Source organism: Mesorhizobium sp. YIM 152430 (assembly GCF_029210365.1).
In the GTDB taxonomy this organism is placed as follows: Bacteria; Pseudomonadota; Alphaproteobacteria; order Rhizobiales; family Rhizobiaceae; genus Aliihoeflea.
This window is the reverse complement of record NZ_JARGES010000020.1, coordinates 1-225,073: the sequence shown is the minus strand read 5'-3', so window position 1 is coordinate 225,073 and position 225,073 is coordinate 1. Positions and strand designations below refer to the sequence as shown.

The window sequence follows — 225,073 nt, the reverse complement described above, 5'->3', positions numbered from 1 at the left end:
CAGACCGGCGAGGCGTCCCTGGTGCTTCATCCGGTCGTGCTGGTGCGGCACGAAAAGAAGGGTGTCGCGGAGCTTCTCGGCGAAGCAGGCAGCGCCAAGGGCGACGATGCGACCGACCGCGTGTCGATCATCCACGTTCATGTCCCGAAACTGACCCCTGAGGAATGCGAGGCGCTGAAGCGCGGACTCGAACGGGTTCTCGACCAGGTCAAGCTCTCGGTCTCGAACTGGCGGCCGATGCTCGCCCGCCTCGACCAGGCGATCACCGAATATCGCTACCAGCCGGTGCCGATCGACAAGGCGCAGGTCGGCGAAGCCATCGCCTTTCTCGAATGGCTGCGCGACGACAATTTCACCTTTTTGGGAATGCGCGAACTGCGCTATTCGGGCGGCGCGGAAAGCGGCACGCTGGAACGCTCGCCCAAGGGCGGGCTCGGCATCCTTTCCAGCGATGAGGTTCGGGTCTTGCGGCGCGGCGGCGAGCCGGTCACCACAACGCCCGAAATCCGCGCCTTCCTGCACGGGCCCGAGGCGCTGCTGGTCACCAAGGCCAATGCCAAGTCGGTCGTCCACCGGCGCATCTATCTCGACTATATCGGCGTCAAGACCTTCGACCAGAAGGGCAAGCTTCTCGGCGAGTTGCGCATCGTCGGGCTCTTCACCTCGACCGCCTACACGCGTTCGGTGATGAAGATCCCCTATCTGCGCTCCAAGGCACAGGCGGTGATCGAGAAATCCGGCTTCGATCCGTCCGACCATTCGGGCAAGGCGCTGATCAACGTGCTGGAATCCTATCCGCGCGACGAGCTTTTCCAGATTTCCGTGCCGGTTCTGCGCAAGCACGCCGAGGCGATCCTGGCGCTGGGCGAGCGGCCGCGCGTTCGCGCGCTCTACCGCGTCGACCAGTTCGACCGCTTCGTCTCGGCCATCGTCTACGTGCCGCGCGACCGCTACGATTCCGAGGTGCGCGAGCGGATCGGCCAGTATCTGGTCAAGGCGTTCGACGGGCGTCTTTCCGCCTACTATCCGGCCTTCCCCGAAGGCTCGCTCGCCCGCGTCCATTTCATCATCGGCCGCTCCGGCGGCAAGACGCCGAAGGTCGACAGCGCCGAGCTCGAGGCCGGGATTCGCGACATCGTGCGGACCTGGGACGACGCGCTGCGCGAGGAGGTGACGGAAAACCTTGCCGACCCCAAGCTCGCCGCGCTCGCCGCCGGTTTCGATCAGACCTACCGCAACAGCTTCTCCGCCGCCGTCGCGATGCGCGATGCGGGCGTCATTTCCGGGATCGACGACGACAATCCGATAGCGATCGACTTCTATCGCGAGGCGCCGGAGACGGCCGCCCATGCCAGGCTGAAAATCTACCACCAGGGCGAGCCGGTGGCGCTGTCGAAGCGGGTGCCGCTCCTGGAAAACATGGGTTTCCGGGTCATCTCGGAGCGCACTTTCGAAATCGCCCGGAACGGTTCGAAGCCGGTCTTTTTACACGACATGGAACTCGAAAGCGGCTCCGGGGCCGAGATCGACCTGACAGACGGCGGGGCGCTTCTGGCCGACGTGTTCCTGTCGGTCTGGAATGGCGAGAGCGACAATGATTCCTATGCCGGGCTCGTCCAGACGGCGGGGCTGACAGCGCGGAACATCGGCCTTCTGCGGGCCTATGGCCGCTATCTCCAGCAGGCCGGGATTCCACAGAACCAGGAGTTCGTCGCCTCGGTCCTGAACCGTTATCCCGCCATCGCAGGCCATCTGATTGCGCTTTTTTCGGCCCGTTTCGACCCGGAACGAGCTGAAAACAGCGAAGTTTCAGCTCAAAAAGCGGCGGAATCGATCGAAACGGCTTTGGAATCGGTGCCCCAGATCGACGATGACGCCGTCATCCGGCGCTATCTGAACCTCATCCAGTCGACGCTGCGGACCAATTTCTACGCGCCCGACAAGGACGGCGTGTCTCTGGCGCTGAAGCTCGATTCGCGCGCGGTGCGCGGTCTTCCCGCGCCGCGTCCCTGGCGCGAGATCTTCGTCTACGGGCCGGAGGTCGAGGGCGTCCACCTGCGCTTCGGCGCGGTGGCGCGCGGCGGGCTGCGCTGGTCGGACCGGGCGCAGGATTACCGCACCGAAGTGCTTGGCCTCGTCAAGGCACAGCAGGTGAAGAATGCCGTCATCGTGCCTGTCGGCGCCAAGGGCGGATTCTACCCGAAGCAATTGCCGGTCGGCGGATCGCGCGGCGATATCTTCGAGGCGGGGAAAAAAGCCTATGTCAACTTCATCACCTCGCTCCTTTCCGTCACCGACAATATCGAGGGCGAGGACGTGGTGCCGCCGACCAACCTGGTGCGGCAGGACGGGGACGATCCGTATTTCGTCGTCGCGGCCGACAAGGGCACGGCGACCTTTTCCGACACGGCGAACGCGATCAGCCAGGCGCACGGCTTCTGGCTCGACGACGCCTTCGCCTCTGGCGGGTCGGCCGGCTACGATCACAAGAAGATGGGCATCACCGCGCGCGGCGCGTGGGAGGCGGTGAAGCGGCATTTCCGCGAGATGAACCGCGACATTCAGACCGAACCCTTCACCGTGACCGGCGTCGGCGACATGTCGGGCGACGTGTTCGGCAACGGGATGCTGCTTTCCAAGGCGACGCGACTGATCGCGGCGTTCGACCATCGGGACATCTTCATCGATCCCGACCCGGATCCGGCGTCGTCCTTCAAGGAACGGCAGCGGCTCTTCGAGAAGGGCCAGTCGAGCTGGCAGGACTACGACCGCTCCAAGCTTTCCGAAGGCGGCATCATCGTCTCACGCAGCCAGAAGTCGATCGAGCTTTCCAAGGCGGCGGCGGACGCGATCGGCCTTTCCTCGACGACGGCGACGCCGGTCGAGATCATGCGCGCGATCCTGATGGCGAAGGTCGACCTCTTATGGTTCGGCGGCATCGGGACCTATGTGCGGGCCGAGGCCGAGAGCAATGCCGATGTCGGTGACAAGGCCAACGACACGCTGCGCATCACGGCAAAACAGGTCGGCGCGAAGGTGATTGGCGAGGGCGCCAATCTCGGCGTCACGCAGCGCGCGCGCATCGAATACGGGATGAATGGCGGGCGCTGCAATTCGGATGCGATCGACAATTCGGCCGGCGTCAATTCGTCCGACGTCGAGGTCAACATCAAGATCGCACTCGCCTCGGCGATGCGCGCCGGCGACCTGACGCGGCCGAACCGCGACAAGCTTCTCGCCGATATGACGGACGAAGTGGCGAACCTGGTGCTCGCCAACAATTACCGGCAGTCGCTGGCGATCTCGCTGACCGCGCTGCGCGGGGCGGCCGATCTCGGCTATCAGGAACGCTTCATGGAGGCGCTGGAAGGGCGCGGCCTGCTCGACCGCGACGTCGAGGTGCTGCCGTCGACCGCGGCAATGGCCGAGCGCGAAGTGCGCGGAGCGCCGCTGACGCGGGCCGAGATCGGCGTTCTGCTTGCCTATGCCAAGATCGTGCTCTTCGACGACATCGTGGCGAGCGGCGTGCCCGACGATCCGCACCTCGAAGCCGATCTTCTCGATTATTTCCCGCAGAAGATGGTCAAGAAGTTCGCCGGGCCGATCAAGACGCACCGGCTGCGCCGCGAGATCATCGCGACCCAGCTCGCCAACGAGGCGATCAATCGCGGCGGGCCGTCCTTCGTCAGCCGGCTCCAGGATCTGACGGGACGCTCGGCGGCCGAGATCGTCGCGGCCTTCGCGATCGTGCGCGACGGTTTCGATCTGCCCGACCTTTATGGCGAGATCGACGCGCTCGACGCGAAGATCGACGGCGCGACGCAACTCGAACTCTACCAGCAGGTCGGCCGCCTCGTGCATTCGGCGAGCGCATGGTTCCTCAAGAACGACTTGACGTCGGACCTGATCGGGGACGAGATCGACGGGCTGCAAGGTGCGCGAAAGGCGCTGGAGCCGAAGCTTTCGCGGATGCTGCCGCCCTTCACGCAGGAAAGGCAGGAGGAGCGGGTCGCCGCCCTGCTCAAGGCCGGGGTGTCGCAGAAGCTCGCCGAGCGCATCACCCAGCTTCACGTCGCCGAACTCATCCCCGACATCGCGCTGGTGGCGCAGACGGCGGAGGCCGAACTGGAAACCGCCGCGCGTGCCTTCTTCGCCGTCACCGACGCGTTCCGGATCGGGCGCATCGCCGATGCCGCGCGGTCGATTTCGCCGTCCGATTATTATGACGGGCTGGCGCTGGCGCGCGCGACCGACCAGATCAACGCCGCGCGCCGGGGCATTGCGGCAGCCGCGCTCGGCGCTTTCCCGAAGGAGAAGGCGCCGGTGGAAGCCTGGATCGAGGCGGGCGGTATGCGGATTTCGCGCACGCGCGACCGGCTGCAAAGCCTGACGGAAGGCGGCGACATCACCGTTTCGCGGCTGACGGTCGCGGCAGGACTGATGTCGGACCTGACGGACATTGCGCCCTAGGGGCAGGAACATTGGGGGGGCGGTATGGACGGGACTGTCGAGGCGCGGGCGTCGAAACGCGCGATCTGGGGATGGATGTTCTTCGACTGGGCGCAGCAGCCCTTTCACACGCTGATCATCACCTTCGTCTTCGCGCCCTATTTCGCCGCCGCTGTCGCGCCGGATGCGGCGCGGGGACAGGAATTGTGGGGCTATGCGACGGGAATCGGCGGACTGCTCATCGCCTTTTCCTCACCGGTTCTCGGCGCGATCGCCGATGCGAGCGGGCCGCGCAAGCCGTGGATCGCGGTCTTTTCCGTCATCGGCATCGTCGGCTGCTGGATGCTGTGGTTCGCAGCGCCCGGCATGAGCGACCTGACATGGATACTGGTGATCATCGCGGTCGCGGTTTTCGGCATGGAATATGCCGCCGTCTTCAACAATGCGATGATGCCGTCGCTCGTCCCCCGCTCCGAACTCGGGCGGCTTTCGGGTTCGGCCTGGGGACTCGGCTATGTCGGCGGGCTGATCTCGCTGATCATGGTGCTCGGCTTCATGTCGGCCTCGCCGGAGAGCGGACGCACGCTGATCGGGCTGGAGCCGGTGCTCGGCCTCGACCCCGCGATGCGCGAGGGCGACCGGGCGGCGGGGCCGCTGACTGCGATCTGGTATCTCGTCTTCATCATCCCGATGTTCCTGTTCACCCCCGACGTGATGCGCAGGCCGGCGATCAAGGGGGCTGTGCGCGACGGGCTTTCGAAGCTGAAGCAGACATTGAAGCGGTTGCCGTCGGAGCGCAGCTATTTCTCCTTCCTGATCTCGTCGATGTTCTATCGCGACGGGCTGAACGCGCTCTATGCCTTCGGCGGCATCTATGCGGCGGGCGTGCTGGGACTTTCGATCATCCAGATCGGCATATTCGGCATCCTTTCCAACATCACCGGCGCGATCGGCGCCTATGTCGGCGGGCGCATGGACCAGCGCTTCGGGCCGAAGATCGTGGTGGCCTGGTCGGCGGTGATACTGGTGCTCTGCTGCGCCCTCATCATCTCGACGACGCAGACACAGGTGCTGTTCATGTCGGTGGCGGACGGCAGCGGCCTGCCGGTGCTGGTGTTCTATTTCGCCGGCTGCCTCATCGGGGCGGCAGGCGGGTCGATCCAGGCCGCCTCGCGCACGCTTCTCGTCGATCAGGTCGACAAGGACCGGGTCACGGAAGCATTCGGCCTCTATGCGCTGTCGGGCAAGGCGACGACCTTCATCGGTCCGCTCTCGATCGCGCTCGTGACGGGCTGGGCCGCTTCGCAAGCCTTCGATCTGTCGCCGGTCGATGCGCAGCGCGTCGGCGTGACGCCCATCATCGGGCTCTTCATCATCGGGCTGGTGCTGCTGCCCTTCGTGAAGAGCCGGCACCGGGAGGCGATGGCGACCGGGTCGTGAGCGGCGTCCTTCCGGCCCTTGTCATGGCGGCGGATGTGTCCCACATTCGGCTTGTGTTCAACGAACTGGAAGGAGGTGATCCGATGTCGAGTGTTATCGTTAGCCGTAGCGTGGCCCGAGCGGATCGCCCTTTCGGGAAGCAGCCTTCCTGACGGGGTTGATGCGCGGCCGGGCCTGACCCGGATGCCGCGCTGCGGATAAAGACACGGAAGGGCCGGTCGGCGAGACCGGCCCTTTTTCATTGCCTATTTCGTCTGTGCCAGTGAACCGCGCGGAAATGCTTGAAAGCCGTGCCATCCGTCTTTCGTTCAGTCGCACCAGGGCGCGCGGGCCTTGCCGTCATAAGGGCGCACGATGCCGGCGTTCAAAAGCCGGTCGGCGATAACCTCGCCTTCGGGGGTTTCGATGTCGGCGACGACGCGACCGAAGAACTTGTCGCCATCGACATTGCGGATGTGGAAGGCGCCGGAAACGAGCAGGCCGGCAAGAACGTCGCGCGCGCGGAGCGCAGCCGCCTTTTCCGCCTCGCACGGGGACCGCAGTTCCGGCGCGTCGATGCCGCGCAGGCGGACGGACACGCGCACCGTATGGCCCGGCCAGACATGGACGTCGGCCTCGACCGTGTCGCCGTCGATGACACGCACGAGGCTCGCTCGGACGGGGCCGGTGACTTCGGCGGCATGAGCGGGCTGGGTCAGAAACGCCAGAAGCAAAATAGGAATAAATGCCATACGGCATTTATTCCTATTGCAGGCGATTTGGCAAGGGGTTCAGGCGGAAAGGCTGAGCGGGGCGTCGGCGGCGCGGGGCGCGCGGCGCAGTTCGGCGGCCATCGGCTCGGAATTCTGCTCGTAGGTCCAGACCTCGAACTTGTTGAGTTGATGGGCGCCGAAGGTGTGGACGATCGGCACGTCGGTCGCGTCGCGGCCGCGCGCGAGGACGACGCGTCCGGTGCGGGGAACGTTGTGACGGGCATCGAACGTGTACCAGCCGCCGTCGAGATAGACCTCGAACCAGGCGGAGAAGTCCATCGGGGCGGGATCGACGGGCACGTTGATGTCGCCGAGATAGCCGGTCGCGTAGCGGGCCGGGATGTTCATCGCGCGGCAGAGGGTCACGGCGAGATGGGCGAAGTCGCGGCACACGCCGACGCGCTCCTCATAAGCTTGACCGGCGGTGCGGCTGGCGCGGGCATAGCCGTAGCTGAACGAAATCCGGTTGTGGACGAAGTCGCAGATCGCCTGGACGCGCTGCCAGCCCGGTTGGACGTTGCCGAACAACTGCCAGGCGATCGGCGTCAACAGGTCGGTTTCGCAATAGCGGCTGCCGAGGAGGTAGACCAGCGTTTCGGCCGGCAACTGGTCGACGGGGACCTCGCCGGCATTCTCGGCGACCACGTCGGGCTTGCCCGAATCCTCGACGACCGCGTCGTAGCGCACGGTGAAATCGCCCTGCGGCGCGACGAGGCGGCGGCAGCGATTGCCGAACTGGTCGACATAGGTGCGCATCGGCACCATCGGATGCGAGGTGACGCCGCTTTGCCAGCGAATGTCGGCCCGGCGGTCGGGGTGGAGATCGAGCGAGAGGATCAAGGGTGTGGGTTGCGTGCAACCGATCGCGATTTCGTAGCCGAGACGAATGAGCATACCGCAACCCTTTCCCTGTGTGATGTCCAGGGTCTAACTCGCGGCGTGTCCGGCTGTTCCTCCCGCGGTGCGGCAATTCGTGCGGCAAGCGATAGATTAGAAATCGCTTGCGCGTCCTTTCACTTCCCAGTCGCCGTAGCGGGCCGGATCGCGCCCGCCGCGGCCGCCTTTTTCGACCGGCAGATCGGCCTCGGCGGCATCGTATTCGCGCCGGCGCGCTTCGGCCTCTGCCAGCGCACGGTGGGCGGCTTCGGTGAGAAGGCGGGGGGTGGGGGCGTCGGCTTGGTCGGACATGGCGTCTTCAAGGCTGCGATATTGAAACAAGGGCTTGATCTTCCCATCATATAAGCCGCATTCACGCGCTTTGCGACCGCCCGACGAACGAGGACAGGACAACGAGATGAACATCATGCGCACCGCCATGCTTCTGGCGTTCATGACCGCGCTCTTCATGGGCGTCGGCTATCTGATCGGCGGCTCGGGCGGCATGATGATCGCCTTCTTCGTCGCCGCCGCGATGAACCTCTTTTCCTACTGGAACTCCGACAAGATGGTCTTGCGGATGCACAATGCCGTCGAGGTCGACGAGCGGTCGGCGCCCGAATATTACGGCATGGTGCGCGACCTCGCCGCGCGGGCGCAACTCCCGATGCCGAAGGTCTATCTGATCCGCGAGGACCAGCCGAACGCGTTCGCCACCGGGCGCAACCCGCAGAACGCCGCCGTCGCGGCGACGACGGGGCTTCTCGACCGGCTGACCTATGACGAGGTGGCGGGCGTGATGGCGCACGAACTGGCGCATGTTCAGAACCGCGACACGCTGACCATGACGATCACCGCCACGATCGCCGGCGCGATCTCGATGCTGGCCAATTTCGCGTTCTTCTTTCGCGGCGGCAACAACAACAATCCGCTCGGCATCATCGGCGTTCTGGTGGCGATGATCGTCGCGCCGCTGGCGGCGATGATGGTGCAGATGGCGATCAGCCGGACGCGCGAATATGCCGCCGACCGGCGCGGCGCGGAGATTTGCGGCAACCCTCAATCGCTGGCCTCGGCGCTGAACAAGATCGCGACTGCGGCGGGACGCCTGCGCAACGACAATGCCGAGCGCAACCCGGCGACGGCGCATATGTTCATCATCAACCCGCTGTCGGGCGAGAAGATGGACAATCTCTTCTCCACCCATCCCGACACGCAAAACCGCATCGCTGCGCTGATGAAGATGCAGGGCGAGTTCGCGCCGCCGGCGGCCGCGACGACCTCCGCCAGCGGTCCGTGGGGCGGCAATTCGCCCTCCGGCCCGCGAGGCCCGTGGTCGTGAGTGCTGTGAAGGCCGCGCGCAGGAAGCCACAGCAGACCGAAACCCATGACGAGACGCCGGGCCTTCTCGCCCGGCGCGTCGCCGCGCGCCTTCTCGCGGCGGTGATCGACACGAAGACATCGCTCGACGGACTGACGGACGGCGAGCACGGCCACCCCCAATATCGCGCGCTCGATGCGCGCGACCGCGGGCTGGTGCGCGCGATCCTGACGACGGCGCTCAGGCACCGCATGGCGATCCAGGCGCTGATCGATTCGCGGCTCGACCGGAAATTGCCGTCCAATGCGGCGGCGCTGACCCACATCCTCCATGTCGGCGCGGCGCAACTCCTGTTCCTCGACGTTCCCGACAGCGCGGCGGTCGACCTTGCCGTGACCCATGCCAAGGCCGATCCGCGCACGCGCCGCTTCGCCAACCTCGTCAACGCCATCCTGCGCGAGATCGGGCGACGAAAGGAGCGCGCGCTGCCGGCCGTGCTGGCGAAGACGGTGGAGGCGCCGGACTGGTTCGCGAAACGGCTGGAAGCCGCCTATGGCCAGGATCAGGCGCGGGCGATCCTCGACATGCACCGCCACGAGGCGGCGATCGACCTGACGGTGAAGTCGAATCCGGAAGGTTGGGCCGAAAAGCTGGGCGGCTTCGTGTTGCCGACGGGCTCTGTGCGGCTGACCTCCATCGACGGGCCGGTTTCCGAGCTTGCCGGCTTTGCCGAGGGCGAATGGTGGGTGCAGGACGCGGCCGCCGCCTTGCCGGCGCGACTGATGGGCGACATTGCGGGTCTGCGCGTGGCCGACATTTGCGCCGCGCCGGGCGGCAAGACGGCGCAGCTCGCGCTGGCGGGAGCGAGCGTCGTCGCGATCGAGAAGGTGCCGAACCGGGCGAAGCGGCTTGCCGGCAATCTGGAGCGGCTGAAGCTCGAGGCCGAGATCGTCGTGTCGGACCTGTTCGAGCACAAGCCGGCCAAACTCTACGACGCCGTGCTGCTCGACGCGCCGTGCTCCTCGACCGGGACGATCCGCCGGCATCCGGACGTTCTGTGGACGAAGACGCCGGAGGACGTTGCGCGGCTCGCCGGCCTTCAACGGCGGATGCTCGACCATGCGGCGACGCTGGTGAAGCCAGGCGGCACGATCCTGTTCTGCAACTGCTCGCTCGACCCCGAAGAGGGCGAGGCGATGATCGCGAAGGCGCTCGCAGAGAACCGGAAGCTGGAGCGCGTGGCGTTTGCGGCGGGGGAATTTCCCTTCGTCGACAGCTTTCTCGACGCCGACGGCGCGGTGCGCACGACACCGGCCGGGCTGCCTGACGCCGACCCCAAGCGCGCCGGTCTCGACGGGTTTTATGCCGTACGGTTACGGGTCGAGAGATGAACCGTTCCAATTTGAAACGCATTTGACCTTCGCACAAGCACTTGAATCAGCTATGATTCCTCCAGGTCTGTTGGATTTGCCCTGAGCGGCCTGCAAATGACGACTTTCTGTGCTTCCGGTGCTCGTGGACTTAATGTCCACTCCGCTCCGGTTCTCGAAACCCATCATTTTCGGCGCGCCCAGACCAAATCCATCCAGACCTCGGCTCGTGCAAGTTGAGGACGGCCAGCAGGATGATTTGGCACCGGGATGGTGCCGGGGGCTGCATCGCGGAGCGGCGATGAGGAGGTCGGGGTCTTGGCAATGGCGTTGAACTACGATCCCCAATTGTGGGGTTTCGTGGCGAGCGAGGCATGGCGCCGCGCGCGCCGGCGCCTGCGTTCGGGCCCGCTCTATCGCTGGCGCTTTTCCGGCCGCACGCCGCAACGCATCCTGATCGCGCCGCCGGATCTGCGGCTCGCCGACGGCGCGCTGGCGCAGGAATTCTATCGCGGCCGGTTTCCGCTCGCCGGTGCCGTCGTTGCGACGGGCGGAACGTCGCCCTTTCGCGCCGAACGTGCGCCGGCCACATGGCTCGAGGCGCTGCACGCCTTTCGCTGGCTGCGCCACATGCGGGCCGCCGAAACCAACCTTGCCGCCGGCAATGCCCGCGCGCTCGTCTGCGACTGGGTCGCGATTCACGGAAGGCGGATCAACGGTCCGGCCTGGGAGCCGGCGACCGTCGCCAAGCGGCTGATCGCCTGGCTGCAACATTCCTCGATCGTGCTCGCGGGCGCAGACATCCAGTTCTACCGCGCGTTCCTGAAATCGCTCGCCGTGCAGATGCGTTTCCTGCGCGCCGTCGCCGGCGAGATGCCGGATGGCGAGGAGCGGCTGCGCGCGCGTATCGCGATCGCCTTTGCGACACTCTCGCTGCCCTCCTCGCCGGCGCGGCTTCATGCGGCGTCGAAGGCGCTGGCGCTGGAACTCGATCGGCAGATCCTGCCGGACGGCGTCCACATCTCGCGCAATCCCGGGGCCGTGCTGGAGTTGTTGGCCGACCTGCTGCCGTTGCGACAGACCTACTTCAACCAGGCCGAGGCACCGCCGGACGCGCTGATCAACGCCATCGAGCGGATGCTGCCGGCGCTGCGTTTCTTCCGGCATCAGGACGGGGTTCTGGCGCGCTTCAACGGCATGGGCGCGACGAGCCACGACCGCGTGGCGGCGATCCTGCACCATGACGACACCGGCGGCGCGCCGATCCTGCACGCCTCGCATGGCGGCTATGACCGGCTGGTGATGGGCGGCACGACGATCATCGCCGATACCGGCGCTCCGCCGCCGCCAGATGTCAGCCACGAGGCGCAGGCGGGGTGCCTCTCCTTCGAGATGTCATCGGGGCGTCATCATTTCATCGTCAATTGCGGCGTCGACAGTTTTGGCGCCGAGGATTTCCGGCTGTTGTCACGTTCAACGGCGGCGCATTCGACGGCGACCGTGAACGAGACCTCCTCGGCGCGCTTCAACCTGCCGAACCGGCTGCGCGCAATGGTCGGCTCGCCGCTGATCGGCCCGATCCGCAAGGTGCGGGCAAAACGGTTCGACAGTCCCGGCATCCAGGGCGTCTCGGCCAGCCATGACGGCTACGTCCAGCGCTTCGGCATCGTGCATGAGCGGGAACTGATGCTGGCGGCGGGCGGCGATGTCTTCGAGGGCACGGACCGGTTCTTCACCGACCGCAACGGCGTCGCGCGGCCGGGACCGGGCATGACGGTGCAGATCAGGTTTCATCTTCATCCCGATATCGGCGTCTTCCGCAACGAGCGCGGGCAACTCGTCCTCAAGGGGAACGAGACGGATATCTGGACCGTCGAGGTCGATGGCGTCGCGCCGGTGGTGGAGGAATCGATGTTCTTCGCCTCGATCGGCGGGCCGCGACACTCGCGGCAACTCCTGGTGGAGATCGATCCGTCGGTTCTGCCGGAGGTAGCCTGGCGGTTTACGCGGGTGGAGAAGGCTGGGTAGCCCTGTCGCGGTCTTCTCGCACGGTTGCGTTCTACCTCGACTTAGCAAAGGCCCCGGTTGATTCACGGCCGATGTGTGATAGGCGGGGCGCACCTCCCCTTTGCCCAAAGGACATCCGCCATGGCCGTCGCGTCGAAGAACATCCCCGCACCCGACCGCGTGCGCGTCGCCCGCGCGCTTCTTTCCGTTTCAGACAAAACCGGGCTGGTCGATCTGGCGCGCGAACTCGCCGCGCTCGGGGTCGAACTCGTCTCGACGGGCGGGACGTCGAAGGCGCTTGCGGAAGCGGGGCTGAAGGTGCAGGACGTTTCCGCCCTGACCGGCTTTCCCGAGATCATGGACGGGCGCGTGAAGACGCTGCATCCATCCGTGCATGGAGGGCTTCTGGCCATCCGCGACGACGCCGAGCACAGGGCCGCGATGGAAGCACATGCTATTGGGCCGATCGACCTCGCGATCATCAATCTCTACCCGTTCGAGGAGGTGCGGCGCGCGGGCGGGGACTATGCGGCGACGGTGGAGAATATCGACATTGGCGGGCCGGCGATGGTGCGCGCTGCGGCCAAGAACCACGCCTATGTGACGACCGTCACCGACCCCGCCGACTACGGCCGTCTCGTCGAGACGCTGAAGGCGAATGGCGGCGAGACGGGCTATCGCTTCCGGCAGGAACTGGCGGCAAAGGCATATGCCCGCACCGCTTCCTATGACGCGGCGATTTCGGGTTGGTTCGCCGAGGCGCTGGAGATCGAGGCGCCGGCCTCGCGCGCGTTCGGGGGCAGGCTGGAAAGCGTGATGCGCTATGGCGAGAACCCGCACCAGAAGGCGGCGTTCTACGTCAATGGCGAAGCGCGGCCGGGCGTCGCGACGGCGCGGCAGCTTCAGGGCAAGCAGCTTTCCTACAACAACATCAACGACACCGACGCGGCGTTCGAACTGGTCGGCGAATTCGCGCCGGAAGCGGGCGCGGCGGTCGCGATCATCAAGCACGCGAATCCGTGCGGGGTCAGCACCGGCGGGACGCTGAAGGACGCCTATCTGAAGGCCCTCGAATGCGACCCGGTCTCCGCCTTTGGCGGCATCGTGGCGCTGAACGGACTGCTCGATGCCGAGGCGGCGGAGGAGATCGTCAAGACGTTCACCGAAGTCATCATCGCGCCGGAAGCTTCCGACGAGGCGGCGGCGCTGGTGGCGGCGAAGAAGAATCTGCGCCTGCTGGTGACAGGCGGGTTGCCGGACCCGCGCGCGGCGGGTCTGGCGTTCAAGTCGGTCGCGGGCGGGATGCTGGTGCAGTCGCGCGACAATGGCGTCGTCGACGCTCTCGACCTGAAAGTGGTGACGAAGCGTGCGCCGTCAGGTGCCGAAATGGCCGATCTGCGCTTTGCGTTCCGGGTCGCCAAACATGTGAAGTCGAACGCGATCGTCTACGCTCGCGACGGCGCGACGGTCGGCATCGGCGCGGGGCAGATGAGCCGGGTGGATTCCTCACGCATCGCGGTGCGCAAGGCTCTGGACGCGGCCGAGATGGCCGGCTGGACGGAGCCGAAGACCATCGGCTCGGTGGTCGCATCGGACGCGTTCTTTCCCTTCGCCGACGGGCTGATCGCGGCAATCGAAGCGGGCGCGACGGCGGTGATCCAGCCGGGCGGCTCGATGCGCGACGATGAAGTGATCGCCGCGGCGGACGCGCATGGGATTGCGATGGTGTTTACCGGGATGCGCCATTTCCGGCATTGATCGGAAGCGCCGCCTTCGATCAAAGGCGGCGCACGATCCCTACTTCTTCTTGTTCTGGCGGTTGGAAACCAGATCGTCGACGACGGCGGGATCGGCGAGCGTCGAGGTGTCACCGAGCGCGCCGTAGTCGTCCTCGGCGATCTTGCGCAGGATGCGGCGCATGATCTTGCCGGAGCGCGTCTTCGGCAGGCCAGGCGCGAACTGGATCTTGTCGGGCGAGGCAATCGGGCCGATCTCCTTTCTCACATGGGCGACGAGTTCTTTTTTCAGATCCTCCGAGCCTTCCTCGCCGGCCATCAGCGTGACATAGCAATAGATGCCCTGGCCCTTCAGATCGTGCGGATAACCGACGACGGCGGCTTCCGAGACCTTGTCGTGGGAGACGAGCGCGGATTCGACCTCGGCCGTGCCCATGCGGTGGCCGGAGACGTTGAGGACGTCGTCGACGCGGCCGGTGATCCAGTAATAGCCGTCGGCATCGCGCCGGCAGCCGTCGCCGGTGAAATATTTGCCCTTGTAGGTCGAGAAATAGGTCTGGATGAAGCGCTCGTGGTCGCCATAGACCGTGCGCATCTGGCCGGGCCAAGAATCCGTGATGCACAGATTTCCGTCGGCGGCGCCCTCGATCACCTGGCCCTCATTGTCGACCAGTTGCGGCTGGATGCCGAAGAAGGGTTTCGTCGCCGAGCCCGCCTTCAGGTCGATGGCGCCGGGAAGCGGCGTGATCAGGATACCGCCGGTCTCGGTCTGCCACCATGTATCGACGATGGGCGAGCGCTTGTCGCCGACGACGTTGTAATACCACTCCCACGCTTCCGGATTGATCGGCTCGCCGACCGAGCCGAGGAGGCGCAGCGACTTGCGCGAGGCGCGCTTCACATGGTCGTCGCCCGCGCCCATCAAGGCGCGGATGGCGGTGGGGGCGGTGTAGAAAATGTTGACCTGGTGCTTGTCGACGACCTCCCAGAGGCGGCCGGCATTGGGATAGTTCGGAACGCCCTCGAACATCAGCGTCGTCGCGCCATTGGCGAGCGGGCCGTAGACGATGTAGCTGTGGCCGGTGACCCAGCCGACGTCGGCCGTACACCAGTAGATGTCACCCTCGTGATAGTCGAAGACGTATTCATGCGTCATCGAGGCGTAGACCAGATAGCCGCCGGTGGTGTGGAGCACGCCCTTCGGCTTGCCGGTCGAGCCGGAGGTGTAGAGGATGAAGAGCGGGTCTTCGGCCTTCATCTTTTCGGGCTTGCAGTCCGGTTTCGCCGCGCGGACCTCGTCGTGATACCAGAGGTCGCGGCCCTCGGCCCAGCCGATCCTGCCGCCGGTGCGGCGCACGACGAGCACGTTCTTCACCGTAACGTGGTTCTTCGCCGCGATGTCGATCGCCTTGTCGGTGTTTTCCTTGAGCGGGATCGTCTTGCCACCGCGAAGGCCCTCGTCGGCGGTGATGACGAAGGTCGATTCGCAGTCGACGATGCGGCCGGCGAGCGCGTCGGGCGAGAAGCCGCCGAAGACGACCGAATGGATCGCGCCGATCCGCGCGCAGGCAAGCATGGCGTAGGCCGCCTCGGGGATCATCGGCATGTAGATGGTGACGCGGTCGCCCTTCCTGACGCCGCGCGCCTTCAGGACGTTGGCGAGCCGGCAGACATGGGCGTAAAGCTCGTTATAGGTGATCTTCCTGTCGTCATACGGGTTGTCGCCTTCCCAGACGATGGCGACCTGATCGCCGCGCTTCTTCAGATGGCGGTCGATGCAGTTGTAGGAGACGTTGGTGCGGCCGTCCTCGTACCACTTGATCGAGACCTTGCCGTCGAAGGAGGTGTTCTTGACCTTGGTGTAGGGCGTGAACCAGTCGATCCGCTTGCCGTGCTTGTCCCAGAATTTCTCCGGGTTCTTGACGCTGTCCCTGTACCATTTCTCGTAGGTTTCCCGGTCGATCAGCGCACGCTTCTTCCATTCCGGCTTGACGCGATGGACTTTCACCTCGGACATGCAGTTCCTCCCGATCGGATTTGAGTTGCGGGCGCGGCCGCTCAAGATGCGGCATTATTAGCATTTGGGGCGCAGGCACAACATTAGACGATGGGTGCGCCGCAAGCAGGCAAGGGCAGCGCGGCAGCACTTTGGGATGAGTGCTGCCAAGCATCTGATTCAATGCGATAAATTTGTCTTGAGGTCGAACCATCGTCAGTAGACGGTTAATGATTGCAGTCGCACACTCATCCCGCTTCATAAGCGAATGCGGGGTGCGAACCATGCAACGTGCAAGTGAAATGGAACTGATGCTCCAGGGCTATGGAATGACCACGGCGCAGATCCTCTACCGGATGCCGGACCATCCCGGCCTGCTACAGACTTTCATCTGGCAACATTACGATCTGGCGCCCAAATTCCCCGAATTATTCCGCTTTCTCGACTTCTGGCGGGAAAAGCTCGACGGACCGCTTCATTCCGTGTGCTACACGCACAAGAAGCTGATCTCGCCGAACGAGTGGAGGAACGTCAGCGGGGAATTGATGATTCACTGAAGACTCCTACCGGCTCCCGAAGATTGCCGAACCGACGCGCACCGAGGTCGCGCCGAACTGGATAGCGGTCTCAAAGTCGCCGGACATGCCCATGGAAAGCTTTTCGACGCGGGCTTCGCGGGCGAGCTTTTCGAGGAGGGCGAAATGGGGGCCGGGGTTTTCGTCCGCGGGCGGGATCGCCATCAGCCCCTCGATGGCGAGGCCGTGAGTTTCGCGGCAGCGCTTGACGAAGGCGACGGTTTCACGCGGGTCGATGCCGGCCTTCTGGTCTTCGAGGCCGGTATTGACCTGGACGTAGAGGCGCGGGTGCTTGCCCTGCCGCTTCATCTCCTTTGCCAGTTCGGCGGCGATCTTCTCGCGGTCGATGGTCTCGATCACGTCGAAGAGGGCGACGGCTTCCTTCGCCTTGTTGGACTGGAGCGGGCCGATCAGATGGAGTTCGAGGTCGGGATAAGCCGCGCGCAGGGCCGGCCATTTGCCTTGCGCTTCCTGCACGCGGTTTTCGCCGAAGACGCGCTGGCCGGCATCGAGGACGGGGCGGATTGCGTCGGCGTCGAAGGTCTTTGACACGGCGACGAGCGTGACCGCATCCGCGCGGTTGGCATCGCGCGCGGCGTGTTCGATCTTCGCGCGGACTTCTTCCAGTCGTTCCACCGCATTCGTCATCCGTCCGGCCATCCCCGCGAGTGTTGACGCTTGTCCCAAACCATGGTGAAGGTCCGGCACGATTTTTCAGTCCCACTTAAGCAAAAAAGCGGTCATGGCAACCGAACGATACAATCCGCGCGCATCGGAACCGAAATGGCAGAAGGCCTGGGACGAGGCCCAGCTCTTCGCGACGAAGAACGACGATCCGCGCGAGAAATACTACGTCCTCGAGATGTTCCCCTATCCGTCGGGGCGCATCCATATGGGCCATGTGCGCAACTATGCGATGGGCGACGTGGTGGCGCGCTACAAGCGGGCGGCCGGATACAACGTGCTGCACCCGATGGGCTGGGACGCCTTCGGCCTGCCGGCCGAGAACGCCGCGCGCGACAACAAGGTCAATCCGCGCGACTGGACCTATGCCAATATCGAGACGATGAAGGGCCAGTTGAAGACGATGGGCCTGTCGCTCGACTGGGCGCGCGAATTCGCGACCTGCGACCCGAGCTACTACAGGCACCAGCAGAAGATGTTCCTCGACTTCTGGCAGGCCGGCCTTGTCGAGCGCCGCAACGCCAAGGTCAACTGGGACCCCGAGGACATGACCGTGCTCGCCAACGAGCAGGTGATCGACGGGCGCGGCTGGCGCTCCGGCGCACTGGTCGAGCAGCGCGATTTGACCCAGTGGTTCTTCAAGATCACCTCGATGGCGCAGGAACTGCTCGACGGACTCGATACGCTTCCCCGCTGGCCAGACAAGGTCAAGCTGATGCAGTCGAACTGGATCGGGCGGTCGCGCGGAATCGAGATTTCATTCCCGATGACGGAGCCCGGCTACGGCCTTGACGAGATCGTCTGCTTCTCGACACGGCCTGACACGATGCACGGCGCGAGCTTCATCGCGATCGCTCCCGATCATCCGCTTTCCCTGGAACTGGAGGCAAGGAACGAGGCTCTTGCCACGTTCAACGCCGAGTGTCGCCGGATCGGGACGTCGGAAGAGGCGCTGGAAAAGGCCGAGAAGCTCGGGTTCGATACGGGACTTTTCGTTCGCCATCCGGCCGAGGAGCGCGACCTGCCGGTCTGGGTCGGCAATTTCGTGCTGATGGGATATGGCACGGGCGCGGTCTTCGGCTGTCCCGCACACGATCAGCGCGATCTCGACTTCGCGCGCAAATACGGCTTGCCGGTGCGCAACGCCTTCCACCTGCCGGACGATACGACGGAAGTCGGCGACGAGGCCCTCATCCCCGAAAAGAACGCGCGTGTCGTCTATGTCGATCACTTCGCCGGGATCGGCGAGGCGACGAGCGAGGAAGCAATCGAACGGACGATCGCGTGGTTCGAGGCGAAGGGCTTCGGCAAGGGCGTGACGCGGTTCCGCCTGCGCGACTGGCTGATCTCGCGCCAGCGCTACTGGGGCTGCCCGATCCCGGTCGTCCATTGCGAGACCTGCGGCGCGGTTCCGGTGCCGGCCGATCAGTTGCCGGTGCGTCTGCCAGACGAGGTGTCTTTCGACAAGCCTGGCAACCCGCTCGACCATCATCCGACGTGGAAACACGTCGCCTGCCCGAATTGCGGCGAGCAAGCGCGGCGCGACACCGACACGATGGACACGTTCGTCGATTCCTCCTGGTATTTCGCTCGCTTCACCGATCCGTGGAACGAGGATCAGCCGACCGATCTCGCCCATGTCGACGGGCCGAATGGCTGGCTGCCGGTCAACCAGTATATCGGCGGCATCGAGCACGCGATCCTGCATCTGCTCTATTCGCGCTTCTTCGCCCGCGCGATGAAGGCGACGGGGCATCTAAACAGCGTCGAGGAGCCTTTCGAGGGCCTGTTCACGCAAGGCATGGTGGTCCACGAGACCTATCGCGGCCCCAAGGGCTGGGTGACGCCGGCCGAAGTGAAACTGGAGGAAGTCGAGGGAAAGCGGCGGGCCAGCCTGATCGCGACCGGCGAGGACATCGCGATCGGCTCGATCGAGAAGATGTCGAAGTCGAAGAAGAACGTGGTCGACCCCGACGACATCATCGCCAGTTATGGTGCGGATACCGCCCGCTGGTTCATGCTGTCGGATTCGCCGCCGGACCGCGACGTGATCTGGACGGAAGCGGGCGTCGAGGGCGCGCATCGCTTCGTGCAGCGCGTCTGGCGCCTGGTGGCGGAAGCCTCGGAGGTGCTGAAGGATGTTGCGGGCGCGCCCGCGCGGGAAGGCGATGCCGTTGCAATATCGAAGCTCGCGCACAAGACGGTGAAGGCGGTCGGCGCCGACATCGAGCGCCTCAGCTTCAACAAGGCGGTGGCGCGGCTCTACGAACTGGTCAATGCGCTGGCGCCGCGCGTGCAGGCGCTGGCGAGGGCGAACGATGCCGACAAGAAGGCGCTGCGCGACGCCTTGGACAAGCTGGTGGTGATGGTGGCTCCGATGATGCCGCATCTGGCCGAGGAGTGCTGGGCGGCGCTGGGCGGCGACGGCATGGTCGCAAACCAGCCCTGGCCGAAATTCGATGCGGCGCTGACCGTCGACGACGAGATCACCCTGCCGGTTCAGGTCAACGGCAAGAAGCGCGGCGATTTGACAATCGCGCGCGACGCGGACCAATCTGCCGTCGAAGCGGCGGCGCTCGCCCTCGACGCCGTGCAAAAGGCGCTCGAAGGCAAGGCGCCGCGCAAGATCATCGTCGTGCCGCAGAGGATCGTGAATGTCGTTGCTTGATCGGAACCGGCTGCGGCTGGCAGGGCTCGGCCTGGCTCTTTCGCTTGCCGCCGCCGCGGGCTGCACGGTGCAGCCGCTCTACGGAACGGGCGGGACGACCGCGAGCGGCGCGCCGATGAGTGCGGAACTCGCCACGGTCGCGGTCGCGCCGGTCGGCGACCGCGTCAGTCAGGAAGTGCGGAACCATTTGATCTTCCTGTTATCGGGCGGTGCGGGCGAGCCGTCCGCCGCGCGCTATACGGCGCAACTCGCCGTTTCGGTCTCGGATGCCGCGGCGGCCTCCGTGCAGGTCGGGCGCGACGAGGAGCCGACGGCGTCGCTGGTGACGGTTGCCGCCTCCTATACGCTGACTGACGATACCGGAAACCGGATCGGTGCCGGTTCGCGATCGGCTCAGGCGGCCTATGACGTTTCGCGCCAGCAATTCGCGGCGCTGCGCGCTTCGCGCGACGCGCAGAACAGGGCGGCGCGCGAGGCAGCCGAACTCGTGCGCCTTGCGATTGCCCAGGATATTTCCCGGCGACCTACACGCTAGCTGATAATCAGGAACTTTTTGTTACCAAAGCCATTCTTGCAAGAATGTCATGGCCACGTCATCCCCTTCGGCGATGAAGGCGCGTGACGGAGTGCACAGAATGAATCTTCGGCAGGCGCCGTACAGTCTCACCTCGATCATCAGTTACCTGATGCCTTCGGCCAAGCCGCGCGACCATGTGGTCGACCAGCTCATCGCCGAACGCGCCACGCATCTGTCGCGCAATCCCGCATGGCCGGTGCTGCGGCCGCTGATCTATCGCTATTTCGACTACGATCTCGCCGTCTCGATGGCGAACGACATGGCGCCGCTCTCGGGTATCGAGGCTTTCGACTATCTGTCGAAGCTGCTGGCGCTCGACGTCACGGTGACGGGTCTGGGCAACATTCCCAAGAGCGGCGGCTTCGTGCTCGCGCCGAGCCATCCGACGGGAATTGCCGACGGGATCGCCGTCTACGAGCTGATGAAGCCGGTGCGCAACGATCTTTCGATCTTCGCCAACCGGGACGCGCTGCGCGTTTCGGCGGGTCTGCGCGACCTCATCATTCCGGTCGAATGGCGGCAGGGCGAGAAGAGCCATTCGAAGAGCCGCGACACGCTGGAAATGACGGCCAAAGCCTTTGCAAACGACCGCGCCGTGGTGCTGTTCCCGTCCGGCCGCATCGCCTATTGGACCCAGAACAAGCTGACGGAGCGGCCCTGGCAGTCTTCCTTCGTGGCGCTGGCGCGGCGCTACAGCGTGCCGGTCGTACCGGCGCACATCACCGCGCGCAATTCGGGGCTGTTCTACTTTCTGTCGAAATATTCGACCGAGATGCGCGACATGACCGTCTTCCACGAACTTTTGAACAAGAAGAACCGGCCCTTCGAGATCACCGTCGGCAAGCCGATCGCGCCTGACCTTTTGCACGGCGACGCGGTAGAGGTCGCAGCGCTTTTGCAGAAGCACACGGTCGAGGATCTGGCGCGCGATCCGGATGCGGAATTTCAGCGGTAGATGCAAAAAACCCCGCGCGAAACGGGGTTTTTTCATATTCGGGCGGGCCGAACCTTCAGCCGATCTTCTGGCCGGTCTTGGCCCAGTCGGCGAGAAAGGCTTCGAGACCCTTGTCGGTGAGCGGGTGCTTGACCAGCGCCTTCAGCGTTGCCGGCGGCACGGTCGCGACATCGGCGCCGATCAGCGCGGCGAGCTTGACGTGGTTCACCGTGCGGATCGAGGCGGCGAGGATTTCGGTCGTGAAATCATAGTTGGTGTAGATCTGCTTGATCTCGGAGATCAGCTCCATGCCGTCGATGCCCATATCATCGATGCGGCCGATGAAGGGCGAGATGAAGGTCGCGCCGGCCTTGGCGGCGAGCAGCGCCTGGTTGGCCGAGAAGCAAAGCGTGACGTTGACGAGGCGGCCGTCGCCGGTGATCGCCTTGCAGGCCTTGAGGCCGTCGAGCGTCAGTGGCAGCTTGATGCAGATATTGTCGGCGATTTTGGACAGGACATCGGCCTCGCGCATCATCTCGGCATAGTCGGTGGCGGCGACTTCGGCCGAAACCGGGCCGTCGACGATGTCGCAGATTTCCTTGGTGACTTCCTTGATATTGCGGCCCGATTTCAGGATCAGCGACGGGTTGGTCGTCACGCCGTCGAGCAGGCCGTATTCGTTGAGTTCGCGGATGTCGGCGACATCGGCCGTATCGACGAAGAATTTCATGTGCGTCTCCTTCAGGCTTCGGCCAGGCGGCGGATGGGAAGTCCGTAAGCCGGCGGTTGGGACTTGCACTACCGCAAGATCGGGGCAAGGTCACGTCCGATGAGCCAAGATTCGCCTTCCCTCTTCCCGCCAAGCAAGGTCGTGCCCGTTCTCGTGCCGATGCCGGCCGAGCGCGCCTATTCCTATGCCGTGCCGGACGGGATGGCGGTGGTGCCGGGCTCGATCGTGCGCGTGCCGCTCGGGCCGCGGCTGGTTGCGGGGGTCGTGTGGGACGGCGACGGGGGATCGGTCGATCCAAGCAAGCTGCGGCCGATCGACCATGTGTTCGACTGCCCTCCGATCGGCGAGGAATTACGACGCTTCGTCGACTGGGTCGCGGGGTATACACTCTCACCGCCCGGCATGGTGGCGCGGATGCTGCTGCGGGCGCCGGCGGCGTTCGATCCCGAGCCGATGATCGACGGGCTGGTGCTTTCGGGCGCCGAGCCCGACCGTATGACGGATGCGCGCCGGCGCGTGCTCGAAATGGCGTCCGACGGGCTCGCCTGGACGCGCTCGGGGCTGGCGCGCGCGGCCGGGACGTCGCTGACGGTGATCGACGGGCTGAAGGCGCAGGGCGTCTTCGACGAAGCGCAGATCGCGCCGCGGCCGGTGGTCGCCGCGCCGGACCCCGACTATGCGCAGGCGAAGTTGATGCCGGAGCAGGCGGGTGCCGCGCAGAATTTGCGCGACAAGGTCGCGGGCGGCGGGTTCTCGACGACACTGATCGATGGCGTGACGGGCTCGGGCAAGACGGAGGTTTATTTCGAGGCGATTGCGGAAGCCGTGCGGGCGGGGCGTCAGGTGCTCGTGCTGGTGCCGGAGATCGCGCTGACGGCGGCGTTTCTCGAGCGCTTCCAGGACCGGTTCGGCGCCAAGCCCGCCGAATGGCATTCCGAACTTGCGCCGCGGACGCGCGAAAGGGTCTGGCGGCAGGTGGCGGAGGGACGCGTGCGCGTCGTCGCCGGCGCGCGCTCGGCGCTGTTCCTGCCGTTCCGAGACCTCGGACTGATCGTCGTCGACGAGGAGCACGACCCCGCCTACAAGCAGGAAGATCGCGTCTTTTACAACGCCCGCGACATGGCGGTGGTGCGCGGCCATATCGGGCAGTTTCCCGTCGTGCTCGCCTCGGCGACGCCTTCGGTCGAGAGCCGGGTCAATGCGGGGCAGGGGCGCTATTCGCGGGAGGTGCTGTCGGGCCGTTATGCCGAGGCGGCGCTGCCGGACATCCGCGCGATCGACATGCGAAAACATCCCCCGGCACGCGGCGGGTTCATCTCGCCGGTGCTCGTTTCGGCAGCGCGCGCGACGGTGGAGCGTGGCGAGCAGGCGCTGTTCTTCCTCAACCGGCGCGGCTATGCGCCGCTGACGCTCTGCCGCGTCTGCGGTCATCGCTTCCAGTGCCCGTCCTGTTCGAGCTGGCTGGTCGAACACCGCTTTCGCGGCCAGTTGATGTGCCATCATTGCGGGCATTCGGAACCGCGGCCCGAAGCCTGCCCGTCTTGCGGCACGCTCGATCATCTGGTGCCGTGCGGGCCGGGTGTGGAGCGGATCGCCGAGGAGATCGTCTCGCACTTTCCCGATAGCCGTGTGATCGTTCTGTCCTCGGACATGCTGGGCGGGGTGAAGCGGCTTCGGCTCGAACTCGAGGCCATCGCCAAGGGCGAGGCGGACATCGTGATCGGCACGCAACTCGTTGCCAAGGGACACAATTTTCCGAACATGACGCTGGTCGGCGTGGTCGATGCGGATCTGGGGCTTGCCAATGGCGACCCGCGCGCGGCCGAGCGGACATTCCAGCTTCTCAGCCAGGTGACGGGCCGGGCGGGGCGCTCCGGCAAGAAGAGCGTCGGTCTGTTGCAGACCTACCAGCCCGACCATCCGGTGATGCGCGCGCTCGTCTCCGGCGACGCGGAGGCGTTTTACGACCGCGAGGTCGCGGAGCGCGAGCGCGGCCGCCTGCCGCCCTTCGGCCGTCTCGCTGGCGTCATCGTCAGTGCCGCGACGCGGGCCGAGGCCGAAGGCCATGCACGCGGGCTGCGGCAGGCGGCCGTGCGCTCGAACGAGATCATGGTGCTCGGCCCGGCCGAAGCCCCGCTGGCGCTCCTCGCCGGGCGGCATCGCTTCCGGCTGCTGGTCCATGCCGAGCGCAAGGCCGACATTCAGGGGTATATCCGCGCGATGCTGGGCGCCGGGCCGAAGGAGCGCGGGTCGGTGCGGGTGAACGTGGACATCGATCCGCAGAGCTTTCTATAGACAGATCGTTGGCCGCCCGCGTATGCGGGGTCCACAATCTCGAGGGGATTTCGAAGTATGGAACTCGCATTTCCGTGGCCGTATTCGCAGGGTGAATGGCTGGCGTGGTCGGCGGCGGCGATCACGGTCCTGTTCGGGCTCGTCACGCTGTTCGCGCCGCGCTTGTCGCTGAAGGCGCTGCGGCTCCAAACAGTGCCAAACCACCCCGAAGCGGTGGCCGAATCGCGGGCGACGATGTCGGGGTTCTATCTGGGCGTCGGGCTCTGCTGCATTCTGCTCGCCCAGCCGCTGCTCTATCTGACGCTCGGCGCCTCCTGGGCGTTGACGGCCTTCGGGCGGATCGTTTCCATGCTCTCAGACCGGGGCAATACGGCCTATAACTGGGTCGTCCTGGCGATCGAGATCGTGCTTGCCGCACTGCCGCTCGCCTTCGCTCTCGGCTTCGTCGGTTGATCCTTTCGAACTGCGACAAAACGGCCAAAAACCGCCCAGCAAGGCGTGTTGCGAGTCCCGGAAGCCTGTGCTAGACGGCAATCGACTTTTGACCGGGGCGGCGGCTCGATCGCTCGTCCGGGGGAAATTTTCAACGAGGTCAGGGATTTAGCCGGTCGATTGCACCGGTGCTCGAATTCGCTGCCTTCCAGATGAAGAGAAAACGCACCTCGTGGCACAGTCTGGCTCGATGATCTCAGGTGTTTCGCAGCGCTATGCGCGCTCGCTGTTCGAACTGGCGCGGGACGACAATTCCGTCGCCGAAACCGAGAAAGAGCTCGGCCGCTTCGCCGCCATGCTCGACGAGAGCGACGATTTGCAGCGCCTCGTCACCAGCGCGGTCTTCTCAGCCGAGGACCAGTTCCGCGCCATTTCGGCGATTCTCGACAAGGCCGGCATCAAGGGCCTCGTCGGCAATTTCCTTCGCGTCGTCGCGCAGAACCGCCGGCTCTTCGCCGTGCCGGGCATCATCGCCTCTTTCCGCCAGATCGCGGCCGAAGCGCGGGGCGAAGTTTCCGCCGACGTGACGTCGGCACACGCGCTCGATGCGGCGCAGGAGAAGGAACTCAAGGCGGCGCTGAAAAGCGTTGCCGGCAAGGACGTGACGGTCAATCTCACGGTCGACCCTTCATTGCTCGGCGGTCTCGTCGTCAAGATGGGCTCGCGCCAGATCGACACGTCGCTCAAGACTAAACTCAATTCGCTCAAGCTTGCACTGAAAGAGGTCGGCTGATGGACATCCGCGCCGCGGAAATTTCCGCAATTCTCAAGGACCAGATCAAGAATTTCGGCCGTGAAGCCGAAGTCTCCGAGGTCGGTCAGGTTCTCTCCGTCGGCGACGGCATTGCGCGCGTCTACGGCCTCGACAACGTCCAGGCCGGCGAGATGGTCGAGTTTCCGGGTGGCATCCGCGGCATGGCGCTCAACCTCGAAGCCGACAATGTCGGCGTCGTCATCTTCGGCGCCGACCGCGACATCAAGGAAGGCGACACCGTCAAGCGCACCGGCGCGATCGTGGACGTCCCGGTCGGTCCGGGCCTGCTCGGCCGCGTCGTCGACGCGCTCGGCAACCCGATCGACGGCAAGGGCCCGATCGAGGGCATCGAGCGCAAGCGCGTCGACGTCAAGGCGCCCGGCATCATCCCGCGCAAGTCGGTGCATGAGCCGATGTCGACCGGCCTCAAGGCCATCGATGCGCTGATCCCGGTCGGCCGCGGCCAGCGCGAACTGATCATTGGCGATCGCCAGACCGGCAAGACCGCCATCATCCTCGACACGATCCTGAACCAGAAGTCGCTCAACCAGGGCGACGACGAAAGCCAGAAGCTCTACTGCGTCTACGTCGCCATCGGCCAGAAGCGCTCGACCGTCGCGCAGCTCGTCAAGGTTCTCGAAGAGCGCGGCGCGCTCGAATATTCGATAATCGTGGCCGCCACGGCCTCCGATCCTGCGCCGATGCAGTATCTGGCGCCGTTCGCCGGCTGCACCATGGCCGAATATTTCCGCGACAGCGGCAAGCACGCCCTGATCGCCTATGACGATCTGTCCAAGCAGGCCGTCGCCTACCGCCAGATGTCGCTCTTGCTGCGCCGTCCGCCCGGCCGCGAAGCCTATCCGGGCGACGTCTTCTACCTGCATTCGCGCCTGCTCGAGCGCGCGGCGAAGATGAATGACGAACTCGGCTCGGGCTCGCTGACCGCGCTGCCGGTCATCGAGACGCAGGCCAATGACGTCTCGGCCTATATTCCGACCAACGTGATCTCGATCACCGACGGCCAGATCTTCCTCGAGACCAACCTCTTCTTCCAGGGCATCCGCCCGGCCGTGAACGTCGGCCTGTCCGTGTCGCGCGTCGGCTCGGCCGCGCAGATCAAGGCGATGAAGCAGGTTGCCGGCTCGATCAAGGGCGAACTCGCCCAGTATCGCGAGATGGCCGCGTTCGCGCAGTTCGGCTCGGATCTCGATGCCTCGACGCAGCGCCTCTTGAACCGCGGCGCGCGCCTGACCGAACTCCTGAAGCAGCCGCAATTCTCGCCGCTGAAGACGGAAGAGCAGGTCGCGGTGATCTTTGCCGGCGTGCAGGGCTATCTCGACAAGATCGCGCTCGGCGATGTCGGCAAGTTCGAGCAGGGCCTGTTGTCGCACATGCGCTCGGAAGGCAAGGACGTGCTCGACCAGATCCGCAAGGAGAAGGCGCTGTCCGACGACCTGCGCGGCAAGCTCAAGGCGGAAATCGACAAGTTCGCCAAGTCGTTCGCCTGAGGCTTTTGACGAGAAAGCAGAGATTGCCGCATGGCTTCACTGAAAGACCTTCGTAACCGCATCGCCTCGGTCAAGGCGACGCAGAAGATCACCAAGGCGATGCAGATGGTCGCCGCGGCGAAGCTGCGTCGCGCGCAGGAAGCCGCCGAGGCCGCGCGCCCCTATTCGGAGCGCATGGCGACGGTTCTGGCCAACATCTCGGCCGCGGTCGACGGCGCCGATGCGCCGGCGCTGATGGCGGGCACCGGCAAGGACGACGTGCATCTGCTCGTCGTCGCGACCGCCGAGCGCGGGCTTTGCGGCGGTTTCAATTCGCAGATCGCGCGTCTCGCCAAGGAGCATGTCCGCAAGCTCCTTTCCGAAGGCAAGACGGTCAAGATCATCACCGTCGGCAAGAAGGGCTACGACATCCTTCGCCGCGACCATGCCAATCTGATCATCGAGCGCATCGAACTGCGCGACGTGAAGCAGGTGGGCTTTGCCAATGCCGACCAGATCGCGCGCAAGGTCATCCAGCTCTTCAGTCAGGGCGAGTTCGACGTTGCGACGCTGTTTTATTCGCAGTTCAAGTCGGTGATCAGCCAGATCCCGACCGCGCAGCAGATCATCCCCGCCTCGGCGCCGGTGACGTCGGAAGCTTCGGACGACCAGGCCGGAGGCAACGCGGTCTACGAATACGAGCCGGATGCGAGCGAAATCCTCGGCGACTTGATCCCGCGCAACATTTCCGTGCAGGTGTTCCGGGCGCTGCTCGAGAACGCCGCCGGCGAAATGGGCGCCAAGATGACCGCGATGGACAACGCCACGCGCAATGCCGGCGACATGATCAACAAGCTTTCGATCACCTACAACCGTCAGCGCCAGGCGCAGATCACCAAGGAACTGATCGAAATCATTTCCGGCGCGGAAGCGCTGTAATCGACCGGGCGCCTTTCGGGCGCCGTGAAGAAAGAGGCTCAGAACGATGGCTAAAGCAGCTACCAACACCAAGGCGGCCACGCCTGCCGCATCCGGCTCGACCGGCACGGTCCGTCAGGTCATCGGCGCCGTCGTCGACGTTGCCTTCGACGATCACCTGCCGGCGATCCTGAACGCGCTTGAGACCGACAATAACGGCCAGCGCCTCGTTCTCGAAGTCGCCCAGCATCTCGGCGAGAACACCGTCCGCACCATTGCGATGGACTCGACCGAAGGTCTCGTCCGCGGCCAGGCGGTCAAGGACACCGGCGCGCCGATCTCGGTGCCGGTCGGCCCCGAAATGCTTGGCCGCATCATCAACGTGATCGGCGAGGCGATCGACGAGGAAGGCGCGCTCGGCGCCGCCGAAACCCGACCGATCCACGCCCCCGCTCCGGCCTATATCGAACAGTCGACCGAGTCGGAAATTCTCGTCACCGGCATCAAGGTCATCGACCTTCTGGCGCCCTACGCCAAGGGCGGCAAGATCGGCCTGTTCGGCGGTGCCGGCGTCGGCAAGACCGTTCTGATCCAGGAACTGATCAACAACGTCGCCAAGGCGCATGGCGGCTACTCGGTGTTCGCCGGCGTCGGCGAGCGCACCCGCGAGGGCAACGACCTCTATCACGAGTTCATCGAATCGGGCGTCAACAAGAAGGGCGGCGGCGAAGGCTCCAAGGCCGCACTCGTCTACGGCCAGATGAACGAGCCGCCCGGCGCGCGCGCCCGCGTCGGCTTGACCGGACTGACGGTCGCCGAATATTTCCGCGACCAAGGTCAGGACGTTCTGTTCTTCGTCGACAACATCTTCCGCTTCACGCAGGCGGGCTCGGAAGTGTCGGCGCTGCTTGGCCGCATTCCCTCGGCCGTGGGATACCAGCCGACGCTGGCGACCGACATGGGCGCGTTGCAGGAGCGCATCACCACGACGACCAAGGGCTCGATCACCTCGGTTCAGGCCATCTACGTTCCCGCCGACGATCTGACCGATCCGGCGCCGGCGACCTCGTTCGCGCACCTTGACGCGACGACGACGCTGAACCGCTCGATCGCCGAAAAGGGCATCTACCCGGCCGTCGATCCGCTCGATTCGACCTCGCGTATGCTCGACCCGCAGATCGTCGGCGAAGAGCATTACGCGGTGGCCCGTTCGGTCCAGCAGACGCTCCAGCGCTACAAGTCTCTCCAGGACATCATCGCGATCCTGGGCATGGACGAGCTTTCCGAAGAGGACAAGCTGACCGTCGCCCGCGCCCGCAAGATCGAGCGCTTCCTGTCGCAGCCCTTCTTCGTCGCCGAAGTCTTCACCGGCGCGCCGGGCAAGCTGGTCGACCTCGCCGACACCATCAAGAGCTTCAAGGGCCTCGTCGCCGGCGAATACGACTACCTGCCGGAAGCCGCCTTCTACATGGTCGGCTCGATCGAGGAAGCCGTCGAGAAGGGCAAGAAACTCGCCGCCGAAGCTGCCTGATCGCAGTGAATGGTGAATGGTGAATGGTGAACGGAGAGAAGTGAAATGTGAGTGCGGGAAGTGCGTGATGGTCGCGACCATTCACCATTCACCATTCACCATTCACTCGGACTGACATGGCACAAACTTTCAAGTTCGAACTCGTCTCGCCGGAGCGGCTGCTCGTCTCCGAAGAGGTCGAGGCTGTCGTCATTCCCGGCACCGAGGGGGAACTGACGGTCATGGCCAACCATGCGCCGTTGATGACGACGATCAAGCCGGGCGTCGTGCGCGTCCAGTTCGGCGGCGGCCGCGAGGACCGCTATGTCGTGTTCGGCGGCTTCGCCGACGTGGTGCCGGAAGGCTGCACCCTGCTGGCGGAATCGGCGATCGCCGTGGCCGATGTCGACAAGGATGACATCGCGCGGCGTATCCAGGACGCGCGCGAGGACCTCGACGACGCCAAGGACGACGATCAGCGCTCGAAAGCCGAACAGCTCATCGCACAGCTCGCGACCCTTCAGGACGCCGTCTAGAGTGTTGATGACCCCGATCCGGCTTTCCTTAACCGGACATTGACCACGGCGGGCGAAAGCCCGCCGTTTTCGTATCTGTCGCCGGCAATTCAGCGTTCCTTAAAACATCGCTGGCTTGGTCTGTTCGATGCCTGCTCGCAAAGAAGCGGCATGAGAGCTTCACTCCGGCTGGGGCGCCGGACGGGAGAGACGACATGACACTGGTTACCGCCGACCTCGACCAAGGGTCCGGTGCGGCTCGACCGCAGCGGCTGAACGTCGCCTACGCGATGCTCGCCGTGCTTGCCGTCATCAATCTCATGAACTTCATGGACCGCGTCCTGTTTTCGGTCATGCTCGAGGCGATAAAGGTCGATCTGGCATTGTCCGACACGCAGATGGGGATCGTCAGCGGCATAGCCTTCGCCGTGCTCTATGGCGGCTTCGGTCTCGTCATGGGACGGCTGGCGGACACGCGCAACCGCGTCCGGCTGATCTCGGGCGCACTTGCCTTCTGGAGCATGGCGTCGGCGCTTTGCGGCGCTGCGGCGAGCTTTGGTCACATGTTTGCCGCGCGCGCGATGGTGGGCCTCGGAGTTTCGGGCTGCGCGCCCTGCGGCCAGTCCATCATCGCCGATTACTTCCCGCCGGAACGCCGGGCATTGGCACTGTCGATCTTCGCCGGCGTCGGCACGCTTGGAACGTTCATCGGCCTTGTCGTCGGCGGACATCTCGCCGAAGCCTATGGCTGGCGGACGACGTTCGTTATTTTCGCGATACCCGGCCTGATCGTTGCGCCGCTGGTCTTTTTCCTCGGCCGCGAGCCGAAGCGCGGTGCGTTCGACAAGCTGGTTTCGGCGCAGCTTCCCTGGTCGCAGGCGATCCGGCATCTCCTCGAAATACGCACGGCGCGCAACCTCCTGGCCGGAACACCCCTCGTTCTGGTGACGGTCGGTGTCGCCAACTGGATACCGGCATTTCTCCAGCGCGCGCACGGTGCCAGCGCGGCCGAAGTGGGAACCTATGGCGGTGCGAGCCTTGGCGTCGGCCTGGTGATCGGGACGCTGGCCGGAGGCGTGATCGTCAACACGCTGCGTAAGCGCAACAGGCTTTGGGAGTTCTGGTGGCCCGCGCTCGCCACAGTGCTGTCGGTCCCCCTGCTGGCTGCCTTCTACCTCGCCGGAAGCGCATCCGCGGCCTATACGATCCTGTTCTTCGCCTTCCTCATCGCCGGCACCAGCTTCGGACCGTCGCTCGCCTGCATCATGGCGGTTGCGGACGCTTCCCTCCGCGGCACGATGGTGGCGCTCGCGGTGCTGGCGTCCTCCCTCGTCGCCTATGGCGTTGCGCCGGCGCTGGTCGGGATCGTCAGCGATGCGTTCATCGCACAAGGACTCGACGAGGCCAATGGCCAATCGCTGCGCTATGCGCTGATGACGGCGCTGGTTTTTCCGCTTGTCGGCGCGTTTTTCTTCCACCGTGCCGCGTCGAGCGTGGCGGCTGACGCCGTCGACTGAAACGTCTCAGCCCAGACTTGAGGCCGGCGGCGTCGTATGGGGCGAATCCGGCGGAACGTTTGTGGCGACAGGTTCGGTGAATTCCAGTTCGCGGACCCATTCGCGCCAGATCGCGACAAGCAGCGCCATCAGCACGGGGCCGATGAAAAGCCCGACGAAACCCATCGTCTTGACGCCGCCGACAAGACCGAAAAAGGTCGGCAGGAAGGGCAGCTTGATCGGGCCGCCGACGAGCTTGGGGCGCAACGTCTTGTCGACGATGAACAGTTCCACCGAGCCCCAGATCCACAGTGCGACGCCGGCAAATGGCGAGCCGCTGGCGATCAGATAGATCGAGACCAGACTGAACGAAAGCGGCGCGCCGCCGGGAATGAGGGCCATGACGCCGGTGATCACGCCGAGCGTGACGGGCGAGGGCGCTCCGGCGATCCAGTAGGCGATGCCGAGCACGATGCCTTCGCCGATGGCGATCAGCGTCATGCCGGTGACCGTCGAGGAGATGGTGGCCGGAACGACGCGGGAGATGCGGCTCCAGCGAGTCGGCAGGATGCGTTCGCCGATCCGGTCGACCTGCCCGACGAAGCGCTCGCCGTCCTTGTAGATGAAGAACAGCGCGATCAGCATGAAAAGAAGATTGAGGAACAGCTCGAACAGCCCGCCCCCGGCAGCCAGGGCGGCGCGATAGATATTGCCGATATTGGCGCCCGAAACGAGCTGAACCAGTTCGCCGATCGCGCCGGGATGGCCGATATAACGCACCCATTGCTCGTCGATCCAGGAGCCGACCGCCGGCAAGGCGGCCATCCAGTCCGGTGTCGGACTGCCGGTTCGGTTCGCCTCGACCGCCCAGAAGAACCATTCCCGCATCTCGTTGGCCGCATAGCTGATGGCCATGATGATGGGCACGACGAGAAAGGCGACAATCAGGATGATGGCGAGCGTTGCCGCCAGAATGTTGGAATTGCCGAGGCGGTGTCGCAGGCGGCTGTAGAGCGGCCAACTCGCAAATCCGATGACGAGCGCCGCAAGGACCGGGACGAGAAATCCATGGAAGAAATAGATGCCGGCCGCAACGACGAGCACCAGCAGCCAGCGCGCCGCCGACAAGGGCGGCACGAGCGCGACCCGACCCGAACTCGTCGGCCCGAGCCAGCGTGGTTCGTTCGATGGGCGTTGCGGGGGATGCTCGTTCACTGGAATTCCGTCGACCTGCCTGCAATCGCGCAGTCGCTGATATTGCTGCCGTCAGCAAGGCATTGTTTTGGCGAGGCGGTCAAGGCTGGCTTTCGGCGCGGTCGCATGGCGACAGGCGGACGACCTCTCCCGCGGCAGGCACCAGATCGGAAAGCCGACGGCAGCGCCCCTCTCCGTCGCAAAGCGTCCAGTCGGTTCCTCGTCCGGCGTCTGACAGGAGAAGTTCGGGCAGGGCGGGCAGGCTCGGCCGGTAGCGCCAGGCGCCGTCCTTCAGAACCGCTCCCTCGGGAATCTCCATCCCGGCGCCCGTTCCCCGGACAATGGCCTCTTCCAGAACAAGACCCTGCGGACGGATTGTCCAGCGCTCGGACCATTCGATCCTTTCGACCGAGTGATCCCAGGACAGCGTGAAGCTTTGCAGCGCCAGAGCGACGATCGTTCCCGCAGCCTCGACGCACAGATTCATGCCGCCGACGCAGCGTTGCGTGCGGCGCGCGCGCGCCACCAGTGGAAGCCGACAAGGGCGAAGCCCAGCGCAAAGCCGATCTCGTCGGTGAGGGGCAGGGCGAGGACCATGGTGAAGGCAGCGACCATCGCCCAGATCCGTTCGAACCAGTTCAGCGGAACAAGCAGGAAGCCGATCGCGGCCGCGCCCCATAGCGTGATCGAGAAGAGGGCCTTGAAGAGGATGTAGACGACCGCGGGCCAGAAGCCGATGGCGGCGTCAAGCGGCCCGCCGGACTGCATCATCAATGCGGGCGTATAAACCGCCATGAACGGAATGACGAAGCCGGCCAGCGCGATTTTGACCGCCTGCATACCGATCCTCATGCCCGATTCCTTGGCGATCGGCGCAGCCGCGAAGGCGGCGAGCGCCACCGGCGGCGTCAGGTCGGCGAGAATGCCGAAATAGAACACGAACATATGGCTGACCAGCAGCGGCACGCCGAGTTCGAGGAGGGCCGGGCCGGCGATCGAGGAGGTGATGATGTAGTTGGGGATCGTGGGGATGCCCATGCCGAGAACGAGGCAGGTCAGCATGGTCAGCACCAGCGAGGCGAAGAGGCTCTGCTCGCCGATGCGCACGATGAAGGAAGCGAAGGTGGACGCCGAGCCGGTGAGGCTGAGAACGCCGATGATGACGCCGACCATGGCGCAGGCAATCGCCACGGGGAGCGCGTTCTTGGCGCCGTCGGCAAGCGCGTTGCGCGAGACGATGAGCGTTTCGCGGCCGCCCTTGACGAAGAAGTTGACCAGGACGAGCGCCGCGATCGTCCAGATGATGACGTTGACGCCGTAACGGAAGAAGGAGGCGCAGACGAGGCCGAGCAGCACCCAGTAGAGATAGCGGATCGCCTGGTTCGGAAGGCCGCGGGCGATGGCGCCGCCGAGGATCAGGACCGCGGTGAGCGCAAGGCCCATCGTGCCGGCGAAGAGCGGCGTGAAGCCGGTGAACAGCAGATAGACGAGGACGCCGAGCGGAATGAGCAGATACCAGCCGGCCTTGAGCGCGCCGAGCGCGCTCGGTGTCTGGTCCTTGCGCATTCCCACTAGACCGCGTTTGCCGGCTTCCAGATGCACCATCCAGAAAGCGGAAAAGAAGTAGAGGGCGGCGGGAATGATCGCCGCGATGACAACCTGCGCATAGGGGATGTTCAGCGTCTCGGCCATGATGAAGGCGACCGCGCCCATGACCGGCGGCATGATCTGCCCACCCATGGACGAAACCGCCTCGACGCCGCCGGCAAAGGCGGGCTTGTAGCCGAAGCGCTTCATCAGCGGGATGGTGAACTGGCCGGTGGTTACGACATTCGCCACGCCCGAACCCGAGATCGTGCCCATGAAGGCCGAAGAGACGACGGCGACCTTGGCCGGACCGCCCTTGGTGTGGCCGACCATGCCGAGCGAAACGTCGGTGAAGAGCTTGATCATGCCGGCGCGTTCGAGGAACGATCCGAACAGGATGAACAGGAAGATGTAGCTCGACGATACATAGACGGGCGTGCCGTAGATGCCCTCGGTGCCGAAGCTGAGCTGGCCGATCACCTGATCCCAGTCATAGCCGCGATGCGCAAGGACGCCCGGCGCATATTCGCCGAAGAGACCGTAGAGCAAGAAGATGCCGGCGATGATCGGCAGCGCCGCGCCCATGAGGCGCCGGGTGGCCTCGAAGACGAGGACGATCAGCAAGCCGCCGACGATCAAATCCTGCGTCAGGAGGAAGCCGCCCTCGCGCAGGATCAAGTCATTGTAGAAAACCCAGTAGTAGCCACCGATGCAGAAGCCGACGATGCCCATGGCCCACAGGATCGTCTTCTTGACGATGCTGCCGCCGGTGAGATTGGCGATCAGCGTGAAGCCGAGAAGCAGGACGAAGCCGACATGCATCGAGCGTACGACCTGGCTTGGAATGGCATGGAACGCGGCAACCCAGAGCTGGAACACGGAAAAGGCGATGGCGATGCCGAAGACGACCGTGCCGGCAAGCCCGATGCCGAAGCCCGACGGAAGACCGTGCTCGGGATCGGCGGGAGCGGCGGGCGTGGTCTCGGCGGCCGCTGTCATCGGTGCATCGCCGAGCCTTTTTTCGGCTTCGCCGCCGGCCAGTTCGGTGTTCTTCGTCATTTGGGCGACCTCTCCCCATGCAGGCGGTGCGCCTGCTCCATCGAAAAATCCGCCGGCGGGCCGGTGCCCGCCAACGGATGCATCAAGTCCGGTTCCTAGCGCGAGCGCGCGATCCTTACTGGATCAGGCCCTGCTCGCGGTAATAACGCTCGGCGCCGGGGTGCAGCGGCACCGGGTTCTCGTCGACCGCATTTTCCAGCGCGATGGCCGAGGCGGCCGAGTGCGAGGAGACCATTCGGTCGAGGTTCTCGTAGAGAAGCTTCGTCATCTGGTAGGCGGTCTCTTCGGAGACGTCCTCGTGGGTGACGAGGTAGTTGATGACGGTCGCGGTCTGCACGTCCTCGTCCTGGCCGTTATAGGTGCCGGCCGGGATGACGCCGGGCGCATAGGGCGCGCCGATCGACTCGACCAGATCGGCCGGGATTTCGACGATGGTCGTCGGATTGGTGGTCGCCAGATCCTGGATCGAGGCAACGCCGAGGCCGGCGGATTGCAGCGTGGCGTTTAACTGGCGGTTCTTCATCAGCTCGACCGATTCGGCGAAGGGCAGGTACTGCACCTGGCCGAGATCCTGATAGGTCATGTCGGCGGCTGCGAGAATGGCGCGGGTGTTGAGCTCGGTGCCCGAGGCCGGCGCGCCGACCGACAGCGTCTTGCCGCGCAGATCCTCGAGCGTCGTGATGCCGCTGTCGGCGGTCGCGACGAGCTGGATGTAGTTCGGATAGATGGCGGCGATGCGGCGCAGCTTGGTCAGCGGCTCGCGGAAGCCGGCTTCCTCGTCGCCTTCCCAGCCCATGACGAGCGAATCGCCCAGCGAAAAGCCGATCTCGCCACGGCCCTGCTGCAACAGGTTGAGATTTTCGACCGACGCCTTGGTGGCCTGGACCTGCGTGCGCGAGCCTTCGATGCCGTCGCCGTAGATTTCCGACAGCGCGACGCCGAGCGGATAATAGACGCCCGAGGTGCCGCCGGTGAGAACGTTGATGAATTCCTGCGCCTTGGCGCCGGTCACGGCAACGCCGATGACGAGCGAAGCACCGACGAGGCGCGCGAGGGTCTTGGACGGACGATTGAGCATGGGCATTCCTCCCTGAAATGTTCTGTTCTTGCCGAGATGTTATCTCAAGTGACGAGACCTGTTCGATAACCCCCCGGTGCGACAAGTCAAGCCGGAAGGCGGCCCTTCTCGCCCTTCGGCTGCCGCGATCGGACATTTTGCAACCTGAAGGGGCATGTCGCTCCCTTGCCAAAACCTGCGCCGGCTGGAAGGAAGGAAGCAGATGACAGATGCCGCCCCCTCCACCCGCCGCGCCCGCGCGACGCTGCTTGCACCCTTTTCAGGCGAGGAACCGTCCGCGCCGGTCTGGTTCGCCAATGCGCTTGCCGCCATGCCGGAACGCAGCGCCGTGACGGTGGACGGAGCGGCGATCGAGACGCTGGCTTGGGGTGCGCGGGGCGAGCGCGGATTGCTCTTCCTGCATGGCAACGGGGCCCATGCCGACTGGTGGGATTTCATCGCGCCATTCTTTGCCGACCGCTTCCGCGTCGCGGCGATGTCATGGTCCGGCATGGGACGTTCGGACTGGCGCGAGGACTATTCGATCGACCAGCATGTCGACGAGGCGGTCGCGGCGGGCGAGGCTGCGGGCGTGTTCGACGCTGCGCAAAAGCCCGTCATCGTCGCGCATTCCTTCGGCTCGCTGCCGGCGCTTCGCCTGGTCGACCGGATGGCCGACAGGCTTGCCGGGATGGTGATCGTCGACCCGCCGCTCTTTTCCGAGGCGACGCGGGCGGCGCGCAAGTCGACCGATCCCGAAGCCTATCGCATCCACCGGGTCTATCCGAGCCTTGCCGAAGCGCTCGCGCGCTTTCGCTTCGCGCCCGAGCAGCCCTGCGAAAATCTCTTCATCGCCGACCACATCGCCCGGCATGGACTCAAACAGGTCGAGGGCGGGTGGACGTGGCGGTTCGACCCACGCCATTGGCGACGCGGAAACCGCAAGCATGATTTCGATGCGATGTTCGCCCATTCGAAAGTGCCGGTGGCATTGGTGCTCGGAGCCAGTTCGGTGCTCTACAATTCGGACGATCTGGAGCATCTGGATGGGTTGTGCGCGGCGGCATCGGCGCCGAAGACCGTGATCGTGAACGCCGCGCACCATGTCATGGTCGACCAGCCGCTTGCCTTCATCGATGTGGTGCGACGGCAACTCCAGGCGTTCGTCGCTGCGCCATAGTGCCGCCCGCCCTTTCGCGCGCGATCCCAATCGCGTATCTGCCGCGCTCCAGCGTGCGCAAGGTTTCCCCGGAATGATACGTCTCGAGAATATCAGCAAGCAGAACGGCAAGCAGATCGTCTTCATCGAGGCGTCGGCCGCGCTCCAGAAGGGCGAGAAGATCGGTCTCGTCGGACCGAACGGCGCCGGCAAGACGACGCTCTTTCGCATGATCACCGGTGAGGAACAGCCCGACGAGGGACAGGTTGCGTTCGATCGCGGCGTGACCATCGGCTATTTCAGCCAGGATGTCGGCGACATGGCCGGCAAGAGCGCGGTGGCCGAAGTGATCGACGGCGTCGGGCCGGTGAGCGCGCTCGCCGCCGAGATGGCGCAACTCGAGGCCGCCATGGGCGACCCCGACCGGGCCGACGAGATGGATGAGATCATCACGCGCTATGGCGAGGTGCAGGGAAGGTTCGACGAACTCGACGGCTACGCGCTCGACGGGCGGGCGCGCGAGGTTCTTGCCGGGCTGGGCTTCAGCCAGGAGATGATGGACGGCGACGTCGGCAAGCTTTCGGGCGGCTGGAAGATGCGCGTCGCACTCGCCAAGATTCTATTGATGCGGCCCGACGTGATGCTGCTCGACGAGCCGAGCAACCATCTCGACCTCGAAAGCCTGATCTGGCTGGAAGCCTTTTTGCAGGGCTTCGACGGCGCGCTGTTGATGACATCGCACGACCGCGAATTCATGAACCGGATCGTCACCAAGATCGTCGAGATCGACGCCGGTTCGCTGACCTCCTATTCGGGCGACTACGCCTTCTATCAGGAGCAGCGCGCGCTGACCGATGCGCAGCAGCAGGCGCAGTTCGAGCGCCAGCAGGCGATGCTGGCCAAGGAGATCGCCTTCATCGAGCGCTTCAAGGCGCGCGCTTCCCACGCCGCGCAGGTGCAGAGCCGGGTGAAGAAGCTCGACAAGATCGACAAGGTCGAGCCGCCGAAACGCCGCCAGACGGTGCGTTTCGAGTTCCAGCCGGCGCCGCGCTCGGGCGAGGACGTGGCGACCTTGAAGAACGTCTCCAAGAGCTATGGCAGCCGGACCATCTATGACGGGCTCGACTTCCAGGTGCGCCGGCGCGAGCGCTGGTGCGTGATGGGCATCAACGGGGCCGGCAAGTCGACGCTCCTGAAGCTCGTCACCGGCACGGCCGATCCGGACAATGGCTCGGTCGCGCGCGGGCCAAGCGTCAAGATGGGCTATTTCGCCCAACACGCGATGGAACTGCTCGAAGGCGAGCGCACGGTGTTGCAATCACTGGAGGATGCCTTCCCGCAGGCGGGACAGGCGCCGCTGCGCGCGCTTGCCGGCTGCTTCGGCTTTTCCGGCGACGAGATCGAGAAGAAATGCCGCGTGCTTTCGGGCGGCGAGAAGGCGCGGCTGGTGATGGCGAAGATGCTGTTCGATCCGCCGAACTTCCTCGTCCTCGACGAGCCGACCAACCATCTCGACATCGCGACCAAGGAAATGCTGATCGCCGCGCTCCAGCAGTATGAGGGCACGATGCTGTTCGTCAGCCACGACCGGCGTTTCCTCGCGGCGCTGTCGAACCGGGTTCTGGAACTGACGGAGGACGGCATCCGCACCTATGGCGGCGGCTACGCCGAATACGTCGCCAGCACCGGTCAGGAAGCGCCCGGCTTGCGCAGCTAGAGCGGCAAAGATTCACGGATCGTTCCTTTGGGGTCGACGCTCCTCCGCTATGTCGACCAAACGCTGCGCAAGCCTGAACAATAAGAAGCTGCACGATGATGCGTAAACCTGTAAGACTAGGAACTCAAGATCGTTTTCGTTCCAAACCCACTGTTGCGCAGGATCGGCATCATACAGCGCCTTCAACGCCGGGATTGCTTTAGTCCTGAATGCTTTGTTCGTCAGATCGACATTCCACTCATGGGCCGCGAGATTCCTCACCGCGCGAATTTTGTCGCACATCATCAACTCGCGTTGCGTGATCAGCCCAAGAGCAAAGCATACCTTCGAACGCCCCGAAAAAGTCCCGAGGGAACTCTGTGCATCATCCCAGATCAACTCGCGGGACTTCGCGTGGTCAACCAAGAATGACTCCAGAATTCTTCCCAGCACCGCCTCGATCATTGCGGACCAAACCAAGATGATTCCCCTTGGAGTGCCTCTAGCTACCTCAGCGTTGGCTTGCCTTATGAAGTCGTAGATCTCCGGCCAGCCGTGCAGGAGGTTGGACACACCACCCTCGTTGACAATTTCTGCAGGTGCAGGCTTCGGTGCATACGGGGCGACTTGGCCGAAATCCCCCGCCGCGCATCGGGCAAATATCTCGCGTCCGTGTGATTCTACATCGTTGGGGTTGGCCGTGAATGGCACCTCGACCTTGAGCTGCTCGAATTTTACGAAACAATCGATCACCGTGTGGGCAGCGTCCGCCCATTGTGGTGATCGAACCGATGTGTAGGTGTACAATACGACTTACTCCTCAACAGCGGACCGCATCTGAAAACTATAGCGCTTTTGCCGCGACGCGCAGCGCGTCGAGGAGTTCGGCTTGCAAGGTCGTCGGCATCCAGCCTTGTCGGGTGGTGATGCCGATAGGACGTGCGGTGGCCGGCAGCGCAAGCTTCAGCGGCATCAGGTGGCCGGCCCTTTCCTCATAGGCGATCTGGCGGCGCGACATCAGCGTCAGCCGGTCGGAATTGACGAGGAGGCCGCGCAGCGCGACCAGCGAACCGGTCTCGACGAGGCCGCTGCCGCATCGGTCGAGGCCGTGCCGGGCCGCCAATTCGTCGAAGATCGCGCGGGTGGGCGTGCCCTTGCGCGGCAGTATCCACGGATAGGCGCGGAGGTCGTCGAACGAGAGTTCGGGGCGCGCGCAGAGCGGATGGCCGGCACGCACCACGACCGACAACGGATCGTCGAAAAGCGCTTCCTGCGCGATGCCCTTTGCCTCGGATGCGGAGCGCAGGGCGCCGACCAGCAGGTCGATCTCGCCGATGCCGAGCGCATGGACGAGCGTGTCGTAGGAGCCGTCGACGATCTCGACGGAGGCGGCGGGGCGCCGGCCGGTCCATGCGACGATGGCCTCCGGCACGATCTGCGTGCGGGCGAAGGGCAGGGTGCCGATGACGACGCGGCCGGTGAAGCGGCCGTCGAGCTCGCGGGCATCTTCCAATGCGTTTTCGAGTTCGCGCAGGACGAGGCTGGCGGCGCGCGCCAGCATGGTGCCGGTCGCCGTCAGGCGGATCGAGTTCTGCCGACCCTCGAAGAGCGGGACCGTGCCGATGCGCTCCAGTTCGCGCGCGGCGCGCTGGACCGAAGGCTCGGCCTGTTCGAGACGGCGGGCGGCGGCGGTGAAGCTGCTGGTCGATGCGAAGGCGGCGACGGCACGCAGATGGGCGATGGTGGCGTGGGTTTCCAGAAGATCGACGGCCAGCGCGCGGCCGATCGAGGCGTGGCGCGCCAGGCGCTCATTGGCTTCGCGCAGGAGCGAGAGGGCGCGTGCCGCGCGCTCGGCAAGCAAACGTCCGCGCTCGGTGACGAAGACGCCGGAACCGCGCCGCTCGAAAAGCGCGCCGCCGAACTGGCCTTCGAGCTTGGCGATGGCCTGCGAGGCGGCGGGCTGCGACACGCGCACGGCTTCGGCCGCGCGGGTCAGCGACTTGGTCTCGGCGGCGAACTGGAAAAGCCGGACATGGCGCAGATTGGGGTAGGACGACATGGGGTGGATTTAGGCATCCAACATGCCGTTTGGGAAGTGGCTCAGTCGTAGACCAGCCCGTCGAAAAGCTTGCGGGCGGTTCGAAGCACGCCTGCTTCGGCAAGGTTGCCGGCCTCGTCGAGGCTCGCCGTGACGGTGAACTCGCCGGTCGGGTGTTCGATCGAGATCAACATGTCGCGGGCACGTTGCAGTTTGGCGATCCGCGCTGCCGGGCCGCTTTTAAGAAGGCAGGCGGTGGCGACGCTGACCGCGCCGAGGACGCCGATCGCCTGATGGCAGACATGCGGGATGAAGGTGCGGGTGGAGATGGCACCCCCCGCCTGCGCGGCGCTGACGAGCGTCATCTTGGGCACGGATTTTTCTGCGACGTCGCCGAGATTCATCAGCGGCCCGGCCTTGAGCCGGATGGATTCAATGCGGGCCTTCAGGCCGCCATTCGCGTTGAGTTCGGCCGGGATTTCCGTGCCGGAGAGGCCGAAGTCGGCCGCCGCCATGACGACGCAGGGCATTCCGTTGTCGATCAGGGTCGCCTCCACGCCGTCGATCCTGTCGACATCGCTGCCGGTGGGCAGCAGCGCGCCGCAGGAGGAGCCGGCCGTGTCCTTGAAGACGATGGGGATCGGCGCGGCGGTGCCGGGCACGCCGTCAATGCGGGCATCGCCGGCATAGGTCACATGGCCTTCCGGCGTCTTGACGGTCGCGACGGCGACCTGGCCGGTGTTCTCCATGAAGATGCGCACGCGCGTCTCGGCGTCATCGGCCGAAACGAGGCCGCGTTCGATGGCGAAGGGGCCGATGCCGGCAAGGATGTTGCCGCAATTCTGCGCGTCGGTGACGATGGGTTTGTCGACGAAGATTTGGAGGAAAAGATAATCGACGTCGACATACGGCCGCTGCGATTGCGAGACGATCGCGACCTTGGAGGTGAGCGGGTCCGCGCCGCCGAGACCGTCGATCTGGCGCGGATCGGGCGAGCCCATGACGCGCAGGAGGAAGGCGTCTCGCGCGGCCGGATCGGCCGGCAACTCATTCTTGAGGAAATAGCCGCCCTTCGACGTGCCGCCGCGCATCCACATGGCGCGGATGCCGCTCGACATCACAGCGCATCCACGGTGCGCGGGAAGATCGACTGGAAACCTTCGGCATATTTCGCCTCGCGCCCGCCTGCCTGACCGCCGGAGTTGCGCCGGAACTGGTTGGCGCGGTTCTCGGCGACGTTGGTGTAATAGTCCCAGAGATGCTGCTGGCCCTCCATGCACTCGATGGCGGCCTTCTTCTTTTTCCAGACCGGCGTGATGTCGAGGATCGTGTCGGGCTTCCAGGCGCATTGCTCGGTCTGGTGTGGCTCGAACAGATAGAGTTGCGGCGCGCCCAGCACCTTCTCGCCGGGATTGTGCCCCCATGCCTGCGCTATCATGCGGCATTCGAGCGCGATGCGCGTCGCATAGGGATGGTCGGTGTTGTAGGGGTCCTCCATCGAGTGCGACAGCATGAAGTCCGGCTGGACCTTGCGGATGACATCGACCAAACGGAATTTCGCGTCGCGGTCGAGTTCGAGCGGATAGTCGCCGCAGTCGAAGAACTGAATGTCGGCTGCGCCGAGCGCGGCGGCGGCGGCTTCGGCCTCCTTGCGCCGGGCGGCCTTGACGCCCTCGAGCGTCGCGCCGGCATTCTTCCAGAGTTTGGCGCTTTCGCCGCGCTCGCCATAGGAGAGGCAGACGATGGTGACGTCGATGCCCTTTTCGGCGTGGAGCGCGATCGCGCCGCCGCAGCGCCAGACGAAATCGGCCGAGTGGGCGCTGATGACGAGGGCGGTGCTCATTGTTTGGTGCCTCCTTGGGGAACGGGTGGCGTGCCGTGGGTGTGGAAGGATTCGATCGTCTTCAGCCCCCATGCCTGGCCCTTCCTGCGCTCGGCTTCCGTCCAGACGACCGTCTGCCAGTCGGGATCGAGGACGAGCCGGGCGCCGGCATTGGCGATCTCGATGCGGTTGCCGGCCGGCTCGTAGACATACAGGAAATAGGTGCCCTGGATGGCGTGGCGGTGCGGGCCGGTCTCGATGAAGACGCCGTTTTCGAGGAAAATGTCGGCGGCGCGCAGGATGTCGTCGCGGTGGTCTGCGGCGTAGGTCAGATGGTGGAAGCGACCGCGCGTGCCGGAATGGTCTTCCGTGCAGGCCATGTCGTAGCCCTTGTTGTTGACCGTGAACCAGCAACCGCCGATCCGGCCATTGTCGAGTTCGATCATCTCGGTCACGCGGCTACCAAGCGCCTCGACCATGAAGTCACGAATTTTCGACACGTCGGTCGCCAGAAGGTTGAAATGGTCGATCCGGCGCGGCGCCGCGCCGCGGCCATGGAAGCGCTGGGCGACGTTCTTGAGCGCCGGCCGTTCGGCCTCGGGCGGCTGGTATTTGTGCGTGTCCCAGTAGAGTTCGAAGACGTGCCCGTCCGGGCTGTGGAAACGGTAGGAACGGCCGTGGCCGAGGTCGCCGTCGGTCCAACCGATTCCGAGGCCCATCTTCTCGATGATGGCAACGCGCCGTTCGAGCGCGCCCTGCGACGAGGTGCGGTAGGCGCAGTGCGCCATGCCGGTCGTGTTCGATGCGGTCAGCTTCAGCGAATGGAACTCGTAATCGTCCCAGGCGCGCAGATAGACCGAAGAGCCCTCGCGGCCGGCTTCCGTCAGCCCGTAGACATTGACGAAGAAGTCGAGGCTTTCCTCGAATTTGTCGGTCAGGAGTTCGACATGGCCGAGATGGGCGACGTCGAAACAGGGCTCGTTCATGTTCATGCCTTTCGGGATGCCGATTCGTCGACATCGAGATTCATGCCGACATAGCGCTCGAGCGTCGCGCGATCGTTCAGGAGCGCCTGCGACTTCGCGCGATGGGCGATGGCGCCGCGCTCGATGACGAGCGCGTCTTCGGTCAGCGCGAGCGCGACGTCGGCGTGCTGCTCGACGAGGACGAGCGCCATGCCCTCGTTCTGTGCCATTTCGCGGATGGCGGCGGTCAGTTCCTCGACGATGATCGGCGCAAGACCCTCGAGCGGTTCGTCGAGCAGGAGGACGGCGGGATTGGTCATCAGCGTGCGGCCGATGGTGAGCATCTGCTGCTCGCCGCCGGACAACTGGTTGCCCATGTTGCCGCGGCGCTCCTTCAGGCGCGGGAAGAGTTCCCAGATTGCATCGAGCATCCACCGGCCGGAGCGGGCGGCGACGGTCAGGTTCTCCTCGACGGAGAGCGAGGGGAAGATGTCGCGCTCCTGCGGGACCCATCCGAGGCCGAGTTGCGCGCGCCGGTGTGCCGGCGCTTTGGAGATGTCCTGGCCGCGACAATGAATGCTTCCGCCCGTGAGCGGCAGAAATCCCATCGCCGTCAGGATCAATGTCGTCTTGCCGACGCCGTTGCGGCCGAGCAGGGCCAGGCTGCCGCTCTCCGGCACGGCGAAGGTCACATGGTCGAGGACGATGCCGGAGCCGTAGCCGGCGCTGACCTCCCGGAATTCGAGGATCGCATCAGCCATGGGCGCCGTGCCCCAGATAGACGTCACGCACGCGCGCGTCGGTGCGGATGTTCGCCGTCGTGTCCTCGACCAGCACGCCGCCGCTCACCAGGACGATGATGCGGGTGGCGAAGCGGAAGACGATGTTCATGTCGTGCTCGATGAAGAGCACCGAAATGTCCTCCGGCAGACCGGCGAGGACTGAAAAGAGCATCGCGCTCTCATCCTTCGGCACGCCGGCGGCGGGCTCGTCGAGGAGCAGAGCCTTGGGCCGCGTGGCGAGCGCCAGCGCGATTTCCAGAAGGCGCTGCTGGCCATATGCGAGGATGCGCGTCGGCCGGGTCGCGACGTCCGCGAGGCGCAGACCGGAAAGAATGGCGAACGCTTCGTCGATCGCCTCGGTCTGGGTCGACAGGCGTCGCCAGAACTGGCCGGCGACGGCTTCGCGTTCGCTGACCGCCAGCGTCACCGCTTCGATCGGCGTCAGTTCGGGAAAGAGCGTGTTGATCTGGAAGGTCCGGGCGAGGCCCTTGCGCACGCGGACAGCGGCGGGCGTGGCGGTGATGTCCTCGCCATCGAGCGCGATGGTCCCCGAATCCGGCTTGAGGCGGCCGGTGATCAGGTTGATCAGCGTCGTCTTGCCGGCGCCGTTGGGGCCGATCAGCGCGTAGCGGCAGCCGCGCGGCAGCGTCAGCGACACGTCGCGGGCGACCTGTAGCGCGCCGAAATTCTTGCTCAGCGCGTCGGTTTTCAGCATCATCGGCTGCGTGTCCGCCATCAGCCGCGCCTTCCTGCCAGCTTCGCAAGGAAGCCGAGAATGCCCTTCGGCATGAAGAGCACCACGACCATCAGCAGAAGCCCGATCCAGAAATACCAGTATTGCGGATTGACACCGGCGAGCTGGTCGCGGGCGACGAGGAAGATGATCGCGCCGAGGATCGCGCCGTAGAGCCTGCCGGTGCCGCCGAGGATGAGCATCACCACCACGTCGGCCGACCTCTGGAAGCTCAGCACGTCGAGGCCGACCGTGCTGGTCGTCTGCGTCAGCAAGCCGCCGGCAATGCCGGCGAGGGCGGCGGAGATCGTGTAGATCTTGCGCAGGTGCCAGGCATGGTCCGAGCCGATCGCCGGCATACGGCCGACATTCTCGCGAATGCCGCGAAGAGCGAGGCCGAAGGACGAGTTGACGATGGTGCGGCTGACGAGGAAGCCGAGGAACAGCACGGCCAGAGAGTAGGTATAGGCCGTATAGCCCCACAGATCGAAGCGGAACGTGCCGAAGATTTCCCACATCCTGACGCCGCGCAGCCCGTCGGTGCCGCCGGTCAGCCAGGTCATCGCATTGGCGAGTTCATAGGCGAGGAAGCCGAGGCCGAGCGTAACCATGATCAAAGCCAGATGCTGGACGCGCACGATCAGATAGCTCGCCACGAAGCCGACGAAGCCGGCCACGGCACCGGCAAGGATGAGGCCGGAAATCGGCTCCCCCCAGCCGAGTCTGGCGCTGAGAAGACCGACCGTATAGGCGCCGAGACCGAAGAACAGCGCATGGCCGAGCGTGACGATGCCCGCATAGCCGAGGATCAGGTCGACGGAGATCGCGAAAAGGGCTGCGATGGCGATCTGGCTCGCCAGGGTCAGGTAGGTCGGGAACAGGAAGAAGGGCAGGAGCGTCGCCAGCCAGAAGACGATCTCGAACCATGACCAGCGGCTCTGGCGGGCGAGCCAGGCGTGGGGCGTGGTTGTGGGTGCAACGTCGTGCATAGCTCACCGCCTCCCGAACAGGCCGAGCGGCCGCCACAAGAGCACGGCGACGAGGATCAGATAGATCAGGAACGAGCCGATCTCGGGGACGAAATATTTGCCGGCGACGTCGCCGATCCCGAGCAGCGCGGCACCGACGAAGGAGCCGGTGATGGAGCCGAGGCCGCCGACGGAGACGACGATCAGGACGTAGACGAGGTAGTGGAAGGCGAAAGACGGATCGAGGCCCACGATTTCGATCGCCAGCGCCCCGCCGAGGCCGGCAAGGCCGCTGCCGAGCGCGAAGGTGATGCCGAACACGCGCTCGACATTGAGGCCGAGGCCCTGCGCGACGCGCTGGTTGTCGACGGCGGCCCGGATCTGCGCGCCGAGGCGCGTGCGTTCGATGCCGAAGACGAGCAGCGCGGTGATGGCGAGCGCGATGGCGATGAGGAAAATGCGGTAGGTGCCGAAGCGGATGCCGCCGATCTCGACCGTGCCGCGCAACCAGGCGGGCAGCCGGATCGGCTGTTGCACCGTGCCGAAGAACCAGGTCGCGACCGCCGTCGCCACGAAGACGATGCCGATGGTGAACAGAACCTGGTTGAGTTCGCCGGCCCGGTAGAGCCGGCGAAACAGCGTACGCTCGATGACGATGCTGAGGACGGCCGCCGATATAAAGGCAGCCGGCAAAGCGACCACGAAGGGAAGGCCGAGCTGGCGCATGACGATGACGGTCACGTAGCCGCCCAACATGCCGAAGGCACCGTGCGCCAGGTTGATGAAGTTCATCATGCCCAGCGTCACCGACAGGCCCACCGACAGGACGAACAGAAGCATCCCGAAGGCGAACCCGTCGAAGAGGACGATGACGAGGTTGCTCATCTACGCGCCGGCCCGATCGATCGTCGCGTCACTGGGTTCCGTGCAGCGGATCCTTCACGTCAGGAATTTCGTGAATGATGACGTTCTGCAGTTCGCCGTCGACCTCCTGCACCTCGCGGATGTAGACGGTCTGCACGACGTCGCGCGTCTCCGGGTCGATCGACATCGGCCCGCGCGGGCTGTCCCACGCCATGCCCTTGGCCGCCTCGACCAACGCATCGCCGGACGTATCGCCCTCGGTTGCCTTCAGCGCCTCGTAGATCAGATGCATTCCGTCATAGCCGCCGATCGAGAACAGGTCGGGCGAGCGGCCGCCATTGGCTTCGCGATAGGCTTCGCGGAACTCGTTGTTGAGCGGATCGTCGCGCTCGAGCGAATAGTGGTAGGTGGTGATGATGCCAGCGGCCGTGTCGCCCATGCTTTCGAGCGCCTCGGGGTGGGTGAGTTCGCCCTGCGCGAAGATCTTCGTCTCCGGCGGGGCGAGACCACGGTCGGCCAGCGCCTTGCCGATGGCTGCCGGCTGGGCGCCGCCCGGCACGAAGATGTAGACGGCTTCCGGGTTGGCGTCGCGAACGCGCTGGACGAAGGCCGAGAAATCGGGATTGGCGACCGGGGTGCGGTCGGCGCCGACGATCGTCCCGCCCGCTTCCGTGAAGCCCGCCGCAAATGCCTTTTCGGCATCATGGCCGGGACCGTAATCGGCGACGAGCGTATAGGCTTCCTGGACGCCGGATTCGAACGCCCACTGGCCGAACGCGGTATTCAGTTGCGGGATGGTGACGCCGGTGCGGACGATGTAGTCCGACTGCTCGACGACGATCGATGTCGCCGCATTCATGACGACCATCAGCTTCTGCGCCTCGGTCGCGACCGGCGCGGCGCCGAGGGCTTCCGGCGTCAGCGCGAAGCCGGCGATGATGTCGACGCCGTCACGCACGACGAGTTCCTGCGCGAGGCGCTGGGCGACGTCCGGGGCCGGGCCGCCCGTGTCCTTCTTGACCAGTTCGATCGTCTTTCCGGCGACTTCGCTGCCATGCTTGGCGATGTAGAGGTCGATGCCGGCCTGCAACTGGTTGGCGGCGTCCGCGAACGGACCGGAATAGGGCAGGATGACGCCGATCTTGACGGTTTCCTGCGCACTTGCCTGCACGGACCACGACAGGCCCGCGGCCAGTAGCGTGGCGAACATCATCTTCGTCTTCATTCTTTTTTCCTCCCTTGGGCCGGCCGCCAGGCGCGGCAACCGGACCCCAGTTTCGGCGTATCGGGGAAGGTCTGCAACCGCCAATCGAAAGGGAGGCCGGCGGCATAAGCTTTGGCTACAGTCCGTTTCGCGCGCGCTCAGCCTGAGCGCGTGCGCCAGCTATCCACGTAGTTCTCGCGCGCCTCGCGGGCATAGGGGACGGGCGAGACGCGGACTCGGATTTCGGCCTGCTTGTGGCGTTCGGTCGAGGTCTTGCCGGTGCCGCCGTCGGGCTCGCCCCAGACGAGCGTCAGCACGTCGCCGACATTCACATCGGGATCGACGATGCCGAGCGAAAGCATGGCGCGCTCATTGAAGGAATAGCCGTTGAACATGGACAGGCCGACGAGCCTGCCGTCTCTCTCGACCCTGTCGAAGGAGGAGGAGGCGTAGTTGGGCTGCGGCAGGTCGATCCATTTGTAGTTTTCCTCGCCGTTGCGGAAGCTCGAATGGATGATCTTCATCACATCCTCGTCGTTCCACTCGAAGGTGACCTTCTTGCGCTGCGTCTTCGGGTCCATCTTCTCGATCGCCGCGCGGCCGACGAAGTCGTGGTCGAACTTCACGTAGAAGCCGTAACCGAGTTCGTAGGGCGTGGTATAGTAGTCCTCAATGTCAGCGGAAACGTAGGAGCCGCCGATCGAGCCGGTCGCCTCGTAGCCGTTGGCGGGCAGCCATTCGCGGTAGGCGCGCATCTCCTCGCCGGAATAGATCGCGGGAAGGGGCGAGGGGATCCAGCCGGATTCGAGGGTGTTGGTCGAATAGGCGCGGCTGCCGACCTGGTAGAGGTCGTGGCCCTTGCCGGCCTCGACGATGGCGGCCTGGATCTCGTCCTTCTCCTCATAGGGTCCCCAGATCTCGAGGCCCGGCGCGCCGGCCATGCCGTGGCGCAGCGCGCGCACCTTGCGGCCGGCGATCGTGATGCGGTCCATGTTGAAGAACTTGATCTCGGGGATCGGTCCGCCATTCAGCTTTTCGAGAATGGCGGTCGCGTTTGGCCCCTGGATCTGGAAGCGGTAGTGGCGGCGGTCGACCTTCTTGCCGTCGGGGCGGGAGGGCGAACGGTCGTCGCGGGTGACCTTGACGTCGTGCCTGCCGAGGGAGGCGTTGTATTCGACCCAGTTGACGGTCGGAGCGCGGCCGACGAGCAGATACCGGTTCTCGTCGAGGTGGAAGAGGATGACGTCGCCGATGACGTGGCCGGACGGGCCGACCGGCACGTAATGCTTGGCCTTGTCGACGGAAAAGCCCTTGAAGGAGTTGATCGACAGGCTTTCGAGGAACGGGCCGGAATCCGCGCCCTCCACCATCAACTCGGCCATGTGGTGCGACTGGTCGAAGAGGACGGCGCTGTCGCGCCAGGCGCGCTGTTCGTCGCGCCAGTTCGTAAATTCGGCGGCGACGACCGGATAGACATACATGCCGATCTTCGAATTGCGCAGAAGGCCGACCGTGTCGCCGCTCTGCCGCAACACGTCCTCCAGATTGCGTGCGCCCATCGGTTTTCCTCCCTGACCAACTCGTCGGAGAGATATCCCTTGCAAGGGACCGGCTGTCACATTCGAAACGGGCCTTCCGGCATAACGCGGCCGGACGAGGGCGCCCTGATCGTCGCCGCTGCATAAGTCAAGACAGTTGGCGGCGGATCAGGTCGGCGAAGGCACGTCCGGCCACTTCGATCGGGCCGCCATTGTCGATGACGATCGTGCCGGGGAATGTTTCGACGGCAAGCCTGCGGCTGAGACGCAATGCGATCTCTGCCTCCGGTTCGCGTCCGCGCGCGGCGATGCGGTTTGCCAGGATCTCCGGCGCGGCGCTGATCTCGACGACGAGCGGGCGGCGGTAGCGGGCAGGCAAATCGCAGAGGACGGTGCGCGACAGATTGGCGACGACGACCTGACCGCCAGCGACGATCGCGTCGACCTCGACCGGGATGCCGTAGCGCTTGCCATGCGCCTGCCAGTCGAGGGCGAAGCATCCATTGTCGCGCATCGTCTGGAATTTCGCTTCGTCGACCGGTAGGTGATCCTCGCCGGTCTTGTCGTGCGGGCGGGTGATGACGCGGCGGACGAAATGGACGCGCGGATCGGCCGCCAACGTCTCGCGGGCAAAGCGCATGACGGAATCCTTGCCGGCGCCGCTGGGTCCGACGACGGCGATGAAGGCGCCGCTTTCGATCGGAAATCCAGCCGTCATGCGACGCGCCTGCCCTCACGCCAGACGGAGCGGACGATGGGCAGGCCGGCCATGTTGTCGACGCGGATCAGGTCGGCGCGGCGGCCGGCCTCGATCTGGCCCCGGTCCTCCATGCCGACGGTGCGGGCAGGCGTGGCGGAAACCAACGCTACGGCCTCAGGCAGTGAAATCTTCTCAATGTCTTCGGCAAGCCGGAATGCCGCCTGCAAGAGGCTGGACGGGATATAGTCGGACGAGAGGACGTCGAGGATGCCGGCCTCAGCGAGATCGCGCGCGGCGATGTTGCCCGAATGCGAGCCGCCGCGAACGACGTTGGGCGCGCCCATCAGGACGCTCATGCCGGCGTCGTGCGACGCACGGGCGGCCTCGAGGGAAGTCGGGAACTCGGCCAGCCGCACGCCGTCCTCGACCGCCTCGTCGACATGGGCGAGCGTCGCGTCGTCATGGCTGGCGAGCGTGACGCCGGCCGTGCGGCAATGCTCGCCGATGGCGCGGCGATGTGGCGCGGAATAGCGCGCGGACTGCTCCTGCCTTTGCGCCACGAAACGCTCGAACTGGTCGTCGGTAAGGCCCCGCTTGGTCTTGTAGTAGAGCGTATACTGCCCCATCGTCTGGAACTGGCGCTGGCCGGGCGCGTGGTCCATCAGCGAGGCGAGGCGCACGCGCGGATCGGCGCGGAAGCCGTCGAACGCGGCAAGGACGTCGGGTGAGGACACCTCGCAGCGCAGATGCAGGAAATGGTCGGCGCGCAGGCGACTCTCGACCTGCGCCGTCTCGATCGCGTCCGCCAGAAGCCGCATCTCGCCGGGCGTAAAGCCGCCATCCTCGTCGGACCCCATGCGCAGGCAATCGAAGACGGTTGTGATGCCGGAGGTCGCGATCTGCGCGTCGTGCGCCTGGACGGCCGCGACGGCATTCCAGCGCACGCCGGGGCGCGGCGCGAAATGGCCTTCGAGGTGATCGGTGTGGAGTTCGACAAGGCCGGGCAGGAGATAGTCGCCGCCGAAATCCTCGCCGACCCCGCTGGCGCCGGCATCGATGTCGGAGATGCGTCCGTCGACGATGCGCACCGAGCCTTCGACGATGCGGTCGGCAAGGACGATGCGGGCATTGGAAAAGATGGTTTCGGTCGGCATGTCAGGCGGTCTTTCGTGCAAGTTCATGGCCGAGCGGGCGAAACGCCCGGACGGTGAAGGGCGCGCCGGGCTCGGGCTCGACGAAGAGCGCAAGCGAGGCGAAGGCGACGGGAGCATCCAGGAGCGCGCCGAAATGGCCTTCGAGACGCCGGCGAAGCTGCGCGGCTTCCTCGCCGGCGACACGTCCGGTCAGCGTCATGTGGAAGCGGAAATCTTCCATCACATAGGGGTAGCCCCATTCATGCAGATGGCGGACCTGGCGGGTGGTCAGGCGCTCGGGGTTGCGGCGCGCGATCTCGGCTTCGCTCGCCGGCGCGCGGAAGATGTCGAAATCGACGGTCAGGTCGCGGGCAAGGGCGTCGAGATCGGCGCTCCGCGTTTCCGGCACGAGGGCGAAGAAGCCGTCGATCTGGCCAATGACGAGGCGCGGGCCGATGAAGGGTTCGCGAATGGCAGTCCAGCGGTCGAAAGCATCGACGACTTCGGCTTCGCTGCGGTCTTCAGCCAGGTAGAAGGGGGCCTTCAGCGTCGCATGGAAACCGTAGCGGCGCGCGGAGGCGGTGTGGAAGGCGAGGTCGGCGTCGAGCGGCGCTGGCACCGCGTCGGAAAATGCGCTGCGGCCGATCCACCGTTCGGCAGCGCGCGTCAGCGGATCGGCCTCGCCGGGTGTGAAATAGATCGCGTAGCGCATCCTCGAACTCCTGAAAGTGGATCGCCCTAGCCGATTCGCATGACAGTTCCGCGAAGCAATCGTGGCAACTCAATGCGCGGTTTCGCCAATGAAGCGCTCGCGGATCTTTCGCGACAGCCAGTCGATGACGAAGATGCAGACGAGCACGTTGAGAACCACGAAGGCAACCTGGTCGAACAGGTTGGCGCGGAAGCGCTCGATGATGATCATGCCGATGCCGCCCGCGCCGACGATGCCGAGTACGGTCGCGCTGCGGGTCGAGGATTCGAAGAAATAGAGCGACTGCGAGATGAAGACCGGCAGCACCTGCGGCAGGTAACCGTAGCGCACCACCTTCAGCGGCGAGGCGCCGGTGGCGCGTATGCCTTCGACCTGTTTGCGGTCGATGTTCTCGATCGCTTCGGAATAAAGCTTCGACAAGGTGCCCATGTCGGAGACGAAGATGGCGAGGACGCCGGCGAGTGGGCCGAGACCGACGGCGCGCACGAAGACGAGGCCCCAGACGAGTTGGTCGACGCCGCGCAGGATATCCAGGAAGCGGCGCACGATCTGGCGGAAGACAGTGACCGGCATTGTGTTTCGGGCGGCCAGAAAGCCGATGCCGAGCGCGGCGATCGAGCCGAGAAGCGTGCCGAGAAACGCCATGGCAAGCGTCTGCGCGATGCCGATATAGATGTTGGCGAATTGCCAGGTTGCCATGTCCTTCCAGACGAAAAGCGCTGCGATCAGGCGGATCGCGCGGTCGGATGCGTAGGCAAGTTTCCAGATCTCGAAATACCAGAGCGAGCCTGCGACATAGGCAAGCACCGCGGCGGCGATGGCCCAACCGATCGCGCGCCGCGCAGGCGAGCCGAACGCGCCGGGATGCGCCGCGCGCGCGTCGGCGACCATGTGCGTGTCGAGGGCGGACAGCGTGGCGGCGCTCATGCGAGGTTCTCCTTGCCGATGAAGTGGGTGCGAAGGCGCTCAGACAGGAGGTCGATCAGCGTCACGGTCAGGACGACGAGCAGCAGGACTGCGACGACGCGGTCGTCCGAATAAAGGCTGATGACGCGATTGAGCTCGGAGCCGATGCCGCCGGCGCCGACGAAGCCGACGATGGAGGAGGCGCGGACATTGATCTCGAAACGCAGCAATGTGTAGGAGATGAAGTTCGGCAAAACCTGCGGCAGGACGCCGAAGCGCATCTCCTCGAACCAGTTGCCGCCGACGCCGCGAATGCCCTCGACGGGGCGCATCGAGGCGTTCTCGTTGACTTCGGCGAACAGCTTGCCGAGCGCGCCGGCCGTGTGAACCGCGATGGCGATGACGCCTGCGAGCGGGCCGACGCCGACCGCGAAAACGAGGATCAGCGCGATGAGAATTTCGGGGATGCCGCGACAGATTTCGAGCAAACGTCGTGCCGCCCAGAAGAATGTGCGCGTGGGTGCAAGATTGCGCGCTGCGGGGAAGCTCAGGACGAGAGCCGCCGCCGCGCCGATGATCGTCGCCGTCAGCGCCATCAGGATCGTCTCACCAATCAGGCGGGCGTAAAGCCAGAAGTCCGAGTACCAGTAGGTGATCGATCCGGGAACCGCACGACCGTTGTCGCCGCGCGGCAGAAAGAGCTTGTCGAGCTCGAGATTCGGCATGACGGTGCCGAAATAATCGAAGATGCGCGGCAGGCCGGAGGCGAGGCGTTCCGGGTAGAAGCGCGAAATGTAGATCGACGCCGCAAGCACTGCGACGAAACCGGCGATGAAGACGAGATTCATCGTGCGACGCTGGCGGACGAGGTCGGCGCGGTGGCGCTCGAAGGTGGAGACGGCGTCTTCGCCGATACGGGACATTGCAGCGTCGGTCATCGGATCACCCCGCCATCGCGCGGGCGTCGGCCTGCGTGTTCTTCAGGTCGGCTTCCGACAGGCGCGGCTTGGCCGGCTCGCCGCCCAATGCCGTCGACGTCATGCCTTCCTGGAACGCTTCCTCGGCCTCCGCACCATAAATCTCGCGCGCCATGCGCTGGGTGAGCTGGCCCGGATTGCCGTCGAAGACAACTTTGCCTTCCGCCAAGCCGATGATGCGGTCGCAATAGTTGCGGGCTGTGTCGAGGGTATGGAGGTTGCAGATGACGGTGATGCCGTCCTCGCGATTGATGGTGCGCAGCGCGTCCATCACCACCTTGGCGTTGAGCGGGTCGAGCGAAGCGATGGGCTCGTCTGCGAGGACGATCTTCGGCTCCTGCACAAGGGCGCGGGCGATAGCCACGCGCTGCATCTGGCCGCCGGACAGGGTGTCGGCCTGCTGGAGCGCGGTGTGGGCCATGCCGAGGCGGTCGAGCGCGCGGATGGCGAAGGCGCGCTCGGCGGCGGTGAAATGCTGGAGCAGGCTGGCGACCAGACCGTGATAGTAAAGCCGTCCGGTCAGGACATTGGTGATCACGTCAAGACGGCCGACGAGATTGAACTGCTGGAACACCATCGCGCAGGTCGCGCGCCATTGCAGAAGCTCCCGGCCCCTGAGTGCCGTCACGTCCTGCCCGGCGAAATCGATCCGACCCTTGCTCGGCTCGGCAAGACGGTTGATCATGCGCAAAAGCGTGGACTTGCCAGCGCCCGAGCGACCGATGATGCCGACCATTTGGCCGTCGGGGATGGATAGGGAAATGCCGTCCACGGCCTTGCTGTCCTTGAAAGACTTGGTGAGATTGTCGATTTTCAGCATGGGTCTCTCCTGCCGGTCGGCTGGGCCGTGTTTGAAGCGAAGCAGGCCCGCATCTTGCGATGCGGACCTGCTACTATCCTTTGGGAGGATTAACGGGAGCCTTCGAGCTCGCGTTGACGCATGGCGACAACGCCCTCAAAGAAGGAATGATCGACGCGCTTGAAGCCCTGGCCTTCGCCCTGCGAGACGTCGATGTAGCACTGGCGGTCGGTCTCGTGGAGCGCTTCCATCCAGTCGATGGCGATCTGCTTGGGCTCGTCGGCGAGCGCCTTGCGCACTACCCACGGGCCGTTCGGGATCAGGTTCGACTGCCAGATGATGCTGAGATCGGACATGTCGAGAAGGTTCTTGTCCACCATCGAGCGCAATGCGCCGCGCGAGAAGCCGTCCGCCGCTTCACCGACACCCGACGTCCATGTTACGCCGGCGTCGTACTGGCCGTTAAGGACGGCGACGACGGCCTGTTCGTGACCGCCGCCGAAGCCGGTCGAGGAGAAGTACTCTTCAATGTCGATTTCGGCTGCTTCCAGCTCGGCCTTGGGCACGAGATAGCCCGACGTCGAGTTTGGATCGGCAAAGGCGAGCGACTTGCCTTCCATCTGCTCGATATTCTCGATACCGGAGTCGGATTTGGCGTACATCATCGCATAATAGCCGTCCGACCCGTCGGCCTCGAGGGCGACGAAGATGGGTTCGACGGCTTCGGGGTCCTGCAGGTAGATGCCTGCATAGGCCGAGGCGCCGAGCTGGGCCGCATCGAGCTGCCCCGATACGAGACCCTGCATGACGCCGGCATAGTCGGAGGCGGGATACAGCTCGACTGGCACGCCGAGCAGTTCGCCCAGTTGCTCGACCATGCAATCGTTCTTGCGCAGGCGGTCGGCTTCGTTTTCGCCGCCGAGAAGGCCAACGCGGAAGGCCGGCAGATCGGCTTTCCAGTCCTGCGCAAGGACGGGGGTGGACAATGCGGCGGCGGCGATTGCCGCGGCACAGGTGGTGCGGGTCAAAAGAGCGAACATGCCAAAGCTCCCAAGCTGAGGTTTCCGGTGAATTCGGGACCGGCCCGGGGCGTCCCCCGGCCTGTCGAGGGAGGTTTAGTCAGCCAACACTACAAGGCGATTACGCTTTTCTGACGGTTCGATGACGATTCACGGTGATACGGGATCGGCCTGCATGGAGTTTGGCCGAATGCACGAAAAGGTGCCAGGTGAGCGCCTTTCATCGCCGCTCCACCGAACGCTCAGGCTTCGTGCTTTTCGAGAAATGCAGCTATGGGCAGCTTGCGGAAATCGTCGAGCGCGGCGCGCAGACGCGTATGGTCCCAGTCCCACCAAGCAAGGGCCAGAAGCCGTTCGGCGGTCGCCTCGTCGAAGCGCGAACGGATCGGGCGCGCGGGCACGCCGGCAACGATGGCGAAGGACGAAACGTCCTTTGTCACGACCGCGCCCGCGCCAACAACGGCGCCGGTGCCGATCGTGACGCCGGGCAGGATGATCGAGCCATGGCCGAGCCAGGTATCGTGACCGATCGTGACCTTCGCTGCACGGCGCCAGTCGAAGAAGGTTTCGTCGTCCTCGACATCGGTCCAGTAATTTCCCGCCCGATAGGTGAAATGGTGGAGCGAGGCGCGCGCTACAGGATGGTTCGGGGCGTTGATGCGGCAGGCGGCGGCGATGTTGGAGAACTTACCGATCTCGGTGCACCAGACCTGCCCGTCCTCGACAATGTAGGAATAGTCGCCAAGCGTGGAATCAACGATGCGCGTGCGCTCACGCACTTCGGTGTAGCGGCCGAGCGTCGAGTTGCGAATCTCGGCGGTTGCGTGAACGAAGCCGGTTTCGGGAAGCCGCGCCATCACGCGGCCTGCCGCGGCGCGAATGCCGTCACGTCGATCAGCCGGTCGGCGATGGAGTCGCGCACGTCGGTATCGTGGAAGATACCGAGCATCGCAGCGCCCCGGCGCTTCTTCTCGCCGATCATATCGATGACCACCGCGCGGTTCGCGGCGTCGAGCGAGGCGGTCGGCTCGTCAAGAAGAAGCACGGGATGGTCGGTGATGAAGCCGCGCGCGATGTTGACGCGCTGCTGCTCGCCGCCGGAAAAGGTCGCGGGCGGCAGGTGCCAGAGGCGTTCGGGCAGATTGAGCCGGGCGAGCAGACCTGCCGCCTTCTCGCGCGCTTCGCCGATCGAAGCGCCGCGCGCGGTCAGCGGCTCGGCGACGACATCGAGCGCCGCGACGCGCGGCACGACGCGCAGGAACTGGCTGACATAGCCGAGCGTGTCGCGCCGGACGGCGAGGATTTGGCGCGGAGTGGCGTCGGCGAGGTCGACAATGTCGCCCTGGTGAGCGATGCGGATGGAGCCGGCGTCGACAGCGTAATTGCCGTAGAGCATCTTCAGGATCGAACTCTTGCCGACACCCGACGGCCCGGCGAGGACGGCGCATTCGCCGGCCTTGAGCGTGAAGGAGGCATTCTCGACGACGGGTAGCAGGATGCCGCCGCGCAGGTGCATGGTGAAGGACTTGGCGAGGCCGGAGGCAGCTAGGGGGTGGGATTTCATGCGATCACACCTGCAAAATCGAGGAGACGAGAAGCTGGGTGTAGGGCGCGCGCGGGTCGTCGAGAACGCGGTCGGTAAGTCCGTGCTCGATCACGCGGCCATCCTTCATCACCATCATCCGATGCGACAGGAGGCGCGCGACGGCGAGGTCGTGGGTGACGACGATCGCGGCAAGACCCATATCGGCAACGAGGCCGCGCAACAGATCCAGGAGGCGCGCCTGAACCGAAACGTCGAGGCCGCCGGTCGGCTCGTCCATGAAGATCAGCCGCGGACGGGTGACGAGATTGCGCGCGATCTGCAATCGCTGACGCATTCCGCCGGAAAAGGCGCGGGGCTGGTCGTCGATGCGATCCCCGGCGATCTCGACACGGCCCAGCCAGTCGATGGCCGATGCGCGGATGTTGCCGTAGTGCCGGTCGCCGATGGCCATCAGGCGTTCGCCGACATTGGCACCGGCCGAAACCGACATGCGCAGCCCCTCGGCCGGATTCTGGTGGACGAAACCCCAGTCGGTGCGCATGAGGAAACGGCGCTCGGCCTCGCTCATGCGATTGATGTCGCGCCACCCGCCGTCGCGCATCCGGTAGGAGACGCTGCCGGCGGTCGGTTCGAGCCGGGTCGACACGACGTTGAGCAGCGTGGTCTTGCCGGAGCCGGATTCGCCGACGACCGCGAGAACCTCGCCGGGCCAGAGCTCGAAGGAGACGTCTTCGCAGCCGATGCGCGAGCCATAGGATTTGGAAAGGTTGGAGACATGGAGGAGAGGTTCATCCATGGATCGATACTCCCGCCATTTCGCCGCGATGGCCGTCAGCCTGCCGGCCCCCGCAATGGTCGGTGTCCGAGCAGACGAACATGTGGCCGCCGCTATCATCGAGGATGACTTCGTCGAGATAGACGCCATGTGCGCCGCAGAGCGCGCAGGGCTTTTCGAAGGTCTGGACCGCGAAGGGGTGATCGTCGAAGTCGAGGCTTTCGACCCGTGTGAAAGGGGGCAGGGCGTAGATGCGTTTTTCCCGGCCGGCGCCGAAAAGCTGGAGAGCGGGCGACATGTGCATCTTCGGATTGTCGAATTTCGGCGTCGGCGACGGGTCCATCACATAGCGGCCCTCGACCTTGACCGGATAGGCATAGGTGGTGGCGATGCGGCCATGGGTGGCGATGTCCTCGTAGAGCTTGACGTGCATCAGTCCGTATTCTTCGAGCGCGTGCATCTTGCGGGTTTCGGTCTCGCGTGGCTCGAGAAAGCGCAGCGGCTCGGGAATCGGCACTTGGTAGACCAATATCTGCCCCGCCTTCAGCGGCTTTTCGGGTATGCGGTGGCGCGTCTGGATGATCTTTGCGTCATCCGTCTTCGTCGTGACGGCAACGTTTGCGACTTTCTGGAAGAAGGCTCGGATGGAGACGGCATTGGTGGTGTCGTCGGCGCCTTGGTCGATGACCTTCAGCACATCGTCCGGCCCGATGATGGAAGCCGTAACCTGGACGCCGCCGGTGCCCCAGCCATAGGGCATCGGCATCTCCCTCGATGCGAACGGCACCTGATAGCCGGGAATGGCGATCGCCTTGAGGATCGCGCGGCGGATCATCCGCTTGGTCTGCTCGTCGAGATAGGCGAAGTTGTAGCTCGCAATCGAACCCGTCAGCGCGTTCATTCGGCCGCCTCTCTCGTTTCGGTGACATCCTGCCGTTCGGCGCGCATTCGCCGCACGAGGTCGAGTTCAGCCTGGAAGTCGACGTAATGCGGCAGTTTCAGATGCTCGACGAAGCCGGTCGCCTGGACGTTGTCGGAATGCGAGATGACGAATTCCTCGTCTTGCGCAGCCGCGACGATGTCCTCGCCGAATTCTGCCGCGCGCAACGCCCGGTCGCAAAGCGCCATCGCCATCGCCTTGCGCTCCGACTGGCCGAAGACGAGCCCGTAGCCGCGCGTGAACTGCGGCGGCGCCTTGGCCGAGCCCTTGAACTGGTTGACCATCTGGCATTCGGTCAGCCGGACTCGGCCGAGCGGCGCGGGGAAGGGCAATTCGGGAACTTCGAGCTCGATTTCGACCTCGCCGATGCGGATTTCGCCGACGAAGGGATGCGAGCGGGCATAGCCGCGCTGCGTCGAATAGGCGAGCGCGAGCAGGAAGCCTTCGTCGCCGCGCGACAGCGCCTGAAGCCGGCCGTCGCGCGGCAGCGGAAACTCCATCGGCGTGCGGGTGATGTCGGTGATCTCACCATCGCCGGTTCCATCCGCTTCGATCAGGCCGTCATGGCCGAGGAGATCGGTGACGCGCGGCGAGGCTTCGGCGACGGCTTCACGCCGCTCTGGCGCGGGCGGCTTCGCGCCTTCGGCGAGTTCGGGTTCGAGCAGGCGGTGCGTGTAGTCGAAGGTCGGGCCAAGCACCTGCCCGCCAGGCAAATCCTTGAAAGTCGCCGAGATACGACGCTCGATCCGCATGGCTCCGGTGTCGACGGGAAGCGTATAGCCGAAGCGCGGCAGGGTCGTGCGGTAGGCGCGCACGAGGAAGATCGCCTCGATCATGTCGCCGCGCGCCTGCATCAGCGCAAGGCCGGCGAGTTCGCGATCGTAAAGAGCGCCTTCGGCCATGACGCGGTCGACGCCGAGCGCAAGCTGTTCGACGATCTGCGACAGGTGGAGCGCGGGAACCGTTGGATCGCCGCGGCGCCGGTCGGCGAGCAGGCGGTGCGCGTTGCGGATGGCGGCCTCACCGCCCTTGACGGCAACATACATGACTCACGCCTCCATCGGTTCGAGAATGCGCGTCGTGCGTGGCAGGCAGGCAATCGCATCGGCCGCTGCGAAAACGAGATCGACGCCCCGCGGGAAACGCGCGCCGTTGTCGCGCCACTGCGACGCGAAATCGTCCGGCAAGGCGGTCGGCGCGAGGCTCGAACTGGTTTCAATTCCAGGCCCCGCGAGGCGAAGCGGCACCCCGTTTTCGAGTGCGTCGACGATCATGACGAGGGTCGTCGAGCGATCCGGATAGTCCTGGCTGCCCTGCGCGAAGGCATCGAGGCGCGGCATCGAGGCCGGGTCGGCGACGAAGGCGAAGTGGGCTTGTGCCGGGTCGTCGACAATGGTCGCGCCGGTCTGGAAGCGAAGCCAGGCGACGACCGGTTCGTCGGCCAGCGACGTGTCCAGCCAGAGCGCCGTGTCCTGGTCGCACAGCGTCAGCGCGAGCGCAGCGGCGGTCGGCGACAGGGCGACGGGCGGTAATGCAACGGCCTTTGCCGGCCTGCGGGTTCCTGGCTCTGCCATCGCGTCCATCACGGCACGAAAAGTCGCCTGTGCATCGAAGACCGGATCGGAAAAGCCGCCTTCGAGGGCCGATATTGAGGCCGTCATCAATCCTCTCCACGGACCAGGGTGAAAAAATCGACTTTGGTCGCAGCCGTTTCCTCGGCCTTCTGCCGCTCATCGTCAGCTTCGTTGCGGGCGAGCGGCTCGAAGACCTTGCCGACAATCCGCTCATGCAGCACCGGGCTCTGGAAAGCGGCGTCGATCAGCGCGGACAGTCGCGCTTTTTTCGCGTCGCGGCCAAGCGCATAGGCATGGCCGATCTCGCCCGTCTCAAGCCTGATCGAGGTGCGCGTGACCGTCGCCTCGCCAAGATTGAAGGCGGCGCCGCCGCCGCCGATCCGTCCGCGCAGGGTCACGAGGCCGGTCTGCGCCTTGCGCAGTTCGCGGTGCGGGGGCAGCGGGCCGAAAGCGACAAGCGCCTCTTCGATGGCCGTTCGCGGCGCACGGGCGACGATGGCCATCAAGCGGCGGCGCTCGTTCTGGTCGATGACTTTCTCCTGCAAGGCGGCTCTCCACTTGTCTGGTTTTCTAGACAACCATATGATGGAGTGCATTACGGGCGCTTCGTGACAGCCCGATGACGAAGGGCGGTTTCGATGGAGGGGACGATCCGACGGGCAGGAGGCATCGCCATGTGGCGCCAGGTCGCGGACCGGCTGCGCGACATGATCGATGGTGGTGTCTTCAGCGATTCCCAACGCCTGCCGTCGGAGAGCGAACTTGCGCTCCGTTTCGGGATCAATCGCCATACCGTGCGGGCGGCGATCGCTGATCTCGTGCGCGAAGGGCTCTTGCGCAGCGAACAGGGGCGAGGGACGTTCGTCGCCGCTCAGGACCGCCTGTCCTATCCGATCGGGCGTCGGACACGCTTTTCCGAGGGGCTCGACGGACAGGCGAGCGATCTGAAGACGCTCGTTCTCGACGAAACGCGCGAGCCTGCGAGTGCGCGCCTCGCTGCTCTGCTCGGACTCGACGAGGGCGCCGAACTCGTGCGGCTCGACACGATCGGCTTTGCCGACCAGATGCCGGTTTCGGTCGCGACGCACTGGTTCGAGGCGGTCGGATTTCCTGAAATCGGCGCACTCCTGCGCGCGACAGGCTCGATTTCGAAATCGTTCGAGGCGGTCGGCATGGCCGACTATGTGCGGGCATCGACGCGGATCACGGCACGGCGGGCGTCGTCGCGCGATGCGGGAACGCTGCGGCTTGCCGAAGGCGCACCGGTGCTGATGGTGGAGGCGGTGAATGCCCATGACGGGCGTCCGATCCAGGTCTCGCGCAGCCGCTTTGCCGCCGATCGTATCGCGCTGACGGTCGGCGACCGGTGATGCTTATGGGGATCGGCCGATTATTACGTTGAGCAAGCGCATCTTGCGGCGCATCTCTAACCGGGAACGAACGGAACGGGAAGCATGGGCGTCGTCGTACGGAATATCGAACGGGCTGAAGGGGGCGTCATCGACCGGCTGGCTGCCTGTGGAGTCGCCACCGTGCATGAGGCGCAGGGCCGAACAGGGCTTCTCGCCAGCCATATGCGCCCGATCTATCGCGGTGCGCGGATCGCGGGAAGCGCAGTGACGATCTCGGCGCCGCCCGGCGACAACTGGATGATCCATGTGGCGATCGAGCAGTTGTCGCCGGGCGACATCCTGCTGCTCGCACCGACGAGCCCGTGCGAGGATGGCTATTTCGGGGATCTGCTCGCAACTTCCGCGATTGCGCGGGGCTGCCGGGGCCTCGTCATCGATGCGGGTGTGCGCGACGTTTCGGATTTGACCGACATGCGGTTCCCGGTCTGGTCGAAGGCGATCTTCGCGCAAGGGACGGTCAAGGAAACGCTCGGCTCGGTCAACGTTCCGGTGGTCTGCGCGGGCGCGCTGGTTCATCCGGGCGACGTCATCGTCGCCGATGACGACGGCGTGTGCGTCGTGCGGCGCGAACTGGCGGCGGAGGTCGCCGACAAGGCGGAAGCGCGCGTGGCGGCGGAGGACGACAAGCGTGCGCGCATGGCCGCCGGCGAACTCGGCCTCGACATCTACGACATGCGCGAAAAACTCGCCGCCAAGGGTCTGAAATACATCTGACAGTTTACCGGCCGAGCGATGCCGCCGCTCGTCAGTCTTTCGCGCGGGGCTTGACGTGCTTCTGTCTGCCGTCGTTGAACGGGCGGACAGAAGCCAAAGGACAACCAGATGCAGATGATCGGCGAACATGAACTTGCGGAACGGCTGGGTTGGGCCGAACTGATCGGCGCGATCGAGACCGAACTCAAGGCCGGCCGGGTGACATCGCCGGAACGCTCGAACATTTCGATCCCCATGCCAGGCGGCGGCATGTCGAACCTGCTCGTCATGCCGGCCTGGGTCGAGGGCGAATCGCTCGGCGTCAAACTCGTCACCTTCTTCCCCGAAAACGGGGCGAAGGGAATGTCGACGATCAATGCCAGCTATGCGCTGTTCTCCGGTGCGGACGGGCGGTTGCAAGCCGTCATCGAGGGCGACGAACTGACGGCGCGCCGCACGGCGGCCTCATCCGCGCTCGCCGCAAGCTTCCTCGCCCGACCGGACGCAAAGCGCCTTCTCGTCGTCGGAACCGGTCAGCTTTCCGCCAAGGTCGCCGCCGCCCATGCGAGCGTGCGCGTCTATGAACGGATCGAGATCTACGGACGCAGCGCCGAAAGAGCCGAGGCGGTGGTCGCCACGCTTGCCGCGCAAGGGATCGTCGCCCATGTCGCGGACGATCTCGGCGCGGCAATCGGCGCGGCGGACGTGGTCTCGTCGGTGACGAGCTCGACCGCGCCGCTGATCCTCGGCGCGAATGTGCAGCCGGGCACCCATGTCGATCTGATCGGGGCGTTCAAGGACGACATGCGCGAAAGCGACGATGCGCTGGTGGCAAAGGCGAGCCTGTTCGTCGATTTCCGCCCTGGCGCGATGAAGGCTGGCGATCTGGCGCAGCCGCTGGCGTCCGGGCTGATCGCCGAAACCGACATCAAGGCGGATCTTGCCGAACTTGCGCGGGGCACGCATCGCGGACGCGCGTCGGACGGCGAAATCACCTTCTTCAAGTCGGCCGGCTTCTCATTGCTGGATCTCGCCGCCGCACGTCTGGCGGTCGGCCGGGCCTGACCGCACGGGGCGGCGTGTCCGTTCTGAAATTCGCGGGCGGGCTGCATGAAAAGGCCGCCCCGGAAGGCGGCCGGTTTTCAGGAACCCAGCGGTATCAGTTCCGCAGGCTTGATCCGTGGCCTGTCGTTTCGGGCCGTCCGGCGGAAAGCGGCGTGGCGCCGGCGGCGATTTCGCAAAGCTCCACATGCCTTGCCAGCGCCACGGTGGAAAGCATGGCGCTGACGGTGGTAATGTCGCGCTTGTGGTGCGCAGGCATCTGTTGCAGCGACTTCAGCCGTTCGAGGAGTTGCAGTCGGGTCATATCAATTCCCTTCTTTCCTTCAAGGCGCGGCGTATCGACATCCCAGGGACCCGGTCAGGCCGCCTTTTTCTTCTTCTTTCCGGCGTCGAACGGAATCTCGACGTCGACGGCGAGCGTGGAGACCTGGGCGCCGCGCTCCATGGTGACGTTCACCTTGTCGCTGTCGATCTGCATGTGCTTGGCGATGACGGCGAGAATCTCGTCGCGAAGCACGGTGACCAACTCCGAATCGCCCGCCGATGCGCGCTCATGGGCGAGCAGGACCTGCAGGCGCTCGCGTGCGGCCGGCGCGGAACTGGGCTTGGAAAAGAAACGAAAAATGCTCATGCCGCCTTCCTTCCGAAGAACTTGCCGAAGAAGCCGCGCTTTTCACCCGGAACGGTGACCGGAATGGTCTCGCCGTTGAGCCGGCGTGCGGCATCGAAATAGGCGAGCGCCGGCGCGCTGCGATCGTCCGAAAGCGTGACCGGCGCGCCGACATTGGAAGCCCTGAGGACGTCCATGCTTTCAGGGATGATGCCCAGCAGCGGGATCGACAGGATTTCGAGCACGTCGTCGACCTTGAGCATGTCGCCTCGCTCGGCCCGCGCGGGGTCGTAGCGCGTCAGGAGCAGGTGCTTGTCCATCTGCTCGCCACGCTCGGCCTTGACCGTCTTGGAATCGAGCAGGCCGATGATGCGGTCCGAATCGCGCACCGAGGACACTTCCGGGTTGGTCACGACGATGGCGATGTCGGCATGACGCATCGCGAGCGTGGCCCCGCGCTCGATGCCGGCCGGGCTGTCGCAGATCACCCAGTCGAAATTCTTGCGCAGGGCGGCGATGACCTTCTCGACGCCCTCGGGCGTGAGATTGTCCTTGTCGCGCGTCTGCGAGGCAGGCAGCAGATAGAGCGTCTGGAGCCGCTTGTCGCGGATCAGCGCCTGCGTCAGCTTCGCATCGCCCTGGATTACGTTGACCAAATCGTAGACGACGCGCCGCTCGGCGCCCATCACCAGATCCAGATTGCGCAGGCCGACGTCGAAATCGACCACCACGACCTTGGCGCCGCCCTGCGCCAGAGCCGCGCCGAGAGCTGCGGTCGACGTGGTCTTGCCGACGCCTCCCTTGCCCGATGTCACCACGATAACCTTGCCCATTGACCTCTCCTGTTCCATCGCCTCAGCCCAGTGTTCCGGCCACGATCTTGTCTCCTTCGAGCCAGATCTGCACGGCGCGTCCGCGCAGGTCCGGCTCCATGTCTTCCGCCGTCTTGTAGAAGCCGTCGATTGCGATCAGTTCGGCTTCCAGCTTGCGGCAGAAGATGCGCGCGGCCGCGTTGCCCATCGTTCCGGCCATCGCCCTGCCGCGCAGCGTTCCGTAGACGTGGATCGATCCGCCGGCGACGATCTCCGCGCCCGATGCGACCGACCCGACGACCGTCACGTCGCCCTCCGGAAAGATGACGGACTGGCCGGATCGCACCGGCTGGGTGACCATCAGCGACGGGGCTCCCCTGACCTCGTGCGCAGGCTGATCGGTTGCCGGTTCGTCGGCTTCGTCCTCGGCCGGCGCCGCTTCGGCCTGCGTGGCCGGCGCCTCGATGTCGGAGGCCGGGCGGCCGTCCGTCAGCGCGGGCGGCAGACCCGAATCAAGCCAGGACGGGCGGGCGCCCTCGATGCCCATGATCCGCACGTTGCGCGTCGCCAGCATGTCGACCATCTCGCGCAGTTGCGCGCGGTCGATCGGAAGGCCGCTGACGTCGAGGACGATGGGGCGGCGCAGGAAGAAACCCGCCGAACGCGCGGCCAGATCGTCGAGCCTTGCCACCCAGTCCTCGAAGGGAAGCTCCGGGGTCAGTACCAGCGCAAGAAAGGAGCGACCCTTGAGGCGGATCGGCCGGGCTTGGGTTAACACGTTGGTCATCTTGGTTAATTTTCGGTTGTTTCGGTGTAGGCAAGAATGGTTAACAACTGGTTAATTTGATGGCCGGGCGGCAGTCGGACGGCCTGTGTTGCAGCCATTCTTCGCCTCGAAGCTGGTGCGAGGCGTGCGTGTCCCGTGGCCATGCGCGAATGCCGCACGCCGGGCGGTCCGAAAAGGACCGCCGGAGCAAACAGGAATCACGTCTTTTCGTTCCGGGAATGCCTGCCGGCCGCTGCTTTCCCCGGAGGATGGAAGCAGGCCGCCGAATGCCCTTCGTTCGCGACCGCTGCATCGAGACCCGGCCGTTCCGATCGGCAAAGTTCATCGGCTGCCGGGCAGCGTGCGGCAAAGGCGCAGCCCTTCGGCGGGTCGTAGGGGTCGGGAAGATCGCCTTCCGTGCCCGGCGCGTGGAGCGGCCGGCCGGGGGCGGGTGCGGTATCCAGAAGAAGCCTGGTGTAGTGATGGTGCGGATCGGCGAAGATCGAGCGCGAGGGGCCTATTTCAGCAATGCGCCCGAAATACATCACCGCGACGCGGTCGCTGACGCTTTCGACCACCGACAGGTCATGGCTGATGAAGACGTAGGTCAGGCCGAAGCGACCCTTCAGATCTTCCAGCAGATTGAGCACCTGGGCCTGCACGGATACGTCGAGCGCGGAAACGGGCTCGTCCAGGACGATCAGGTCCGGGCCGGCCGCCAGAGCGCGGGCGATGGCGATGCGTTGCGCCTGCCCGCCGGAAAACTCATGCGGGTAGCGTTCGAGGAATTCGGTCCGCAAGTTCACCGCGTCGAGCAATTCGTTCAGCCTCGCCTCGCGCTCCCTGCGCCCCAAACCGCGCAGCCGTTTCAGCGGCGCTTCGAGGATGGCGCGGACGGTCTTGCGCGGATTGAGCGAGGAGACCGGATCCTGAAACACATACTGGATGCGCCGTGCGACGCGGTTGAAATCCTTACGCGTGATCGCGGCGATGTCCTCGCCCTTGAAGCGGACGGTCCCGCCCGTTGGTGCGTCCAACCCGATCAGAATGCGCGCCAGCGTCGATTTCCCGCAGCCGGACTCGCCGACGATGCCCAGCGTCTCGCCGGGATAGATATCGAGCGACACGTTCTGCACCGCATGAACGCCGGGCTTCATACGGCCGAACAGCGTGCGGCCACCGCCGAAGATGCGTTCAACCGCATCGATCCGAATGAGGGGCGCGGTCATGATGCGTGCCCCGCAAGGGGGAAGAGGCAGCGGGCGCCGCGCTCGTCGCCGAGGTCGAACAGCGGAACGTCGTCCTTGCGGCAGTCCGGCCGAGCGTAGGGGCAGCGGGGCGCGAAAGCGCATCCGTCCGGCAGGTCGTCCGCCGGAGGCGGCAAGCCTTCGATGGCATCAAGCCTGCGGTCCGGCTTGCCCAGCACGGGCACGCAATCGATGAGCTTGCGCGTATAGGGATGCGCCGGATCGTTCAGAATCTGCGCGGTGGTGCCAGTCTCGACGATCCGGCCCGCATACATCACGGCCACACGATCGCAGATTGCCGAAACCACGCCGAAATCGTGGGTGATGAACAGGATCGATGCGCCCTTGTCGCGGCGCAGCCGGTTTATCAGGGTCAAAATCTGCGCCTGCACGGTCACGTCGAGCGCCGTCGTCGGCTCGTCGGCGATCAGCAATCCGGCGTCGTTCGCAAGCGCCATGGCGATGACCACGCGCTGGCGCATCCCGCCCGACAATTCGTGCGGATAGGCGTCGAGCCGGCTTTGCGCATTCGGGATCCGCACCAGCGCCAGCAATTCCCTTGCCCGTTCCCGCGCCTTGCGGTGGTTCAACGGCTGGTGCGCGCGGATCGCCTCGACAATCTGGTCGCCGACCGTGAAGAGCGGGTGAAGCGTGGAAAGCGGATCCTGGAAGACGTGGCTGACAGCGCCGCCGCGCAACTGGCGGATGCGTTCGTCGGTGGCCGCAAGCAAGTCCTCGCCGTTTAACTGGATCGCACCGCCGGCGATGCGGCCCGGCGGCGTAGGCACGAGACCCATGATCGCCATGGCCGTCACGGACTTTCCCGAACCCGATTCCCCGACGATGCCGAGAGTCTCGCCCGGTGCAAGCGACAGGTCGACTCCATCCACGGCATGAAGGGTCCGCGACCCAACATCAAACTGCGCTTTCAGACCGGATACGTCGAGCACGTTTCCCGACTTTGCGATAGGCGCGTCCGTGGCACTGCGGTCGATCGCCGTGCGTCCGATCGGCCGCGTCAGAGCCCCCGATTTCAGGCGCGGATCGAGCACGTCCCGCACGCCGTCGCCGAACAGGTTGATGCTCATTACCAAAAGGAAGATGGCGATGCCGGGAATCAAGGCAACATGCGGGGCGTTGAACAGCACCCGGCGCCCATCGCCCAGCATGGAGCCGAGATCGGCCTGCGGCGGCTGCGCGCCAAGCCCGAGAAAGGAGAGCCCCGCCGTCTCGAGGATCATCCAGCCGACCGTGGTCGACATGGTGACGACGATGACGGGGGCGACGTTCGGCAGGATCTCGGTGGAAAGGATGCGGGCATGGCTCTTTCCCGACAGCCGCGCGGCATCCACGAAATCGCGCCGCGCGAGACCGAGCGTGACGCCGCGTATGTTGCGGGCGAAGAAGGGGATGTTGACCACGGCGATCGCGTAGAGCGCGTTGATCAGCCCTGGCCCGAGAACGGCGACGATGGCCAGCGCCAGCAGGATGTAGGGAAACGCCATCAGCATGTCGATGCCGCGCATCAGCACATTGTCCGTGCGTCCGCCCGCATAGCCGGCTACGAGACCGACGGCCGAACCGACGAAGGCGGCGATCAGCGTTGCCGAAAGACCCACCGCGAGAGTGACCCGCAGCCCCCAGACGAGCCGGGAGAAGATGTCGCGTCCGAGCGCGTCCGTGCCGAGCAGATGACCTTCGGACAGCGGTCGCATCAGCCGGTCGGCGGGCGAGGTCGCGTTCGGGTCGTGCAAAGGCAGCAGCGGCGTGAGCAGAGCCAGCGTCACCATCGCGACGAGGACGACAAGGCCGCCGGTCGCCAGCCTGTTGTTCAACATTAAGCGAACCGCATCGGGGCGGTCGGAGGCGCGACGGGTAGAGATCACGCCGCTCATCGCCTCAGCCTCGGATCGAGCAGTGACTGCGCCACGTCGGCCGCGAGATTGAAGAGCACGTAGCTTGCGGCGACCACCAGCACGCCGCCCTGGACGAGCAGGATGTCTCGCGTCGAGATCGCGTTGACCAGCATGGCGCCGATGCCCGGCCACTGGAACACGGTCTCGATATAGACCGCCCCTCCGAGCACGAAGCCGGCCTGAATGCCGATCACCGGAATGACGCTGACGAGTGCGGCCTTGAAGGCATGGACACAGATCACGCGGCGCTCGCTGACGCCCTTGGCGCGCGCGGTGCGGATGAAATCCTGGCGCAGCACTTCGAGCATCGCGGTGCGCGTCAGGCGCGCGATCACGCCTGTCGCCACGGCTGCCAGCGTGAATGCGGGCAGGACCAGATGGTAGAGAAGGTCGGGCAGGTCGCCGCCGCCATAGATCGCGTACATGCCGCTTGGCGGAAACCAGCGCAGGTTCACGGCGAAGCCGAGGATCAGCATCAGGCCGAGAAAGAAGGACGGTGTCGAGATGCCGATCAGCACGAACAAGGTGATGATGCGGTCGGCCCAGCCGAACTGGTTCACGGCCGAGACAATGCCCGCTATGAGGCCCAGCACGGCGCACAGCAGGAGCGCCGCGCCAGCGAGGACGAGCGTTGCCGAAAAGCGCTCCATGACCTCATCGAGGACCGGGCGGTTGAGGGCGAAGGATCGGCCCAGATCGCCCTGAAGCAGATTGCCGAGCCAGATCAGGTATTGCTGGGGCAAGGGCTTGTCGAGGCCGAGCTGCGCGTTCAGCCGGGCAACGTTTTCCGGCGTCGCGTAGTTGCCGAGGATCGCCGTCGCCGGGTCGCCCGGTATCAGCGTCATCATCAGAAAGACGATGATCGACAACCCCAAAAGCACGGGTATGACCGCCAGAAGCCGTTTCGCTACATAAGTCGCCATGGTCGCAGACATCCGGTTCGGCCCGCTTTCGCCATGCCGGCAAAGCGGGCCGAAGCCATCAGTTCTTCACCACGTTCTTGAGCATCAGGAAGAAGGACGGCTGAAGTGTGAACCCTTCGATGTTGGCGGTGGTGACGGCGCCTTGCACCCAGTTGGCCACGAACAGCCACGGTGCCTCGTCATGGACGATCGCCTGCACGTCTCGATAGAGAGCCGCGCGCTCTTCCGGATCGGTCGCCCTGCGGGCCCGATCGAGCATCTCGTCGACATCCGGGTTGGAATAATAGCCCGAATTGAAGCCGCCTTCCTGCGGCCATGCGGCCGTGCGCAGCGTCAGGAAGGGCAGCGTGTCCGGATCGTTGGTCATCCAGGCCATCTGCGCCATCTGCGCCTTTCCTTCGAGACCGGGATTCACCTGCCCGAGGAAGGTGTTCCATTCATAGGTCTCGATGCGGACATTCATGCCGACGGCAGCAAGGTCCGCCTGGATCGCGGTCCCCATCGCCACCGGATCGAGCATACCCGAGCCGCCCTCGGTGACGTAGAAGACGATTTCCTCGCCCTCATATCCACCTTCCTCGAGCAGTTCGCGGGCGCGGTCGGGGTCGTAGGGGTAGGGATCGACCTCCTCATTATAGGCCCATGCGAAAGCCGGCGGCACGGGGCCTGCGGATATCTCGGCCGTTCCCTGAAGAACGTCGTTGACCAGCGCTTCCTTGTTCACGGCGAAGTTCACGGCCTGCCGGACCGCCTGGCTCTCGAACGGCCCTTCCTTCATGTTGAGGATGAGATACCAGACATGAGGACCGGCCTGCTCATGCGCGTTGAAATCCGGCGCGTCGCGGAACTGGGCCATGGAATCCGGCGGTGCCTCGACCATGATGTCGAGACCGCCCGCAAGCATTTCGGCCATGCGCGTATTGGCATCGGTGATCGGACGGAAGACAACCGCTTCGAGCGTGGGAGGGCCATCCCAATAATCGGGGCTCGCCGCGATGACGACGCGCTGGTTCGCCTGCCATTCGGCGAAGCGGAACGGCCCGGTGCCGGAGGGGTTGCGCCCGTAATCCTCGCCGAACTGCTCGACGGCTGCGGGCGAAACGATCAGCCCGGTGGGATAAGCGAGATTGGACAGGAAGGGCGCGAACGGCTCGCTGAGCGTGAATTCGACCGTCATGTCGTCGACTGCCGTCACGTCTTCGACGGCTGAGAAGTTGAACGAGAGCGGGAACGGCCCCGTACCATGGAACGGATGCGCCTCGTCCAGCATTCGCTCGAAGTTGAATTTCACCGCTTCGGCATTGAACGGCGTGCCGTCATGGAAGGAGACGCCCTGGCGAAGCTGGAACGTGTAGGACAGCCCGTCCTGCGAAATCTCCCAGCTCTCCGCCAGTGCCGGCTCGACCTCCAGCGTTCCGTTCCCGAAGCGCACCAGCCCTTCATAGATGTTCATGAGAATGCGGAAATCATTGGTTGCGGTCGCGACATGCGGATCTAGCGACTGGGGTTCGGCGATCTGGCCGACGACCAGCACGTTGGGCGGGGTTTGAGCATGAGCAGCCGGCGTGACTGTCATGGCGCATCCAACCGCGACGGCGGCTATCAGGCGTTTCATCGCTTCTCCCTTCGACGATTATGCGGATATTGTTGCAATGCTCCCTGTTCGGGAACGCAACGGGCGGCGCCGGGTTCCCGAACTATAGACTTGTGGCTGTCTGACAGCTTCGCCGGAACCGGCCATCGCGCGCGACTGGAACTTGGGGCGACGCCACTGCCGATTACACCCGCGGCATACCCTTCGGTGGCAGCTCGCGACGCTGCGCCGCGATGCGGAATGGCGCGTTGGGCGCGCCATAGCCGCGATAACCCCCGCGCCGTTCCACGATCTCGAAGAAGAAGCCTTCGCCGTGGATCTGGCTGTAGAACTGGAAATATTCGCCCGCCTCGTCGCGGTCGTAGAGGATGCCCAACTGCGCCATCCGGTCGACCATTTCGGGTTCCAGCCCGAGACGGGCTTCCAGATCGTCATAATAATTGCGAGGAATGTCGAGCGGCTTGAAGCCGAGTTCGTACATCGCCTCGGCCGTTGCAAAGATGTCGTCGCTGGCGAGCGCCAGATGCTGTACGGACGAGCCGAAGCTTTCGGCCACGAAATGACCTGCCAGCGTCTTGCGGTTTTCGGCCCCGTTCAGCGTCAGCCGCAACGAACCTTCCTCGTTCTCGATGACCTGACTGCGCACCAGCCCGCCTGGATCCACCACATCGACCATCGGCAGCTTCCGCAACCTGAAGATCGAGGTATAGAAGAGCGCCCAGGACAGCATCTCTTCGTAATCCATCGTCTGAGCCACATGGTCCACCAATCGAAGCCCCGCCTCGGGGGCGTCGGGATCGACGAGTTCAAATTCCACGTCCCAGACCCTCGACAGTTCGCTCTTGCCGTCGATGAAGTAGATCACGCCACCGCCAATGCCACGAATCGCCGGGATGAGCAGTTCGCCCTCGCCACGCGCCTCCGAAAAAGGCTCGGCGCCGAGCGCGCGCGCACGACGGACGGTTGCTGCCGCGTCCTCCACCCTCAGGCCGATGGCGTAGGCCGAGGTGCCGTGAACGAGCCATGAGGAATGGGCGAAGCCTTCCTTCTCGGTGTTGATGACTATGTTGATGTCGCCCTGACGCAGGAGCGTGACGTCCCGGTTGCGATGACGGCCGCGCACCTGGAAGCCCATCGTCCGCAGCAGGGCAAGCAGAGAACGCGCCTCGTTCTCGTCCGCGGCGAACTCGATGAACTCGACCCCCTCGACCGCGATGCGATCGGGCAGTGCGGGGAGGTCGCCGATTTGAGAGGAAAGCGCAGGTTCGCTGCGCCGGACCTCGTCCATGAGCCAGACCAGCGAGCGCTTGCCGTCGACCGCGACCGATTTGGGCGAACCGCCTCTGAACTGGTCGTTGAAAACCTCCAGCGAGATCGGACCGTCATATCCGGTCGCCACCACCGATCGCATGAAGTCGACCACGGCCAGGTCGCCCTGTCCCGGCATGTTGCGCAGGTGGCGACTCCACTGCAACAGATCCATCTCGATCTTCGGCGCGTCGGCAAGCTGCACGATGAAGATGCGGTCACCGGGAATCGAGCGGATCGACTGGACGTCGATGCTGCGTGCCAGCGTGTGGAAGGAATCGAGGATGAGCCCGATCGAGGAATGATCGGCGCGGCGCACGATCTCCCAGGCATCGCGATGGTCATTGACGTGCCGCCCCCAGGCAAGCGCCTCGAAGCCGACGCGCAAGCCACGCTTTTGCGCCCGCTCGCCGAGCTCGCGAAGGTCGCCGGCCGCGCGGTCGATGCCGCCAAGGGCCGCCGGCGAGACGTTGGAGCAGATCAGCACGAGATCGGTGCCGAGTTCCTCCATCAGGTCGAACTTGCGCTCCGCCCGGTCGAAGGCGCGGCCGCGCTGCGGCTCGGGCAGTCCTTCGAAGTCGCGGAAGGGCTGGAACAGCGTGATCTCGAGCCCATGATCGCGGATCATGCGGCCCGCCTCGCGCGGGCTTCCGTCGAAGGTCAGGAAGTCCTGCTCGAAGATCTCCACCCCGTCGAAACCGGCCGCCGAGATCGCGGCGAGCTTTTCGGCGAGGTCGCCGCTGAGACAGACCGTTGCGATCGATGTCTTCATGGTGATGCCGAGGCCAATTCTTCGCTTGCAAGCGCTGCCCGCAGGGCCGCGGCATCGACCCGCCGGCCGGTGAAGATCGAAAAGGCGTCGATCCCCTGGTGGAAGAAGAGTTCGTACCCGCTGATGATCTCGACGCCGCGGTCCGAGGCATCGCGAAGGAACTGCGTGTCGACCGGTGTGTAGACCGCATCGAACGCCCACGACGCGCCATCGATCATCGCGGCCGGGATCGCGGTTCCGGGATAGCCCACCATGCCGAGAGGCGTCGAATTGACGAGGCCGTCGACTTTCAGCACGGCGTCCTCGATCGAGGGCGCCACCACGACGCGAATGCCTGTCCGTGCCTCTACGAGCGCATCGACGAGGCCCTGCGCCTTCGCGGCATCCCGATCGAAGATGCGCAATTCGCTGGCACCGAGCCGTGCGAGCGCGAAGGCGACCGCCTTGCCCACCCCGCCGGCACCGGCCATCGCGACCCTGCCTGGAGCTCCGCTGCCGAACCTTGCACGGAAGGCCGAGACGAAGCCCGAACAATCGGTGTTGTGGCCTTCCGGCGCGGCTTGGCCGAACACCACCGTGTTGCACGCCTTGATCACCGCCGTGGCGGGATCGGGCACATGCAGGCGCGACACCACTTCTTCCTTGTAGGGGTATGTGATGTTGATGCCGGCAAAGCCTTCGCTGGCGCAGCGCTCGAACACGGCGGAAAAGTCGAGCCCCATATCACGCGGGATGAGCCGCTCATACGTGACTTCCAAGCCGCACAACCTGCCGGCCTCGATATGGAGGCGCGGCGAGCGCGAGCGTGCGATGTTGTCGCCTATGAGGCCGAGGCGCGTGACCGTCACGACCTACTCCTTCGTCAGTCGGCAAATCCGACGCGCAAAGAGTAACCGCCGACAACAGCAGCTTCAACACATATTTTGATATTTATCATACGGTATGCACTTCATCCGGCATCAGCCAATGGTTCCAGTTGCCAATGCGTGTGCGACGCCGCCCTCGACATGACGCTGCAAGACATCACATGCCGTCCGGGCGTCACGCTCCAGCGCGGCGTCATGCAGGATCTGGTGTTCGCGTGCCGCTATGTCGCCGCGAAAGGACAGGGCGATCATCTGATAGCGCAGATATTTGTCGAAGACTGCGGCGTGCGTGTCCATCAGAACCTGCGACCCGCAGGCCGAGATGAGCGCCTGGTGGAACTCCCAGTCATAACGCTTCCACAGTTCGGTGTCGTCGCGATCGCCATCGCGCATCCGCTGCTCGAGTCGAGCGAGTTTATGGTGGGCGGAGACGACCCGTCCCTCCCACTCCATGTCGCCGGCGGCAAAGGATTCGCGCAGCGCATGGGTTTCCAGCAGGAGGCGCAGGGATGCGATCTCCTTCAGGTTCTCCACCGAGACGGGCGTGACCTCGAAGCCGCGCTGGCCTTCTGCCACGACCAGCCCTTCGGAGGACAAACGGTTGAGTATCTCGCGCAGCGTGCTGATGCTGGCGCCGTAGGAATCCCGCAGCCGCTCGAGCTTCAGCTTTTGGCCGGGCGCCAGACGGCCAAAAATGATGTCGGACCGGATGCGGCGATAGGCGTTCTCGCCGATGGTCAGGAGGGCACCGGTATCTTCGTCTGCCTGCACGTTCTTCATCCGTCAGTGATAGGTCGCGCCCGCATCCGGCGCAACGAGGAAGGGTCAGGCGTCGAGGAGACCATGCTCCAGCGTGTGCGCCACGCAGGCTCCGATGTGACTTTTCAGGACGTTTACCGCGGAATCGGCATCGCGATCGAGGGCGTGTTGCCGCAATTGCCTGTGTTCTTCCATGGCGCTTTCACCGCGAAAGATGACCGCGATGATCTGGTAGCGCAAATACCGGTCGAAGATTTGGGCGTGGGCGGCCAGAAGCGCCGCCGACCCGCAGGCCGATATCAGCGCGTGGTGGAATTCCCAGTCGTAACGCTTCCAGATCGCAGGGTCCTCTCGCTCTCCGGCGAGCATCAGCCGCTCCATCCGTGCGAGCTTGTGATGGGCCGCCACCACCTCGCCTTCCCAGTCGACGTCGCCACGTCGGAACGATTCGCGCAGGGCATGTCCCTCAAGCAGGTCGCGCATCGCCGCGACCTCCCGGAAATTCTGCTGCGAGACCGGCGCCACCTCGAAGCCGCGCTGGCCTTCGGCGACGACCAGCCCTTCCGAGGACAGCCTGAACAGGATTTCGCGCAGCGTGCTGACGCTGGCCAGATAAGGCTCCTTCAGCCGCTCGAGACGCAGCCTCGATCCGGGTGCCAATCGGCCGAAGATGATGTCGTGGCGGATACGCCGATAGGCATTCTCGCCGGCTGTGTCGGAATTGGAGACGGGCAGCGCCATCGGGGTTGATCCTCGTTCAGCCCTCTCATGCCAAGAAGCCGAGCGCCGGGCAATATGCGGCAAACGTCTTCAAACCAAATGACGAAATCGATAATACCCGATGTTTTTGAGAACGCCTATTGATCTGTCGTGCAGCTAATGGCATGACTTGGCATCGTGGCGGATTGCCCGACCCATCGGGCGCTGCCGGCGAGACTGTTTCCAGGGAGGTTGACATGACAGGATTGACCAGACGTACGCTCATGGCCGCAGGTGCCGCCATGATGGCCGCGTGCATTTCCACCGGCGCCATGGCGCAGGATGCGCAGACGCTTCGCTTCTCGGCGGTGTTCTCCGAACAGGACATCCGCGCCCGCATGATGGAGCGGCTGGCAGAGGCGGTAGCCGACGACTTCTCGCTCGAGATGCACTATGGCGGCACGCTTTTCAGCCAGGGCACCGAGCTCGTCGCGTTGCAGCGCGGCAATCTCGAAATGGGCAACATCGCCCCGCAGGATATCGCCAACCAGATTCCCGCCTGGTCGATCCTGACCTCGGCTTATCTTTTCCGTGACGCCGATCATCTCATGACCTTCTTTGCCAGCGACGCGGGCGCCGAAATGCGGGCGATGGCCGAGGACCAGCTCGGCATCCACATCCTCGGACCCACCTTTTTCGGCACGCGCCATGTCGGTCTCGTTCCCGATCGCAAGATCGAGACGCCGGAAGACATGGCCGGCATCCGCCTGCGTATGCCGCCCGGCGAAGCCTGGCAGTTCTTGGGCGAGTCACTCGGCGCCAGTCCGACCGCGATGGCCTATGCCGAAGTTTATACCGGGATGCAGACGGGCGCGATCGACGGCCAGGACAACCCGCTGCCAAATGTCGAGAACATGCGCTTTTATGAAGTCATGTCGCAGATCGCCCTCACCTCGCACCTCGTTGCCTTCGACCTGCTGACCGTCTCCAAGACCACATGGGACGCCATGAGCGAGGAACAGCAGGCCTCCTTCCAGGCCGCAGCCGACGAGGCCATGGCCTGGAGCGCCGCGGAGCATCAGCGTCGGGAAGAGGAACTCGCCGAGTTCGTTCGCGAACAGGGCGTCGAGGTTTACGTGCCCAATATCGACGCCTTCCGCACCTACGCCCAGGAGCGCTATCTTTCCGCGCCCATCTCGGCGGACTGGCCGGAAGGCATGGTGGAGCGCATCAACGCGCTCTGACAAGTGTGGCCTCCCGCCGCCCATCAGGGCGGCGGGCCCGCCTGAGGATTTGCGATGCGCCAGCACATCAGCAAGGCGTCTACCTGGCTTTCGCGAGGTGCCGAATTCGTCGCGGCAATGATGCTTGCCGTGATGTTCGGGTCCTTCCTTCTGACGATCCTTTACCGCTACGTCTTGAACTGGCCGGCGGGATGGGCTTCGGAGCTCTCCACGATCATGTGGATGTGGCTCGTCCTCTGGGGCGCGGCTTTCGTGACCCGCGAGCGCGAGGAAATCCGCTTCGACATCCTCTACGGCGCGGTGCCGGCGGCGATCCGGCGGTTGATGTTCGTCATCTTCGCGCTGGTCCTGATCGGCCTGTTCCTTCTGTCGCTTCCCGCCATCTGGGACTACGTCACATTCATGCGGGTCCAGCGGACGGCCTATCTGCGCATCCGCTTCGACTGGCTGTTCTCGATCTATGTCGTCTTCGCCGTCGCGATCGTGATCCGCTATGCATGGCTCACGGTCCAGGTCCTGCGCGGCCATGATCCGCTCGTGCCCGAGATCGACGAAGACGCCGACGCATCCAGGAGACCTTGATGGATCCCTTTACCGCGGCCGTCATCCTCATCGGCTTTCTCGCGATCCTGGGCCTTCCGATCGGCCTGTCGATGATTTCGGGATCGATCCTTTACCTGTTCATGCGCGGACAGGACATGGGCCTCGTCGCGGAGCGTCTCCTGAATTCCATGTTCACCGGCTACGTGATCCTGGCCGTGCCGCTCTTCATCCTGGCGGCCGAGATCATGAACATGGGCTCGATGACCGACCGCCTCCTGCGCTTTTGCAATGCGCTTGTCGGGCGGTTCCGCGGCGGCCTGGCACATGTCAACATCGTCCAGTCGATCATCTTTTCCGGCATGTCCGGCTCGGCGCTGGCCGACGCAGCCGGTTCGGGCCGCATCATTGCCAACATGATGACCAGGGACGGGCGCTACACGCGCAGCTTTGCGGCAGCACTGACCGCAAGCGCCGCAGTGATCGGCCCGATCATCCCGCCCTCGATCCCGATGGTGCTCTACGCGCTCGTGTCCGGTGCCTCGATCGGCTACCTGTTCCTGGCGGGCATCGTGCCCGGTCTCATCATGGGCGTGCTGCTCATGGTGCTCGTCGTCTACATGTCGCGCGCGCGGGGCTTCCCCGTCGAAGAACCGGTGCCGCTGCGCGAACTGCCCGCGCTGACGCTCGGGTCCTTTCCCGCGCTGATGATGCCCGTGGTGCTTCTGGGCGGCATCTATTCGGGCGTCGTCACCCCCACGGAAGCTGCCGCCGTCGCCGCCGCCTATGCCTTCGTGATCTCGATCGTGCTATATCGCAGCATCAGCGTCGGCACCTTCTATTCCGGGCTCGTCCGCAGCGCGCGCTCCTCCGTCGCCATCGGCATGTTGATCGCAGGCGCGCTGGTGTTCAACTATGTCGTGACCGCCGAGAACATTCCGCAGGCCCTGCGCATATATCTGGCCGAATACAATCTGACGCCGGTGCAGTTCCTGCTGCTGGTCAACGTGATCCTGCTGCTGTTGGGCGCGCTGCTCGAAGGCACGGCCATCCTCCTGATCATCGTGCCGGTCTTCATCCCGACCGCGGCCGCCCTCGGCATCGACCCGGTCCATTTCGGGGTCGTGGCGGTGGTCAACATCATGATCGGCCTCGTCACCCCACCCTACGGGATGCTCATCTTCGTGATGCAGAGCATCACGCGGGCGCCACTTCGCGCCATCATGAAGGATCTCGTTCCCATGATCGCAACGCTGCTTTTTGCCCTCGGGATCATCACGCTCTTTCCCGACCTGGTCCTCTGGCTGCCGCGCCAGTTCGGTTACCAGGGCTGACATCTGGAACCGACATGACCAAGCCAATCTACGTGCTCAACGGCCCCAATCTCAATCGTCTCGGCAAGCGCGAGCCACACATCTACGGTCATACGACGCTCGGCCAGGTGGAGGAGATGTGCCGCAGGGCGGCCGGCAAGCGCGAAATCGTCTTTTGCCAGTCCAATGCCGAGCACGAAATCATCGGCTGGATCCACGAGGCGATCGACGAAGGCGCGGGCATCGTCATCAATCCCGCCGCCTTCACCTTCACCTCGATCGCCATCCTCGATGCGCTCAAGCAATTCGACGGACCGATCATCGAACTGCACATTTCCAACATCCACAAACGCGAGGCGATCTATCACAACTCGCTCGTCTCGAAGGCGGCGACGGCGGTGATCGCGGGTCTGGGAGCAAAAGGCTACGAAACCGCGATGACGGCCATGCGGCAGCTACTCGATCAGGACCAGGTCTAGGCCGGTTTCCGATCGGGGCATCATCGGCTAGAGATCGTCCGTCGCCTCGCCAACGGCCTGCGCGTCAAGCGAGCCCCATTCGGTGCGCGCGACCAAGGCGGCTTCGACCCGGTTCCGCACCCCGAGCTTCTTCATGATATTGGTCATGTGATACTTGACCGTCTGTTCGCCGACACCGAGTTGGACTGCACATTCGCGATTGTTCAGGCCCATGGCGACGAACTGGAGGGTGCGCGTCTCCTGCGCCGACAGGGCATCGACCTGACGTTTCTGCTTGCCGCCGGCCAGGATTGTGACCAGGCGAACGGCAAGGTTCGGGGAAACGAAGGTTTCGCCCGCTGCGACCGTCTTGACGGCGTTGACCAATTCCGGACCCGACACGCCTTTGAGCAGGTAGCCGACGGCACCCGCGTCGAGCGCGCGCAGGACGTCGTCCTCGTTCTCGGATACGGTCAGCATGATGATGCGCGTGTCGAGCTTCATCGCGGCGATCTCGCCGACGGCGGCAATGCCATCATCCGGCATCGAGATGTCGATCAGGGCGATATCGGGCTTGCTCGCGGCGCAAAGCGAGACCGCCTCCCGGCCTGACGCGCCCTCGGCAACGACCCGGATCGCCGGGTCGCGCTCCAGGCAACTGATCACGCCGGCGCGGAACAGCGAGTGATCGTCGACGACGACGACGGAGACCGGTTTCATTCCTCACCGCCCCCGTTGATCGGCAGCACGATCGAGACGCGCGCGCCGCCATCTGGCATTCGACCGACGTCCAGCGTTCCTCCAAGGCTCTCGACGCGGTCGCGCATGGCGCCGAGGCCAAGCCCACCCTCTTGCCGCGGTGGCGTGCGGCCAAGGCCGCCGCCATCGCTGACGGACAGCGCGACCTCGAATTCGCCGACATGGCAGACGACTGTCTGGTCATGGCCGTCGGCGTGCCAGAAGGCGTTGGCCAGGCCCTCCTGCACGAAGCGGAAGACGCAGACATTGACGGCGGCCGGCAGGATGCCGTTATCGCCTGAAAATTCGTACTGGACGGAGGTGCCGGTCCGCAGTTCGTGCAGGCTGACAGCGCGCCGCACGACGGCCTCGACCTGCATTTCCTGGATTTCGGGGAGCATCAGGCCCCTCGAGATGGCGCGGATGTCGCTCAACGCTTCGTCGAGCAGTGACTTCATCCGGCTCGCTTCGGCGCGCTGGTCATTCAGGTCGAACTCGGTGATGCGGCCGACCTTCATGGCCGCGAGAGCGATCAGTTGCGCGGGACCGTCATGGAGATCCGCCCCCACCTGCCTGAGCATTCGCTCGTTGTTGCGGGCGAACTGGCGCGAGGCCCTCTGGACGCGCCGGTTGAGCTGTTCGATCTCCTGATGCGCGGTGCGAAGCTCGCAGAGCTGGCGCTGGAGGCGCTCGTGCTGGAGGGCGATGGTACGCGTGCCCTGGGCAACGATGCCGTAGAGCGAGCTCATCAGCAGGAGAGTGGACAAGGCGAGAACGATCCAGACCTGGCGCTGGATGAAGGCGATCTTGGCGTCGAGGTCGTCGGTGATCTCGTGGATCTCGGCAACTGCGACGATCTCGCCGGAAACGGCATCACGAAGCGGTATGTAGATTTCGAGGAACTGCTTCTCGAAGCCGCGCAGCCTGTGCTCGCCGGCGGACAGGTCGGTCAGGCGAGCGGAAAAGTCGCCGGCGAAGGCCGACGTAAGTGCGGCGGACGAGGCGAAGCTCAACCCCATGATGTTGTCCGAGCGGGAATAGATGATCCTGCCGTCCTGATCCCAGATGTCGAGGTGGGGGAAACGGGCGCTCAGATGCTGCGAGCCGAGAAGGGCGTCGAGCGAACCGCGTTCGTCGAAGCTCAGCATCCGCGCCACGCTCAATGCGTCGACATAGGGGTCGAGCAGCCGGCTGACGAGAAGGCCGGTCGAGGCGGCCCTGCTCTCGATCGACTTTTGCGTTGCCGTGTGCGTTATGTAGAGCCCGCCGAGCACCATGGCGGTCAGCATCAGCGCGCCCCCGGCAATCGCGAACCGGGCGCGCAGGCTCATCTGCAAACGCCATGCAGGGAAGCTGAGCCGGGGCAAGTCGAAATCCGCTAGAGCCACTTTCCTGTCCTTCGAATGACGATCAATCGCAGATTACAGGCGAAATCGTTAGGCAACCATGGCCAAAAGGCATGTTTCCGCCTCGACTAAAGTCAAGGCTGGTCGCAGTCGACTACCTCGACTTCGCTTCCCCATAGGGTGAATTCATTCGTCAGACCTAACGTCATTATGCGCGATGTGGGCTGCACTCACTATGAGGCCACATGGGATGGACCATCCGCGAGCGATCGTTCGACGAGCGCGCCGCGGCAACCTCCCTGGGGGATCAGGAGACCAACAGGTCAAGGGAGACAGTCATGGTTACGCTCGTTCGTCACGACCTCGAATTCATCTTGAAGCAGATTGTCATCGCGGAACAGCACGCGTCGGGCACACCGCTGACAGACCTTATCGAGCATCCCCTTCTGCCCTACGGTCTGCGTACCGTGGACGGCAGCTACAACAACCTGGTTGCCGGACGCGAGCAGTGGGGCGCATCGCAGCAACCCTTCCTGCCACTGACCAATGCCGACCATCGGACCGGGAGCGGGAGCATGGGCTCGGCCTATGCGCACGCGACCAACAACAACAACAATGATTACGGCCAGTCCGGTTCGGTCGTCGACTATGAACCGAGGCTCATCTCCAATTTGATCGTCGATCAGACCCTCGACAATCCGGCTGCGATTGCTGCCGCATTGAGAGATTCCGGGCTCGAAGGTCAGGACCTGCTTGACGTGGTTTCCGCAATCGTGGCCGCCCACAAGGCAGTCAAGGCTGCGGAGGGGAATTCCGAAACGTTGCCTGACACGATCGCGCTGCTTCAAAGCCAGATCGCCGTCATCCAGGCGAACATCGACGCATTGACGCCGGAAACGGAGTTCCTGCGTCCATTTTATGTAGCCGCTCTGGCCGAGCGCCAAACGCAACTGGAAACCGCCATGGCCGGCGGCAGCGAACTCGTGCAGGCCCGGCAAGCGCTTGCCGACTTGCTCGACGATCACGACATCCAGATGGACGGCCTGACCGTACTCATTCCCAACAAGGCACCCGACGAGGGTCTGTCCGCATCGTATAATTCCATTTTCACCATCTTCGGCCAGTTCTTCGACCACGGCCTCGACCTGGTGGCAAAGGGCGGAAACGGCACGGTCTACATGCCGCTCTCGCCGGACGATCCGCTTTACAATCCTGCAACGCCGCATACCAATTTCATGGTTCTGACGCGCGTGACGACCGGCGACGCTGCGGGCAATGCGGTCACGCCCTGGATCGACCAGAACCAGACCTACACGTCCAACGCCTCGCATCAGGTCTTCCTGCGCGAATACAAACTCGTCGATGGCAAGCCTGTCGCCACCGGCCATCTGCTGGAATCGCCGAGCGGGGGACTGGCAACCTGGGGGGACGTCAAGAAGCAGGCAAAGGAGATGCTCGGCATCGACCTTCAGGACGCCGACGTTCTGAACGTGCCGGTCGTCGCCGTGGATGCGTATGGCAATTTTATCCCGGGCGAAAATGGATTTGCCCAGTTGATGGTCGGTCTCACTGGAGGCGGGCAGGCCATCTACAAGGAGGGCCATCCGGACGCGCCGCTCAATCCGCATGAAGAAGGCGCAGCCAGAACCGGTATCGCGTTTCTCGACGACATCGCGCATGACGCGGCGCTGTTCAATTCGCGTGGCCAGAAGATGTATGCCGACCACGACGACGTCGTCGGCATGGGGGTCACGCTTATCGAGAACCCCAATTATGTGGCGGGGTACCAGCCGCCCGCCAACGGACCTGACCCCGAGGCCCATCTGCTGCGCCAGCTCGAATTCGTTGCCATTCATCCTGACTTCGATCCGGCCCTTGACGAAAGCGCCGCAAATCCGCGCTACATCAATCCGAACCGCTTCTACGACAATGAAAAGCTGGACAAGCATTTCATCACCGGTGACGGGCGCGGCAACGAGAACATTGCGCTGTCTGCGATCCATTTCGTCTTCCACGCCGAACATAATCGTCTGATCGAGCACACGAAGACCGTCATTCTGGATACGGGCGATCTAGCCTTCCTCAATAGCTGGCTTCGCGTTCCGGTTGCCGAACTGCCGACGACGGATGAGGCGATCGGGCAACTGCAATGGCATGGCGAGCGGTTGTTCCAGGTCGGCCGGTTCACCACCGAAATGCAGTATCAGCATCTCGTCTTCGAAGAATTCGCCCGCTCGATCCAGCCCGACATCGACATTTTCGACATCCAGGCCGGGAAGACAATCGTCGACATCAATCCGGCGATCTTCGCCGAGTTCGCCCATGTCGTCTATCGCTTCGGTCACTCGATGCTGAACGAGACCGTCGAACGCGTGAACTCGAACGGTGAACGGGACGACATCGACCTGTTCGGGGCATTCCTGAATCCTATGCAATTCAGCGACAACGGGATGACGCAGGCGCAGGCCGCCGGCGCGATCATGCGCGGCATGAGCGGACAGGTCGGCAACGAGATCGACGAGTTCGTGACAAACGTTCTGCGGAACGAACTGGTTGGACTGCCGCTCGATCTGGCGGCCATCAATATCGCGCGTGGCCGTGAAACCGGTATGCCGACGCTCAACCAGGCGCGCGCGCAGTTCATGGAGATGACCGACGGCGACACGCGCCTGAAGCCATACGAAAGCTGGTCGGACTTCGCCCTCCATCTGGCCAATCCCGCATCGATCGTCAATTTCATCGCTGCATATGGCCGTCATTCGATAATTACGGCTGCGACCACGATCGAGGGCAAGCGCGACGCAGCCATGACGCTCGTCTTCGGCTCGCCTGACGAGACGGCGGCAGAAAAGGCCGCGCGGCTTGCCTGGTTGAATGCGCCGGCTGCCCAGACCGGCGTCGACGATATCGATCTTTGGATCGGCGGTCTTGCCGAGCGCAAGATGCTGTTTGGTGGTATGCTCGGCTCTACGTTCTCGTTCGTTTTCGAGTTGCAGCTCGAAAACCTTCAGGACGGCGACCGGTTCTACTACCTGTCGCGCACGCAAGGCCTGAATCTTGGCACCGAGCTCGAGCAGAACTCCCTGGCCAAGATGATCATGCGCAACACAGATCTCGGCGCGACCGGCTTTGCCCTGCCGGACAACGTGTTCTTCGCATCCGACCATGTCTTCTATGTCGATTTCGACAAGCAGATGATGCTGACAGGGCTTGCCGATCCCGAGCACTCCAATCCCTTCCTCCAGGCTGTCTCAAGGCTGGTCGAGCGCAAGACCGCAGAGGAAAACGGCGGGGTCGCCTTCTTCCGCTACAATGGCTTCGACCACATCACGATCGCCGGCACGGAAGGCGACGATCACATCATCTCGGGCGGGGGCGACGACACGATCTGGGGCTTCGGCGGCAATGACCGTATCGAGGTCGGCAACGGCGTCGACCATGTCGACGGCGGCGACGGCGACGACATCATCACCAGCACGGGAACCGATATCGGCGCGGTCGCGATGCTCAAGGGCGGGGCGGGCAATGACGTCATCCACGCAGGCAGCGGAACCAACCTCGTCTTTGGCGGCTCGGGCAAGGACTTCCTGGTCGCCGGCAAGGACGGCGGGGAGATGCGCGGCGGCACCGGCGACGATTTCATGCTGGGTGGCGACGGATTTGACGTTCTGTTCGGCAATGAAGGTGACGACTGGATCGAGGCTGGCGGCCGCTTCGACGGCGTCGTCGGCGACAATGGCGACATATTCTTCAATTCCACCATCGTCGGACACGACGTGCTTAACGGCGGCAGCGGCGACACGGACTATGATGCCGATTCCGGCGACGACATCATGTTTGCCGGCGAGGGCATCCAGAAGTTCATCGGCGTATGGGGTCACGACTGGGTGATCTTCAAGGGGCAGCCGACCTCCGGCGACGCCGACATGAACTTTCCCATCTTCGACACCTTGCCTGCCGAGGTGCTGCGTGATCGCTATGACCAGGTCGAGGCGGTGTCGGGCTGGATTCACGACGATGTCATCCGCGGCGACGATCGCACCTTCGAAGACGGCGTCGACGTCATTTTCGACCCGACCCCGGAGGGAAATTTCCGTCACAACGAGCTGGACGAGGCCGCGATCGCACGCATTTCCGGACTGAGTCAGATCGTCAAGGCCGAAATGCTGGTCGACGGGGAATATTGGGCCGACGGTTCGGGCGTTACCAAGAAGATATTCGCCCACGGCAACATCCTGCTCGGCGGTGGCGGCAGCGACACGTTCGAAGGGCGCGGCGGCGACGACATCATCGACGGCGATGCCTGGCTGAACGTTCGCATCCGTATCGTGGGCTATGGCGAGCAAAACACCGAGGAAAACGAGATCGCCACGGTCGACAGCCTGAAGGATGCGGTGACCATCAACGGCGTCACCAAACCGCTGACCACATGGATGGTCGAAGGCGCGATCAATCCAAGCCAGTTGCACATCGTGCGCGAGATTCTCTGGGACGACAGCGGCATCGACACCGCCGTTTACTGGGACGTTCGGGCCAATTACGAAATCACCTACAATGCTGATGGCAGCATCATCGTCGAGCACATCACGCAGACGGCGGGCGCGGTCGATCCGATTACCGGACGCAACCGTCAGTCCGACGGGCGCGACACCCTTTACAATATTGAGCGGATCAGATTCGCCGACATGACGATCTCCGCCAACCGCGCGCCGAATCCGATCGAGGTGGCGGGACGGGCGATCGTGGGCAGCGATCTCGTGCTCGACCTTGACAGCGTCTCGGACCCGGACGGCATCACGGAAGGGACGACGTCCATCTCTTGGCAGGTCTTCGGAATCAATGGATGGACCCAGATTCCCGGAGGCACCGGGCCGTCATTGTTCCTTCTGGGGACCTACGCAAACATGCCGCTGCGCCTCGTCGTCACCTTCATAGACGGCTCTGGCAACCCGGAAGAGATCGTTCGGGATTTCGGTCCGATCGGCCTGGTCCTCAACGGCACGGGTGGGGCGGATACGATCATCGGCACAGACGGTTCGGACGACATCTTCGGCCTAGGCGGCGCCGACTTGATCCATGGCGGTGCCGGCGATGACAGCATCCGTGGAGGGGGCGGCAACGATACGATTTTCGGAGATGACGGCGACGACGAGATTCATGGGGACGGCGGCGCGGATACGATCCATGGCGGCGCCGGCAATGACACGATTTACGGCGGCGGGGGTGCCGACACGATCTTCGGCGATGAAGGCGATGATATAATTCAAGGCGATGGCGGTGCAGACACGATCGATGGCGGCGCCGGCGACGATACGATCATCTGGAACGCCAACGCACCGGGCGAGAATGATGATGGCCGCGACCGCATCGACGGTGGCGAAGGCATCGACACGTTCGTCGTCAACGGCAATGCGACGCAGGAACACTACACCATCTGGACGCGGCAGGAGTGGATCGAATTCAGCAATCAGAATTTGAATGCGTCGACCACCAACGTCAACTTCGATCCCGATGCCGAGATCATCGTTACGCGGAACGGGACGAATTTCGGCTCCGTCATCGCTCAGTTGCGAGGGATCGAAGAGATCGTGATCCATGGCGGCGGCGGCGGGGACACGTTCGAGATCGTGGGCGACTTCACCAACACGACCCTTCTCGAAAACACCATCCGGATCGAGGGTTCTTCTGGCGATGACGTGATTGACATATCTGCCCTCCGATCTGCGCATCGTGTTGTTTTCCGTTCGAATGGTGGGAATGACACGATTTTGGGTTCTTTGCGTCCTCAGGATGTTATCGAGTTGCCTGCGGGGTCTGAGCTTTCGGCTTTTTCTGCGTCGACGGTTGGCGGGATTACGGTTTTGAGCGACGGGACGCATTCGGTTTCGTTTGCGGCGGGTCCTGGCGGTCGTCCGAAGGTGAAGGTGAAGGACCGCGAGGAGGAGTATGCGTGGGCGGACGACGATGACGACGACGACGATTGGGACGACGACGATCATCACGACGACGACGATGATGATGATGATGACGACTCGTGCGGTGCGGGCGATGGGGGGGCGGTTGTTCCGGGCCCTGCGGCGGGAACGGGTCCGCTTTACCAGGTCGGCACTGCGTCTGCGGATGTTCTGATCGGGACGTCGGGCAATGACACGCTGATCGGGCATGGCGGTGACGACACGATCCTTGGGGGCGCCGGTGACGACGTGATCCTTGGCGGCGCGGGCAATGACTATTTGTTCGGGGACGATGGCCGCGACGTGATCCATGGCGGCGACGGCAATGACGACATCTTCGGCGGCGCGGGCAACGACACGCTGTTCGGCGATGGCGGCAACGACCGGATCTATGGCGGTGCGGGCAATGACTGGATCAATGCCGGCGCGGGCAACGACATCGTGTTTGCGGGGGCGGGCGACGACCGGGTGGTGGCGGAGGCCGGCGATGGCGACGACGTCTATTACGGCGGCGACGGGGACGGCGACTGGGGCAACGACACGCTCGACATGTCGTCGATCACGGCCGACATCATTGCCGATCTGGGGACTGGCTTCATGGGCCGCGGCCATGTGTTCTCGGTGCAGACCGGCAGCGACACGATCTGGGGGTTCGAGAACATCATCACCGGCTCGGGCAGCGACACGATCACGGCGAGCCGTGCGGTCAATGTGATGGATGGCGGGGGGTCCGGTCCCGACGGGCATGACACGTTCCGCTTCCTGTCGGCGGCCGATGCCGACGGCGACACGATCCTGGGCTTTGCGCCCGGCGACCGGATCGACCTTTCGATGGCCGATGCCAATGCGTGCCTTGCGGGCCGGCAATCCTTCTCGCTGGTGACGGGGGAGGCGTTTACGGGGCGGGGCCAATTGATGGTCAGCCACGAGGCGCGTGAGGATGGCGACTACACGATCGTGCATCTCAACACGAGCGGGGGCGCGCAGGCCGACTACAAGTTCGCGATCAAGGGCTCGCACAATCTGAGCGCCGACGACTTCCATCTCTAGGGTTTGGGGCCAAGGCCGTCCTGCCGGCGGGGAACTGCCGGCAGGACATCTGCCGGTCCCGCCGGATGGGGGGATCGGATGCGTAAAGTGGTCATCATGGGTTCGGGGTCACTGCCATGGGCAAGAATGCAAAGAGCGCGACGGCGCGTCGCAAGGTGGAACAGCTGACGAAAGGGATGCGCGGCATCGTGGCCTATCTGTTCACGGTGTCCGGCGTCATCAACATCCTGGCGCTGACGGGCGCCTTCTACATGCTGCAGATCTACGACCGGGCGCTGACGAGCGGGTCGATGCCGACTTTGGTGGCGATCTCGATCCTGGCGATCGGGCTTTACGTGTTCCAGGGCCTGTTCGACGTGATCCGCTCGCAGATCCTGGTGCGTGTGGGGGCGCGGCTGGACGCGCGGATCGCGCCTTTGGCGCACGAGGTGGCGATCGACATGCCGCGCTTCGGCTTTTCGACGGCGGAGGCCCTGGAGCGTGGCCGGGACGTCGACACGGTGCGCGGCTTTCTGGGCAGCCAGGGTCCGATGGCGCTGTTCGACCTGCCCTTCGTGCCGGTGTTCCTGATCTTCGTCTACATGCTGCATCCGTTGCTTGGCGCGCTGACGCTTGGCGGCGCCTTCGTGCTGACCGTCCTGACGGTGGTCACGGAGCTGTTGACGCGGCGGCTGTCGGGCTCGACGCAGCAGGCGCTGGTGGCGCGCAACACGATCGCGGATTCGAACGCGCGCAATGCCGACATCGTCAAGGCGATGGGGTTCCAGAGGCGCGCGGTGACGCGGTTCGCGCGGGCCAATGAGGACCATCTCGACCTGCAGACGCGCACCAACGACATCTCCGGCACGTTCGGGGCACTGTCGCGGGTGCTGCGGATGATCCTGCAATCGGCGGTGCTGGGGCTGGGCGCGTATCTGACGATCCTGGGCGAACTGTCGCCAGGGGCGATCATCGCCGCTTCGGTGGCCTCGGCGCGGGCGCTGGCGCCGATCGACCTTGCGATCGGCAACTGGAAGAGCGTCGTTGCGGCGCGGGCGGCGTTCTCCCGGCTGAAGGAGACGGTGATCGCGCTTGCCGACGCCCGCCCGCCGATGGCGCTGCCGGCCCCGGCGGCCTCGCTGCGGGTGGAGGGGATCACGGTGGCCGCGCCGGGTTCGGGCCGGGTGCTTTTGAGCGATGTCGCCTTCGAGATGAAGGCCGGGCAGGCGCTCGGCGTCATCGGCCCGTCGGGCGGGGGCAAGACGACGCTGGTGCGCGCGCTGACCGGCATCTGGCCGACGCTGCGCGGGGCGGTGCGGCTCGACGAGGCGGAACTTTCGCAATGGGATGGCGAAGCGCTCGGACGCCATGTCGGCTATCTGCCCCAGGACGTCGCGCTGCTCGACGGGGACATCCAGGAGAACATCGCGCGTCTCGACCCGCAGGCCGAGCCGCGGGCGATCGTGGCGGCGGCGCGGGCGGCGGGCGTGCACGAGATGATCGTGCGTCTTCCGGAAGGCTACCACACGGCGCTGGGGCCGCAGGGCATGGCGCTGTCGGGCGGCCAGCGCCAGCGCATCGGGCTGGCCCGGGCGCTCTACGGCGATCCGTTCCTGGTCGTGCTCGACGAGCCGAACTCGAACCTCGACGCGGAGGGCGAGGCGGCGCTGACGGCGGCGATCGAGGCCGTCAAGGCGCGCGGCGGCATCGCGGTCGTGGTCGCTCACCGGCCGAGCGCGCTTGCCGCCATCGACATGATCGCTGTGATCCAGGCCGGCCGGCTCGCCGCGTTCGGGCCGAAGGACGAGATCATCGGCCAGCCGCAGCCGCAGCCGCAACCGCAACGCAAGGAGGCGCGCGCCCGCGTATCCGCGCGTGTATCGGCATGATCATCACCGCAAAGGCGACGCAGTCCGAGACCCGGCCCGCCGACCCGGCCGAGGCCTATATCCTGAAGAACGCGCATGAGAAGTCGAAGACGCCTTATGCATTCTTCCTCTTCCTGATGGGGATCGGCCTTTATCTGAAGTCGATCTTCCCCGGCTGGACGCGGCCGGCCGAGGACGATCAGGGGAACTTCGAGGCGGCGGACAAGGGCGACCCCCAGGTCGCCGGGATCACCCAGACCGAAGCCCAGCCGGCGCCAGATGAGCTTGCCACCGGCACGCCGGGCGCCGATCAAGGGCCCGGCGTCTTCTCGGGCGGGACCCTGGTCACCTTGCAGCCGCCGGCCAGGTTCGACCTGATCGCGTCACCGGATGTGGACTTCTTCTTCCCCGGCGCCGAGCCCGATGCCTTCACTTTGGTCGAGCCCTACCGCCAGATCCTGCGCGCCACCAACGACAATCTTCCCGACTTCGTGGGCGGCGGCGGGTCAAGGCCGTCAGGACCGGGCGGGGAGACGCCGCCTGCAGGCGGTCCGGGCGGCAGCGGCAATCCGGGCAATCCGGGCAACCCGGACAATCCCGGCAATCCCGATACGCCCGGGCCGGGTCCCGGCCCCGGCAATCCCGACGATCCGGCCTGTGCCGGGCCGGGCACCGGCGGACCGTGCGATGACGACGAGGAGGAGGACGAGAACGAGGACGACCAGGAGGCCGCCAATCGCGCGCCGCGCGTTGCCGGTCCCGTCTATCTCTACGACATCACCGCCTGTGCCATTTTGGGGATCGGGCTGCTGGACCTTTTGCGCGGGGCGAGCGACCCGGACGGCGATGTCCTGACGATCACCGGGCTTTCGGCCTCCTCCGGCACCTTGACGCCGACCGATGCCGGCTGGTCCTTCCAGGCGGCCCCGTTCGGCTACGGCCCGGTGACGCTTTCCTACACCATAACGGACGGCGCGCTGTCGGTGCTCCAGAGCGCCCACTTCACGGTCCTCGAGCGGGGCCGGTTCGCGGGCACGGACGGCGACGATGTGATCGCCGGTTCCAATTGCGCAGACGACATCGAGGGCGGCGACGGCGACGATGTGATCGACGGGCGCGCCGGCAACGACGTCATCCATGGCGGGGCGGGCAACGACCACATCCTTGCCGGGGACGGCGACGACACGGTCTTTGCCGGACCGGGCGACGACGTCGTGTTTGCCGGCCGCGGCAACGACATCGTGTGGGGCGGTGCGGGCAATGACCGCCTGTTCGGCGAGGCGGGCGATGACATCCTTTATGGTGAGGACGGCGACGACTTCCTGTCGGGCGGGACCGGCAACGACATGCTGTTCGGCGGCGCCGGCAACGACGTCCTTTATGGTGACGAAGGCGACGACCATCTCGACGGCGGGGCCGGCGACGACCGGCTGTTTGGCGGCAGCGGCAATGATCGCCTGTTCGGCGGTGCGGGCAATGACCGGCTCGAGGGCGGCGAGGGCGACGACTTCCTGTCCGACGGGGCAGGGTCCGACATCGTTCTGGGCGGGGCCGGCGACGACACGGTGCTGGCGGCGATGGACGGCGATGACGATCTTTATGACGGCGGTTGCGGCTACGACACGCTCGACTACTCGCTGGCCCAGTTGAAGCTGGCCATCGACCTGGAACTGGGCACCGCGCAGGGCGTGGAAATCGGCTGCGACACGATCGCCGGCTTCGAGAAGGTGATCGCGGGGGCGGGCGACGACATCATCGTCGGCAGCGCAGGAAACGACCACATCGTCGCCGGCGCCGGCGACGACCATGTCGAGGCGGGTGATGGCGACGACATCATCGAGGATGGACAGGGCGCCGACACCATCCTTGCGGGCGCCGGCAACGACACGGTGATCGCCGCGATGGACGGGGCCGATGACCATTATGACGGCGGTGAGGGCTGCGATACGCTCGACTACTCCGCCGCCACCGGCAATCTCCTGATCGACCTGGATCAGGGCCGGGCCAGCGGCATCGAGATCGGCTGCGACACGATCACCGGCTTCGAGACCGTGATCGGCGGGGCGGGCGACGACCACTTCATCGTCGGCACCGACGAGGTCGCGCTTTATGGCGGGGCGGGCGAGAACGTGTTCGAGTTTCTCGGCCCCGGCGAAAACACCACGCAGCCGCTGGTCTTCGAGATCCACGACTTCAAGGCGGGCGACCGCATCCGCATGAACAAATACGACCTCTTCGAAAAGGTCTTCGACGATCTCGAGGATCAGTTCGAGAAGGTCTACGGCAAAAAAGTGGACGAGAATGACTTCGCGGTGCGCACCCGTATCGAGGAACTCGACGGATATGCCCGCACCATCATCGAGGCGGACTTCAATCGGGACGACACCTACGAGACCACCATCATCATCGACGGACGCCACGTTCTCGTCATGGTCGAGACGGCGTGACCGGCAACAGGACAAGGAAGAGCCAGATGGCAACCACGACGACGAGCTCCACGCCGGACCGCAACCCGGCCGGAACGGCCAGCTACAAGATGGGCGGGCGGATGCTCACCGGCGCCGCGCTCGCCCTCCTCCTGATCGGCGGGGCCGGCGGCTGGGCCGCCACCGCGCAATTGTCGGGCGCCGTCATTGCCCAGGGCGTCGTCGCCGTCGATCAGAATCTGAAGACCATCCAGCACCGCGACGGCGGCATCGTCTCGGATATCGCCGTGCGCGAAGGCGACCATGTGCGCGAAGGCGACATCCTGATCCGCCTCGAGGACGCCCAGACCCGGGCGGAACTTGCGATCCTGCGCACCCAGATCGATGAACTGGCAGTGCGCCGCGCCCGTCTGATCGCCGAACGCGACGGCCAGGGAGCCCTCATCCTCGGGCCCGACATAGACCAAGGCGAGGCAAAGGTCGCCATGCTGGTCAAGGGCGAGATGCGGCTGTTCGCGGGCAACCGCGCCCACCGCGAAAGCCAGAAGCAGCAACTCGAACTGTCCATCGCCCAGACCGGCGAGGAGATCACCGGCCTGAAGTCCCAGCAACTGGCCAAGGACGACGAACTCGTCCTCGTCGAGGACGAATACGTCAAGATCAAGGGGCTTGCCGACAAGGGCCTCGTCGAAGGCTCGCGCGCCTCGGCCGGCGCCCGCGACCGCGCCCGCCTCAAGGGCGAAAGCGGCGAGATCGACGCCGCCATCGCCCGCGCCAGGTCGCGCATGAGCGAGATCCGCCTGCAGATCATCGCCATCGACGAGAACGCCCGCACCGAGGCGCAGCGCGAACTCTCGCTGGTCGAAACCCGCCTTGCCGAACTCAAGGAACGCCAGACCGCCGCCAATGACCGTCTCGCGCGCACCGACATCAAGGCGCCGATCGCCGGAACCATCAACGAACTCAACGTCAACACCATCGGCGGCGTCATCAGCCCGGCCGAAATCCTCGCCACCATCGTGCCGCTCGACGCAAGGCTCAAGATCGAAGCCAAAATCGCTCCCGCCGCCATCGACCAGGTCGCCGCAGGCCAGGCCGCGCGCCTGCGCTTCTCCGCCTTCAACCAGAGAACAACCCCCGAACTCACCGCCAAGGTCGCCCACGTCTCCCCCGCAACAACCCGAGACCCCGCAACCGGCGACATCTACTACCTCGCCGACATCGAACTCGATCCCGGCCAACTCGACAAACTCGACGGAAAACACCTCATCCCCGGAATGCCCGTCGAAACATTCGTCCAAACCCAACAAAGAACAGCACTCTCCTACCTCGCAAAACCAATCACGGACCAGTTCCAAAGAGCTCTCAAGGAACGATGAAAAACAAAACCACAAAAACCGCCCGGAAAAAAACCGGGCGGTTTTGGTTGGTTGACGGATCATTAGGCGCGGGGTCACTCCACCGCGAAGCAGTAGAACAGGCCATCGCCGCCGGTGCCGCGAAGTGCTTCCTGGCCACAGCCGCGCGAGGGATGCGAGGAATTCCACGACTTCGCCGCGTCGGAATCGTCGAGGCCCATGCGGTCGTGATGACCGACCATCGCGCTACCGTCGCCGCTCGCCGTCCAATTCTCGCAGGTCGCGTCATGCGCGGTGCCGTCGGGCAGCGACCCCGTCAGGATGTCGTGGCGGTTCGGCTCGTCGCCGCGGCCATTGACCGTCTCGCCCCTTTCGTCGAGCGCGGTCTCCTTGGTGATCGCGTTGCCGTCGCCATGGAGCGCGTCGACGCTGTCGGCGATTGTCTCGCCCCTGGCGTTGACCCAGGGGCCGGCCCCGATGCGGTCGCGGGCATTGGCGTCGGACGTGCTCAGATAAGCTGCCCAGGTCTTGCCGGTCACGCCGGCCGCTTCGGCAAGCGAGGTGCAATGGGCGTCGGCGCCTTCGAGGCCGCCAAGATTGGCGCCGTCGCCGGGTCCACTGCTGGTCACAAAGAAGCTGAGGTCGCCATCCTGTGCGAAAGCGGGAACTGCCGCGAAGGCGCCTGCGCAGACGAGGGCTATGGCCAAGGTTTTCATCGGTTCCTCCCTATGCCCCCCAAGGAAACGAGAATAGGGTGGAGAGGGTCGGTCGGCAATCTCCGCGCGCTCGCCGATTGCAGCTATTGCGCGAGAAGGCGCGCGGCGCTCTTCGCCAGTTCGCGGTCGTCGCCATAGTCGACGATGCGCGCAAGGAGGCCATAGCGATCGATCAGGAACGTCGATGCGGTATGGTTGACGCTGTAATATGCGCCGCCGGTCGTGCTTTCGAAGCGCGTCGCGCCGAAAGCCTTCACCACCGCATCGACATTCTCGATACTGCCGGTGAGGCCGACAATGCGCGGGTCGAAGTTGGAGAGATAGGGCGCCAGCGTCTCGACCGTGTCGCGCTCGGGATCGACGGTGACGAAGATGACGTTGACGCGATCGGCTTCCTCGCCGAGCTCGCGCAGGTAGGTCGTCATTTCGAGAAGCGTCGCCGGGCAGACCTCGGGGCAGTGCGTGTAGCCGAAGAAGAGGATCGTCGGTTTGCCGCGAAGCGCGGCGGTCGCAAAGGGCGAGCCGTCCTGGGTCGTGAGCCGGCCGAGGGTTGCCAGGTCGACGCCGCGCGGCCGGCCATGGTCGTCGACGGCGCCGGCGCGCGCGAGCGGACCGCTTGCAAGCAGCGCGGCTGCGACGCCCGAAACGAACAGGCTGCGGATCGTCATTGGCGTTCTTCCGCCTCGTAACGCGCCAGATGATAGCGAATCTCGTCGACATAGCCCTCGACGGGCAGGGAATCGTGGAAATAGCCGCGCGTTCTGCCCTCCGGATCGATCACGTAGATATAGGTTGTGTGGTTGATGCGCGGTCCGGTCTCCTTCGAGGAGAAGTTGGTCATCGCATATTCGCGGCGCACCTTGAACTTGCGGACGGCCTGGAAGGTCTGCTTGCGATCGCCGGTCAGGCCGATCATTCGCGGATGGAAATTGGAGACGAACTGGGCAAGGCCCAGATAATCCGGTTCCTCCATCGAGAAATCGACGAAGAGCGGCTGAATGGCCTTGCCGTCAGGACCGAGTTGGTCGATCGCCTCGCCCATCGTCATCAGCGCGCCCGGACATGCCTCGCGGCAACCGGCGAAGCCGAAGAAGATCAGCATCCACTTGCCGCGAAAGTTCTTGTCGGTGACGAGGTTGCCATTGTGGTCGACGAGATCCCAGCTTCCGCCGAGACTTGCGGGGTCCGGCGGCTTGTAGTCGGGATCGACACGGATCTGCGCCGCTTCCTCGTGCATCAGCTTGCCGTGGGTCGTGCGGTCATGCGCGAGCGACGGACTGGCGTCCGCGCATATCACGGCGGCGGCAAACGCGACGAAAGCCGTTCGAATCCGTCTCATGCCGACCATCCCGGGAACTCGATCGTGGTGCGCACGATGCCATCGTAGAGCGGGTCGCCAGCGTTGTGGCGCTTGCGTGTGATCCAGTGCTGGAATTCGAAGGTGACCGGGTTGACGCCCTTGTACTTCTTCTTGTTGTTCGCCGGCAGGGAGGTGTCGATCATGATGTCGTAGCGCTGCGCACTCGACAGATAGATCGTTTCGCCGGGGGGGACGGTAACGGGCCGGTTCCAGGGGCGGTTCAACGGGTGCCCGTCGACCGCGATGATCTGGACGCGCAAGCTCTCGAACGTGACCGCAAGAAGCGAATAGCTGGCGTTGAGGAGGCGGATCAGAATCTGCTCGCCAGCATTGGCCACGACCTTCTGCTTCGTGACGTTGACACCCGGACGCGATGGCGTGCCGCTCAGGAGAAAGTATTTCGGCTCGAAGATGTTGAGCCCGGAATCGTCGCCGCAAAGACCGACGTCGTGGTCGTCGTCAGTAATGCGGTGCCACCGCGGATCCATGTCGTCCAGCGCCCAGATCGCCTCGACATCATAGTGCGGTCCGTCCTCGTAGGCGCGGACAAGACCCTGGGCATCCGGCTTCGGATCGACGATGAGCATCCCATAAAGACCCATCTCGAAATGAGTTACGGTGTTCTTGTGGCAATGATAGAAATAGGTTCCGGCCTTCTTCGGCTGCCACTGGTAGATATAACTGCCCGTGATCTCCATCGAGACATGTCCGACGCCGTCATTCATGGTCGTCGGCTCTATGCCGTGATGGTGGATCGTATGCGATCCCTTGCTCGACTCCAGCTTGACATGGACGAGGTCGTCTTCCTGAACGCGGATCGTTGCGGATGGCAATTGTTCACGCTTGCCGCTCGTTCGAAGGGTGTCCTCGAAGATCCAGCAGCGCAGGTCTCGTCCGTCGGGCATACGGATGTCCATGTTGCGCACCTTGCGCACGAAATAGACGTTCGCCGTCATCCAGTCGGGCGTGTTGGCGTTTTCCTTGAAGACGGTGCAGCCGAAATTGCCAAAGGTGAGGTTGGCGCCGATGCCGGTGCGATCGAAGCGAACTTGGCCGCCGGCATACTCACCAGGACCAGGCGTGCCCGTCGATTTCGGTCCCGGCGGGGGTAGCGTCGTCTGCGCGGATGCTGCCGAGGTCGCGACCAACGCGCCGCCGAGTGCCGTCAATGCGGCCGCTGTCGTAAGCTCATCAGCCATTTTTCTTGCCTTCCGTCAAAGCCGCGCCGTCTGCAGTTTCCGTCCGCCGAGCCCGCCCATGATCTCCCAGTGGGTGACCATGCCCTGCGGATAGTTGCCACCGCCGGCGGTCGTCGCCATCTCGACATGATCGTGAACGACGTAGCGGAGCGGGAACGGCTCCTTGGCCTGGCGGGCGACCATCCGGTCGAACTGGATGCCCTGAGGATCGGTCGCGAGCAGTGGCTTGTAGGGGATGTCGGGTGGGATTTCGAAGGGCAGCAATATGTCGCGTCGTTCCATAGGCCACATCGACCAGGTGTCGACCTCGAAGATGTTGTCCGCGACCTGGACCTGACCGAAAGTGGGCGATGCTGGATCGAGGTCAGCCTGTGATAGCCGGAATACGTGGTTGCCGTGGATGTGCGGGGAGTGATGGGCGATGCCGACATTGACCATGCGGATCAAGGTCGGCTCCCCGATATAGTTGTCAGGACAGATATCCTCACCTTTATTGAGGTCGAAGCCGCTGCGGTTGTTGAGCTGGAAATAGCGCGGCACGAAATTGTTGACGACGTCGCCGGTGAGTTGCGGTGCCGACAACAGTTGCTGGCCGCGCACGACCAGCGCCTGGAAGCGCGGATCGATCTCCTGCATCACCCAGACCTTCTCCTGATGGGAATAGTCTTCGTCGTCGGTGCATGGCACCCACTTGCCTTCCGGGCCGCCGAGGAACCGCTCCGTCGTTCCCAAAGCGTTGAAGAGCTTGGTGATATTGTTGCGCTGCGGTGCCGTCAGAAGCTCGAGACTGTAAGGCGTGTGGCTTGGATACGGGTTGGTCGCATTTTTCTTGGTGACGCCATTGAGCGGCGCGACGACCAGGACGCCGTGAAGGCCGAGCAGTCGATAGAGCGGCGTGTTCCCGAACGCGTCATGATAGAGGTAGGTGCCGCCGACGGGCGCCGTGAACTGGACCCAGCACGAGCAGTTCGGTGCAACCTCGGTCTTGCTCTCAGGAATGCCGGTGATCTCGAAGGCGTGCATCTCCTTGCGCAGATTGGTGATCTTGATGCGCACGGTCATGCCTTCGGTGACCCGCAGGACGGGACCGGGAACGGTCCACGCGCCATTGGCACTTGCAAGACGGAAGGCCAGCAGGTTCACGCGCTCGCCATCGACAAGGCGCGCGTCGGTGTCGCCGATTTCGAGCTCGAAAGTCTTTTGCGGCGGGGCCGCGTCGGCCGGAACGTCGCAAACCTGACAGGTGTATTGAGCGAAGACTTCACTGGGCACCGTTGCGGTTCCCGCAGCGAGCAGGCTCGCGCCCCCGAGCTTCAACCAGTCACGCCGCGTCAATGCATGGTCTGTCATGATGTCCCTTGCAATGTGATTCGCACGCATCGGGGAGAACGGGTGAGTTCCCGGCTTGACTGACGGGTGCGAAGTAAACCAGTGCCCCATTTTGATCTTTGCTCAAGGATGAGGACAGTCGCCAAGGTCTGACGAACTGTCAGGACTACCGTCTCATCTAGAGGCGACTAATGGCGACGAGGTGTGGGCCATTGGTCTAATCAATTTAGGCGATCAGCTTCCGTTCGGGAGAGGCAAGCGTATGATGTCGAAACTGGAAAGGAATGACATGCAAAAGATGTCGACGATAGGAGGGACGATGTGCCGGCTGACCGTAATCGTGGCGGTCCTGGCTATGGCTGCCGGCTGCAGTTCGGCGGACACGAACAACCGTCTGCGCTCGTCCTATATCGGGACGCCGGTCGAATCGTTCTTCATCGAATGGGGAGGTCCGGTCTCGTCCTATGCCATGGGCAAGGAGGGCCGCGCCTATCTGTGGTTCTCGGGTCGCGACAGCGGCTACAAGCCAGGCGACCGCGGTACGGTCGACCTCATCGGCAACACCGCCTGGTGGCGGGGCTACCGCATCCAGGGCTACAACCCGCTTCTCGAATGCCGGGTCGAGATCCTGACCGCGCCCAACGGATTCATCGTCGACATCCGCACCCACCGCGGCGACCGCGACTGGTGGGACGTGCAGCGGTGCCGCGAAGTCTTCGGCAGGGTTCCACGAAGATGAACCAGATCGCCCGTCACCCTGCGGCCTGGCGACGCGCGGCCCCCGGCCGCCAGCTCTATCGCTACAAGGCCATGGCGGCGGGCGGGCGGATCGTCGCGGGCTCGCTCGAAGCCGATACGCGGGACAGGGCGCTGGGAGAACTCGAACGGCTCGCGCTCATGCCGATCGAACTTGGCGTCGAGACCGAGGAAAGCGCACCCCTCAGGCGCGACAGCGGCTTGCGACGTGCCGTTGCCGCGCCGGCGATCACCGTGGCGACAGAGGACCTTGCCATTCTTCTCTCCTCGGGCATGACGCTCGACAAGGCTCTGACGACGATCGCATCGGCGGGCGAGAAAGGCGCGCTTGCCGCCACGATGCGGGCACTGTCAGCGTCGGTGCGCTCGGGCGAGCGCTTCGCGGACGCGCTCGCGCATCATCCCAGGCTCTTCCCGCCTTCCTATGTAAGCATGGTCGCCATCGCGGAGGCCAACGGGCGGCTTTCTGAAACCCTTTCGATCGTCGCACGCGAGCGCAAGCGCTCAGAAGAGCTGCGGCGGCGGATTTCCGCCTCGCTCGCCTATCCGCTTTTCGTCCTCGTTGCGGCGATGGGCGTTCTCGTCTTTGTCCTGACGGCCGTCGTTCCCGAGTTCGAGCGCGCCTTGATGGGGTTCGATGCCGATCCAGCGGAAGGTCGGACGCTGATCTTCGCCGCATCGGAGTTTCTTCGCGTCCAGGGAACATGGCTTGCGGCCGCGGTGCTCGCATTTGCGCTGATCGCGATTCTGGCGCGGCGTAGCGATACCGCGCGGGGATTGGCGGCGGCAACTGCACGGCGATTGCCCGTGCTTCGCGAGATCGCGCGCGTGCGCCAGACGGTCCTGATCGCCTCCAGCGTGTCGAGCCTTCTCAAATCGGGCGTCGGCGTCGTCTCGGCCCTACAACTTACCGGGGATCTTCTTCCCCACCGCGCGGCCCGCAATGCGATGCACGAGGCGGTCGTGGCGGTGCGCCAGGGCGCGACGCTGGCCGAGGCGATGAAGCAGCAGGACCTGCTGCCGCTTTATGCGCAGCAGATGCTGAGCGTGGGCGAAGAGGCCGGCGCGCTCGCCGGATCGCTCGAGCGGATCGCACAAATCTACGAGACGAAACTGGGCACGGCAGTCGACAGGTTTGCCGGGATCGTCGGCCCCGCAACGCTTCTCCTGGTCAGCGTGATCATCGGGTGGATCATCCTGTCCGTCATCGGGACGCTTTTGAGGGTCAACGATCTTCTCATTCTCGGCGGGGTGGCAAATGGGCAGGGCATGGCCGCATAAGCGCAACCGAAACCGGCGCGACCGCAATGGCGGCTTCACGCTCGTCGAACTCCTGGTCGTCCTCGTGATCCTGGGGCTGGTCACGAGCCTCGTCGGACCGCGCGTCCTCGGCTATTTGACGGACGCGCGCTCGCGAACCGTCGAACTCCAGATCAACGGATTTTCCGCGGCGCTCGATCTCTTCTATCTCGATGTCGGCCGCTATCCGAGCCGCTCGGAAGGGCTCGACGCGCTGGTCGAACAGAAGATGCGGATACCTGGCTGGAACGGGCCCTACCTGCAACAAGCGAAGATTCCAACCGATCCCTGGGGGGTGCCCTACCGGTACGAGGAGCCGGGGCCGGACGGCCGCTACAGGATCATCTCGGTCGGCGCCAACGCTCCCCCGAACGGAGGCGGCAATGAAGCTGCACTGGCGACCAACTGACCGGCGCGACCGAGACGGCGGCTACGCCCTCATCGATGCGGTGTCGGGTATGCTCGTCCTTGCCATGATCGCCGCGGTGGCGCTGCCGGCACCGTCGCGGGCACCGGGGGTTGCCGACCTGACGTCGATTTCGCGCGAGGTCGCTGCCATCCTGCGCTTCGACCGCGCGCGTGCGATGCAGGACGGCCGGACGCAGGTCACCGTGGTCGATCCCGTGTCGCGGATGGTGTCGTCCGGCTCGGGCGCGCGTCACGTCGCACTGCCGCAAGGCGTCGAGTTGCAGCTTGCCGCAAATGCGGCCGGGATCGGCTTTGACCGGGACGGGAGATCCGTCGGCGGACAGATTCAGCTTTCGTCCGCAGCCGCCGCCTACATTGTCGATGTGGCGCCGATCACGGGCGCCGTCTCGATCCGGCGGATGGAGTAGGCCAATGCTCCGCCACGCTTTCGGCTCCAGACGTTCGGGCGATGCGGGATTCGTGCTCGTCGAAGCGCTGATTGCGGTAGCGGTGCTGGCGGCGATCGGCGGGCTCGTGGCAAGGCATCTGGTCGACGCGCGGCAGATGGAACTGCGTGCGCAGAACGTGATGAAGGCGCGGCTCGTCGCGGAGGCGGTCCTGGCCAACGGGTTCGATCCGGCGGGCGGGGCGTCGCAGAGCGGATCGATCGCCGGGCAGCGCTGGGTGCTCGATGTCGCGCTGAACCAGTCGGCGCCGGCGCGCGCGGGCGGCGCACCGCTCGCCCTCTACGATGTCCGGGTGACGGTGGACGTGCCGGGCGACAAACCGCTGGCCATCGCCACGCGCCGGGTGGTGCGGCCATGAACGGGCGTCGCCATCGCGACCGGCAAGCCGGCTTCGTTCTGGTCGAGGCAGTGGTGGCGCTGGCGATTGCCAGTCTCGCGCTTCTCCTGATGGTGACGATCGGGGGCATGGCCGCCCAAGGGGTCGGCAAGGGACAGGCGCGCACCGAGATGCTGGACGCGCTCGAGGCGGGGACGCGCGAGGTTCGCCGTCACATCGACGCCTTCGCCCCGGTCGCCGATTTCGCCCGACCCGGCGGCGTCCTCTTCGAAGGACGTTCCGACCGGTTGGAATTCGCCGCGCCGACGGTCGCCGCGCTGACCGACATACGCCATGCCATCGTTCAACTTGCTATCGTCGAGGATGAAAACGGCAGCGCGCTCGTCCGCCACACGCGAGCCTTGCCCGATCCGACCGGTGCCGGCGGCGTCGACCGGGACCGACCCGTCATCCTCCTGCAAGGGCCCTGGCGAATGCGCTTCTTCTATATGGCTTCGCCGGCACAGGACTGGCTCGACGGTTGGAGCGCAGCGGCCGGCCTGCCGAACGTCGTCCGGCTGGAAATCGTCGACAAGGCGAGCGGGGCGCGGGTGACCCCGCCCGTCGTCGTGCCGCTTCGTGCCCGCGCCGTCCTCAACTGCGCCGAGACGGATGGTGCCTGCAAGGCGGTGGCAGCCGGAACGGAGCGATCGTCATGACGCGCGCACGGCATTTAGGAGATGACGGCTACGTGATGGTCGCGGCGCTGGTCTTCGTCGCGCTGTTTGCAAGTCTTGCCGCCTCGACGCTGTCATCCACGGCGGGAGCCGGTGCGCAGGCACGCGCCGGTCTTCATCAATCGCGCTCCGCCGCCCTGATCGATGCGGGACTGGCAAGTGCCGGCTACGCGCTCTTCGCCGGCGATGCGACGGCGCGTCCGCCGTCATCGATCGATTTGACGCTCGGCGGCGGCATGGTACGCGTCACCATCGAGGACGAGGCCGGTCGGGTGGACCTCAACGTTGCGGACGAGGAGTTGCTGGCGGCACTCTATCGCGCCTTCGGCGGCGGCCGACTGCAAGCCGAAAGCTTTGCGCAAGCGGTCGTATCGTGGCGCGACACGATCCGCGAAAAATGGCCGGCGACTGCGGTGCGACCGTTCCGTCATGTGGGCGACCTTCTACAGGTGCCCGGAACCGCTCCAGCCGATGTTGATACGCTTCTTCACCACGCGACGGTGTTCAACCCGCAAGGCAGTATCGATCCGCTCTCGGCGCCCTTGCGGCTCATCGCGGCACTGCCGGGAACCACCCAGGCCGATCTCGAAAGTCTTGCGGCCGCGCGGCTGGTGCCGGGCGCGACGACGGAGGCGGTTTTTGCTCGTCTCGTCGATCCGTCCCGACATCTCGCGCGCAATCCGTCGGGAATCTATCGCGTGTCGATCGCCGCGCGGGTGGAAAGCGGCCATCCGCGCGAGGCTTCGGCGGTGGTGGCCGCTAGCGAAGCCGATGCGGCCGGGTTTGGCATTCTTGCTTGGTACGGGGAGGGGGCCAGGAGATGATCGCAACCTCATGGTCGAGCATGGTCGACTGGGGAGCCGAAAGGCTTCTCGATCTCGGCTTCGCCAAAATTCGCCGCCCGAAAACGGCGGTGGTCATCGCAGCGGGCAGGTATGCGATTTTCGACGTTCGGCGCGCGCATCCACGCCAGCTTGCCGAGGGACCCGTTGACGATCTGGCAACGGAGCGCGCGCTGCGCTCTGGCGCGCGGCGTCCGATTGAACTCCGGCTTGATGGTCAACAGGCGATCGAGCGGGTGATCCAGCTTCCGAAATCCGGCCGGGCTTATGCGGGCTCGATCGTTCGCCATCAGATCGACCGGGTGACGCCGTGGACGGCGGAGAGTTCGGCCTATGATCACCATCCGATCGCTGGTGCGGGCGACCAGGTTCGTCTCGTTGCTGTCGGCCGCGCGTATCTCGCCTCGGTCGTCGAGATGATCGAAATGGCAGGCGCCAGGGTCGCACTTGTGGGCATTTCCTCAGATCCTATTGGCGCACCGAGCCCAATCGATCTTCTGCAAAGACGTCGGGCGGAACGGCAGAAAAAGGCGCGCCGCATCGCCGCGGCCGGTTTCGCTTCGCTGCTGACGGCAGCGATGGTTTCGGTGGTCGGCACGAGTTGGCAGCATTGGCAGGCGTTGCAGACTTCCGAACGGGTGGCCGCCAATCTCGAAATGGCGCGCTCCGACCTCCAGGCAGCGCGGACGCGCTCGCTCAACGAAGCGACCCCGCATCTCATAGCGACCAAGGTTTCCACCAAGCCGATGGTGGTGCTGCTTGAGGAATTGAGCGCCGAACTGCCCGATGAGACCTATCTCGTTGCCGTCTCGGTGGAAGGCAACAAGGTGCGCATGGTCGGCTATTCGCGCAATGCGCCGGACCTTATCCAGGCTCTGGAAGCGACGGCCTTCCTGAAAGGCGTCGCATTCGCATCTAACGTCGCGCATGACGCCACCGCCCGTCGGGACCGGTTCGAAATCGCCGCCGAGATTGAACAAGGGGATACGCCATGAGCGAAACCGCGCAACGGCAGGGCCGCCTGGCTGCGGCTCTTCTTCTCACCTTCCTCGTTCTCTGCGGCATGATCTCGGCATTCAATGTGCAACGGACGCTCGAACTCAAAATTGTGACGCGCATGGATCGTGACACGCTGCGGCAGATCGCCCAGCGACTCGGTGTCGAGAACGCGGCGTCAGCCGTGACGCAGACGCGCGACTGGGATCACATGCTCATTCGCGAAACGACCCCGGCACTGGCCGAGGCGTCGTTGCAGAAGCACGCCTTCGCAATCGTGGAGCGCGCCGGTGGCCAGACGAGCGAAAGCGGCCGCGGCCAACCGCTTGATCCGGCGGGGAGCGACGGGCTGGTCAATCTCGTCATCGCCTTCGACGGTCCAGTCGAGACAGTGCAACGCGTCCTTTTCGACCTTGAGCGCTCTGCCCCGGCCGTGCTCATCAACCGGCTCGATATCGAGCCTTCCATCGCCGCCATGCAGACACCACAGATGCAAAAGTTGCAGGTGACGATGCAACTGACCGCCCAATGGAGGGAGCCATGACGCCAGCGCCAATTGCGATTTTGGGCCTGGCCGCAGCCCTCTTCGTGCCGTCGGCGTCGGCACAGGTCGGGAACGGCGACTTTCTCCCGCTCTCGATAGAGGAAATGACCGCCACTCGCGAGCGGCCGCTCTTTGCCCCCCACCGGCGCCCGCCCGTGCCGGAGCCCGTACCTGTCGTCGAGCCGGAGCCGGTCGAGATGATCGTAGCGTCGGCCGATCCCGTCGAGGTCGAACCGCCATCCGCACGTCTCATCGGTGTCATGATCCTGAGCGCGGACCGCAAGACCGCGATCCTTCGCGACGACAGGACGGGCGCGGTGCATCGCCTTAATTCCGGCGATAAGCTGGACGGATGGACTGTTACCATCGAGGACGCGACAAGCATCACGCTCGCCGGATTCGGCGAAACCTACCGCCGCAAGCTCTTCGCCGCGATCGGCCGCGACGAGGATGTGGAGGAGGAGCCGTCAGGCCTGTGGCGGTGAGTGCGCCGCGTCTGGAATGGCGCCGGTCATGGGCCGCGCAACCTTCAGAACCTCGTCGAGTGTCGTCGTCCCCCGGCAGGCCTTTGCCAGCCCGTCCTCAAACATGGTTCGCATTCCGGCCTGCCTTGCCGCCCGGCTGAGCGCCTCGCTGTCGAGGCTGGAGCGAAGCTGGTCGCGCGTTTGCGGGTCGAAGGTCCAGACTTCGTAGATCCCGGTTCGGCCGCGATAGCCGGTCTGGCCGCACCATTCGCAGCCCTTGGCGCGATGGAGCCTGGCGCCGGGCGGGACGGCGTCCTCGCCGATGCCGGCGAGCGCGGCTATTTCCTCCGGATTTTCGGTCAAGGGCTCGCGGCATCTTTCGCACAGCTTGCGCACGAGACGCTGGCCGATCACACCGCGAAGGCTGGAGAGAATCAGAAAATCCTCGACGCCAAGATCGGCGAGACGGATCACGGCGTCGACGGCGGAATTGGTGTGGAGGGTCGTCAAGACGAGATGGCCGGTGAGTGCGGCCTGGACACCGACCGAGGCCGTCTCGCGATCGCGCATTTCACCGACCATGAGCACGTCCGGATCGTGGCGCAGGAGTGCCCGCAGCGCATTGGCGAAGGTGAAGCCGATCTGCGGCTTCGTCTGGCTCTGGTGGATGCCGGCGATCTGGTATTCGATCGGGTCCTCGATCGTCATGATCTTGCGCTCGACGTTGTTGAGATGCGCGAGCGCGGCGGCGAGCGTCGTCGTCTTGCCGCTGCCCGTCGGACCCGCGACGACGATCAAACCGTAGGGCTCTTCCAGTTGGGCCCGCAGCAGCTTCAAGTCTCGCGGCTCCATGCCCAACTGTGCGAATTCGAGAATGCGCGCTTCCTTGGCGAGCAGGCGCATGACCGCCGCCTCGCCGTGGACCGTCGGGATGGTGGCGATGCGCAGATCGATTTCGGAACCGCCCACCACCAGTCGCGTGCGGCCGTCCTGCGGCAGCCGGGTCTCCGAAATGTCCAGGCCCGCGAGGATCTTGATACGCGAGACCAGGCCGCGGGCCATCGCAGGGCTGAAACTGTCAAACGCGCGCAACCGGCCATCAACGCGGAAGCGAACGGTCAGAGCACCGCTCCCGGGCTCAAGGTGGATGTCGGTCGCCGACAGCGCCAGCGCGGCTTCCAGCATCCGCTCGACCTGGTGAACGATCGGCTCGCCGGATGCGACGTCCTGTAGATATTGCAGATCGTCGCCCGATTTCTGCTGCGGCGAATTTTCGATGGGAGCAGCGGGCAGGGCAGCGCCTTCCAACTGCTCGAAACGTACCGACAGATCGTCAAACGAGGCAATCAGGACGGGCGCGTCCGCGCCGATCGCCTTGCGCACGGCCTCCACGACCTCGGTGCGGGTCGGGTCAGCGATCGCGAGCGCGACGCCTTCCTCATCGGCGACGGGCCAGCACCAGTTGGCTCTGAGGAAACGCGTCGACAGGCCCGGAATGGGCGTCTTCTGGCGATGCAGGCGGTGAGGCTCGATGAGCGGCAGGCCGCATACGCCTGACAGTGATTGGGCGATCGAGGTTCCGCTCGCCGCGCCCGTCACCCACAAATCCTGCACCGAGGTCCAACTGCCGCCCGAGCGCGCCAGACCGCCGAGTCGCTCATCCTTGACATTGAGAAGATTGGAGACGAGCCGGGAGAAGACATCGTCCGCAGCAGTGTTGCCAAAATCAACCACGTGACACCCAACTTCGGCTTTGGCCGTTGCTACCCGCCTTTATCATTGCGCCTTATTGTGGGAAGGCGGATACTCAACATACCAAGTTTTGCCAATAATGGACATTCTAGCGCGAGTAACGCGATTCGGCTTGGTTGGAGGGGTGTTTGGGTCAGGTGCTTGGAATGCATGGGATCAGCAAATGAAGCGCCCCGCTGCATTCCTAGCATTTCTGGCCCTTGCCTGGACAATGGCAGGCTGCGCCACCGACGCCAGCACCGATCCGCGAACGCGAAGCGCCATTTTCGGATCGATCTTCAACGAGGATGACCTGCGGGCCCGCCAGCCGCGCCAGACGGGCGGCGGTGCCGTCGCGCAATCCGGTGCGGTCGGTGCGGTGGTTCAGTATGGCGGGGGCGGGGGCGGCGCCACCGGTCTTGGCCGCCTGCCACCCGCACTCTCCAGCCCGTCAAGCGGCGAATACAATCTGAATTTCGAAAATGCGGGCATCGAGGAGATCGTCCGCGCCGTCCTGGGCGAAGCGCTGGCGGTCAACTACACGATCTCGCCTGAGGTTTCAGGCACGGCAACCATTTCCACCGCTCGGCCGGTGTCGCGCGAGGAACTGCTGCAGACGCTCGAGCGCGTGCTGGCGTTCAACGGCGCGTCGCTCGAAGGCAGCGGCGATTCCTATGCGGTCGTTCCTCAAGGGGCTGCCAATGCGGGCAGGCCAAGCCTGTCGCGCGAGGCAGGGTTCGGGATGACGGTCCTGCCTCTGCGCTATGTAGGGGCCGATACAGTCGTCAGCCTGATCGACGGATTCGGTACCCGGCCCGGAGCTGTCCGCGTCGAGCGTGCGCGTAATCTTCTGGTCATCATCGGCAGCGGTCCCGATCGCCGCTCGGCGGCGGAAACGGCGCTCTCCTTCGACGTCGACTGGATGCGGGACCAGTCGGTGGGTGTCTTCCCGCTGCGGCGCGCGCGGGCCGAGTCCGTGCTGCCGGAGCTTGAGCAGATATTCAGTTCAGGCGAGGAAGGCGTCGGAGCGCAAAGCGTGCAGTTTTCGCGCGTCGCGCGCCTGAACGGCATCCTCGTGGTCGCGCGCAGTTCTGACCTGTTGTCGCGAGCGCGTCTTTGGATCGACAAGCTCGACAATCGGGATGCCGGAATGGACGCGCTGGTCCATGTCTACCGCGTCAAGTACCAGAACGCCGAGCGGCTGGCGGTACTCCTGAACGACATTTTCGCGAATGGCGGCTCCGCATCGGAGGAGGTGACGGCGACGGATACGCCGACGGTGCTCAGCACCGGCAGCGAGAGCGCGTTCGACCGCAATTTGGCGGATCGGATCAATGGAGGAGGAGAGGCCCCGGCCACGCTTGTCGGTCTTCAATCGCCGGTCGTCTTTGGCGCACCGTCGTCGGCACCGCTGCGTATCCGCGCCGACAGTTCGAACAACTCCGTCGTCATCTATGCCAACCAGGACAAGAGGCGCGAAATCCTATCCGCGCTGCACCAGATCGACGTTCCGCAATTGCAGGTGGCGATCAACGTCACGATGGCGGAAATCCGACTTAACGACGATCTGCGCTACGGAGTTCAATACTTCTTGAAGAGCAACCGGCTGGGTCTCGGCAGCGATGCGGGCTCAATCGGCCTCTTCGGCGCCGCCGCCAATGCGATCGGCCGTCAGGTGCCGGGCTTCAACTTCATCCTCGGCAGCGAAGCCAATCCCGACATCATCATCGATGCGTTCGACCAGATTACCGATGTGCAGGTCCTCTCCTCGCCGTCTTTGGTGGTGATGGACAACGAACTGGCTCAATTCCAGGTCGGCGACCAGATCCCGGTCGTCACGCGCACAGTGACGAGCGTACAGGACGCCAATGCGCCGGTCAGTAACGAAGTGGTCTACCGCGATACGGGCGTGATCCTGAAGGTGCGCCCGCGCGTTTCCGAAAACGGCGTCGTGTCGATGGTGATCGAGCAGGAAATTTCGGCCGTCACCGGCGGCGCGGCGAGCCTGACGCCGACGATCTCCAATCGCCTTGTCTCCAGTTCCATTTCGGTGGTCGACGGCCAGACGGTGCTTCTGGGCGGCCTCATCAGCGAACAGGCCGACGGGTCGAAGAGCGGCATTCCTGGCCTGCACCGCATGAAGGGCATTGGCGGTCTCTTCGGCCGGACCGGTCAGGCGAACAGCCGGACGGAGGTCATCATCCTCATCCGCCCGACCGTGATCCGGGAAAGCCAGGATGCCGAGCATGTTGCGAGCGAATTGAGGGCCAAGATGTGGGGGATAGGATCGACGCAGGCCCGTTGATGCTGCGGCAGGCGGCGGCGGCCGTCGCGGGGCTCCTGGTTGCCATTTTCGTTGCAATGCTGTCGGGCTTGTCGCCGATCGCAGCGGTGCAGTTCGCGCTTCTTGCAAGCCTGATGGCCGTCGTCGCGCTCACCGACGTCTTGACCTTTCGAGTTCCTGACGTGCTGGTCGTTGCGACAACCGTCTTCGGGCTCGGCTTTGCTTTCGCCGCCGGCGATACGTCCGCGCTCAGCGCGGCGATCCTGCGCATCGCCCTTGTCGGCGTCGCGCTTCTGGCGCTGCGCGAGGCTTATTTCCGGTGGCGCGGGCTCGATGGGCTGGGGCTTGGCGACATCAAGCTGATCGCGGCGGCGGGGGCGTGGATCGACTTGGCCGGAATCGTCAATGCCGTCCTGATCGCGGCGCTTGGCGCGCTTGCCGCAGCCGGGTTCGTCGCCGCCGTTCGCGGATGGGATGGTACACGCCGGTTGCCGTTCGCGGCCTTTCTCGCGCCGTCAATCGTCATGGCGTGGCTCGTCGCTTTTTCGTGACGGGTCCGCCGTTCACCTGAGACAGTGATGCGCAGATGGAGCGGCGGCGCCACGGATCACGTCGAGGGCAAGCGATAGGTTTCGTGGCAAGCTCCGCAGGTCTGCCCAACCGCTCCGACCTGAGGCTGCAAGGTCTCGCGGCTGTCGGGCGCGGCAGCAGCAGCAGCGGCTGCGGCTTCCTTGAACTTGTCGGCCGCGGCCGTGAAGCCCGCCATGTCCTCCCAGATTTTCGGCGCGGCCTTCGTATCGCCGGTGTCCGATCCCTCCGGGAACAGGGCTTCGACGTCGAATTTTTCGGCGTTCGCGTTCAACTGCTCAAGCGCGGCCATGACGGCAGCGGCATCGAACTCGCGCTCGCCCTTGGCCGTCGCGCCCAGCACGCCCATGGCCTCGCCATTCGACTTCATCAGCGCCTTGCGGTCCGCAATGGGTTCGGCATTGGCAAGTGTGGAAACGAAAGTACCGGCCAGGCAAAGAAAAATTGCGTACTTCATATCCAGTCCTCCTCTACTTGCCAGCCTTATCGGTGGCGCAGAAGAGTATGAATTGGAATTTCAAAACCGAAAGTGGAATCTTGAACGTGCGATTAAATCATTCGATCTACATCGCGGACTGAAAAAGGCGACCTGCTCAAGCCAGTTTCTCATCCTCCGCGGCCTGCCGCCATTCAACTTCGCGATCGAGTGATTTCTTCGTTGCAGCAAGGTCCTCCAGGCTCGCTCTCAACCGGTTCTTGAGTCGTGTAAAACGTCTGCGGATCGCGATCGTCCATGCGCAGAGTATCGCCAGTGCAAGCGGGCCCAGAAGCAGCGGAACCAAGCGATATGAGCCGGCCGAGGCGTCGGTCGATAAAATGGAAAAGACTGCCAGCGTCGCCGTTGGAATAAACAGGAGGGCGCTGCGGGCAAGAACCGCGGAAATCAGCGCCAGGGAAAACAGGATCATCGCGCCGGCGAACTCGTTCTCGATGGCTTGTATGGATGCCTGGAAGAAGCCGACGAACATCGGAACAAAGTTCTCTGTCACGGTGTTTAAGAATTGTTCCACCAGAGCTTCCCTTCTCGGTACTGCCTGCGACGCATATTTTTGCACCATCCCATCGCACACGCGAGTCTTTCTTGGCGGCTTTTGAACGCGTTGACGGGAAGAAAGCCGTCTGTGCCGCGCCGGACGGGTTTTCATCCGTGCCGAGCAAACACCCAGCTCGCGAGCGGGTGCCCGATGATCGCCACTGATCGCCAGCCTGCAAATCGTGAGGTTGCCGTTTGAACGTGCCACTGGCATGGCCCGCAAAGAAGGCGTTGGCGTTACCGCAGCAATCAGTAAATCATTGATTTTATTAAATAATGGCGGAGAGGGAGGGATTCGAACCCCCGATGGGCTTGCACCCATGCCGCATTTCGAGTGCGGTGCATTCAACCACTCTGCCACCTCTCCGCGGGGCATGGTTCGCTCTTTCGAGCGCGGCGCACACATAGCCATTGTGATGGATCGGCACAAGTGGTTTTGTCGACGAAATGGCCGTCTCGCGCCCGCCACTGCGAAAGCGCCGCGGATGGCCGCTTTGCGTTGACTTCGCAGCGCCCGTGACGTATGAGCAGCCTCAAAATCCGGTGTGGCGTCTCGCCGCGCCGGTTCTTTGCTGGAAAAATCGCCCGCAAGGACAGTTTCAACCGACTGAACAAGAAGCCGGCCGGGTGCTCGCGCATTCAGAGCCGGAATCGAACAGAAAGGGCAAAAAATGTTCGCAGTCATCAAGACCGGTGGCAAGCAGTATCGCGTCGCCGCCGACCAGGTTCTGGAGATCGGCCGTCTCGAAGGCGAGATCGGCGACATCGTCGAGATCGGCCACGTGCTTGCGCATGGCAATGGCGACGACGTGACGATCGGCGCGCCGCTCGTTTCGGGCGCTTCGGTTTCCGCCGAGATTCTCGATCAGAACCGCGCCGAGAAGGTCATCGCCTTCAAGAAGCGTCGCCGCCAGAATTCGCGCCGCAAGCGCGGCCATCGTCAGCTCCTGACGACGGTCCGGATCGCGGAAATTCTGCTCGACGGCGCCAAGCCCTCGAAGAAGGCTGCCGAAAAGAAGGCTGCGAAGGCTGAAGCCGGCGACGAGACGCCGAAAGCCGCCAAGAAGGCAGCGCCGAAGAAGGCCGCCGCCAAGACCGAAGCTGCCGAAGCCGGCGAATAAGAACAAGGCATAAAGGAGAACTCCCATGGCACATAAGAAAGCTGGCGGTTCCTCGCGCAACGGTCGCGATTCCGAATCCAAGCGCCTTGGCGTGAAGAAGTTCGGTGGCGAAGCCGTCATTCCGGGCAACATCATCATTCGCCAGCGCGGCACCAAGTGGCATCCGGGCACCAATGTCGGCCTCGGCAAGGACCACACGATTTTTGCGATGCAAGAAGGCGTCGTGTCGTTTGCGCGCAAAGCCAACGGCCGAACCTACGTATCCGTGGATACGCTCAAGGACGCAGCGGAGTAGCCGGTTCCGCACCAAGAACACCGGCGCCCCATCTCGGGTCCGGTGTCTGGTCCAGCCAGAACAAAACATCAGGGGAGATGGGTCGCCATCTCCCCTTTTGCCGTTTTGATCTGGAGGAAGACCCATGGTTCTGGAAAAGGACGATCTCGAAGAGGAATGTTGGCGGATCGACTGCCCCGTCCTCGTCACCGAAAGGCTGGTCCTGCGCCCGCCGCATGAAGACGACCTGGAGGAACTGGCGGAACTCGCCAACAACCGCCGCGTCGCCGAGATGCTCGGACGGATGCCGCACCCTTACGGTCCAGCCGAGGCGCGCCAATTCCTCGACTCGACGCGTACGGACCGCGAAGCGGGCTGCGTCTACGCCATCGCGCTTGGCGCCAATGGCGCATTCATCGGCTGCGCCGGGCTGAACGCGACGCCGCGCGGGCTCGAACTCGGCTACTGGATCGGCGAGCCCTATTGGGGCCGCGGCTATGCGACGGAAGCCGCGCACGCGCTCGTGGACCTCGCCTTTCGCGCGACATCGATCGACGTGCTGCATGTCTCGTGCCGTGTGATCAATGCTGGCTCGCGCGGCGTGATCCACAAATGCGGCTTCCAGTATTCCGGCCAGGGGATGCTGGATTCGCAGGTTGCGGGCCGTGTACCGGTCGAGCGCTACAGGCTCGACCGCAAGACCTGGGTCAGCCTGCGAAGCTGGGGCATGGCGTGAACGATGTGAGGTGCCGCAAGGGAAGGTTTTCTACAGAAGTCCATCTCTTGCGGCCCCTCGTACCTGCGCTCTATCGATCGTCAGCATGAGCATCGCAAGCAGTAAAGTTGACTAAAAAGCGAGGTCATATGCCCTATTGACCTCGTTCGACAGCGCAAGGCGTTCGATCCAGAGTTGCTCACGATTTAGGGCATCTACAGCCAGCCAAGCAACTGAGCCTTGGGCCGTGATACCAGATGGCATGATGTGGCTGCTTTTTTTGTCCGATTGCTCATACCAATGATGAACTGAATTTTCCGTGCTTATCTGCGCCATTTCCAATGGCCCGGCAAGCTTCCGTTCATTGGCGATTTCATACTTTTCCCAGGGAATGCGGAGCAACTTCAGTCGGGCGTGAACCTCCTTTGTTGTTTCGTCGGTTCTCAAATTCCTTACAATGAGCAGCCGAAAGATTTCGTAGGTCCCGCCGACCCACAGTTCAGATAGCCGACAGAGATGGTCGAAGTCATCGATATGAGTGTTGTCATTACTTGGCTCTGCGGGAATGCAAGCGGCGAAATCATCTTTCATTGATCGGACGAGCAGGTCTAGATCGCCGAGACGCTGGATGGATACCGCGAGCAACGAATCCGGCAAGAGCATTCCATCCGGAACGAACGCTTGATATTCTCTTCAAGCAACAGTTTGTGCTGATGGCGTGCCAAGCGGAAGGCCGAAGCTACCAATTTCGTGATCGACATTATTTTAGTTCCACCCAGACCGGCCGGTGATCGGAGCCTATGGCGCTCGCGTCGACATTGCAGGACTTCAGGCGCTCAGCAAGATCTGCGGTGACGAAGGTGTAGTCGATCCGCTTGTGACGGGAAACATCGTCCGGATGGTCGATGTCGACGCAGGTGTCGGCTTCGGTGCCCAGATAAGCGGCGGCGTCGACGAATTTGTCGGCGACGAGCGGCAGGCCAAATTCGTGGTCGAGCCTGCCGGTGATCTGTTCATGCTCCGGCGAACCTGCAAGCAAGTTGAAATCACCAAGAAGGACGGCGCTTTCGGGCCGGGGTGGCTCGGGAAATCCCATTTCGCCGACGCCGGTCAGCCCGCCGCCTTCGCGGGGATAGGCGAGGACGCGTTCCATCAGGTGCCGGATCTGCGTCAGCCGCTCGTCGGGCGAGCGATGGTCGAGATGGGTGGAATAGAAGCGGATCGGGCCCAGCGGCGTTTCAACCAGAGCCTCGAGCACGCTGCGCTGGAAGTTCATCTTCGCGACCGAGCGGCGACGCGGCAGGAGAAGGTTGCGCGAGGCGAGAATTGGTGTCCTGGACAGGATCATGTTGCCGAACTGGAAGCGAAGATCGACGGCTTTACCGTCCTTCACATGCGAGCCCATGTCGATCTCGAAGGAGGGGCCGTAGACGGAGAAATAGTCGGGGAGCAGGGCGCGGATTTCGGCCGGCATGTCACGGCCCTGATTGTTCGGGTTGTTGCGGGAGACTTCCTGTAAGCCGATCAGGTCGGCGCCGCGCACTGCGTCGACGATGCGCGCGATGTCGTATCGCTTGTCGAGACCGATTCCATACTGGATGTTGTAGGACACGCATTGCATCGTTTCGCCCCCGCGCCCCTCGCACTTCAGCGCGTGATGGGCTAGATGAGCGCCCAAAGACCAAATCCCCTCAACGATTGTCAATGCGATGAAATTTCTCGACCAGGCCAAGGTGTATATTCGATCCGGTGACGGCGGTGCCGGTTCCGTCTCGTTCCGGCGCGAGAAGTTCATCGAGTTCGGCGGTCCCGATGGCGGCGATGGCGGACGCGGCGGCGATGTCTGGGCAGAGGCGGTCGACGGGCTCAACACGCTGATCGACTATCGCTACCAGCAGCATTTCAAGGCCAAGACCGGCGTTCACGGCATGGGCCGCAACCGCACCGGCGCCGGCGGCGCGGACGTGGTCCTGAAAGTTCCTGTCGGCACGCAGATCTACGAGGAAGACAACGAAACGCTGATCTGCGACCTGACGCATATCGGCGAGCGCTTCCTGCTCGCCAAGGGCGGCAATGGCGGGTTTGGAAACCAGCATTTCAAGACGTCGACGAACCAGGCGCCGCGCCGGGCCAATCCCGGTCTGCCGGGCGAGGAGCGCACGATCTGGCTGCGGTTGAAGCTGATCGCCGATGCTGGGCTCGTCGGGCTGCCGAATGCCGGCAAGTCCACCTTTCTCGCCACGGTGACGGCGGCCAAGCCGAAGATCGCCGATTATCCCTTCACGACGCTGCATCCGGGCCTCGGCGTCGCGCGGGTCGATGCGCGCGAATTCGTCATCGCCGACATTCCCGGCCTGATCGAGGGGGCGCATGAGGGGGTCGGCATCGGCGACCGCTTCCTCGGCCATGTCGAGCGCACACGGGTGCTGCTGCATCTCGTTTCCGCGCGCGAGGAGGATGTGGCGTCGGCCTACGAGACCGTGCGCGGCGAACTCGAAGCCTATGGCAACGGCCTCGAAGAGAAGACCGAGATCCTGGCGTTGAGCCAGGCCGATACGGTGGATGCCGAGACGCTGGCCGAGAAGGCCGCCGCGCTCGAAGAGATTGCCGGCCATGCGCCGATGATTCTGTCGGCCGCGACGGGGCAGGGGGTGCAGAACGTGCTGCGTGCGCTGATCGCCAATGTCGAGACCGCCCGCGCCGTCGAGACGCCCCCGGCGGATGATCCGCGATGGCAGACGGAGTAAGCGCGATGAAGGCGCTCTCGTCCCATCGACGGATCACGGTCAAGATCGGATCGGCGCTGCTGGTCGATCGCGCAAGCGGGCTGAAGCGGGAATGGCTCGCCTCGCTGGCAGAGGATATCGGCAGGCTGACGGCAGAGGGCTGCGAGATTCTCGTCGTGTCCTCCGGGGCCATCGCGCTCGGCCGCAACATTCTCGGCCTCGGGCGCCGCGCGCTGCGGCTCGAGGAAAGCCAGGCGGCGGCGGCTGCCGGGCAGATCGCGCTTGCGGGCGCATGGGCCGAGGAACTTGGCCGCGCCGGGCTCAAATCCGGCCAGGTGCTCGTCACCCTCGGCGACACCGAAGAGCGGCGGCGCTATCTCAACGCCCGCGCGACGATATCGACCCTTCTGAAGCTCAATGCGGTCCCCGTCATCAACGAGAACGACACGGTGGCGACCAGCGAAATCCGCTACGGCGACAATGACCGGCTCGCCGCGCGCGTCGCCACGATGATGCGCGCGGATCTGCTCGTCCTGCTTTCCGACATCGACGGGCTCTACACCGCGCCGCCGCAGCTTGACCCGGACGCGAGATTCATCCCGCATGTCGAGGCGATCACGCCGCAGATCGAGGCGATGGCGGGTGCGGCGGCGTCCGAACTGTCGCGCGGCGGGATGCGCACCAAGATCGATGCCGGAAAGATCGCGACGGCGGCCGGTACGGCGATGATCATCACGTCGGGCGCGCGGCAAAATCCGCTTGCCGCCATTGATGCCGGCGAGCGGGCGACCTATTTCGGCGCGAGCGCCCATCCGGTGCGCGGCTACAAGACGTGGATCGCTGGCCAACTCGAGCCGGCGGGCCGCATCTCGGTCGATGCCGGCGCGGTGCGGGCGCTTCAGGCGGGCAAATCGCTTCTGCCGGCGGGCGTCACGCTCGTCTCCGGCCAGTTCTCGCGCGGCGACACGGTCGCGATCCTGGGCCCGGACGGAGCGGAAGTCGCACGCGGGCTTGTTGCCTATGACGCAACGGATGCCGTAAAGATCGCGGGACTGAAAACGGCCGAGATCGAGACGGTTCTCGGTTACGAGGCGCGCGCGGCGATGGTCCACCGGGACGATCTCGTCATGTCGCGCGCGGTGGTCGCAGGGTAAGGGAGAGCGTCATGCTCCAGGCGCATGAAGGATCGCGAAACGACGTCGCAGCGCTGATGGCCGGGATCGGCCGCCGCGCGCGGGCGGCGGCGCGACCGTTGGCGCTGGCCTCGGCCGAGCGCAAGCACGCGGCGCTGGTCGGGATGGCTGAGGCCGTTTCGCGGCAGGAGCAGGCGATCTTGTCCGCCAATGCGCTCGACATGGCCAACGGCGAAGAGGCCGGTCTGCCGCCTGCGATGCTCGATCGCCTCAAGCTCGATTCCGGCCGCATCCGCGCGGTCGCCGACGGTATCCGGGCGATCGCCGAACTGAAGGACCCGATCGGCGAAATCATTGCCGAATGGGATCGGCCGAACGGGCTCCACATCGAACGGGTGCGTACGCCGCTCGGCGTGATCGGCGTCATCTATGAAAGCCGGCCGAACGTGACGGCGGATGCCGGCGCGCTTTGCCTCAAGGCGGGTAATGCCGTGATCCTGCGCGGCGGGTCGGATTCGCTCAATTCCTCGCAGGCGATCCATGCCTGCCTCGTCGAGGGGCTGAAATCGGCCGGCTTGCCCGACGATGCGATCCAACTCGTGCCGACGACGGACCGCACCGCGGTCGGCGAGATGCTGACGGGGCTTTCGGGCAATCTCGATGTGATCGTTCCGCGCGGCGGCAAGAGCCTCGTCGGACGCGTGCAGACGGAAGCAAGGGTTCCGGTCTTCGCGCATCTGGAAGGCATCTGCCATCTCTATGTCGATCGCAGCGCCGATCTCGAGATGGCGGTCAAGATTGCCGTCAACGCCAAGATGCGCCGCACCGGCATTTGCGGGTCGGCCGAGACGCTTCTCGTCGATAGGGCGGTAAGCGAGACGCATCTTGTCCCGATCCTCGACGTGCTGGATGCAGCAGGATGCGAAATCCGTGCAGAGGACGAGGTGCGGGCGGTTTTTTCCAAGGCGGTTCCGGCAAAGGAAGAGGACTGGTCGACCGAATATCTCGAAGCGATCATCTCCGTGAAACTGGTCGACGGCGTTTCCGGCGCGATCGACCATATCGAGCGCTATTCGTCACACCATACCGAGGCGATCGTCGCAGATGATAAGGCGGCCGCGGAGCGGTTCTTCAACGAGATCGATTCGGCCATTCTCCTGCACAACGCCTCGACTCAGTTCGCCGATGGCGGCGAGTTCGGCATGGGTGCGGAGATCGGCATCGCGACCGGGCGGATGCACGCGCGCGGGCCGGTGGGGGTGGAGCAGTTGACGTCGTTCAAGTATCGCGTGCGTGGCGCCGGACAGGTGCGGCCATAGCGGGTTCGGCCAGGTCTGCGCGAGGGGGTGCCTCGCGATGAGCCCAACAGGAATCGCACCCCACCACTTGCGAATGCCGCATGTCGAAAAGGGCATGGCGGTGGGGCTTTTCGGCGGATCATTCAATCCGCCGCATGGCGGCCATGGGCTCGTCGCGGAGATCGCGCTGCGTGCGCTTCGGCTCGACCAACTCTGGTGGATCGTCACGCCCGGCAACCCGCTCAAGGCCGGGCGTTCCCAGCTCTCGCTCGCCGAGCGCATCGCGCGTTCCGAAGCGCTGGCTGAAGACCCGCGCATCAAAATCACCGCTTTCGAGGCCGGATCGGCGATCCGATACACGGCCGACATGATCGACCATGTGACGACGCGCAATCCCGGCGTCGATTTCGCCTGGATCATGGGAGCCGACAATCTGCGTGACTTTCACCTCTGGCAGCGCTGGCGCGAGATAGCCTCTACTGTGCCCATCGCGGTGATCGACCGGCCCGGCGCGACGCTCTCCTTCCTGTCGTCGAAGATGGCGCAATCCTTCGGCCGCGCGCGAATCGACGAGACGGATGCCGCCAAGCTCGCCCGCACGCGGCCGCCGGCCTGGACCTTCATCCACGGCCCGCGATCCTCGCTTTCCTCCACGGCGATACGGGCCCGGGACGGATCGTGATCGGATGGCGTGGTCCCGTGTCTTGAAACCTTAACGGGACTCTGCCTATCTATAATGCGGGCAAGATCATCGGATTCGAATGAACGGACCCGACATTAGATCGCTCACTGTTGTTCTTGATCGAAAGGAAAAACGCTGAGAACAGCACTTCAAGGGAAGGCCGAACGCGTGCCTTCGTCGTCCGGGATGAGCCGCATGGTCGAGCCGTCCCAGATTTTGAACTCGGTCCTTGCCAGTCTGGAAGACTCCAAGGCCGAAAACATCGTTCCCATCGACATTCAGGGCAAGTCCAGCCTCGGCGACTACATGGTCGTCGCGTCGGGTCGCTCGCATCGCCATGTCGCAGCGGTCGCCGATCAACTGATCAAAGCGGTCAAGGAGGCAGGGCTGGGTGCGCCGCGGGTCGAGGGTCTGGCCAGTGCCGACTGGGTGCTCGTGGATACGGGCGACATCATCGTGCATATCTTCCGTCCCGAGGTGCGCGAGTTCTACAACATCGAAAAGATGTGGCAGGCTCCCGATCTCGACGATGAGACGGTGCACTAGACCGTGGACGTCGACGTCCACCGGCTCGAAATGCCCGCCGCTGGCGGGGGAGATGAGTTCGGCCTGAAAGCGGAGCGCCCTGTTTGCGCCTTTCCATCCACGCGGTCGGCCGCATGAAGGCCGGGCCTGAGCGAGATCTCGTCGCGCGCTATCTCGACCGCCTCGCCAAGGCGGGGCCAGCGGTCGGCATGGAATTTTCCGGTGTCGCCGAAATCGCCGAAAGCCAGGCGCGCAGCGCCGGGCAGCGGATGCGCGAGGAGGCCGAAAGGCTGGAAGCCGTGCTGGGCGATAGTGCTCTCGTGCTGCTCGACGAGCGCGGCAAGAACATGACCTCCACTGCCTTCGCGACCTATTTGTCGCGCCATATCGACGGCGGGCGCAAGTCCATGGTCGTCGCGATCGGCGGGGCCGACGGGCACGATCCGGCCCTGCGCGACAGGGCGGACCTCGTCCTGTCCTTCGGGGCATTGACCTGGCCGCACCAGATCGTCCGGGTGCTTCTGGCCGAACAACTCTATCGCGCCTCGACGATCCTTTCGAACCATCCCTACCACCGGGCCTGACATGGTTGATCGTTCCTTAACGATCGCGCGCCAGGATCGGCGGGGACGATTCGGATTGGACGCAAACCGGTGCAGTATTTCTCCAGGACAGGCAGAACCGGGCGGTTCGCATTGGCTCTGCTGATGCTGAGTGCGATTGCGCTGCCCGCTCATGCCAGCCCGGAAGAGGGCGACATCGCGGCGATGGAATTGCGGCACGCGCAATCGACTGAAGAATATCAGGAAATCCAGTCTCAAATCGCACTGACCGGCGAGCGGCAGGCCGAACTGGAAGCCGAGATCGACGCCGTGCGCAAGGATCATGCGGCACTTTCGTCTGCGCTGGTGCAGGCGGCGAAGACCGAACGAAAGCTTCAGCAGGACATCGAGGATATCGCCGCGAGGCTCGAAGGAATGCGTTTTCAGGAAGACCGCTTGCGGACCTCGCTCGGTGAGCGACGCGAGCTGCTCGGCGAGGTTCTTGCCGCGCTGCAACGAATGGGCCTCCACCCGCCGCCTGCCATCCTCGTCAAGCCGGAAGACGCGCTCGCATCGGTGCGCAGCGCCATCCTGCTTGGCTCGGTCGTGCCGGAAATGCGGGCCGAAACAGCCGAACTTCTTGGCGACCTGAAGGAATTGTCGTCGCTGAAAGCCTTGATCGAGGACGAGCGAGCGCGTCTCTTCCGCACGGTCGCCGACCAGGCCGGCGAGAAACACCGGCTTTCGGGCCTGATCGCGGAAAAGCAGAAGCTCGAAGAGCGCTCGACGGCGAATCTTGCCGAAGAACAGGCGCGCTCCGAAGAGATGGCCGAGCGTGCCGGGACGCTCCAGGATCTGATTGCATCACTCGAAAGTGACATTTCCGGCGCACGCGAAGCGGCGGAGGAGGCGCAGCGTGCAGCCGAGACGGCGCGGCGGCGATTGCCGCCGGCGCGCGCGCCGAACCTCGCTGCCAGCCTTCCCTTCGAGGCGCTCAAGAACCAGGTGGAATTGCCCGTTGCCGGCAGTATCGGACCCCGTTTCGGCGAGCCCGACGATGCCGGACGCCCCCTCATGGGCGACATGGTTAAAACACATTCGGGCGCAATCGTCACGGCTCCGGCGGCCGGGGCCGTTCTCTATGCGGGACCGTTCAGATCCTATGGACAACTCTTGATCCTGAATGTCGGCGAGGGCTATCATGTCGTTCTGGCGGGACTGGGACGGGTGAGCGTGTCGCTCGGACAGACGCTGATGGCGGGCGAACCGGTCGGCGCCATGGGAGAGGCGAGGGTGGCAAGCGCCGCCGCCTTCGGAAGCAGGAACAATAGCCCGGAACTTTATGTCGAGTTCCGAAGGCAAGGCAAACCCGTCGATCCCTCACCATGGTGGGCGGAGCGCAGTTCTGGAAGGACAGGAAATGATACGTAGAATGTCTCTTCTGCTTGCCGGTGCGTTGATGGGCGCGTCCGCGATGAGCCTCGTTCACGGCGGTGCCGGAACGTCGGCGAATGCGGCCGGCTCCGAGACCTACCGGCAACTGGCGATCTTCGGAGACATCTTCGAACGCGTGCGTGCCCAGTATGTGACCGAGCCCGAGGATGCCAAGTTGATCGAAAACGCGATCAACGGCATGTTGACCTCGCTCGATCCGCATTCCTCCTATCTGACGCCGGACGCCGCGCAGGACATGCGCGTGCAGACACGCGGCGAGTTCGGCGGCCTCGGCATCGAAGTGACGATGGAAGACAACCTCGTGAAGGTGATTTCGCCGATTGAGGATACGCCGGCCGCGCGCGCCGGGGTTCTCGCGGGCGACCTGATCTCCGCCATCGACGGCGAGGAGGTTCGCGGACTGACGCTGGCCGACGCGGTCGACAAGATGCGCGGCAAGGTCGACACGTCGATCGAATTGACGATTCTGCGCGAAGGCGCGCCGGAACCGATCAAGATCGAGATCGTGCGCGACATCATCAAGGTTCGCGCGGTGCGCCACCGCGTCGAGGAGGACATCGGCTACATCAAGATCAACTCCTTCACAGAGAAGACACAGGACGATCTCAATGCAGCGATCGAGGCCATCAAGGCCGAGATTCCGGACGAGAAGCTCAAGGGCTACGTGCTCGACATGCGGCTCAATCCGGGCGGTCTGCTCGACCAGTCGGTGAGCGTCGCCGACACGTTCCTCGACCGTGGCGAAATCGTCTCGACGCGCGGCCGGGAAGCATCGAACGTGACGCGGTTCGATTCGCGGCCGGGCGATGCGATCGACGGCAAGCCGCTGATCGTGCTCGTCAATGGCGGCTCGGCCAGCGCCTCTGAGATCGTTGCCGGTGCATTGCAGGATCATCGCCGCGCCACCGTCGTCGGCTCGCAATCCTTCGGCAAGGGGTCGGTCCAGACGATCATTCCGCTCGGCGAAAGCGGTGCGTTGCGCCTGACGACGGCGCTCTACTACACCCCCGCCGGCACCTCGATCCAGGGCAAGGGCATCACACCTGACATCCTGGTCGACCAGCCGCTGCCGGAAGAACTCAGGAGTGCGGCTTCCGGGGCCGCTCGCGGTGAATCCGCTCTTCCGGGCCATATTCGCGGTGCCGAGGAGAGCGACGAGGGTTCGGGCTCGTCGGCCTATGTGCCGCCGGAGCCGGAAGACGACATTCAGCTCAACTACGCCTATGACCTGATCCGCGGCGAGAAGACCGATCCGGCCTTCCCGCCCAATCCGGACCGGGCGGTGCTTCAGCAGTAAGGGAGCGACCATTCGATCGGGCCGGCGAAGGCGACTTCGCCGGCCTTTTTGCATATTCGCGGCGAATGCACGATCTTCGCGAAAACGATTCGATGCTGAGGGCGTGCGGTGCTGGACTTTGGCGACAGGGAAATCGACCGGCCGATCGGCCAGGGAACGCGCGAGCGCTTGCCGCATGGCCGTGCCGGCCGGCGAACTGTTTTCGGTTCCGCCCTCTGCGCCGTTGCGATTCTCGGCCTTTCGGTCCTCGCGGCGCTTCACGATGACGGGCTGCGCACGCCGCCGCCTTTCGTCGTCGCCACCACGCAGCCCGAGCCCGCTGCCTTGCCCGTCGAGGCGGAAGAGCGTTCCGGCCCGTCCATAACGCGTGTTCAGCCGCGCGCCGATTCCGACAGTCCCAGCGTCGTCGTGATCCGCGATCCGTCCGGCCTGTCGCACAATTCCGCGACGGCCCATCTGCCGGATCCGGAACTCGTCGAACGATCCGACTACGGTCCCTTGCCCCGACGGTCCGCCGAAGGCCGTCGGCCGTTCGATGCCTATGCGCGGCCGTGGTCGGGTGCGCGCGGCGCACGCATCGCCGTCGTCGTGGGGGGGCTCGGTCTGTCGCAGACGGGAACGCAGCGCGCGATCGAGGTGCTGCCGGCCGAAGTGACGCTCGCCTTCGCACCGGCCGGAAACAGCCTCGACCGGTGGATGCAGACGGCGCGGCGCAAGGGCCATGAACTCCTGATGCAAATTCCGCTCGAACCGTTCGATTATCCCAATGTCGATCCGGGGCGAGGGACCTTGACCATCGATGCCGATCCGATGTCGTTTCGCGAAGACCTTTACTGGACGCTGGGCCGGATGACCAATTATGCCGGCGTCATGAACCATATGGGCGGGCGCTTCGTCACCGATGACGATGCGATGAAGGCCCTGATGACCGAATTGTCCGATCGGGGGCTGGGCTATCTGGACGACGGCGCGTCCGCGCGCAGCATCGCGGAGGCACAGGCGGCGTCGGCGGGCGTTCCTTTCGCCGCCTCGTCCGTCGCAATCGACACGGTGCGCGAGCGCGGGGAAATCCTGAAGAAGCTCGACGAGGCCGAACGCGTCGCCCGTGCGACCGGCTCGGCCATCGCGGTCGGCGCCGGTTTCGACGTCACGGTCGACGCGGTGGCGGCATGGATTTCCGAGGCGCGGCTGCGCGGGATCGAGATCGTCGGATATTCGGCCCTCGCCAACGATCCGGAACGCAGATAGGCAGGAAGGATGAAGAGCAAGCTTCCCTACCGGCCATGCGTCGGAATCATGGTTCTGAACCGCGACGGCCTCGTCTGGGTCGGTCGGCGCATTGCCGAACCCGATGGCGAAATGGCCGGTGCAGCGCAGCTCTGGCAAATGCCGCAAGGGGGAATCGACGCGGGCGAAGATCCGCTCGAAGCGGCGCGCCGCGAATTGTTCGAGGAAACCGGCATGAAGTCCGTGTCGCTGATCGAAACGGCGCCGGACTGGATCAATTACGACCTCCCGCCGCATCTCGTCGGCGTCGCTCTCAAGGGGAAATATTGCGGCCAGACCCAGCGCTGGTTCGCCTTCCGTTTCGAAGGCAGCGACGACGAGATCGCCATCGATCCGCCTCGGGGCGGCCATATGGCGGAGTTCGACGCCTGGGACTGGAAACCGATGGCGGACCTACCGGACCTTATCGTGCCGTTCAAGCGCGGCGTTTACGAGGCGGTCGTCGACGCGTTTCGCCATCTGGCGGGCGAGCGTTCGCCGGCATGACCTTTTCACTCATCGCGCGCTGTACGCGCACCGGACAATTCGGCATCGGCGCCGTCACCGCCATGCCGGCGGTCGGCAAACTGCTGACCTATGCATGGCCGGGCAGGGGTGCCGTCGCCACCCAGGCGCTGGTCAATCCCTATCTGGGCATCGACGGCATCGGTCTTCTGCGCGATGGCAAGAATTCCGACGAGGTTCTCGACCTCCTCAAGGAAGGCGATCCCGAGGTCGACAACCGGCAATTCGCCATTCTCGACAGGACAGGTCATGGCGCGGTATGGACCGGGGCGAAGTGCATCGACTGGGCTGGACACGCCGTCTTTCCGAACCTGACGATCCAGGGCAACCGGCTGGAGGGCCCGCAGGTGATCGCCGCCATCCGGGACGCTTTCGAGGCCCATGCGGATCTGCCGCTCGCCGGTCGACTGGTCGAGGCGATCGCCGCCGGCGATGCTTGGGGTGGGGATCGCAAGGAAGAACTGTCGTCCACCATTTATGTGGTCGATACGGAAGAATATCCGCTCTGGGACGTTCGGGTGGATCACCATCAACATCCCATCGCGGAACTGCGCCGGGTCTACGGCATCTTTTCGCGCGATCTTTATCCTCATATCAAACGCATGTCGACGCGGGCCAATCCCATGGGGGAGATCGACGACCGGGCCGTCTGATCTTGAAATTTGAAGAATTGTTCAGCATTCGTGCCTAAGACTTGTATTCCGGCAAGTGTCGCGTCTATAGCGTGTTAACAAATCTTGATGATCACGCGGCGCGTGGTCGTGGCAAGAGTTCGCCGTGTCAGACAGCAGGACGAAACCGATGACGAGACGTTATTTCGGAACCGACGGGATTCGCGGTCGCGCCAACAAATTTCCGATGACGGCCGAGACCGCAATGCGCGTCGGCATGGCGACGGGCCTATCCTTCCAGCGCGGCAGCCATCGACATCGCGTTGTCATCGGAAAGGACACGCGGCTGTCCGGCTACATGATCGAGAACGCCATGGTGGCCGGCTTCTGCGCGGCCGGAATGGACGTCTTCCTGCTCGGCCCGATCCCCACGCCCGCCGTCGCCATGCTGGCGCGCTCGCTGCGCGCCGATATCGGCGTGATGATCTCGGCGTCGCACAATCCGTTCTACGACAATGGCATCAAGCTGTTCGGTCCCGATGGCTACAAGCTCTCCGATGCCATCGAGCAGGGGATCGAGGACATGATCGACGGCGATCTCGATCAGGCGCTGGCAACCTCCGACGGACTCGGGCGCGCCAAGCGCATCGACGGCGTGCATGATCGCTATATCGAATTCGCCAAACGCACCTTGCCACGCGCCATGTCGCTCAACGGCCTGCGCGTCGTCGTCGACTGCGCCAACGGCGCGGCCTACAAGGTGGCGCCGAACGCCTTGTGGGAACTGGGCGCGGATGTCGTCACCATCAATGACGAGCCGAACGGCTTCAACATCAACGAAGATTGCGGCTCGACGCATCCGTTGGCCCTGTCGAAGAAGGTGCATGAGGTGCGCGCCGATATCGGCATTGCGCTCGATGGTGACGCCGACCGCGTCGTCATCGTCGACGAGAACGGCACCGTGATCGACGGCGACCAGATCATGGCGCTGATCGCGGAGACCTGGCATCAGGCGGGGCGCCTCAATGGCGGCGGTCTGGTCGCTACCATCATGTCCAATCTCGGGCTCGAGCGCTTCATCAAGGACAAGGGCCTCGAGCTCTTCCGGACCAAGGTCGGCGATCGCTACGTGGTCGAGCATATGCGCGCACACGGCTTCAATGTCGGCGGCGAACAATCGGGCCATGTCGTGCTCACGGATTTCTCCACGACGGGGGATGGTCTGGTTTGCGCTCTTCAGGTGCTCGCCTGCGTCAAGAGGGCAGGCAAGCCGGTGAGCGAGGTGTGCAGGAAGTTCGAGCCGGTGCCGCAACTGCTCAAGAATGTCCGGTTTTCTGGCGGTTCGCCGCTCGAGACGGAGACCGTCAAGGAAGCCATCCGCGACGCGCAGTCGACGCTCGGCGCTTCGGGCCGCGTCGTCATCCGCCCGTCCGGCACGGAGCCGCTGATCCGGGTCATGGCCGAGGCTGACGACCGCTCGATGGTCGAAAAAGTCGTCGACGATCTTGTCGGCGTGATCGGAAACGCGCGCAGCGCCGCCTGAAAGACGGTCTGAGCCGACAAGAAAGCCTTCCGACATCCCGGCAGGCTTTCGTCGTTTGGGGCGTTCACAAAGCAAAAATAACCCGCGATCAAGGTAAAGAATTAGGGTTAAGGGCCATTTAACCTTTCTGCGCGATTCTTCGTCCGTGCCATTTCCGGGGGTGATCAGACGAGCCCGGCGTCTGTGAGGATGAAGATCATGAAACTCAGCATTGTCGCGGCCCTTGCGGCCGGTGCCGTTCTCGCCCTGCCGGTCGTGCCGTCGACCGCCGCAGACATCTACGTTCCGCCGGTCTATGAAGCGCCCGTTCCCGTGCCGCAGTTCGGCGGCTGGTATCTGCGTGGCCATGTCGGCATGAGCAACCAGCATTATGACGGGCTCGACTACGAATATTTCGAGGTGCCGGGCTTCACCCAGACATGGCTCGACGAGGGCGGGTTCGCCTCCGCACCGCTCGTCGGGGCAGGCATCGGCTATGCCTTCAATGACTGGCTGCGCGCCGACGTGACGGCCGAATATCGCGGCAAGGCAAGTTTCTACGCGCTCGATACGTTCACCAATGACGCCACCGGCGCTCTGGCGGGAACGAATTCCTACACCGCCACCAAGTCCGAACTTCTGCTCCTGGCCAACGCCTATGCGGATCTCGGCAATTTCGGCGGCGTCTCGCCCTATATCGGCGCCGGTATCGGCGCTTCGCGCAATACGATCGCGCATTTCAACGACACCAACGTGTTCTCGAATGCGGGCGGCTACGCGCCGAAGAAGTCGCAGTGGGAAATGGCCTGGGCGCTTCATGCGGGTCTCGGCTATGCGGTCACCGACCAACTCACCATGGACCTCGGCTACAGCTATGTTCATCTCGGCGACGGAAAGACCGGCGTCGCACAGAATTACGACCCCGCCTTCTCGCGGCCCAATGACGGCTTCACCTTCAATGATCTCGCCTCGCACGATCTGAAGCTGGGCTTCCGCTACAAGTTCCACTGACCCGCCTTCTGGCGACACAAGAGGCCCGGCAGCGTCCGGGCCTCTTTTCGTTCGAGGCACACGCTGCGGTTTATGCTTAACCGTGAATTAACCGGCATGGTTAATGATCGTTCGCATCAGGGATTCGGCACTGTTAGCCGCCGTCATTGGGAGTTCACGCTGATGCCAACGATTCTCCGCCTTGCCGCCTCCGCGGCGTTGCTTGCGGCGCTCGCCGGTCCGTCACTCGCCGCCGACTACGATCCACCGATCTTCATCGAGCAGGCGCCCGAATATGTTCCGGTCGAAATCGGCTCGGGCTGGTATCTGCGCGGCGACGTCACCTACATGGTCGACGATCCGCTCTACGAATTCACCTTCCTCGGCGAGGAGACGCGCAACAATCGCTTCGGCGGGTCGGTCGGCATTGGCTATCACTTCAACGACATCCTGCGGGGTGATGTGAGCATCGGCCTGCTTGCCAGCGACCGCTTCAGCGCGACGAGCGGCATGGAACGGCGCGATGCCAAATACGACGCGTGGTATGGAATGGCCAACGCCTATCTCGACCTCGGCACGGTTGCCGGGTTCACGCCCTATATCGGCGCCGGCGCCGGTCTTCTTCACACCCGCCAAAACTACAGCCGCACAATCGCAGGGACGAGTTTCCCGCCGAGCTACGACGAAAACCAGACGAACTTCGCCTATGCGCTCAACGCCGGCATCAACTATCAGGTCGCCGACAATGTCTCGCTCGACTTCGGCTACCAGTATGTCGATTCGCCTAGGGCAGAGTATCGGAACTCGGATACGTTCGCTGTCGAGCGCGGCATCGACTTCCACCAGGTCAAGGTCGGCCTTCGCTACGATCTCTGGTAGGCTGACACCTCAGCGGTCTGGAACGCCGGCCGGGGGCCGGCGTTTTCGTTTCTACTGCGGCTGATCGCCGTTCTCTTCTGCGATCGGGGCGAGCGCGGCCCAGGCCCTCAGCGCTTCCTGGAAGACACGGTCGCCGGGAATGCCCTTTTCCATCGTCATCAGCGCGCGGCGTCCCGAACCATAGGTGATCGGGATGTCGATCCAGCTCTGGCGACGCAAGAGCGTTGTGTTCGCCTCGACCTCGGCGGACGAGTCCGACAGGGCGACGAGGAAGAAGCCGTCCGCGATCTTGGCCGGAATGCCGATCAACGGGTTGCCGGCCGCCTGCTCGGTGTCCTTCATCGCCACGCGCAGCACGTTGTCGATCGAGCCGCCCGAGAAATCGTCGGATGTCAGGAAGATCATCTCGATGATGTGGCTGGCCGGCAGCGACTGGTCGCCATTGCGGCGGATCGTCATGCGTAGTTGAAGGTCCCGCGCGGGGATCGTGACCTCGGCGCGGATGGCGGCCTCCGGCGGCAGGTCGCCGCCCGGCGATTCCTGCACCAGAGACCACAGGATCGTGCCCGATTCGGCCGACCCTTCCGCATTGGCCGTGCGCTCCTCGTAGAAGATCGCGCGCTGACCGACCGCGAGTTGTGGCTGATCCTGGTCCTGATCTTCGCCGGCGGCAGGGCCGGACGTCGCACCCTGCGCCTGCCCGGACGGCGTGACCGCGGCGACCGACGTTCCCTCGCCGATCGTCGGTTCCTCGCCGGCGACGCCCTCGTCGACCTCGGTCCCGTCGGGGAGCAGACGCTGCGTGAACTTCTCGGCCTCGGCGGCAGGTGTCTCCGCCGCTGCATCGGCTTCGGCCTCGTCAGCCGGCGCGGATGCGACGTCCGTCTCCTCCGGCTCGGCAGGCGTCGGCTCGGTCGCGACTGTTTGCGGCGCGGAGCCGAACATCGAGGCGAAGTCGTCGCGATTGAGCCAGATGCCGTAGCCGGCGCCCGCAACCACGATCAACACCAGAAGCGCGGCGATCAGGCCGGTACTGGCTCCTCGCTTCTTGCGAACGGGAACGCGCGGCGCATAGAGCGGCTGCCCGCCTGCGACATCCGCCTCATAGTCGTCCGCACGCAGCGCCGCCCGGTCCGTATGCGCGTCGTCGCCGAAGACGTCACGCTGCGCATCTTCCTGCCACTGTGCATCGTCGGCATAGGAATCCGAGTAGGGCCGCTCGGCATCATAATCGTCCTCATAGCCTGCGATGTCCGCTTGCCCGGCATCAGCCGCAGCAGCCGGTTCGTCGTAGATCTCGTCGGCCGGACGCGACGCCACCGGATGGTAAGGCTCATCCGCGTAATCGGTCGCTTCGCCGCGAGACGGAGGCGCTTCTTCCTGTTCCTCGCCGAAAAAATTCGAGAAATCCTGCTCGAAATCCGGATCGGCCGCAGGCGGCGGCGCGGCATACTCGTTGCGAACCTGGACGATCGCCGCCTCGAGTGACTGTCGCTGGCGATCGGCAACTGCGGGCGGTGGCGGCGGGTTGAGCGCGGCGAGCTTGGCCTCGATCGTCGCCCGCGCCTTGTCATAGACCTTCTCGCGCATCTGCGGAGAATTGTCCTTGAGGCCGTCGATCGTCTTCTTCAGAACCGCTACGAAATCTGCCATGCGAAACTATGCCTTATCTGGCTTCCGTTACCCGGAAGTCAGGGTCCCTATGCGAACCCGAAACTAGTCTTGAAAGGGATCGGTCACAAGTATGGTGTCGTCGCGCTCGGGGCTGGTCGAGAGCAGCGCGACGGGCGCGCCGATCAACTCTTCGATATAGCGCACATACTTGACCGCCTGGGCCGGCAGGTCGTTCCACGAACGCGCATTGGCGGTCGTGCCCTTCCAGCCTTCGAGCGTCTCGTAGATCGGCTCGACGCGCGCCTGCGCGCCCTGGCTGGCCGGCAGATAGTCGATCACCTCGCCGTCGAGGCGATAGCCGGTACAGACCTTGATCTCCTCCAGCCCGTCGAGAACGTCGAGCTTGGTCAGGGCGATGCCGTCGATGCCGTTGACCGCGACCGCCTGGCGCACGAGCACGGAATCGAACCAGCCGCAACGGCGCTTGCGGCCGGTCACGGTGCCGAATTCGCGGCCGCGCGTGCCGAGGAATTCGCCGACCTCGTTGTCCTGCTCGCTCGGGAACGGGCCCTCGCCGACGCGCGTCGTATAGGCTTTGGTGATACCCAGCACATAGCCGATCGCGCCGGGTCCCACGCCCGCGCCCGTCGCGGCCTGGCCGGCCACCGTGTTGGACGAGGTCACGAACGGATAGGTGCCGTGGTCGATGTCGAGAAGCGTGCCCTGCGCACCCTCGAAAAGGATGCGCTCGCCGGCACGGCGGGCATCGTCGAGGACTTTCCAGACACGGTCCATATAGGGAAGGATCTGGTCGGCGATCGACGTCAGTTCCTCCATGATCGTCTCATGGCCTACCTCGCCATGGCCCAGTCCGCGGCGCAGCGCATTGTGGTGCGTGAGCAGCCGGTCGACCTTGGCAGGCAAGGTTTCAAGGTCGGCGAGATCCATGACGCGCACCGCGCGGCGGCCGACCTTGTCTTCATAGGCGGGACCGATGCCGCGACGCGTGGTGCCGATCTTCGTGCCCGAATTCGATGCCGCATCCTCGCGGAAACCGTCGAGTTCGCGGTGGAGCGAGAGGATGAGAGCCGTGTTCTCGGCGATCTTCAGCCGGTCCGGCCCGATCTCGACACCCTGCTCCTTGAGACGCGTCATCTCGGCGACGAAGGCGTGCGGGTCGAAGACGACGCCATTGCCGATGATCGACATCTTGCCGGGGCGCACGACGCCCGAGGGCAGCAGCGACAGCTTGTAGACCTTGCCGTCGACGACCAGCGTGTGGCCGGCATTGTGGCCGCCTTGAAAGCGAACGACGACATCGGCTCGCTCGGAAAGCCAGTCGACGATCTTGCCCTTGCCCTCGTCGCCCCACTGCGAACCGACGACCACCACATTGGCCATGAAAACCTATCCTCATCCGTTCGGAGCACATGCCCCTGCAAAAACGAGAGCCTCTATAGCGGGCAATCATGGCATAGGCGACCCCTTCACGCGCGAAAGCTTGCGCTCTGGGTCAATCATTATTTGTTCGCGGCCGGGTTTACCCTGCGGTTGCCGGTGAATAGACAGAAGGCCCTCGCCGACGAAGGCCGCCATGGTTCGCACCGCCTATGTTCTTCTTTTTCTCACGGCCCTGATGTGGGCGGGCAACGCTATCGCCGGCAAGCTCGCCATCGGTCACATTTCGCCGATGATGCTGACCTTTGCGCGCTGGGCCATCGGCCTTGTCGTGATCGGCCTGATCGGCTGGAAGCAGTTGAAGCGCGACTGGAAGGCGGCGCGCGGCAAGCTCGCCCTGCTGTTCATTCTCGGCGCGGCGGGGTTTGCCTGGTTCAACGCGGCGCTCTACAGCGCGCTTCTCTTTACCTCGGCGATCAACGTCTCGATCGAGCAGGCGGCGATGCCCATGGTCATCATGGCGGCGAACTTCCTGCTTTTCGCCATGCGCGTGACATGGGCGCAGATCGCCGGCTTCGTGCTCTCCATCGTCGGCGTGGCGATCGTCGCCAGCCATGGCGAACTGGCGCGTCTCGTCGGGCTTGAAATCAATCGGGGCGACGCGCTCATGGTCCTCGCCGTCCTGCTCTACAGCGGATACACCGTGGCCCTGCGCTTCAAGCCGGCGATCCACTGGCAAAGCGTGATGATCGTCATGGTGTTCGGCGCGGTGGCCGCCTCCCTGCCATTCGTCGTTTGGGAGGCCGCGACCGACCGGCTGATACTGCCCGATGCGCGCGGATGGGCGATCGTCGCCTACACCGCGCTCTTTCCTTCGCTCCTGTCGCAGATCTTCTTCATGCGCGGCGTCGAATTGATCGGCGCGAACCGGGCGGGATTGTTCATCAATCTCGTGCCGATCCTCGGCACGCTCCTGTCGATCGTCATCCTCGGGGAAGCGTTCGAGCCCTTCCACGCCGTCGCCATGGTGCTGGTCATGGGCGGCATCGCGATGGCCGAAATCAGCGGCCGGCGTGCGGCTGCTCGGGCCAAGGGAAACAATGGCCCGCTCGCGCGTTGAAGGGCACCCCTTCAAACCTGTGAGACAAAATGGACGTCATCCGCATCATCGCCGCAATCATCCTGCCGCCGCTGGGCGTATTCCTGCAGGTCGGCTTCGGCCTCCACTTCTGGCTCAACATCGTGCTGACGCTGCTCGGCTACATTCCGGGCATCATCCACGCCATCTGGGTCGTGCTACGCAAATGATCGCGACCGCCGCGCCGCGAATCGAACGGCCCGCGCCCGATTTCGCCAAGGAGTTGGACGAGGTCCGCCGTCTGGCGAAGCTTCTCGACACGCGCTGGAAGATTCCCGGCATTGGCGTGCGTTTCGGCATCGATCCGGTTCTCGGTCTCATCCCCGGCGCCGGTGATCTCGTGGCCGGTGCGATCTCGACCTATGTCATCGTCAAGGCGCACCGTCTGGGCGCGCCGAAGTCGATGCTCGTCAGGATGGCCGGCAATGTCGCGGTCGATACGGTCGTCGGCTCGGTGCCGATCCTCGGCTCCGTCTTCGACCTCTTCTACAAGGCGTCGACGCGCAATTTGCGCCTACTCCAGACCCATCTGGAAGACCGCGACAAAATATGAGAAAGGCGCGGAGCGATCCGCGCCTTTCGAGACGGACCTGTTCAGCCCGCAATGTCGAACTGAAGCGGCTTGGCCGATTCGATGGCCGGATGAGAGCGAACTTCTTCCAGCACCTTTTCCGGGAAAGGCGCATCGAGATAGAGGAGCGCGATGGCATCGCCCCCCGGCCGGTTTCGACCGAGCTGGAAATTGGCGATGTTGACGCCGTTGGTGCCGCAGACGGTGCCGAGAAGGCCGATGATGCCGGGTGCATCGGCATTTGTGGTGTAAAGCATGTGCTCGCCCACTTCCGCGTCCAGATTGATGCCCTTGATCTGGATGAAGCGCGGCTTGCCGTCCGAAAAGCAGGTGCCGGCGATCGAGCGCGTCTTGGTCCTGGTCGTCACGTTGAGACGGATATAGCCGTCGAAGACGCCCGACTTGTCGCGACGCACCTCGGAGAGGACGATGCCGCGTTCCTTCGCCATGATCGGCGCTGAGACCATGTTGACGTCGGCAACCTGCGGCCGGATCAGCCCGGCCAGCGCTGCCGAGACCAGAGCGCGCGTGTTCATCGCCGCCGTATTGCCGTCGAACAGGATTTCGACTTCCTGGATCGGCTCTTCGGTCACCTGGCCGACGAAGGCCCCCAGCACCTCGGCAAGCTTGATGAAGGGCTTGAGCCGCGGCGCTTCCTCGGCCGTGATCGAGGGCATGTTGATGGCGTTCGAAACCGCGCCCTTGACGAGATAGTCCGCCATCTGCTCGGCGACCTGGAGCGCGACATTCTCCTGCGCTTCGGAGGTCGCGGCGCCCAGATGCGGTGTCACGACGACGTTCTCCATGCCGAAAAGCGGACTTTCGGTCGCAGGCTCGACCTCGAAGACGTCGATGCCGGCGCCGGCGACCTTGCCGGATTTCAACGCCTCGATCAGGTCGGCCTCGACGATCAGGCCGCCGCGTGCGCAGTTGATGATCCTGACGCCGTCTTTCATCTTCGCCAGCGCTTGCCTGTCGATGATGCCCCGCGTCTTGTCGGTCATCGGCGTGTGCAGCGTGATGAAGTCGGAGCGGGCGAAGATTTCGTCGAGTTCGACCTTCTCCACGCCCAGTTCCTGCGCCCGGCCTTCCGAGAGGAACGGATCGAAGGCGATGACATGCATCTTCAGGCCGACGCCGCGCATGGCGACGATGGAGCCGATATTGCCGCAGCCGATGACGCCCAGCGTCTTGCCGGTGATCTCGACGCCCATGAAGCGGTTCTTCTCCCACTTGCCGGCATGGGTCGAGGCATTCGCCTCCGGCAGCTGCCGGGCAACCGCGAACATCAGCGCGATTGCGTGTTCGGCTGTCGTGATCGAATTGCCGAAGGGCGTGTTCATCACGATGATGCCGCGCCGCGAGGCGGCAGGGATGTCGACATTGTCGACGCCGATGCCCGCGCGTCCGACGACCTTGAGATTGGTCGCGGCGGCGATCAGCTTCTCGGTGACCTTTGTCGCAGAGCGGATGGCGAGGCCGTCATACTGGCCGATGACTTCGTGCAGCTTTTCCTTGTCCTTGCCCAGATCGGGCAGATAGTCGACCTCGACGCCGCGATCCTTGAAGATCTGGACGGCGGTGGGCGAAAGCTTGTCGGATACGAGTACGCGGGGCGCCATGGCTGGCCTCCTTGAAATGATGCGAGATGGGGAAAGCGGAAGCCGCTTGGCAGCTTCCTGAAAATTTCAGGCAGCCGCCTTCAGCGCGGCCTTCTGCGAGGCGAAGGCCCAGTCGAGCCATGGCGTCAGCTTTTGAAGATCGGCGGTCTCGACGGTCGCACCCGCCCAGATCCGCAGGCCGGCAGGCGCGTCGCGATAGGCGCCGATGTCGAAGGCGACGCCTTCCTTTTCGAGCGCCGAGACCATCGCCTTGGCGAAAGCCTGCTGCGCATCATCGGAAAGCGCGGTGAACTCGGAATCGACGATCGACAGGCAGACCGACGTGTTCGAGCGGGTCTCCGGCACGACCGCCAGATGTCCGGCCCATTGCGAGCCGGCAACAAAGTCGTCGAGCACCTTGAAATTTGCATCGGCGCGCGCGACGAGCCCGTCGAGCCCGCCGACCGACTGCGCCCATTGCAGCGCGTCGATATAGTCTTCGACGCACAGCATGGACGGCGTGTTGATCGTCTCGCCCTTGAAGATGCCCTCGATCAGCTTGCCGCCCGAGGTCAGGCGGAAGATCTTCGGCAGCGGCCAGGCCGGCTTGTAGCTTTCGAGCCGGGCGACGGCACGCGGCGACAGGATCAGCATCCCGTGCGCGGCCTCGCCGCCGAGCACCTTCTGCCAGGAGAAGGTGACGACATCGAGCTTGGAAAAGTCGAGACGCTGTGCAAAGGCGGCGGACGTCGCATCGCAGATCGTCAGACCGGCGCGGTCGGACGGGATGAAATCGCCGTTCGGCACGCGCACGCCGGAAGTGGTGCCGTTCCAGGTGAAGACAACGTCGCGGTCGAAGTCGATCTGCGAAAGGTCTGGCAGCGCGCCATAAGGCGCCTCGATCTTGCGCGCATCGTCGAGCTTGAGCTGCTTCAATACGTCCGTGATCCAGCCCGAGCCGAACGATTCCCAGGCGACCATGTCGACGCCGCGCTCGCCGAGCAGCGACCAGAGCGCCATCTCGACGGCTCCGGTGTCGGAAGCCGGCACGATGCCGATGCGATAGTCGGCGGGCACCTGGAGGACTTCGCGAGTCAGGTCGATGGCCTGTTGCAGCTTCGTCTTGCCGATCTTGGCGCGATGCGAGCGGCCAAGCGGGGCATCGGCGAGCACATCGAGCGACCAGCCGGGACGCTTCGAGCAGGGACCTGAGGAGAAATTGGGATTTGCCGGACGCACTTCCGGCTTGGACGCCGCACGGATTGCGGGCGTGGAATTGGTCGTCGTCATGGTTCTATCCTTCCAGATAGCTGGCCCCTCGTTGGGGAGGGGTGGCCCACTGACGGCGATATTCCTTCCCCCGCACGGCGTCAAGAGGATTGTTTGCGTCGCTTCTGGAGCAGGCGCAACGCAAAGGGGCCGCCCGTAGCCGGCCCCTTTTGGCGGGTGTTCTGCCGTTTATCCGTCCGCCTTATCGGTCAGCGCGCGTCGGCGTCGATGGTGCGCAAGGACTGGGCCTGACGCCGCGCTGCCGCCTTGACCGCGTCCTGAACCTTTTCGAACGCACGCACCTCGATCTGGCGAACGCGCTCGCGGCTGATGTCGAACTCGCCGGAAAGCTCTTCCAGCGTCATCGGGTCTTCCGCGAGCCTGCGCGCCTCGAAGATGCGCCGTTCACGTTCGTTGAGGACGCCCATCGCATCGCTGAGCAGCGAGCGGCGGCTTTCGAGTTCATCCTGCTGGACGAGCATCTCTTCCTGGCTTTCGTGGTCGTCCACCAGCCAGTCCTGCCATTCACCGGATTCGCCTTCCGTCGCGCGGATGGGTGCGTTCAGCGAGGCGTCACCCGAAAGCCGACGATTCATCGACACGACTTCTTCCTCGGAAACGTTGAGGCGCGTCGCGATCTCGGTGATGTGTTCGGGCTTCAGGTCGCCTTCGTCAAGCGCCTGGATCTTGCCCTTCACCTTGCGCAGATTGAAGAACAGCCGCTTCTGGTTGGCCGTGGTGCCCATCTTCACGAGGCTCCACGAGCGCAGGATATATTCCTGAATCGACGCCTTGATCCACCACATCGCATAGGTGGCGAGGCGGAAACCGCGCTCCGGCTCGAACTTCTTGACGGCCTGCATCAGGCCGACATTTCCTTCGGAAATCACCTCGCCGATCGGCAGCCCGTAGCCGCGATAGCCCATCGCGATCTTCGCGACGAGACGAAGATGGCTCGTCACCATCTTGTGGGCGGCCGCCGTGTCGTCATGCTCGAGATACCGCTTGGCGAGCATGTACTCTTCCTGCGGCTGCAACATTGGAAAGCGTCGGATTTCCTCAAGATAGCGGGAAAGACCTCCCTCTCCGGTCGCAATGCTTGGTAGTGTCTGGGCCATAAAGCACCCCTTCTCTCAAATCGGCCTGCCCCCGCTTGCGGCGGGCAGGTGGCGCAGCGCCGCGGGCCTGTTGCGCCATGTCGGTAATATAGGGATCGCATGGACGAATTGCACGGCACATTTCGCCCTGAAACATAGCGTCGCCTCCAAGTGAACAAGTTCATTCAGGATTTCGTCATTCGAATGGCAAACGGCGCAAGGCTTCGACAAGTTCCGCAAAGTCGGGCGGGTAGGGCGCCTCGAAACGCAGGATTTCGCCGCTGCGTGGGTGGCGGAACTGCAAGAGGCGCGCGTGGAGGGCCTGGCGCGGGAATTCTCCGACGACAAACTTGAGGTCGTCGGGGAGTTTATTCGCCTTGGTCTTGAAAGCCCGGCCATAGGTCTGGTCGCCGATCAGCGGATGGCCGACATGAGCCATATGGACGCGGATCTGGTGGGTGCGCCCTGTCTCCAGCCGGCATTCGACCAGCGAGGCGAAGGCGGTCGCGTCGGCCTTGGGGCCGAATTTCTCGACGATCTGGTAGTGCGTTACCGCATGGCGGGCATCGGGGCGGCCTTCGGGAACGACGGCGCGCTTGGTGCGATCGGTGCCGGAGCGGCCGAGCGGGGCGTCGACGATGCCTGCTCGTCGCGGAAGTACGCCCCAGAGAACGGCGTGATAGGCGCGTTCCAGATCGCCGGTTCGCCCATGATCGGCAAAGGCGTCGGACAGCGCGCGATGGGCCAAATCGTTCTTCGCAACCACGAGGACGCCACTCGTCTCCTTGTCGAGACGGTGGACGATGCCTGGTCGGCGCACGCCGCCGATGCCCGAAAGCGAGAGGTCGCAATGATGAATCAGCGCGTTGACGAGCGTTCCGGTCCAGTTGCCGGCACCGGGATGGACGACAAGGCCCGCCGGCTTGTCGATGACGATCAGGTCTTCGTCCTCGAACAGGATCGCAAGATCGATCGTCTCCGCCTCCGGTTCTGCCGGTTCGGGCTCCGGCATTCCCAGCGTGACGACAGTGCCGGCGACGAGCCTGGCCTTGGGTTCCCGCACGACCTTGCCGTCGATCCGGACATCACCGCCCCGGATGATCGCCTGGACGCGGTTGCGCGACAAGTCCGGCGCGGTCTTTGCCGCCAGCCACTGATCGAGGCGCGTGCCTGCGGCATCCTCGCCGACAGGGAAGGCTTTCAAACCGACGGTGGCTTCGGTATCAGGGACGCTCATTTCGCAGTAACCAACGGATTTTTCCATGACCGAGCGCGCACCCCAGCAAATCGACCCGGACGAACCGCTCGACCCGGCCGTCGAAAAGGTGCGCGCCAAGCTGATGCGCTTCGTGGTCATCAATCTGGGAATTCTGTTCCTGGCCCTTATGGCGGTGGTCGGCGCGCTTGTCTACCGGGCCGTCTCGACGGAAGCCTCAACCGAAGAGGCGCTGGCCGGTCTGCCGCTGCCGCCCGAAGGCAGCACGATCACCGGCCAGATCGCATTGCCGGCAGGGGCAAGCGTCCTGTCGCAATCGCTGGCCGGGGGCAGACTGACGCTTCTCATCGAAACGGCCGGCGCACGAGAGATCGTCGTCTACGACATCGGTTCGGCCCGCATCATCGCGCGCTTCGCGCTCGTCGACGACTAATGGTGCAGCGCCTCGCCACTGTCACGCTCGTGGTCGACGAATACGACGAGGCGATCGCACATTACGTCCGGGTCATCGGTTTCACGCTCTTCGAGGACACCGCGCTCGGCGCAGGCAAGCGCTGGGTGCGGGTCGGCCCGACGGGCGGCGGGTGCCACTTCCTGCTCGCGCAGGCGGATGGAGAGGTCCAGCGTGCGGCTATTGGCGGCCAGACAGGCGGCCGCGTCGGATTCTTCATCGAAACCGACGATTTCGACGTCGACCATGCGGCGATGAAGGCGCGCGGCGTCGACTTTCGTGAGGAACCGCGCAATGAATCGTATGGCAAGGTCGCAGTCTTTGCGGACTGCTATGGCAATCTCTTCGATCTGATCCAGCCTGCCCGACCGTAGGTCGGAAAAAGTCGCGTCGCCCCTGGTTGCCTTCGCGCGGATTCGCTTCTATATGGGCGACTTGGACGCTCCCATCGTCTAGCGGTCAGGACGTCGCCCTCTCACGGCGAAAACAGGGGTTCGATTCCCCTTGGGAGTACCACTTCCTCTTCGAATCAAAAGTTTTCCGCTTGGCGCGCATAAGCACGGGTGCGAACGCCATACATGTTCAACATTTTAGCGTCGCGTTAAGTGACTTTCGGGCAATGTCCGTTCCCGCATCGGGATGTGGGGGCATACTCGTGGGAATTGACGGAGTTTTGGCGAATGCGGCGGCGCGGGGCGCAATACACGCATCGGCCAGCGATGGCGACGAGGGCGCGCACGCCGATCGGCTGATGGCCGGGCTCAACGTGATGAGCGATGCGTTCTGCTACTATGACCGCGACGACCGCCTCATCCACTACAACGACGCCATGGTCGCGCTCTACGCGCCGATCGCCGACTTCATCCGGCCCGGCGTGCGCTTTTGCGAACTACTCGACGCCGCCATCGAGCGCCGGGTCTGGGAGACGGGGGATGCCGATCCGGCCGCGCTGAAGGCCCATGTGCTCGACCAGCGCAGTGGGCCGAGCTTCGAGATGCAGCTTGCCTTTCGCGACGGACGGCACGTCATCCATCGCGAAATCCGTACCGAGGATGGGGGGACGATCGGCATCTGCACCGACATCACATCCGTGATGGCCCGGGACGCCGATCTCGAACACGCCAGGGCCGAAGCGCAGGCGGCGCAGCGGCGCCTGCAATGCGCCATCGATGCCCTGCCCGACGGTTTCGTTCTGTGGGACGACCAGGATCGGCTGGTCGCCTTCAACACGGCGTTGCAGGACAAGTTCTCGATGGTCAAGCTGGAGGTCGGAAAGACCTTCAGGGAGCTTTTCCAGGAACTTGCGGAGCGGGGCGGCGTCGCCGAAGCCCGCGGCAATGCGCGGAAATGGGTCGCTGCCCAGGTGGCGCGCTGGGAAGCGCTGGTCGACCATGAGGTCGAGTTCCGCTTGCCGACTGGGCGCTGGATGCGCCGGCATGACCAGGTCACCGCCAATGGCGACCGCGTCGGCATCGTCGCGGACATCACCGACCACAAGCAGCGCGAGCGCGAACTGGCGGTGGCGCGCGATCGTGCTGAAAGCCTGTCCGCCGATCTGCGCCGCACGCTCGACACGATGGATCTCGGGGTCGTTGTCCTCGACGCCGATCTCAACACGGAGATCATCAACGAAGCCTATTATCGTCTGTGGCACGCCAAGCCGGAGGAGATTCCCGTCGGCTCGCACGCGCGCCACATGATGGAGGTCAGCCGGCGCAACGGCATCTACGATGTCGACGACGCGGCCTGGACGGCCTATGTCGAGGAACGTCTCGCGCAAATCGCCTCGGGCGACGTGAAGTCGCGCCAATTCACCCGTGCGGACGGCTGCACGATGATCTACTCGGTGACGCCGCTTTCGGGCGGACGCCGGCTCGTCTCCTATTTCGACATCACCGCGATGAAGCGCCGCGAAGCCGAACTGGAGGATGCCCAGCAAAAAGCGGAGCTTGCCGACCGCGCCAAGTCCGAGTTCCTCGCCAATATGAGCCACGAGATCAGGACGCCGATGAACGGCGTCCTCGGCATGGCCGAGCTTCTCTGGAAGACCGATCTCGACGCCAAGCAGAAGACCTTCGCCGACATCATCGTCAAATCCGGCAATGCCTTGTTGACGATCATCAACGACATTCTCGACTTCTCCAAGATCGACGCCGGCCAGCTTGCGCTCGATCCCGCGCCCTTCGACCTCGCCGAGGCGATCGAGGACGTGGCGACGCTCGTCTCGACGCGCGCCAAGGAGAAGGATCTCGAGATGATCGTGCGCTTCCAGCCGGGGCTGAAGCGCCGTTTCGTCGGCGATGGCGGGCGCATTCGCCAGATCGTCACCAATCTGATGGGCAATGCGGTCAAGTTCACCGACGCCGGCCATGTCTTGGTCGATGTCAGCGGCGTGGGGTCCGAGACGGGGACCCGCCTGACCATCTCGGTAACCGATACCGGCATGGGCATTCCCGCCGACAAGCTGGCGCTGGTTTTCGAGAAGTTCAGCCAGGTGGATGCGTCGTCCACGCGGCGGCACGAGGGGACCGGGCTCGGCCTCGCCATCTCGTCGCGGCTCGTCGCGCTGATGGACGGCGCGATCGACGTCGAGAGCACGGAAGGGCAGGGCTCGCGCTTCTGGTTCACCATCGACCTTGCCCATGCCGACGAAAACATGCAGCAGCGCTCCCCCGCGCTCGACGTGCGCGGAGCGCGGGTGCTGATCATCGATGACAACCCGATCAACCGGTCGATCCTCCTGGAACAGATGCAGGGCTGGGAGTTCGACGCCTGTGCGGCGACGAACGCGACCGAGGGAATCGCGGTCCTGACCGAGGCGGCACGGCGGGGCCTCGATGTCGATTGCGTCATTCTCGACTACCAGATGCCCGAAATGACGGGCGTCGATGCCGCCAGGATCATCCGCCGGACCGAAGCGATCGCGCGCACGCCGATCCTGCTCCTCAGTTCGGTCGACCAGGCGGTCACCGGCGCGCCGGGACGCGAACTCGCGATCGAGGCGCAACTGATCAAGCCGGCCCGCTCCGCCGTGCTTTTGAAGACGCTCGTCGACACCATCCAGCGCCGCCGCTCCGCCGCGCCGAACGTCGTGGTGCCCCTTGTCGGGCCGGTTGTCGAGGCGAGGCCGGCGGTTGCCGCTCGGTTGCGCGCGCCTCAAGCCACGGCGAAAGAGCGCATCCTCGATGTCCTCGTCGCCGAGGACAATGAGGTCAACCAACTCGTCTTTCGACAGATACTGGAGGAAATCGGCCTCGATTTCGCCATCGTCGCCAATGGCCGGCTGGCGCTGGAACGCTATCGGGAAACGGGCGCGCGGCTGATCCTCATGGATGTCTCAATGCCGGTGATGGACGGCCTCGAGGCGACGCGCGCGATCCGGGCGATGGCCACTGAAGACGCGCCGGTGCCTATCATCGGCGTCACGGCGCACGCCCTCAAGGGCGACCGGGAACGCTGCCTGGCGGCGGGCATGGACGATTACCTGCCCAAGCCGGTCAGCCCGAAGGCACTTGCGGACAAGATCGCTTCATGGCTTGATCGGGATGTAGCGCGGCGAAACCGGTCATAACTGAGCGTATATGGCGTGATCGCACCATACCGCTACCAAGTTGCGTGATTGAAAGATTGCGTGATCGCGTTTGATTTTCCGAGTTTCCGGACGGGAAGTGCTGCCGCCGACGTTGGATTGGTCTGTCTGTGCCCCAACTAAGGATCGTTCTCTGCATATGCAGGCGTCGGTAGCGTTTCGGCTCGAAGGCATCGCCTTTCCGTCCGGCTTTTTTCGGGTTTCGGCGGATCGTTCTTCCGGCTGACCGACGCCTACGATCTCAACATCCATATGCTGTTTGCGCTCGAGCCGGGCAGCCTTCGAGTGGCTTCGTCAAGCCGACATCAATCTGTCATCCAACTGTTACATAGGGCCGTTATTGCCACTCGCGTCGCCGAAGAAAAGGGCGGCAGCAGAAGAGAATTCTGAACAGGAGTGGGCTCCATGAACAAAGTCATTCTCGCGGCTTCGGCCGCAGCACTGGCCATCGCCGCTTCGGCCGGCGCGGCATCCGCGCAGTCGCGCGACCAGATCCGCATCGTCGGTTCGTCGACGGTCTTCCCCTACACGCAGGCCGTTGCCGAAGAGTTCGCCAATATGGGCAACACCGCCCCGGTGCTGGAAGGAACCGGAACGGGCGGCGGGATGCGCATTTTCTGCGGCGGTGTCGGCGTCGACTTCCCGGACATTACAGGTGCTTCGCGCCCGATGACGCAGGGCGAGTATGAGACTTGCGTCTCGAACGGTGTCGACAACGTCACCGAAGTCCTGATCGGCTATGACGGCCTGTCTATTGTCAATAACGTTAACGGTCCGGATATGGCGCTCACCGAAGCGCAGATATTCCAGGCTTTGGCGGCGCAGGTCGAGGTCGATGGCGAGATCGTCGCCAATCCCTACACGCGCTGGAACGAAATCGATCCGTCGCTTCCCGATTTCGAGATCACGGTTTTCGGTCCGCCCCCGACATCGGGGACGCGCGACGCTTTCGTCGAACTCGTGATGCATGACGGCTGCGAGACGTTCCCGGCCATCGCCGCCCTTGAAGGCGATGCCAAGCGGGAAGTCTGCGACCGTATGCGCACCGATGGCCCGTTCATCGAAGCTGGTGAAAACGACAATCTGATTGTCCAGCGCCTCCAGGCTGACGAGACCGCGCTCGGCATCTTCGGCTACTCGTTCCTCTACGAGAACCAGGACACGCTGAAGGCCGTCTCGATCAACGGCATCGAGCCGACCGAAGCGACCATCGGCGACGGTTCCTACCCCGTCGCGCGTCCGCTGTTCTTCTACATCAAGAACGCGCATCGCGGCGTGATCCAGGGCTTGCAGGAGTTCGCCGAAGAGTATGTTTCCGAAGAGTCCTTCGGGCCGAACGGCTATCTCGCCGAGCGCGGCCTGATCTCGCTTTCGGACGCCGATCGTGAGGAAACCCGTCAGATCGTCACCGAAGGCCAGCACTTCGAGCGCTATCAGTAGGCATCGGCCGGACTATAGGATTCCGGCCGCGCCAGGTTCGCGTGGCCGGGATCGTCCATTTAACCGGATGAACTGGCAGGGTGCCGTGACCGGATATCTGTTTCTCTCCATCATCCTCTTCTCGCTCGCCGCTTTCTATGTCGGCCGGTCGGCGGGTGCGCGGTTCGTGGCCGCAGAAGGGGCGTCGGTCCATTCGCGGCCGATCTATCACGGTGCGTTCGCAGCAATCTGGGTCGGCCTGCCGACGCTCTTGCTGGTCGTTCTCTGGCTGCTCTTCCAGGACGCCGTCGTGCGCGCGCTCGTGGTGGCCTCCTTGCCGTCTTCGCTAACCGAAGGCGCATCGCCTGCCCAGATTTCGCTGTTCGTCAGCGAAATCCGCAATGTCGCCGCTGGCCGCATCTTCTCCGAGCCACGGCCGGAAATTGCAGCGGCGGCGGAGCGATATGCGAGTTGGACGGTGATCGCCAACTGGGCCATGGTCGTCGTTGCCCTTTGCGCAATGGCTTTGGCCCTTTATCTCGCGCGCTCGCGCAGCGCCCCGCGCTATCGCGCGCGCCAGAGCTTCGAGCGGGCGCTCGATGTCATCATGATCGGCTCTGCGGGACTGGCCATCCTGGTGACGCTCGGCATCATCGTCTCGCTCACCTATGAGGCGATCCAGTTCTTCATGCTCGTTCCGCCTGCCGAGTTCTTCTTCGGTCTCAACTGGGAACCGCAAATCCCGATCCGAGCGGACCAGATTGCAGGAACCGGCGCCTTCGGTGCTGTGCCCGTGTTCACCGGCACGCTCTTGATCGCCACCATCGCACTCATCTTCGCGATCCCGATCGGGCTGATGTCCGCGATCTATCTGGTCGAGTTCGCCAATCCGCGCATTCGCGGCGTCATCAAGCCGATTCTCGAAATCCTGGCCGGCGTGCCGACCGTCGTCTACGGCTTCTTCGCCGTTCTGACCGTGGCTCCCGCCATCCGGCAAGCCGGATCGCTCTTCGGCATCGCGATCTCGCCTAACAGCGCGCTGGCTGCCGGCGCGGTCATGGGCATCATGATCATTCCCTTCATCTCGTCGCTTTCCGACGATGCGCTGAAAGCCGTGCCGCAATCCATGCGCGACGGTTCGCTGGCGATGGGCGCGACGCGATCGGAAACGGTGACCAAGGTGCTGATACCTGCGGCGCTTCCCGGCATCATGGGCGGCATCCTGCTTGCCGCCAGCCGAGCCATCGGCGAGACGATGATCGTCGTCATGGCGGCGGGCCTGACTGCCAATCTCACGGCAAATCCGCTCGATGGCGTCACCACCGTCACCGTGCAGATCGTCACGCTTCTGATCGGGGATACGGCATTCGACAATCCCAAGACCCTGTCCGCCTTCGCGCTCGGCCTGGTGTTGTTCATCGTGACCCTTTGCCTGAACGTCCTGGCACTCAGGATCGTGCAGCGCTACCGCGAAAGATACGAGTAGACCGATGACGGACATCTCGAACAATCAGACCCCGCCTGCGGCCGTCGATTGGGCGTCCGGCAAGGCGAAAGCCCTGCGCAAGAAGCGCTACGCAGCCGATCGCCGGCTTCGCTATTACGGCATCGCCGCCATTTCCACCGCCGTGCTCTTGCTGGGCATCCTGATCGGATCGCTGGTCTCGACCGGTTACCTCGCCTTCGTGCAGACGCATGTGACGATGGAGGTGGCCATCGACCCGGAACAGGTATCGGCGGACGATCCGGCGAGCGGCAATTATCGTGCCATCGTCTCGGATGGCGTGCAGCGTCTCTTTCCCGATGTCGAGGACGGCGGCGCGCTGCGCGCAGCGGCGGGTATCATAACGAATGGCGCCCAGGTCATCCTGCGCAACCGCGTCATCGCCGATCGGTCGCTGGTCGGCCAGACGATCCGGTTGCAGGTTCCCGTCTCCGACCCCTACGACCAGCTTTACAAGGACGTCATCGACCGCGACCTGCCGGAAAACCGGCGTCGGCTGAACGACAGCCAGATCGCGCTGTTCGAGACGCTGGAAGATCGCGGATTGATCGAAGCCAAGGCGAACTGGGGCCTGATCTTCAGTTCCGACAGCCGCTTTCCAGAACTCGCAGGTCTTGCAGGTGCCATTGTCGGGTCGTTCTACGCACTTTTGGTCTGTTTTGCGATCTCGTTCCCCATCGGCATCGCAGCGGCGATCTATCTGGAAGAATTCGCCCCGAAGAACCGCTGGACGGACCTGATCGAGGTCAACATCAACAATCTGGCGGCGGTTCCGTCCATCGTGTTCGGCCTTCTCGGTCTTGCCGTCTTCATCCAGCTTTTCGGCCTGCCACGCTCCGCTCCCCTGGTTGGCGGGCTGGTGCTCGCCCTGATGACGCTGCCGACGATCATCATCGTCACGCGCAATTCGCTGAAGGCGGTGCCGCCGTCGATCCGCGAAGCCGCGCTCGGCATCGGCGCGTCGCGCCACGAGGTCATTCTGCACCATCTCCTGCCGCTGGCGATCCCCGGTATCCTGACCGGAACGATCATCGGGCTGGCGCAGGCGCTCGGCGAAACTGCGCCGCTGCTTCTCATCGGCATGAATGCCTTTCTCACCTCGCCGCCAGGCGGCATCATGGAGCCGGCGACCGCGCTTCCGACCCAGATTTTCATCTGGGCCGACAGTCCCGAACGCGGCTTCGTATCGCGAACCTCCGCCGCAATCCTCGTCCTGCTCGGTTTTCTGATAACAATGAACGCGATTGCCATTTACCTGCGGTCCCGTCTTGAGAGACGTTGGTAGGAGCTACGAAGGATGAACCAGATGACCGAAATCGCTCTCGAACACGCGATCACGAATGTTGCACCCCAGGTCAACGCCAAGATGCGCGGCCGCGACGTCAATGTCTTCTACGGCGCCAAGCAGGCCCTGTTCGACGTCAATCTCGACATCGGCGAGCGCCAGGTGACGTCGCTGATCGGCCCTTCGGGCTGCGGCAAGTCGACATTCCTGCGCTGCCTCAACCGGATGAACGATACGATCGACATCGCCCGCATGGTGGGCGACATCACGCTCGACGGACAGGACATCTACGACCCCAAGATCGACGTGGTGGAACTGCGCGCCCGCGTCGGCATGGTGTTCCAGAAACCGAACCCGTTCCCGAAGTCGATCTTCGAGAATGTCGCATACGGCCCGAAAATCCATGGACTGGCGTCGAACAAGACCGACCTCGAGGAGATCGTCGTCACCAGCTTGAAGAAGGCGAGCCTTTTCGATGAGGTGAAGGACCGCCTTCACGAGCCGGGCACCGGCCTTTCGGGCGGACAGCAGCAGCGCCTTTGCATCGCGCGCGCCATCGCCGTGTCGCCCGAAGTGATTCTGATGGACGAGCCGTGTTCCGCGCTCGACCCGATCGCGACGGCCAAGATCGAGGAACTGATCGACGAGTTGCGCGCGAATTTCACGATCGTCATCGTGACGCACTCCATGCAGCAGGCTGCCCGCGTCTCGCAGCGCACGGCATTCTTCCATCTCGGCATTCTCGTCGAGGAAGGGGCGACCGAGCAGATCTTCACGGCACCGTCCGACAAGCGCACGCAGGACTATGTCACCGGCCGCTTCGGCTGATCGGAACACGAAGAAGGCAGGGACAATGGCTGGACAACATATCGTAGCCTCCTTCGACGAGGAACTCGGCCAGATCGACCGTTTGATCCGAGACATGGGCGACCTGGCGCAGGCGATGGTCACGGCGGCGACGCAGTCGCTGCTCGACAACGACGTCCCGCTTGCCCAGCGGGTGATCTCCGACGACGTCGTGATGGATGCCCGCCAGCGCGAACTCGACGAGCGGGCCATCGCCCTCATCGCCAAGCGCCAGCCGATGGCGCAGGATCTGCGCGCAGTCGTCGGCGCGATCCGCATGGCGAGCGACCTGGAGCGGATCGGCGACCTCGCCAAGAACATCTCCAAGCGGGTCAGCGCGGTCGGGCAGGGCGCCATGCAGCGCAAGCTCTCGCATTCGATCGATGGGATGGCGCAACTGGTGCGCGCGCAGCTTGCGGGCGTGATCGACAATTATGTGGGCCGAAATCCGCAGGCGCTGGTGACCCTTCGCGCCGACGACGAGAACATCGACGTGCAGTACACCGCCGTCTTCCGCGAACTCCTGACCTATATGATGGAAGACCCGCGCAACATCACCGCATGTACGCATCTGCTCTTCTGCGCAAAGAATCTGGAGCGGATCGGCGATCACGCGACCAATATCGCCGAGAACGCCTATTACGTCATGGTCGGCCAGCAATTGCCGCTCCACCGGCCGAAGCTCGATGAGACGTCGATCTCGGGCGCGTCGGCGTGAGGATCGGCCGATGATCGCCCCGAAGATCATGGTGGTCGAGGACGAGGAACCGCTGGGCGTCCTGATCAAGTACAATCTGGAAGCCGAAGGCTACAAGGTCGAGGTGATCACGCGGGGCGACGAAGCGGAGATACGTCTTCAGGAGACCGTGCCGGACCTGCTGGTGCTCGACTGGATGGTGCCGGCCATATCCGGCATCGAATTGTGCCGGCGGCTGCGGATGCGGGCGGAAACCGAACGCCTGCCGATCATCATGCTGACGGCGCGCGGCGAGGAAAGCGACCGGGTGCGCGGGCTCTCGACCGGCGCCGACGACTATCTCGTCAAGCCGTTCTCGACGCCCGAATTCGTCGCCCGCGTGCGCGCGCTCCTGCGGAGGGCAAAGCCGGAAATCCTGTCGAGCGTGCTCAAGGTCGGCGACATCGTGCTCGACCGCGAGGCGCATCGCGTCTATCGCGGCCAGGCGGAAGTTCATCTCGGCCCGACCGAGTTCCGCCTGCTCGAATTCCTGATGCAGCATCCAGGCCGCGTCTTTTCGCGCGGACAGTTGCTCGACAATGTATGGGGCGAGACGATCTATATCGACGAGCGGACAGTGGACGTCCATGTCGGGCGCCTGCGCAAGGCCGTCAATCCGGATAATGCGCCGGACGTCATCCGCACCATTCGCGGCGCGGGCTATTCGATCAACGAAAGCTGATTTCAGGCGCCGGCCTGCATCGTCGCGATATAGCCCGGCGCGAAGAGTTCATTGTCGACGGCTTCGAGCGCGCGCCTGGCGCAGCCTTCGAGGATCAGCGGCATCTCGTCGGCTTCGAGGTCGAAGGAGATGACGGCATCGTGCTGCCCGCCTGCCGTTTGCGCGATGGCCTCCCGGATCGACGGTTCCATGACGTCGAAGGCGAGCGTTCCCGGCCCGACGATTGCCACCGGCGCGGGGTCGATCAGCGCGAAAAGCGAGCCGAGCCCATAGCCGATCGCCTCGCCCGCACGGATGAAGGCGGCGCGTGCGGGGCCGTCCCCGGCGCGGGCGTCCCCGGCAAGCCTGAGCATCGTTTCAGGATCGACATCGGCGTCGGGCTCTGCCTGATCGCTTCGGCCGGCGGCTTCGCGCTGGATCGCATAATTGCCGGCATAGGCCTCGATGCAGCCATGGCGTCCACAGCGGCAAAGCGCGCCGCCCGGACGGTGGATCATGTGGCCGAACTCGCCGCCCGAGGAATAGGCGCCGGTGAAAAGCTCGCCGCGCAGGACAAGCCCCATTCCGATGCCGTTCGACAGGAGGAGTGTGACGAAATTGTCGCGATAGCGTTCCGGGTCGCGGGCACGCAGCGCGACGGCGATCATGTTGCAGTCGTTCTGGACGGTGACGGGAAAGCCGAAGCGCCGTTCGAGGATGTCGGCGAAGGGGATGTCGCTTTCCGGCGTGATCGGCGTCCACAACATGGCGCGCGCATTCGAATCGGTGATGCCCTGCACGGCCATCGTCAAGCGCATCACGTCCTTCGGCGTTCGTCCTGCATCGACGAGCAGCGCCTCGATCATGGTCGTCACCGCGCCGATAAGATCGTCGCGCGTGGCGTTCAAGGTCGACAGCCGCTGACGCCGTTGGGTGACGATCCGGCCAGCATAATCGAAGACGGTCGCCGAGAGCGTGTTCAGCAGAAGCACCACCGTCAGGACCGTCGCGGCCCTGGGTTCGAGCCCGAGCGAGATCTGGGGCCGTCCGCGGCGCACGACTTCGTTCTCGCCGCTCTTGACGGGGCGCAGAACCCCCTCGGCGATGAGATCGGAGGAAATCGCCGAGATCGTTGAATGGCTGAGGCCGGTGCGGCTGACGAGTTCCGTGCGCGAGGGCTGGCCGTCTCGCCTTACCGCCGCGATGACCATTGCGCGATTGCGCCTGCGCAGATCGTCGTGCCGCACGCCCAATGTCATGGATCGTCCTCCCAAAGGCGTCTTCAAGCACCTCCGAAAGGAGATTGACACACGGAACTTGCTGAGTCATTATTTTTTTCGAGGCTCGAAAAAAAGAGCTTTCCGCTGCCGAGAGGCAATTTGAGGAGGCGCCGCACGCGGCGCAGGGAGGAACATCATGAAGAATTTCGCAACCGCCTTGCTGGCGGGTGTCGCGCTTTCGCTCACGCTTTCTGCCGCGGCAAAGGCCGAGGGCAAGGTCATCGGCGTCTCCTGGTCGAACTTCCAGGAAGAGCGCTGGAAGACCGACGAGGCCGCGATGAAGGCCGCCATCGAGGCCGCCGGCAACAGCTACATTTCCGCCGACGCGCAGTCCTCGGCCGCCAAGCAGCTCACCGACGTGGAATCGCTGATCAGCCAGGGCGCGAACGCGCTCATCATCCTGGCGCAGGATTCCTCGGCCATCGGGCCGGCCGTCGAGAACGCGGTCGCCGAAGGCATTCCGGTCGTCGGCTATGACCGCCTGATCGAAAACCCCGACGCCTTCTACCTGACCTTCGACAACAAGGAAGTCGGCCGTCTTCAGGCGCAGGCCGTCCTCGAAGCGCAGCCGGAAGGCAATTACGTCTTCATCAAGGGCTCATCGGCCGATCCGAACGCCGATTTCCTGTTCTCCGGCCAGATGGAAGTGTTGCAGGAGGCGATCGATGCCGGCACGATCATGAATGTTGGCGAGGCCTATACGGATGGCTGGCTGCCCGCCAATGCGCAGCGCAACATGGAACAGATCCTGACCCAGAACAACAACGAGGTCGACGCGGTCGTCGCCTCCAATGACGGCACGGCGGGCGGCGCGATCGCGGCGCTCGACGCGCAAGGTCTGGCCGGTTCGGTTCCGGTTTCCGGGCAGGACGCCGACCATGCCGCGCTGAACCGCATCGCGCTCGGCACGCAGACCGTCTCTGTCTGGAAGGATTCGCGCGAACTCGGCAAGGCCGCGGCGGAAATAGCCAACGAACTCGCCGAAGGCACCGCGATGAACGAGATCGAAGGTGTGACGGCCTGGTCCGACGGCCCGAACGGCACGGAAATGAACGCCGTGTTCCTCGAGCCGCTGGCGATCACCAGGGACAATCTCGATGTCGTGATCGACGCCGGATGGGTCACCAAGGACGTCGTCTGCCAGGGCGTCGCAGCCGGCTCGACACCCGCCTGCGACTGATCCTCGACGGATCGAAACGTCATGCGCCGCGGTTTGACGAAAGCCGCGGCGCATTCATAAGATGAGAAGCGACGCGTCGGGTCCTCGACCTCGGGCGTCCGCGATGGAGGAGACGATGTCGGACACGACGTCCCCGGCGCCGGTGGATACCGCGCGCGCATCCGAGCAAAGCGCGCTCGCCCGCTTCATGAAGGCCACCGAACTCGACACGCGTATGCTCGGAATGCTGGGCGCGCTCGCGGTCATCTGGATCGCGTTCCACATCATGTCGGGCGGACTGTTCCTCACCCCGCGCAATCTGTGGAACCTGTCGGTGCAGTCCGCGTCCGTCGCGGTCATGGCGACGGGCATGGTGCTCGTCATCGTCACCCGCAACATCGACCTGTCGGTCGGCTCCGTGCTCGGCGTCACCGGCATGATCATCGCCGTCACCCAGGTCCGAATCCTGCCGGAATATCTCGGCCTCGGACATCCGGCCATCTGGGCGATCGCGATCCTCGTCGGGCTGGCCGTGGGTATCGCCATCGGCGCCCTGCAAGGCTTCATCATTGCCTATATGCAGGTGCCGGCCTTCATCGTCACGCTCGGCGGACTGCTCGTCTGGCGCGGCGCGGCGTGGTGGGTGACGAGCGGGCAGACCGTCGCGCCGATGGATGCCCGTTTCCGGCTTCTCGGCGGTGGCTCGGAGGGCGCGATCGGCGCGCAATGGAGTTGGGTCGTCGGCATCGTCGCCTGTATGGCGGTCGTTTTCTTCATCTGGAACGCGCGCAAGCAGCGCCGCCGCTTTCACTTCCCGCTCCGCCCTGTCTGGGCCGAAGGCTTTCTCGCCGGCGTCGCCTGCATCTTCATTCTGGGCGCGGTCTATGTCGCCAACGCCTATCCGTGGCCGGCCGGCACAGTGCGCCGCTATGCCGAGGCAAACAACATCACCGTGCCCGAAGGCGGGCTCTTCATCCCGCACGGCATCGCGATCCCGGTCCTGATCGCGGTCGCGGTCGGCATCGTCATGACCTTCGTTGCAAACCGGACGCGTTTCGGCCGCTATGTCTTCGCCATCGGCGGTAATCCCGAGGCGGCGTCGCTCGCCGGCATCAACACGCGCTGGATCACGATGAAGATCTTCATGCTGATGGGGGCGCTTGCCGCCATCGGCGCGGTGATCTCGACGGCGCGCCTCAATGCGGCGACCAACGCTCAAGGGACACTGGACGAACTGCTCGTCATCGCGGCCGCCGTCATCGGCGGCACGTCGCTTGCCGGCGGCGTCGGCACCATCGTCGGCGCGATGATCGGCGCGGTGCTGATGCAGTCGCTCGCAACGGGCATGATCCTGCTCGGCGTCGACTCGCCCTTGCAGAACATCGTCGTCGGCGCGGTCCTCGTCGTTGCCGTCTGGCTCGATACGATCTACCGCCGCCGAATGGGTTAGGAGTTCGAAGATGGAAAGTCGCACCCCACTCGTCGAGATGAAGAACATCTCCATTTCGTTCGGCGGCATCCATGCCGTCGACAATGCCAGCGTCGATGTCTTTCCCGGCGAGGTCGTCGCGCTCCTCGGTCACAACGGCGCCGGCAAGTCGACGCTGATCAAGATCCTCTCTGGTGCCTACAAGCGCGATGCCGGCGAGATTTTCGTCAATGGCCAGGAGGCGCAGATCGCAAATCCGCGCGACGCCAAGAAATACGGCATCGAGACGATCTACCAGACGCTTGCGCTCGCCGACAATGTCGACGCTGCGGCGAACCTCTTCCTCGGCCGCGAACTGCGCACGCCCTGGGGCACGCTCGACGACGTCGCGATGGAATCGGAGACGCGCAAGGTCATGGGCCGTCTCAATCCGCGCTTCCAGCGCTTCAAGGAGCCGGTGAGCAAGCTTTCGGGCGGCCAGCGCCAGTCCGTCGCCATCGCGCGGGCGATCCACTTCAACGCGCGCATCCTTATCATGGACGAGCCGACCGCGGCTCTGGGGCCGCAGGAGACGCAGCAGGTCTCCGAACTCGTGCTTCAGCTCAAGCAGGACGGGATCGGCATCTTCCTGATCAGCCACGACATCCACGATGTCTTCGATCTCGCGGACCGCGTCGTCGTGATGAAGAACGGGCAGGTCGTCGGAACGGCGCGCACCAGCGATGTCGACCAGGACGAAGTGCTCGGCATGATCATTCTGGGCAAGTGCCCGCTGGGAGCCATTCCGGGGCCGGGCGCCCTGAAAATCGCGGCCTGATCGATCATCATACGAAAAGAGGCGCCTCGCGGCGCCTCTTGTCGTTCCGGCCGGAAGGCCGAAATCAGCAGCGTGCTTCGTAGCGCTCGCCCGTGCGGCGGTCGCGATAGATGCACCAGCCCTGACGGTCCTGCGAGCGGCCGACCAGATAGCCGGCTGCGCCGCCGATGGCCGCACCGGCCAGGGCGCCGGAGGCGCGGCCAGTCGCAATGGCACCGACGCCGGCACCGACGGCAGCGCCGCCAACGGCGGTCTGTTCAGCGGTGGTGCAACCGGCGGCGATCATCATGGTTGCGGCGAGAGCCAAAAGTGTCTTCTTCATTTACAGCCTCCATAAGGATGGGCATGCCCTTCGGCGGGTAAATGAAGTGCATGCGGTTGATTAATCAAGTCGTTTATTCCTGACGGTTCGTAACGGGATCGCCGAAGGCCATGGCGACGGCCATGTCCGGTTCCACCCAAGGCTCCAGAGACGCGACCAGTTTTCCGTCCTCGATATCCCAGACCAGTTCGGCATCAGCCTCGACCAGCAGGGGATCGACGGAAACGCATTCGGCAAACATCTTCGGATGGTCTTCCCCGGCGGCGGATCTCACCGAGGGAAGGTCCGACCGGCATTCTTCGGCCGTTTCATAGGCAAAGACGGGGGCCGGAATTTCCTCGCATTGCGCAAGATCGCCCGAGCACCCGATCATCAGAAGAATGGCAGCGATGTGTTCCATGACCACGTCCCTTTCACGAGCCAGAAACGGCAAAGCCGAGCAAATGGTTCCCGCCGCTTCATCAAACAATAAGGAATCACGCCGATCTTGGGTCCAGCGGAGGCCAGCCATGTCGAGCGCGCTGCAAATCGAATCCTTTCTCGAGATGATGAGTGCCGAACGCGGATCGAGCGACAATACGCTCGCCGCCTACAGGCGGGACCTCGAGGATGCGCAAGCTGCGCTGGCGACGCGTGGCGGGCTCGTCGGAGCAGCTCCGGCGGATATCGCCTTCTATCTGGAAGACCTGTCGCTGCGGGGCTTTGCAGCCAGCACGCAGGCGCGGCATCTGTCGGCGCTGCGCCAGTTCTACCGCTTCCTCTATGCCGAAGGGCTGCGCGGCGACGATCCGACAGCAACGGTCGATGCGCCGCGCAAGTCCCGCAGCCTGCCCAGGACGATGGGTGAAAGTCTCGTCGACCGGCTTCTCGCGCGCGCCGAAATGGAAGCCAGCGAGCCTGGCCTGTCGGACGCGGAGCGCGCAACGCGCGTCAGGATGCAGGCGATCGTCGAACTCTTTTATGCGACGGGCCTGCGCGTTTCCGAACTCGTGCAGCTTCCGGTCGCGGTTGCCGCACGCAATGACCGATTCTTCGCCGTCACCGGCAAGGGCGGCAAGGATCGTCTGGTGCCGCTGTCGCCGGTCGCGCGCGGGGCGGTCGGGGCATGGGCCGCCTTGCGCAGCGCCGACCCGCAATGGGACGGCAACCGGTTCCTGTTTCCCGCCAGGTCGAAAGAGGGGCACCTGGCGCGGCAGGTGGTGGCACGCGAGTTGAAGGCGCTCGGCACGCGGGCGGGCATTCGCGCCGCGGACCTCTCACCGCATGTCCTGCGCCACGCCTTCGCCAGCCACCTCCTGCAAAATGGCGCCGATCTGCGCGCGGTCCAGCAACTCCTCGGCCATGCCGACATTTCGACGACGCAGATTTACACGCATGTCCTCGAAAAGACGCTGACCGATCTTGTCGCGAATCACCATCCGCTTGCCGATTAGCCTTGTGACCGCTATGTGAAGCCCGCATCCCGCGAGCGCGGGCCGTCACGCCACCCTTTCCCGGCAAACCAGAGAGTCCATGTATAATTATCTCGACTTCGAAAAGCCTGTCGCAGATCTGGAAGGCAAGATTCTCGAACTGAGGAAGCTCGCGGACAGCGGCGAGGCCGTGGATGTCGGCGAGGAGATCGCCCGGCTCGAAAAGCGCTCGCGCGAGGCGTTGCGCGACCTCTACCGGCAATTGACGCCCTGGCAGAAAGCGCAGGTCGCCCGCCACCCCGACCGTCCGCACTGCGTCGACTACGTCGCCGGGCTGTTCACCGATTTCACGCCGCTCGCCGGCGACCGCGCCTTCGGCGAGGACAATGCGATCATCGGCGGCTTTGCGCGCTTTCGCGGCCAGCCGGTCGCGGTTCTCGGCCAGGAAAAGGGTTCGGACACCAAGACGCGGCTCAAGCACAATTTCGGCATGGCGCGGCCCGAAGGCTACCGCAAGGCCGTGCGCATCATGGAACTTGCCGACCGCTTCCAGGTGCCGATGATCACGCTGGTCGACACGGCCGGCGCCTATCCGGGTATCGGCGCGGAAGAACGCGGGCAGGCCGAGGCCATCGCGCGCTCGACCTCGCAGTGCCTGGCGATGAAGGTTCCGACCGTTTCCGTCATCATCGGCGAGGGGGGCTCGGGCGGCGCGATCGCGATCGCGACGGCCAACAAGGTCTATATGCTCGAACACTCGATCTATTCGGTGATCTCGCCGGAAGGGGCGGCATCGATCCTCTGGCACGATTCGACGCGCGCCAAGGATGCGGCCACGAACATGAAGATCACCGCGCAGGACCTGCTCGACCTGAAGATCATCGACGGCATCATCGCCGAGCCGCTCGGCGGTGCCCATCGCGGCCGCGAAAACGTGATCGAAGCTGCCGGGGAACAGATTTCGCGTGGCTTTTCGGAGCTTCAGGGCGCAAACATGGATTACCGCGAGCATCGCCGCGAGAAGTTCCTCGCCATCGGCCGCAGTCTCGCCTGAGGCGACGCTGCGGCAGGACAAGACAATTTTTCGATTGTGGTAACGGTTTTTCAAGGTTAACCAGTCTAGCGTCGGGTTTTGCGGGGCTCGGTGCGCTATGCATCCGGCTTCGCGGGGGATCACAGAGAGCCGTCGACGACCATGAATCTTCGCCTAGCCCATGTCGCCCTTCTTGCCGCCGCCACCATGCTGGCGGGCTGCAACGCTTCGCTGGAGGACATCGCGCCGAAGGCCGAACGTCAACTGCCCGCCAAGGTGGTGCAGACGATGAAGGCGAAGGGCATGAGCGTCACCTCGCCGATCATGGTGCGCCTGTTCAAGGAAGAAGCCGTCCTCGAAGTCTGGAAGCAGAAGGACAATGGCCGCTTCGATCTCGTTAAGAGCTACGAGATCTGCAAATGGTCTGGCAAGCTCGGGCCGAAGTTCACCGAAGGCGACCGGCAGGCGCCGGAAGGGTTCTATGCGGTCGGTCCACACCAGATGAACCCGCAGTCGAGCTACCACCTCTCGTTCAATATCGGCTTTCCGAACGCCTATGACCGCGCGCATGGCCGCACGGGCCAGCATCTGATGGTCCATGGCGGCTGCTCCTCGTCCGGGTGCTACTCGATGACCGACGAGCAGGTCGAGGAGATCTATGCCTTTGCGCGCGATGCCTTCAAGGGCGGTCAGCAGGCGTTTCAGTTCCAGGCGTTTCCCTTCCGGATGACGCCGGCCAATATGGCGCGCTACAAGAGCGATCCGAACTACGAGTTCTGGACCATGTTGAAGGAAGGCTACGACCACTTCGAGATCACCAAGCTGCCGCCGAAGGTGGATGTGTGCGAGCGCCGCTACGTCTTCAACCAGTACACGGCGGACGGCCGCCCGTTCGATCCGACCGGCGCCTGCCCGGCGGCGACGCAGCCCGAGGCGCTCCAGACAGCCTACAAGACCTACAAGTCGACCTTCGACGCCGCCTTCACCTCCGCGCTGGATTCCAGTGCCTTTTCGAAGCCGTCACCATCGATCACCGGCGTCAAGGAAGCGGCACTCGTGGCCGACTGGTCGCGCAAGCGCGCACGCGGCGAGCGTGTCAGTCAGGAGCCGCCGAATTTCGAACAGTCCGGCGTGATGGTCTCGACCCGCCCGCCGAGCGAGCGCCCCGCCGCCGCGGCCGTCGCCTATCAGCCGGCGCCGCAGCCCGTTCCCGCGCCCATGCCGGCACCAATTGCCGCCGCGCCTAGCATCGAGCCGGCTCCGGTTGCCGTCGCGCCCGCGCCGCAGCCGGCCGAGCCGCCTTCGCGCCTGGGTCGCCTGATGTCGCTTTTCGGCAACTAGACGCTTGACCGAAATCTACGACCTGAGAGGGCTCAACTGCCCCCTTCCCGTGCTAAAGGCGCGCAAGCGCCTGCAATCGATGCGGTCAGGCGAGCGCCTGACGGTCGAGACGACCGATCCGCTCGCCGCCCTCGACATCCCCGCATTCTGCCGGGAAGACGGCCACAGGCTGGTGACCAGCACGGCCGTCGACGGCGGCCACCTTTTCGTGATCGAAAAGGGCTAGCGGCCGGCACCGGGCTGGTCCTTGCCGATGTCTTCGAGCCGGTAGGTCGTGGTCTGGTAGACCTGGTTGATCCAGTTGCCGAACAGAAGATGGGCGTGCGATCGCCAGCGGTTGAGCGGCGGGCGCGTGGGGTCGTCGTCGGGATAATAGGCGTGAGGCAGGCCGGTCTTCACGCCGGCGGCGACGTCGCGGTCGTATTCCTCCTTCAGCGAGGTGGAATCATATTCGATGTGGTTGAACATATAGAGCCGGTTGCCGGATTTCTCCGCGAGCATACAAGGCCCGGTCGCGTCCGATTCCATCAGCAGTTCGAGGCCCGATTCCGGCCGGATGTCGGTGGAACGCACCTCCGTCCAGCGCGAGACCGGAACGGCGAAGTCGTCCGATACGCCCGTCAGATAGGGCGATGCGGGCGCGTTGTTGCGATGGCGGAACACGCCGAATGCCTTCTCGTCGAGCGGATATTTCGGCAGCTTGTGAAAATGCCAGGCCGCAGCCATCGCGCCCCAGCAGATGAAGAAGGAGGAATGAACGTTGGTCGTCGTCCAGTCGAGGATGCGCGTCATCTCGGCCCAGTAGCCCACTTCCTCGAAGGGTAGGAGTTCGATCGGCGCGCCGGTGACGATGAACCCGTCGAACTTGCGCTCGCGCACCTCATCCCACGTCTGGTAGAAGGAGATCAGATGATCCTCGGGCGTGTTCTTCGCCTTGTGGTTGGCGATGCGCACGAGCGTCAATTCGATCTGGAGCGGCGTCGCGCCGATCAGGCGGGCGAACTGCGTCTCGGTACGGACCTTGTTCGGCATCAGGTTGAGAAGGCCGATCTGCAACGGGCGGATATCCTGTCTCAGCGCGGTCCGCTCGTCCATGATGGACACGCCCTCGCGCACGAGAACGTCGCGCGCGGGAAGCTGGTCGGGAATCTTGATCGGCATGGTGCACTCCAGAACGAAAAGGACCGGCGGCGGATTCGCGGCCGGTCCGAACGGACTGTTGCAGCGGCCCCTTAGCGACTTTTTTAACGTGGCTGCAAGCCGACCGGCCAAATCACCACGAGTTCACGCGCGCATTTAGGCACACACGCCCTTTGCGTCAATCGCAAAGCTTGGTAGATGGAGCCGCCTTCCCCAAAGTGGACAAGTCGACATGAACGAAAAGCTTCGCCCGCAGCCCCGCCCCGGCGTGATGAAAATTGCAGCCTACGTGCCGGGCAAGCACGGGGACTCGTCGAAGGGCAAGGTCCACAAGCTGTCATCCAACGAAACGCCGCTCGGCGCCTCGCCGGAGGCGATCGACGCCGCCGCGCAGGTGCTCGCCCATGCCGAGCTCTACCCGGACGGTTCGGCCAACGAGTTGCGCCGGGCCATTGCCGAGGTCCATGGCCTCAACGCCGAGAACATCCTGTGCTCGAATGGCTCGGACGAACTGCTCGGCCTCCTCGCGCAGACCTATCTGACCGCCGGCGACGAGGGCATCTTCACCGAGCACGGCTTCCTCGTCTACCGCATCCAGATCCTCGCGGCAGGCGGCGTGCCGATCGTCGTCAAGGAGACGAACGAGCGCGCCGATGTCGACGCGATCCTCGCCGCCGTCACCGAGCGCACGAAGCTTGTCTTCCTCGCCAATCCGAACAATCCGACCGGCACCTACCTGCCTTTCGAGGAAGTACGGCGGCTTCATGCCGGCCTGCCGTCCCATGTCGTGCTGGTCATCGACGCGGCCTATGCCGAATATGTGCGCCGCAACGACTACGAGTCCGGCATCGAGCTCGTCTCGTCGGCGCAGAACGTCGTGATGACGCGCACCTTTTCCAAGATCCACGGCCTTGCCGGACTTCGCATCGGCTGGATGTACGCCCCGGCCGGCATCATCGACGCCGTCAACCGCGTGCGCGGCCCGTTCAACGTCAACGCGGTGGCGATCGCCGCCGGAGCGGCCGCGATCCGCGACCGAAACCATGTCGAGGAGGCGGTGGCCTTCAACGAGGCGTGGCTGCCCTGGGTCGCGGACGAACTGACGAGGATCGGCCTTCGCGTGACGCCGAGCGTCGGCAATTTCGTGCTCATCCATTTCACCGAGTCGCGTTCTGCGGAAGCGGCCGATGCGTTTCTCACCGAGCGCGGCCTCATCCTGCGCCGCGTGACGGGCTACGGCTTCCCCAATGCGCTGCGCATGACGATTGGCTCGGAAGAAGCCAATCGCGGTGTCGTCGAGGCGCTCACCGACTTCATGAAGGCGTGACGTGAAACCTCATTTCGACCGCATCGCCTTCATCGGCATCGGCCTGATCGGCTCGTCGCTTGCCCGCGTGGTGCGGCGTGAAGGGCTCGCCGGCCATCTCGTCGTCTCGACCCGCAGCGCGAATACGCTCGCCCGCGCCGAGGAACTCGGACTCGGCGACAGCTATGTCGCCGATGCGGCCGAGGCCGTGCGCGACGCCGATCTCGTCGTCGTCTCGGTGCCGGTCGGCGCGTCGGAAGCGGTCGCGGTCGCCATCCGGGGTCATCTCAAGCCCGGCGCGATCGTCACCGATGTCGGCTCCACCAAGGCATCCGTCATCGCGCAGATGGCGCCGCACATGCCGGCCGGCGTCCATTTCATTCCCGGCCATCCGCTGGCCGGCACGGAAAAATCCGGTCCCGACGCCGGCTTTGCCGAGCTTTTCACCAATCGCTGGTGCATCCTGACGCCGCTCGACGGCACGGATGCGAAGGCGCTGGCGAAGCTGTCCGATTTCTGGCGCGCTTGCGGCTCCAACATCGACACGATGGACCCGCAGCACCACGACATGGTTCTCGCCATCGTCTCTCACCTGCCGCACATCATCGCCTACAACATCGTCGGCACGGCGGACGATCTGGAAGCGGTGACGAAGAGCGAGGTCATCAAATATTCGGCCTCCGGCTTCCGCGACTTCACGCGCCTTGCCGCCTCCGACCCGACCATGTGGCGCGACGTGTGCCTGCACAACAAGGACGCGATCCTCGAAATGCTCGCGCGCTTTTCCGAGGATCTTGCCTCGTTGCAGCGCGCCGTGCGCTGGGGCGACGGCGACAAGCTGTTCGACCTTTTCACCCGCACGCGTGCAGTGCGCCGCTCGATCATCGATGCCGGCCAGGAAGTCGACGCGCCGGACTTCGGACGGCAGGCGGCGAAGAAGAGCTAGGGTTCATCCCTCTTTAAAGCGGCGGCAGCGTTCCAAGATTCAGGAAGCCGATCGAGACCCTGCCTTTCGATATGCGCATCGGCAGGCTTGGATTGTCTCCCAGCATCGATGCGCCGGCGACCGCAAGCCGGATCTGGTCGCGTGCGGCCGGAAACAGTTCCGCCATGATCTGCGCGAAGACTTGAGGATTTTCCACCGATAGCGACAGTTCCGCATCGATCAGCCCGGTCCCGTCGATCGAGAACGGCCCCTCGACCCGCGCGGCCGTCTCATCTCCGGCAGTGCGGATCACCATCGAATTGATTACCGTCGCCAACCCACGCAAACCCTGGCCCGAAAAAGCCGGTGCCGGATCGACGGGGAAATGCAGGTCCGCTTCGCCGCTGATCAGCGGCAGCGTGCCTTCGCCCAGCAGGTCGGGGTCGAGCGAAAGCCGTTCGAAGCGCCAGACAACGTCCGATCCCGCTCCTGATGGGCGCATGTGAAATTCGGCACGATCGGCGGATGCGGCCGGACGTTGTCCGGCAGGAGCGGAATCAGGGCCGATGGCGATGTCGGTCACTTCTACCGAAACGATCTGCGGGCGCGGCGCGGCAAGACGCGAACTCGCGCGCATTTCCCGCCAGTTCACTTCCAGCGCATTGATGCCGGGGAATTCAATGATTGCGGGACCGTCGAGTTCGCCGACGACGCGCTGCGGCTGGTAGACCTGCGCCGCCGAGCGGAATGCTCCTGCGCGCACTGCAACGCCCGATGGCGCGTCGACATACATGATCGAACGGCAGAAGAGGCCGATGCGGAACGGGTAGCCCCGCGCCTCGGCATTCTCGCAACTGGCCCGCCGCCCGCTGGCATTGAGCGCCGCGACGCGGCCATTGGCTTCCGTTACCAGCCGCTCGGCCGCATGGTTCCAGCCATAGGTGTAGCCGACAACCGCAACGACGATGGCGAGTGCGAGCAGGATGAAGCGGCGGGAATATCCCGTTCCGCCGGATTGTCTTGACGCCATGCCCCGTGCCTCGCTACCCCGGTTCAGCCGGATCGACCGGCACTCGAACTAAACTGACGGCGATATGGGCGATTTTTGGGTCTTTGGCTATGGCTCGCTGATGTGGCGGCCCGGCTTTGCGCATAGGGAGACGCATCGGGCGCGGCTGCACGGCTATCGCCGGGCGCTGTGCGTGCGCTCCTTCGTCCATCGCGGCACGCCGGCGCGGCCGGGCCTCGTTCTCGGCCTCGATCGTGGTGGATCGTGCATCGGCATGGCGTTCCGCGTGCCCGACGCGCTGCGCGACGAGGTGATCGACTACCTGCGCGCGCGCGAACTCGTCACCAATGTCTATCTGGAACGTCGCCTTCCGGTGCGGCTCGAAGGCGGGCCGGTCGTCGAGGCTGTGACCTATGTCGTCGACCGCGCCCACCGGCAATATGCCGGCCGGATCGACGCCGATGAGGCCGCGCGCGCGGTCAACGGTGCCGTCGGGCAGTCGGGGCCGAACGAGGAATACGTCCTCAATACCGTCGCGCATCTCGAAGCGCTCGGCATTCGCGACCACTGGCTCGAAAGCGTCGCCTCGAAAATCAGGTAGCCTTGCGCGGCGCAGGCTCGACGCCGAGCGCCTTCAGGCGGTCGAGCGCGGTCGGTGGCAGCGGCGGTCCCGACGGGTCTCGCGCGACCTCGATCAGAAGCTGATCGCAAGCCGCTTCAGTCTCGCGCACCAGCCGTTCGAGGAATACCTGCTTGTCCAGCCCCGGTTCGATCGGCGGCAGGAATTTCGCATGTATCGTGCCGGGGTGGCGCAGGAACTTGCGTCGCGGCCAGTAGAGCCCCGCTACATGCGCGACCGGCACGACCGGCACGTCGAGCGCCGCGTAGAGTTCGGCGATGCCGTATTTGTAGGCCGGTTCGGCGCCGGGTGCGCGGCGCGTGCCTTCGGGGTAGATGATCAACTGCCGGCCGTTCGCCATGCGCTCGCGCGCAACCCGCACCGCCTGCTTCAGCGCCTTGGAGCGGCTGCCGCGATGGATCGGGATCATCTTCATCTTGCCGACATACCAGCCGAAGAGCGGTATCCACATGAGTTCCCGCTTCAGGATGTAGACCGGGTCCGGCATGTAGGGAAAGAACGCAATCGTGTCCCAGAAGGACTGGTGCTTGGGCGCGAGGATGTAGCCCCCCTCGGGCAGGTTTTCGAGCCCCTCGATCTTCCTGTCCGTGCCGGCGATGACCTTCATCAGCCACATGCTCGAATGCGACCAGTTGCGCGGCACGAACCAGGCGAGATGGCGCGGCAGAATGAAATAGATCGGCGTGAAGACGATCATCTGGACGATCAGGCTCGCATAGAAGGCCAGGTTGAAGGCCAGCGAACGTATTTGCAGCATCAAGTGGGCTCGCATCGGAAAGGATCGTCGCTGGTTACACGATGAAGCGCGAAAGGGAAACGCTCTATCGCTCGACCGGACCGTTGCCCGTGCCGGCCTCGACGATGACCGCCGGCACGTCGCCCGAGCGTGGCGGCATCACGGTCGTGCGGGCGAGGGCGGCGAGATATTTCGTATATTCGGTGAAGAGCACCCTGAGCGCGCTGCGGCTCGCCAGCCACTGGCCGCCGTCGAGCCTGTTGGTGACGACGGGATATGGGGTCAGTCGCGCGTTCTGGAGCGCGTGGCTCATTTCAAGGAGGCTGCGCGGCATGTGGTAGTTGTTGGTCACCACGATGGCGCTGCGAAAGGCGTTTCTTTCCAGCCATTTTGCGCTCTCGGCGGCATTGCCGATCGTGTCGAGCGCATCGCGGTCGATGTCGACGCAGCAGTCGAAGAGGTTCTCGTTCGCGCCCGTGGCCCGCTGGATGTCGAGCGGACGGGCGACCGGATTGACGCCGGAGATCAAAAGCCGCTGCCCGCGTCCCTCCTGAAGGAGTTGAACGGCCGCGTCGAGGCGCGCGAAACCTCCGGTCAGGACGATGATCGCATCCGCGCTACCTGGGTCGCTCGGGGTTTCCAGCCGACCGACATGGGTGGCGAAGATGAGGAATCCGCCGGAAAAGACGAAGCCGAGACACAGGAAGACGATGATCGACACGCGCAAAAACGCCGGCAGGCTCTGCCTTCCGGTCTCGCGCCGAAATTGTCGCGCGCTCGTTCCTCGCATTTCCTTCAGCACCAGATATTGTCGCCCATCGTTACGCGGCGAAGGGACCCAAGGGTAGTGCCTTTAAACGCATGAGCACACAAAAGATTTCCATTCGCCAGCCGTCAGTCGTGCTGGCGACCGTCGAGTTCGGAAAGATAGGCCGCGACGGTGACATGGGTGGTGGCCCCGGTCAGGATCGTCACGGTGGCGGCCACGAGCGCCACGCCGGCATAGCCGGTGAAGCCAATGGCGAAATTGCCGAAGAGCGCCGCGGCCTGATCACCTTCCGGCGTCGCCAGATTGGCGGAGGACCAGATCGAAAAGCCGACGAAGACGATGATCGCGGCGACACCGCCGATCGTAGCGCCCTTCAACCCGGTCAGGAGGAAATGGCGGCGAAATTCGCGTGCGATGAATCGGGCTTCGGCGCCGACGAAATGCAGCACTTCGATGATGTGGCCGTTGCCGTCCATCGCCCCGCGCGTGGCGAAGACGACCGTCAGCACGGTCGCCGCCAGCATCAGGCCGAGGATCGCAAGACCGATCGCGACCGTCGTGCGTGCCATCGCGACGAGCCGATCGGCCCAGGTGCGGTGGTCGTCGAGCGCGGCGCCCGGCACCTGTTCGGCCAGAAGCGTGCGCATCGTGGCGAAATCGGGCGGCGAATTCGGGTCGATGGTCACGATCACGAGACGCGGCACCGGCAGTTCGTCGAGATCGAGCCCGGTCCCGAGCCACGGCTCGAGCAGGCGGGCCGTCGCGTCCTCGTCCACGATCGAGGCGCTTCGCACGCCGGCAAAACCGGCTGCGAGGCCCTGCGCCGCGACGAGCGAGGCATCCATGTCCAAATCGTCGCCCGGCTTGATCTGGATGGTCGCCTCGCGGGAAATCTCGGTCTGCCAGGCGCTGGAGGAATCGCGCACCAATGTCACCGCGCCGAGCGTCAGGCAGGACAGAAACGTCATGATGGCGATGACGACGATCAGCGCGGTGCCGGCGACGTTCTGGGCCGGAACGATCGGCGTTGGCGCACGCCGGGCGGCGGCCCGGGCGGGGAGGGCGGTGGCGCGCTCGGCGATCTCAGTCATAGATGTCGAGCCTGCCGCCGGTCAGCACCATGCGCCGTGCGTCGACCTGATCCATCAGGGTCAGGTCGTGGGTGGCGATGATGACGGCGGTGCCGAGCCGGTTCAGTTCCATGAAAAGCCGCAGCAGCCGGCGGGCGAGCGGCGGATCGACATTGCCGGTCGGTTCGTCCGCCAAAAGCACGTCGGGCTGCTCGATGAGCGCGCGCGCGATCGCCGCGCGCTGCTTTTCACCGCCGGAGAGAACCGGCGGAAGGACGTGCATCCGTTCGCCGAGTCCGACCCATTTCAAGAGTTCGATCACGTCCTGCCGGTAGCTCGCTTCGTCGCGACCGCGCACGCGCAGCGGCAGCGCGACATTCTCGTAGGTGGTCAGATGGTCGAGCAGGCGAAAATCCTGGAACACGACGCCGATCCGCCGGCGCATCAGCGGCAGTTCGCGCGGCGAGATCCGCGCGCGATCCTTGCCGAACACCGAGATCAGCCCGCGCGTCGGCTTCAGCGACATGAAGAGCAGGCGCAGAAGCGTCGTCTTGCCGGCACCGGACGGCCCGGTCAGGAACTGGAACGAGCGCGGCGGCACCTGGAACGAGACGTCGCGCAGCACTTCCGTGCCCATTCCATAGCGCAAGCCGACATTTTCGAACTGAATCACCGCACCGACCTTCACCGGAATCACGAACCACGCACAGCCAGGCGCCAGACGACCTTGGTCCGCTATGGTTAACGAGGCGTTAAGGATCGTCGCGGCGAAGTGCGGCCAAGCGAAGCCTTAACCATTTGTCCTTATGCCGGTCGGATCAGTGTCGCAGGAGATGGACGCGCAGATGCAGGGCGGTCCCGATCAGCCAAGGCTCGTCGCGGGTGAAGTCCTGCCCGCCGAATCGCCCTCGCGCGCAAAGAACGCACGCCATGCGACCGGCGATCCGGTGCTGCCGATAAATCGCTTTTCCGGGTTCGGTGCGCATGAGGGCAGCCGCACCAAGGCCGGACCGCTGCTGTTCTGGTCGACCGTTCTGCTCGCGGCTTTCCTCGCATTCTGGATTTCGGGCGGTCATCGCATGGTTCTGGGACCACTGGCCGAGACGATCCGCAATGCGCCGGCGCAGGCGCTGCGGATCGAGGGCGTGACGAGCCGGATCGAAAGGCTGGACGGCCGCTCCTACCTTCTGGTCGAGGGTGCGGTCCGCAATGGTGGCGGCGAGCCGGTCACGCTTCCGCCCATCGTCATTTCCGTCGCGGAGGCCGACGGTCCGACGCTGCGCTATCATCTGGGGACGAATCAGTCCGTCCTGGCGCCGGGGCAGGCGCACGGCTTTTCCAGCCGCCTCGATGCGCCTAGAAACGGCGTCGCGTCCGTGTCGATCACTTTTCAGGAAGGAAGCCGCTAATGCCCGTCGTCCGCGGCAAGGATATCGAAATTCTCTACTCCGCATCCGCGATCGCGCGGCGCAATCTGGAACTCGCCAAGGAAATCGCCGAGCGTCACTATGACGATCTGCTCGTGATCTCCATTCTCAAGGGCTCGTTCATCTTCGCAGCCGATCTCATCCGCGCGATGCACGACACCGGCCTGTCGCCGGAAGTCGAGTTCATCTTCATTTCCAGCTACGGCGCGGGCACGACCAGCGGGGAGGTGCGTGTCCTGCGCGACATCGACAACGAGGTCGCGGGACGCGACGTGCTCCTGATCGACGACATTCTGGAATCGGGCAAGACGCTGAAATTCACGCGCGAACTGATGCTGTCGCGCGGGGCCAAGAGCGTTTCCATCGCCGTCCTTCTCGACAAGACGATGCGCCGCCAGACCGATCTCGACGCCGATTTCACAGGTTTCGAATGCCCGGACTATTTCGTCGTCGGCTACGGCATGGACGTCGCGCACGCATTTCGCGAACTGCCCTTCGTGGGCGTGGTCAAGGGAGATGCCGAATGAAGCGCATTCTCGTCGTCGAGGACGATGCCTCCGTGCGCACCTTCACGGCGCGCGCGCTTTCCGTCGACGGCCATCAGGTCGAGATGGCGGAAGACGGTCTGGAGGGACTGGAAATCATCACGCGCGACGCGGGCGGGTTCGACCTCGTCCTGTCCGACATCAGGATGCCGGCAATGGATGGAATCGAGATGGCGAAGGAGGCCAAGGCGTCGTTTCCCTCGCTGCGCATCCTGCTGATGACCGGCTTTGCCGACCAGCGCGAGCGCGCGGGCGATCTGGACCAGGTCGTAATCGATGTCGTCGACAAGCCGTTCACGCTCGCCGACATCCGATCGGCCGTGTCGCGCGCACTGACACATTAGGCGTCGGCGTCTCGCCGTCCGTGACGATTGCGATTTAACCGTCCCTACCGCATCTCCAGCAACCGCTCCAAGTAGTCACGCTCCAGTTCCGGGCTGAGCGCGTTGCCCAGCCGCTCGCGGATCGCTTCGAGAATGCGGCGTGCGCGCTGCACGTCGATCTCGTCGGGCACGCGCACCGTGTCGCCGAAGTCGGGGCCGGTCGTCGCGCGCGGACGGCCGAGCGGATCGCGGTCGGCGCCCTGCCGGCTGCGCCCGCCGGGCTGCTGGCCGCCGCCTTCGCCTTCCATCGCCTGCTGCATCTGCTGCATCATGTCCTGCGCGCCACGGCGCAGGGCTTCGAGCGCCTGGCCCTGTTCGCCGACGGCCCGTTCGCCCTGGCCTTCGCCCAGCGATTCGCCCGCACGGTCCATCGCCTCGCCGGATTCGCCAAAGCCTTCGCCGGGCTGGAGTCCCATGCCTTCGAGCGCGTCCATCATCGCTTCGAGATCCTGGCGGAGTTGACCCTGGCCTTGCTGCAACTGGCGCATGGCATCGGCGAAGTCCTCCGGCGACATCTGGCCGCCTTCGCCCTGCTGGCCTTGTTGACCTGGCTGTTGCTGGCCCTGCTGCATCTGGAAAGTCTCGTTCATCAGTTCCTGCTGGCGGCGCATGATCTCGCCAAGCTGGTCCATCTGCTGGCGCATCTCGCTTTGCTCGCCGCCTTGCTGCTGCTGGCGGCCGGCTTGCAGGTTGTTCATCATGTCCTGAAGCTGCGAAAGCAATTGCTGCGCCTCGTCGCGCGCGCCCGACTTCGCCAGTTGCTCGATCTGGTCCATCATGCGTTCGAGATCGCTCTGGCGCATTTCCTGCCCGTCCTGCGGCATCGGCATGGCCTGCTCGGGGTTCTGCATGGCGCGCTCGGCGAATTCGCGCAGGAATTCCTGCATCGCCTCGCGCAACTCGGCCATCAATCGCTCGATTTCCTCGTCGGATGCGCCTTCCTCCAGCGCCTCGCGCAACGCTTCCTGCGCCATGCGCAAGCGGCGCTCTGCGTCGGTCAGCGAGCCGTCCTCGATGGTGACGGCGATTTCCCACAGATAGTCGGCGACGCCGCGCAACTGATCGTCGGATCGCGCTTCATCGAGGCGCGACCGCGCAGACATGATTCCCAGATAGTGCGTCAGTTCGGGGATCGTGTCCTCGGGCCGCAGCGTGATGGCGTCCATCAGGTCGAGGACGCGGCGCTTGGCGTTCGCGTCGAGGGCGAGAAGCTGCCGCTGTTCCACCAGAGCCATCGCCAGCGGATTGGTGAAGGGGCGCTCGGGCAAGGTGAAGCGTTCGACCTCGCTGCGGCCGGTCTGGGCCGCGCCGTCCTCGGCTTCCAGTGTCAGATCGACCAGCGTGCCGGCCCATGGATGCTCGGTCAGATCGCGTGAGGTGCGGGCGACGATTTCGCTGCCGCGCCGGCGTGGCAAGGTCAGCCGCATTTCCGGCGCTTCGTAGAGCGGGCGCGCGTCGGGCGCCGGATCGGCCGGCTCGAACAGGGTCTGCGCCGCGACGACGCCGTAATCGTCCTCGACCTCGTAGGTCAGTTGCAGCGCGCCGTTGACGGCCCGCGTCGGTTCTTCCGCGAAGCGGATCTGCGGCGCGGCGTCGGGCGTCACGGTAAACGACCAGTTGGCGATTTCGTCACCTTCCTCGCTCGGGCGCAGGGACAGGAGCCCGTCGGCGGCGAGGGTGCCCGAGAACTGCGTGACGGTCTGCGCGGCGCCGGCACGGTTCGCGGCGGTCACGGGCGTTGCGCCGGCGCCTGCCTCCAGAGCCGTTTCCTCGGCCGTGTGGGCGTCGAGATAGCTCAGCCTTTCGGTGCCGGTGCCGCCGGTGACCCGCACCGCGACGATCGAGCCCTCGGGCACGGTGAAGAGGCTCTGTCCCTGGTTGGCGTCGGCGGTCATGTAGAGCGGCGCCTTGCCGGTATAGGCCGGCGGCGTCACCCAGGCATCGATACGCGGCGGGATTGTCTGCTGTCCTGCCGCGGCGCGAAACCCGTCGGTCAACGCGCCGCCGCCCGGCCCGAGCGAATAGGCGAAGGCGACGACGAGCAGAAGCGGCGCGATGGCCCTGAGCGCCCATGGATCGCGATCGGGAATGCCCGTGCGCGGCAGTTCGCCCCTCAATCCCTTCAGATCACCAGCGAGGCGCTTGCGATGCTCCTGCCAGAGCGCGGCGGCGAACGGATCGTCCCTGCCGGCGAGCTTGTCGTCCTGGCTGCGCAGCGGGGCGTGGCGGAGCGCGTTGGACGTCTCGATCCTCCGGTCGATCTCGCCGGCGCCGGGGCTGCGGAACAACCGCAATGGCCAGAGCGCGGCAAGGCCGGCGAGCGTGAACAAGCCGACGAGGCCCAGACGCGGCCAGTCCGGCAGCGCGCGAAAGACGCCGAGCCATGACAGGCTGACAAAGAGCGAGACGACGATCGCGAGGGGCAGGAGGAGCGGCCAGAGACGCTCGACGAGTATCGTCGCGCGGGTCGCGGCGCGCGTGCGCCGCAGGCCGACGATCGGCCCGCGTTTGAGAAAGTCGCTCAGTCTTTTGAGGTCAAATGCCATCAGCCGTCCGCTTCATCCGCTTTTCGGGCGGTATCGGTTTCAAGGATAACAGCAAACGCGGCGAAGGCGAGGCCGACCACTAAATCGTGAAACCGGCTCCCGTCCGTTCAGAGCCAGTCGGGAACCGAGTCGAGGCCGATCAGCTCGTCATAGGTCGGACGCGGGCGCACGACATGGAAGCGGTCGCCGGAAACGAGCATTTCGGGCACCAGAAGCCGCGTGTTGTAGGTGCCCGCCTGCACGGCGCCATAGGCGCCGGCGGTCGAGACGCAGATCAAATCACCGGCCTTCATCTTCGGCAGATCGCGGTCGTGCCCCAGATAGTCGCCTGTCTCGCAGACGGGGCCGACGATGTCGACCTTCATGCGCGGTGCGTCGCTGGGTTGCTCGACGACCGGCCGGATGTCGTGGAAGGCGTCGTAGAGCGTCGGACGGATCAGATCGTTCATCGCCGCATCGACGATCAGGAAGTTCTTGGCGTCGCCTTCCTTCAGAAATACGATTTGGCTGACCAGAATTCCGGCATTGCCGGCGATCAGGCGGCCGGGCTCGAAGATCACCTTGAGGCCGAGCGGCTTCAGCCGGCGGCGTACCATCTGCGCATAGGCATCGGGCAGCGGCGGCGGGGCGTTGTCGATCCGGTAGGGAATGCCGAGCCCGCCGCCGACGTCGATATGCTCGATCCGGTGACCGTCCGCCTGCAACTGGCCGGCGAGTTCGACCATCAGCGCGATGGCATCGTCGAAAGGCTGCAATTCGGTGATCTGGCTGCCGATATGGGTGTCGACGCCGACAATCCTCAACCCCGGCAACCCGGCAGCACGCCTGTAGGTGTCGCGGGCGCGTGCGAGAGCGATGCCGAATTTGTTTTCGGCCTTGCCGGTCGAAATCTTGCTGTGCGTCTTCGCGTCGACGTCGGGATTGATGCGCAGCGAGATCTGCGCGATCTTGCCGGCGGCCTGCGCGCGTTCGGACAGAAGCTCGAGTTCCGGCTCCGATTCGACGTTGAAGCAGTGGATGCCGGCCTGAAGCGCGAAATCCATCTCGCCCGCAGTCTTGCCGACGCCGGAGAAAACGATCTTGTCGGCAGGTATGCCGGCGGCGAGTGCGCGGCGCAACTCGCCTTCGGAAACGACGTCTGCGCCGGCGCCCAGCTTCGCCAGCGTCTTCAATACCGCCTGGTTGGAGTTGGCCTTCATCGCGTAGCAGACGAGCGCGTCCATGTCGGCGAAAGCATCGGCGAAGACGGTGTAGTGACGCTCGAGCGTCGCGGTCGAATAGCAGTAGAAGGGCGTGCCGACTTCCGCCGCGATGTCGAGTAGCGAGACGTCTTCGGCGTGAAGGACGCCGTTCCTGTATTCGAAATGGTTCAATTGCGTCGCTTCTTAGAGCAGGCGGTCGAGGATGAAGGGCCGGTCGGCGACCGGCGGCGTCGGCTCGGGCGGTGCAGGCTCGCCCCTATCGATAGCCTCCTGTCGTGCCTCGACGGCGGCCTCATAGGGCGTCTCGAGCGGGCCGCGACGTCCGCAGGCCGAGACGCCGATGACGATGGCCGCCAGAAGCGCGAGGGAAGCGAAGAATCTGCCAGATGCCATGAAGCTCGTCCGGATCGATGCGATTTGAGTTTCGTCTTTAGCGGCTTTTGCGCCGCGTTGCATCCTGTTTCAGCCGCTTCGTCCAGTAGCGGATCTGGCGGCGCACTTCCTGCGGGGCCGTCCCGCCGAAGGAGGTGCGGCTCTTCACCGAAGCCTGTACGGAGAGCACCTGGAAGATGCCGTCGGTGATGCGCCCGTCGATCGATTTGAGTTCGTCGATGGTCAGCTTGTCGAGCGTCGTCTTGCGGCTTTCGGCCAGCGCCACGGCGCGGCCGGTGACGTGATGCGCCTCGCGGAAGGGCAGGCCCGCCTCGCGCACCAGCCAGTCGGCAAGGTCGGTCGCAGTCGAATAGCCGGCGCCCGCCGCCTTCTTCATCGCCGCCGTCTGGATCTCCATGTCGGCGATCATGCCGGTCATCGCCGCGATCATCAGGTCGAGAGTCTCGGCGGCGTCGAAAACGGCTTCCTTGTCTTCCTGCATGTCCTTGGAATAGGCGAGCGGCAGGCCCTTCATCACCGTCAGGAGCGCGATCATGTGGCCGTTGATGCGGCCGGTCTTGGCGCGGATCAGCTCGGCGGCGTCCGGGTTCTTCTTCTGCGGCATGATCGACGAGCCGGTCGAGAACTGATCCGACAGGCGCACGAAGCCGAATTGCGGCGTCGACCAGATGACGATCTCCTCGGCCAGCCGCGACAGATGCGTGGCGCAGATTGAGGCCGTCGAGAGGAATTCCAGCGCGAAGTCGCGATCGGATACGGTGTCGATGGAATTGCGGGTCGGCTCGCGGAAACCGAGCGCCTTTGCCGTCATCTGCCGGTCGATGGGGAAGCCGGTGCCGGCCAGCGCCGCCGCGCCGAGCGGGCTTTCGTCCATGCGTTCGACGGCGTCGCGCACGCGCGAAAGGTCGCGGCCGAACATCTCGACATAGGCCATGCAGTGGTGGCCGAAGGTCACCGGCTGCGCCGTCTGGAGGTGCGTGAAGCCCGGCATCACGGTCGCGGCGTGTTCTTCGGCGCGTTTCAAGAACGTCTCGATCAGACGAACGAGCGCCGCGTCGGTGCGCTGCAACTCCTCCTTGACCCAAAGACGGAAGTCCGTCGCCACCTGGTCGTTGCGCGAGCGCGCGGTATGGAGCCGTCCGGCGGCAGGGCCGATCAGGTCGGCGAGCCGCGCCTCGACATTCATGTGGATGTCCTCGAGACGGGCGGAAAATTCGAACGTGCCGGCCTCGATCTCGCCGAGGATCTGCTTCAGCCCTTGCGCGATTCTGTCGCGGTCTTCGGTCGAAATGATGCCGGTTTCGGCCAGCATGTCGGCCTGGGCGAGCGAACCGCGGATGTCCTGTGCATAGAGTTTCCTGTCGAAGCCGATCGAGGCGTTGATCGCTTCCATGATGGCGGCGGGACCCGAGGCAAATCGTCCGCCCCACATCTGGTTGCTGGCCTTCTTCTCGCTCATAGTGATATCCGCATCCCCGGAGATAGACATATGGCTGATGGCAAATCGAACCTTCCGGCGGGCCGACTGATCGGGATCGCGGCCGTCGCCGGCGTTCTTGCCGGTGCGCTCGGCGTATACGTGATGGGTGGCCCCTCTGGCAACAATGCGCCGATGGTGGCGGGTGCGGTGCCCGATCCCCAGGCCGTCGCCGCCTGCGAGGCGAAGACGGATAAGGTCGCAGCCCTCGATCCGCTGATCACCGGCGAAGTCGCCGCGATGCTGCCGGCCGATCCGCCGCGCCTCGTCTCCGACCTCGCCTTCAACGATCCCGACGGTCAGCCGATGCGGCTTTCCGATCTCGGCAAGGTGACGCTGGTCAATCTGTGGGCGACATGGTGCGCGCCCTGCCGCGAGGAAATGCCGGCGCTGAACCAGCTTCAGGCCGAGATGGGCGGCGAGGATTTCGAGGTGGTGGCCGTCAATATCGACACCGGCGACGACACGAAGCCGAAAGCGTTCCTCGAAGAAACGGGCGTCGACCGGCTTGCCTATTACCGCGACAGCACGCTCGGCCTCTTCAACGACCTGAAGCGCCGCAATCTTGCCGTCGGCCTGCCGGTGACGCTGCTCGTCGACGCCGATGGCTGCCTGCTCGGCCATATGAACGGTCCGGCCGAATGGGCGAGCGATGATGCGAAAAGGCTGATCGAAGCGGCGCTTTGATCGCAGCGCAAAAAGGGCGCCGCGCGGCGCCCTTTTTCATTTTCAGTGCTTCGGTCGAGCGGTGCGCTCGGGGATCAGCCCGCGCGGGCTGAACCGCAGGACGAGCAGCAGGATCAGTCCCATCATCAGCGGCCGCATATAGGGCGCGGCGTCGACGAGTTGCAAGCGCAGCGGATTGGTCGGGTCCATGCCCGAGGTCAGGACCGACATCACCCAGCCGCCGACCGGTTCGGCCTCGACCCAGACGAACCAGATCAGGAAGCCGCCGAGCACCGCGCCCCAATTGTTGCCGGAGCCGCCGACGATCACCATCACCCAGATCAGGAAGGTGAAGCGCAGCGGCTGGTACTGGCCGGGCGTGAACTGGCCGTCGAGCGTCGTCAGCATGGCGCCGGCAATGCCGACCACCGCCGAGCCGAGGATGAAGACCTGGAGGTGGCGCCGGGTCACGTCCTTGCCCATCGCTTCCGCCGCGTCGCGATTGTCGCGGATCGCGCGCATCATGCGCCCCCAGGGCGAGTTCAGCGCACGCTCGGCCAGGAACATGATGATGATCAGGACGATGGCGAACAGGATCGCGTAGGACAGTCGCACATAGATCGCCGAGGCGAAGACCGGGTGGAGGTTCAGCGTCGTCGCCAGGTCGAGGAACCACGGCGCCTGCTGCAACTGCACCTCGTAGGCGACGGGGCGCGGCAGGCCCGAGACGTTCTTGACGCCGCGGGTCAGCCATTCCTCGTTGCGCAGGACGGCGATGATGATCTCCGAAATGCCGAGCGTGGCGATCGCCAGATAGTCGGCGCGCAGGCCGAGCGCGATCTTGCCGACCATCCAGGCCGCGCCCGCGGCGAAGACGCCGCCGACGAGCCAGGAGAAGAGGATCGGCAGGCCGAGACCGCCCAGATAACCTGTCCGTGCCGCGTCATAGCTTTCGATCGCGGCGACGGCCGGATCGAAGAAGTGGCGGATGACGAAGTAGCCCGCCACCGCGATCAGGATCGCGACGAAATTGCCCTTCCTGCCATGAATGTTCCTGCGGGCAAGCACGATCAGGCCGATCGTGCCGATGAGCGCGATGATGGTGAGGCCGATGCCCGTTCCGCCGGCGGACCATGCGCCGGGCACCGGCGGCATGGAGACGACTATGCCGGCGAGCCCCCCAAGCGCGGCAAAGCCCATGATGCCGACATTGAAGAGGCCGGCATAACCCCACTGGATGTTGACGCCCAGCGCCATGATCGCCGAGATCAGGCACAAATTGAGGATAGTCAGGCTGAGCGTCCAGCTCTGGCCGAAGCCCACGAGCAGCAGCAGGCCGGCCATGATCGAATAAAGGACGATGATGCGGTTTCGATTGCTCACAGCACTCTCCCCCGGAAAATGCCCGTCGGTCTAATCAACAGGACGATGACGAGGATCACGAAGGAAATCGCGAACTTGTATTCGGTCGACAGGAGCTGGACGAGCCCTTCCGGCGCAAAGCCCAGATATTCCAGAACGCGCTTGTAGGCATAGGTCAAAGTCACTTCCGAAAAGGCGACGACGAACCCGCCTGCGATCGCACCGATCGGTTGCCCGATGCCGCCGACGATGGCGGCCGCGAACATCGGCAGCAGGAGCTGGAAATAGGTGAAGGGGCGGAAGCTCTTGTCGAGACCGTAGAGAACGCCGGCGATCGTCGCCAGTGCCGCCGCGATCACCCAGGTGACGCGAACCACCTTGTCGGGGTCGATGCCCGAAAGCAGTGCCAGGTCCTCATTGTCCGAATAGGCGCGCATGGCCTTGCCCGTGCGCGAATAGGTGAGGAACCAGAACAGCGCGACGACGACGACGACGGCGACGACCACGGTGATCGCGACCGGCAGACGGATCGCCAGCCCTTCGGCGAGCCCCGTCCACTCGCGGAACTCGCGGACGGTGATCAGAAAGCGTTCGCCATCGGCGAAACGCTGCTCGTTCGGCCCGATGACGAGCCGGACGATGCCGTTCAGGATGAACATGACGCCGACTGACGCCATGACCAGGACGATCGATGCGGACCGCTGCTGGCGGTAGAAGCGGAAAACGGTCCGGTCGATGATCAGCGCCATGATGACGGCGCCGACGATGCCGATGGGCAGCGCGAGAAGCGCCGTCGGCAACGGCCCGAGCGTGACGCCCATGCCGATCAGCCACCAGGTCACCAGAATGGTGATCATGGTGCCGAACGCCATCAGGTCGCCATGGGCGAAGTTGGAAAAGCGCAGGATGCCGAAGACCAGCGTGATGCCGAGCGCGCCGAGCGCGAGCTGCGCGCCATAGGCAAGACCCGGCAGGAACACGAAGTTGGCGAACATGACGAGGGCATTGAGAAAGTCCATCGTCAACCTCCCAGGAACGAGGCGCGAACCTCGGGATTGGCGAGAAGGGCTTCGCCGGTATCGGTGAAGCGGTTGCGGCCCTGGACGAGCACATAGCCGCGGTCGGCGATGGCGAGCGCCTGACGAGCATTCTGCTCGACCATCATCACGGCGATGCCGGTGGCGGCGACGTCGAGAATGCGGTCGAAGAGCTCGTCCATGACGATCGGCGAGACGCCGGCGGTCGGTTCGTCGAGCATCAGCACGGAGGGCTGCGTCATCAGGGCGCGGCCGACGGCCACCTGCTGGCGCTGACCGCCCGACAATTCGCCGGCCGGCTGCTTGCGCTTCTCCTTGAGGATCGGGAACAGGTCGAAGACCTGCGCCATGGTGTCGGCGAAGTCGTCCTTGCGGATATAGGCGCCCATTTCGAGGTTTTCCTGGACGCTCATCGTCACGAAGACGTTCGAGGTCTGCGGCACGAAACCCATGCCGGCGACGACGCGGTCCTGCGGCGAAAGCTTGGTGATGTCCTTGTCGCCGAGGCGCACCTGGCCCTCGCGCAGGCCCAGCATTCCGAACATCGCCTTCATCGCCGTCGACTTGCCGGCACCGTTGGGGCCGACGATGACGGCGATCTCGCCCTTTTCGACGGCTATGGAGCAGGAGTGGAGAATGTCCGCGCCGCCATAGCCGCCGGTCATGTTCTCGCCGATGAGGAAGCTCATGCCACGCCTCCCTGCTTGGCCTTGGGTGGGCGTTGCTTGAGCCCGGTGCCGAGATAGGCTTCGATCACCTGCTCGTTGGCCTTGACCTCGTCAACCTTGCCTTCGATCAGCACGCGGCCCTCGGCCATCACGATCACCGGGTCGCAGAGGCGGCCGATGAAGTCCATGTCGTGCTCGATCATGCAGAAGGTGTAGCCGCGTTCCTTGTTGAGCCGCACGATGGCGTCGCCCAGCGTGTTCAGGAGCGTGCGGTTGACGCCGGCGCCGACCTCGTCGAGGAAGACGATCTTGGCGTCCACCATCATTGTGCGGCCGAGTTCCAGCAGCTTTTTCTGGCCGCCGGACAGGTTTCCGGCGAGTTCGTCCGCGACATGGCTGATTTCGAGAAACTCGATCACCTCGTCGGCGCGTCTGCGCACCTCGGCCTCGCGCTCGCGCACCTTGGAAGGACGCAGCCACACGTCGACCAGCGTCTCGCCGGGCTGGGCGGGCGGGACCATCATCAGGTTCTCGCGCACGGTCAGCGTCGAGAATTCGTGCGCGATCTGGAAGGTCCGCAGAAGCCCCATGTGGAAGAGCTCGTGCGGTGGCAGTCCGGTGATGTCCTGACCGTCGAGCCAGACCTTGCCGGAGGTGGGTTTGTAATGGCCTGCGATCACGTTGAAGAGCGTCGTCTTGCCGGCGCCATTCGGGCCGATCAGGCCCGTGATGGAGCCCTTGGCGATTTCGATGCTTGCGCCATCGACCGCCTTGATGCCTCCAAAGTGCATATGCAGATCGTCTACCTTGATCATGCAATTCCCCTCGGCCGAGGTTTTTCTTGATTGTGCCGTCGTGAGAGGGGCTCGCATCCGCTGGGTCAGCCTTGCAGCACACACAGGCTGCGGCTTTCACCACGGTTCCTGACGCCTCTCCTCGTCGGATTTGCAGGACTACGGCCTGACGCCCCGCAATTCGTGGGAGCGCCAATAGCGAGTGCAAGAGCAAAAGTCGAGTGCGCGACCCAAACACACTCGCGAGTGCGACCATTTTGAACGAAAATGGCCCGGCGAGGTCGTCGCCGGGCCATAATCTTACACGACCGCCTTCAGATCAGCGGAAGCCGACCGTCTTGAACTCGCCGCCTTCGACGACGTATTCGCGGTAGGTGCCGGCCGCTTCGCCGGGACCGATCAACTCGACATTGGTGACACCGATATAGTCGACATCACCGCCGTCCTTGAGGATCTGCAAGCCCTTGGCGAGTTCGCCCGGCAGGATCGGCTCGCCTGGGCCGTTGGCGACTTCGAGCAGCGCATCACGAATGGCGGTGCGGTCGGCCGAGCCGGCCTTCTGGATGGCGAGTGCGATCAGCGCGCCGGCGTCGTAGCTTTCGCCGGTGTAGGAGCTGGTCGGGTCGATGCCGGCTTCGCCCGCGATGGTCGCGAACATTTCCGAGCCTTCGCCCTCGGCACCCGGCAGAACGCCGATCGTGCCTTCGAGGTCGTCGCCGATCGCATCGATCAGGCTCTGGCCGTACATGCCGTCGCCGAGCGCGAAGCGATCGAACGCGCCGGTGTCGACTGCCGAGCGGATGATGCCGACGCCGCCCTGGTCGACATAGCCGAGCACGACGAGAACGTCGCCGCCGGCCGCGGCGAGCGCACCGACTTCAGCCGAATAGTCGCCCTTGCCGTCATCATGGGGGGCTGCGATCGTGACCGTTCCACCAGCTTCCTCGAATGCCGCGACGAAGGCATCGGAGAAGCCCTTGCCGTAGTCATTATTGGTGTAGGAAACAGCGACCGAAGTGATGTCCTGCGAGGTCAGGACTTCGGTCAGGACCACGCCCTGGCGGGCGTCGGAAGGCGCGGTGCGGAAGAAGTAGCCATTGTCGTCGATGTCGGTCAGGGCCGGCGAGGTCGCCGACGGCGAAACCATCACCACGCCGTTCGGCACGGCAACGCTGTTGGCGATGCCGATCGTCACGCCCGAGCAGTCGGCGCCCATGATGGCGGAAACGTTGTCGGTCGTCACGAGGCGCTCGGCGGCGGCGGATGCGGCGGCGTTGTCGATGCAGGTCGAGTCGGCGCGAACCGGCGTCAGCGTGGCGCCATCAAGCAGAAGACCGCTCTCGTTGACTTCCGAGAAGGCGAGTTCGGCGCTGGCGGCCATGCTCGGCGTGATGCTTTCCAGCGGTCCGGTGAAGCCGAGAATGATGCCGACATTGATCTCTTCCTGTGCGGAAGCGGCGCCAGCGGCGAGAAGCGCGGCGCCAGCCACCGAAGCGGCGAAGATCTTGCGGAAATTGGACATATGATATGCCTCCCTTTGGAGAGTGTTCCTGAGTTTTAGGTTTCGCCCGGATCTGAATGAGCCCGGATTGGCGGCGATATTCCAATCTGCGTTTCGGTTTGTAAAGCCTTGAGAAACCGGATTTTCGCAGCCGGTTAACATCGGTTGCGCCAGCCTGCGCGAAAGTTCGGCCCAGGTCTAACCGAATGTTCATTCGTCACCCCCAATATCCGGCGAGAGCTGACGTTGGAGGAGGTCCGGCTTGACGCGAAGCGCAATTGCCATTGCAGGACAGACGAGGATATCGCGCCGCGGTGCCTTGATGCTTGCCCGCTGGACCATCCTTGGCACGCTCGGCTGCCTTGCGATCTCGCTCGCCTGGAACTGGCTCGCCTTCCGGCACATGGACGCGCTCGCGCTGCGCCAGGGGCTGATCAGCGCGACCGTGCTGCCGATCATCCTGGCCGGCCCGCTGTTCTTCTATCTGACCCTGAAACTTCGCGAGCTTGCGAGCGCCAACCATCAGCTCGCCGAGCTTGCCTCAACGGATCACCTAACGAAGTGCCTCAACCGGCGCGCGCTGGTGGGCAATGTCGAGCAGCTCCTCGACGAGAACGAGGCGGACGCCCAGGGAGCGCTGTTGGTCATCGACGCCGACCATTTCAAGCAGGTCAACGACCTCTACGGGCATCACCAGGGCGACCTTGCCCTCATTCGCATCGCGTCTGTAATCAGAAGCTGCGTGCGTCAGGGTGATCTCGTCGGGCGGATGGGCGGCGAAGAATTCGCGGTCCTGCTCGGCGGCGTCGCGCCGGAGCAGGCGGTTCGGATCGCCGAACGAATCCGCCATGCGGTCGCGGCCGCTCCGCTCGACATCGACGGAGCGCAGCATCGCCTGACGATCAGCGTCGGCTGCACCGCATTTTCGGGCAGGGCCAAGTTCCGCGATCTCTTCTCGCTCGCGGACCAGCGCCTCTACGAAGCCAAGCGCCTCGGGCGAAACCGGGTCGAGGCAGGCGCGGACGCAGACATGAAAAAGGCCGGCTGAGAGCGAGCCGGCCTTCCTTCATTGATGATGTCCAGTCAGATCAGAAGCGGTAGGAAATCTTCGCCGTGACCGTGTGGAAGTCGAAGCGGCTGTCCGTGCCGGTCAGCGTGGTGCCGCCCGGATTGCTGCCCGCTGCGCCGCCGGCACCGCCGAAGGGGCCGCCTTGCAGGTCGGCGCGGAAGTCGTTGCGGCCGAGATCGGTGTAGAGATATTCGAGGCCGATCGACCAGTTCTGGGTCACGCGGGCTTCGACACCGCCGCCGACCGTGTAGCCGAAGTCGTTCCTCTGGCCGCCGGACGTGGTGAAGGTCGCCCCGGAGCCGGGCTGACGGTAGCTGAAGTCGACGTCGCCATAGGCCAGACCGCCGGTGACGTAGCCGAGCAGGTTGTCGCTGAACGCATAGCCGAGACGACCGCGCAAGGTGGCGAGATAGTCGAGATCGCGCGAGATGACGTATTCGGCCGGAGTGCGCGAGAAGGCGCGCTGCTCGTCACCGAGATCGGTGTAGTTGATGTCGAGGATCGCGCCATAGACGATGTTGCCGGCCTGCCAGTCATAACCGATATGGACGCCGCCGACGAAGCCGTTGTCGAAGTCGCCATTGGCGTTGAAGCTCGAACCGGGAGCGGCGCCGGGAGGCGTGAAGGCGGTGACGAGCGGACCGAAGGTGAACGGATCGAGCTGGATCTGTCCGGTCGAGCCGAAGCCGTAGCCCGCCTGGATGCCGGCATAGAAACCGGCCCAGCTCATGCTGGACACCATGCCCATGGGCATGGGGGCCGGTTCGCTGTAGATGACGTCAGCCGCCATGGCGGAGCTGGCGGCGAAAGTTGCGGCCAGGCCGATGAGAATGCGCTTCATGGGATAACCCTCCAGTTTTAGAACGACGCAGCAACGGGAGGAGTAGCGCAAAGTTGCACAACCGCAGGTAAACTGTGACGTGATCGCGTCCTAAATCTGGCGAAGTTGCAAAATTGCCATAATTTAGGCTTGCCTAACCTTTAGGTTGCAAATGCTTGGAGCGATGCGCGATCGGAGCCACGCGGCTCAGCGCGTGGGAACGGGATGCTCGCCGCGATAGTCGTAAAAGCCGCGTCCCGACTTGCGCCCCAGCCAGCCGGCTTCGACATATTTAACCAGAAGCGGACAGGGGCGATATTTCGAGTCCGCCAGCCCTTCGTAGAGAACCTGCATGATCGACAGGCAGGTATCGAGCCCGATGAAATCTGCAAGTTGCAGCGGCCCCATCGGGTGGTTCGCGCCAAGCTTCATCGCCGTGTCGATCGCCTCGACCGAACCGACGCCCTCATAGAGCGTGTAGATCGCCTCGTTGATCATCGGCAGCAGGATGCGGTTGACGATGAAGGCGGGGAAATCCTCGGCGACCGTAATCGTCTTGTCGAGGCTTGCGACGAAGCTGCGCGCGGTCTCGAAGGTCGAATCCTCGGTCGCGATGCCGCGCACGAGCTCGACCAGCTTCATCACCGGAACCGGGTTCATGAAATGAATGCCGATGAATCGTTCCGGCCGGTCGGTCTGCGCGGCGAGGCGCGTGATCGAGATCGAGGAGGTGTTGGTGGCGAGAATCGCCTCGGGGTTCAAGAGAGGACAAAGCTGCGCATAAATCTTGCGCTTGATCGTCTCGTCTTCGCTCGCCGCTTCGATCACGAGATCGCAATCGGCCAGATCCTCGAGCGCCGCGGCCGGAACGATCGCCGACAGTGCCTTGCGGCGGCTGTCCTCGTCCAGCTTGCCGGAATGGACCTGGCGGGCGAGGTTGCCGCTGATCGTTGCGATGCCGGATTCGATCCGCTCGGACGAGATGTCGTAGACCTTGACCTTGTAACCCGAGATCGCCGCGACATGCGCGATGCCGCCGCCCATCTGGCCGGCGCCGACCACGCCGATCGTCCTGATTGTAGCCGTCATTGCTCGTGATCCCGTCGAGCCGCCGTCAAATCGCGGCGGCCTCATTTTTCATATTGCGGTGCAAAGTAAAAGGGCGGAACTGGTTCGTCCAGCCCCGCCCGCTTTCATTTGCATGAATTCCCGACGCAGATGTCAAAGCGCCTTTTCGAGCTCCGGCAGCACGGTGAAGAGATCGCCGACGAGGCCGTAATCGGCGACCTGGAAGATCGGCGCTTCCTCGTCCTTGTTGATCGCGACGATGACCTTGGAGTCCTTCATGCCGGCCAGGTGCTGGATGGCACCGGAAATTCCGGCCGCGATGTAGAGTTCGGGGGCGACGACCTTGCCGGTCTGGCCGACCTGCCAGTCGTTCGGCGCGTAGCCGGCGTCGACGGCGGCGCGGCTTGCGCCGACGGCCGCGCCGAGCTTGTCGGCGATCGGCAGCATGACCTCGTCGAACTTCTCCTTCGAACCCAGCGCGCGCCCGCCCGAGATGATGATCTTCGCCGAGGTCAGTTCGGGACGATCGGAGGCGGCGATGCGGTTCTCGACGAAGGTCGACAGGCCCGGATTGTCGGCGGCCGAAACGCTTTCCACCGAAGCCGATCCTTCTTCGCCGGCGGCCTGGAACGAGGCGGTGCGGACCGTGATCACGCGCTTGGCGTCGGTCGATTGCACGGTCTGGATCGCGTTGCCGGCATAGATCGGGCGCTTGAACGTGTCAGCGGAGACAACCTCGACGATGTCGGAAAGCTGCATCACGTCGAGGAGGGCGGCGACGCGCGGCATCACGTTCTTGGCCATGGTGGTGGCCGGCGCGATGATCGTGTCGTAGCCGTCGGCGAGCTTGACGACGAGGGCCGCGAGCGGTTCGGCGAGTCGCTCGGCCAGTTCGTCGGCCTCGGCCAGGAGCACCTTGCGCACGCCTGCCAGCTTGCCGGCGGCGTCGGCCGCCGCCTGCGCGCCCTTGCCCGCCACCAGAACGTCGACGTCGCCGCCGATCTTGGCGGCTGCCGAAAGCGCCTTGGCGGTCTGGTCCGAAAGGGTTGCGTTGTCGTGTTCGGCAATCAGAAGAATGGCCATTTCGTTTTTTCTCCTATTCTTCGTCGATCAAAGCACGCCGGCGGACTTGAGGCTGGACACGAGTTCCGCCACGTCCTTGACCTTCACGCCCGCCTTGCGGCCGGCCGGCTCTTCAGTCTTCAGGACCTTCAGGCGCGGTTTGACCTCGACGCCGTAATCGGCGGCCGACTTCTCGTCGAGCGGCTTCTTCTTGGCCTTCATGATGTTCGGCAGCGAGGCGTAGCGCGGCTGGTTCAGGCGCAGATCCGTCGTCACGATGGCCGGCATCTTCGCTTCGATGGTTTGCAGGCCGCCATCGACTTCGCGCGTCACCTTGGCCTTGTCGCCCTCGATCTCGATCTTCGAGGCGAAGGTCGCCTGGCTCCAGCCCAGAAGGGCGGCGAGCATCTGGCCGGTCTGGTTGGCGTCGTCGTCGATCGCCTGCTTGCCGAGAATGACGAGGCCGGGATTCTCCTCAGCCACGACGCCCTTCAGGATCTTGGCGACCGTCAGCGGCTCGGTGATCTCGTCGACCTTGACGAGGATCGCGCGGTCGGCGCCCATCGCAAGGGCCGTGCGCAGCGTTTCCTGGGCCTGCTGGGGTCCAATGGAGACGACGACGATCTCGTCCGCCTTGCCGGCTTCCTTCAGGCGGATCGCCTCTTCGACGGCGATTTCGTCGAACGGGTTCATCGACATCTTCACATTGGCGAGGTCGACGCCCGAGCCGTCCGCCTTGACTCGGATCTTGACGTTGTAATCCACCACCCGCTTGACGGGGACCAGAACTTTCATTCGCTTGAGACCTTTCCCTTGGATTCAGCGTCTTCGTCTAACAAGGTTGCGGGTTGCAGCACTTGTCAGAAATCGACATTCGGGAGCCGAACGGCAGCATCGAAACAGACCGCCCGGCACAATCGCGGCGGACCGTAGTTTGTGGCGGAATGACCGTCAATAGAGCGCCGGGCGCTCAAAACGGTTGAATTCTACCGATGCCACGGACCGCGCGAACGCGTCGCATCCGCGGGCGCCGACGCCACCACGGCGGCCTGGGGCGTCACGATCCGGCGGTCGAGAAGCGGCACCTCGGAACGCTTCAGAACCACCAGCAACACCGCACCGGCGAGGATGCCGCCGATATGGGCGGCCCAGGAAATCTGGTCCTCTCCGGCAAGGGCGAACATCACGAACTGGAAGCCGATCCACAGCGCCAGCACGATCCATGCCGGGATGCGCAAGGGCAGGCGGCCGAAAACGAGCACCCAGATCTTCACGCGCGGATGGAGCAGCAGATAGGCCGAGACGATGCCCGCGACCGCGCCGGACGCGCCGATCAGCGGGATTTCGGAGGTCGGCGCCATCATGCCGTGCAACCAGGCGCCCGCAACGGCGCAGGCGATGTAGAAGACGAAGAACTTCAGATGCCCCATCGCGTCCTCGACATTGTCGCCGAAGACCCACAAAAACAGCATGTTGCCGCCAAGATGCAAAAGGTCGCCATGGAGGAATGCATAGGTGACGTAGGACGCCTCTCCGGGAAGAATGCGGAGTTCGGGCGGAAGTTCGACATGATCGAAGGCGACCGAGGGAATGTATCCGTAGGAATAGGCGGCAGCCTGCGTCGCCTCCCAGCCGCCGGCCACGCTCCAGAAATAGGCGATGACGTTCACCGCGATCAGCCCGACCGTCACATATTGCGCCTTGATGAAGCGCAAGCGATTGGCGTCGTGGAGCGGAATGAACATCAGCGATTCTGGCCGGGGACCCACAGCACGTCAGCGCGGCCGTCGTCGTTGACGGCGCGGGCGGCGACGAAGAGGAAATCGGAGACGCGGTTGATGTAACGGATCGCATCCGCGCCGACGATCTCGCCCTCGACGCGCGACAGCTCCACCATCATCCGCTCGGCGCGGCGTGTCACGGTGCGCGCGAGGTGCAGCGCGGCCGCGGCGGGCGAGCCGCCCGGCAGGACGAAGGTGCGCAAGGGCTGGAGGCGCTTGTTGAGGACGTCGATGTCGGCCTCGACGCGTGCGACCTGCGAGGCGACGATCCGCAGCGGCTCATAGGGCAGGGGTTCGCCGGTGTCCGGCGCAGCGAGGTCGGCGCCGAGGTCGAACATGTCGTTCTGGATGCGCACCAGCATGGCGTCGATGTCGGGATGCCCGCCCTGCGTGTGGATTCGGGCCATGCCGATGCAGGCATTGGCCTCGTCGACCGTGCCGTAGGAGGCGACGCGCAGATCGAATTTCGGCCGGCGCTCGCCCGAGCCCAGCGCCGTCGTGCCGTCGTCGCCGGTGCGCGTGTAGATGCGATTCAAGATGACCAACTCAGCCTCCGGCCTGACGGGAGAAATACAGCGCCAGCATGACGAAGACGAGCGCGAGGAACTGAAGCACGACGCGCGCCTGCATCAGCTTGTTGGACGTGTTGCCGGAGCCGCCGCGCATCATGTTGATCAGGCCGCGCACGAGAACGAAGGCGACCGCGACCATGAACAGGACGGCAATGACGTTGAAGACGGTGGACATCGATTTTCCCGACTGGAAAGAAAGGCGCCGCGAAACGTTGAGGAATGCGCGGCACGCATTTGAAGACGTGATTGCCGGACATTATGGAGCGCGGCCATGCAATCTTCCAGTGGCGGCGGCCGATTGTCTCACTGGCGTCGAGTTTCGGGCAAGCAGGGCGCGCTAGACCCCGTGAGAATGAAACCGCAAGATGGCGCAAGCCGTATCTTGGACTTATCTGCAACAGCATTCGAGGCTTGGGATTGGTCGATGTCTTTGCTGGTCCGACGATGATCCGACAGGTTGTCGCGACGAAGCGGGTGCTTTCCGATGCGCTCGGGCATTTCAACAATGACGACGGCTGGGCGATGGCGAGTCATCTGGCCCTGTCGGCGCTGCTCGCGCTGTTTCCGTTCCTGATCTTCGCCACTTCGCTCGCCAGCTTCCTCGGCGCCAAGGCCTTCGCCGACACGGCCGTTCACCTCGTCTTCGACACATGGCCCGAGGAGATCGCCTCGCCGATCGCCTATGAGGTGACGAGCGTCCTGACCGTGCAGCGCGGCGATTTCCTCACCATCGGCGTGGTGATCGCGGCATTCTTCGCCTCGAACGGGATCGAGGCGGTGCGCGTGTCGCTCAACCGGGCCTACCGGGTGAGCGAGACGCGCTCGATCTTCACGCTGCGGCTGCAAAGCCTCGCCTTCGTGTTCATCGCGACGGTCGGCTTCGTCATCGTCTCGGCGCTGCTGGTCGTCGCGCCGCTGATCGGCGACCTCGCGCAGGAGCATGTGCCCTGGCTCGAACCCTATATGGGTACGATCACGATCTGGCGTTTCATCGTCGCCTCGCTGGTCATCGTGACCGGGCTCGTGGCGGTGCATTTCTGGCTGCCGGCCGGCAAGCGGCGCTTCGTCGACATCGTGCCCGGCATCCTCTTCACGCTGATCGGCTGGGTGATCGGGTCGACGGCATTCGCCAGCTATCTGTCGCAGTTCTCGTCCTACGCCTCGACCTATGCCGGGCTGGCCTCGATCATGATCGCGCTCGTCTTCCTCTACATAGTCTCGGTGATCTTCATCATGGGCGGAGAGCTCAATGCCGCGATGAAACGCTATTTCGAGGCCCGCGCCCGCGTTCCGGGCTGAGCCTTTCGCGTCGCCACCGCGACGCCGATGGTCGTCAGCACCATGCCGCCGATCTGCAATGCGTTCAGCGTCTCGTCGAAGAGCAGCCAGGCGATGAGCGCGGTCACCGAGGGCACGAGGAAGAACAGCGACGAGACCTTGGCCACCTCGCCTTCGCGGATGAGATACATCAGCAGGAAAATCGCGCCGAGCGAGAGCACCAGAACCAGCCAGGCCATGGCGAAGACCAGTTCGCCGGTGAGCCGGTAGGTCTGCGTCTCGAAGGCGAAAGTGGCGACCAGCATCACCGCGACACCGCCGACATATTGCCAGATCGTGCCCACCACGAGGTCGCCGCTGGCCACGAATCGCTTCTGCCAGACCGTTCCGGCGCTGATCGCGAGCATGGCGAGGAAACAGGACAGAAGCGTCGCCGCCGTCACGCCGCCGAGCGCGCCGATCTTGGGCGCCAGCACGATCGCGACGCCGGCGAGGCCGAGCGCCATGCCCGCCCAATGTCTTGCCGACAACTTCTCACTCAGAAAAACTGCCGCCATCATGGCGGTTGCCAGTGGTTGCAGGCCGACGATCAGCGCGGAGAGCCCCGCCGGCATATCGTTGCGGATCGCCCAGAAGACGCCGCCGAGATAGACGCCGTGCATCAGCGCGCCCGCGATCATCGCATGAACCGCCTGCCGGCCATCCATGGCACGCCAGCGTATCGCCAGGAGAAGCAGCGCCAGAAGCGCGATGGTCAGCGCAAAGCGCACGGCGAGAAAGGCGAAGGGCTCGGCCCAGGGCATCGCATAGCGCGCGCCGATGAAGCCGGTCGACCACAGCAGCACGAAAATGACGGGAACCAGACGGATCACAAGCGGCATGGAAACTCGCGCGAAAAATGTGAAGCCGCTCTAATTGCGTTGGCCCGCGCAATCAAATCGAAAGAATTGAAGCGCAGTTTCATGTTCGATGCGGGTGAATGCAGACGGGGCGCATCCTTGACCCTTGGAGGGGAAGGATAAGCTATGCTTTGGAACCTGAGTTTCGTCTGGCTGTGCATGGCGGTGGCTTCGGTTGCCATCCTGTCGTTCCTGCTCGGCCTTTGCATGGACGCCATCATGGGACCGGACGGTTTCGGGCCGATCGGCAATACGGTCGTGCTCATCGCCGGCTTCTTCCTCACGATCGCGCTCTACAATCATGTCGGGCACAAATTCGCGGATCTGCGGATCGCGACGACCTACGGGCTGGCGGGCGCGTTCGTGACGGTGGCGCTTCTGGCGGGATTGAAGGCGATCGGCAGCCGTCTTCGCCTTTAAAGGCCGACCATGCGGCGGATGTCGTGCGGCGTCAGCCCGGACATGCGCAGCGCTTCGAGCCCGGTATCGCCGCGGCTCTTGGAGAGTTTGCGCCCATCCTCGCCCAAGATCAGGTCGTGATGGAGATAGGTCGGCGGCGAAAGGCCGAGCAGTTCATGCAGGAGCCGTTGCCCGGACGTCGCGTGAAAGAGGTCGCGCCCGCGCACGACATGGGTGACGCCCTGGAGCGCGTCGTCGACGACGACGGATAGCTGGTAGCTCGTCGGCAGGTCCTTGCGGGCGACGACGAAATCGCCCCAGATGCGCGGATCGGCGACAATCAAGCCGGCCTCGCCTTGCGGCCCGGCCCCGTCCTCGCGCCAGTCGAGGCGGCCCGAGACCCTTTCCATCGCCGCGTCGATGTCGAGCCGCCAGGCGAAGGGCGCACCCGCCTCGATGCGCGCGCGGCGCTCGCGGGCCGGCAGATCGCGCTCGATCGTCGGATAGAGCGGGGCGCCGTCGGGATCGCGCGGCCAGGCACCGCCGCGCGCCTCTTTTTCAGCGATCAAGGCGCGCACGTCGCCGCGCGAGAGAAATGCGGGGTAGACGAGTTCCGCCTCGATCAACCGGTCGAGCGCGGTGCGATAATCGTCGAAATGGTCGGACTGGCGGCGGACCGGTTCCTCCCAGTCGAGGCCCAGCCATGCGAGATCTCCGCGGATCGCGCGCTCGAAATGCGTCCGGCTGCGCTCGCGGTCGATGTCCTCGATGCGCAGCAGAAACCGGCCGTCCGCCTGCCTTGCCAGATCGTGGTTCAGAAGCGCCGAGTAGGCGTGGCCGAGATGAAGCGGCCCGTTGGGACTGGGCGCGAAGCGGAAGACGGGAAGCGACATTCGGGCCGATGATCGTTGCGCAAGGTGAGCGCCGATTGCTACGCTTGTTCGCCGCAAAGGACAAACATCATGCGCCGCATCGACACGCTGGACGACATTGCCGAAGGATTGAACGCGCTCGCCACCGCCGATCCGCGCCTGGCCGAGGTGATCGAGACGGCGGAAGAGGTGACGCTGCGCCGCAGCGAACCGGGCTTTGCCAGTCTCGTCTCGATCATCGTCTCGCAGCAGGTCTCGCGCGCCAGTGCGCAGGCGATGATGCGCAGGCTGACGGCGCTTGCCGATCCGCTGACGGCCCACATCATCGCCGAAGGCGGACCGGACATGCTGCGCGAGGCCGGCATCTCGCGGCCGAAACAGCGGGCGATACTGGCGCTGGCCGAAGCGATGGACGCCGGCGCCATAGATCTCGAGGCGCTGTGCCTGCTCGAAGCCGATGAGGCGATCAGGCAACTGACAGTTCTGCCCGGAATCGGTCCGTGGACGGCGCAGATCTACCTTCTCTTCTCGGCCGGTCATCCCGACATCTTCCCGGTCAAGGACGTCGCCCTGCAAAATGCCGTCGCGCGCGCCTTCGCCATGGAGGAGCGGCCGAACGAGCGCGAGCTTCACGCCATCGCCGAAATCTGGAGCCCCTGGCGGGGGGTCGCTGCGCGTCTGTTCTGGGCCTATCATCACGCCACGACGGGACGCAGCGCCGCGCCGATGCTGACGCCTGCCGAGGCCGATCCGCAAACGCCTTTGGGATAAGCGACGCAGCGTCAACAAGTCGCTTCACATCCCTGTCACGTCGGGCTTACATTGTCCGCAGTCGATCACTGCCGCTACAAGGAGGTGAGTTCGTGACGGTTGCCGTCTCGCCGGATGGCTTGCCTGCTTTGGTGCTGAACGCGGATTACCGCCCGCTCAGCTACTACCCCTTGTCGCTCTGGTCCTGGCAGGATGCGATCAAGGCCGTCTTTCTCGACCGTGTGAACATCGTCGCAGAATACGAGCACGCCGTTTCCTCGCCCTCCTTCCAGATGAAGCTGCCGAGCGTCGTGTGCCTGAAGAGCTATGTGAAGCCTTCGCGTCATCCGGCCTTCACCCGCTTCAACGTCTTCCTGCGCGACCGTTTCCAGTGCCAGTATTGCGGCACCCATGAAGACCTGACCTTCGATCATGTCACGCCGCGGCGCTGCGGCGGGGCGACGACCTGGGAAAACGTCGTCGCTGCCTGCTCGCCCTGCAATCTGAAAAAGGGCGGAATGCTGCCGCGCGAAGCCAAGATGTGGCCGCGCCAGAAGCCCTACCAGCCCACCGTCCACGATTTGCACAATAATGGGCGGCTCTTTCCGCCCAATTATCTGCACGAAAGCTGGATCGACTATCTCTATTGGGATGTCGAACTGGAGCCTTGAAAATCCGCCAGCGCTGGCTGCAAATGGCGTCGTGCTGCGCTTCCGGTGCTCACGTACCGAAGTACGCTCCGCTCCGGTTCTCGCACGCCACCATTTTCGCTGCGCCCTGACGAATTTTGGAGCCAGCGCCGGGATCAAGCCTTCTTGAACGCAGCCAGATAGCCGATCCCGGCAAGGATGAAGCTCGCCACGGCATTCCAGCCGGCAAAGGACAGGCCGAGGAAACGTCCGGCAGCCTCGTCGCAGGACGGGGGAATGATCGAATCGAGCGAATCGAGCAGGCTGCCGCCGGACTGGACCGGCGCGACGAGGCCGCAATCGGACGGCCCGAGCCACCAGCCCCATTCGACGCCGGCATGGAAAACGCCGAGATAAAGGCTCCAGGTCATCAGCAGCGCACCGGCGAGAAGGACGCCGCGCACCAGAAGCGGCGGTGCCTTCGCGATGGCCGCGGCGAGCCCCGCGATCATGATCGGTGCGCCGATATAATAGGGCGTGCGCTGTTCGAGGCACAGCTTGCAGGGAATGTATCCGGCCAGATGCTGGAAGCCGAGCGCCGTTCCGACCGTCACCGTCATGCCGATGGCCAGCAGCGCGAGCGCGACCTGCTGCACGGGTCCGATCGGACGGGTGAGTGTCATTCAGCTTTCCCCTAGAACATGTAGCGCACGGCGACGAAGCCGCCGATGAGCAAAACCATGAATGCGGTGAACAGAAGGCCAAGGTGCTTTTCGATGAACAGCCGGATCGGCTCGCCGATGCGATAAAGCAGCCATGCGACGAAAAAGAAGCGCAGCCCGCGTCCGATGACCGAAACCGCGATGAAGGTCACGAGGTCGAGCCCGGTCGCGCCCGAGAAGATCGTCAGCACCTTGTAGGGAAACGGCGTGACCGCAGCGAACAGAACGCCCCAGCCGCCCCATTCATTGTACCAGGCCGCGACCTGCTCGAACGAATCCTCCTTGCCGTAGAAGGCGAGGATGGGCTGTCCGACCGCTTCGAACAGCCAGGCGCCGATGACATAGCCGAGAAGCGCGCCCAGCACCGAGGCGACGGTGCAGATCACGGCGTAGCGGAACCAGCGCCGCCGCTCGGCCAGAACCATCGGGATCAGGATCGTATCCGGCGGAATTGGGAAGAACGAGCTCTCGATGAACGACACGCCGCCCAGCGCCTTTTCGGCGTGGCGCGTGCGCGCGAGCGACATGGTCCAGTCATAGAGTCTGCGAAGCATCGGAACTCCCGTTTCGGCCGGGCAGAGCTAGAGCGAAACGGCCGAAGGTGCAATGCAATTTGCCGTCGCGGCCAGCCGATATTCCGGTTGACGGCTTCGGTTCGGACCGTATAGTCCGCTGCCATCCCGGAGCGTTTCGCGCTCAGGGCCCCTGTGGCGGAATTGGTAGACGCGCTCGACTCAAAATCGAGTTCCGCAAGGAGTGCTGGTTCGATCCCGGCCAGGGGCACCAATTCGCCACTCTCATCCACCCAAGTCGGAGAAATGTCCTCGTGCAAAGACGCAGACTTGGCAAGCATGGCCCAAAAGTCGGCGCGGTCGGGCTCGGCTGCATGAGTTTTGGCGGAATCTACGGCGCAACCGACATGGCCGAGAGCCACCGCACGCTTTCCCGTGCGCTCGACCTTGGCGTCGACCATCTCGACACGGCGAACATCTATGGCGAAGGCCTCGCGGAGGAAGTGATCGGAGCATTCCTCAAGGAACATCCGAACCGTTTCACCATCGCCACCAAGGCGGGGATCAAGAACCGGCCGGTGCGCGGCTTCGACAATTCGCCCGAGCATCTGCGCGCCTCGCTCGAAGCGTCGCTGAAGCGCCTCGGGGTCGATCACGTCGCGCTCTTCTACGTCCATCGCCGCGAACAGTCGCGGCCGATCGAGGACGTGATGGAGACGCTGGTGCGGCTGAAGGAGGAGGGCAAGATCGGCGCGATCGGCCTGTCGGAAATCTCTCCGTCAACGCTTGAGCGCGCCAGTGCCGTCCACCATGTCGCGGCCGTCCAGAACGAATATTCGCTGTGGACGCGGATGCCCGAACTCGGCCTCTTGCAGGCGACGAAGCGCCTGGGGACCGCGCTCGTCGCGTTCTCGCCGGTTGGCCGCGGCATCTTCTCGTCGACGCCGGTCGATCCGGCGCGGTTTGGCGAGGGCGACTTCCGGCGCAAGAATCCGCGTTTCATCGAACCGAATTTCAGCTTCAACAGTGCCTATGTCGCGAAGTTCGCTGCGTTCGCGAAGCAGCGCGGCCTGTCACCGGCAACGCTTGCCATCGCTTGGCTGCTGGCACGCGGCGACCACGTCGTCCCGATTCCCGGAACGCGCAGCGCGGCCCATCTCGAAGAGGACGCCGCGGCCATGGATGTCGTGCTGTCACCGGCCGATCTCGACGCCATCGAGGCGATCCTGCCGGTCGGCTTCGCGCATGGCGACCGCTATTCGGAAGCGCAGTCCATCGGGCCGGAACGCTATTGCTGACGACGAATCAGCGCACGAAGGCGGTGATCGAGGCGGCGACCAGCACGATGGCGGCGGTCAGAAGGACCAGATAAGCCCGCTTGCGGTCGAACATCACCGCGAAGGAGCAGAACCAGATCGAGACCGCGCCGCCCAGGGCGTAGAGGAACGTCGCCTTGTCGGTCCACATGAGGCCGGCCAGCATGAGCCCGCCAATGATCAGGCTGCCGAAGACGATCATCAGGTTAACGGCGAATCTATCGGAATCCATCTGGCACTCTCTCGTCGCACCGCATTCGTTACAGACCGCAGCCTGCCTTCCCTACATCGGCTGGCAGGGCGCAAAAAGCAAGCATCGGTCCATCATCGGGGCGGCTTGCGGCGCATACCGGAGCGGGCGAGCCGGATGAAATCGCGCAGCCGGGCCTCGCGTTCGAGGCCGAGCGCTGCGGCATTGACGAGCTTGTCCGCCTTGGCTTCGAGACCGACGATGAGCGTGGCGAGCGTCGAGCGCTCGCGCCACATGCGGCTCAGGACCGGGTGGTCGGGGACGGCGCAGGAATCGCTCATCGCGACATTGAGATCGTCGAGATGACGCTTCGTCACCTCGGCCATCAGCAGAACGCCGGGCGAGAAGGCGGCAAAATCCTCGTCGAACGCGGTCTTCCACGTATAGGCGACGCCCGATTCGACAAACACGACGAGCGAGGCGATCGGCCGCCCGGAAAGCGTCAGCGTGTGGATGCGGCACATGGCGCGTTCGCTGAGGCCCGCCACCGCCTCGCGGACGAAGGCCGCGCGAAAGCGGTCGACGACCATCGCCGTTCCGGCCCGTCCCTTCCACCCGCTTGCCTCCAGCGACAGGAAGGTCTCGACGGCGAGGCGGTTTTCCTCGGGCGTCTCGGCGATGTCGTAGACGAGGTCGCCTTTCTCGGCGAGCCGGCGTTCCAGCCGGCGGTATTCGCGATGGCGGCGCTTGCCGAGGGTGGCGGTCAGATAGGCTCCGCCGTCCTCGTCCGATTGCAGAACGGGCCGGTCACGCTCCATGATGCGGATCAGGGGCAGGTTGAGTTCGGCCGCAGCGCTCTGGAGCGTTGCGGCGAAAATGCCGTCGGTGCGGATGTCGGGAAACTGGATCAGCCTGGGCAGTCCGTTTTCGGGCGCCGCGATCAGGCGCAGGAAATCGGCGACGATGCCCTGCGGGTCGTCGCGGTCGACGAGCGGCGTGCCGAGCGGGCCGAACGGGCTCGACCATGTGCGGATCGCGGGCGGGCCGAGGCGCAGCAGCGGGCGTTCGACGGAGAATGGGACCAGCAGCCGCAGCCGACTCCTGGCGTCGCGCTCGTCGCGCATGACGGCAAGCCGCACCTCGCGGTCCTCGAGCCGGGGCATGGCGGGCGCGAGGAAGCGCGGATTGAAGAAGACGTTCGGCTCGATCGCGCGCTGTGCCAGGTGATCGAGTTCGGTGACCAGGTCGTAGCCCGTCGAGGCGGGATAGATGTCGAGCCGGCGGCGGCGCTCGAGCCTCTGCGCGTCGCGATCGCCCGCCGTGTCGCCGGCGAAATGATCGAGCATCGCGGCCGGATGCCGCCCTTCAGCCGTCGCGCCCATCAGGCAGCCCTCGTCTTCGGCGCCGCGGCGCCCATCCACATGTCGATGCCGAGCTTGGCGCGCACGGTGAAGGCCAGCAGCGCCGCCTCGCAGGCCATCGCGACCGCGGTGGCGATCGCCGCGCCCCAGAGACCGTAGAGCGGGATCAGGAGGCAGTTGAGCGCCACGTTGACCGCGAGCACCAGCGCATAGAGCCGCGCGCAGGCGTTCTGGTAGCCGCCCATGGTGAGGACGCTTTCGGCCGGGCCGACCGTCGCGCGCGCCACCACGCCTGCGACCAGCACGAAGAGCAGCGGGTAGCCGGCGGTGAATTCGGCGCCGAACAGCATCAGGAGCGGTTCGCCCGCCGCGAGCAGAAGCGCGGCCATGGCGAGCGTCGGCCAGAACGTCCAGCGCACCGTGTCATGCGCGAAGGTGGCGAGTTCGTCCGCCCGGTCGCCATGCATCAGACCGGCGAAACGCTGCGCGACGCCGGCCCGAACCGCGAAATAGACGAAATGGACCAGCGCCAGAGTCTTCACGGTGGCGAAATAGACCGCGACCTCCGGCGGCGACAGAAAGAAGCCGACCATCAGGACGTCGGCATTGGTCAGGATGTAGATGAATCCCTCGATCAGGAAGACCGGCAGCGAGATCACCATCCAACCGCGCACGCCGAAGGCGCGCCGCACGGGCTCGGCCTCGCGCTCGGCTCGGTTCGAGACGGTCACGAGCTGGAACAATGTCGTCGCATAGGTGGCGACGATGGCGGCATACATGCCGGTCTCGGCACTGGCCGGCGCGCCGACCGCAACCGCGACGACCATCAGGACCAGCAACAGAAGCGGGCGCACGATATAGGTCGGCAGCATGGCGTGAAACGGCCAGGCATGGCCGCGCGCCACCCCTTGCATCAGGTCCGAAAGCCCCATCATCGGCAGGCAGACCATGCCGAGCAGGAAGGGCACGACATGATGCGGCTCGATCCTGTCCGACAGGACGTGGATCATCGCGGCGCCGGCGAGCGCCATCAGCGTCGAGGCCGTGAAGACGATAAGCCGGCTTCCCATCAGCACCCCGCGCAGCTCGGCCACGCGCCCCTGGCCCCGATATTCGGGAATGAAGCGGATCATCGAGGTGTGGAAGCCGAGGCAGGAGAGATTGCCGAGAATCAGCATCGCGGTCCAGACGAGGACGAAGACGCCATATTCGAAGCCGCCCATCCAGCGCGCGAGGAAGACCTGGCTGGCGAAGGCGATGACCGCGGAGGTGACGCGAACGGCAAAGGCGGTGAACGACATGCGCGCCGCGTGGCTGCGCTCTCCCGAACCGAAGGCAAGGGCGTCGAACGCTTCGAGATGCGGCCGCGCGCGCGCCGCCAGCCGTTCGGGCAAAATGCGTTCAGCCGTCGTTGCAGCGGAGACTCGCACGCTCTAAACTTTCTCTTCTCGCGTCCAGCCATATGGCATAGGGCCAAACACTTTAAGAATCGGTTCGGCGCCCGCAGGACCGGATGACGGCCCGCCTCATGCCCAAGCCCGCGCCTTCCGATTTCGTCATCGCCATCCTGATCGGCATCACGCAGACGATCGGCTATGGCAGCCTTTACTATTCCTTTGGCGTCCTCGCCCCGTTCATGGCGGAGGATACCGGCCTGTCACTGACCTTCGTCTACGGCCTGTTCTCGATCGCGCTCTTGGCGTCCGGCTTCATCGCGCCGCGCGCGGGGCGACTTCTCGACGGCACTGATCCCGCGCGCGTCATGACGTTCGGCTCCTGTCTCGGTGCGATGCTGCTCGCCGCCTGGGCGCTGGCGCCGGGAAAAATCGCGTTCGGCGTCTTCCTGATCCTGTCGCAGATGAGTTCGGTGCTCGTCCTCTATGAGGCGGCTTTCGTTCTTGCCGCCCGACTGTCGCCCATGAATGCGCGGCGCACCATCACCGGCATCACGCTGATCGCCGGCTTCGCCTCGACGATCTTCTGGCCGCTGACGAGCTGGCTCACGATCGTGTTCGATTGGCGCACGATCCTGCTTCTTTTCGCCGGTCTCAATCTTCTGGTTTGCGCCCCCTTGCATCTGTTCTTGACGCGCCGGGTGGCGCGCAGCATGGCGGGCAAAACGGAAGTCGGGCAGCAACTGGCGCAAGGCACGATCGCCTCCGACCGCGACCGCAGGATCGCGTTCCGCCTCTTGCTGATCGCCTTTGCCGCCAATGCGTTCGTCATGTCGGCGGTGCATCTCCACCTGATCGGCCTTCTGGGCGCGCTCGGGCTAGGGGCATCGGCGGCGCTGATCGGCGCGCTGATCGGGCCTGCGCAGGTCGCCGGGCGCATCGCCGAATTCACCGCCGGCCCGCGCATCAGCGTTATGAGCGTGGCGCTGTTCGCGACCGGCGCCTTGCCGGCGGGGCTCGGTTTTCTCGTCGGAGGATCGGGCTATCTGCCCGCCGCCATCGTCTTCGCGCTCGTCTTCGGCGCGGGGCAGGGGCTTTCCTATATCGTGCGCGGCGTCTTGCCGCTGACGCTCTTCGGTGCCAACGGCTATGGCGCGCGGACGGGCAGGATCAATTCGGTGCGATTGTTCGTGTCGGCCGGCGCGCCGTTTCTTGCCGCCGCCATCTTCGAGCGCTTCGGCGCGCAGGCGGTGCTCGGCGTCATCGCCGCTGCCGGGATCATCGGCTTCGTCGCCATCGTGGCGATCGTCCCGATCCTGCGGCGGGCCGGACAACCCGGCGCGCCGACCTGATCGTCAGGCGAAAGTGCCGTGGCAGTGCTTGTATTTCTTGCCCGAGCCGCAGGGGCACAATTCGTTCCTGCCGACCTTGCCCCAGGTGCCCGGATCGTTGGGGTCGCGATCCTGCGGGGCGACGATGCGATGGTCCTCGGTCGAGCCGCCGCCCTGCGCGAAGTCGTCCTCGCCCGTTACCGGGTCGAGATGGTGGCCTTCGACGGCGGGGGTCTGCGGCGGCGGCGCGTCGGCGGCCTGACGCACGAGTTCGACGCGCATCAACTGGCTGGTGACGACCTGGCGCAGATTGGCGAGCATCGACTGGAAAAGCTCGAAGGCTTCGGTCTTGTATTCGTTCAGCGGGTCGCGCTGGGCGTAGCCGCGGAAGCCGACGACCGAGCGCAGATGGTCGAGATTGACCAGATGCTCGCGCCACAGGCTGTCGAGCGTCTGAAGCATGACCGACTTCTCGACATAGGTCATGATGTCGGGGCCGAAACGCTGGGCGCGTTCTGCGGCGGCCGCATTGGCCGCCTCCAAAAGGCGCTCGCGGATCTGCTCCTCGTCGATGCCTTCCTCGGCCGCCCATTCGTCGACGGGAAGGTCGAGATTGAGACCCTCGCGCACGGCTTCCTTGAGGCCCGCGACATCCCATTGCTCGGCATAGGCGTTTTCGGGGATGTGCCGCGCGACGAGGTCCTCGACCACGTCCTCGCGCATTTCGGCGACGGTGTCGGAGACGTTGCCTCCTTCCATCAACTGAATGCGCTGGTCGAACACGACCTTGCGCTGGTCGTTCATGACGTCGTCATACTTCAGAAGGTTCTTGCGGATGTCGAAGTTGCGTGCCTCGACCTTCTTCTGCGCCTTTTCCAGCGCCTTGTTGATCCAGGGATGGATGATCGCCTCATCCTCCTTCAGACCCAGCTTGGTCAGCATCGAATCCATACGGTCCGAGCCGAAGATGCGCATCAGGTCGTCCTGTAGCGACAGGAAGAATTTCGAACGCCCCGGATCGCCCTGGCGGCCGGAACGGCCGCGAAGCTGGTTGTCGATGCGGCGCGATTCGTGGCGTTCGGTCGCGAGCACGTAGAGGCCGCCGGCTGCCAGCGCCTTTTCCTTCAGGCGCTGCACGTCCTCGCGGATCGCCTTTTCCTTCGCCTCGCGTTCGGGGCCGGCCGGCATGTCGCCGAGTTCTGCCGCCACGCGCATGTCGGCATTGCCGCCAAGCTGGATGTCGGTGCCGCGGCCGGCCATGTTGGTCGCAATGGTGATGGCGCCCGGCTTGCCGGCCTGCGCGACGATCGATGCTTCCTGCTCGTGGTGACGGGCGTTCAGAACCTGGAATTCGGTGAAGCCGTCTTTCTTCAAACGCTCGGCGAGTTGTTCGGACTTTTCGATCGAGGTCGTGCCGACGAGGACCGGCTGGCCCTTGGCGCTCGCTTCCTTGATCTCGCGGACGATGGCGCGGAACTTCTCCTCGACGGTGCGGTAAACCTCGTCATCCTCGTCGAGGCGCTGGACCGGCAGATTGGTCGGGATGTCTGAAACGCCGAGACCGTAGATGTTGCCGAATTCCTCGGCTTCCGTCTGCGCCGTGCCGGTCATGCCGGCGAGCTTCGAATACATCCGGAAATAGTTCTGGAAGGTGATCGAGGCCAGCGTCTGGTTCTCGGGGTGGATCTTGACGTGTTCCTTGGCTTCCAGCGCCTGGTGCAGGCCCTCGGAGAAGCGCCGGCCCGGCATCATGCGGCCGGTGAACTCGTCGATGATCACGACTTCGCCATTGCGGACGATATAGTCCTTGTCGCGCTGGAACAGGCGATGAGCCTTCAGCGCATTGTTGACGTGGTGGACGATCGCGACGTTCTCGATGTCGTAGAGCGAGGCGCCCTTGAGCATTCCGGCGTCGCGCAAGAGATTTTCGAGCTTTTCGGTGCCATCTTCTGTGAAGTTGGCCGTCCGTTGCTTTTCGTCGATCTCGTAGTCTTCCGCAACCAGCAGCGGAATGAATTTGTCGATCTGGTTGTAGAGGTCGGAGCGGTCTTCCAGCGGGCCGGAGATGATCAGCGGCGTGCGTGCCTCGTCGATCAGGATCGAATCCACCTCGTCGACGATCGCGTAATAATGTCCGCGCTGCACCATCTGGGCGCGCTCGTATTTCATGTTGTCGCGCAGATAGTCGAAGCCGAGCTCGTTGTTGGTCGCGTAGGTGACGTCGCAGGCATAGGCGGCCTTGCGCTGCTCGTCGGACAGGCCATGGACGATGATGCCGGTCGACAGGCCGAGGAAACCGTATACCTTGCTCATCCATTCGGCGTCGCGGCGGGCGAGGTAGTCGTTGACGGTGACGACATGCACGCCCTTGCCGGCGAGTGCGTTGAGATAGACCGGCAGCGTCGCGACCAGCGTCTTGCCCTCGCCGGTGCGCATTTCCGAAATGCCGCCTTCATGCAGGACCATGCCGCCGATCAACTGCACGTCGAACGGGCGCAGGCCGAGCGCACGCTTCGACGCTTCGCGCACGGTCGCGAAGGCGGGTATCAGGAGATCGTCGAGCGAGGTGCCTTCGGCGATCTGCTTTCTGAACTCCTCGGTGCGGGCGCGAAGCTGCTCGTCCGAGAGCCCCGAAAGCTCGCCCTCGAGGGCATTGATCGCCTCGACCCTCGGTCGCAGCCCCTTGATGCGCCGATCGTTCGAGGAACCAAAAATCTTGCGCGCGACGCCAGCGAGACTGACCATCAAAGGTCCTTTCGAAAAGAAAGTTTTCCGGTCTGGACCGGACCGCCCGTCGAGGGGGTAACGGGCATGTGAAAAGACAGAAAAGCGCCCGGAAAACGGTTCTGGACGCCAAGACGAAGGACAGATAAGAGGGGGCACAAGCGATGTCAACGCCGCCGCCCGCGGGCGCAAATGCGGAATTCCGCCACATTCGCAAGGGCTGGAAACAGCATCGAACCCTCACTGGAGTGTCTTCATGAACGTTTTGTTTCGCCGCTTGTCCGCTGCCGTCGCGCTCGTCGCGCTGACTTCCGGCGCAGCCTTCGCGCAGGAAACCGCTCCGGCGGCTCCCGAGCCGGCAGTAGCAGTTGATCCTGCTGCGGTCGTCGCGACCGTGGACGGCCAGGACGTGACCGAAGGGGACCTTGCTCTGGCGCTTCAGGGCCTTGAGCAGCAATTCGCCAATCTCTCGCCCGAGCAGCGCCGCGCCGCCGCGCTTTCCGCGCTGATCGAGATCCGCCTCCTCGCCGCGAGGGCTGAAGAGGAAGGGCTTGACGACGGCGAGGACTTCCAGCGCCAGATGAACTTCCTGCGCGAACGGGCGCTGCACAGCGCCTTCATCGAGCAGCAGGTCGCCGCCAGCGTCACCGACGAAGAGGTCCGCGCCCGCTACGACCAGGAAATCGCCAACACGCCGCCTTCGAACGAGGTGCGGGCCCGCCACATCATCGTCGACAGCGAGGAAAAGGCGCAGGAACTGATCACCGAACTCGATGGCGGGGCCGATTTCGAGGAACTGGCCAGGGAAAACTCGACCGACGGCGCGGCCGCGCAGGGCGGCGACCTCGGCTATTTCGGCCAGGGCCAGATGGTGCCTGAGTTCGAGGAGGCCGCTTTCGCGATGGAAGTCGGCGATCACTCGGCCGAGCCGGTCCAGACGCAGTTCGGCTGGCACGTCCTCAAGGTCGAGGACAAGCGCCAGCAGCAGCCGCCGGCCTTCGAGCAGGTCGGCCCGCAGATCCGCTCGATCCTTCTGCGCGAGCGCTATTTCCAGACAGTCGAGGACGTCCGCGAGGCGGCCGAGATCGAGATCGCCGATGCACAGTTGAAGGCGACGCTGGACGAGATGGAAGCAGCGGCACAGCCCGGCGCGCAGTCGGAATCGGATGCGGAAGCCGGCGCCGAGGGCGCGGTCGATGCCGCCCCGTCCGACGAGACGACCGACCCGGCCGAATAAGCAGAAAAACGAAGACCAGCGCCATGTCCGACGCCGTTTCTCCGCTCGCCCCGAAAACCTATCCGAAGATGCCGCCCATCGACGGCGTGCGGATCGCGACGGCGGAGGCCGGCATCAAATACAAGGGCCGCACCGACCTTCTGGTGATGGTCTTCGACGAGGGGACGAGCGTTGCCGGCGTCTTCACCAAGTCGAAATGCCCGTCGGCTCCGGTCGATTTCTGCCGGGCGAATCTGCCCGGCGGATCGGCGCGCATCCTGGTGGTCAATTCGGGAAATGCGAACGCTTTCACCGGAAAAAAAGGCCGTGAAACCACCGAAATGACGGCCGTTTTGGCCTCAAAAGCGGCCGGTTCCAGCTCAAAAGAGGTGTTTTTGGCCTCGACTGGCGTCATAGGCGAGCCCCTTGACGCCAAAAAATTCGCCCATCTGCTCGACGACATGGTCGCCCGCGCCGAACCCGGCAAGTGGGCCGAGGCCGCCAAGGCGATCATGACGACCGACACCTATCCCAAATATCTGACCGCGACATGCCAGATCGATGGCGTCGACGTGACGATCAACGGCATCGCAAAGGGCGCCGGCATGATCGCGCCGGACATGGCGACGATGCTCTCCTTCGTCGCGACCGACGCGCCGATCGGCGCGAAGGCATTGCAAAGCCTGTTGTCGAAGGGCGTCGGCATGACGTTTAATTCGGTGACGGTCGACAGCGACACCTCGACCTCCGATACGCTGATGCTCTTCGCCACGGGCGCAGCCGAAAAACGCGGTGCGCCGCGGATCGAGGACGCGGAAGACCCGCGTCTTTCCAATTTCCGCCGCTCCCTCAACAAGATGCTGAAGGCGCTTGCGTTGCAGGTCGTGCGCGACGGCGAGGGCGCGCGCAAGCAGATCGGCGTCACCGTTACCGGTGCCAAGCACGCACGTTCTGCCAAGCGTATCGCGCTTTCGATCGCCAATTCGCCGCTGGTCAAGACGGCGGTCGCCGGCGAGGACGCCAATTGGGGTCGCGTCGTCATGGCCGTCGGCAAGGCCGGCGAGCCGGCCGACCGCGACCTCCTGTCGATCTGGTTCGGCGACATCCGCGTCGCCCATGGCGGCGAGCGTGACCCGGATTACTCCGAGGAAGCGACGTCCTCCTACATGGAGGGCGACGAGATCGACATCCGCGTCGACCTCGGCCTCGGGCGCGGGCAGGCGACGGTCTGGACCTGCGACCTCACCAAGGAATATGTCGCCATCAATGGCGACTATCGCAGCTAGGATGGCCGAGATCGATCTGCCCACCGTCAGGCGTTTCGAGGCGGCGGGCTTTCGCGCCTGGCCGGCTCGGACTTCCTTCTATGACGGAACGTGGTCGGTCCGGCTGACGCCCGACATGACCGCGCGCCGGCTGAACTCGATCAATCCGCTCGATCTTTCGGATGGGCGCGACATCGAGCGCCGGGTGGGATTGCTCAAGGCGCGTTTCGCCGAGGCCGGGCGTCCGGTGACCTTCCGCATCTCGCCTTTGGCAAGCCCGCAACTCGTCGGTCATCTCGACCGCGCCGGCTGGTCCGTCATCACGCCCTCGCTCGTCATGAAGGCCGATCTGGCCGGGCTGAAAACGGCCGAAGGCGACGGCGTCGAGGAGGTTTCGGCTGAGCGTTTCATCGATGCCGCGATCGCACTCGACAATCTCGATCCGGCAAATGCCGAGGGCTTCGGCCGGCTGATCGACCGCATCCAGCCGCAAGTCGCGCTATTCCACATCGCCATCGACGGGGTTCCTGCCGCGAATGCGATCTGCGTTCGCGACGGCCAGGTCGCAGGGCTGTTCGAGGTCGCAACGGCGCGGGAATTTCGCGGGAGGGGCCTTGGCCGAAAAATCGTCGCGGCGGCGCTGGACCGGGCAAGGGCGCAGGGCGCATCGACGGGCTGGCTCCAGGTGGAAGCGGGCAACAAGACGGCGCTCGATCTCTACGGATCGCTCGGCTTTGCCACGATCTATCCCTACCACTATCGCGGCCAGCCGGAGACGACGACATGAGCGATGCGGTCGATGCCGGACCGAAACGCCTGCTGCTCGTCGCCGCCTGCGCGCTGGTCGATGCGGACGGGCGCGTTCTGCTTGCGCAGCGCCCCGCCCACAAACAGTTGGGCGGGCTGTGGGAATTTCCCGGCGGCAAAGTGGAAGCCGGCGAGACGCCGGAGGAAACCGTGGTGCGCGAGCTCCAAGAAGAACTCGGCATCGAAACCAAGACGGCGTGCCTCGCGCCGCTGACCTTCGCCAGCCATTCCTACGAGACCTTCAACCTCCTGATGCCGCTCTTCGTGTGCCGCCGCTTCTGGGGCATTCCGCAGCCGCTGGAAGCGCAGCAACTGAAATGGGTGCGCCCGACCAGGATGCGGGACTATCCGATGCCGCCGGCCGACGAGCCGTTGATCCCGTTTCTCATCGATCTTTTGTGACGCGCGACGAACGCGGATTCTTAAACTTCGAGTTTTCCCGTTAATCGATGATTCAGCCAATTCTGCAAAAGTCCTGTGGATTTCATCCGGCAACAGGACTTCGCATGGCACGCGACGGGCACGACCTATCAGGCCGATTTTTGATCAGCCAGACCAGCGCGGGAATCCTGCGCGTCACGCTGCTGTTCGGCTCGGCCGCGGTCGCGCTGACGCTGATCCTGGTTCCCATCGCCGACAAGCAAGCCCGCGATCGCATGTTTGCATCCGTGCAGTCGCCTGGAATCGACATGATGTCGACCGGCAGCATCGCGTCTCGCAGCGGCAGCGGCGAGAGCTACACGATCCGGCGCAGCGTCTTGCAGTCCGATCCCAAAGCCGTGTGCATCATCCGCGATTCTGGCGTGCGTTCCGGGTCATGCTGATGCGGGCAATCGTGCCTTAACGTTCCATACTTCCTTAACGACGCCTCTTGGCAGCTTCCTAACTTCTCGGTGCTAGGAAAGAGCATGTTGAATGACGAGGCGGGCCATGTGGAGACGATTCCTGACAGACGAAAGCGGAGCGACGGCCATTGAATACGGCCTGATCGCCACGCTGATCGGCGTTGCGATCATCGGCGGCGCTTCGGCGACCGGCACGGCCATCTCCGATCTGTGGGGCGGGAACGAAAGCAAGATCAACGAGGTTCTGACCCGCTGATCGCTCAATCCGTTCTGAGCGCCTTTGCAAGCGAGACCGTTGCACTGCCACGCCGCGCGGGCTTCTGCTGCGAGCCATGCGGTGCCCAGCCCGACAGCCAGACAGTCGCGAATGTCGCACGGATGCGCCCGTCCGCATCGGCGAAGCGCTCGGCATAAAGCTCGGCCGCGCGGACCAGAACGATGCGCCGGACGGGACGCGCGCCGACGAGGCTGTTCGTAGCGCCCATGGCTCGCAGGTCCCGCATCAGATCGAACATCGTGTCGTAGCGAACGGTCGTTTCCTCGATATCGGCGACGGGAAGCGCGAAGCCCGCACGCTGCAAAAGCGCCCCGGCATCGCGGATGTCGACGAAGGGATGGACGCGGCTCGCCGCGCCGCCGGTGATCTCGGCTTCCGCGGCCAACAGGACCTCGCGCAGTTCCTTCAAGGTTCCCGCACCAGGCAGGCAGCCGAGAAACAGGCCGTCCGGCCGCAACAACCGTCTGATCTGGGCCAGCGTTCCAGGCACGTCGTCGACTTCACCCAACGCATAAAGCGAGACGGCGAGGTCCGCGCTCTCCGGCGGCAGCGCGAGACGATCGACCGGCAAAACCGTGCCCGACCCATTGCCGAAGAGGGCGGCGTCCGCCTCGATCCGTTCGATGCTGCCGGCCTTCCCCGTCGCGGCAACGGCCCGCGCGGCCTCGTCGACGATGCCGTGCAGCACGACCGCGCAGCCGAAATCGCGGCTCACCGTCGAAAGGCGCTCGGCAAGCTCGAGCGAGGCGGCGCGCATCAGAAAATCGCCATGGCGACCTGTCTGGGCGAGGGCGCGCTTCTTGTGGCCGAGCGCGCGATTCTGATCGAAGATTGCGTCCATGATATCCCGATGCGAGATTGCGCGGCGATGGGGTGGATATGGGAAGCCGGGCTTGAAAAGTCTCGTGGTGGAACGGCTTGGAAAGATCAAGTCCGCCGGCACCATTGCCGGCCAGATCGCGGGACGGATGATCTTTCCGCCGACCTGTCTCGGCTGCCGCAGAATCGTTGCGGCCGGGGGGACGATGTGCGTCTCATGCTGGGGCGACATTCATTTTCTCGACGAACCCTGGTGCGCCGTCTCGGGCGTCCCTTTCGCCTTCGACATGGGAGCGGGCGCGATTTCGCCGGCCGTCATGGCATCGCCGCCGGCCTATGATCGCGCGCGTGCGGCCGTTGCCTATGAAGGCGCGGCGCGAAGGCTGGCGCAGAGCCTCAAATATCAGGACCGCACCGACCTTGCGCCCTGGCTGGCAGGCTGGATGGTGCGCGCGGGCCGGGACATTCTCGACCGCGCCGATCTCATCGTGCCAGTGCCGCTGCACCGCCAGCGCTTCTTCACGCGGCGGTTCAACCAGTCGGCGGAGCTCGCGCGCGCCATCGCCAGCAAAACGGGCCGGCCGCTCGCTGCCGATGCCGTGATCCGCGTCAAGAAAACCCGCCAGCAAGTGGGGCTGAAGGCGAAGGAGCGTCAGGACAACGTCCGCGCCGCCTTTCGCGTGCCCGAGGGATCGAAGGCGCTGATCTCCGGGAAACACGTCTGCATCGTCGACGACGTCTACACGACCGGCGCGACCGTCTCGGCGCTTGCCGGATGCCTGCGGCGGGCGGGAGCGGCCGAAATCTCGGTGCTGACCTTCGCGCGTGTGCTTCCGGGCGATTTCAGGCGAAGCGGGGACTTCCGGCACGCGCGGCCAGAGCCTATATAACCGGCAAAGGCAACAGGGCGGACCGATACATGGCCGACGTCGAAATCTACACGCGCATGATGTGCGGCTATTGCGCAGCAGCCAAGCGGCTCCTCGACAGGAAGGGCGTCGCCTATGTCGAGCATGATGCCAGCTTTGCTGCCGACCTGCGCCAGGAAATGATCGCTAAGGCCAATGGCCGGTCGACCTTTCCGCAGATTTTCATTCATGGCCGGCATGTCGGCGGATCGGACGAATTGCACGCGCTCGATGCCGAAGGCCGGCTCGACACGATTCTGAAGGGTGGCCGGGCATGAGCGGAACGGTGAAGGTCGCCGCGCTACAGATGCGCTCCTCGACGTCGCTGACACGCAACATCGCCGATTTCGAGGCGCTGGTGCGCGAGGCGGCGGGCAAGGGCGCGACCTATGTGCAATCGCCCGAGATGACCGGCGCGCTGGTGCGCGACCGCGACAGCCTTCGCGCGATGATCACCTCCGACGACAAGGATGCGCTGGTCGCCCGCGCGGGTGAACTTGCGGCCGAACTGGGCATCGTCGTCCATGTCGGCTCGACCGCGATCGCGCGGCCGGACGGCAAGGTCGCCAACCGCGCCTTCGTCTTCGGGCCGGACGGCGCGCGTCTTGCGACCTACGACAAGATCCACATGTTCGACGTCGATCTCGACAAGGGCGAGAGCTGGCGCGAGTCGGCGACCTACGAACCGGGCAGGGTTTCGACCGTCGTCGACCTCCCCTTCGGGCGCGTGGGGCTTGCGGTCTGCTACGATCTGCGCTTCCCGCAGCTTTTTCGCGCGCAGGCACTGGCGGGTGCCTCGGTGCTGACCGTGCCGGCCGCCTTCACGCGGCAGACCGGCGAGGCGCACTGGCACGTGCTGATCCGCGCCCGCGCGATCGAGAACGGCGCCTTCGTCATCGCCGCCGCGCAGGGCGGCCGTCACGAGGACGGGCGCGAGACCTATGGCCATTCGCTGATCGTCGATCCGTGGGGCAAGGTTCTGGCCGAGGCGGACGGCGCGGAGCCGGGCGTGGTGCTTGCGGAGATCGATCTCGCTGCTTCGGCGGCCGCGCGGGGCAAGGTGCCGAATCTGAAGAACGCGCGCGATTTCACCATCGCCGACGGCGCAGGGCTGGCGAACGCGTCATGATCCGGTTCAACCTCGTTTGCGACGCCGGTCACGAGTTCGATGGCTGGTTCCGCTCCAATGACGACTATGAGGGCCAACAGAAGCGCGGGCTCGTTTCGTGCCCGACCTGCCATTCGGCCAAGGTCGGCAAGGCGCTGATGGCGCCGGCCGTCTCGACCGGGCGCAAGCAGGAAAAGATCGCGCTCGCGGTCGGCGCCGAACAGCGGCAGATGCTGACCAAGCTCAAGGAAATGGCCGACCAGGTGCGCCAGAATGCGGACTATGTCGGCGAAAAATTTGCCGAGGAGGCGCGCAAGATCCATTTCGGCGAGGTGGAACGGCGCGGCATCTATGGCGAAGCCTCGGTCGAGGAGGTCAGGAGCCTTGCCGAGGACGGCGTCGACTTCATGCCGCTACCGACGTTTCCAGACGAGCACAATTGATCGGCTCGGCCGGGCCGATTGCGTCTATTCCGGTTTCGAGGCCAGGATCATGTAGTTGACGTCGAGATCGCGCGAACGGTTCCACTGGTCGGTCAGCGGGTTGTAGGTGACGCCGGTGCGCTCGACGACCGACATGCCGGTGTCGGCCAATCCCTTGTCCAGTTCCTCGGGACGGACGAGCTTGTCATATTGGTGGGTGCCCTTCGGCAGCCAGCCGAGAACATATTCCGCGCCGATGATCGCCAGGCCCCAGGCCTTGAGCGTGCGGTTGATGGTGGCGACGAACATCAGCCCGCCGGGCTTCACCATATGGGCGCATTTCGACAGGAAGAGATCGACGTCGGCGACATGCTCGACGACTTCCATGTTCAATACGACGTCGAATTTCTCGCCGGCATCGGCCAGCGCCTCGGCGGTCGTGGCGCGGTAGTCGATCTTCACCTTGGCCTCGGCGGCGTGGATCTTCGCCACTTCGATATTGGTGGCCGAGGCGTCTGCGCCGACCACCTCCGCGCCGAGGCGCGCCATCGGCTCGCAGAGAAGGCCGCCGCCGCAGCCGATGTCGAGCAGGCGCAGGCCGTCGAAGGGTTTTGCGGCGCGCGGATCGCGGCCGAAGTGGGTGGCCACCTGGTCGCGGATATAGGCGAGGCGCACCGGGTTGAACTTGTGCAGCGGCTTGAACTTGCCGTTCGGGTTCCACCATTCCTGGGCGAGGCGCGAGAAGCGTTCGACCTCGCCGGCGTCGATGGTGGTGCGCTGGGCGTCTGACATGCGTGTCTCCTTCAGGAAGGGTCAAGTCGGGCGGGTGCGGGGAAAAGTCAAGCGCACGCAATGTCAGGAGCCTGATGTCGGATTGCATCTGGCGATTGCGTCCTTGGTGCTGCGACCTATATCCGCTGCGCCTCACGCATTTCGAAAGTCCGCCATGCCCCCCGCACTCTCCATCCGAAATCTCACAAAGACCTATGCCTCCGGCTTCACCGCGCTGAAGGGCGTCGACCTCGAAGTGCAGCCGGGCGAAATCTTCGCGCTGCTCGGGCCCAACGGGGCCGGCAAGACGACGCTGATCGGCATCGTGTGCGGGGTCGTCAATGCGAGCGGCGGGGAGGTGAGGGTCGACGGGCACGAGATCGTCGCGGACTATCGCAAGACGCGCTCGATCATCGGGCTGGTGCCGCAGGACGTCTCGCTCGATGCGTTCGAGAGCGTGTGGGCGACGGTGTCGTTCAGCCGAGGGCTGTTCGGCAAGGGAAAGGATGCGGCGCATGTCGAGAAGGTGCTGCGCGCGCTGTCGCTGTGGGACAAGAAGGACGAGAAGGTCATCAACCTTTCGGGCGGCATGAAGCGACGCGTGATGATCGCCAAGGCGCTCGCACACGAGCCGAAACTGCTCTTCCTCGACGAGCCGACCGCCGGCGTCGACGTGGAACTGCGGCGCGATATGTGGGAGATGGTGCGCGGGCTGCGCGCGACCGGCGTCACGATCATTCTGACGACGCACTATATCGAGGAAGCCGAGGAGATGGCCGATCGGATCGGGGTGATTTCCAAGGGCGAGATCATCCTTGTCGAGGACAAGACGGCGCTGATGCAGCGCTTCGGCAGGAAAAAGCTCGAACTGGAACTTGCCGAGCCGCTGGCGGCGCTGCCGGCGGGGCTGGCCGCGCGGGGACTGGAGATCGCGGATAGCGGGCGCCGGCTCGTCTATTCCTACGATACGCAAGGCGAGCGCACCGGCATCACGGCGCTGCTGGCCGAGCTTTCGAGCGCAGGCATCCGCTTTCGCGACCTCGAGACGCGGCAAAGCTCGCTCGAGGACATCTTCGTCGACCTGGTGAGGGAACGGGCATGAACTTCCACGCCGTCAAGGCCATCTACACGTTCGAGATGGCGCGCACGTTCCGCACCATCATGCAAAGCGTCATCTCGCCGGTCGTCTCGACCTCGCTCTATTTCGTCGTCTTCGGCGCGGCGATCGGCTCGCGCATCGAGACGATCGACGGGGTGTCCTACGGCGCGTTCATCGTGCCGGGGCTGATCATGATGTCGCTCCTGACGCTTTCGATCTCGAACGCGTCGTTCGGCATCTATTTCCCGAAGTTCACCGGCACGATCTATGAGGTGCTTTCGGCGCCGATCTCGCATTTCGAGATCGTGCTCGCCTATGTCGGCGCGGCGGCGACGAAGTCGATGATGATCGGCCTCGTCATCCTCGCGACGGCGGCGTTCTTCGTCGACCTGGAAATCCGGTATCCCTTGGTGATGGTGCTGTTCCTGGTCCTGACCTCGGTCAGTTTCTCGCTTTTCGGCTTCATCATCGGCATCTGGGCGGACGGGTTCGAGAAATTGCAGATCATTCCGCTCCTGATCGTCATGCCGCTCGCGTTCCTGGGCGGCACCTTCTACTCGCTCGACATGCTGCCGCCCGTCTGGCAGACGATCTCGCTCGCCAATCCGGTCGTCTATCTCGTCTCGGGCTTCCGCTGGAGCTTCATCGGCACGTCGGATGTCAGCGTCTGGGTGAGTCTGACGATGACGCTCGTCTTCCTCGCGGTCTGCCTCGCCGTCGTGAACTGGATGTTCCGCACCGGCTACCGGCTCAAGAAGTAAGCCGGCCTTCCGCCGCGGGCATGCTCGCTTGCACATGGCAGATGATTTGAGTATGCAACCCGCGCCGCCGCCCGACGCTCAAGACGGGCGGCATGAACCGATCTTTGCCCCGAGGAATTCCCTTTCATGGCGCGTATCGTGATGAAGTTCGGCGGAACCTCCGTCGCCGACATCAACCGCATTCGCAATGTCGCGCGCCACGTCAAACGCGAGGTGGATGCTGGTCACGAGGTGGCCGTGGTCGTCTCGGCCATGTCGGGCAAGACCAACGAACTCGTCGCCTGGTGCCGCGAAGCCTCGCCCATGCACGATGCGCGCGAATACGACGCCGTCGTCGCTTCGGGCGAGCAGGTGACGGCCGGGCTTCTGGCGATCACGCTTCAGGGGATGGGCGTCCATGCCCGTTCCTGGCAGGGCTGGCAGATTCCGATCAGGACCGACAACGCGCATGGCGCCGCGCGCATCCAGGAGATCGACGGATCGTTCCTGCAAAAGCGCTTCGGCGAGGGGCAGGTGGCGGTGATCGCGGGTTTTCAGGGGCTTGCGCCCGACAACCGCATCGCGACGCTCGGGCGCGGCGGCTCGGATACGAGCGCGGTCGCCATCGCGGCCGCAGTCAAGGCGGATCGCTGCGACATTTATACCGATGTCGATGGCGTCTACACGACCGATCCGCGCATCGAGCCGAAGGCCCGGCGCCTTGCCAAGATTTCCTTCGAGGAAATGCTGGAGATGGCCTCGCTCGGCGCCAAGGTCTTGCAGGTGCGCTCGGTCGAGCTTGCCATGGTACACAAGGTGCGCACCTTCGTGCGCTCCTCCTTCGAAGACCCGGACGCCCCCGGCATGGGCGATTTCGACAACCCGCCCGGCACGCTCATTTGCGACGAGGATGAAATCGTGGAACAGCAAGTCGTAACAGGCATCGCCTACGCCAAGGACGAAGCGCAGATTTCGTTGCGCCGCGTCGCAGACCGTCCGGGCGTCGCCGCCGGCATCTTCGGTCCGCTCGCCGAAGCCAACATCAATGTCGACATGATCGTCCAGAACATTTCCGAGGATGGATCGCGCACCGACATGACCTTCACCGTGCCTTCGGCGGACGTCGCCAAGGCCGTGGGGGTTCTGGAGAAGAACAAGGACCAGGTCGGCTTCGACGCCCTTCAGCATGACGAGGGGATGGCCAAGGTTTCGGTGATCGGCATCGGCATGAGAAGTCATGCCGGCGTCGCGGCGATCGCCTTCAAGGCGCTGGCGGACCGCGGCATCAACATCCGCGCGATCACCACGTCCGAGATCAAGATTTCGATCCTGATCGACGCGGCCTACACCGAATTGGCCGTGCGGACTTTGCATTCCGTCTACGGGCTGGATAAGCAGTAAGAGGGGAACGGCCGACACGGAGTCGGTTGCCGGCCCTCGTCCGATCGAGGGCCGGGTAGCGCCGTTGGAGAGAACGGTCGATGCGTGACATGGCGGCGGGACCGCGCGTATTGCTGAGACGGCTGCGCGAACTCATGGCGGAAGCGCTTGAGCCGCAGGAGCGGCTCGACCGGATCGTGCGCGAAATCGCCTCCAACATGGTCGCGGAGGTCTGCTCGCTTTACGTGCTGCGCGCCGATTCCATCCTCGAACTCTACGCCACCGAGGGCCTCAACCCCGGTTCGGTCCATCTGGCGCAGCTCAAGCTCGGCCAGGGCCTCGTCGGAACGATCGCGGCGAGCGCGCGGGCGCTCAACCTGTCCGACGCGCAGAGGCACCCCGCCTTCGCCTATCTCCCGGAAACGGGTGAAGAAATCTACAATTCCTTCCTCGGCGTGCCGGTTCTGAGAGCGGGGCGCACGCTCGGCGTCCTCGTCGTGCAGAACCGCACCATGCGGCAATATCGCGACGACGAGGTGGAGGCGCTCGAAACCATCGCCATGGTGATCGCCGAGATGATCGCCACAGGCGATCTCGCGCGGCTGACGCGGCCCGGCCTCGAACTCGATCTTTCACGTCCCGTCAGCTTTTCCGGCCTGCCGCTCAATGACGGGGTCGGGCTCGGCCATGTCGTCCTCCACGAACCGCGCATCGTCGTCACCAATCTCTTCAACGAGGACACCGATGCCGAACTGGAACGGCTCGGCGAAGCGCTCGGGTCGCTCAGGCTTTCCATCGACGACATGCTGTCGCGCCGCGAGGTGGCCTTCGAGGGCGAGCATCGCGAGGTGCTCGAGGCCTATCGCATGTTCGCCAACGACCGCGGCTGGGTCCGGCGGCTGGAAGAAGCGGTGCGCAACGGCCTCACCGCGGAAGCGGCGGTGGAAAAGGTTCAATCGGACATGCGCGCGCGGATGCTGCACATGACCGACCCCTATCTGCGCGAGCGGATGAGCGATTTCGACGATCTCGCCAACCGCCTGCTGCGCCAGTTGATGGGGCGCGGCCCCGAAGCGCTGGCATCATTGATGAACCGCGACGCCATCATCGTCGCCCGCCAGATGGGCGCGGCCGAGCTTCTGGATTATCCGCGCGACAAATTGCGGGGCCTCGTGCTGGAGGAAGGCGCGGTGACGAGCCATGTGGTGATCGTCGCGCGCGCCATGGCCATTCCCGTCACCGGCCAGATGAAGGGCGTCGTCTCGATGTCCGAGAATGGCGATGCGATCATCGTCGACGGCGAGGAGGGGCGGGTTCATCTGCGCCCGCAATCCGATGTCGAGGCGGCCTATGCCGAAAAGGTGCGCTTCCGCGCCCGGCGGCAGGAACTTTATCGCGAATTGCGCGACAAGCCGTCGGAGACGAAGGACGGCGTCCATATCGACCTGATGATGAATGCGGGACTGGCGGTCGATCTGCCGCAGCTTACCGAGGCGGGGGCGGCCGGCATCGGGCTCTTCCGCACCGAACTCCAGTTCATGGTCGCGGCGACCTTCCCGCGGGCAGAGGCGCAGGAGCGGCTTTACCGCGACGTTCTGGAGGCGGCGGGCTGGAAACCGGTGACCTTCCGCACGATCGATATCGGCGGCGACAAGGTGCTGCCTTACTTCAAGGGTGCGGGGCAGGAAGAAAACCCGGCGCTGGGCTGGCGCGCGATCCGGCTGACGCTCGACCGGCCGGGCTTGCTTCGTACCCAGATCCGGGCGCTGCTCAAGGCGGCCGGGGGACGCGAATTGCGCGTCATGCTGCCGATGGTGACCGAGCTTTCCGAAATCGACGCGGCACGCGACATCTTCGACCGCGAGGTGCGCCATCTCGCCCGTTTCGGACATCACCTTCCGACGAGCTTCAAGCTCGGCGCGATGCTGGAAGTGCCGTCGCTGCTCTGGCAACTCGACGAGTTGATGGAAAAGGTCGATTTCGTCTCGGTCGGCTCGAACGATCTCTTCCAGTTCGTCACGGCCTCGGACCGCGGCAACACGCTTCTGGCCGACCGGTTCACGCCGCTTTCGGTGCCGTTCCTGCGTCTGTTGCGGCAGGTGACGCGGGCGGGGACAAGGCACGAAACGCCGGTGACGCTTTGCGGCGAGATGGCCGGACGGCCGCTGCCGGCGATGGCGCTGCTGGGCGTCGGGTTTCGCTCGATTTCGATGTCGCCGGCGGCGATCGGCCCGGTCAAGGCGATGCTGCGCGACCTGCCGCTGGACCTGTTGACGGCGTTGATCGACGAGACCCTCGACAGGACGGGCGAACATGTCGATATACGCGCTCTGCTCGTCGGCTTTGCCCAAGAGCACGACATCTCACTTTAGGAAAATCCAGGAATGATCGAACTGCCGCGCGACCGGATGGACCAGGTCATCAAGCGCTTCGAGATGCTCGAAGCCCAGATGGCGGCCGGCCCGGAAGCCGATGCCTATGTGAAACTCGCTTCCGAATATTCCGAATTGCAGGACATCGTGGGCAAGGTGCGCGAATTGCTGGCGGCGGAGGCCGAACTTGCCGACCTCGAGGCGATGCTGGCCGACCGCTCGCTGGACAAGGAGATGCGCCAGCTCGCCGAGGCCGACCGGCCGGCGGTCGAGGAGCGCGTCGAGGCGTTGCAGCAGGAAATCCAGATCCTGATGCTGCCGAAGGACTCGGCCGACGAGAAGAACGCCATCCTCGAAATCCGCGCCGGCACCGGCGGCGACGAGGCGGCGCTCTTCGCCGGCGACCTGTTCCGCATGTATGAGCGCTACGCGGCGGCGCAGGGCTGGAAGATCGAGCTGATCTCGGCCAGCGACGGGGAAGTCGGTGGCTACAAGGAAATCATCGCGACGGTCTCCGGGCGCGGCGTCTTCGCCCGGCTGAAGTTCGAGTCCGGCGTTCACCGCGTCCAGCGCGTGCCGGAAACGGAGGGCGGCGGGCGCATCCACACGTCGGCGGCGACCGTCGCCGTGCTGCCGGAGGCCGAGGAGGTCGACATCGACATCCGCGCCGAGGACATTCGCATCGACACGATGCGCGCGTCGGGCGCCGGCGGCCAGCATGTCAACACGACCGATTCGGCCGTGCGCATCACCCATCTGCCGACCGGTATCATGGTGGTCTCGGCGGAGAAGTCGCAGCATCAGAACCGCGCCAAGGCGATGCAGATCCTGCGCGCAAGGCTGTTCGATATCGAGCGCACGCGGCTTGCCGACGAACGCTCGGAATCGCGGCGCACGCAGGTGGGTTCGGGCGACCGGTCCGAGCGCATCCGCACCTATAATTTTCCGCAAGGGCGGCTCACCGACCACCGTATCAACCTCACCCTCTACAAGCTCGACCGCGTGATGCAGGGCGAACTCGACGAGGTGATCGACGCGCTGATCTCAGACCACCAGTCGAAGCTGCTCGCCGATATGGGCGTCCATGGCTGAACCGGTGGAACTCGGCGAGACGATGCGGCGGGCGCGAAAACGCCTGGAAGAAGCCGGCATCGACAGCGCCGAGATCGATGCGCGGCTGATCGTCGAGCATGTGACCGGGACCACCCGGCTCGACCTGATCGCCCGGCCGGACCAACTGGTCGCCGCGACGCATGCCGAAGCGATCGAGGCCGCACTGGCGCGGCGTGCGGCGCGCGAGCCGGTTCACCGCATTCTCGGAGCGCGCGAGTTCTACGGTTTGCCGATGGGCATTTCGACGGGGACGCTGGAGCCGCGGCCGGACACGGAAATCCTCGTCGATGCCGTGCTTGCGGTGGCGGGTGACGGGCCGCTGCGCATCCTCGATCTGGGCACCGGAACGGGTGCGATCCTGATCGCGCTTCTGGCCGAACGCCCGCAGGCGAACGGCATCGGGATCGATATTTCCGACGATGCTCTTGAAACGGCGACCGCCAATGCCGACCTGAACGGGGTCGCGCATCGATTCAAGGCATTGAAGTCGGACTGGTTTGCGGATGTTGCCGGCGAATTCGACGTGATCGTCTCAAATCCGCCCTATATCGCAACGAGAGATATTGGCGCTCTCGACATAGATGTGCGCGGGTTCGACCCGCAGCGCGCACTCGACGGCGGGGCGGATGGTCTGGACTGCTACCGCATCATCGCGACGGGCGCGGGAGCGCATCTCGCCGGCAAAGGATGGATCGGCGTCGAGATCGGACACGACCAGAAGAATGCGGTCACCGCGATTTTCGAAGATGCCGGTTTCGACTGTCACGAGGCCCGCAAAGATCTTGGCGGCAATGATCGCGTTTTGATCTTCCGGGAGCGCGGCTGACCGGGGAAGCACGCAAAAAGGACTTGGCAAGACAAATCAATCCCGCTAGGTTTCGGCTACCGGATGTGACGAAGCAGGCAGTGCTGTCATCGATTCGGTTCCCGTGACACAAACTGCCTTCTGCGTATGAGACGCCTTTGCTTCGCGCGGGGAATGTCCGGGCGTGACGCGAAACCGAAAAGCGGGAAAATGGGCGACGGCGCGTCGAGTGGCTGATCGCCGGAGCGATATTGCGGAACGGGCAAGGCTCGTGCGCCGCATGGATATCCCTGAAAGATGAAGAGAAACTGATGAGGCCACAGCAGAACAGGCGTATGCGCGGACGCGGCAACAACAATAACAATAACAACAACGGAAACAACAATAACCGCAAGGGTCCCAATCCGCTTACCCGAAGCTATGAAAGCAACGGTCCGGACGTCAAAATTCGCGGGACCGCGCAGCAGATCGCCGAAAAATACACGACGCTCGCGCGGGATGCGCAGAGTTCCGGTGATCGCGTCATGGCTGAGAACTATCTCCAGCACGCCGAGCACTACAACCGCATCATCGCGACCGCGCTGGCGCAGCAGGCCGCAACCCAGCAGCAGCAGCGCGACCAGCGCGAGGATGACGACGAGGACAGCGACGGCAACGATGCCGGCTTTGACGGCAGCGGCAATCAGGGCCAGCGCGGCGACCAGACCCAGCAGCCCCGCGACGAGCGCCAGAATCGTGACAATCGCGATCGTGACAATCGCGGCAACCGCGAGCCGCGCGAAAACCGCGACGGGACGATGGGCGACGGCAGCGGTCCGCAGCCGGTGATCGACGGGGTTCCGGCCGAAGTCGCGCTGCACCAGGACGATGCAACGCCAACTGAAGGCCGCAGGCAGCGTGCCCCGCGCCGCGAGCGCGCCCCGCGCGCCGAGCAGGCCGGTGGCGAAGGCGATGTGACCGCCGTTTCCAGCCCGGCACAGCTTGCCGCAAGCGTTCAGAGCGCGGAAGCGGCCGGCGACGACGAGGGCGCACGCAAGCCGCGCCGTCCTCGCCGCCCGCGCCTCAAGGCAGACGAAAACGAGAGCGCGGCGACGGCTGACGACAAGTCGGACGATGTGGGCGAAGCGGCGGCCTGACCGCCGACGACTTTGGCCATTCGGGAAGGGCGGTGTTCATCCACCGCCCTTTTTTGTTGCCCGGCGAAGTTGCGTTCACTTGAGCGCGCGGGGGGCTCTTCCCATATTGCCGGAAACGGAGCCTGCCATCCGCATTCGGGGGCTCGTCACCACAATCTGATCCGGCGCTGCGTGCCAGGCCGGGGACGGAACGGAGACAGGAAGACATGAATATCGAGAAATATTCCGAACGGGTTCGCGGCTTCATCCAGTCCGCGCAGACAATGGCGCTGTCGCGCAATCATCAGCAGTTCACGCCCGAACATCTGCTCAAGGTGCTGGTCGACGACGAAGAGGGCATGGCCGCCTCGATGATCGAACGGGCCGGCGGACGCGCGCGCGACGTGCGCCTCGGCGTCGATGCGGCGCTGGAGGCGTTGCCGAAGGTCGAGGGCGGCAACGGTCAGCTCTACCTGGCGCAGCCGCTCGCCAAGGTGTTCACCACCGCCGAGGACGTGGCGAAGAAGGCCGGCGACACGTTCGTGACCGTCGAGCGTCTCCTGACGGCGATGGCAATGGAAAAATCGGCGAAGACGGCCGACATCCTGGCAAAGGCGGGTGTGACGCCGGTTGCGCTCAATCGTGTCATCGAAGACATCCGCAAGGGCCGCACGGCAGATTCGGCTTCAGCCGAACAGGGCTATGACGCGTTGAAGAAATATGCGCGCGACCTGACCGCCGATGCGCGTGCGGGCAAACTCGACCCGGTGATCGGCCGCGACGACGAAATCCGCCGCACCATCCAGGTGCTGTCGCGGCGCACCAAGAACAATCCGGTGCTGATCGGCGAGCCCGGCGTCGGCAAGACGGCGATCGCCGAAGGGCTGGCGCTGCGAATCGTCAATGGCGACGTGCCGGAATCGCTCAAGGACAAGCAGTTGATGGCGCTCGACATGGGCTCGCTCATCGCCGGCGCGAAATATCGCGGCGAGTTCGAGGAGCGGCTGAAGGCCGTGCTGTCGGAGGTCCAGTCGGCGGCAGGCGGCATCATTCTGTTCATCGACGAGATGCATACGCTGGTCGGGGCGGGCAAGGCGGACGGCGCCATGGACGCCTCGAACCTCCTGAAGCCGGCGCTGGCCCGCGGCGAATTGCACTGCGTCGGCGCGACGACGCTCGACGAATATCGCAAGCATGTGGAAAAGGATGCCGCGCTCGCCCGCCGGTTCCAGCCCGTCTTCGTCGAGGAGCCGACGGTCGAGGACACGATCTCGATCCTGCGCGGCGTGAAGGAGAAATACGAACAACATCACAAGGTGCGGATTTCCGACTCGGCGCTGGTTTCGGCCGCGACCTTGTCCAACCGCTACATCACCGACCGTTTCCTGCCCGACAAGGCGATCGACCTCGTCGACGAGGCGGCGTCGCGGCTGAGAATGCAGGTCGATTCCAAGCCGGAGGCGCTGGACGAGATCGACCGGCGCATCATGCAGCTCAAGATCGAGCGCGAAGCCCTGAAGGTCGAGCGTGACGACGCATCGAAGGACCGGCTCGTGCGGCTCGAAAAGGAACTGGCCGATCTCGAAGAGGAATCGACGCGGGTGACGAGCCTGTGGGCCGCGGAAAAGGAAAAGCTCGGGCTGGCGGCGGACCTCAAGCGCCAACTCGACGAAGCACGCAACGAACTTGCCATCGCCCAACGCAAGGGTGAGTTCCAGCGCGCCGGCGAGCTTGCCTATGGGCGCATTCCCGAACTCGAGAAACGGCTTGCCGAAGCGGAAGCCCAGGATGGGGCGGTTTCCATGGTCGAAGAGACCGTGAAGCCCGATCATGTCGCACATATCGTTTCGCGCTGGACCGGCATTCAGGTCGAGCGACTTCTGGAAGCGCAGCGCGAAAAGCTGCTCCGAATGGAAGACGAACTCGCCAGGTGCGTCGTCGGCCAGGGAGAAGCGGTGCAGGCGGTATCGAAGGCCGTGCGGCGCGCGCGTGCGGGGTTGCAGGACCCCAACCGGCCGACCGGCTCCTTCATGTTCCTCGGTCCGACCGGCGTCGGCAAGACCGAACTGACCAAGGCGCTCGCCCATTTCCTGTTCGACGACGAAAGCGCGATGGTGCGCATCGACATGTCGGAATATATGGAGAAGCACTCGGTCTCGCGCCTGATCGGCGCGCCTCCCGGCTATGTCGGCTATGACGAGGGCGGGTCGCTGACGGAAGCGGTGCGCCGCAGGCCGTATCAGGTCGTCCTCTTCGACGAGATCGAGAAGGCGCACCCCGATGTCTTCAACGTCTTGCTTCAGGTATTGGATGACGGCCGTTTGACGGACGGACAGGGCCGCACGGTCGATTTCCGCAACACGCTGATCATCATGACGTCGAATCTGGGCTCCGAACATCTCGTGGCGCTGGGCGAAAACGACGATGTCGATCTGGTGCGCGACAATGTGATGGGCGCGGTGCGGGCGTCCTTCCGACCCGAGTTCCTCAATCGCATCGACGAGATCATCCTGTTCCATCGTCTGCGGCGCAGCGATATGGGGCAGATCGTTTCGATCCAACTCGAACGCCTCGAAAGGCTGCTGGCGGATCGCAAGATCACGCTCGCGCTCGACCAGGATGCCGTCGACTGGCTTGCGGCCAAGGGCTACGATCCTGCCTATGGCGCGCGTCCGCTCAAGCGGGTGATCCAGAAGGAGCTTCAGGATCCGCTGGCCGAACGCATTCTCAATGGCGATATCTGCGATGGCGCCCTGGTCAAGGTGACGGCCGGATCAGACAGGCTGAACTTCCGCGCGGCCGGCGGTGGGATGGCCGTCGTCGAAGCGGCCTGATCGCATTCACGGACCGGCCGGCCCGTTCGAAAATACAGAACGGGCCGGCCATTTTCATGTCCCGTTCATCGTCCATGAACCATAGTCGGCTCGTCGCCGCGAGGCGATGATCACGTTTGATCATCGCGTGCAACCGTAACGCATCTGGCTGGTTTGATAGAAATGATCGCTCGACCGTTTTCACTCGCCCTTCTCGGTATGCTCCTTTCGGCGGGCACTGCCAGTGCAGCCATCTCGCTTACCGAACCGCCGGAACCGCGCGCGGACACGGGCGGCGACGTCCAGATCGCCCAGCGCGAGGTCGATGTCTATTACGACCAGTTCGGCCGCGAAGTGCTGGTCGATCCGTATACGGGCGAAGTCATTGCCATCGTGGGCGGAGGCGGCGGCGCCGTTCGTCAGGAAAGCTATATCGAGCCCGATCCGTGGGGCGGCGACTATATCGTGCCCGAACGATACGATCCCTATGAGGACGATCGACGTCTGAGACGCGAACAAAGACTGCGCGAACTCGGCCGCTATCCGGGCGGGCGTTCCGACGGATTTCCCGAATTCCGCGAGCCGCCACCGATTCCAGAGCCGCCGCGACCGCAGATGGCAGCCCCGCAACCCGCGCCGAGCGCGCCGCAACTGGCCGCTCCGCAGGGACAGCCCCCGTCCGCCCTGCCGGGAAACGTGGAACGTCAGCCGCTGGGCGATCAGACGACGGCCAGCGTCTCGGGCGAGGAGCCGACCGGCCTGACCCAGCCCGGCACCGTCATCGAAATCGATCCCGGCACGCAGCCGCCGTCAATCTCCACGCCGCGCGCTTCATTGGCCGGGGCCAGCGAAGACGTGGCAAAAATACAGATTCTCTTGTCGCGCGTCGGTGCATCGCCGGGCGTCGTCGATGGCCGGATGGGCGACAATGTCAACAAGGCCATCGCGGCATATCGCGACCTGCGCGGAGAGGCGTTGCGCACATACGATCCCGAGACGATCGAGGCGCTGTTGCAGGAAACCGGCGGCGACGCGTTCCAGGAATACGAGATCACGGCGATTGATGCGGCAGGTCCCTTCATCGCGTCGGTGCCGGAGGATTACGGCGAGAAAGCACAGCTTGAGAGCCTCGGCTACACCTCCGTGGCCGAGAAGCTCGCTGAGCGGTTCCATATGGACGAGAACTATCTGCGCGCGCTCAATCCGGGCATCAATTTCGAGCGTCCGGGAATGCGTATCCGCGTCGCCAACGTTCCGCGTCCGAAACGTGAGAAGGTTGCGCGCATCGTCGCAGACAAGAGCGCCAAGCAGGTGCGCGCCTTCGACGCGAGCGGCAATCTCGTGGTCGCCTATCCGGCGACCATCGGTTCTCAGGGAACCCCGTCGCCGACCGGTACGCATACGGTGGAGCGTATCGCGCTCGATCCGGAATATACCTACAATCCCAAGATCAATTTCCAGCAGGGCAACAATGACCGCGTCCTGCGCATTCCTCCGGGGCCGAACGGTCCGGTCGGATCGGTCTGGATCGCGCTGTCGAAGCCGACCTACGGCATTCACGGTACGCCCGAGCCATCGAAGATCGGCAAGACCTATTCGAATGGCTGCATCCGTCTGACGAACTGGGACGCGCAGGAACTGGCCAAACTCGTGTCGAAAGGCGTCACGGTCGAATTCCGGGACTGACGCTTCGCATCGGAAAGCAACGGAAAGGGCTGCTTCGGCGGTCCTTTCTTCGTTTTCCGCTCAGTTGGTCGCCGCCATGCGCAGCGGCGGGACCGGGTCGCCGTTCAAGAGCGCGTCGATCCGCTCGCGCTCATAGGCGAAGGCTTCCAGTTCCGCGCCTTCGAGCGAGCGATTCTGCGGCAGGCGCACCCGCATCGGGTCGACCTTGGTGCCATTGACGATCAGCTCATAGTGAAGGTGATTGCCGGTCGACAGCCCCGTCGAGCCGACATAGCCGATGACCTGGCCCTGGCGGACCCGCGCTCCGGGCACGACGCCGTCGGCGATCGCGTGCTGGTGACTGTAGGACGAGACATAGCCATTGGCATGGCGGATGATCGTCTGCCGGCCATAGCCGCCCGCCCAGCCCGCCTTTTCCACAGTTCCATTGCCCGACGCGATGATCGGCGTGCCGCGCGGCGCGGCCCAGTCGACACCCGTATGCGCGCGCACATAGCCCAGGATCGGATGCCGACGGCTGCCGAAACCAGATGTGAAGCGGCCATTGGGGACCGGATTGCGCAACAGGAACTGGCGCGCCGAGCGACCGTCTTCGTCGAAATAGTCAAGCGTGCCGTCTTCCATCTGGAAGCGATAGAAGCTGCGCGTCGTCGCGCCGAAGGAGGCGCTGACATAGAGCAGTTCCGAATCGCCGGTCGCGTTGTCGTCTTCGTCGGGATTGGAGAAGAAAAGCTCGATCCTGTCGGAGGGTCCGAGCCGCGACTGATAGTCGACCTCGGCGGCGAGAAGCCGGATCAGTTGCCGCGTCATGTCGCGGTTGAGCCCGTAGGAATAGGCGGCGCGGTAGATGCCGTCATAGACGCTGGGCAGATTGCCCGTCGCGCCGACGACCGGAATCGAGCCCTGCATGGCGATCGAGATCGCCGGGTTCGGTTCGGGCTCGTCGCCGGGCACGAACTGGCCGCGGTCGTCGATGGCGACCGTCGCGCGGTGGGCGGCTTCCTGATAAAGGCTCGCGCGCATGATGCGGGCGCGGTCGCCGCTGATCTCCAGCCCGATGCGCAGCACGGAGCCTGCGGCGAGCGTTTCGGTGCCGACCAGCTTGGCAACGGCCTCGGCCATCGCGATCGAGGGCGGATCGTCATAGCCGGCGTCGGCCAGAAGCTCGGCAATCGGCTCCTCGCGGCGCGCCACGACCATGTCCTCGGCGAATTCGGGCGTCGAGCCGGCGGCCGGCTCGCGCGGGGCGATCGAGACGTTCTCGGGCACGACGCGGATGCCGTAATTGCCGAGCGCGGTGCCGGCCAGACCGTCGCCGAAACGCTGCGGGTCGACATAATGAAGCGCGGCGACCTGAATGTCGCCATCCGTCAGGATCGCGCCGGTGTTGCGCACGACGGCCTCCACCTCTTCGGCGGACAATTCGCTGCGCATGTCATAGGCGACGTCGGCGAGCGGAAAGGGCGTCGTCCGAAGGCTGACTTCGCTTTCGACCTTGGCACCGTAAATCTGACCCATCGCCACCGTGGGCGCGGCGGGCGTCTCCTCGGCGAAGACCTCCAGCGGATCGAAAGCCGGATAGTCGCGGTCGGTCGAGTGTCCCGCGGCCAGCGCCATGTCGACATGAACGAATGGAACCGTGCGCACGATGTCGACTTCGTCCTCGCGCTGGAGCGTGGAGATCTCCATGCGGCGGCGGTCGGACGTGCTCGCCAGGACGCGCGAGGCGACGAGGCGGCCGGTCTTGGTCGCCTCGCCCGAGGCGGTGACGGCGGGGTCGCCTCCGAACGGAGTCGCGGCCTGCGAGGCGCGCAGCACGATGTTGCCGGCATCGAGGGCGGCGAAGAGCGCGACGCCCATCAGGATGCTCGACGTGATGCCGGTCAGGAACGTGCCCGACAGCCAGCGCGCGGAAATCTCGCGGCGGTCCGGCGGCCCGTTGCGGCCGGCGCCGTTGAGCGGCGGCTCGTCTCCCAGTTCCCGTGCGGCCAGATCGAAATCGTTCATGCAATTTCTTCTTGAAGCGCGCCCGCGATGGATCGAAGCGCGCCGATTTGCAGTCCGTGACGGACAATTGCCCGCCGCCACCGGTGAAGTCAACGAAGCGGCGGACACTGGCCCGACCCATCCACGCCTTCTCCGCCCATGCTGGGTCAATCTGGCCCTAATTGGGCACGCGCGGACATGCGCGCGAACGGTTTGGCATTTTCGGAGGGCCATTCCGTTGGGTGACACAAAACTTTCGCAAAAACTTTGAATTGGTCGTTGACAGTTTTGCGGGGGTGGGACTATAACCCGCTCAACAAC

At 64.5% G+C, this 225,073-nt stretch carries 213 protein-coding genes, 3 tRNA genes and 1 riboswitch (1 of these 217 cut by a window edge); of the genes, 114 read left to right on the top strand and 102 right to left on the bottom strand.

Annotation, left to right across the window (positions count from 1 at the left end):
* Together PZ895_RS06330 and PZ895_RS06325 are read left to right on the top strand one after the other, a co-directional pair.
* Positions 1-4,470: the 3' portion of an NAD-glutamate dehydrogenase gene (locus tag PZ895_RS06330; RefSeq protein ID WP_275838176.1), read on the top strand. It extends 303 nt beyond the left edge of the window; only the last 4,470 of its 4,773 coding nucleotides appear in the window; the start codon falls outside the window, past its left edge; the stop codon is at positions 4,468-4,470.
* Positions 4,471-4,494: 24 nt separating this feature from the next.
* Positions 4,495-5,889, top strand: a complete 1,395-nt coding sequence (locus PZ895_RS06325; RefSeq protein WP_275838175.1) for an MFS transporter — start codon at positions 4,495-4,497, stop codon at positions 5,887-5,889.
* 308 nt (positions 5,890-6,197) lie between these two features.
* Here PZ895_RS06325 and PZ895_RS06320 read toward each other — a convergent pair whose 3' ends face one another.
* From PZ895_RS06320 to PZ895_RS06310, 3 genes are all read right to left on the bottom strand, one after another.
* Positions 6,198-6,620 carry a thermonuclease family protein gene (locus tag PZ895_RS06320; protein ID WP_275838174.1) on the bottom strand — a complete coding sequence of 141 codons (423 nt, stop codon included), beginning with the start codon at positions 6,618-6,620 and terminating at the stop codon, positions 6,198-6,200.
* A 39-nt stretch (positions 6,621-6,659) separates the two neighbouring features.
* Positions 6,660-7,535, bottom strand: coding sequence for a transglutaminase family protein (locus PZ895_RS06315; protein WP_275838173.1), 876 nt, complete (start codon positions 7,533-7,535; stop codon positions 6,660-6,662).
* A gap of 96 nt (positions 7,536-7,631) precedes the next feature.
* Positions 7,632-7,829, bottom strand: a complete 198-nt coding sequence (locus PZ895_RS06310; protein WP_275838304.1) for a DUF1674 domain-containing protein — start codon at positions 7,827-7,829, stop codon at positions 7,632-7,634.
* A 106-nt stretch (positions 7,830-7,935) separates the two neighbouring features.
* On the opposite strand from PZ895_RS06310, the gene htpX reads away from it, so the two are divergent.
* The 4 genes from htpX to purH all read left to right on the top strand — a co-directional run bounded on the left by htpX (position 7,936) and on the right by purH (position 13,973).
* On the top strand, positions 7,936-8,859 hold the full coding sequence (htpX, locus tag PZ895_RS06305) for a zinc metalloprotease HtpX (RefSeq protein ID WP_275838172.1): 924 nt from the start codon (positions 7,936-7,938) through the stop codon (positions 8,857-8,859).
* A gap of 5 nt (positions 8,860-8,864) precedes the next feature.
* The gene (locus PZ895_RS06300; RefSeq protein ID WP_275838303.1) at positions 8,865-10,229 is read left to right on the top strand and encodes an RsmB/NOP family class I SAM-dependent RNA methyltransferase; all 1,365 of its coding nucleotides are present in this window, start codon (positions 8,865-8,867) and stop codon (positions 10,227-10,229) included.
* 303 nt (positions 10,230-10,532) lie between these two features.
* A complete protein-coding gene (locus tag PZ895_RS06295; protein ID WP_275838302.1) occupies positions 10,533-12,236 on the top strand; it encodes a heparinase II/III family protein in 1,704 nt (567 codons plus the stop codon).
* Between the two features lie 120 nt (positions 12,237-12,356).
* On the top strand, positions 12,357-13,973 hold the full coding sequence (gene purH, locus PZ895_RS06290; protein WP_275838171.1) for a bifunctional phosphoribosylaminoimidazolecarboxamide formyltransferase/IMP cyclohydrolase: 1,617 nt from the start codon (positions 12,357-12,359) through the stop codon (positions 13,971-13,973).
* Positions 13,974-14,012: 39 nt separating this feature from the next.
* Here purH and acs read toward each other — a convergent pair whose 3' ends face one another.
* Positions 14,013-15,968, bottom strand: a complete 1,956-nt coding sequence (gene acs, locus PZ895_RS06285; protein WP_275838170.1) for an acetate--CoA ligase — start codon at positions 15,966-15,968, stop codon at positions 14,013-14,015.
* Positions 15,969-16,231: 263 nt separating this feature from the next.
* Here acs and PZ895_RS06280 point away from each other — a divergent pair, with 263 nt between their 5' ends.
* A complete protein-coding gene (locus PZ895_RS06280) occupies positions 16,232-16,504 on the top strand; it encodes an usg protein (protein WP_275838169.1) in 273 nt (90 codons plus the stop codon).
* A gap of 6 nt (positions 16,505-16,510) precedes the next feature.
* Here the strand turns inward: PZ895_RS06280 and PZ895_RS06275 are convergent, their stop codons facing one another.
* Complete coding sequence (locus tag PZ895_RS06275; protein ID WP_275838168.1) at positions 16,511-17,170, bottom strand: YggS family pyridoxal phosphate-dependent enzyme; 660 nt, start codon at positions 17,168-17,170, stop codon at positions 16,511-16,513.
* Between the two features lie 94 nt (positions 17,171-17,264).
* Here PZ895_RS06275 and leuS point away from each other — a divergent pair, with 94 nt between their 5' ends.
* From leuS to PZ895_RS06260, 3 genes are all read left to right on the top strand, one after another.
* The gene (leuS, locus tag PZ895_RS06270; protein WP_275838167.1) at positions 17,265-19,874 is read left to right on the top strand and encodes a leucine--tRNA ligase; all 2,610 of its coding nucleotides are present in this window, start codon (positions 17,265-17,267) and stop codon (positions 19,872-19,874) included.
* The gene (gene lptE, locus PZ895_RS06265; RefSeq protein WP_275838166.1) at positions 19,861-20,409 is read left to right on the top strand and encodes an LPS assembly lipoprotein LptE; all 549 of its coding nucleotides are present in this window, start codon (positions 19,861-19,863) and stop codon (positions 20,407-20,409) included. The genes leuS and lptE overlap by 14 nt, the downstream gene beginning before the upstream one ends.
* A 100-nt stretch (positions 20,410-20,509) precedes the next feature.
* Positions 20,510-21,406: a 1-acyl-sn-glycerol-3-phosphate acyltransferase gene (locus tag PZ895_RS06260; RefSeq protein WP_275838165.1), complete on the top strand. Its 897-nt coding sequence runs from the start codon at positions 20,510-20,512 to the stop codon at positions 21,404-21,406.
* Positions 21,407-21,461: 55 nt separating this feature from the next.
* On the opposite strand, the gene fsa is transcribed toward PZ895_RS06260, so the two are convergent.
* Positions 21,462-22,115 (bottom strand): fructose-6-phosphate aldolase, encoded by a 654-nt coding sequence (fsa, locus tag PZ895_RS06255; protein ID WP_275838164.1) that lies wholly within the window; start codon positions 22,113-22,115, stop codon positions 21,462-21,464.
* A 99-nt stretch (positions 22,116-22,214) separates the two neighbouring features.
* Between fsa and PZ895_RS06250 the strand changes: the two genes are divergently transcribed.
* The 8 genes from PZ895_RS06250 to PZ895_RS06215 all read left to right on the top strand — a co-directional run bounded on the left by PZ895_RS06250 (position 22,215) and on the right by PZ895_RS06215 (position 31,603).
* Positions 22,215-24,410 (top strand): primosomal protein N', encoded by a 2,196-nt coding sequence (locus tag PZ895_RS06250; protein WP_275838163.1) that lies wholly within the window; start codon positions 22,215-22,217, stop codon positions 24,408-24,410.
* A gap of 57 nt (positions 24,411-24,467) precedes the next feature.
* Entirely contained in the window at positions 24,468-24,863 is a 396-nt protein-coding gene (locus PZ895_RS06245; protein ID WP_275838162.1) for a DUF4345 family protein, read from the top strand.
* 211 nt (positions 24,864-25,074) lie between these two features.
* Positions 25,075-25,635, top strand: coding sequence for a F0F1 ATP synthase subunit delta (locus PZ895_RS06240; protein WP_275838161.1), 561 nt, complete (start codon positions 25,075-25,077; stop codon positions 25,633-25,635).
* Positions 25,635-27,164: a F0F1 ATP synthase subunit alpha gene (atpA, locus tag PZ895_RS06235; RefSeq protein WP_275838160.1), complete on the top strand. Its 1,530-nt coding sequence runs from the start codon at positions 25,635-25,637 to the stop codon at positions 27,162-27,164. The genes PZ895_RS06240 and atpA overlap by 1 nt, the downstream gene beginning before the upstream one ends.
* Before the next feature lie 30 nt (positions 27,165-27,194).
* Complete coding sequence (locus PZ895_RS06230) at positions 27,195-28,082, top strand: F0F1 ATP synthase subunit gamma (protein WP_275838159.1); 888 nt, start codon at positions 27,195-27,197, stop codon at positions 28,080-28,082.
* Positions 28,083-28,128: 46 nt separating this feature from the next.
* Positions 28,129-29,592, top strand: coding sequence for a F0F1 ATP synthase subunit beta (gene atpD / locus PZ895_RS06225; RefSeq protein ID WP_275838158.1), 1,464 nt, complete (start codon positions 28,129-28,131; stop codon positions 29,590-29,592).
* Between the two features lie 116 nt (positions 29,593-29,708).
* Positions 29,709-30,107, top strand: coding sequence for a F0F1 ATP synthase subunit epsilon (locus PZ895_RS06220; protein ID WP_275838157.1), 399 nt, complete (start codon positions 29,709-29,711; stop codon positions 30,105-30,107).
* Positions 30,108-30,301: 194 nt separating this feature from the next.
* A complete protein-coding gene (locus PZ895_RS06215) occupies positions 30,302-31,603 on the top strand; it encodes an MFS transporter (protein WP_275838156.1) in 1,302 nt (433 codons plus the stop codon).
* Positions 31,604-31,609: 6 nt separating this feature from the next.
* Here the strand turns inward: PZ895_RS06215 and PZ895_RS06210 are convergent, their stop codons facing one another.
* From PZ895_RS06210 to PZ895_RS06195, 4 genes are all read right to left on the bottom strand, one after another.
* Complete coding sequence (locus tag PZ895_RS06210; protein WP_275838155.1) at positions 31,610-32,797, bottom strand: AI-2E family transporter; 1,188 nt, start codon at positions 32,795-32,797, stop codon at positions 31,610-31,612.
* A 79-nt stretch (positions 32,798-32,876) separates the two neighbouring features.
* The gene (locus tag PZ895_RS06205; RefSeq protein ID WP_275838154.1) at positions 32,877-33,302 is read right to left on the bottom strand and encodes a DUF1850 domain-containing protein; all 426 of its coding nucleotides are present in this window, start codon (positions 33,300-33,302) and stop codon (positions 32,877-32,879) included.
* Positions 33,260-35,362: a TRAP transporter permease gene (locus PZ895_RS06200; RefSeq protein WP_275838301.1), complete on the bottom strand. Its 2,103-nt coding sequence runs from the start codon at positions 35,360-35,362 to the stop codon at positions 33,260-33,262. Before PZ895_RS06200 ends, PZ895_RS06205 begins: the two co-directional genes overlap by 43 nt.
* A gap of 175 nt (positions 35,363-35,537) precedes the next feature.
* Entirely contained in the window at positions 35,538-36,500 is a 963-nt protein-coding gene (locus PZ895_RS06195; protein WP_275838153.1) for a TAXI family TRAP transporter solute-binding subunit, read from the bottom strand.
* Positions 36,501-36,702: 202 nt separating this feature from the next.
* On the opposite strand from PZ895_RS06195, the gene PZ895_RS06190 reads away from it, so the two are divergent.
* Positions 36,703-37,659 carry an alpha/beta hydrolase gene (locus tag PZ895_RS06190; RefSeq protein WP_275838152.1) on the top strand — a complete coding sequence of 319 codons (957 nt, stop codon included), beginning with the start codon at positions 36,703-36,705 and terminating at the stop codon, positions 37,657-37,659.
* 73 nt (positions 37,660-37,732) lie between these two features.
* Positions 37,733-39,355: an ABC-F family ATP-binding cassette domain-containing protein gene (locus tag PZ895_RS06185; protein WP_275838151.1), complete on the top strand. Its 1,623-nt coding sequence runs from the start codon at positions 37,733-37,735 to the stop codon at positions 39,353-39,355.
* Positions 39,356-39,367: 12 nt separating this feature from the next.
* On the opposite strand, the gene PZ895_RS06180 is transcribed toward PZ895_RS06185, so the two are convergent.
* The 25 genes from PZ895_RS06180 to phnG form a co-directional block, all read right to left on the bottom strand.
* Positions 39,368-40,141, bottom strand: coding sequence for a hypothetical protein (locus tag PZ895_RS06180; protein ID WP_275838150.1), 774 nt, complete (start codon positions 40,139-40,141; stop codon positions 39,368-39,370).
* A gap of 37 nt (positions 40,142-40,178) precedes the next feature.
* A complete protein-coding gene (locus PZ895_RS06175; RefSeq protein ID WP_275838149.1) occupies positions 40,179-41,393 on the bottom strand; it encodes a LysR family transcriptional regulator in 1,215 nt (404 codons plus the stop codon).
* A gap of 41 nt (positions 41,394-41,434) precedes the next feature.
* Positions 41,435-42,493, bottom strand: coding sequence for a 4-oxalomesaconate tautomerase (locus tag PZ895_RS06170; protein WP_275838148.1), 1,059 nt, complete (start codon positions 42,491-42,493; stop codon positions 41,435-41,437).
* A complete protein-coding gene (locus PZ895_RS06165) occupies positions 42,490-43,215 on the bottom strand; it encodes a PIG-L deacetylase family protein (RefSeq protein WP_275838147.1) in 726 nt (241 codons plus the stop codon). The genes PZ895_RS06170 and PZ895_RS06165 overlap by 4 nt, the downstream gene beginning before the upstream one ends.
* On the bottom strand, positions 43,212-44,180 hold the full coding sequence (locus PZ895_RS06160; protein ID WP_275838146.1) for a VOC family protein: 969 nt from the start codon (positions 44,178-44,180) through the stop codon (positions 43,212-43,214). The genes PZ895_RS06165 and PZ895_RS06160 overlap by 4 nt, the downstream gene beginning before the upstream one ends.
* Before the next feature lie 2 nt (positions 44,181-44,182).
* Positions 44,183-44,920, bottom strand: coding sequence for an ABC transporter ATP-binding protein (locus PZ895_RS06155; protein WP_275838145.1), 738 nt, complete (start codon positions 44,918-44,920; stop codon positions 44,183-44,185).
* Positions 44,913-45,677, bottom strand: a complete 765-nt coding sequence (locus tag PZ895_RS06150) for an ABC transporter ATP-binding protein (RefSeq protein WP_275838144.1) — start codon at positions 45,675-45,677, stop codon at positions 44,913-44,915. Before PZ895_RS06150 ends, PZ895_RS06155 begins: the two co-directional genes overlap by 8 nt.
* Positions 45,677-46,663 carry a branched-chain amino acid ABC transporter permease gene (locus tag PZ895_RS06145; RefSeq protein ID WP_275838143.1) on the bottom strand — a complete coding sequence of 329 codons (987 nt, stop codon included), beginning with the start codon at positions 46,661-46,663 and terminating at the stop codon, positions 45,677-45,679. The genes PZ895_RS06150 and PZ895_RS06145 overlap by 1 nt, the downstream gene beginning before the upstream one ends.
* A 3-nt stretch (positions 46,664-46,666) precedes the next feature.
* A complete protein-coding gene (locus tag PZ895_RS06140; RefSeq protein ID WP_275838142.1) occupies positions 46,667-47,527 on the bottom strand; it encodes a branched-chain amino acid ABC transporter permease in 861 nt (286 codons plus the stop codon).
* 28 nt (positions 47,528-47,555) lie between these two features.
* Positions 47,556-48,731 (bottom strand): ABC transporter substrate-binding protein, encoded by a 1,176-nt coding sequence (locus PZ895_RS06135; RefSeq protein WP_275838141.1) that lies wholly within the window; start codon positions 48,729-48,731, stop codon positions 47,556-47,558.
* A gap of 137 nt (positions 48,732-48,868) precedes the next feature.
* Positions 48,869-50,269 (bottom strand): aminomethyl transferase family protein, encoded by a 1,401-nt coding sequence (locus PZ895_RS06130; protein WP_275838140.1) that lies wholly within the window; start codon positions 50,267-50,269, stop codon positions 48,869-48,871.
* 127 nt (positions 50,270-50,396) lie between these two features.
* Positions 50,397-50,966 carry a phosphonate metabolism protein/1,5-bisphosphokinase (PRPP-forming) PhnN gene (gene phnN / locus PZ895_RS06125; protein ID WP_275838139.1) on the bottom strand — a complete coding sequence of 190 codons (570 nt, stop codon included), beginning with the start codon at positions 50,964-50,966 and terminating at the stop codon, positions 50,397-50,399.
* A complete protein-coding gene (locus PZ895_RS06120) occupies positions 50,963-52,102 on the bottom strand; it encodes an alpha-D-ribose 1-methylphosphonate 5-triphosphate diphosphatase (RefSeq protein WP_275838138.1) in 1,140 nt (379 codons plus the stop codon). The genes phnN and PZ895_RS06120 overlap by 4 nt, the downstream gene beginning before the upstream one ends.
* A gap of 1 nt (position 52,103) precedes the next feature.
* On the bottom strand, positions 52,104-52,793 hold the full coding sequence (locus tag PZ895_RS06115; RefSeq protein WP_275838137.1) for a DUF1045 domain-containing protein: 690 nt from the start codon (positions 52,791-52,793) through the stop codon (positions 52,104-52,106).
* Between the two features lie 69 nt (positions 52,794-52,862).
* A complete protein-coding gene (phnE, locus tag PZ895_RS06110) occupies positions 52,863-53,720 on the bottom strand; it encodes a phosphonate ABC transporter, permease protein PhnE (RefSeq protein ID WP_275838136.1) in 858 nt (285 codons plus the stop codon).
* Positions 53,717-54,637, bottom strand: coding sequence for a phosphonate ABC transporter, permease protein PhnE (gene phnE / locus PZ895_RS06105; RefSeq protein WP_275838135.1), 921 nt, complete (start codon positions 54,635-54,637; stop codon positions 53,717-53,719). The genes phnE (PZ895_RS06110) and phnE (PZ895_RS06105) overlap by 4 nt, the downstream gene beginning before the upstream one ends.
* A 4-nt stretch (positions 54,638-54,641) precedes the next feature.
* Positions 54,642-55,496, bottom strand: a complete 855-nt coding sequence (phnC, locus tag PZ895_RS06100) for a phosphonate ABC transporter ATP-binding protein (protein ID WP_275838134.1) — start codon at positions 55,494-55,496, stop codon at positions 54,642-54,644.
* An 89-nt stretch (positions 55,497-55,585) separates the two neighbouring features.
* Positions 55,586-56,515, bottom strand: coding sequence for a phosphonate ABC transporter substrate-binding protein (phnD, locus tag PZ895_RS06095; protein ID WP_275838133.1), 930 nt, complete (start codon positions 56,513-56,515; stop codon positions 55,586-55,588).
* 221 nt (positions 56,516-56,736) lie between these two features.
* Entirely contained in the window at positions 56,737-57,351 is a 615-nt protein-coding gene (locus PZ895_RS06090; RefSeq protein WP_275838132.1) for a DapH/DapD/GlmU-related protein, read from the bottom strand.
* Positions 57,351-58,058 carry a phosphonate C-P lyase system protein PhnL gene (gene phnL / locus PZ895_RS06085; RefSeq protein ID WP_275838131.1) on the bottom strand — a complete coding sequence of 236 codons (708 nt, stop codon included), beginning with the start codon at positions 58,056-58,058 and terminating at the stop codon, positions 57,351-57,353. The genes PZ895_RS06090 and phnL overlap by 1 nt, the downstream gene beginning before the upstream one ends.
* Positions 58,059-58,062: 4 nt before the next feature.
* On the bottom strand, positions 58,063-58,836 hold the full coding sequence (gene phnK, locus PZ895_RS06080; RefSeq protein WP_275838130.1) for a phosphonate C-P lyase system protein PhnK: 774 nt from the start codon (positions 58,834-58,836) through the stop codon (positions 58,063-58,065).
* On the bottom strand, positions 58,829-59,716 hold the full coding sequence (locus tag PZ895_RS06075; protein ID WP_275838129.1) for an alpha-D-ribose 1-methylphosphonate 5-phosphate C-P-lyase PhnJ: 888 nt from the start codon (positions 59,714-59,716) through the stop codon (positions 58,829-58,831). The genes phnK and PZ895_RS06075 overlap by 8 nt, the downstream gene beginning before the upstream one ends.
* Positions 59,713-60,801 carry a carbon-phosphorus lyase complex subunit PhnI gene (locus PZ895_RS06070; protein ID WP_275838128.1) on the bottom strand — a complete coding sequence of 363 codons (1,089 nt, stop codon included), beginning with the start codon at positions 60,799-60,801 and terminating at the stop codon, positions 59,713-59,715. The genes PZ895_RS06075 and PZ895_RS06070 overlap by 4 nt, the downstream gene beginning before the upstream one ends.
* A 3-nt stretch (positions 60,802-60,804) precedes the next feature.
* The gene (gene phnH, locus PZ895_RS06065; RefSeq protein WP_275838127.1) at positions 60,805-61,416 is read right to left on the bottom strand and encodes a phosphonate C-P lyase system protein PhnH; all 612 of its coding nucleotides are present in this window, start codon (positions 61,414-61,416) and stop codon (positions 60,805-60,807) included.
* On the bottom strand, positions 61,416-61,874 hold the full coding sequence (gene phnG / locus PZ895_RS06060) for a phosphonate C-P lyase system protein PhnG (RefSeq protein ID WP_275838126.1): 459 nt from the start codon (positions 61,872-61,874) through the stop codon (positions 61,416-61,418). Before phnG ends, phnH begins: the two co-directional genes overlap by 1 nt.
* Before the next feature lie 93 nt (positions 61,875-61,967).
* On the opposite strand from phnG, the gene phnF reads away from it, so the two are divergent.
* From phnF to PZ895_RS06045, 3 genes are all read left to right on the top strand, one after another.
* Entirely contained in the window at positions 61,968-62,699 is a 732-nt protein-coding gene (gene phnF, locus PZ895_RS06055) for a phosphonate metabolism transcriptional regulator PhnF (protein ID WP_275838125.1), read from the top strand.
* Positions 62,700-62,783: 84 nt separating this feature from the next.
* Positions 62,784-63,455 (top strand): 4-carboxy-4-hydroxy-2-oxoadipate aldolase/oxaloacetate decarboxylase, encoded by a 672-nt coding sequence (locus PZ895_RS06050; RefSeq protein WP_275838124.1) that lies wholly within the window; start codon positions 62,784-62,786, stop codon positions 63,453-63,455.
* A gap of 108 nt (positions 63,456-63,563) precedes the next feature.
* Positions 63,564-64,499 carry an ornithine cyclodeaminase family protein gene (locus tag PZ895_RS06045; protein WP_275838123.1) on the top strand — a complete coding sequence of 312 codons (936 nt, stop codon included), beginning with the start codon at positions 63,564-63,566 and terminating at the stop codon, positions 64,497-64,499.
* 94 nt (positions 64,500-64,593) lie between these two features.
* Here the strand turns inward: PZ895_RS06045 and PZ895_RS06040 are convergent, their stop codons facing one another.
* The 12 genes from PZ895_RS06040 to PZ895_RS05985 all read right to left on the bottom strand — a co-directional run bounded on the left by PZ895_RS06040 (position 64,594) and on the right by PZ895_RS05985 (position 76,810).
* Positions 64,594-64,800, bottom strand: coding sequence for a hypothetical protein (locus PZ895_RS06040; protein ID WP_275838122.1), 207 nt, complete (start codon positions 64,798-64,800; stop codon positions 64,594-64,596).
* A gap of 54 nt (positions 64,801-64,854) precedes the next feature.
* Entirely contained in the window at positions 64,855-65,127 is a 273-nt protein-coding gene (gene minE, locus PZ895_RS06035) for a cell division topological specificity factor MinE (protein WP_275838121.1), read from the bottom strand.
* The gene (gene minD, locus PZ895_RS06030; protein WP_275838120.1) at positions 65,124-65,939 is read right to left on the bottom strand and encodes a septum site-determining protein MinD; all 816 of its coding nucleotides are present in this window, start codon (positions 65,937-65,939) and stop codon (positions 65,124-65,126) included. Before minD ends, minE begins: the two co-directional genes overlap by 4 nt.
* 22 nt (positions 65,940-65,961) lie before the next feature.
* The gene (gene minC / locus PZ895_RS06025; protein ID WP_275838119.1) at positions 65,962-66,705 is read right to left on the bottom strand and encodes a septum site-determining protein MinC; all 744 of its coding nucleotides are present in this window, start codon (positions 66,703-66,705) and stop codon (positions 65,962-65,964) included.
* A 197-nt stretch (positions 66,706-66,902) separates the two neighbouring features.
* Positions 66,903-67,913 carry an oligopeptide/dipeptide ABC transporter ATP-binding protein gene (locus tag PZ895_RS06020; RefSeq protein ID WP_275838118.1) on the bottom strand — a complete coding sequence of 337 codons (1,011 nt, stop codon included), beginning with the start codon at positions 67,911-67,913 and terminating at the stop codon, positions 66,903-66,905.
* Entirely contained in the window at positions 67,910-69,826 is a 1,917-nt protein-coding gene (locus PZ895_RS06015; RefSeq protein WP_275838117.1) for a dipeptide/oligopeptide/nickel ABC transporter permease/ATP-binding protein, read from the bottom strand. The genes PZ895_RS06020 and PZ895_RS06015 overlap by 4 nt, the downstream gene beginning before the upstream one ends.
* Positions 69,823-70,770: an ABC transporter permease gene (locus PZ895_RS06010; protein WP_275838116.1), complete on the bottom strand. Its 948-nt coding sequence runs from the start codon at positions 70,768-70,770 to the stop codon at positions 69,823-69,825. Before PZ895_RS06010 ends, PZ895_RS06015 begins: the two co-directional genes overlap by 4 nt.
* 58 nt (positions 70,771-70,828) lie before the next feature.
* Complete coding sequence (locus PZ895_RS06005; RefSeq protein ID WP_275838115.1) at positions 70,829-72,385, bottom strand: ABC transporter substrate-binding protein; 1,557 nt, start codon at positions 72,383-72,385, stop codon at positions 70,829-70,831.
* 163 nt (positions 72,386-72,548) lie between these two features.
* On the bottom strand, positions 72,549-74,444 hold the full coding sequence (locus tag PZ895_RS06000; RefSeq protein WP_275838114.1) for a sugar phosphate isomerase/epimerase and 4-hydroxyphenylpyruvate domain-containing protein: 1,896 nt from the start codon (positions 74,442-74,444) through the stop codon (positions 72,549-72,551).
* Complete coding sequence (locus tag PZ895_RS05995; RefSeq protein WP_275838113.1) at positions 74,441-75,292, bottom strand: shikimate dehydrogenase; 852 nt, start codon at positions 75,290-75,292, stop codon at positions 74,441-74,443. Before PZ895_RS05995 ends, PZ895_RS06000 begins: the two co-directional genes overlap by 4 nt.
* 111 nt (positions 75,293-75,403) lie before the next feature.
* Complete coding sequence (locus tag PZ895_RS05990; RefSeq protein ID WP_275838112.1) at positions 75,404-76,081, bottom strand: GntR family transcriptional regulator; 678 nt, start codon at positions 76,079-76,081, stop codon at positions 75,404-75,406.
* A 54-nt stretch (positions 76,082-76,135) separates the two neighbouring features.
* Complete coding sequence (locus PZ895_RS05985; RefSeq protein WP_275838111.1) at positions 76,136-76,810, bottom strand: GntR family transcriptional regulator; 675 nt, start codon at positions 76,808-76,810, stop codon at positions 76,136-76,138.
* A gap of 215 nt (positions 76,811-77,025) precedes the next feature.
* Between PZ895_RS05985 and dctP the strand changes: the two genes are divergently transcribed.
* From dctP to PZ895_RS05965, 4 genes are read left to right on the top strand one after another with little or no spacing between them, the layout of a single operon-like run.
* Complete coding sequence (gene dctP, locus PZ895_RS05980; protein ID WP_275838110.1) at positions 77,026-78,012, top strand: TRAP transporter substrate-binding protein DctP; 987 nt, start codon at positions 77,026-77,028, stop codon at positions 78,010-78,012.
* Between the two features lie 54 nt (positions 78,013-78,066).
* A complete protein-coding gene (locus PZ895_RS05975) occupies positions 78,067-78,594 on the top strand; it encodes a TRAP transporter small permease subunit (RefSeq protein WP_275838109.1) in 528 nt (175 codons plus the stop codon).
* Complete coding sequence (locus tag PZ895_RS05970) at positions 78,594-79,886, top strand: TRAP transporter large permease (RefSeq protein ID WP_275838108.1); 1,293 nt, start codon at positions 78,594-78,596, stop codon at positions 79,884-79,886. Before PZ895_RS05975 ends, PZ895_RS05970 begins: the two co-directional genes overlap by 1 nt.
* 14 nt (positions 79,887-79,900) lie before the next feature.
* A complete protein-coding gene (locus PZ895_RS05965; RefSeq protein WP_275838107.1) occupies positions 79,901-80,344 on the top strand; it encodes a type II 3-dehydroquinate dehydratase in 444 nt (147 codons plus the stop codon).
* 27 nt (positions 80,345-80,371) lie between these two features.
* Here PZ895_RS05965 and PZ895_RS05960 read toward each other — a convergent pair whose 3' ends face one another.
* Entirely contained in the window at positions 80,372-81,043 is a 672-nt protein-coding gene (locus PZ895_RS05960) for a response regulator transcription factor (RefSeq protein ID WP_275838106.1), read from the bottom strand.
* Positions 81,040-82,392, bottom strand: a complete 1,353-nt coding sequence (locus PZ895_RS05955; protein ID WP_275838105.1) for a histidine kinase — start codon at positions 82,390-82,392, stop codon at positions 81,040-81,042. Before PZ895_RS05955 ends, PZ895_RS05960 begins: the two co-directional genes overlap by 4 nt.
* Positions 82,393-82,745: 353 nt before the next feature.
* On the opposite strand from PZ895_RS05955, the gene PZ895_RS05950 reads away from it, so the two are divergent.
* From PZ895_RS05950 to PZ895_RS05935, 4 genes are all read left to right on the top strand, one after another.
* Entirely contained in the window at positions 82,746-89,411 is a 6,666-nt protein-coding gene (locus tag PZ895_RS05950; RefSeq protein WP_275838104.1) for a peroxidase family protein, read from the top strand.
* A 116-nt stretch (positions 89,412-89,527) separates the two neighbouring features.
* A complete protein-coding gene (locus PZ895_RS05945; protein WP_275838103.1) occupies positions 89,528-91,279 on the top strand; it encodes a type I secretion system permease/ATPase in 1,752 nt (583 codons plus the stop codon).
* The gene (locus PZ895_RS05940; RefSeq protein ID WP_275838102.1) at positions 91,276-93,705 is read left to right on the top strand and encodes a cadherin-like domain-containing protein; all 2,430 of its coding nucleotides are present in this window, start codon (positions 91,276-91,278) and stop codon (positions 93,703-93,705) included. The genes PZ895_RS05945 and PZ895_RS05940 overlap by 4 nt, the downstream gene beginning before the upstream one ends.
* Positions 93,706-93,731: 26 nt before the next feature.
* The gene (locus PZ895_RS05935) at positions 93,732-95,063 is read left to right on the top strand and encodes an HlyD family type I secretion periplasmic adaptor subunit (RefSeq protein WP_275838101.1); all 1,332 of its coding nucleotides are present in this window, start codon (positions 93,732-93,734) and stop codon (positions 95,061-95,063) included.
* 74 nt (positions 95,064-95,137) lie between these two features.
* On the opposite strand, the gene PZ895_RS05930 is transcribed toward PZ895_RS05935, so the two are convergent.
* The 5 genes from PZ895_RS05930 to PZ895_RS05910 form a co-directional block, all read right to left on the bottom strand.
* Complete coding sequence (locus PZ895_RS05930; RefSeq protein WP_275838100.1) at positions 95,138-95,758, bottom strand: hypothetical protein; 621 nt, start codon at positions 95,756-95,758, stop codon at positions 95,138-95,140.
* 83 nt (positions 95,759-95,841) lie between these two features.
* On the bottom strand, positions 95,842-96,426 hold the full coding sequence (locus PZ895_RS05925; RefSeq protein WP_275838099.1) for an SCO family protein: 585 nt from the start codon (positions 96,424-96,426) through the stop codon (positions 95,842-95,844).
* On the bottom strand, positions 96,423-97,097 hold the full coding sequence (locus PZ895_RS05920; protein ID WP_275838098.1) for an SCO family protein: 675 nt from the start codon (positions 97,095-97,097) through the stop codon (positions 96,423-96,425). The genes PZ895_RS05925 and PZ895_RS05920 overlap by 4 nt, the downstream gene beginning before the upstream one ends.
* Complete coding sequence (locus PZ895_RS05915) at positions 97,094-98,317, bottom strand: multicopper oxidase domain-containing protein (RefSeq protein WP_275838097.1); 1,224 nt, start codon at positions 98,315-98,317, stop codon at positions 97,094-97,096. Before PZ895_RS05915 ends, PZ895_RS05920 begins: the two co-directional genes overlap by 4 nt.
* Positions 98,318-98,332: 15 nt before the next feature.
* Positions 98,333-99,667 carry a multicopper oxidase domain-containing protein gene (locus PZ895_RS05910; protein ID WP_275838096.1) on the bottom strand — a complete coding sequence of 445 codons (1,335 nt, stop codon included), beginning with the start codon at positions 99,665-99,667 and terminating at the stop codon, positions 98,333-98,335.
* 268 nt (positions 99,668-99,935) lie between these two features.
* Here PZ895_RS05910 and PZ895_RS05905 point away from each other — a divergent pair, with 268 nt between their 5' ends.
* Genes PZ895_RS05905 through PZ895_RS05860 form a run of 10 tightly spaced genes read left to right on the top strand, consistent with a single transcriptional unit; the run spans position 99,936 to position 106,496 of the window.
* Positions 99,936-100,385, top strand: a complete 450-nt coding sequence (locus PZ895_RS05905) for a hypothetical protein (protein WP_275838095.1) — start codon at positions 99,936-99,938, stop codon at positions 100,383-100,385.
* Positions 100,382-101,683 (top strand): type II secretion system F family protein, encoded by a 1,302-nt coding sequence (locus PZ895_RS05900; RefSeq protein WP_275838094.1) that lies wholly within the window; start codon positions 100,382-100,384, stop codon positions 101,681-101,683. The genes PZ895_RS05905 and PZ895_RS05900 overlap by 4 nt, the downstream gene beginning before the upstream one ends.
* Positions 101,661-102,110: a type II secretion system major pseudopilin GspG gene (gene gspG / locus PZ895_RS05895; protein WP_275838093.1), complete on the top strand. Its 450-nt coding sequence runs from the start codon at positions 101,661-101,663 to the stop codon at positions 102,108-102,110. The genes PZ895_RS05900 and gspG overlap by 23 nt, the downstream gene beginning before the upstream one ends.
* Positions 102,085-102,537, top strand: coding sequence for a hypothetical protein (locus tag PZ895_RS05890; RefSeq protein WP_275838092.1), 453 nt, complete (start codon positions 102,085-102,087; stop codon positions 102,535-102,537). The genes gspG and PZ895_RS05890 overlap by 26 nt, the downstream gene beginning before the upstream one ends.
* Before the next feature lie 4 nt (positions 102,538-102,541).
* Positions 102,542-102,934 carry a hypothetical protein gene (locus PZ895_RS05885; protein WP_275838091.1) on the top strand — a complete coding sequence of 131 codons (393 nt, stop codon included), beginning with the start codon at positions 102,542-102,544 and terminating at the stop codon, positions 102,932-102,934.
* A complete protein-coding gene (locus tag PZ895_RS05880; protein ID WP_275838090.1) occupies positions 102,931-103,611 on the top strand; it encodes a hypothetical protein in 681 nt (226 codons plus the stop codon). Before PZ895_RS05885 ends, PZ895_RS05880 begins: the two co-directional genes overlap by 4 nt.
* Complete coding sequence (locus PZ895_RS05875; protein ID WP_275838089.1) at positions 103,608-104,453, top strand: type II secretion system protein GspK; 846 nt, start codon at positions 103,608-103,610, stop codon at positions 104,451-104,453. Before PZ895_RS05880 ends, PZ895_RS05875 begins: the two co-directional genes overlap by 4 nt.
* Complete coding sequence (locus PZ895_RS05870; protein WP_275838088.1) at positions 104,450-105,466, top strand: PilN domain-containing protein; 1,017 nt, start codon at positions 104,450-104,452, stop codon at positions 105,464-105,466. The genes PZ895_RS05875 and PZ895_RS05870 overlap by 4 nt, the downstream gene beginning before the upstream one ends.
* Positions 105,463-106,011: a type II secretion system protein GspM gene (gene gspM / locus PZ895_RS05865; protein WP_275838087.1), complete on the top strand. Its 549-nt coding sequence runs from the start codon at positions 105,463-105,465 to the stop codon at positions 106,009-106,011. The genes PZ895_RS05870 and gspM overlap by 4 nt, the downstream gene beginning before the upstream one ends.
* Positions 106,008-106,496: a hypothetical protein gene (locus PZ895_RS05860; protein ID WP_275838086.1), complete on the top strand. Its 489-nt coding sequence runs from the start codon at positions 106,008-106,010 to the stop codon at positions 106,494-106,496. Before gspM ends, PZ895_RS05860 begins: the two co-directional genes overlap by 4 nt.
* Here the strand turns inward: PZ895_RS05860 and PZ895_RS05855 are convergent.
* Positions 106,479-108,209, bottom strand: coding sequence for a GspE/PulE family protein (locus tag PZ895_RS05855; RefSeq protein WP_275838085.1), 1,731 nt, complete (start codon positions 108,207-108,209; stop codon positions 106,479-106,481). The two genes, PZ895_RS05860 and PZ895_RS05855, sit on opposite strands and share 18 nt — an antisense overlap.
* Before the next feature lie 181 nt (positions 108,210-108,390).
* Here PZ895_RS05855 and gspD point away from each other — a divergent pair, with 181 nt between their 5' ends.
* A complete protein-coding gene (gene gspD, locus PZ895_RS05850; RefSeq protein ID WP_275838084.1) occupies positions 108,391-110,511 on the top strand; it encodes a type II secretion system secretin GspD in 2,121 nt (706 codons plus the stop codon).
* A complete protein-coding gene (locus tag PZ895_RS05845) occupies positions 110,511-111,041 on the top strand; it encodes an A24 family peptidase (protein ID WP_275838083.1) in 531 nt (176 codons plus the stop codon). The genes gspD and PZ895_RS05845 overlap by 1 nt, the downstream gene beginning before the upstream one ends.
* Positions 111,042-111,097: 56 nt before the next feature.
* Here the strand turns inward: PZ895_RS05845 and PZ895_RS05840 are convergent, their stop codons facing one another.
* The 3 genes from PZ895_RS05840 to PZ895_RS05830 all read right to left on the bottom strand — a co-directional run bounded on the left by PZ895_RS05840 (position 111,098) and on the right by PZ895_RS05830 (position 112,478).
* On the bottom strand, positions 111,098-111,535 hold the full coding sequence (locus tag PZ895_RS05840) for a cytochrome c (RefSeq protein WP_275838082.1): 438 nt from the start codon (positions 111,533-111,535) through the stop codon (positions 111,098-111,100).
* Between the two features lie 136 nt (positions 111,536-111,671).
* Complete coding sequence (locus PZ895_RS05835; RefSeq protein ID WP_275838081.1) at positions 111,672-112,088, bottom strand: hypothetical protein; 417 nt, start codon at positions 112,086-112,088, stop codon at positions 111,672-111,674.
* Between the two features lie 300 nt (positions 112,089-112,388).
* Positions 112,389-112,478: transfer RNA gene (locus PZ895_RS05830), tRNA-Ser, on the bottom strand.
* A gap of 304 nt (positions 112,479-112,782) precedes the next feature.
* On the opposite strand from PZ895_RS05830, the gene rplU reads away from it, so the two are divergent.
* The 3 genes from rplU (at position 112,783) to PZ895_RS05815 (ending at position 114,242) form a co-directional block, all read left to right on the top strand.
* Positions 112,783-113,232: a 50S ribosomal protein L21 gene (gene rplU / locus PZ895_RS05825; RefSeq protein ID WP_275838080.1), complete on the top strand. Its 450-nt coding sequence runs from the start codon at positions 112,783-112,785 to the stop codon at positions 113,230-113,232.
* 25 nt (positions 113,233-113,257) lie between these two features.
* Entirely contained in the window at positions 113,258-113,527 is a 270-nt protein-coding gene (gene rpmA, locus PZ895_RS05820) for a 50S ribosomal protein L27 (RefSeq protein ID WP_275838079.1), read from the top strand.
* A gap of 124 nt (positions 113,528-113,651) precedes the next feature.
* Entirely contained in the window at positions 113,652-114,242 is a 591-nt protein-coding gene (locus PZ895_RS05815; RefSeq protein WP_275838078.1) for a GNAT family N-acetyltransferase, read from the top strand.
* Positions 114,243-114,353: 111 nt separating this feature from the next.
* Here PZ895_RS05815 and PZ895_RS05810 read toward each other — a convergent pair whose 3' ends face one another.
* Together PZ895_RS05810 and PZ895_RS05805 are read right to left on the bottom strand one after the other, a co-directional pair.
* Positions 114,354-114,878, bottom strand: a complete 525-nt coding sequence (locus PZ895_RS05810) for a hypothetical protein (protein ID WP_275838077.1) — start codon at positions 114,876-114,878, stop codon at positions 114,354-114,356.
* A gap of 103 nt (positions 114,879-114,981) precedes the next feature.
* On the bottom strand, positions 114,982-115,842 hold the full coding sequence (locus tag PZ895_RS05805; protein ID WP_275838300.1) for an endonuclease/exonuclease/phosphatase family protein: 861 nt from the start codon (positions 115,840-115,842) through the stop codon (positions 114,982-114,984).
* Between the two features lie 88 nt (positions 115,843-115,930).
* On the opposite strand from PZ895_RS05805, the gene obgE reads away from it, so the two are divergent.
* The 14 genes from obgE to PZ895_RS05735 all read left to right on the top strand — a co-directional run bounded on the left by obgE (position 115,931) and on the right by PZ895_RS05735 (position 129,672).
* A complete protein-coding gene (gene obgE / locus PZ895_RS05800) occupies positions 115,931-116,968 on the top strand; it encodes a GTPase ObgE (protein WP_275838076.1) in 1,038 nt (345 codons plus the stop codon).
* 5 nt (positions 116,969-116,973) lie between these two features.
* On the top strand, positions 116,974-118,101 hold the full coding sequence (gene proB / locus PZ895_RS05795; RefSeq protein ID WP_275838299.1) for a glutamate 5-kinase: 1,128 nt from the start codon (positions 116,974-116,976) through the stop codon (positions 118,099-118,101).
* Between the two features lie 11 nt (positions 118,102-118,112).
* Complete coding sequence (locus PZ895_RS05790) at positions 118,113-119,399, top strand: glutamate-5-semialdehyde dehydrogenase (protein WP_275838075.1); 1,287 nt, start codon at positions 118,113-118,115, stop codon at positions 119,397-119,399.
* A gap of 37 nt (positions 119,400-119,436) precedes the next feature.
* Positions 119,437-120,060 carry a nicotinate-nucleotide adenylyltransferase gene (locus PZ895_RS05785; RefSeq protein ID WP_275838074.1) on the top strand — a complete coding sequence of 208 codons (624 nt, stop codon included), beginning with the start codon at positions 119,437-119,439 and terminating at the stop codon, positions 120,058-120,060.
* Between the two features lie 168 nt (positions 120,061-120,228).
* Positions 120,229-120,606, top strand: coding sequence for a ribosome silencing factor (gene rsfS / locus PZ895_RS05780; RefSeq protein WP_275838073.1), 378 nt, complete (start codon positions 120,229-120,231; stop codon positions 120,604-120,606).
* An 83-nt stretch (positions 120,607-120,689) separates the two neighbouring features.
* Positions 120,690-121,169 (top strand): 23S rRNA (pseudouridine(1915)-N(3))-methyltransferase RlmH, encoded by a 480-nt coding sequence (gene rlmH / locus PZ895_RS05775; RefSeq protein ID WP_275838071.1) that lies wholly within the window; start codon positions 120,690-120,692, stop codon positions 121,167-121,169.
* A gap of 123 nt (positions 121,170-121,292) precedes the next feature.
* Positions 121,293-122,558: a murein hydrolase activator EnvC gene (locus PZ895_RS05770; protein WP_275838070.1), complete on the top strand. Its 1,266-nt coding sequence runs from the start codon at positions 121,293-121,295 to the stop codon at positions 122,556-122,558.
* Positions 122,548-123,879 carry a S41 family peptidase gene (locus PZ895_RS05765; protein WP_275838068.1) on the top strand — a complete coding sequence of 444 codons (1,332 nt, stop codon included), beginning with the start codon at positions 122,548-122,550 and terminating at the stop codon, positions 123,877-123,879. Before PZ895_RS05770 ends, PZ895_RS05765 begins: the two co-directional genes overlap by 11 nt.
* Positions 123,880-123,987: 108 nt before the next feature.
* Entirely contained in the window at positions 123,988-125,127 is a 1,140-nt protein-coding gene (locus PZ895_RS05760; protein ID WP_275838067.1) for a divergent polysaccharide deacetylase family protein, read from the top strand.
* Positions 125,128-125,136: 9 nt separating this feature from the next.
* Positions 125,137-125,652 (top strand): RNA pyrophosphohydrolase, encoded by a 516-nt coding sequence (locus tag PZ895_RS05755; RefSeq protein ID WP_275838066.1) that lies wholly within the window; start codon positions 125,137-125,139, stop codon positions 125,650-125,652.
* A complete protein-coding gene (locus tag PZ895_RS05750; RefSeq protein ID WP_275838065.1) occupies positions 125,649-126,323 on the top strand; it encodes a DUF1028 domain-containing protein in 675 nt (224 codons plus the stop codon). Before PZ895_RS05755 ends, PZ895_RS05750 begins: the two co-directional genes overlap by 4 nt.
* Before the next feature lie 148 nt (positions 126,324-126,471).
* Positions 126,472-127,824: a phosphoglucosamine mutase gene (gene glmM, locus PZ895_RS05745; protein WP_275838064.1), complete on the top strand. Its 1,353-nt coding sequence runs from the start codon at positions 126,472-126,474 to the stop codon at positions 127,822-127,824.
* Positions 127,825-128,022: 198 nt separating this feature from the next.
* Complete coding sequence (locus PZ895_RS05740; protein ID WP_275838062.1) at positions 128,023-128,814, top strand: outer membrane beta-barrel protein; 792 nt, start codon at positions 128,023-128,025, stop codon at positions 128,812-128,814.
* 162 nt (positions 128,815-128,976) lie between these two features.
* Positions 128,977-129,672, top strand: coding sequence for an outer membrane protein (locus PZ895_RS05735; protein ID WP_275838061.1), 696 nt, complete (start codon positions 128,977-128,979; stop codon positions 129,670-129,672).
* Between the two features lie 51 nt (positions 129,673-129,723).
* Here PZ895_RS05735 and PZ895_RS05730 read toward each other — a convergent pair whose 3' ends face one another.
* A complete protein-coding gene (locus tag PZ895_RS05730) occupies positions 129,724-131,325 on the bottom strand; it encodes a hypothetical protein (RefSeq protein ID WP_275838060.1) in 1,602 nt (533 codons plus the stop codon).
* Between the two features lie 63 nt (positions 131,326-131,388).
* Positions 131,389-132,687: an adenylosuccinate synthase gene (locus tag PZ895_RS05725; RefSeq protein ID WP_275838058.1), complete on the bottom strand. Its 1,299-nt coding sequence runs from the start codon at positions 132,685-132,687 to the stop codon at positions 131,389-131,391.
* A 193-nt stretch (positions 132,688-132,880) separates the two neighbouring features.
* On the opposite strand from PZ895_RS05725, the gene PZ895_RS05720 reads away from it, so the two are divergent.
* The 3 genes from PZ895_RS05720 to PZ895_RS05710 are packed head-to-tail and all read left to right on the top strand — an operon-like array spanning position 132,881 to position 134,375.
* Positions 132,881-133,804 carry a DMT family transporter gene (locus PZ895_RS05720; RefSeq protein WP_275838057.1) on the top strand — a complete coding sequence of 308 codons (924 nt, stop codon included), beginning with the start codon at positions 132,881-132,883 and terminating at the stop codon, positions 133,802-133,804.
* Positions 133,805-133,833: 29 nt separating this feature from the next.
* On the top strand, positions 133,834-133,992 hold the full coding sequence (locus PZ895_RS05715) for a YqaE/Pmp3 family membrane protein (protein ID WP_275838056.1): 159 nt from the start codon (positions 133,834-133,836) through the stop codon (positions 133,990-133,992).
* The gene (locus PZ895_RS05710) at positions 133,989-134,375 is read left to right on the top strand and encodes a DUF4112 domain-containing protein (protein ID WP_275838055.1); all 387 of its coding nucleotides are present in this window, start codon (positions 133,989-133,991) and stop codon (positions 134,373-134,375) included. The genes PZ895_RS05715 and PZ895_RS05710 overlap by 4 nt, the downstream gene beginning before the upstream one ends.
* A gap of 41 nt (positions 134,376-134,416) precedes the next feature.
* Here PZ895_RS05710 and serA read toward each other — a convergent pair whose 3' ends face one another.
* From serA to PZ895_RS05690, 4 genes are all read right to left on the bottom strand, one after another.
* Positions 134,417-136,015: a phosphoglycerate dehydrogenase gene (gene serA, locus PZ895_RS05705; protein ID WP_275838054.1), complete on the bottom strand. Its 1,599-nt coding sequence runs from the start codon at positions 136,013-136,015 to the stop codon at positions 134,417-134,419.
* 66 nt (positions 136,016-136,081) lie between these two features.
* Positions 136,082-137,257 carry a phosphoserine transaminase gene (locus tag PZ895_RS05700; protein WP_275838298.1) on the bottom strand — a complete coding sequence of 392 codons (1,176 nt, stop codon included), beginning with the start codon at positions 137,255-137,257 and terminating at the stop codon, positions 136,082-136,084.
* 215 nt (positions 137,258-137,472) lie between these two features.
* On the bottom strand, positions 137,473-138,381 hold the full coding sequence (gene rpoH / locus PZ895_RS05695) for an RNA polymerase sigma factor RpoH (RefSeq protein ID WP_275838053.1): 909 nt from the start codon (positions 138,379-138,381) through the stop codon (positions 137,473-137,475).
* Positions 138,382-138,556: 175 nt separating this feature from the next.
* Positions 138,557-139,597: an RluA family pseudouridine synthase gene (locus PZ895_RS05690; RefSeq protein WP_275838052.1), complete on the bottom strand. Its 1,041-nt coding sequence runs from the start codon at positions 139,595-139,597 to the stop codon at positions 138,557-138,559.
* A 25-nt stretch (positions 139,598-139,622) separates the two neighbouring features.
* Between PZ895_RS05690 and PZ895_RS05685 the strand changes: the two genes are divergently transcribed.
* The 10 genes from PZ895_RS05685 (at position 139,623) to phoB (ending at position 150,088) form a co-directional block, all read left to right on the top strand.
* Positions 139,623-140,009: a fimbrial protein gene (locus PZ895_RS05685; protein WP_275838051.1), complete on the top strand. Its 387-nt coding sequence runs from the start codon at positions 139,623-139,625 to the stop codon at positions 140,007-140,009.
* On the top strand, positions 140,009-140,401 hold the full coding sequence (locus PZ895_RS05680) for a VOC family protein (RefSeq protein WP_275838050.1): 393 nt from the start codon (positions 140,009-140,011) through the stop codon (positions 140,399-140,401). The genes PZ895_RS05685 and PZ895_RS05680 overlap by 1 nt, the downstream gene beginning before the upstream one ends.
* A 67-nt stretch (positions 140,402-140,468) precedes the next feature.
* Positions 140,469-140,543 (top strand) — tRNA-Glu (locus PZ895_RS05675).
* Between the two features lie 157 nt (positions 140,544-140,700).
* Positions 140,701-143,598, top strand: coding sequence for a PAS-domain containing protein (locus PZ895_RS05670; protein ID WP_275838048.1), 2,898 nt, complete (start codon positions 140,701-140,703; stop codon positions 143,596-143,598).
* A gap of 423 nt (positions 143,599-144,021) precedes the next feature.
* Entirely contained in the window at positions 144,022-145,056 is a 1,035-nt protein-coding gene (locus PZ895_RS05665) for a substrate-binding domain-containing protein (protein WP_275838047.1), read from the top strand.
* A gap of 85 nt (positions 145,057-145,141) precedes the next feature.
* A complete protein-coding gene (pstC, locus tag PZ895_RS05660) occupies positions 145,142-146,521 on the top strand; it encodes a phosphate ABC transporter permease subunit PstC (RefSeq protein ID WP_275838046.1) in 1,380 nt (459 codons plus the stop codon).
* A gap of 4 nt (positions 146,522-146,525) precedes the next feature.
* Entirely contained in the window at positions 146,526-147,824 is a 1,299-nt protein-coding gene (pstA, locus tag PZ895_RS05655) for a phosphate ABC transporter permease PstA (protein ID WP_275838045.1), read from the top strand.
* Positions 147,825-147,836: 12 nt separating this feature from the next.
* Positions 147,837-148,652: a phosphate ABC transporter ATP-binding protein PstB gene (gene pstB / locus PZ895_RS05650; RefSeq protein ID WP_275838044.1), complete on the top strand. Its 816-nt coding sequence runs from the start codon at positions 147,837-147,839 to the stop codon at positions 148,650-148,652.
* Positions 148,653-148,677: 25 nt separating this feature from the next.
* Positions 148,678-149,388, top strand: a complete 711-nt coding sequence (phoU, locus tag PZ895_RS05645) for a phosphate signaling complex protein PhoU (protein WP_275838043.1) — start codon at positions 148,678-148,680, stop codon at positions 149,386-149,388.
* Between the two features lie 10 nt (positions 149,389-149,398).
* Positions 149,399-150,088: a phosphate regulon transcriptional regulator PhoB gene (gene phoB / locus PZ895_RS05640; RefSeq protein WP_275838042.1), complete on the top strand. Its 690-nt coding sequence runs from the start codon at positions 149,399-149,401 to the stop codon at positions 150,086-150,088.
* Between the two features lie 2 nt (positions 150,089-150,090).
* Here phoB and PZ895_RS05635 read toward each other — a convergent pair whose 3' ends face one another.
* The gene (locus PZ895_RS05635; RefSeq protein WP_275838041.1) at positions 150,091-151,326 is read right to left on the bottom strand and encodes an ROK family protein; all 1,236 of its coding nucleotides are present in this window, start codon (positions 151,324-151,326) and stop codon (positions 150,091-150,093) included.
* Positions 151,327-151,483: 157 nt separating this feature from the next.
* On the opposite strand from PZ895_RS05635, the gene xylF reads away from it, so the two are divergent.
* The 3 genes from xylF to PZ895_RS05620 all read left to right on the top strand — a co-directional run bounded on the left by xylF (position 151,484) and on the right by PZ895_RS05620 (position 154,752).
* On the top strand, positions 151,484-152,527 hold the full coding sequence (xylF, locus tag PZ895_RS05630) for a D-xylose ABC transporter substrate-binding protein (RefSeq protein WP_275838040.1): 1,044 nt from the start codon (positions 151,484-151,486) through the stop codon (positions 152,525-152,527).
* 115 nt (positions 152,528-152,642) lie between these two features.
* Entirely contained in the window at positions 152,643-153,956 is a 1,314-nt protein-coding gene (locus PZ895_RS05625) for a sugar ABC transporter permease (protein WP_275838039.1), read from the top strand.
* Positions 153,957-153,966: 10 nt separating this feature from the next.
* On the top strand, positions 153,967-154,752 hold the full coding sequence (locus PZ895_RS05620) for an ATP-binding cassette domain-containing protein (RefSeq protein ID WP_275838038.1): 786 nt from the start codon (positions 153,967-153,969) through the stop codon (positions 154,750-154,752).
* Positions 154,753-154,816: 64 nt separating this feature from the next.
* Here PZ895_RS05620 and PZ895_RS05615 read toward each other — a convergent pair whose 3' ends face one another.
* Together PZ895_RS05615 and PZ895_RS05610 are read right to left on the bottom strand one after the other, a co-directional pair.
* On the bottom strand, positions 154,817-155,074 hold the full coding sequence (locus tag PZ895_RS05615) for a glycine zipper domain-containing protein (protein WP_275838037.1): 258 nt from the start codon (positions 155,072-155,074) through the stop codon (positions 154,817-154,819).
* A 73-nt stretch (positions 155,075-155,147) separates the two neighbouring features.
* The gene (locus PZ895_RS05610; protein ID WP_275838036.1) at positions 155,148-155,585 is read right to left on the bottom strand and encodes a hypothetical protein; all 438 of its coding nucleotides are present in this window, start codon (positions 155,583-155,585) and stop codon (positions 155,148-155,150) included.
* Between PZ895_RS05610 and PZ895_RS05605 the strand changes: the two genes are divergently transcribed.
* From PZ895_RS05605 to PZ895_RS05590, 4 genes are all read left to right on the top strand, one after another.
* The gene (locus PZ895_RS05605; RefSeq protein ID WP_275838035.1) at positions 155,584-156,507 is read left to right on the top strand and encodes a site-specific tyrosine recombinase XerD; all 924 of its coding nucleotides are present in this window, start codon (positions 155,584-155,586) and stop codon (positions 156,505-156,507) included. The two genes, PZ895_RS05610 and PZ895_RS05605, sit on opposite strands and share 2 nt — an antisense overlap.
* 79 nt (positions 156,508-156,586) lie before the next feature.
* Complete coding sequence (locus PZ895_RS05600; protein ID WP_275838034.1) at positions 156,587-157,540, top strand: acetyl-CoA carboxylase carboxyltransferase subunit alpha; 954 nt, start codon at positions 156,587-156,589, stop codon at positions 157,538-157,540.
* Between the two features lie 141 nt (positions 157,541-157,681).
* A complete protein-coding gene (locus PZ895_RS05595) occupies positions 157,682-158,860 on the top strand; it encodes a murein L,D-transpeptidase family protein (RefSeq protein ID WP_275838033.1) in 1,179 nt (392 codons plus the stop codon).
* Positions 158,861-158,864: 4 nt separating this feature from the next.
* Positions 158,865-159,086: a sulfurtransferase TusA family protein gene (locus PZ895_RS05590; protein WP_275838031.1), complete on the top strand. Its 222-nt coding sequence runs from the start codon at positions 158,865-158,867 to the stop codon at positions 159,084-159,086.
* Here PZ895_RS05590 and metA read toward each other — a convergent pair.
* On the bottom strand, positions 159,083-160,021 hold the full coding sequence (gene metA / locus PZ895_RS05585) for a homoserine O-succinyltransferase (protein WP_275838030.1): 939 nt from the start codon (positions 160,019-160,021) through the stop codon (positions 159,083-159,085). The two genes, PZ895_RS05590 and metA, sit on opposite strands and share 4 nt — an antisense overlap.
* Before the next feature lie 51 nt (positions 160,022-160,072).
* Positions 160,073-160,150: riboswitch (SAM riboswitch) on the bottom strand.
* 82 nt (positions 160,151-160,232) lie between these two features.
* On the opposite strand from metA, the gene hisC reads away from it, so the two are divergent.
* Positions 160,233-161,327, top strand: coding sequence for a histidinol-phosphate transaminase (gene hisC / locus PZ895_RS05580; protein WP_275838029.1), 1,095 nt, complete (start codon positions 160,233-160,235; stop codon positions 161,325-161,327).
* A gap of 1 nt (position 161,328) precedes the next feature.
* Positions 161,329-162,252: a prephenate/arogenate dehydrogenase family protein gene (locus PZ895_RS05575; protein WP_275838028.1), complete on the top strand. Its 924-nt coding sequence runs from the start codon at positions 161,329-161,331 to the stop codon at positions 162,250-162,252.
* 13 nt (positions 162,253-162,265) lie between these two features.
* Here the strand turns inward: PZ895_RS05575 and PZ895_RS05570 are convergent, their stop codons facing one another.
* On the bottom strand, positions 162,266-163,261 hold the full coding sequence (locus tag PZ895_RS05570; RefSeq protein ID WP_275838026.1) for a DUF2125 domain-containing protein: 996 nt from the start codon (positions 163,259-163,261) through the stop codon (positions 162,266-162,268).
* A 64-nt stretch (positions 163,262-163,325) separates the two neighbouring features.
* On the opposite strand from PZ895_RS05570, the gene PZ895_RS05565 reads away from it, so the two are divergent.
* On the top strand, positions 163,326-163,841 hold the full coding sequence (locus PZ895_RS05565) for a gamma-glutamylcyclotransferase (RefSeq protein WP_275838025.1): 516 nt from the start codon (positions 163,326-163,328) through the stop codon (positions 163,839-163,841).
* Here the strand turns inward: PZ895_RS05565 and PZ895_RS05560 are convergent.
* The 4 genes from PZ895_RS05560 to ftsE all read right to left on the bottom strand — a co-directional run bounded on the left by PZ895_RS05560 (position 163,834) and on the right by ftsE (position 167,128).
* On the bottom strand, positions 163,834-164,637 hold the full coding sequence (locus PZ895_RS05560) for a 1-acyl-sn-glycerol-3-phosphate acyltransferase (protein WP_275838024.1): 804 nt from the start codon (positions 164,635-164,637) through the stop codon (positions 163,834-163,836). The two genes, PZ895_RS05565 and PZ895_RS05560, sit on opposite strands and share 8 nt — an antisense overlap.
* Positions 164,638-164,701: 64 nt before the next feature.
* The gene (locus PZ895_RS05555) at positions 164,702-165,406 is read right to left on the bottom strand and encodes a YdcF family protein (protein ID WP_275838297.1); all 705 of its coding nucleotides are present in this window, start codon (positions 165,404-165,406) and stop codon (positions 164,702-164,704) included.
* Between the two features lie 104 nt (positions 165,407-165,510).
* The gene (locus PZ895_RS05550) at positions 165,511-166,476 is read right to left on the bottom strand and encodes an ABC transporter permease (RefSeq protein WP_275838023.1); all 966 of its coding nucleotides are present in this window, start codon (positions 166,474-166,476) and stop codon (positions 165,511-165,513) included.
* The gene (ftsE, locus tag PZ895_RS05545) at positions 166,469-167,128 is read right to left on the bottom strand and encodes a cell division ATP-binding protein FtsE (RefSeq protein WP_275838022.1); all 660 of its coding nucleotides are present in this window, start codon (positions 167,126-167,128) and stop codon (positions 166,469-166,471) included. The genes PZ895_RS05550 and ftsE overlap by 8 nt, the downstream gene beginning before the upstream one ends.
* Positions 167,129-167,276: 148 nt before the next feature.
* On the opposite strand from ftsE, the gene PZ895_RS05540 reads away from it, so the two are divergent.
* Genes PZ895_RS05540 through PZ895_RS05530 form a run of 3 tightly spaced genes read left to right on the top strand, consistent with a single transcriptional unit; the run spans position 167,277 to position 168,771 of the window.
* The gene (locus tag PZ895_RS05540) at positions 167,277-167,864 is read left to right on the top strand and encodes a hypothetical protein (protein ID WP_275838021.1); all 588 of its coding nucleotides are present in this window, start codon (positions 167,277-167,279) and stop codon (positions 167,862-167,864) included.
* Positions 167,864-168,409 (top strand): hypoxanthine phosphoribosyltransferase, encoded by a 546-nt coding sequence (hpt, locus tag PZ895_RS05535; protein WP_275838019.1) that lies wholly within the window; start codon positions 167,864-167,866, stop codon positions 168,407-168,409. The genes PZ895_RS05540 and hpt overlap by 1 nt, the downstream gene beginning before the upstream one ends.
* A complete protein-coding gene (locus PZ895_RS05530) occupies positions 168,406-168,771 on the top strand; it encodes a response regulator (protein ID WP_275838018.1) in 366 nt (121 codons plus the stop codon). The genes hpt and PZ895_RS05530 overlap by 4 nt, the downstream gene beginning before the upstream one ends.
* 44 nt (positions 168,772-168,815) lie before the next feature.
* Here the strand turns inward: PZ895_RS05530 and PZ895_RS05525 are convergent, their stop codons facing one another.
* From PZ895_RS05525 to argH, 4 genes are all read right to left on the bottom strand, one after another.
* The gene (locus PZ895_RS05525; RefSeq protein WP_275838016.1) at positions 168,816-171,356 is read right to left on the bottom strand and encodes a TIGR02302 family protein; all 2,541 of its coding nucleotides are present in this window, start codon (positions 171,354-171,356) and stop codon (positions 168,816-168,818) included.
* A 107-nt stretch (positions 171,357-171,463) separates the two neighbouring features.
* On the bottom strand, positions 171,464-172,729 hold the full coding sequence (gene lysA, locus PZ895_RS05520; protein ID WP_275838014.1) for a diaminopimelate decarboxylase: 1,266 nt from the start codon (positions 172,727-172,729) through the stop codon (positions 171,464-171,466).
* A gap of 12 nt (positions 172,730-172,741) precedes the next feature.
* On the bottom strand, positions 172,742-172,951 hold the full coding sequence (locus PZ895_RS05515; protein WP_275838013.1) for a lipoprotein: 210 nt from the start codon (positions 172,949-172,951) through the stop codon (positions 172,742-172,744).
* A gap of 37 nt (positions 172,952-172,988) precedes the next feature.
* Positions 172,989-174,410, bottom strand: a complete 1,422-nt coding sequence (argH, locus tag PZ895_RS05510) for an argininosuccinate lyase (RefSeq protein WP_275838012.1) — start codon at positions 174,408-174,410, stop codon at positions 172,989-172,991.
* Between the two features lie 30 nt (positions 174,411-174,440).
* On the opposite strand from argH, the gene PZ895_RS05505 reads away from it, so the two are divergent.
* The gene (locus PZ895_RS05505) at positions 174,441-175,115 is read left to right on the top strand and encodes a TlpA disulfide reductase family protein (protein ID WP_275838011.1); all 675 of its coding nucleotides are present in this window, start codon (positions 174,441-174,443) and stop codon (positions 175,113-175,115) included.
* Between the two features lie 42 nt (positions 175,116-175,157).
* On the opposite strand, the gene PZ895_RS05500 is transcribed toward PZ895_RS05505, so the two are convergent.
* From PZ895_RS05500 to PZ895_RS05480, 5 genes are all read right to left on the bottom strand, one after another.
* Entirely contained in the window at positions 175,158-176,477 is a 1,320-nt protein-coding gene (locus PZ895_RS05500) for a branched-chain amino acid ABC transporter permease (protein WP_275838010.1), read from the bottom strand.
* Positions 176,474-177,475: a branched-chain amino acid ABC transporter permease gene (locus PZ895_RS05495; RefSeq protein WP_275838009.1), complete on the bottom strand. Its 1,002-nt coding sequence runs from the start codon at positions 177,473-177,475 to the stop codon at positions 176,474-176,476. Before PZ895_RS05495 ends, PZ895_RS05500 begins: the two co-directional genes overlap by 4 nt.
* Positions 177,476-177,477: 2 nt before the next feature.
* A complete protein-coding gene (locus tag PZ895_RS05490; protein WP_275838008.1) occupies positions 177,478-178,182 on the bottom strand; it encodes an ABC transporter ATP-binding protein in 705 nt (234 codons plus the stop codon).
* Positions 178,179-178,976, bottom strand: coding sequence for an ABC transporter ATP-binding protein (locus PZ895_RS05485; protein WP_275838007.1), 798 nt, complete (start codon positions 178,974-178,976; stop codon positions 178,179-178,181). Before PZ895_RS05485 ends, PZ895_RS05490 begins: the two co-directional genes overlap by 4 nt.
* Before the next feature lie 298 nt (positions 178,977-179,274).
* A complete protein-coding gene (locus tag PZ895_RS05480; protein ID WP_275838006.1) occupies positions 179,275-180,477 on the bottom strand; it encodes an ABC transporter substrate-binding protein in 1,203 nt (400 codons plus the stop codon).
* Positions 180,478-180,718: 241 nt separating this feature from the next.
* On the opposite strand from PZ895_RS05480, the gene PZ895_RS05475 reads away from it, so the two are divergent.
* Complete coding sequence (locus PZ895_RS05475; RefSeq protein WP_275838005.1) at positions 180,719-181,504, top strand: GGDEF domain-containing protein; 786 nt, start codon at positions 180,719-180,721, stop codon at positions 181,502-181,504.
* Between the two features lie 40 nt (positions 181,505-181,544).
* Here the strand turns inward: PZ895_RS05475 and PZ895_RS05470 are convergent, their stop codons facing one another.
* From PZ895_RS05470 to PZ895_RS05440, 7 genes are all read right to left on the bottom strand, one after another.
* Positions 181,545-182,366: an outer membrane protein gene (locus PZ895_RS05470; protein ID WP_275838004.1), complete on the bottom strand. Its 822-nt coding sequence runs from the start codon at positions 182,364-182,366 to the stop codon at positions 181,545-181,547.
* A gap of 186 nt (positions 182,367-182,552) precedes the next feature.
* On the bottom strand, positions 182,553-183,434 hold the full coding sequence (locus PZ895_RS05465; RefSeq protein WP_275838003.1) for a 3-hydroxybutyryl-CoA dehydrogenase: 882 nt from the start codon (positions 183,432-183,434) through the stop codon (positions 182,553-182,555).
* Between the two features lie 132 nt (positions 183,435-183,566).
* The gene (locus PZ895_RS05460) at positions 183,567-184,496 is read right to left on the bottom strand and encodes an electron transfer flavoprotein subunit alpha/FixB family protein (RefSeq protein ID WP_275838002.1); all 930 of its coding nucleotides are present in this window, start codon (positions 184,494-184,496) and stop codon (positions 183,567-183,569) included.
* Positions 184,497-184,523: 27 nt separating this feature from the next.
* Entirely contained in the window at positions 184,524-185,270 is a 747-nt protein-coding gene (locus tag PZ895_RS05455; RefSeq protein ID WP_275838001.1) for an electron transfer flavoprotein subunit beta/FixA family protein, read from the bottom strand.
* 191 nt (positions 185,271-185,461) lie between these two features.
* The gene (locus PZ895_RS05450) at positions 185,462-186,220 is read right to left on the bottom strand and encodes a rhomboid family intramembrane serine protease (protein ID WP_275838000.1); all 759 of its coding nucleotides are present in this window, start codon (positions 186,218-186,220) and stop codon (positions 185,462-185,464) included.
* Positions 186,220-186,801, bottom strand: coding sequence for a cob(I)yrinic acid a,c-diamide adenosyltransferase (locus PZ895_RS05445; protein WP_275837999.1), 582 nt, complete (start codon positions 186,799-186,801; stop codon positions 186,220-186,222). Before PZ895_RS05445 ends, PZ895_RS05450 begins: the two co-directional genes overlap by 1 nt.
* Before the next feature lies 1 nt (position 186,802).
* Positions 186,803-187,003: a twin transmembrane helix small protein gene (locus PZ895_RS05440; protein ID WP_275837998.1), complete on the bottom strand. Its 201-nt coding sequence runs from the start codon at positions 187,001-187,003 to the stop codon at positions 186,803-186,805.
* Positions 187,004-187,272: 269 nt separating this feature from the next.
* Here PZ895_RS05440 and PZ895_RS05435 point away from each other — a divergent pair, with 269 nt between their 5' ends.
* The gene (locus tag PZ895_RS05435) at positions 187,273-188,127 is read left to right on the top strand and encodes a YihY/virulence factor BrkB family protein (protein WP_275837996.1); all 855 of its coding nucleotides are present in this window, start codon (positions 187,273-187,275) and stop codon (positions 188,125-188,127) included.
* On the opposite strand, the gene PZ895_RS05430 is transcribed toward PZ895_RS05435, so the two are convergent.
* Complete coding sequence (locus PZ895_RS05430; protein ID WP_275837995.1) at positions 188,094-188,987, bottom strand: DMT family transporter; 894 nt, start codon at positions 188,985-188,987, stop codon at positions 188,094-188,096. The two genes, PZ895_RS05435 and PZ895_RS05430, sit on opposite strands and share 34 nt — an antisense overlap.
* A 144-nt stretch (positions 188,988-189,131) precedes the next feature.
* On the opposite strand from PZ895_RS05430, the gene PZ895_RS05425 reads away from it, so the two are divergent.
* Positions 189,132-189,425, top strand: a complete 294-nt coding sequence (locus PZ895_RS05425) for a hypothetical protein (RefSeq protein WP_275837994.1) — start codon at positions 189,132-189,134, stop codon at positions 189,423-189,425.
* Here the strand turns inward: PZ895_RS05425 and gluQRS are convergent.
* Positions 189,422-190,297, bottom strand: coding sequence for a tRNA glutamyl-Q(34) synthetase GluQRS (gene gluQRS, locus PZ895_RS05420; RefSeq protein WP_275837993.1), 876 nt, complete (start codon positions 190,295-190,297; stop codon positions 189,422-189,424). The genes PZ895_RS05425 and gluQRS overlap by 4 nt on opposite strands.
* Positions 190,298-190,366: 69 nt before the next feature.
* Here gluQRS and PZ895_RS05415 point away from each other — a divergent pair, with 69 nt between their 5' ends.
* Positions 190,367-191,047, top strand: a complete 681-nt coding sequence (locus PZ895_RS05415; protein ID WP_275837992.1) for a DNA-3-methyladenine glycosylase — start codon at positions 190,367-190,369, stop codon at positions 191,045-191,047.
* 92 nt (positions 191,048-191,139) lie between these two features.
* Positions 191,140-191,697, top strand: a complete 558-nt coding sequence (locus PZ895_RS05410; RefSeq protein WP_275837991.1) for an HNH endonuclease — start codon at positions 191,140-191,142, stop codon at positions 191,695-191,697.
* A 134-nt stretch (positions 191,698-191,831) separates the two neighbouring features.
* On the opposite strand, the gene PZ895_RS05405 is transcribed toward PZ895_RS05410, so the two are convergent.
* Both PZ895_RS05405 and PZ895_RS05400 read right to left on the bottom strand, forming a co-directional pair.
* Complete coding sequence (locus PZ895_RS05405; RefSeq protein ID WP_275837990.1) at positions 191,832-192,338, bottom strand: disulfide bond formation protein B; 507 nt, start codon at positions 192,336-192,338, stop codon at positions 191,832-191,834.
* Between the two features lie 11 nt (positions 192,339-192,349).
* The gene (locus PZ895_RS05400) at positions 192,350-192,931 is read right to left on the bottom strand and encodes a YqaA family protein (RefSeq protein WP_275837989.1); all 582 of its coding nucleotides are present in this window, start codon (positions 192,929-192,931) and stop codon (positions 192,350-192,352) included.
* A 147-nt stretch (positions 192,932-193,078) separates the two neighbouring features.
* Between PZ895_RS05400 and PZ895_RS05395 the strand changes: the two genes are divergently transcribed.
* Both PZ895_RS05395 and PZ895_RS05390 read left to right on the top strand, forming a co-directional pair.
* Positions 193,079-193,163 (top strand) — tRNA-Leu (locus PZ895_RS05395).
* Between the two features lie 40 nt (positions 193,164-193,203).
* Positions 193,204-194,187 carry an aldo/keto reductase gene (locus PZ895_RS05390; protein WP_275837988.1) on the top strand — a complete coding sequence of 328 codons (984 nt, stop codon included), beginning with the start codon at positions 193,204-193,206 and terminating at the stop codon, positions 194,185-194,187.
* Positions 194,188-194,194: 7 nt separating this feature from the next.
* Here the strand turns inward: PZ895_RS05390 and PZ895_RS05385 are convergent, their stop codons facing one another.
* The 3 genes from PZ895_RS05385 to PZ895_RS05375 all read right to left on the bottom strand — a co-directional run bounded on the left by PZ895_RS05385 (position 194,195) and on the right by PZ895_RS05375 (position 197,186).
* Positions 194,195-194,437: a hypothetical protein gene (locus tag PZ895_RS05385; protein ID WP_275837987.1), complete on the bottom strand. Its 243-nt coding sequence runs from the start codon at positions 194,435-194,437 to the stop codon at positions 194,195-194,197.
* Positions 194,438-194,529: 92 nt separating this feature from the next.
* Positions 194,530-195,777, bottom strand: a complete 1,248-nt coding sequence (locus tag PZ895_RS05380; protein ID WP_275837986.1) for a GNAT family N-acetyltransferase — start codon at positions 195,775-195,777, stop codon at positions 194,530-194,532.
* A complete protein-coding gene (locus PZ895_RS05375; RefSeq protein ID WP_275837985.1) occupies positions 195,777-197,186 on the bottom strand; it encodes a lipopolysaccharide biosynthesis protein in 1,410 nt (469 codons plus the stop codon). The genes PZ895_RS05380 and PZ895_RS05375 overlap by 1 nt, the downstream gene beginning before the upstream one ends.
* A gap of 83 nt (positions 197,187-197,269) precedes the next feature.
* Between PZ895_RS05375 and PZ895_RS05370 the strand changes: the two genes are divergently transcribed.
* Positions 197,270-198,502: an MFS transporter gene (locus tag PZ895_RS05370; RefSeq protein ID WP_275837984.1), complete on the top strand. Its 1,233-nt coding sequence runs from the start codon at positions 197,270-197,272 to the stop codon at positions 198,500-198,502.
* A gap of 3 nt (positions 198,503-198,505) precedes the next feature.
* Here the strand turns inward: PZ895_RS05370 and secA are convergent, their stop codons facing one another.
* A complete protein-coding gene (gene secA / locus PZ895_RS05365) occupies positions 198,506-201,226 on the bottom strand; it encodes a preprotein translocase subunit SecA (RefSeq protein ID WP_275837983.1) in 2,721 nt (906 codons plus the stop codon).
* Between the two features lie 235 nt (positions 201,227-201,461).
* Here secA and PZ895_RS05360 point away from each other — a divergent pair, with 235 nt between their 5' ends.
* From PZ895_RS05360 to PZ895_RS05335, 6 genes are all read left to right on the top strand, one after another.
* The gene (locus tag PZ895_RS05360; protein WP_275837982.1) at positions 201,462-202,442 is read left to right on the top strand and encodes a peptidylprolyl isomerase; all 981 of its coding nucleotides are present in this window, start codon (positions 201,462-201,464) and stop codon (positions 202,440-202,442) included.
* A 23-nt stretch (positions 202,443-202,465) separates the two neighbouring features.
* On the top strand, positions 202,466-203,707 hold the full coding sequence (gene argJ, locus PZ895_RS05355; protein ID WP_275837981.1) for a bifunctional glutamate N-acetyltransferase/amino-acid acetyltransferase ArgJ: 1,242 nt from the start codon (positions 202,466-202,468) through the stop codon (positions 203,705-203,707).
* Position 203,708: 1 nt separating this feature from the next.
* Positions 203,709-204,473, top strand: coding sequence for a GNAT family N-acetyltransferase (locus PZ895_RS05350; protein WP_275837980.1), 765 nt, complete (start codon positions 203,709-203,711; stop codon positions 204,471-204,473).
* Positions 204,470-204,895: a (deoxy)nucleoside triphosphate pyrophosphohydrolase gene (locus tag PZ895_RS05345; protein WP_275837979.1), complete on the top strand. Its 426-nt coding sequence runs from the start codon at positions 204,470-204,472 to the stop codon at positions 204,893-204,895. Before PZ895_RS05350 ends, PZ895_RS05345 begins: the two co-directional genes overlap by 4 nt.
* A gap of 104 nt (positions 204,896-204,999) precedes the next feature.
* Positions 205,000-205,317 carry a hypothetical protein gene (locus tag PZ895_RS05340; RefSeq protein WP_275837978.1) on the top strand — a complete coding sequence of 106 codons (318 nt, stop codon included), beginning with the start codon at positions 205,000-205,002 and terminating at the stop codon, positions 205,315-205,317.
* 91 nt (positions 205,318-205,408) lie between these two features.
* A complete protein-coding gene (locus PZ895_RS05335) occupies positions 205,409-205,594 on the top strand; it encodes a Flp family type IVb pilin (protein WP_275837977.1) in 186 nt (61 codons plus the stop codon).
* Between the two features lie 4 nt (positions 205,595-205,598).
* Here the strand turns inward: PZ895_RS05335 and PZ895_RS05330 are convergent, their stop codons facing one another.
* Positions 205,599-206,456 carry a methyltransferase domain-containing protein gene (locus PZ895_RS05330; protein WP_275837976.1) on the bottom strand — a complete coding sequence of 286 codons (858 nt, stop codon included), beginning with the start codon at positions 206,454-206,456 and terminating at the stop codon, positions 205,599-205,601.
* Between the two features lie 52 nt (positions 206,457-206,508).
* Between PZ895_RS05330 and PZ895_RS05325 the strand changes: the two genes are divergently transcribed.
* From PZ895_RS05325 to PZ895_RS05310, 4 genes are read left to right on the top strand one after another with little or no spacing between them, the layout of a single operon-like run.
* A complete protein-coding gene (locus PZ895_RS05325) occupies positions 206,509-207,324 on the top strand; it encodes a ComF family protein (RefSeq protein ID WP_275837974.1) in 816 nt (271 codons plus the stop codon).
* A gap of 29 nt (positions 207,325-207,353) precedes the next feature.
* Positions 207,354-207,620 carry a glutaredoxin 3 gene (grxC, locus tag PZ895_RS05320; RefSeq protein WP_275837973.1) on the top strand — a complete coding sequence of 89 codons (267 nt, stop codon included), beginning with the start codon at positions 207,354-207,356 and terminating at the stop codon, positions 207,618-207,620.
* Entirely contained in the window at positions 207,617-208,471 is an 855-nt protein-coding gene (locus tag PZ895_RS05315) for a carbon-nitrogen hydrolase family protein (RefSeq protein ID WP_275837972.1), read from the top strand. The genes grxC and PZ895_RS05315 overlap by 4 nt, the downstream gene beginning before the upstream one ends.
* Entirely contained in the window at positions 208,468-208,893 is a 426-nt protein-coding gene (locus PZ895_RS05310; RefSeq protein WP_275837971.1) for a DUF1178 family protein, read from the top strand. Before PZ895_RS05315 ends, PZ895_RS05310 begins: the two co-directional genes overlap by 4 nt.
* A gap of 24 nt (positions 208,894-208,917) precedes the next feature.
* Here PZ895_RS05310 and ubiG read toward each other — a convergent pair whose 3' ends face one another.
* Positions 208,918-209,664 carry a bifunctional 2-polyprenyl-6-hydroxyphenol methylase/3-demethylubiquinol 3-O-methyltransferase UbiG gene (gene ubiG, locus PZ895_RS05305; protein WP_275837970.1) on the bottom strand — a complete coding sequence of 249 codons (747 nt, stop codon included), beginning with the start codon at positions 209,662-209,664 and terminating at the stop codon, positions 208,918-208,920.
* Positions 209,665-209,818: 154 nt separating this feature from the next.
* On the opposite strand from ubiG, the gene PZ895_RS05300 reads away from it, so the two are divergent.
* From PZ895_RS05300 to PZ895_RS05260, 9 genes are all read left to right on the top strand, one after another.
* Positions 209,819-210,745: an ABC transporter ATP-binding protein gene (locus PZ895_RS05300; protein ID WP_275837969.1), complete on the top strand. Its 927-nt coding sequence runs from the start codon at positions 209,819-209,821 to the stop codon at positions 210,743-210,745.
* The gene (locus PZ895_RS05295) at positions 210,742-211,503 is read left to right on the top strand and encodes an ABC transporter permease (RefSeq protein ID WP_275837968.1); all 762 of its coding nucleotides are present in this window, start codon (positions 210,742-210,744) and stop codon (positions 211,501-211,503) included. Before PZ895_RS05300 ends, PZ895_RS05295 begins: the two co-directional genes overlap by 4 nt.
* A gap of 126 nt (positions 211,504-211,629) precedes the next feature.
* Complete coding sequence (locus tag PZ895_RS05290; RefSeq protein WP_275837967.1) at positions 211,630-212,883, top strand: aspartate kinase; 1,254 nt, start codon at positions 211,630-211,632, stop codon at positions 212,881-212,883.
* A gap of 80 nt (positions 212,884-212,963) precedes the next feature.
* Positions 212,964-215,234: a phosphoenolpyruvate--protein phosphotransferase gene (gene ptsP, locus PZ895_RS05285; protein ID WP_275837966.1), complete on the top strand. Its 2,271-nt coding sequence runs from the start codon at positions 212,964-212,966 to the stop codon at positions 215,232-215,234.
* Between the two features lie 12 nt (positions 215,235-215,246).
* Complete coding sequence (prfA, locus tag PZ895_RS05280) at positions 215,247-216,326, top strand: peptide chain release factor 1 (protein WP_275837965.1); 1,080 nt, start codon at positions 215,247-215,249, stop codon at positions 216,324-216,326.
* Complete coding sequence (gene prmC, locus PZ895_RS05275) at positions 216,319-217,173, top strand: peptide chain release factor N(5)-glutamine methyltransferase (RefSeq protein ID WP_275837964.1); 855 nt, start codon at positions 216,319-216,321, stop codon at positions 217,171-217,173. Before prfA ends, prmC begins: the two co-directional genes overlap by 8 nt.
* Before the next feature lie 290 nt (positions 217,174-217,463).
* Positions 217,464-218,288 (top strand): DUF4167 domain-containing protein, encoded by an 825-nt coding sequence (locus tag PZ895_RS05270; protein ID WP_275837963.1) that lies wholly within the window; start codon positions 217,464-217,466, stop codon positions 218,286-218,288.
* Between the two features lie 206 nt (positions 218,289-218,494).
* A complete protein-coding gene (clpB, locus tag PZ895_RS05265) occupies positions 218,495-221,101 on the top strand; it encodes an ATP-dependent chaperone ClpB (RefSeq protein WP_275837962.1) in 2,607 nt (868 codons plus the stop codon).
* Positions 221,102-221,263: 162 nt separating this feature from the next.
* Positions 221,264-222,766: a L,D-transpeptidase gene (locus tag PZ895_RS05260; RefSeq protein ID WP_275837961.1), complete on the top strand. Its 1,503-nt coding sequence runs from the start codon at positions 221,264-221,266 to the stop codon at positions 222,764-222,766.
* A gap of 60 nt (positions 222,767-222,826) precedes the next feature.
* On the opposite strand, the gene PZ895_RS05255 is transcribed toward PZ895_RS05260, so the two are convergent.
* Positions 222,827-224,773 (bottom strand): M23 family metallopeptidase, encoded by a 1,947-nt coding sequence (locus tag PZ895_RS05255; protein ID WP_275837960.1) that lies wholly within the window; start codon positions 224,771-224,773, stop codon positions 222,827-222,829.
* Positions 224,774-225,073: the final 300 nt, after the last annotated feature.

Excerpts from the sequence above, each read along its gene's own strand:
- PZ895_RS05985 (WP_275838111.1), bottom strand. The coding sequence starts at position 76,810 with ATGGCGCTGCCCGTCTCCAATTCCGACACAGCCGGCGAGAATGCCTAT.
- PZ895_RS05975 (WP_275838109.1), top strand. The coding sequence starts at position 78,067 with ATGCGCCAGCACATCAGCAAGGCGTCTACCTGGCTTTCGCGAGGTGCC.
- ptsP (WP_275837966.1), top strand. The coding sequence starts at position 212,964 with ATGCGTGACATGGCGGCGGGACCGCGCGTATTGCTGAGACGGCTGCGC.
- metA (WP_275838030.1), bottom strand. The coding sequence starts at position 160,021 with ATGCCGATCAAGATTCCCGACCAGCTTCCCGCGCGCGACGTTCTCGTG.
- PZ895_RS05815 (WP_275838078.1), top strand. The coding sequence starts at position 113,652 with ATGGTTCTGGAAAAGGACGATCTCGAAGAGGAATGTTGGCGGATCGAC.
- PZ895_RS05725 (WP_275838058.1), bottom strand. The coding sequence starts at position 132,687 with ATGGCCAATGTGGTGGTCGTCGGTTCGCAGTGGGGCGACGAGGGCAAG.
- pstB (WP_275838044.1), top strand. The coding sequence starts at position 147,837 with ATGAACCAGATGACCGAAATCGCTCTCGAACACGCGATCACGAATGTT.
- PZ895_RS05505 (WP_275838011.1), top strand. The coding sequence starts at position 174,441 with ATGGCTGATGGCAAATCGAACCTTCCGGCGGGCCGACTGATCGGGATC.
- PZ895_RS06135 (WP_275838141.1), bottom strand. The coding sequence starts at position 48,731 with ATGAAGACGAAGATGATGTTCGCCACGCTACTGGCCGCGGGCCTGTCG.
- PZ895_RS06120 (WP_275838138.1), bottom strand. The coding sequence starts at position 52,102 with ATGCCGACCGAAACCATCTTTTCCAATGCCCGCATCGTCCTTGCCGAC.
- PZ895_RS05360 (WP_275837982.1), top strand. The coding sequence starts at position 201,462 with ATGAACGTTTTGTTTCGCCGCTTGTCCGCTGCCGTCGCGCTCGTCGCG.
- PZ895_RS05710 (WP_275838055.1), top strand. The coding sequence starts at position 133,989 with ATGATCGCGACCGCCGCGCCGCGAATCGAACGGCCCGCGCCCGATTTC.
- PZ895_RS05840 (WP_275838082.1), bottom strand. The coding sequence starts at position 111,535 with ATGAAGTACGCAATTTTTCTTTGCCTGGCCGGTACTTTCGTTTCCACA.
- PZ895_RS05530 (WP_275838018.1), top strand. The coding sequence starts at position 168,406 with ATGAAGCGCATTCTCGTCGTCGAGGACGATGCCTCCGTGCGCACCTTC.
- minE (WP_275838121.1), bottom strand. The coding sequence starts at position 65,127 with ATGAGCATTTTTCGTTTCTTTTCCAAGCCCAGTTCCGCGCCGGCCGCA.
- PZ895_RS05930 (WP_275838100.1), bottom strand. The coding sequence starts at position 95,758 with ATGAAAACCTTGGCCATAGCCCTCGTCTGCGCAGGCGCCTTCGCGGCA.
- PZ895_RS05465 (WP_275838003.1), bottom strand. The coding sequence starts at position 183,434 with ATGACGGCTACAATCAGGACGATCGGCGTGGTCGGCGCCGGCCAGATG.
- PZ895_RS05740 (WP_275838062.1), top strand. The coding sequence starts at position 128,023 with ATGAAACTCAGCATTGTCGCGGCCCTTGCGGCCGGTGCCGTTCTCGCC.
- PZ895_RS05595 (WP_275838033.1), top strand. The coding sequence starts at position 157,682 with ATGAATCTTCGCCTAGCCCATGTCGCCCTTCTTGCCGCCGCCACCATG.
- obgE (WP_275838076.1), top strand. The coding sequence starts at position 115,931 with ATGAAATTTCTCGACCAGGCCAAGGTGTATATTCGATCCGGTGACGGC.
- PZ895_RS05960 (WP_275838106.1), bottom strand. The coding sequence starts at position 81,043 with ATGAAACCGGTCTCCGTCGTCGTCGTCGACGATCACTCGCTGTTCCGC.
- minC (WP_275838119.1), bottom strand. The coding sequence starts at position 66,705 with ATGACCAACGTGTTAACCCAAGCCCGGCCGATCCGCCTCAAGGGTCGC.
- PZ895_RS05770 (WP_275838070.1), top strand. The coding sequence starts at position 121,293 with ATGCTGAGTGCGATTGCGCTGCCCGCTCATGCCAGCCCGGAAGAGGGC.
- PZ895_RS05560 (WP_275838024.1), bottom strand. The coding sequence starts at position 164,637 with ATGCTGCAAATACGTTCGCTGGCCTTCAACCTGGCCTTCTATGCGAGC.
- PZ895_RS05915 (WP_275838097.1), bottom strand. The coding sequence starts at position 98,317 with ATGGCTGATGAGCTTACGACAGCGGCCGCATTGACGGCACTCGGCGGC.
- PZ895_RS06280 (WP_275838169.1), top strand. The coding sequence starts at position 16,232 with ATGCAACGTGCAAGTGAAATGGAACTGATGCTCCAGGGCTATGGAATG.
- PZ895_RS05350 (WP_275837980.1), top strand. The coding sequence starts at position 203,709 with ATGGCCGAGATCGATCTGCCCACCGTCAGGCGTTTCGAGGCGGCGGGC.
- PZ895_RS06230 (WP_275838159.1), top strand. The coding sequence starts at position 27,195 with ATGGCTTCACTGAAAGACCTTCGTAACCGCATCGCCTCGGTCAAGGCG.
- PZ895_RS05735 (WP_275838061.1), top strand. The coding sequence starts at position 128,977 with ATGCCAACGATTCTCCGCCTTGCCGCCTCCGCGGCGTTGCTTGCGGCG.
- PZ895_RS05300 (WP_275837969.1), top strand. The coding sequence starts at position 209,819 with ATGCCCCCCGCACTCTCCATCCGAAATCTCACAAAGACCTATGCCTCC.
- htpX (WP_275838172.1), top strand. The coding sequence starts at position 7,936 with ATGAACATCATGCGCACCGCCATGCTTCTGGCGTTCATGACCGCGCTC.
- PZ895_RS05260 (WP_275837961.1), top strand. The coding sequence starts at position 221,264 with ATGATCGCTCGACCGTTTTCACTCGCCCTTCTCGGTATGCTCCTTTCG.
- PZ895_RS05315 (WP_275837972.1), top strand. The coding sequence starts at position 207,617 with ATGAGCGGAACGGTGAAGGTCGCCGCGCTACAGATGCGCTCCTCGACG.
- PZ895_RS06195 (WP_275838153.1), bottom strand. The coding sequence starts at position 36,500 with ATGCTCAATCGTCCGTCCAAGACCCTCGCGCGCCTCGTCGGTGCTTCG.
- PZ895_RS05605 (WP_275838035.1), top strand. The coding sequence starts at position 155,584 with ATGTCGAGCGCGCTGCAAATCGAATCCTTTCTCGAGATGATGAGTGCC.
- phnH (WP_275838127.1), bottom strand. The coding sequence starts at position 61,416 with ATGACGGCCTCAATATCGGCCCTCGAAGGCGGCTTTTCCGATCCGGTC.
- PZ895_RS06215 (WP_275838156.1), top strand. The coding sequence starts at position 30,302 with ATGACACTGGTTACCGCCGACCTCGACCAAGGGTCCGGTGCGGCTCGA.
- PZ895_RS05765 (WP_275838068.1), top strand. The coding sequence starts at position 122,548 with ATGATACGTAGAATGTCTCTTCTGCTTGCCGGTGCGTTGATGGGCGCG.
- PZ895_RS05965 (WP_275838107.1), top strand. The coding sequence starts at position 79,901 with ATGACCAAGCCAATCTACGTGCTCAACGGCCCCAATCTCAATCGTCTC.
- PZ895_RS05310 (WP_275837971.1), top strand. The coding sequence starts at position 208,468 with ATGATCCGGTTCAACCTCGTTTGCGACGCCGGTCACGAGTTCGATGGC.
- PZ895_RS05620 (WP_275838038.1), top strand. The coding sequence starts at position 153,967 with ATGGAAAGTCGCACCCCACTCGTCGAGATGAAGAACATCTCCATTTCG.
- xylF (WP_275838040.1), top strand. The coding sequence starts at position 151,484 with ATGAAGAATTTCGCAACCGCCTTGCTGGCGGGTGTCGCGCTTTCGCTC.
- purH (WP_275838171.1), top strand. The coding sequence starts at position 12,357 with ATGGCCGTCGCGTCGAAGAACATCCCCGCACCCGACCGCGTGCGCGTC.
- atpD (WP_275838158.1), top strand. The coding sequence starts at position 28,129 with ATGGCTAAAGCAGCTACCAACACCAAGGCGGCCACGCCTGCCGCATCC.
- PZ895_RS06155 (WP_275838145.1), bottom strand. The coding sequence starts at position 44,920 with ATGGCTGATGCGATCCTCGAATTCCGGGAGGTCAGCGCCGGCTACGGC.
- lptE (WP_275838166.1), top strand. The coding sequence starts at position 19,861 with ATGTCGTTGCTTGATCGGAACCGGCTGCGGCTGGCAGGGCTCGGCCTG.
- PZ895_RS05380 (WP_275837986.1), bottom strand. The coding sequence starts at position 195,777 with ATGGGCGCGACGGCTGAAGGGCGGCATCCGGCCGCGATGCTCGATCAT.
- ubiG (WP_275837970.1), bottom strand. The coding sequence starts at position 209,664 with ATGTCAGACGCCCAGCGCACCACCATCGACGCCGGCGAGGTCGAACGC.
- PZ895_RS05910 (WP_275838096.1), bottom strand. The coding sequence starts at position 99,667 with ATGACAGACCATGCATTGACGCGGCGTGACTGGTTGAAGCTCGGGGGC.
- PZ895_RS05890 (WP_275838092.1), top strand. The coding sequence starts at position 102,085 with ATGAAGCTGCACTGGCGACCAACTGACCGGCGCGACCGAGACGGCGGC.
- PZ895_RS05730 (WP_275838060.1), bottom strand. The coding sequence starts at position 131,325 with ATGGCAGATTTCGTAGCGGTTCTGAAGAAGACGATCGACGGCCTCAAG.
- PZ895_RS05920 (WP_275838098.1), bottom strand. The coding sequence starts at position 97,097 with ATGAGACGGATTCGAACGGCTTTCGTCGCGTTTGCCGCCGCCGTGATA.
- PZ895_RS06010 (WP_275838116.1), bottom strand. The coding sequence starts at position 70,770 with ATGGCGACTTATGTAGCGAAACGGCTTCTGGCGGTCATACCCGTGCTT.
- phnE (WP_275838136.1), bottom strand. The coding sequence starts at position 53,720 with ATGAGCGCCGCCACGCTGTCCGCCCTCGACACGCACATGGTCGCCGAC.
- PZ895_RS05460 (WP_275838002.1), bottom strand. The coding sequence starts at position 184,496 with ATGGCCATTCTTCTGATTGCCGAACACGACAACGCAACCCTTTCGGAC.
- grxC (WP_275837973.1), top strand. The coding sequence starts at position 207,354 with ATGGCCGACGTCGAAATCTACACGCGCATGATGTGCGGCTATTGCGCA.
- PZ895_RS05750 (WP_275838065.1), top strand. The coding sequence starts at position 125,649 with ATGACCTTTTCACTCATCGCGCGCTGTACGCGCACCGGACAATTCGGC.
- hisC (WP_275838029.1), top strand. The coding sequence starts at position 160,233 with ATGAACGAAAAGCTTCGCCCGCAGCCCCGCCCCGGCGTGATGAAAATT.
- PZ895_RS06005 (WP_275838115.1), bottom strand. The coding sequence starts at position 72,385 with ATGAAACGCCTGATAGCCGCCGTCGCGGTTGGATGCGCCATGACAGTC.
- PZ895_RS05490 (WP_275838008.1), bottom strand. The coding sequence starts at position 178,182 with ATGAGCTTCCTCATCGGCGAGAACATGACCGGCGGCTATGGCGGCGCG.
- PZ895_RS05785 (WP_275838074.1), top strand. The coding sequence starts at position 119,437 with ATGAGCCCAACAGGAATCGCACCCCACCACTTGCGAATGCCGCATGTC.
- PZ895_RS05635 (WP_275838041.1), bottom strand. The coding sequence starts at position 151,326 with ATGACATTGGGCGTGCGGCACGACGATCTGCGCAGGCGCAATCGCGCA.
- PZ895_RS05940 (WP_275838102.1), top strand. The coding sequence starts at position 91,276 with ATGATCATCACCGCAAAGGCGACGCAGTCCGAGACCCGGCCCGCCGAC.
- atpA (WP_275838160.1), top strand. The coding sequence starts at position 25,635 with ATGGACATCCGCGCCGCGGAAATTTCCGCAATTCTCAAGGACCAGATC.
- PZ895_RS06090 (WP_275838132.1), bottom strand. The coding sequence starts at position 57,351 with ATGGCGCGGCTTCCCGAAACCGGCTTCGTTCACGCAACCGCCGAGATT.
- PZ895_RS05875 (WP_275838089.1), top strand. The coding sequence starts at position 103,608 with ATGACGCGCGCACGGCATTTAGGAGATGACGGCTACGTGATGGTCGCG.
- PZ895_RS06220 (WP_275838157.1), top strand. The coding sequence starts at position 29,709 with ATGGCACAAACTTTCAAGTTCGAACTCGTCTCGCCGGAGCGGCTGCTC.
- PZ895_RS06315 (WP_275838173.1), bottom strand. The coding sequence starts at position 7,535 with ATGCTCATTCGTCTCGGCTACGAAATCGCGATCGGTTGCACGCAACCC.
- PZ895_RS05295 (WP_275837968.1), top strand. The coding sequence starts at position 210,742 with ATGAACTTCCACGCCGTCAAGGCCATCTACACGTTCGAGATGGCGCGC.
- PZ895_RS05680 (WP_275838050.1), top strand. The coding sequence starts at position 140,009 with ATGGTGCAGCGCCTCGCCACTGTCACGCTCGTGGTCGACGAATACGAC.
- secA (WP_275837983.1), bottom strand. The coding sequence starts at position 201,226 with ATGGTCAGTCTCGCTGGCGTCGCGCGCAAGATTTTTGGTTCCTCGAAC.
- PZ895_RS06150 (WP_275838144.1), bottom strand. The coding sequence starts at position 45,677 with ATGGCGGACACGCAGCCGATGATGCTGAAAACCGACGCGCTGAGCAAG.
- PZ895_RS05525 (WP_275838016.1), bottom strand. The coding sequence starts at position 171,356 with ATGGCATTTGACCTCAAAAGACTGAGCGACTTTCTCAAACGCGGGCCG.
- PZ895_RS05685 (WP_275838051.1), top strand. The coding sequence starts at position 139,623 with ATGACCGAGCGCGCACCCCAGCAAATCGACCCGGACGAACCGCTCGAC.
- PZ895_RS06020 (WP_275838118.1), bottom strand. The coding sequence starts at position 67,913 with ATGACCGCGCCCCTCATTCGGATCGATGCGGTTGAACGCATCTTCGGC.
- serA (WP_275838054.1), bottom strand. The coding sequence starts at position 136,015 with ATGGCGCCCCGCGTACTCGTATCCGACAAGCTTTCGCCCACCGCCGTC.
- PZ895_RS06185 (WP_275838151.1), top strand. The coding sequence starts at position 37,733 with ATGATACGTCTCGAGAATATCAGCAAGCAGAACGGCAAGCAGATCGTC.
- PZ895_RS06295 (WP_275838302.1), top strand. The coding sequence starts at position 10,533 with ATGGCGTTGAACTACGATCCCCAATTGTGGGGTTTCGTGGCGAGCGAG.
- PZ895_RS05950 (WP_275838104.1), top strand. The coding sequence starts at position 82,746 with ATGGTTACGCTCGTTCGTCACGACCTCGAATTCATCTTGAAGCAGATT.
- PZ895_RS06045 (WP_275838123.1), top strand. The coding sequence starts at position 63,564 with ATGCAGATGATCGGCGAACATGAACTTGCGGAACGGCTGGGTTGGGCC.
- PZ895_RS05900 (WP_275838094.1), top strand. The coding sequence starts at position 100,382 with ATGAACCAGATCGCCCGTCACCCTGCGGCCTGGCGACGCGCGGCCCCC.
- phnE (WP_275838135.1), bottom strand. The coding sequence starts at position 54,637 with ATGACCGACGCTGCAATGTCCCGTATCGGCGAAGACGCCGTCTCCACC.
- PZ895_RS05440 (WP_275837998.1), bottom strand. The coding sequence starts at position 187,003 with ATGTCCACCGTCTTCAACGTCATTGCCGTCCTGTTCATGGTCGCGGTC.
- argJ (WP_275837981.1), top strand. The coding sequence starts at position 202,466 with ATGTCCGACGCCGTTTCTCCGCTCGCCCCGAAAACCTATCCGAAGATG.
- dctP (WP_275838110.1), top strand. The coding sequence starts at position 77,026 with ATGACAGGATTGACCAGACGTACGCTCATGGCCGCAGGTGCCGCCATG.
- PZ895_RS05625 (WP_275838039.1), top strand. The coding sequence starts at position 152,643 with ATGTCGGACACGACGTCCCCGGCGCCGGTGGATACCGCGCGCGCATCC.
- PZ895_RS06310 (WP_275838304.1), bottom strand. The coding sequence starts at position 7,829 with ATGTCCGACCAAGCCGACGCCCCCACCCCCCGCCTTCTCACCGAAGCC.
- PZ895_RS05845 (WP_275838083.1), top strand. The coding sequence starts at position 110,511 with ATGCTGCGGCAGGCGGCGGCGGCCGTCGCGGGGCTCCTGGTTGCCATT.
- gspD (WP_275838084.1), top strand. The coding sequence starts at position 108,391 with ATGAAGCGCCCCGCTGCATTCCTAGCATTTCTGGCCCTTGCCTGGACA.
- PZ895_RS05485 (WP_275838007.1), bottom strand. The coding sequence starts at position 178,976 with ATGATCAAGGTAGACGATCTGCATATGCACTTTGGAGGCATCAAGGCG.
- phnL (WP_275838131.1), bottom strand. The coding sequence starts at position 58,058 with ATGAAATCCCACCCCCTAGCTGCCTCCGGCCTCGCCAAGTCCTTCACC.
- PZ895_RS05430 (WP_275837995.1), bottom strand. The coding sequence starts at position 188,987 with ATGCCGCTTGTGATCCGTCTGGTTCCCGTCATTTTCGTGCTGCTGTGG.
- hpt (WP_275838019.1), top strand. The coding sequence starts at position 167,864 with ATGCCCGTCGTCCGCGGCAAGGATATCGAAATTCTCTACTCCGCATCC.
- PZ895_RS05270 (WP_275837963.1), top strand. The coding sequence starts at position 217,464 with ATGAGGCCACAGCAGAACAGGCGTATGCGCGGACGCGGCAACAACAAT.
- prmC (WP_275837964.1), top strand. The coding sequence starts at position 216,319 with ATGGCTGAACCGGTGGAACTCGGCGAGACGATGCGGCGGGCGCGAAAA.
- PZ895_RS05385 (WP_275837987.1), bottom strand. The coding sequence starts at position 194,437 with ATGGATTCCGATAGATTCGCCGTTAACCTGATGATCGTCTTCGGCAGC.
- PZ895_RS05425 (WP_275837994.1), top strand. The coding sequence starts at position 189,132 with ATGCTTTGGAACCTGAGTTTCGTCTGGCTGTGCATGGCGGTGGCTTCG.
- gspM (WP_275838087.1), top strand. The coding sequence starts at position 105,463 with ATGAGCGAAACCGCGCAACGGCAGGGCCGCCTGGCTGCGGCTCTTCTT.
- PZ895_RS05860 (WP_275838086.1), top strand. The coding sequence starts at position 106,008 with ATGACGCCAGCGCCAATTGCGATTTTGGGCCTGGCCGCAGCCCTCTTC.
- clpB (WP_275837962.1), top strand. The coding sequence starts at position 218,495 with ATGAATATCGAGAAATATTCCGAACGGGTTCGCGGCTTCATCCAGTCC.
- PZ895_RS06040 (WP_275838122.1), bottom strand. The coding sequence starts at position 64,800 with ATGACCCGACTGCAACTCCTCGAACGGCTGAAGTCGCTGCAACAGATG.
- PZ895_RS05755 (WP_275838066.1), top strand. The coding sequence starts at position 125,137 with ATGAAGAGCAAGCTTCCCTACCGGCCATGCGTCGGAATCATGGTTCTG.
- PZ895_RS06115 (WP_275838137.1), bottom strand. The coding sequence starts at position 52,793 with ATGCGCTACGCGATCTATTTCACACCCGGCGAGGCCGATCCGCTGACG.
- PZ895_RS05415 (WP_275837992.1), top strand. The coding sequence starts at position 190,367 with ATGCGCCGCATCGACACGCTGGACGACATTGCCGAAGGATTGAACGCG.
- PZ895_RS06015 (WP_275838117.1), bottom strand. The coding sequence starts at position 69,826 with ATGAGCGGCGTGATCTCTACCCGTCGCGCCTCCGACCGCCCCGATGCG.
- rplU (WP_275838080.1), top strand. The coding sequence starts at position 112,783 with ATGTTCGCAGTCATCAAGACCGGTGGCAAGCAGTATCGCGTCGCCGCC.
- PZ895_RS05955 (WP_275838105.1), bottom strand. The coding sequence starts at position 82,392 with ATGAGCCTGCGCGCCCGGTTCGCGATTGCCGGGGGCGCGCTGATGCTG.
- PZ895_RS06275 (WP_275838168.1), bottom strand. The coding sequence starts at position 17,170 with ATGACGAATGCGGTGGAACGACTGGAAGAAGTCCGCGCGAAGATCGAA.
- PZ895_RS05370 (WP_275837984.1), top strand. The coding sequence starts at position 197,270 with ATGACGGCCCGCCTCATGCCCAAGCCCGCGCCTTCCGATTTCGTCATC.
- PZ895_RS05495 (WP_275838009.1), bottom strand. The coding sequence starts at position 177,475 with ATGGACTTTCTCAATGCCCTCGTCATGTTCGCCAACTTCGTGTTCCTG.
- PZ895_RS06175 (WP_275838149.1), bottom strand. The coding sequence starts at position 41,393 with ATGTCGTCCTACCCCAATCTGCGCCATGTCCGGCTTTTCCAGTTCGCC.
- rpmA (WP_275838079.1), top strand. The coding sequence starts at position 113,258 with ATGGCACATAAGAAAGCTGGCGGTTCCTCGCGCAACGGTCGCGATTCC.
- PZ895_RS06260 (WP_275838165.1), top strand. The coding sequence starts at position 20,510 with ATGAATCTTCGGCAGGCGCCGTACAGTCTCACCTCGATCATCAGTTAC.
- PZ895_RS06000 (WP_275838114.1), bottom strand. The coding sequence starts at position 74,444 with ATGAAGACATCGATCGCAACGGTCTGTCTCAGCGGCGACCTCGCCGAA.
- PZ895_RS05790 (WP_275838075.1), top strand. The coding sequence starts at position 118,113 with ATGCTCCAGGCGCATGAAGGATCGCGAAACGACGTCGCAGCGCTGATG.
- PZ895_RS06320 (WP_275838174.1), bottom strand. The coding sequence starts at position 6,620 with ATGGCATTTATTCCTATTTTGCTTCTGGCGTTTCTGACCCAGCCCGCT.
- PZ895_RS06325 (WP_275838175.1), top strand. The coding sequence starts at position 4,495 with ATGGACGGGACTGTCGAGGCGCGGGCGTCGAAACGCGCGATCTGGGGA.
- PZ895_RS05515 (WP_275838013.1), bottom strand. The coding sequence starts at position 172,951 with ATGGCATCTGGCAGATTCTTCGCTTCCCTCGCGCTTCTGGCGGCCATC.
- phnD (WP_275838133.1), bottom strand. The coding sequence starts at position 56,515 with ATGTTCGCTCTTTTGACCCGCACCACCTGTGCCGCGGCAATCGCCGCC.
- PZ895_RS06075 (WP_275838129.1), bottom strand. The coding sequence starts at position 59,716 with ATGAACGCGCTGACGGGTTCGATTGCGAGCTACAACTTCGCCTATCTC.
- PZ895_RS06200 (WP_275838301.1), bottom strand. The coding sequence starts at position 35,362 with ATGACAGCGGCCGCCGAGACCACGCCCGCCGCTCCCGCCGATCCCGAG.
- PZ895_RS05435 (WP_275837996.1), top strand. The coding sequence starts at position 187,273 with ATGATCCGACAGGTTGTCGCGACGAAGCGGGTGCTTTCCGATGCGCTC.
- PZ895_RS05715 (WP_275838056.1), top strand. The coding sequence starts at position 133,834 with ATGGACGTCATCCGCATCATCGCCGCAATCATCCTGCCGCCGCTGGGC.
- PZ895_RS05600 (WP_275838034.1), top strand. The coding sequence starts at position 156,587 with ATGTATAATTATCTCGACTTCGAAAAGCCTGTCGCAGATCTGGAAGGC.
- PZ895_RS05720 (WP_275838057.1), top strand. The coding sequence starts at position 132,881 with ATGGTTCGCACCGCCTATGTTCTTCTTTTTCTCACGGCCCTGATGTGG.
- PZ895_RS05690 (WP_275838052.1), bottom strand. The coding sequence starts at position 139,597 with ATGAGCGTCCCTGATACCGAAGCCACCGTCGGTTTGAAAGCCTTCCCT.
- PZ895_RS05480 (WP_275838006.1), bottom strand. The coding sequence starts at position 180,477 with ATGTCCAATTTCCGCAAGATCTTCGCCGCTTCGGTGGCTGGCGCCGCG.
- leuS (WP_275838167.1), top strand. The coding sequence starts at position 17,265 with ATGGCAACCGAACGATACAATCCGCGCGCATCGGAACCGAAATGGCAG.
- acs (WP_275838170.1), bottom strand. The coding sequence starts at position 15,968 with ATGTCCGAGGTGAAAGTCCATCGCGTCAAGCCGGAATGGAAGAAGCGT.
- PZ895_RS05470 (WP_275838004.1), bottom strand. The coding sequence starts at position 182,366 with ATGAAGCGCATTCTCATCGGCCTGGCCGCAACTTTCGCCGCCAGCTCC.
- phnN (WP_275838139.1), bottom strand. The coding sequence starts at position 50,966 with ATGACGGCTGGATTTCCGATCGAAAGCGGCGCCTTCATCGCCGTCGTC.
- phnC (WP_275838134.1), bottom strand. The coding sequence starts at position 55,496 with ATGCTGAAAATCGACAATCTCACCAAGTCTTTCAAGGACAGCAAGGCC.
- PZ895_RS05555 (WP_275838297.1), bottom strand. The coding sequence starts at position 165,406 with ATGCGAGGAACGAGCGCGCGACAATTTCGGCGCGAGACCGGAAGGCAG.
- PZ895_RS05330 (WP_275837976.1), bottom strand. The coding sequence starts at position 206,456 with ATGGACGCAATCTTCGATCAGAATCGCGCGCTCGGCCACAAGAAGCGC.
- PZ895_RS05570 (WP_275838026.1), bottom strand. The coding sequence starts at position 163,261 with ATGGCGTCAAGACAATCCGGCGGAACGGGATATTCCCGCCGCTTCATC.
- PZ895_RS05340 (WP_275837978.1), top strand. The coding sequence starts at position 205,000 with ATGGCACGCGACGGGCACGACCTATCAGGCCGATTTTTGATCAGCCAG.
- PZ895_RS05925 (WP_275838099.1), bottom strand. The coding sequence starts at position 96,426 with ATGACGATCCGCAGCCTGTTCGTTTCGGGCGTCGCAGCCGCGCTGCTT.
- proB (WP_275838299.1), top strand. The coding sequence starts at position 116,974 with ATGAAGGCGCTCTCGTCCCATCGACGGATCACGGTCAAGATCGGATCG.
- PZ895_RS05870 (WP_275838088.1), top strand. The coding sequence starts at position 104,450 with ATGATCGCAACCTCATGGTCGAGCATGGTCGACTGGGGAGCCGAAAGG.
- phnF (WP_275838125.1), top strand. The coding sequence starts at position 61,968 with ATGGAGGGGACGATCCGACGGGCAGGAGGCATCGCCATGTGGCGCCAG.
- phnK (WP_275838130.1), bottom strand. The coding sequence starts at position 58,836 with ATGGATGAACCTCTCCTCCATGTCTCCAACCTTTCCAAATCCTATGGC.
- PZ895_RS05935 (WP_275838101.1), top strand. The coding sequence starts at position 93,732 with ATGGCAACCACGACGACGAGCTCCACGCCGGACCGCAACCCGGCCGGA.
- prfA (WP_275837965.1), top strand. The coding sequence starts at position 215,247 with ATGATCGAACTGCCGCGCGACCGGATGGACCAGGTCATCAAGCGCTTC.
- PZ895_RS05565 (WP_275838025.1), top strand. The coding sequence starts at position 163,326 with ATGGGCGATTTTTGGGTCTTTGGCTATGGCTCGCTGATGTGGCGGCCC.
- rpoH (WP_275838053.1), bottom strand. The coding sequence starts at position 138,381 with ATGGCCCAGACACTACCAAGCATTGCGACCGGAGAGGGAGGTCTTTCC.
- PZ895_RS05255 (WP_275837960.1), bottom strand. The coding sequence starts at position 224,773 with ATGAACGATTTCGATCTGGCCGCACGGGAACTGGGAGACGAGCCGCCG.
- fsa (WP_275838164.1), bottom strand. The coding sequence starts at position 22,115 with ATGAAATTCTTCGTCGATACGGCCGATGTCGCCGACATCCGCGAACTC.
- phoB (WP_275838042.1), top strand. The coding sequence starts at position 149,399 with ATGATCGCCCCGAAGATCATGGTGGTCGAGGACGAGGAACCGCTGGGC.
- PZ895_RS05970 (WP_275838108.1), top strand. The coding sequence starts at position 78,594 with ATGGATCCCTTTACCGCGGCCGTCATCCTCATCGGCTTTCTCGCGATC.
- PZ895_RS05405 (WP_275837990.1), bottom strand. The coding sequence starts at position 192,338 with ATGACACTCACCCGTCCGATCGGACCCGTGCAGCAGGTCGCGCTCGCG.
- PZ895_RS05455 (WP_275838001.1), bottom strand. The coding sequence starts at position 185,270 with ATGAAAGTTCTGGTCCCCGTCAAGCGGGTGGTGGATTACAACGTCAAG.
- PZ895_RS06165 (WP_275838147.1), bottom strand. The coding sequence starts at position 43,215 with ATGAGCACCGCCCTCGTCATCAGCGCCCACTCGGCCGATTTCGTCTGG.
- PZ895_RS06245 (WP_275838162.1), top strand. The coding sequence starts at position 24,468 with ATGGAACTCGCATTTCCGTGGCCGTATTCGCAGGGTGAATGGCTGGCG.
- PZ895_RS06250 (WP_275838163.1), top strand. The coding sequence starts at position 22,215 with ATGAGCCAAGATTCGCCTTCCCTCTTCCCGCCAAGCAAGGTCGTGCCC.
- phoU (WP_275838043.1), top strand. The coding sequence starts at position 148,678 with ATGGCTGGACAACATATCGTAGCCTCCTTCGACGAGGAACTCGGCCAG.
- PZ895_RS05665 (WP_275838047.1), top strand. The coding sequence starts at position 144,022 with ATGAACAAAGTCATTCTCGCGGCTTCGGCCGCAGCACTGGCCATCGCC.
- PZ895_RS06145 (WP_275838143.1), bottom strand. The coding sequence starts at position 46,663 with ATGCACGACGTTGCACCCACAACCACGCCCCACGCCTGGCTCGCCCGC.
- PZ895_RS05290 (WP_275837967.1), top strand. The coding sequence starts at position 211,630 with ATGGCGCGTATCGTGATGAAGTTCGGCGGAACCTCCGTCGCCGACATC.
- PZ895_RS05885 (WP_275838091.1), top strand. The coding sequence starts at position 102,542 with ATGCTCCGCCACGCTTTCGGCTCCAGACGTTCGGGCGATGCGGGATTC.
- PZ895_RS06190 (WP_275838152.1), top strand. The coding sequence starts at position 36,703 with ATGACAGATGCCGCCCCCTCCACCCGCCGCGCCCGCGCGACGCTGCTT.
- PZ895_RS05345 (WP_275837979.1), top strand. The coding sequence starts at position 204,470 with ATGAGCGATGCGGTCGATGCCGGACCGAAACGCCTGCTGCTCGTCGCC.
- PZ895_RS05400 (WP_275837989.1), bottom strand. The coding sequence starts at position 192,931 with ATGCTTCGCAGACTCTATGACTGGACCATGTCGCTCGCGCGCACGCGC.
- argH (WP_275838012.1), bottom strand. The coding sequence starts at position 174,410 with ATGAGCGAGAAGAAGGCCAGCAACCAGATGTGGGGCGGACGATTTGCC.
- PZ895_RS05450 (WP_275838000.1), bottom strand. The coding sequence starts at position 186,220 with ATGTTCATTCCGCTCCACGACGCCAATCGCTTGCGCTTCATCAAGGCG.
- PZ895_RS06160 (WP_275838146.1), bottom strand. The coding sequence starts at position 44,180 with ATGAACGAGCCCTGTTTCGACGTCGCCCATCTCGGCCATGTCGAACTC.
- PZ895_RS06070 (WP_275838128.1), bottom strand. The coding sequence starts at position 60,801 with ATGTATGTTGCCGTCAAGGGCGGTGAGGCCGCCATCCGCAACGCGCAC.
- PZ895_RS06130 (WP_275838140.1), bottom strand. The coding sequence starts at position 50,269 with ATGGGCGCACGCAATCTGGAGGACGTGTTGCGGCAGAGCGGCGACACG.
- PZ895_RS05615 (WP_275838037.1), bottom strand. The coding sequence starts at position 155,074 with ATGAAGAAGACACTTTTGGCTCTCGCCGCAACCATGATGATCGCCGCC.
- PZ895_RS06140 (WP_275838142.1), bottom strand. The coding sequence starts at position 47,527 with ATGAGCAACCTCGTCATCGTCCTCTTCGACGGGTTCGCCTTCGGGATG.
- PZ895_RS06050 (WP_275838124.1), top strand. The coding sequence starts at position 62,784 with ATGGGCGTCGTCGTACGGAATATCGAACGGGCTGAAGGGGGCGTCATC.
- glmM (WP_275838064.1), top strand. The coding sequence starts at position 126,472 with ATGACGAGACGTTATTTCGGAACCGACGGGATTCGCGGTCGCGCCAAC.
- gspG (WP_275838093.1), top strand. The coding sequence starts at position 101,661 with ATGGGCAGGGCATGGCCGCATAAGCGCAACCGAAACCGGCGCGACCGC.
- minD (WP_275838120.1), bottom strand. The coding sequence starts at position 65,939 with ATGGGCAAGGTTATCGTGGTGACATCGGGCAAGGGAGGCGTCGGCAAG.
- PZ895_RS05880 (WP_275838090.1), top strand. The coding sequence starts at position 102,931 with ATGAACGGGCGTCGCCATCGCGACCGGCAAGCCGGCTTCGTTCTGGTC.
- PZ895_RS05550 (WP_275838023.1), bottom strand. The coding sequence starts at position 166,476 with ATGACTGAGATCGCCGAGCGCGCCACCGCCCTCCCCGCCCGGGCCGCC.
- PZ895_RS05610 (WP_275838036.1), bottom strand. The coding sequence starts at position 155,585 with ATGGCTGGCCTCCGCTGGACCCAAGATCGGCGTGATTCCTTATTGTTT.
- PZ895_RS05905 (WP_275838095.1), top strand. The coding sequence starts at position 99,936 with ATGCAAAAGATGTCGACGATAGGAGGGACGATGTGCCGGCTGACCGTA.
- PZ895_RS05335 (WP_275837977.1), top strand. The coding sequence starts at position 205,409 with ATGACGAGGCGGGCCATGTGGAGACGATTCCTGACAGACGAAAGCGGA.
- PZ895_RS05805 (WP_275838300.1), bottom strand. The coding sequence starts at position 115,842 with ATGCAATGCGTGTCCTACAACATCCAGTATGGAATCGGTCTCGACAAG.
- PZ895_RS05945 (WP_275838103.1), top strand. The coding sequence starts at position 89,528 with ATGGGCAAGAATGCAAAGAGCGCGACGGCGCGTCGCAAGGTGGAACAG.
- gluQRS (WP_275837993.1), bottom strand. The coding sequence starts at position 190,297 with ATGTCGCTTCCCGTCTTCCGCTTCGCGCCCAGTCCCAACGGGCCGCTT.
- pstA (WP_275838045.1), top strand. The coding sequence starts at position 146,526 with ATGACGGACATCTCGAACAATCAGACCCCGCCTGCGGCCGTCGATTGG.